Annotated in this window: 198 protein-coding genes, 4 tRNA genes, 1 pseudogene and 1 riboswitch (2 of these 204 running past the window's edge); of the genes and pseudogenes, 94 read left to right on the top strand and 109 right to left on the bottom strand. The window is 37.9% G+C overall.

Annotated elements, in window-relative coordinates; genetic code table 11:
• The 4 genes from WJM97_RS13775 to WJM97_RS13760 all read left to right on the top strand — a co-directional run.
• Window positions 1–481: the 3' end of an NAD(P)H-quinone oxidoreductase subunit 4 gene (locus tag WJM97_RS13775; RefSeq protein WP_353929372.1), read on the top strand. The gene continues 1,208 nt to the left of window position 1, outside the view; only the last 481 of its 1,689 coding nucleotides appear in the window; its start codon lies off the left edge, out of view; the stop codon is at window positions 479–481.
• Window positions 482–614: 133 nt separating this feature from the next.
• Window positions 615–1,526, top strand: coding sequence for a homoserine kinase (thrB, locus tag WJM97_RS13770; protein ID WP_353929371.1), 912 nt, complete (start codon window positions 615–617; stop codon window positions 1,524–1,526).
• Window positions 1,527–1,698: 172 nt separating this feature from the next.
• A complete protein-coding gene (locus tag WJM97_RS13765; RefSeq protein WP_353933169.1) occupies window positions 1,699–2,211 on the top strand; it encodes a hypothetical protein in 513 nt (170 codons plus the stop codon).
• 255 nt (window positions 2,212–2,466) lie between these two features.
• Window positions 2,467–4,053: an NAD(P)H-quinone oxidoreductase subunit 4 gene (locus WJM97_RS13760; protein ID WP_353929370.1), complete on the top strand. Its 1,587-nt coding sequence runs from the start codon at window positions 2,467–2,469 to the stop codon at window positions 4,051–4,053.
• Window positions 4,054–4,234: 181 nt separating this feature from the next.
• Here WJM97_RS13760 and WJM97_RS13755 read toward each other — a convergent pair whose 3' ends face one another.
• From WJM97_RS13755 to purS, 5 genes are all read right to left on the bottom strand, one after another.
• On the bottom strand, window positions 4,235–4,360 hold the full coding sequence (locus WJM97_RS13755) for a hypothetical protein (protein WP_353929369.1): 126 nt from the start codon (window positions 4,358–4,360) through the stop codon (window positions 4,235–4,237).
• Between the two features lie 55 nt (window positions 4,361–4,415).
• Entirely contained in the window at window positions 4,416–8,024 is a 3,609-nt protein-coding gene (locus WJM97_RS13750; RefSeq protein WP_353929368.1) for a helicase, read from the bottom strand.
• A gap of 119 nt (window positions 8,025–8,143) precedes the next feature.
• Complete coding sequence (locus tag WJM97_RS13745) at window positions 8,144–11,182, bottom strand: hypothetical protein (protein WP_353929367.1); 3,039 nt, start codon at window positions 11,180–11,182, stop codon at window positions 8,144–8,146.
• Between the two features lie 140 nt (window positions 11,183–11,322).
• Window positions 11,323–11,997 carry a phosphoribosylformylglycinamidine synthase subunit PurQ gene (purQ, locus tag WJM97_RS13740; protein ID WP_353929366.1) on the bottom strand — a complete coding sequence of 225 codons (675 nt, stop codon included), beginning with the start codon at window positions 11,995–11,997 and terminating at the stop codon, window positions 11,323–11,325.
• 82 nt (window positions 11,998–12,079) lie between these two features.
• On the bottom strand, window positions 12,080–12,358 hold the full coding sequence (purS, locus tag WJM97_RS13735) for a phosphoribosylformylglycinamidine synthase subunit PurS (RefSeq protein ID WP_353929365.1): 279 nt from the start codon (window positions 12,356–12,358) through the stop codon (window positions 12,080–12,082).
• On the opposite strand from purS, the gene WJM97_RS13730 reads away from it, so the two are divergent.
• Window positions 12,357–12,509 carry a hypothetical protein gene (locus tag WJM97_RS13730; protein ID WP_353929364.1) on the top strand — a complete coding sequence of 51 codons (153 nt, stop codon included), beginning with the start codon at window positions 12,357–12,359 and terminating at the stop codon, window positions 12,507–12,509. The two genes, purS and WJM97_RS13730, sit on opposite strands and share 2 nt — an antisense overlap.
• Window positions 12,510–12,663: 154 nt before the next feature.
• Window positions 12,664–13,056, top strand: coding sequence for a Fur family transcriptional regulator (locus tag WJM97_RS13725; protein WP_353929363.1), 393 nt, complete (start codon window positions 12,664–12,666; stop codon window positions 13,054–13,056).
• A 51-nt stretch (window positions 13,057–13,107) separates the two neighbouring features.
• On the opposite strand, the gene WJM97_RS13720 is transcribed toward WJM97_RS13725, so the two are convergent.
• Window positions 13,108–14,091, bottom strand: coding sequence for a stomatin-like protein (locus WJM97_RS13720; RefSeq protein WP_353929362.1), 984 nt, complete (start codon window positions 14,089–14,091; stop codon window positions 13,108–13,110).
• A 36-nt stretch (window positions 14,092–14,127) separates the two neighbouring features.
• Window positions 14,128–14,562, bottom strand: coding sequence for an NfeD family protein (locus WJM97_RS13715; RefSeq protein ID WP_353929361.1), 435 nt, complete (start codon window positions 14,560–14,562; stop codon window positions 14,128–14,130).
• Window positions 14,563–14,771: 209 nt separating this feature from the next.
• Here WJM97_RS13715 and WJM97_RS13710 point away from each other — a divergent pair, with 209 nt between their 5' ends.
• Together WJM97_RS13710 and WJM97_RS13705 are read left to right on the top strand one after the other, a co-directional pair.
• Entirely contained in the window at window positions 14,772–16,733 is a 1,962-nt protein-coding gene (locus tag WJM97_RS13710; RefSeq protein ID WP_353929360.1) for a protein phosphatase 2C domain-containing protein, read from the top strand.
• Between the two features lie 161 nt (window positions 16,734–16,894).
• Complete coding sequence (locus WJM97_RS13705) at window positions 16,895–17,167, top strand: ferredoxin-thioredoxin reductase variable chain (RefSeq protein ID WP_353929359.1); 273 nt, start codon at window positions 16,895–16,897, stop codon at window positions 17,165–17,167.
• Between the two features lie 39 nt (window positions 17,168–17,206).
• Here the strand turns inward: WJM97_RS13705 and WJM97_RS13700 are convergent, their stop codons facing one another.
• On the bottom strand, window positions 17,207–17,428 hold the full coding sequence (locus WJM97_RS13700) for a hypothetical protein (protein ID WP_353929358.1): 222 nt from the start codon (window positions 17,426–17,428) through the stop codon (window positions 17,207–17,209).
• 60 nt (window positions 17,429–17,488) lie between these two features.
• Window positions 17,489–18,283 carry a YdcF family protein gene (locus WJM97_RS13695; RefSeq protein WP_353929357.1) on the bottom strand — a complete coding sequence of 265 codons (795 nt, stop codon included), beginning with the start codon at window positions 18,281–18,283 and terminating at the stop codon, window positions 17,489–17,491.
• 371 nt (window positions 18,284–18,654) lie between these two features.
• Here WJM97_RS13695 and cbiT point away from each other — a divergent pair, with 371 nt between their 5' ends.
• The 5 genes from cbiT (at window position 18,655) to WJM97_RS13670 (ending at window position 24,396) form a co-directional block, all read left to right on the top strand.
• Entirely contained in the window at window positions 18,655–19,257 is a 603-nt protein-coding gene (gene cbiT / locus WJM97_RS13690; protein ID WP_353929356.1) for a precorrin-6Y C5,15-methyltransferase subunit CbiT, read from the top strand.
• A 76-nt stretch (window positions 19,258–19,333) separates the two neighbouring features.
• Window positions 19,334–20,221, top strand: coding sequence for a phosphatidate cytidylyltransferase (locus WJM97_RS13685; RefSeq protein ID WP_353933168.1), 888 nt, complete (start codon window positions 19,334–19,336; stop codon window positions 20,219–20,221).
• 87 nt (window positions 20,222–20,308) lie between these two features.
• The gene (gene gloA, locus WJM97_RS13680) at window positions 20,309–20,701 is read left to right on the top strand and encodes a lactoylglutathione lyase (RefSeq protein ID WP_353929355.1); all 393 of its coding nucleotides are present in this window, start codon (window positions 20,309–20,311) and stop codon (window positions 20,699–20,701) included.
• A 227-nt stretch (window positions 20,702–20,928) separates the two neighbouring features.
• Entirely contained in the window at window positions 20,929–23,613 is a 2,685-nt protein-coding gene (gene clpB / locus WJM97_RS13675) for an ATP-dependent chaperone ClpB (RefSeq protein WP_353929354.1), read from the top strand.
• Window positions 23,614–23,781: 168 nt separating this feature from the next.
• Window positions 23,782–24,396, top strand: coding sequence for a hypothetical protein (locus WJM97_RS13670; RefSeq protein WP_353929353.1), 615 nt, complete (start codon window positions 23,782–23,784; stop codon window positions 24,394–24,396).
• Window positions 24,397–24,466: 70 nt separating this feature from the next.
• Here WJM97_RS13670 and ndhD1 read toward each other — a convergent pair whose 3' ends face one another.
• The 7 genes from ndhD1 to WJM97_RS13635 form a co-directional block, all read right to left on the bottom strand.
• Window positions 24,467–26,035, bottom strand: a complete 1,569-nt coding sequence (gene ndhD1, locus WJM97_RS13665) for a photosynthetic/respiratory NAD(P)H-quinone oxidoreductase subunit D1 (RefSeq protein WP_353933167.1) — start codon at window positions 26,033–26,035, stop codon at window positions 24,467–24,469.
• Between the two features lie 400 nt (window positions 26,036–26,435).
• Window positions 26,436–26,618: a PCP reductase family protein gene (locus WJM97_RS13660; protein WP_353929352.1), complete on the bottom strand. Its 183-nt coding sequence runs from the start codon at window positions 26,616–26,618 to the stop codon at window positions 26,436–26,438.
• An 84-nt stretch (window positions 26,619–26,702) separates the two neighbouring features.
• On the bottom strand, window positions 26,703–28,076 hold the full coding sequence (thiC, locus tag WJM97_RS13655; RefSeq protein WP_353929351.1) for a phosphomethylpyrimidine synthase: 1,374 nt from the start codon (window positions 28,074–28,076) through the stop codon (window positions 26,703–26,705).
• Window positions 28,077–28,082: 6 nt separating this feature from the next.
• A riboswitch (TPP riboswitch) is annotated at window positions 28,083–28,180 on the bottom strand.
• Window positions 28,181–28,352: 172 nt separating this feature from the next.
• Window positions 28,353–28,826, bottom strand: coding sequence for a DUF2726 domain-containing protein (locus tag WJM97_RS13650; RefSeq protein WP_353929350.1), 474 nt, complete (start codon window positions 28,824–28,826; stop codon window positions 28,353–28,355).
• Entirely contained in the window at window positions 28,826–29,449 is a 624-nt protein-coding gene (locus tag WJM97_RS13645) for a hypothetical protein (protein WP_353929349.1), read from the bottom strand. Before WJM97_RS13645 ends, WJM97_RS13650 begins: the two co-directional genes overlap by 1 nt.
• Window positions 29,450–29,695: 246 nt before the next feature.
• Window positions 29,696–30,463: a Uma2 family endonuclease gene (locus WJM97_RS13640; protein ID WP_353929348.1), complete on the bottom strand. Its 768-nt coding sequence runs from the start codon at window positions 30,461–30,463 to the stop codon at window positions 29,696–29,698.
• Window positions 30,464–30,497: 34 nt separating this feature from the next.
• Window positions 30,498–30,638 (bottom strand): hypothetical protein, encoded by a 141-nt coding sequence (locus WJM97_RS13635; RefSeq protein WP_353929347.1) that lies wholly within the window; start codon window positions 30,636–30,638, stop codon window positions 30,498–30,500.
• Between the two features lie 11 nt (window positions 30,639–30,649).
• Here WJM97_RS13635 and WJM97_RS13630 point away from each other — a divergent pair, with 11 nt between their 5' ends.
• A complete protein-coding gene (locus WJM97_RS13630) occupies window positions 30,650–31,003 on the top strand; it encodes a Rieske (2Fe-2S) protein (protein ID WP_353929346.1) in 354 nt (117 codons plus the stop codon).
• Between the two features lie 445 nt (window positions 31,004–31,448).
• On the opposite strand, the gene typA is transcribed toward WJM97_RS13630, so the two are convergent.
• Window positions 31,449–33,239, bottom strand: a complete 1,791-nt coding sequence (gene typA, locus WJM97_RS13625) for a translational GTPase TypA (protein ID WP_353929345.1) — start codon at window positions 33,237–33,239, stop codon at window positions 31,449–31,451.
• Between the two features lie 267 nt (window positions 33,240–33,506).
• Here typA and WJM97_RS13620 point away from each other — a divergent pair, with 267 nt between their 5' ends.
• The 3 genes from WJM97_RS13620 (at window position 33,507) to WJM97_RS13610 (ending at window position 35,255) form a co-directional block, all read left to right on the top strand.
• On the top strand, window positions 33,507–34,097 hold the full coding sequence (locus WJM97_RS13620; protein ID WP_353929344.1) for a type II toxin-antitoxin system antitoxin SocA domain-containing protein: 591 nt from the start codon (window positions 33,507–33,509) through the stop codon (window positions 34,095–34,097).
• Window positions 34,069–34,446, top strand: a complete 378-nt coding sequence (locus tag WJM97_RS13615) for a hypothetical protein (RefSeq protein WP_353929343.1) — start codon at window positions 34,069–34,071, stop codon at window positions 34,444–34,446. Before WJM97_RS13620 ends, WJM97_RS13615 begins: the two co-directional genes overlap by 29 nt.
• A 236-nt stretch (window positions 34,447–34,682) precedes the next feature.
• A complete protein-coding gene (locus WJM97_RS13610) occupies window positions 34,683–35,255 on the top strand; it encodes an HD domain-containing protein (RefSeq protein WP_353929342.1) in 573 nt (190 codons plus the stop codon).
• Window positions 35,256–35,324: 69 nt separating this feature from the next.
• Here WJM97_RS13610 and WJM97_RS13605 read toward each other — a convergent pair whose 3' ends face one another.
• Window positions 35,325–36,341: a ribose-phosphate pyrophosphokinase gene (locus WJM97_RS13605; protein ID WP_353929341.1), complete on the bottom strand. Its 1,017-nt coding sequence runs from the start codon at window positions 36,339–36,341 to the stop codon at window positions 35,325–35,327.
• Between the two features lie 562 nt (window positions 36,342–36,903).
• On the opposite strand from WJM97_RS13605, the gene WJM97_RS13600 reads away from it, so the two are divergent.
• The 6 genes from WJM97_RS13600 (at window position 36,904) to WJM97_RS13575 (ending at window position 42,689) form a co-directional block, all read left to right on the top strand.
• The gene (locus WJM97_RS13600) at window positions 36,904–38,583 is read left to right on the top strand and encodes a protein kinase (RefSeq protein WP_353929340.1); all 1,680 of its coding nucleotides are present in this window, start codon (window positions 36,904–36,906) and stop codon (window positions 38,581–38,583) included.
• Between the two features lie 74 nt (window positions 38,584–38,657).
• Window positions 38,658–39,335, top strand: coding sequence for a dethiobiotin synthase (gene bioD / locus WJM97_RS13595; RefSeq protein WP_353929339.1), 678 nt, complete (start codon window positions 38,658–38,660; stop codon window positions 39,333–39,335).
• A gap of 45 nt (window positions 39,336–39,380) precedes the next feature.
• The gene (locus WJM97_RS13590) at window positions 39,381–40,598 is read left to right on the top strand and encodes a M20 family metallopeptidase (protein ID WP_353929338.1); all 1,218 of its coding nucleotides are present in this window, start codon (window positions 39,381–39,383) and stop codon (window positions 40,596–40,598) included.
• 34 nt (window positions 40,599–40,632) lie between these two features.
• Window positions 40,633–40,998 carry a VOC family protein gene (locus tag WJM97_RS13585; protein WP_353929337.1) on the top strand — a complete coding sequence of 122 codons (366 nt, stop codon included), beginning with the start codon at window positions 40,633–40,635 and terminating at the stop codon, window positions 40,996–40,998.
• Between the two features lie 13 nt (window positions 40,999–41,011).
• The gene (gene ylqF, locus WJM97_RS13580; protein WP_353929336.1) at window positions 41,012–41,893 is read left to right on the top strand and encodes a ribosome biogenesis GTPase YlqF; all 882 of its coding nucleotides are present in this window, start codon (window positions 41,012–41,014) and stop codon (window positions 41,891–41,893) included.
• Window positions 41,894–42,122: 229 nt separating this feature from the next.
• Window positions 42,123–42,689 carry a hypothetical protein gene (locus WJM97_RS13575; protein WP_353929335.1) on the top strand — a complete coding sequence of 189 codons (567 nt, stop codon included), beginning with the start codon at window positions 42,123–42,125 and terminating at the stop codon, window positions 42,687–42,689.
• 38 nt (window positions 42,690–42,727) lie between these two features.
• Here the strand turns inward: WJM97_RS13575 and WJM97_RS13570 are convergent, their stop codons facing one another.
• The gene (locus WJM97_RS13570) at window positions 42,728–44,233 is read right to left on the bottom strand and encodes a VanZ family protein (RefSeq protein ID WP_353929334.1); all 1,506 of its coding nucleotides are present in this window, start codon (window positions 44,231–44,233) and stop codon (window positions 42,728–42,730) included.
• Window positions 44,234–44,363: 130 nt separating this feature from the next.
• Window positions 44,364–44,732, bottom strand: coding sequence for a hypothetical protein (locus tag WJM97_RS13565; RefSeq protein WP_353929333.1), 369 nt, complete (start codon window positions 44,730–44,732; stop codon window positions 44,364–44,366).
• 346 nt (window positions 44,733–45,078) lie between these two features.
• Here WJM97_RS13565 and WJM97_RS13560 point away from each other — a divergent pair, with 346 nt between their 5' ends.
• From WJM97_RS13560 to WJM97_RS13550, 3 genes are all read left to right on the top strand, one after another.
• Complete coding sequence (locus tag WJM97_RS13560; RefSeq protein ID WP_353929332.1) at window positions 45,079–46,698, top strand: adenylate/guanylate cyclase domain-containing protein; 1,620 nt, start codon at window positions 45,079–45,081, stop codon at window positions 46,696–46,698.
• 203 nt (window positions 46,699–46,901) lie between these two features.
• Window positions 46,902–48,269, top strand: coding sequence for an NAD-dependent succinate-semialdehyde dehydrogenase (locus tag WJM97_RS13555; protein WP_353929331.1), 1,368 nt, complete (start codon window positions 46,902–46,904; stop codon window positions 48,267–48,269).
• Between the two features lie 63 nt (window positions 48,270–48,332).
• The gene (locus WJM97_RS13550; RefSeq protein ID WP_353929330.1) at window positions 48,333–49,976 is read left to right on the top strand and encodes an acetolactate synthase large subunit; all 1,644 of its coding nucleotides are present in this window, start codon (window positions 48,333–48,335) and stop codon (window positions 49,974–49,976) included.
• Window positions 49,977–50,191: 215 nt separating this feature from the next.
• Here the strand turns inward: WJM97_RS13550 and WJM97_RS13545 are convergent, their stop codons facing one another.
• The 6 genes from WJM97_RS13545 to WJM97_RS13520 form a co-directional block, all read right to left on the bottom strand.
• A complete protein-coding gene (locus tag WJM97_RS13545; RefSeq protein WP_353929329.1) occupies window positions 50,192–50,989 on the bottom strand; it encodes an endonuclease/exonuclease/phosphatase family protein in 798 nt (265 codons plus the stop codon).
• Window positions 50,990–51,105: 116 nt separating this feature from the next.
• Entirely contained in the window at window positions 51,106–51,675 is a 570-nt protein-coding gene (locus WJM97_RS13540) for a 5-formyltetrahydrofolate cyclo-ligase (RefSeq protein ID WP_353929328.1), read from the bottom strand.
• Window positions 51,676–51,745: 70 nt separating this feature from the next.
• The gene (locus WJM97_RS13535) at window positions 51,746–52,690 is read right to left on the bottom strand and encodes a GDP-L-fucose synthase (RefSeq protein WP_353929327.1); all 945 of its coding nucleotides are present in this window, start codon (window positions 52,688–52,690) and stop codon (window positions 51,746–51,748) included.
• Window positions 52,691–52,714: 24 nt separating this feature from the next.
• Complete coding sequence (gene gmd / locus WJM97_RS13530) at window positions 52,715–53,794, bottom strand: GDP-mannose 4,6-dehydratase (protein WP_353929326.1); 1,080 nt, start codon at window positions 53,792–53,794, stop codon at window positions 52,715–52,717.
• Window positions 53,795–54,137: 343 nt separating this feature from the next.
• Complete coding sequence (locus tag WJM97_RS13525; protein WP_353929325.1) at window positions 54,138–54,896, bottom strand: sugar transferase; 759 nt, start codon at window positions 54,894–54,896, stop codon at window positions 54,138–54,140.
• 112 nt (window positions 54,897–55,008) lie between these two features.
• Complete coding sequence (locus tag WJM97_RS13520; RefSeq protein ID WP_353929324.1) at window positions 55,009–56,151, bottom strand: glycosyltransferase; 1,143 nt, start codon at window positions 56,149–56,151, stop codon at window positions 55,009–55,011.
• 145 nt (window positions 56,152–56,296) lie between these two features.
• On the opposite strand from WJM97_RS13520, the gene WJM97_RS13515 reads away from it, so the two are divergent.
• Window positions 56,297–57,229, top strand: coding sequence for an NAD-dependent epimerase/dehydratase family protein (locus WJM97_RS13515; protein ID WP_353929323.1), 933 nt, complete (start codon window positions 56,297–56,299; stop codon window positions 57,227–57,229).
• 61 nt (window positions 57,230–57,290) lie between these two features.
• On the opposite strand, the gene WJM97_RS13510 is transcribed toward WJM97_RS13515, so the two are convergent.
• The 7 genes from WJM97_RS13510 to pstS form a co-directional block, all read right to left on the bottom strand.
• Entirely contained in the window at window positions 57,291–57,455 is a 165-nt protein-coding gene (locus WJM97_RS13510) for a hypothetical protein (protein ID WP_353929322.1), read from the bottom strand.
• Window positions 57,456–57,543: 88 nt separating this feature from the next.
• A tRNA-Cys gene (locus tag WJM97_RS13505) sits at window positions 57,544–57,615 on the bottom strand.
• Between the two features lie 117 nt (window positions 57,616–57,732).
• Window positions 57,733–58,326, bottom strand: a complete 594-nt coding sequence (locus WJM97_RS13500) for a chromophore lyase CpcT/CpeT (RefSeq protein WP_353929321.1) — start codon at window positions 58,324–58,326, stop codon at window positions 57,733–57,735.
• Between the two features lie 123 nt (window positions 58,327–58,449).
• Entirely contained in the window at window positions 58,450–59,229 is a 780-nt protein-coding gene (pstB, locus tag WJM97_RS13495; RefSeq protein ID WP_353929320.1) for a phosphate ABC transporter ATP-binding protein PstB, read from the bottom strand.
• A 113-nt stretch (window positions 59,230–59,342) separates the two neighbouring features.
• On the bottom strand, window positions 59,343–60,224 hold the full coding sequence (pstA, locus tag WJM97_RS13490) for a phosphate ABC transporter permease PstA (RefSeq protein WP_353929319.1): 882 nt from the start codon (window positions 60,222–60,224) through the stop codon (window positions 59,343–59,345).
• A gap of 74 nt (window positions 60,225–60,298) precedes the next feature.
• Window positions 60,299–61,300, bottom strand: a complete 1,002-nt coding sequence (gene pstC, locus WJM97_RS13485; RefSeq protein ID WP_353929318.1) for a phosphate ABC transporter permease subunit PstC — start codon at window positions 61,298–61,300, stop codon at window positions 60,299–60,301.
• A 437-nt stretch (window positions 61,301–61,737) separates the two neighbouring features.
• Complete coding sequence (gene pstS / locus WJM97_RS13480) at window positions 61,738–62,775, bottom strand: phosphate ABC transporter substrate-binding protein PstS (protein WP_353929317.1); 1,038 nt, start codon at window positions 62,773–62,775, stop codon at window positions 61,738–61,740.
• Between the two features lie 655 nt (window positions 62,776–63,430).
• Between pstS and WJM97_RS13475 the strand changes: the two genes are divergently transcribed.
• Both WJM97_RS13475 and WJM97_RS13470 read left to right on the top strand, forming a co-directional pair.
• The gene (locus WJM97_RS13475) at window positions 63,431–65,230 is read left to right on the top strand and encodes an aspartate kinase (RefSeq protein ID WP_353929316.1); all 1,800 of its coding nucleotides are present in this window, start codon (window positions 63,431–63,433) and stop codon (window positions 65,228–65,230) included.
• Window positions 65,231–65,462: 232 nt separating this feature from the next.
• Window positions 65,463–66,101 carry a histidine phosphatase family protein gene (locus WJM97_RS13470; RefSeq protein WP_353929315.1) on the top strand — a complete coding sequence of 213 codons (639 nt, stop codon included), beginning with the start codon at window positions 65,463–65,465 and terminating at the stop codon, window positions 66,099–66,101.
• 221 nt (window positions 66,102–66,322) lie between these two features.
• Here the strand turns inward: WJM97_RS13470 and WJM97_RS13465 are convergent, their stop codons facing one another.
• From WJM97_RS13465 to WJM97_RS13440, 6 genes are all read right to left on the bottom strand, one after another.
• On the bottom strand, window positions 66,323–66,997 hold the full coding sequence (locus WJM97_RS13465) for a response regulator transcription factor (RefSeq protein WP_353929314.1): 675 nt from the start codon (window positions 66,995–66,997) through the stop codon (window positions 66,323–66,325).
• A gap of 386 nt (window positions 66,998–67,383) precedes the next feature.
• Entirely contained in the window at window positions 67,384–68,733 is a 1,350-nt protein-coding gene (locus tag WJM97_RS13460) for a sensor histidine kinase (RefSeq protein WP_353929313.1), read from the bottom strand.
• A 270-nt stretch (window positions 68,734–69,003) separates the two neighbouring features.
• Complete coding sequence (locus WJM97_RS13455) at window positions 69,004–69,201, bottom strand: hypothetical protein (protein ID WP_353929312.1); 198 nt, start codon at window positions 69,199–69,201, stop codon at window positions 69,004–69,006.
• Window positions 69,198–69,470, bottom strand: a complete 273-nt coding sequence (locus tag WJM97_RS13450; protein ID WP_353929311.1) for a hypothetical protein — start codon at window positions 69,468–69,470, stop codon at window positions 69,198–69,200. The genes WJM97_RS13455 and WJM97_RS13450 overlap by 4 nt, the downstream gene beginning before the upstream one ends.
• 86 nt (window positions 69,471–69,556) lie before the next feature.
• The gene (locus WJM97_RS13445) at window positions 69,557–70,045 is read right to left on the bottom strand and encodes a DUF3368 domain-containing protein (RefSeq protein ID WP_353929310.1); all 489 of its coding nucleotides are present in this window, start codon (window positions 70,043–70,045) and stop codon (window positions 69,557–69,559) included.
• Window positions 70,042–70,287: a UPF0175 family protein gene (locus WJM97_RS13440; RefSeq protein WP_353929309.1), complete on the bottom strand. Its 246-nt coding sequence runs from the start codon at window positions 70,285–70,287 to the stop codon at window positions 70,042–70,044. The genes WJM97_RS13445 and WJM97_RS13440 overlap by 4 nt, the downstream gene beginning before the upstream one ends.
• A gap of 521 nt (window positions 70,288–70,808) precedes the next feature.
• Here WJM97_RS13440 and WJM97_RS13435 point away from each other — a divergent pair.
• The 3 genes from WJM97_RS13435 to WJM97_RS13425 all read left to right on the top strand — a co-directional run bounded on the left by WJM97_RS13435 (window position 70,809) and on the right by WJM97_RS13425 (window position 81,427).
• Complete coding sequence (locus tag WJM97_RS13435) at window positions 70,809–73,340, top strand: TIGR03032 family protein (RefSeq protein ID WP_353929308.1); 2,532 nt, start codon at window positions 70,809–70,811, stop codon at window positions 73,338–73,340.
• 64 nt (window positions 73,341–73,404) lie between these two features.
• On the top strand, window positions 73,405–79,062 hold the full coding sequence (locus tag WJM97_RS13430) for a cadherin-like domain-containing protein (RefSeq protein ID WP_353929307.1): 5,658 nt from the start codon (window positions 73,405–73,407) through the stop codon (window positions 79,060–79,062).
• A gap of 115 nt (window positions 79,063–79,177) precedes the next feature.
• Window positions 79,178–81,427, top strand: a complete 2,250-nt coding sequence (locus WJM97_RS13425; RefSeq protein ID WP_353929306.1) for a DUF4114 domain-containing protein — start codon at window positions 79,178–79,180, stop codon at window positions 81,425–81,427.
• 135 nt (window positions 81,428–81,562) lie between these two features.
• Here the strand turns inward: WJM97_RS13425 and bchD are convergent, their stop codons facing one another.
• Window positions 81,563–83,590, bottom strand: a complete 2,028-nt coding sequence (bchD, locus tag WJM97_RS13420) for a magnesium chelatase ATPase subunit D (protein WP_353929305.1) — start codon at window positions 83,588–83,590, stop codon at window positions 81,563–81,565.
• Window positions 83,591–83,680: 90 nt separating this feature from the next.
• Here bchD and WJM97_RS13415 point away from each other — a divergent pair, with 90 nt between their 5' ends.
• Together WJM97_RS13415 and WJM97_RS13410 are read left to right on the top strand one after the other, a co-directional pair.
• Window positions 83,681–84,262: a Uma2 family endonuclease gene (locus WJM97_RS13415; RefSeq protein ID WP_353929304.1), complete on the top strand. Its 582-nt coding sequence runs from the start codon at window positions 83,681–83,683 to the stop codon at window positions 84,260–84,262.
• Between the two features lie 211 nt (window positions 84,263–84,473).
• The gene (locus WJM97_RS13410; RefSeq protein ID WP_353929303.1) at window positions 84,474–85,127 is read left to right on the top strand and encodes a Uma2 family endonuclease; all 654 of its coding nucleotides are present in this window, start codon (window positions 84,474–84,476) and stop codon (window positions 85,125–85,127) included.
• A gap of 68 nt (window positions 85,128–85,195) precedes the next feature.
• On the opposite strand, the gene WJM97_RS13405 is transcribed toward WJM97_RS13410, so the two are convergent.
• Both WJM97_RS13405 and WJM97_RS13400 read right to left on the bottom strand, forming a co-directional pair.
• Window positions 85,196–85,531, bottom strand: a complete 336-nt coding sequence (locus WJM97_RS13405; RefSeq protein ID WP_353929302.1) for a XisI protein — start codon at window positions 85,529–85,531, stop codon at window positions 85,196–85,198.
• Window positions 85,519–85,935, bottom strand: a complete 417-nt coding sequence (locus tag WJM97_RS13400) for a XisH family protein (protein WP_353929301.1) — start codon at window positions 85,933–85,935, stop codon at window positions 85,519–85,521. The genes WJM97_RS13405 and WJM97_RS13400 overlap by 13 nt, the downstream gene beginning before the upstream one ends.
• Window positions 85,936–86,480: 545 nt before the next feature.
• Between WJM97_RS13400 and WJM97_RS13395 the strand changes: the two genes are divergently transcribed.
• Window positions 86,481–87,269 (top strand): NYN domain-containing protein, encoded by a 789-nt coding sequence (locus tag WJM97_RS13395; protein ID WP_353929300.1) that lies wholly within the window; start codon window positions 86,481–86,483, stop codon window positions 87,267–87,269.
• Between the two features lie 125 nt (window positions 87,270–87,394).
• Window positions 87,395–88,078, top strand: coding sequence for a ribonuclease III (gene rnc, locus WJM97_RS13390; protein ID WP_353929299.1), 684 nt, complete (start codon window positions 87,395–87,397; stop codon window positions 88,076–88,078).
• Between the two features lie 139 nt (window positions 88,079–88,217).
• On the opposite strand, the gene WJM97_RS13385 is transcribed toward rnc, so the two are convergent.
• From WJM97_RS13385 to mnmE, 3 genes are all read right to left on the bottom strand, one after another.
• Window positions 88,218–91,244 (bottom strand): lamin tail domain-containing protein, encoded by a 3,027-nt coding sequence (locus WJM97_RS13385; RefSeq protein ID WP_353929298.1) that lies wholly within the window; start codon window positions 91,242–91,244, stop codon window positions 88,218–88,220.
• A 252-nt stretch (window positions 91,245–91,496) separates the two neighbouring features.
• Window positions 91,497–91,994 (bottom strand): ureidoglycolate lyase, encoded by a 498-nt coding sequence (locus WJM97_RS13380; protein WP_353929297.1) that lies wholly within the window; start codon window positions 91,992–91,994, stop codon window positions 91,497–91,499.
• A 39-nt stretch (window positions 91,995–92,033) separates the two neighbouring features.
• Window positions 92,034–93,419, bottom strand: coding sequence for a tRNA uridine-5-carboxymethylaminomethyl(34) synthesis GTPase MnmE (gene mnmE / locus WJM97_RS13375; protein WP_353929296.1), 1,386 nt, complete (start codon window positions 93,417–93,419; stop codon window positions 92,034–92,036).
• Window positions 93,420–93,544: 125 nt separating this feature from the next.
• Here mnmE and WJM97_RS13370 point away from each other — a divergent pair, with 125 nt between their 5' ends.
• Window positions 93,545–93,745, top strand: coding sequence for a hypothetical protein (locus WJM97_RS13370; RefSeq protein WP_353929295.1), 201 nt, complete (start codon window positions 93,545–93,547; stop codon window positions 93,743–93,745).
• 186 nt (window positions 93,746–93,931) lie between these two features.
• On the opposite strand, the gene WJM97_RS13365 is transcribed toward WJM97_RS13370, so the two are convergent.
• A complete protein-coding gene (locus tag WJM97_RS13365; protein WP_353929294.1) occupies window positions 93,932–95,056 on the bottom strand; it encodes a hypothetical protein in 1,125 nt (374 codons plus the stop codon).
• A 183-nt stretch (window positions 95,057–95,239) separates the two neighbouring features.
• Between WJM97_RS13365 and WJM97_RS13360 the strand changes: the two genes are divergently transcribed.
• Window positions 95,240–95,884, top strand: coding sequence for a Uma2 family endonuclease (locus tag WJM97_RS13360; protein WP_353929293.1), 645 nt, complete (start codon window positions 95,240–95,242; stop codon window positions 95,882–95,884).
• 4 nt (window positions 95,885–95,888) lie between these two features.
• On the opposite strand, the gene WJM97_RS13355 is transcribed toward WJM97_RS13360, so the two are convergent.
• The 3 genes and pseudogenes from WJM97_RS13355 to WJM97_RS13345 form a co-directional block, all read right to left on the bottom strand.
• The gene (locus WJM97_RS13355) at window positions 95,889–97,517 is read right to left on the bottom strand and encodes a mucoidy inhibitor MuiA family protein (protein ID WP_353929292.1); all 1,629 of its coding nucleotides are present in this window, start codon (window positions 97,515–97,517) and stop codon (window positions 95,889–95,891) included.
• A gap of 241 nt (window positions 97,518–97,758) precedes the next feature.
• On the bottom strand, window positions 97,759–98,700 hold the full coding sequence (locus WJM97_RS13350) for a LysR substrate-binding domain-containing protein (protein WP_353929291.1): 942 nt from the start codon (window positions 98,698–98,700) through the stop codon (window positions 97,759–97,761).
• A 186-nt stretch (window positions 98,701–98,886) separates the two neighbouring features.
• Window positions 98,887–98,973, bottom strand: a pseudogene (locus WJM97_RS13345) (RNA-guided endonuclease TnpB family protein); the annotation flags it as partial.
• Window positions 98,974–99,027: 54 nt separating this feature from the next.
• Between WJM97_RS13345 and WJM97_RS13340 the strand changes: the two are divergent.
• Complete coding sequence (locus WJM97_RS13340; protein WP_353929290.1) at window positions 99,028–99,930, top strand: ABC transporter permease; 903 nt, start codon at window positions 99,028–99,030, stop codon at window positions 99,928–99,930.
• Between the two features lie 44 nt (window positions 99,931–99,974).
• Here the strand turns inward: WJM97_RS13340 and aat are convergent, their stop codons facing one another.
• Entirely contained in the window at window positions 99,975–100,550 is a 576-nt protein-coding gene (gene aat / locus WJM97_RS13335) for a leucyl/phenylalanyl-tRNA--protein transferase (protein ID WP_353929289.1), read from the bottom strand.
• A 216-nt stretch (window positions 100,551–100,766) separates the two neighbouring features.
• On the opposite strand from aat, the gene WJM97_RS13330 reads away from it, so the two are divergent.
• Window positions 100,767–101,096 carry a hypothetical protein gene (locus WJM97_RS13330; protein WP_353929288.1) on the top strand — a complete coding sequence of 110 codons (330 nt, stop codon included), beginning with the start codon at window positions 100,767–100,769 and terminating at the stop codon, window positions 101,094–101,096.
• 90 nt (window positions 101,097–101,186) lie between these two features.
• On the opposite strand, the gene rpsN is transcribed toward WJM97_RS13330, so the two are convergent.
• The gene (rpsN, locus tag WJM97_RS13325; RefSeq protein WP_353929287.1) at window positions 101,187–101,489 is read right to left on the bottom strand and encodes a 30S ribosomal protein S14; all 303 of its coding nucleotides are present in this window, start codon (window positions 101,487–101,489) and stop codon (window positions 101,187–101,189) included.
• 297 nt (window positions 101,490–101,786) lie between these two features.
• Between rpsN and WJM97_RS13320 the strand changes: the two genes are divergently transcribed.
• A complete protein-coding gene (locus tag WJM97_RS13320) occupies window positions 101,787–102,482 on the top strand; it encodes a response regulator transcription factor (protein ID WP_353929286.1) in 696 nt (231 codons plus the stop codon).
• Between the two features lie 355 nt (window positions 102,483–102,837).
• Here WJM97_RS13320 and WJM97_RS13315 read toward each other — a convergent pair whose 3' ends face one another.
• A complete protein-coding gene (locus tag WJM97_RS13315) occupies window positions 102,838–103,119 on the bottom strand; it encodes an Npun_R1517 family heterocyst differentiation transcriptional regulator (RefSeq protein WP_353929285.1) in 282 nt (93 codons plus the stop codon).
• 938 nt (window positions 103,120–104,057) lie between these two features.
• Between WJM97_RS13315 and WJM97_RS13310 the strand changes: the two genes are divergently transcribed.
• The 4 genes from WJM97_RS13310 to WJM97_RS13295 all read left to right on the top strand — a co-directional run bounded on the left by WJM97_RS13310 (window position 104,058) and on the right by WJM97_RS13295 (window position 109,256).
• Entirely contained in the window at window positions 104,058–104,414 is a 357-nt protein-coding gene (locus WJM97_RS13310) for an NAD(P)H-quinone oxidoreductase subunit M (RefSeq protein ID WP_353929284.1), read from the top strand.
• Between the two features lie 387 nt (window positions 104,415–104,801).
• Complete coding sequence (locus WJM97_RS13305) at window positions 104,802–106,802, top strand: protein phosphatase 2C domain-containing protein (RefSeq protein WP_353929283.1); 2,001 nt, start codon at window positions 104,802–104,804, stop codon at window positions 106,800–106,802.
• Window positions 106,803–106,892: 90 nt separating this feature from the next.
• Entirely contained in the window at window positions 106,893–108,476 is a 1,584-nt protein-coding gene (locus tag WJM97_RS13300; RefSeq protein WP_353929282.1) for a CHAT domain-containing protein, read from the top strand.
• Between the two features lie 141 nt (window positions 108,477–108,617).
• Window positions 108,618–109,256 (top strand): hypothetical protein, encoded by a 639-nt coding sequence (locus WJM97_RS13295; RefSeq protein ID WP_353929281.1) that lies wholly within the window; start codon window positions 108,618–108,620, stop codon window positions 109,254–109,256.
• 230 nt (window positions 109,257–109,486) lie between these two features.
• On the opposite strand, the gene WJM97_RS13290 is transcribed toward WJM97_RS13295, so the two are convergent.
• A complete protein-coding gene (locus WJM97_RS13290) occupies window positions 109,487–110,857 on the bottom strand; it encodes a PrsW family glutamic-type intramembrane protease (RefSeq protein ID WP_353929280.1) in 1,371 nt (456 codons plus the stop codon).
• Window positions 110,858–111,363: 506 nt separating this feature from the next.
• Complete coding sequence (locus tag WJM97_RS13285) at window positions 111,364–111,822, bottom strand: phosphate-starvation-inducible PsiE family protein (RefSeq protein WP_353929279.1); 459 nt, start codon at window positions 111,820–111,822, stop codon at window positions 111,364–111,366.
• 1,091 nt (window positions 111,823–112,913) lie between these two features.
• Here WJM97_RS13285 and WJM97_RS13280 point away from each other — a divergent pair.
• The 5 genes from WJM97_RS13280 (at window position 112,914) to WJM97_RS13260 (ending at window position 116,184) form a co-directional block, all read left to right on the top strand.
• Window positions 112,914–114,911: an FAD-dependent oxidoreductase gene (locus tag WJM97_RS13280; RefSeq protein WP_353929278.1), complete on the top strand. Its 1,998-nt coding sequence runs from the start codon at window positions 112,914–112,916 to the stop codon at window positions 114,909–114,911.
• A 124-nt stretch (window positions 114,912–115,035) separates the two neighbouring features.
• Window positions 115,036–115,278: a type II toxin-antitoxin system HicB family antitoxin gene (locus tag WJM97_RS13275; RefSeq protein WP_353929277.1), complete on the top strand. Its 243-nt coding sequence runs from the start codon at window positions 115,036–115,038 to the stop codon at window positions 115,276–115,278.
• Window positions 115,278–115,496, top strand: coding sequence for a type II toxin-antitoxin system HicA family toxin (locus tag WJM97_RS13270; RefSeq protein WP_353929276.1), 219 nt, complete (start codon window positions 115,278–115,280; stop codon window positions 115,494–115,496). The genes WJM97_RS13275 and WJM97_RS13270 overlap by 1 nt, the downstream gene beginning before the upstream one ends.
• A 62-nt stretch (window positions 115,497–115,558) precedes the next feature.
• Window positions 115,559–115,882: an ATP-dependent Clp protease adapter ClpS gene (gene clpS / locus WJM97_RS13265; RefSeq protein WP_353929275.1), complete on the top strand. Its 324-nt coding sequence runs from the start codon at window positions 115,559–115,561 to the stop codon at window positions 115,880–115,882.
• 5 nt (window positions 115,883–115,887) lie between these two features.
• Window positions 115,888–116,184: a DUF2103 domain-containing protein gene (locus WJM97_RS13260; RefSeq protein WP_353929274.1), complete on the top strand. Its 297-nt coding sequence runs from the start codon at window positions 115,888–115,890 to the stop codon at window positions 116,182–116,184.
• Between the two features lie 53 nt (window positions 116,185–116,237).
• Here the strand turns inward: WJM97_RS13260 and WJM97_RS13255 are convergent, their stop codons facing one another.
• Complete coding sequence (locus WJM97_RS13255; protein ID WP_353929273.1) at window positions 116,238–116,558, bottom strand: hypothetical protein; 321 nt, start codon at window positions 116,556–116,558, stop codon at window positions 116,238–116,240.
• 375 nt (window positions 116,559–116,933) lie between these two features.
• Here WJM97_RS13255 and WJM97_RS13250 point away from each other — a divergent pair, with 375 nt between their 5' ends.
• Window positions 116,934–117,911, top strand: a complete 978-nt coding sequence (locus tag WJM97_RS13250) for an aldo/keto reductase (protein ID WP_353929272.1) — start codon at window positions 116,934–116,936, stop codon at window positions 117,909–117,911.
• 1 nt (window position 117,912) lies between these two features.
• Here the strand turns inward: WJM97_RS13250 and WJM97_RS13245 are convergent, their stop codons facing one another.
• Window positions 117,913–118,218 (bottom strand): hypothetical protein, encoded by a 306-nt coding sequence (locus WJM97_RS13245; RefSeq protein WP_353929271.1) that lies wholly within the window; start codon window positions 118,216–118,218, stop codon window positions 117,913–117,915.
• 10 nt (window positions 118,219–118,228) lie between these two features.
• The gene (locus WJM97_RS13240) at window positions 118,229–118,705 is read right to left on the bottom strand and encodes a molybdenum cofactor biosynthesis protein MoaE (RefSeq protein ID WP_353929270.1); all 477 of its coding nucleotides are present in this window, start codon (window positions 118,703–118,705) and stop codon (window positions 118,229–118,231) included.
• 243 nt (window positions 118,706–118,948) lie between these two features.
• Here WJM97_RS13240 and WJM97_RS13235 point away from each other — a divergent pair, with 243 nt between their 5' ends.
• The 5 genes from WJM97_RS13235 (at window position 118,949) to WJM97_RS13215 (ending at window position 126,280) form a co-directional block, all read left to right on the top strand.
• On the top strand, window positions 118,949–120,187 hold the full coding sequence (locus tag WJM97_RS13235; protein WP_353929269.1) for an ATP-binding protein: 1,239 nt from the start codon (window positions 118,949–118,951) through the stop codon (window positions 120,185–120,187).
• Window positions 120,188–120,333: 146 nt separating this feature from the next.
• A complete protein-coding gene (locus WJM97_RS13230) occupies window positions 120,334–120,780 on the top strand; it encodes a response regulator (protein WP_353929268.1) in 447 nt (148 codons plus the stop codon).
• A gap of 16 nt (window positions 120,781–120,796) precedes the next feature.
• Window positions 120,797–122,701 (top strand): response regulator, encoded by a 1,905-nt coding sequence (locus WJM97_RS13225; RefSeq protein ID WP_353929267.1) that lies wholly within the window; start codon window positions 120,797–120,799, stop codon window positions 122,699–122,701.
• Window positions 122,702–123,049: 348 nt separating this feature from the next.
• Window positions 123,050–124,942 carry a 1-deoxy-D-xylulose-5-phosphate synthase gene (gene dxs, locus WJM97_RS13220; protein WP_353929266.1) on the top strand — a complete coding sequence of 631 codons (1,893 nt, stop codon included), beginning with the start codon at window positions 123,050–123,052 and terminating at the stop codon, window positions 124,940–124,942.
• A 774-nt stretch (window positions 124,943–125,716) separates the two neighbouring features.
• Entirely contained in the window at window positions 125,717–126,280 is a 564-nt protein-coding gene (locus WJM97_RS13215) for a Uma2 family endonuclease (protein WP_353929265.1), read from the top strand.
• Between the two features lie 83 nt (window positions 126,281–126,363).
• Here WJM97_RS13215 and WJM97_RS13210 read toward each other — a convergent pair whose 3' ends face one another.
• Complete coding sequence (locus tag WJM97_RS13210; RefSeq protein ID WP_353929264.1) at window positions 126,364–127,758, bottom strand: TldD/PmbA family protein; 1,395 nt, start codon at window positions 127,756–127,758, stop codon at window positions 126,364–126,366.
• A gap of 257 nt (window positions 127,759–128,015) precedes the next feature.
• On the opposite strand from WJM97_RS13210, the gene WJM97_RS13205 reads away from it, so the two are divergent.
• Window positions 128,016–129,452, top strand: a complete 1,437-nt coding sequence (locus WJM97_RS13205; RefSeq protein ID WP_353929263.1) for a glycosyltransferase family 39 protein — start codon at window positions 128,016–128,018, stop codon at window positions 129,450–129,452.
• Window positions 129,453–129,463: 11 nt separating this feature from the next.
• Here WJM97_RS13205 and WJM97_RS13200 read toward each other — a convergent pair whose 3' ends face one another.
• The gene (locus WJM97_RS13200) at window positions 129,464–129,880 is read right to left on the bottom strand and encodes a hypothetical protein (RefSeq protein ID WP_353929262.1); all 417 of its coding nucleotides are present in this window, start codon (window positions 129,878–129,880) and stop codon (window positions 129,464–129,466) included.
• A 353-nt stretch (window positions 129,881–130,233) separates the two neighbouring features.
• A complete protein-coding gene (locus WJM97_RS13195; RefSeq protein WP_353929261.1) occupies window positions 130,234–131,073 on the bottom strand; it encodes an FAD-binding domain-containing protein in 840 nt (279 codons plus the stop codon).
• A 140-nt stretch (window positions 131,074–131,213) separates the two neighbouring features.
• Here WJM97_RS13195 and WJM97_RS13190 point away from each other — a divergent pair, with 140 nt between their 5' ends.
• Together WJM97_RS13190 and bcp are read left to right on the top strand one after the other, a co-directional pair.
• A complete protein-coding gene (locus WJM97_RS13190; RefSeq protein WP_353929260.1) occupies window positions 131,214–133,136 on the top strand; it encodes a lipoxygenase family protein in 1,923 nt (640 codons plus the stop codon).
• A 119-nt stretch (window positions 133,137–133,255) separates the two neighbouring features.
• Window positions 133,256–133,732, top strand: a complete 477-nt coding sequence (gene bcp, locus WJM97_RS13185) for a thioredoxin-dependent thiol peroxidase (RefSeq protein ID WP_353929259.1) — start codon at window positions 133,256–133,258, stop codon at window positions 133,730–133,732.
• Between the two features lie 47 nt (window positions 133,733–133,779).
• Here bcp and WJM97_RS13180 read toward each other — a convergent pair whose 3' ends face one another.
• The 4 genes from WJM97_RS13180 to WJM97_RS13165 form a co-directional block, all read right to left on the bottom strand.
• Window positions 133,780–134,223, bottom strand: coding sequence for a DUF2267 domain-containing protein (locus WJM97_RS13180; protein ID WP_353929258.1), 444 nt, complete (start codon window positions 134,221–134,223; stop codon window positions 133,780–133,782).
• A gap of 317 nt (window positions 134,224–134,540) precedes the next feature.
• Entirely contained in the window at window positions 134,541–136,145 is a 1,605-nt protein-coding gene (locus WJM97_RS13175; protein WP_353929257.1) for a protein kinase, read from the bottom strand.
• Window positions 136,146–136,552: 407 nt separating this feature from the next.
• Window positions 136,553–136,634, bottom strand: a tRNA-Leu gene (locus WJM97_RS13170).
• Between the two features lie 115 nt (window positions 136,635–136,749).
• Window positions 136,750–137,598, bottom strand: a complete 849-nt coding sequence (locus WJM97_RS13165; RefSeq protein ID WP_353929256.1) for a M28 family peptidase — start codon at window positions 137,596–137,598, stop codon at window positions 136,750–136,752.
• A gap of 276 nt (window positions 137,599–137,874) precedes the next feature.
• On the opposite strand from WJM97_RS13165, the gene dnaK reads away from it, so the two are divergent.
• Complete coding sequence (dnaK, locus tag WJM97_RS13160; RefSeq protein WP_353929255.1) at window positions 137,875–139,950, top strand: molecular chaperone DnaK; 2,076 nt, start codon at window positions 137,875–137,877, stop codon at window positions 139,948–139,950.
• A gap of 136 nt (window positions 139,951–140,086) precedes the next feature.
• Window positions 140,087–141,085, top strand: a complete 999-nt coding sequence (locus tag WJM97_RS13155; RefSeq protein ID WP_353929254.1) for a J domain-containing protein — start codon at window positions 140,087–140,089, stop codon at window positions 141,083–141,085.
• Between the two features lie 309 nt (window positions 141,086–141,394).
• On the opposite strand, the gene WJM97_RS13150 is transcribed toward WJM97_RS13155, so the two are convergent.
• The 3 genes from WJM97_RS13150 to tyrS all read right to left on the bottom strand — a co-directional run bounded on the left by WJM97_RS13150 (window position 141,395) and on the right by tyrS (window position 144,109).
• Window positions 141,395–142,021 (bottom strand): hypothetical protein, encoded by a 627-nt coding sequence (locus WJM97_RS13150; protein ID WP_353929253.1) that lies wholly within the window; start codon window positions 142,019–142,021, stop codon window positions 141,395–141,397.
• Between the two features lie 142 nt (window positions 142,022–142,163).
• Window positions 142,164–142,868, bottom strand: coding sequence for an orotidine-5'-phosphate decarboxylase (gene pyrF / locus WJM97_RS13145; RefSeq protein ID WP_353929252.1), 705 nt, complete (start codon window positions 142,866–142,868; stop codon window positions 142,164–142,166).
• 44 nt (window positions 142,869–142,912) lie between these two features.
• The gene (gene tyrS, locus WJM97_RS13140; RefSeq protein WP_353929251.1) at window positions 142,913–144,109 is read right to left on the bottom strand and encodes a tyrosine--tRNA ligase; all 1,197 of its coding nucleotides are present in this window, start codon (window positions 144,107–144,109) and stop codon (window positions 142,913–142,915) included.
• Between the two features lie 173 nt (window positions 144,110–144,282).
• Here tyrS and WJM97_RS13135 point away from each other — a divergent pair, with 173 nt between their 5' ends.
• A complete protein-coding gene (locus WJM97_RS13135) occupies window positions 144,283–146,205 on the top strand; it encodes a transglycosylase domain-containing protein (RefSeq protein WP_353929250.1) in 1,923 nt (640 codons plus the stop codon).
• A 72-nt stretch (window positions 146,206–146,277) separates the two neighbouring features.
• Here the strand turns inward: WJM97_RS13135 and WJM97_RS13130 are convergent, their stop codons facing one another.
• Window positions 146,278–146,601: a DUF1825 family protein gene (locus tag WJM97_RS13130; RefSeq protein WP_353929249.1), complete on the bottom strand. Its 324-nt coding sequence runs from the start codon at window positions 146,599–146,601 to the stop codon at window positions 146,278–146,280.
• Window positions 146,602–146,743: 142 nt separating this feature from the next.
• Window positions 146,744–147,217, bottom strand: a complete 474-nt coding sequence (smpB, locus tag WJM97_RS13125; RefSeq protein WP_353929248.1) for an SsrA-binding protein SmpB — start codon at window positions 147,215–147,217, stop codon at window positions 146,744–146,746.
• A gap of 435 nt (window positions 147,218–147,652) precedes the next feature.
• Between smpB and WJM97_RS13120 the strand changes: the two genes are divergently transcribed.
• Complete coding sequence (locus WJM97_RS13120) at window positions 147,653–148,336, top strand: response regulator transcription factor (RefSeq protein ID WP_353929247.1); 684 nt, start codon at window positions 147,653–147,655, stop codon at window positions 148,334–148,336.
• Between the two features lie 29 nt (window positions 148,337–148,365).
• Here the strand turns inward: WJM97_RS13120 and WJM97_RS13115 are convergent, their stop codons facing one another.
• The 4 genes from WJM97_RS13115 to murC form a co-directional block, all read right to left on the bottom strand.
• On the bottom strand, window positions 148,366–148,854 hold the full coding sequence (locus tag WJM97_RS13115; RefSeq protein ID WP_353929246.1) for a low molecular weight protein-tyrosine-phosphatase: 489 nt from the start codon (window positions 148,852–148,854) through the stop codon (window positions 148,366–148,368).
• A gap of 143 nt (window positions 148,855–148,997) precedes the next feature.
• Window positions 148,998–149,348, bottom strand: coding sequence for a YbaB/EbfC family nucleoid-associated protein (locus WJM97_RS13110; RefSeq protein ID WP_353929245.1), 351 nt, complete (start codon window positions 149,346–149,348; stop codon window positions 148,998–149,000).
• A gap of 117 nt (window positions 149,349–149,465) precedes the next feature.
• A complete protein-coding gene (gene murB, locus WJM97_RS13105; protein ID WP_353929244.1) occupies window positions 149,466–150,464 on the bottom strand; it encodes a UDP-N-acetylmuramate dehydrogenase in 999 nt (332 codons plus the stop codon).
• Window positions 150,465–150,584: 120 nt separating this feature from the next.
• Window positions 150,585–152,045 carry a UDP-N-acetylmuramate--L-alanine ligase gene (gene murC / locus WJM97_RS13100; RefSeq protein WP_353929243.1) on the bottom strand — a complete coding sequence of 487 codons (1,461 nt, stop codon included), beginning with the start codon at window positions 152,043–152,045 and terminating at the stop codon, window positions 150,585–150,587.
• Window positions 152,046–152,634: 589 nt separating this feature from the next.
• Between murC and nadD the strand changes: the two genes are divergently transcribed.
• Together nadD and WJM97_RS13090 are read left to right on the top strand one after the other, a co-directional pair.
• Window positions 152,635–153,261 (top strand): nicotinate (nicotinamide) nucleotide adenylyltransferase, encoded by a 627-nt coding sequence (gene nadD, locus WJM97_RS13095; RefSeq protein WP_353929242.1) that lies wholly within the window; start codon window positions 152,635–152,637, stop codon window positions 153,259–153,261.
• A gap of 116 nt (window positions 153,262–153,377) precedes the next feature.
• Complete coding sequence (locus WJM97_RS13090) at window positions 153,378–154,391, top strand: type I glyceraldehyde-3-phosphate dehydrogenase (protein WP_353929241.1); 1,014 nt, start codon at window positions 153,378–153,380, stop codon at window positions 154,389–154,391.
• A gap of 59 nt (window positions 154,392–154,450) precedes the next feature.
• Here the strand turns inward: WJM97_RS13090 and thiL are convergent, their stop codons facing one another.
• The gene (thiL, locus tag WJM97_RS13085) at window positions 154,451–155,479 is read right to left on the bottom strand and encodes a thiamine-phosphate kinase (RefSeq protein ID WP_353929240.1); all 1,029 of its coding nucleotides are present in this window, start codon (window positions 155,477–155,479) and stop codon (window positions 154,451–154,453) included.
• Window positions 155,480–155,533: 54 nt separating this feature from the next.
• On the opposite strand from thiL, the gene WJM97_RS13080 reads away from it, so the two are divergent.
• Window positions 155,534–155,911 carry a zinc ribbon domain-containing protein gene (locus WJM97_RS13080; RefSeq protein WP_353929239.1) on the top strand — a complete coding sequence of 126 codons (378 nt, stop codon included), beginning with the start codon at window positions 155,534–155,536 and terminating at the stop codon, window positions 155,909–155,911.
• Between the two features lie 65 nt (window positions 155,912–155,976).
• Here WJM97_RS13080 and WJM97_RS13075 read toward each other — a convergent pair whose 3' ends face one another.
• From WJM97_RS13075 to WJM97_RS13060, 4 genes are all read right to left on the bottom strand, one after another.
• The gene (locus tag WJM97_RS13075; RefSeq protein WP_353929238.1) at window positions 155,977–158,367 is read right to left on the bottom strand and encodes an AMIN domain-containing protein; all 2,391 of its coding nucleotides are present in this window, start codon (window positions 158,365–158,367) and stop codon (window positions 155,977–155,979) included.
• Between the two features lie 131 nt (window positions 158,368–158,498).
• On the bottom strand, window positions 158,499–159,287 hold the full coding sequence (locus tag WJM97_RS13070; protein WP_353929237.1) for a pilus assembly protein PilO: 789 nt from the start codon (window positions 159,285–159,287) through the stop codon (window positions 158,499–158,501).
• Window positions 159,284–160,090 carry a PilN domain-containing protein gene (locus tag WJM97_RS13065; protein ID WP_353929236.1) on the bottom strand — a complete coding sequence of 269 codons (807 nt, stop codon included), beginning with the start codon at window positions 160,088–160,090 and terminating at the stop codon, window positions 159,284–159,286. Before WJM97_RS13065 ends, WJM97_RS13070 begins: the two co-directional genes overlap by 4 nt.
• A 5-nt stretch (window positions 160,091–160,095) precedes the next feature.
• A complete protein-coding gene (locus WJM97_RS13060) occupies window positions 160,096–161,238 on the bottom strand; it encodes a type IV pilus biogenesis protein PilM (RefSeq protein WP_353929235.1) in 1,143 nt (380 codons plus the stop codon).
• 140 nt (window positions 161,239–161,378) lie between these two features.
• Here WJM97_RS13060 and WJM97_RS13055 point away from each other — a divergent pair, with 140 nt between their 5' ends.
• Entirely contained in the window at window positions 161,379–162,677 is a 1,299-nt protein-coding gene (locus WJM97_RS13055; RefSeq protein WP_353929234.1) for a sugar ABC transporter substrate-binding protein, read from the top strand.
• Between the two features lie 247 nt (window positions 162,678–162,924).
• On the opposite strand, the gene WJM97_RS13050 is transcribed toward WJM97_RS13055, so the two are convergent.
• A complete protein-coding gene (locus tag WJM97_RS13050; protein WP_353929233.1) occupies window positions 162,925–164,226 on the bottom strand; it encodes a folylpolyglutamate synthase/dihydrofolate synthase family protein in 1,302 nt (433 codons plus the stop codon).
• A gap of 99 nt (window positions 164,227–164,325) precedes the next feature.
• Window positions 164,326–164,451, bottom strand: a complete 126-nt coding sequence (locus WJM97_RS13045; protein WP_096572282.1) for a photosystem II protein Y — start codon at window positions 164,449–164,451, stop codon at window positions 164,326–164,328.
• A 134-nt stretch (window positions 164,452–164,585) separates the two neighbouring features.
• Between WJM97_RS13045 and WJM97_RS13040 the strand changes: the two genes are divergently transcribed.
• The gene (locus WJM97_RS13040) at window positions 164,586–164,744 is read left to right on the top strand and encodes an alpha/beta hydrolase (RefSeq protein ID WP_353929232.1); all 159 of its coding nucleotides are present in this window, start codon (window positions 164,586–164,588) and stop codon (window positions 164,742–164,744) included.
• Here WJM97_RS13040 and WJM97_RS13035 read toward each other — a convergent pair.
• The gene (locus tag WJM97_RS13035; protein WP_353929231.1) at window positions 164,737–165,258 is read right to left on the bottom strand and encodes a gamma carbonic anhydrase family protein; all 522 of its coding nucleotides are present in this window, start codon (window positions 165,256–165,258) and stop codon (window positions 164,737–164,739) included. The genes WJM97_RS13040 and WJM97_RS13035 overlap by 8 nt on opposite strands.
• Before the next feature lie 240 nt (window positions 165,259–165,498).
• On the opposite strand from WJM97_RS13035, the gene WJM97_RS13030 reads away from it, so the two are divergent.
• Complete coding sequence (locus tag WJM97_RS13030; protein WP_353929230.1) at window positions 165,499–166,011, top strand: TIGR02652 family protein; 513 nt, start codon at window positions 165,499–165,501, stop codon at window positions 166,009–166,011.
• Between the two features lie 392 nt (window positions 166,012–166,403).
• Here the strand turns inward: WJM97_RS13030 and WJM97_RS13025 are convergent, their stop codons facing one another.
• Window positions 166,404–167,810: a glycosyltransferase family 2 protein gene (locus WJM97_RS13025; RefSeq protein ID WP_353929229.1), complete on the bottom strand. Its 1,407-nt coding sequence runs from the start codon at window positions 167,808–167,810 to the stop codon at window positions 166,404–166,406.
• A 238-nt stretch (window positions 167,811–168,048) separates the two neighbouring features.
• Here WJM97_RS13025 and ebsA point away from each other — a divergent pair, with 238 nt between their 5' ends.
• The 6 genes from ebsA (at window position 168,049) to WJM97_RS12995 (ending at window position 172,439) form a co-directional block, all read left to right on the top strand.
• On the top strand, window positions 168,049–168,426 hold the full coding sequence (gene ebsA / locus WJM97_RS13020; protein WP_353929228.1) for a type IV pilus biogenesis protein EbsA: 378 nt from the start codon (window positions 168,049–168,051) through the stop codon (window positions 168,424–168,426).
• A 162-nt stretch (window positions 168,427–168,588) separates the two neighbouring features.
• Complete coding sequence (locus WJM97_RS13015) at window positions 168,589–169,683, top strand: phosphotransacetylase family protein (RefSeq protein WP_353929227.1); 1,095 nt, start codon at window positions 168,589–168,591, stop codon at window positions 169,681–169,683.
• A 222-nt stretch (window positions 169,684–169,905) separates the two neighbouring features.
• Entirely contained in the window at window positions 169,906–170,418 is a 513-nt protein-coding gene (locus WJM97_RS13010) for a DNA recombination-mediator protein A (protein WP_353929226.1), read from the top strand.
• Between the two features lie 143 nt (window positions 170,419–170,561).
• Window positions 170,562–170,984, top strand: a complete 423-nt coding sequence (locus WJM97_RS13005; protein ID WP_353929225.1) for an MAPEG family protein — start codon at window positions 170,562–170,564, stop codon at window positions 170,982–170,984.
• Window positions 170,985–171,013: 29 nt separating this feature from the next.
• A complete protein-coding gene (locus WJM97_RS13000; protein WP_353929224.1) occupies window positions 171,014–171,790 on the top strand; it encodes a transposase in 777 nt (258 codons plus the stop codon).
• A gap of 157 nt (window positions 171,791–171,947) precedes the next feature.
• A complete protein-coding gene (locus tag WJM97_RS12995; RefSeq protein WP_353929223.1) occupies window positions 171,948–172,439 on the top strand; it encodes a YajQ family cyclic di-GMP-binding protein in 492 nt (163 codons plus the stop codon).
• A 75-nt stretch (window positions 172,440–172,514) separates the two neighbouring features.
• Here the strand turns inward: WJM97_RS12995 and WJM97_RS12990 are convergent, their stop codons facing one another.
• The gene (locus WJM97_RS12990) at window positions 172,515–172,979 is read right to left on the bottom strand and encodes a hypothetical protein (protein ID WP_353929222.1); all 465 of its coding nucleotides are present in this window, start codon (window positions 172,977–172,979) and stop codon (window positions 172,515–172,517) included.
• Between the two features lie 370 nt (window positions 172,980–173,349).
• Between WJM97_RS12990 and WJM97_RS12985 the strand changes: the two genes are divergently transcribed.
• Window positions 173,350–174,075 carry a tetratricopeptide repeat protein gene (locus WJM97_RS12985; protein WP_353929221.1) on the top strand — a complete coding sequence of 242 codons (726 nt, stop codon included), beginning with the start codon at window positions 173,350–173,352 and terminating at the stop codon, window positions 174,073–174,075.
• Between the two features lie 251 nt (window positions 174,076–174,326).
• Here the strand turns inward: WJM97_RS12985 and WJM97_RS12980 are convergent, their stop codons facing one another.
• On the bottom strand, window positions 174,327–174,737 hold the full coding sequence (locus WJM97_RS12980; protein WP_353929220.1) for a hypothetical protein: 411 nt from the start codon (window positions 174,735–174,737) through the stop codon (window positions 174,327–174,329).
• Window positions 174,738–175,006: 269 nt separating this feature from the next.
• Window positions 175,007–175,105 carry a photosystem I reaction center subunit XII gene (psaM, locus tag WJM97_RS12975; RefSeq protein ID WP_353929219.1) on the bottom strand — a complete coding sequence of 33 codons (99 nt, stop codon included), beginning with the start codon at window positions 175,103–175,105 and terminating at the stop codon, window positions 175,007–175,009.
• Between the two features lie 180 nt (window positions 175,106–175,285).
• Here psaM and WJM97_RS12970 point away from each other — a divergent pair, with 180 nt between their 5' ends.
• Genes WJM97_RS12970 through WJM97_RS12960 form a run of 3 tightly spaced genes read left to right on the top strand, consistent with a single transcriptional unit; the run spans window position 175,286 to window position 178,996 of the window.
• Window positions 175,286–176,533, top strand: coding sequence for an FGGY-family carbohydrate kinase (locus tag WJM97_RS12970; RefSeq protein WP_353929218.1), 1,248 nt, complete (start codon window positions 175,286–175,288; stop codon window positions 176,531–176,533).
• Window positions 176,530–178,731, top strand: a complete 2,202-nt coding sequence (locus WJM97_RS12965) for an MASE1 domain-containing protein (protein WP_353929217.1) — start codon at window positions 176,530–176,532, stop codon at window positions 178,729–178,731. Before WJM97_RS12970 ends, WJM97_RS12965 begins: the two co-directional genes overlap by 4 nt.
• A gap of 37 nt (window positions 178,732–178,768) precedes the next feature.
• Window positions 178,769–178,996 carry a DUF167 domain-containing protein gene (locus WJM97_RS12960; RefSeq protein WP_353933166.1) on the top strand — a complete coding sequence of 76 codons (228 nt, stop codon included), beginning with the start codon at window positions 178,769–178,771 and terminating at the stop codon, window positions 178,994–178,996.
• Window positions 178,997–179,084: 88 nt separating this feature from the next.
• Here WJM97_RS12960 and WJM97_RS12955 read toward each other — a convergent pair whose 3' ends face one another.
• Entirely contained in the window at window positions 179,085–180,602 is a 1,518-nt protein-coding gene (locus WJM97_RS12955; RefSeq protein WP_353929216.1) for a HAMP domain-containing sensor histidine kinase, read from the bottom strand.
• A 304-nt stretch (window positions 180,603–180,906) separates the two neighbouring features.
• Here WJM97_RS12955 and WJM97_RS12950 point away from each other — a divergent pair, with 304 nt between their 5' ends.
• Entirely contained in the window at window positions 180,907–182,901 is a 1,995-nt protein-coding gene (locus WJM97_RS12950) for an AarF/ABC1/UbiB kinase family protein (protein ID WP_353929215.1), read from the top strand.
• A gap of 64 nt (window positions 182,902–182,965) precedes the next feature.
• Here the strand turns inward: WJM97_RS12950 and WJM97_RS12945 are convergent, their stop codons facing one another.
• From WJM97_RS12945 to ahcY, 3 genes are all read right to left on the bottom strand, one after another.
• Entirely contained in the window at window positions 182,966–183,391 is a 426-nt protein-coding gene (locus tag WJM97_RS12945) for a hypothetical protein (RefSeq protein WP_353929214.1), read from the bottom strand.
• A gap of 372 nt (window positions 183,392–183,763) precedes the next feature.
• The gene (locus WJM97_RS12940; protein ID WP_353929213.1) at window positions 183,764–186,796 is read right to left on the bottom strand and encodes a valine--tRNA ligase; all 3,033 of its coding nucleotides are present in this window, start codon (window positions 186,794–186,796) and stop codon (window positions 183,764–183,766) included.
• A 289-nt stretch (window positions 186,797–187,085) separates the two neighbouring features.
• Window positions 187,086–188,363: an adenosylhomocysteinase gene (gene ahcY, locus WJM97_RS12935; protein ID WP_353929212.1), complete on the bottom strand. Its 1,278-nt coding sequence runs from the start codon at window positions 188,361–188,363 to the stop codon at window positions 187,086–187,088.
• 621 nt (window positions 188,364–188,984) lie between these two features.
• Here ahcY and WJM97_RS12930 point away from each other — a divergent pair.
• Window positions 188,985–190,628 (top strand): mechanosensitive ion channel family protein, encoded by a 1,644-nt coding sequence (locus tag WJM97_RS12930; protein ID WP_353929211.1) that lies wholly within the window; start codon window positions 188,985–188,987, stop codon window positions 190,626–190,628.
• Between the two features lie 67 nt (window positions 190,629–190,695).
• On the opposite strand, the gene WJM97_RS12925 is transcribed toward WJM97_RS12930, so the two are convergent.
• Entirely contained in the window at window positions 190,696–192,273 is a 1,578-nt protein-coding gene (locus tag WJM97_RS12925) for a DUF4070 domain-containing protein (RefSeq protein ID WP_353929210.1), read from the bottom strand.
• A 370-nt stretch (window positions 192,274–192,643) separates the two neighbouring features.
• Between WJM97_RS12925 and WJM97_RS12920 the strand changes: the two genes are divergently transcribed.
• Both WJM97_RS12920 and WJM97_RS12915 read left to right on the top strand, forming a co-directional pair.
• Entirely contained in the window at window positions 192,644–193,165 is a 522-nt protein-coding gene (locus WJM97_RS12920) for a hypothetical protein (RefSeq protein ID WP_353929209.1), read from the top strand.
• Window positions 193,166–193,275: 110 nt separating this feature from the next.
• On the top strand, window positions 193,276–193,497 hold the full coding sequence (locus WJM97_RS12915; protein ID WP_353929208.1) for a hypothetical protein: 222 nt from the start codon (window positions 193,276–193,278) through the stop codon (window positions 193,495–193,497).
• A 246-nt stretch (window positions 193,498–193,743) separates the two neighbouring features.
• Here the strand turns inward: WJM97_RS12915 and WJM97_RS12910 are convergent, their stop codons facing one another.
• Together WJM97_RS12910 and petN are read right to left on the bottom strand one after the other, a co-directional pair.
• The gene (locus WJM97_RS12910) at window positions 193,744–193,905 is read right to left on the bottom strand and encodes a hypothetical protein (RefSeq protein ID WP_353929207.1); all 162 of its coding nucleotides are present in this window, start codon (window positions 193,903–193,905) and stop codon (window positions 193,744–193,746) included.
• A 7-nt stretch (window positions 193,906–193,912) separates the two neighbouring features.
• Entirely contained in the window at window positions 193,913–193,999 is an 87-nt protein-coding gene (gene petN, locus WJM97_RS12905) for a cytochrome b6-f complex subunit PetN (RefSeq protein ID WP_013189847.1), read from the bottom strand.
• 100 nt (window positions 194,000–194,099) lie between these two features.
• Between petN and WJM97_RS12900 the strand changes: the two genes are divergently transcribed.
• Complete coding sequence (locus WJM97_RS12900) at window positions 194,100–194,564, top strand: hypothetical protein (protein ID WP_353929206.1); 465 nt, start codon at window positions 194,100–194,102, stop codon at window positions 194,562–194,564.
• 15 nt (window positions 194,565–194,579) lie between these two features.
• Window positions 194,580–195,134 (top strand): 3'-5' exonuclease, encoded by a 555-nt coding sequence (locus WJM97_RS12895; protein ID WP_353929205.1) that lies wholly within the window; start codon window positions 194,580–194,582, stop codon window positions 195,132–195,134.
• Window positions 195,135–195,163: 29 nt separating this feature from the next.
• On the opposite strand, the gene WJM97_RS12890 is transcribed toward WJM97_RS12895, so the two are convergent.
• Window positions 195,164–196,297, bottom strand: coding sequence for an adenylate/guanylate cyclase domain-containing protein (locus WJM97_RS12890; RefSeq protein WP_353929204.1), 1,134 nt, complete (start codon window positions 196,295–196,297; stop codon window positions 195,164–195,166).
• Window positions 196,298–196,437: 140 nt separating this feature from the next.
• Window positions 196,438–196,869 (bottom strand): DUF4363 domain-containing protein, encoded by a 432-nt coding sequence (locus WJM97_RS12885; protein WP_353929203.1) that lies wholly within the window; start codon window positions 196,867–196,869, stop codon window positions 196,438–196,440.
• Window positions 196,870–196,991: 122 nt separating this feature from the next.
• Between WJM97_RS12885 and WJM97_RS12880 the strand changes: the two genes are divergently transcribed.
• The 3 genes from WJM97_RS12880 to WJM97_RS12870 all read left to right on the top strand — a co-directional run bounded on the left by WJM97_RS12880 (window position 196,992) and on the right by WJM97_RS12870 (window position 199,404).
• Entirely contained in the window at window positions 196,992–197,669 is a 678-nt protein-coding gene (locus tag WJM97_RS12880) for a response regulator transcription factor (RefSeq protein ID WP_353929202.1), read from the top strand.
• Window positions 197,614–199,011, top strand: a complete 1,398-nt coding sequence (locus tag WJM97_RS12875; RefSeq protein WP_353929201.1) for a HAMP domain-containing sensor histidine kinase — start codon at window positions 197,614–197,616, stop codon at window positions 199,009–199,011. The genes WJM97_RS12880 and WJM97_RS12875 overlap by 56 nt, the downstream gene beginning before the upstream one ends.
• A gap of 108 nt (window positions 199,012–199,119) precedes the next feature.
• Window positions 199,120–199,404 carry a peptidase gene (locus WJM97_RS12870; RefSeq protein ID WP_353933165.1) on the top strand — a complete coding sequence of 95 codons (285 nt, stop codon included), beginning with the start codon at window positions 199,120–199,122 and terminating at the stop codon, window positions 199,402–199,404.
• Window positions 199,405–199,444: 40 nt separating this feature from the next.
• On the opposite strand, the gene WJM97_RS12865 is transcribed toward WJM97_RS12870, so the two are convergent.
• The 3 genes from WJM97_RS12865 to WJM97_RS12855 form a co-directional block, all read right to left on the bottom strand.
• A complete protein-coding gene (locus WJM97_RS12865; RefSeq protein WP_353929200.1) occupies window positions 199,445–200,686 on the bottom strand; it encodes a glycosyltransferase in 1,242 nt (413 codons plus the stop codon).
• 324 nt (window positions 200,687–201,010) lie between these two features.
• A complete protein-coding gene (locus WJM97_RS12860) occupies window positions 201,011–202,693 on the bottom strand; it encodes a glycosyltransferase family 39 protein (protein ID WP_353929199.1) in 1,683 nt (560 codons plus the stop codon).
• A gap of 35 nt (window positions 202,694–202,728) precedes the next feature.
• Complete coding sequence (locus WJM97_RS12855) at window positions 202,729–204,306, bottom strand: hypothetical protein (RefSeq protein WP_353929198.1); 1,578 nt, start codon at window positions 204,304–204,306, stop codon at window positions 202,729–202,731.
• Between the two features lie 18 nt (window positions 204,307–204,324).
• Between WJM97_RS12855 and cofH the strand changes: the two genes are divergently transcribed.
• The 3 genes from cofH (at window position 204,325) to WJM97_RS12840 (ending at window position 207,670) form a co-directional block, all read left to right on the top strand.
• On the top strand, window positions 204,325–205,467 hold the full coding sequence (gene cofH, locus WJM97_RS12850; RefSeq protein WP_353929197.1) for a 7,8-didemethyl-8-hydroxy-5-deazariboflavin synthase subunit CofH: 1,143 nt from the start codon (window positions 204,325–204,327) through the stop codon (window positions 205,465–205,467).
• Window positions 205,468–205,581: 114 nt separating this feature from the next.
• Window positions 205,582–205,983: a photosystem II protein Psb27 gene (psb27, locus tag WJM97_RS12845; protein WP_353929196.1), complete on the top strand. Its 402-nt coding sequence runs from the start codon at window positions 205,582–205,584 to the stop codon at window positions 205,981–205,983.
• Window positions 205,984–206,173: 190 nt separating this feature from the next.
• Window positions 206,174–207,670 carry a family 10 glycosylhydrolase gene (locus tag WJM97_RS12840; RefSeq protein ID WP_353929195.1) on the top strand — a complete coding sequence of 499 codons (1,497 nt, stop codon included), beginning with the start codon at window positions 206,174–206,176 and terminating at the stop codon, window positions 207,668–207,670.
• Between the two features lie 54 nt (window positions 207,671–207,724).
• Here the strand turns inward: WJM97_RS12840 and WJM97_RS12835 are convergent, their stop codons facing one another.
• Entirely contained in the window at window positions 207,725–208,693 is a 969-nt protein-coding gene (locus WJM97_RS12835; RefSeq protein ID WP_353929194.1) for an alpha/beta hydrolase, read from the bottom strand.
• Between the two features lie 385 nt (window positions 208,694–209,078).
• On the opposite strand from WJM97_RS12835, the gene WJM97_RS12830 reads away from it, so the two are divergent.
• Entirely contained in the window at window positions 209,079–210,110 is a 1,032-nt protein-coding gene (locus tag WJM97_RS12830) for an alcohol dehydrogenase catalytic domain-containing protein (RefSeq protein WP_353929193.1), read from the top strand.
• A 92-nt stretch (window positions 210,111–210,202) separates the two neighbouring features.
• Window positions 210,203–210,814: a hypothetical protein gene (locus WJM97_RS12825; RefSeq protein WP_353929192.1), complete on the top strand. Its 612-nt coding sequence runs from the start codon at window positions 210,203–210,205 to the stop codon at window positions 210,812–210,814.
• A gap of 356 nt (window positions 210,815–211,170) precedes the next feature.
• On the opposite strand, the gene WJM97_RS12820 is transcribed toward WJM97_RS12825, so the two are convergent.
• The 11 genes from WJM97_RS12820 to ffh form a co-directional block, all read right to left on the bottom strand.
• The gene (locus WJM97_RS12820; protein ID WP_353929191.1) at window positions 211,171–211,518 is read right to left on the bottom strand and encodes a Dethiobiotin synthetase; all 348 of its coding nucleotides are present in this window, start codon (window positions 211,516–211,518) and stop codon (window positions 211,171–211,173) included.
• A gap of 162 nt (window positions 211,519–211,680) precedes the next feature.
• A complete protein-coding gene (locus WJM97_RS12815) occupies window positions 211,681–212,226 on the bottom strand; it encodes a GIY-YIG nuclease family protein (RefSeq protein WP_353929190.1) in 546 nt (181 codons plus the stop codon).
• A 101-nt stretch (window positions 212,227–212,327) separates the two neighbouring features.
• Window positions 212,328–212,399 (bottom strand) — tRNA-Thr (locus WJM97_RS12810).
• Between the two features lie 87 nt (window positions 212,400–212,486).
• A tRNA-Tyr gene (locus tag WJM97_RS12805) sits at window positions 212,487–212,572 on the bottom strand.
• A 121-nt stretch (window positions 212,573–212,693) separates the two neighbouring features.
• Window positions 212,694–214,514, bottom strand: a complete 1,821-nt coding sequence (locus WJM97_RS12800; protein WP_353929189.1) for an ABC transporter ATP-binding protein — start codon at window positions 214,512–214,514, stop codon at window positions 212,694–212,696.
• Between the two features lie 128 nt (window positions 214,515–214,642).
• On the bottom strand, window positions 214,643–215,416 hold the full coding sequence (locus WJM97_RS12795) for a DUF6816 family protein (protein WP_353929188.1): 774 nt from the start codon (window positions 215,414–215,416) through the stop codon (window positions 214,643–214,645).
• Between the two features lie 113 nt (window positions 215,417–215,529).
• Window positions 215,530–215,937: a ChuX/HutX family heme-like substrate-binding protein gene (locus WJM97_RS12790; protein ID WP_353929187.1), complete on the bottom strand. Its 408-nt coding sequence runs from the start codon at window positions 215,935–215,937 to the stop codon at window positions 215,530–215,532.
• 173 nt (window positions 215,938–216,110) lie between these two features.
• On the bottom strand, window positions 216,111–217,064 hold the full coding sequence (locus tag WJM97_RS12785) for a PhoH family protein (RefSeq protein WP_353929186.1): 954 nt from the start codon (window positions 217,062–217,064) through the stop codon (window positions 216,111–216,113).
• Window positions 217,065–217,417: 353 nt separating this feature from the next.
• Window positions 217,418–217,804 carry a KH domain-containing protein gene (locus WJM97_RS12780; RefSeq protein WP_353929185.1) on the bottom strand — a complete coding sequence of 129 codons (387 nt, stop codon included), beginning with the start codon at window positions 217,802–217,804 and terminating at the stop codon, window positions 217,418–217,420.
• A 7-nt stretch (window positions 217,805–217,811) separates the two neighbouring features.
• Complete coding sequence (gene rpsP / locus WJM97_RS12775) at window positions 217,812–218,072, bottom strand: 30S ribosomal protein S16 (protein ID WP_353929184.1); 261 nt, start codon at window positions 218,070–218,072, stop codon at window positions 217,812–217,814.
• Between the two features lie 243 nt (window positions 218,073–218,315).
• Window positions 218,316–219,773, bottom strand: coding sequence for a signal recognition particle protein (gene ffh / locus WJM97_RS12770; protein WP_353929183.1), 1,458 nt, complete (start codon window positions 219,771–219,773; stop codon window positions 218,316–218,318).
• A gap of 375 nt (window positions 219,774–220,148) precedes the next feature.
• Here ffh and WJM97_RS12765 point away from each other — a divergent pair, with 375 nt between their 5' ends.
• A protein-coding gene (locus tag WJM97_RS12765; protein WP_353929182.1) for a putative Ig domain-containing protein crosses the window boundary here: on the top strand, window positions 220,149–230,686 show its 5' portion. 1,153 nt of this gene lie beyond the right edge of the window; only the first 10,538 of its 11,691 coding nucleotides appear in the window; the start codon lies at window positions 220,149–220,151; the stop codon falls past the right edge of the window.

Genomic DNA, 230,686 nt, shown 5'->3' with positions numbered 1-230,686 from the left:
TGTGGGTGTGACAACTAGCGATGTTTATAGTTCCACTTTCTGCACTGTGACAGTTTTCTTGGCTGCGGTGGGTGTCATCCTCACACCTATTTATCTACTTTCTATGCTGCGTCAGGTGTTTTATGGCAAGGATTTAGCCCTGATCTGTGATATTGATAATGCAGGTTCAGAAAATCTGGAAGATGAAGGTACAGCTTGTTTTGGGACGGATTGTCTATTACCAAATCAATCTTTTTATGGCGATGCGAGACCCCGTGAAGTGTTTATTGCAGCCTGTTTTCTAGTGTTGATTATTGGGATTGGTTTTTACCCCAAGGTAGCTATGCAGATGTATGATGCTAAAACTGTGGCTGTAAATGCGAGGGTACGTCAGTCTTATACTGTGATTTCTCAAACTAACCCTGGTATTTATGCTGGTGGTTTTTCAAGTCATAAGGTTGCTGAGGTGGAGGTTAACTCAGTTTTGGCTACGGTGAAGTAAGCAGTTTTTGGGAAAGGGTTGAGGGAAGAAACTACTTGATCCTTTTCCCAAATTAATGAGCGGTTATGGAAAAATGGCCTCTTGACATGGGATGCTATTAAAGTCATCTATTTTTACTTTTTAATTTTTAAAAATGTCTGTAGTTTCTAATGTTACTGTTAAAGTTCCTGCTACAACTGCAAATTTAGGACCCGGTTTTGATTGTATTGGTGCGGCTTTACAACTTCATAATGAGGTTACTTTTACTCTCAATAATAGTGGGTTAATTATTCAAGCCTCTGGGATAGAAGCGGAAAAGGTGCAAACTGATAAAAGTAATTTGTTATATCAGGCTTTTACAAAGTTGTATAACTATATAGAACAAACTCCGCCATCTGTGAAAATTGAAATCAAGTTGGGTATACCTCTAGCAAGGGGTTTAGGCAGTTCTGCTACTGCTATTGTGGGGGGTTTAGTGGCGGCAAATGTGTTGGCAGGTTTACCTTTGTCTGATGTGCAGGTGATGGAATTGGCGATCGCTATGGAAGGACATCCTGATAATGTTGTCCCGGCTTTTTTGGGGGGATGTCGTTTAGCCGCTACTAGCAGTAATGGATGGGAAATTTGTGATATTACCTGGCACAGAAATATTATCCCAGTAGTAGCAATTCCTGATTTTGAACTGTCAACTTCTGAAGCTAGGCTAGTTTTACCCACAGAGGTAAGTCGTGGTGATGCAATTTTTAATACTGCTCATTTTGGTTTGTTGTTACGAGGTTTGGCAACTAATCGGGAAGAATGGTTAAAGGCGGCTTTACAAGATAAGTTACATCAACCCTATCGTCAGGCTTTAATTCCTGGTTACGATGCTGTGGAAAAAGCTGCGGTTGCTGCTGGTGCTTATGGCATAGTAATTAGTGGTGCTGGCCCGACTTTGTTAGCTTTAACTGATCCATTACATACACAAATGGTAGCATCAGCCATGACTAATGCTTGGAAACAGGTGGGAATAAAATCTACAGTGCGATCGCTTCCCATTGATGTTCAAGGAGCGGTAGTTTTGTAATTAGTCATGGGTAATTGTCAGAATCAGGATGTCCAGGATGAGAGAATTTTCAGGATTGATTTTATCAAAGTTGTCAAATTGATTGAATTTCTATAAATTTAGTTCTGGTTTAGTTCTGGCGATCGCCTAGAAGAAATAACAGCTTTTTCACTTATCCCCAATCATGATACATATGGATAAAATTCAAGCAGAAATCCAGGAACTCAACTCACAAATTCAAACACTGCAAAAAGAAAGGGCAGAATTAAACCAAAATCATATAGAATCACCAGAAAATAGTTCTGCTTTGGCAATAGCTGAAGCATACCGCCGTCAAGCTAGGGAAAATCCCGAAATTGCCGCCGAAATTCAAGGTATAGACAATGCGATCGCCTATTTAGAAAAACAAAAACGCCGTAAAGAAATTTATTTATTTGAATCTCTTTCCTACTCACAACGTATTGCCAAACAAAAACAAGAACTAGAAGAAGGCAAAAAATTTGCAGAAATTCACGCCCAACGAGTCAACGAACTAGCCAAAGAACTAGCTCAAGAAGTGAAATTACTCAAAGCCTGTGCTGACGAACTTAGCCCCATGTACTGGCATATTTACAATAAACCTTTCATTACCGGATTTAAAACTATCTCTGTTCCCTATGTTCGTTCTGATGGGGAAGTATGGAGAATTGTCAACCGTATTGTTTAAGTATTTATCCTGACTTTACTTAATCAATATCAAAATTTTAAGCGAATATTATAAATGAAAATGGCGGCAAAGTGAGCCGCTTTTTATTGACGTTACAAAAATTTATGATTAGAATAGCAGCGAGAGGATTTTAATAAGTATTTATTACTATCTATGCTCTGAATTGAAATTATGTTAAGAAAAATATTTACAAAAGTAACGATTTCTTAATATAATGTAACTTAAACAAAAACCCAAAATTGATTGTTAACAGTGATGAATCCGATACAAATTCCTTGGCTGTCAGCCATAATTTTATTGCCCCTGATGGCATCCTTAGCAATTCCCTTCATTCCCGACAAAGAGGGTAAAACCGTCCGCTGGTATGGCTTAGGAGTAGCCTTTGCAGACTTAGCATTAATGATTTATGCAGTTTGGCAGGGTTACGACTTCCAAAATTCAGCTTTACAAATGACAGAAAGCTACCCTTGGATACCTCAAATTGGTTTAAACTGGGCAGTAGGAATTGATGGTTTATCCATGCCCTTGGTACTACTAACCGGATTAATTAATACACTTGCAGTATTCGCGGCTTGGAAAGTAACCACTAAGCCGCGTTTATTTTATGCCTTAATGTTGGTGATGTATAGCGCCCAATTGGGTGTATTCCTCGCCCAAGATTTATTATTGTTCTTCTTAATGTGGGAAATTGAATTAGTCCCTGTTTATTTATTAATTTCTATTTGGGGAGGCCAAAACCGCCGTTACGCAGCTACTAAATTTATTCTCTACACAGCGGCAGCATCTATATTTATTCTCGTAGCTGGTTTAACAATGGCGTTTTATGGTGATAGCTTCACCTTCAACATGACAGAATTGGGACTCAAAGAATATCCCCAACTTTTAGAACTAGCTTTATATGCAGGTTTCTTAATTGCTTATGGTGTCAAACTGCCTATTTTCCCCTTCCATACTTGGTTGCCCGATGCCCACAGTGAAGCATCTGCGCCTGGTTCGATGATTTTGGCTGGTGTGTTGTTAAAAATGGGTGGTTATGCTCTAATTCGCTTCAACGTAGAAATGTTAAGCGATGCCCATGCTGTTTTCGCGCCAGTTTTAGCAATTTTAGGTGTAGTTAATATTGTTTACGGTGCTTGTTGTGCCTTTGCCCAAACCAACCTCAAACGCCGTTTAGCTTACTCTTCCATTGCCCACATGGGTTTTGTCTTAATCGGCATTGCCTCTTATACCGAAATTGGTATTAGTGGTGCGATGTTACAAATGGTTTCCCACGGTTTAATTGCTGCTAGTTTATTCTTCCTTTCTGGTGTTACCTACGAACGCACCCATACTTTGATGATGGATAAAATGGGCGGTCTGGCTAAGGTAATGCCCAGAACTTTTGCCCTGTTTACTATCGGTTCAATGGCTTCTCTGGCTTTACCCGGTATGAGTGGTTTTGTGGGTGAGTTGATGGTGTTCTTGGGTATTGGTACTAGCGACGTTTATAGTTCCAGTTTCAAGGTTGTAGTTATTTTCTTATCTGCTGTGGGTGTGATTTTAACACCTATCTATTTACTCTCCATGTTGCGTCAAGTGTTCTACGGTCAGCAAAGTGAAGAGTTACATTTAGATAATGTAGTTGCTGATGTGAAACCCCGTGAGTTGTTCATCACTGCTTGTTTGTTATTGCCTATCATCGGTATTGGTTTTTATCCTAAGTTGGTTACAGAAACCTATGATGTGAAAACGGTAGATGTTGCTACTCATGCGCGTCAAGTATTGCCTGTTGTGGCTCGTCAACAACCTACAAGTTTATATTCTCAGGTGTTTGCTGCTCCCACTTTGGCTAGTGCTGAGTAGTTGTTAAATAAAAAGTATTTTTAGGGGTGGTTGTGGAAACTGCCCCTTTTGTTTTTTTCTCACGCAGAGACGCAGAGGCGCAGAGAGGAATAGATGATTATTTGGAAAGGCTTTAAATTGCTTATGCACAGAAGATAGTTCTTCCTCGTCGAAATCATCATAACAAGGTTTTCGGGTCGTGTCAAGGGGTTAGACTCTTTCTATTGGGGAAATTTTGAATTTTAATAGTAGGTTGGGTTTCCTTTTGTAAGGTTTGAACTTCTTCCAGAGATAATTCTGTAACTTGAGCTATTTGTTCTAAACTCATACCAATTTTTAACAAGTTTAAAGCAATATTTGTGATTAAAAATATGAGGTATCTATTAATTTTGAGAAAGAATCAAATTGAGAACATTTAACTCCTGAGAATTTAACAGATATTTTTCCGTAAACAACTTATTTCTAATTTCCTCCAAACTATAACTTCTAAATACCACAAAAGGAAATTCTTGATAATTATTTCCTATGGGTAAAACATTATTTACAGGATACAAAGAACGAATATATGTATATAGGATATCCTTAAAACGTTTATCTTCCGGTTCTTCTGTTTTCCGTGCAAAGTATTCTTTCATCACTTCACCACTAATAAATGCAAATAATGGTAAAGCATAATATTGATCTGTGTTTTGACTTTTTTGGATATAATTCTGAGTTTTTGCAGGTGCGTTTATTAACTTTTCCACTAATTCTATCGCATCTTTTACCGCAGAGGTGAGACTTTCGGGGTAATTTTGATTGCGACTAATGCTTTTGAGATTTTCCCATAACACAGCATTTGCATATTTTTGAATATCTAAAAATCGCATTTGATAAGTTTCTTGAATTTTGGGACTGGGAACAATTAATAAACCACCACTAATATAACCTAATTCCAAAGGAGTAAAATCCAATAATTTATCAAAAGTTTTAGCAACTTCTAAAAATTTATTATTGAAGTTTTCCCGAATTTTTAAATAACTTTCTTCGGTGTCTTTAAAAACTAAAAAATCACCTTCACCCATTAATAATTCGAGTTTGGTGTATGCGTTTCTTAACAAGGTATGACTTTTGTTGCGGTTATATTCCTTTTTGAGTTGGGTAATCAGATTTTCGATTTTACTAGAAAAAGTTTCTCCCGCAGCAAAAACTGATTTTCCACCGATGGGGATAAGTAGATAATTTTTCCTTCCCATAGTACCATAACCTTGAATTCTAGTCATGATAGATGCTTTAAGAATGAGGAGAATATTTAATAAATTTAAACAGTTTTCTTTAATAGATATTTCTGGGTCATCCTGATAATAAATTGAACGTTCAGTTAAATAAAAATTCAGGTATTTATCTTGACTATCTATAATATCATTTCCCCTCCCTCTATAAATTACCTGAATTATTTCCATCAGGTTTTTCTCAATTTCAAATTTAGGAATTTCCACTAATATATGTTTTGCTTTAGGAAAGGATAAACCACGACTCCCGGAAGCAGTCATAAACACAACTTTGACGTTTTCTTGATGTAATTTAATTTCCTGTTTTTCTAATTCCGATATGTTCGCGTGTATTTCTAGAAAGTGGTCATTTTTAACAAAATTTTCTCTTCCTAATTCTGACTGAATTTTATCAATTAGTTCTGATAACTTGGGTTTATTTTGGATGTAAACTATAAATTGTTCAACATCGGATTTTTGTAATAGATTTTTAATATCTTTAAAGATTTCTTCTTGGGATCTTTTCTCTAAATCAGATTTATCTTTTAACTTAATTTTATCGGTAAACCGTGAAGATTCAATGATAATTTGATAATTAATGGTGAGACTTTTTGCAGGGTAGGTGTTAGTATTAATAATGATAGCATCTTGATGATTAAATTTAAAAGATTCTACAGATAGAGGTTGAATATTTGCATCTGCGGTTCTAAAATAAACCTTATTCGGTTCGGGGGAAGTATCTTCTAAATGTTGAATAATCACGTTTTTATCAACTATAGAAGCATCTGCAACGATGATTTTTGTATTAAAACCATTTTCTGGGTTTGTTAATTTATAGGTTTTGGCAATTTTTTCAATTCCTGCTAAAAATTCTACTCCTCCGTCATCTCCAGTAATTTCATCTATCATGATAAATAGATGTTTAATTCTCCGGGAGATATTTCGCATTTTTTCAGGAAAGACTTTATTTTCTCTGCTGTTGTATGCGTCGCGGAAGATTTTTTCTAAATGTTTTAAAGTATCACCATAGTCTGTTTTTTTCAATGACTGGGTGGAAGCAGTAGCAATAATTTGATTGTATTGTTCACAACTAATGAGATTATATAAAGCTTCACAAATACTATTTAAAACTCCTTTGGTTTTTGTTCCGACATCTTGCAATGTATCATCTGTGATTTGTTGGATTCTATCTTTACGTCGAGATTTTCTTTCTACATTTTCACTGTTGAGAAAATGCACATCTCCTAAAATAAAATCCTGTTGATGTTGATTAGATGTATAAGCAACTGAGCGTTTACCACCGTTATCTTGAATCAGGTTACTGTGGGTATTGATAGCAAAAATCCGATCATCAACTAACTTTCCAGTTTGACGATCTTTGAATTTTTCAATGATGTCTAAATTGACTTGTTTGCGAGGACTAACGTATAATAAAAGGAAACCATCATCTTGATATTGAGTCAGAAAATTAACGATAGCGGTAGTTTTACCAATTCCGGGATTTCCTGTTAAAAATATGTAGGTATTTTCAGAAAGTAGATATCTTTTAATTAGTTGATTATGCGCTTGTCTAAAGTTTGGCTTTCCTGTTAAATTCAAACTAGCAATTAATTCAGATGGTACGGTGGAGACAGAGTTAAAAAATCCGGTGATGGTTTCTGTATGACGTGGTAAAATATTGGTAGTATCAGGGATAATTTCTAAAAGTGAGTCAACCAGTTTTTTACCTTGTTCAAAACTTCTGTATGCGTTGAGTTGGATTTTTTGTAAAACACGATAACGTGCATCGGTTATTTCTTCTTTTTTATCATGTTTTTGATAAATTTGATAACAAGTTGCAAACAGTTGGATATTATTTCCGGGAATAGAGATAGTATTAAAAGAACGGTCGCTATATCCCACTGCATTACAAACTAACTTTAATTTATTAGGAATAATATTATTTGCTTCCAAAAACTGACAGAAACTATAAATATAACTACCAGCTTGAATTAATTTAGCACTTTCCTTATCCTTAGATTTAAAAGCGGTGAAATATTCCTTTAACCCAGGAGAAATATCTAAACCCAAAGATTCAGTATCAATACGCAACTTAGAAAATACACTTTTAGACCGTAAATAATTGATATCTCTTAATAACAAACCTCTGATAATTTCCACATAATCAATATTTTGTAAATCATCATCAGTGTGAATAGAAAACACCGACAAGTCAAGACATAAAACCCGATAATTCTGCTTATATTTCAACAACATCAAACTATCCGCGTTGAGAAAATCACCACCTTTTTTATAATCATCAAGATTTTGAGAAGTCAGTTTTACATTTTCAAACTGAGAAAGAACATTTATAAACCACTGTTTTTCATCAACTTCATGAGTACGGATACTATTATCACCATTAAACCGACATTGATAATAGATAACCTCCAAATATCGCAAGTTTGATTTTTCAACACATCCCCAAGATTTGAGATACTCGCGAAAAAAATTTAACCCACACAAAAACCCCTTTTGAACAAAAAATTGACACCAAGTTTCCGCTATTTCTCGTTCTAATTTACTGATAATTTTATCAACTATGCGTTTTTTGATTTTAGCAAACTTGAGATTTTGCAACTCCTGACTATATAAATCACCAAAATTATTTTTGATGTGATTTTTATGAATATAAGATAAAATCCCAATATTAAAACCAACCTCAAACAATCTTCCCAAATCATCCGCTATTTTTGCAGTCATATTTCACACCCTATAAAAACCTTAAAAACCTCTTCCCTCTGCGAACTCTGCGTCTCTGCGGTTCGCTTTTTTAAAAACAATCTCACGCAAAGACGCAAAGACGCAAAGAAAGAGAAATATTATTCATCCTTACCTAATAATATTGATTTGATGTGGGTTAAAAAAGCAAGAGAATTAAAATCTGCTTTACTTCTAGTATGGGGAAAAATTGCAGCTTGACTAACTGATTCATCCCCGATTAAATTTTGATAGGGATCTAGTTTTAATTGTATCTTTCCTGATTTTTCATATTTTTCATAGCGGGAAAAATGAAATAGGGTTAAACATTGAATAATTTCATTTTTTAACTGACTCTCATTATCTATCAATCCTTTGAAGATATCTCTATCATCTAAAATATTAGTATCATAAATGTTGTATAATGTCGCATAAGACATGACTCCATGATAGTTAACATCCTTAGCAACTTGTAAACCATTAAATAAGTTGAAGAAAATCACAGATTGCTTATTTCTATCCTCTGCTAAATTGCTAAGTTCTAAGGTATCCTGAATATATAATGATCTGGATTCGGGAGTTTCAACTTTAACTGCATAGTATTTCTCAAAAAACATGGGATAAATTTTGATGTCATGTCTTTCTTTTCGCAAAGCTTGAATTACGTTTTGAGACATAAAAAATAACTCTTCACTTTTTTCCACTTGAGTAATATGTAAGGTACTACTATAGGGAACTTTTGCAATATAAATAAAGTGTTTGTACCCTTTTTCATAAAGTTTATCTACGTTATCAACTATAACTGTAGGATATTCAAACATTTTTTGATGATCTTCAAAGTTTTGGGAAAAGGTTTTAAAAAGTTGAAATCTCGCACTTTTTGCTTCCATCTGTAAGGTGATAATTTCACCAACTAAGTTAGACTGTTTCGCTTTGATATTCCACCGACTATCAGTTTCTCGACTGGAAACAACGATGATCGCAAGTTTGTCAAGTTCGGTAAATTTGAAGTGATCAGGATTATGTAATGTAAATTTTTTGGGAAATACTGAATATAATGAACTGAGAATGTTGGGAATTTTAAATTTTATATTACTGGGATTAGTAATTACAATTCCTTGTTCATTACTCCGATATTCTTCATTCAAAATATGAGATAATACCTTGGTTAAATCAACTATAAATTTTTCGATAATGACATTATCATCTGTCTTTTCTTTGAGGTGTATTCTTAATAGAGGAATAAATGGTTTTGTTTGTTTTTCTAAGATGACATGAAGACAAAGATATGCAAGTAAGCTATATACTATTTTGTAAATAAATTCTTGCTGCTTTTCTAATTTTTGTGTTTCTAAACGATGGGGAAATACTAACAGATTTCTATCCTTTAAGTTCTTTTCATAAAAGTTTCTGCATTGTTGATTTTCTATACCTAAGAATATGACTGGTAAAACTCCAATACTTTTATGAATATCATATTCCATGCTGAATGTTTCTTTATCTTCTGTTTCTAAAAACTGAATTTCGCTAATAGTGATTTTTGCAGGAAGACTGACAAGAATGTTTGTATGTGTGGTTGGATTTCCTAAGTGGATATATTTTAAGCAGTCTTTAAAGTTTTCGCGTAGTCTCTCTTTAAATAATGTATCTCTGTCGGTAATTTTATCAATGTCATTTTCTAAAATACTATGTTTAACGGAAATATGTACTGGATATTCTCTACTAGCAAATGGTGTTTTGCGTTCGATTAGTTTTTCTAAAACTTTTTTGAGGGTATCAATTTTTTGCTGAATGTTAAATTTATCAAATCCTTTTTTGAGGTTTCTTAATATTTGTTTTTTCTTGTCTTCATCGTTACCTTTTAAAACTGATAATACTGTTTCTAATTTTTCGATTGGATCATAATCTAATTCTGATTTGGGGTTATATTTTTCTGCTTGTGGATCTTGTCGTGATGCAAAGATAAAATAATACAAAAATGCTATTTTCAATACTTTATAAACAAAAGTGAATTTGGTCGCTTCGTCTGCAATTTTTTGTTGATGATCTTTGTTGTCTGGATCTAAAATATCCAGGTTTCTCTGAAAGACGTTTTTACCTCCATCACTTTGCACTTTTCCATCAAATTTCAATTTTAACCCAAAGGTAAATTCTATTTTTTCTCGGTTTGGATCTTCTATTTCTCCTAAATAACCTTCGATGATAGAAATAATTGGTAATTTATCATAAGCATCACTACGAGAAAACATAGTTTGATAGTTAACTGATATTCCTGCATAACTAACTTGATAATCTCCATCTGCTTTGCTGGTGTCGTTAATATAATCTTCTAATAGTTTCAATCTTCTGATTAAGTCTTCTAAGTAAATTTTACCTTTTAGGTGATCATTGCTTGCTTTTTCGTTGATGTTTTCTAATAAAAATTCTAAATATTTTATCTGTGCTAATTTTTTCAGTTTTCCTAATGTTTCTTGGTTGACTAGGTTTTGCAGTCTGTAAATATCAGATGTTTTGTTTTCTGTGAGATTTTCTAAAATATATGCTATTTCTTCTCTGTCACTATTACTAGCAAAGTTTGTATCTATAAAGTTGTTTAATCCTGTTAATAATGCTGAGGGAAAATCACGGGGTTTATCTACATAGATTTTGACTTTATGTGCTTTTAGTAGTTTTCTTTGTTTACCTTCTTCGTCTTTTTTAACGGTTAATCTTTGTTTTTCTAATTGTGAAGATGGAGGAAATTCATAACTAAAGTCTAATTTAGATGGTTTTTGGGAAGTTTGAAATTTTTGAATGTTGGTAAGTAGGTTTTTGATAAATGCAACTCTATCTTTGTTTTCTATATTTGGATGTTTCTGTATTTCTGCTGTTAATTGATGTTGAATATAACCTGTAATTTCTTTAATTTTCTCTCTAAATGATGCTTGAGAATTAGGACTAAAATTCAAAGTTGCTGCGCGTACCGATCTTTCATTTCCTAATGGGTTGTAAGGATTTAATTTAATAACTTCGTTGACGACTTCATTAATATTAATTAATACTCTTTTCTGATCTTCGGAAATTTTAAATATCTGCTGATCTTTTAAAACTTGGAGGATTTTATCTAATAAATCAGTATAATCCACATTGGCTAAGTCGGGATTTATTGCTATTCTATTCATTTGCACCTTTGTTTATTGTTTTTAATATTACAAGATTGTTCATCATAATGCTTTGCGAATTGACAAGTCAATACGTAAAAATCATTAAATAAGGTGGAAATTAACCACCTTACATTTGTGAAAGTATTTGATTTTTACAATTAAACTAAAGCTGCAACCTTCTCCAACAAACCCGTAAACAACCGCAAACCATCAGTATTACCTAACCTACTATCTGCTGCTCTTTCAGGATGTGGCATCATTCCTAACACATTACCTTGCAAATTGCAAATCCCGGCAATATTATTTAACGAACCGTTGGGGTTGTCTCCGTGATAACGAAATACAATTTGTCCGTTATCTTCAATCGCTGCTAAAGTTTCCTTATCTGCATAAAATCTCCCTTCACCATGTGCAATGGGTAAAGTTATAACTTCTCCCTCCGTATAACCATGAGTCCAAGGTAAATTATTACGCTCAACTTTTAAAGGAGTGCGATCGCAAATAAAATGTAAGTTCTCATTTCTTGTCAATGCACCAGGTAACAAACCAGCTTCAGTTAACACCTGAAAACCATTACAAATACCGATGACAAACTTACCTTTTTGTGAGTGATTTATCACTTCTTGCATTACAGGAGAGAAACGAGCGATCGCTCCACAACGTAAATAATCTCCATAACTAAAGCCACCAGGGACTATAATTACATCTATATCACTAATATCAGTCTCTTGATGCCAGACCATGCGCGTTGGTTGTCCTAGTAAATCTCTAGTAACATAAGCCGCATCACGGTCACAATTAGAACCTGGAAAAACTAAAACACCGAATTTCATAAATAAATAAGAGAATAGGTGACAGGTGACAGGTGACAGGTGACAGTAAAGAAGTTTTTACCAATCACCAATTACCAATTACCTAAAAAACGCCAGTTTGAGATTCCACTTCAATCAAATCAAAGCGATAGTTTTCTATCACTGTGTTTGCTAACATCTGCTCACACATATCATTTAAGTCTTGACGAGCCTTAGCTTCATCCGGTGCAATAGTAGTCAATTCAATATACTTACCAATTCTCACCTGTTCAACTGTTTCATGTCCCATTTGTCTCAAGCTAGTTTGCACGGCCACACCAGCGGGATCTAAAACTGAAGGACGAAGGGTAACAAAAATTTTGGCTAGATACTTCCTTTGCATGAGACTATGGATCAATTTTGCTAAATGGTGCGATCGCTATCCTATAACTTTTCTGTCACCACTGAGTGAAAATATAGTAGGTGACAGCGGACAGGTGACAGGTGACAGAGCTAAAAGTCTTTTATTATCCGAGTTTTTTATCATTAATTGATGTCCTAATTGCTATCAGATCACAGACTGATTAAAATTAATCTATAGAGTTAGCAAATCAAAAAAGCTGTGATCAGATATGGTAAGTTGAAATAGTTACATAAGATACTAGCTTTTGATAATTATTTAGCCCAACTCTAAAGTCAAAAATTACTATGAAAGCTATACGTACTCGTAGTCAAGAGCGAATTTTAAACTTGTTAAAAAACATCAAACAAGGAATTTCTGCTCAGGATATATACATAGAATTACGTAACCGAAATCAAAGTATGGGTTTAGCTACAGTGTACCGTTCCCTGGAAGCTTTAAAACTAGAAGGTCAAGTACAAGTGAGAACCTTAGCTAATGGTGAAGCTTTATATAGTTTAACCCAACAGGATAAACACCACCTCACTTGTTTACAATGTGGTATTTCTATTCCCATTCATCAATGTCCCGTTCATGAACTAGAAGACGAGTTAAAAACCACGCACAAATTTAAAGTCTTCTACCACACCTTAGAATTTTTCGGACTGTGTGATCAATGTCAAGAAGTAGGTGACAGGTGACAGTGTAAGAGGGAATAGGTAAAAGTTTGTCGGGTTTGAATTTGAACTTGTTTATCGCTTATTTTCAAATAAAGGATTAGAAGCGTGGGGAATATCAGTGACAATAGAACGAATACCTTCAACAGTAGCGGGAATATTGCGAGGGTCCATAAACATCACTTTGCTACTATCGCTTTTACCGATAATTGTCCCCATATCCAAATAACCCAAAGCAACGAGAACTTCTATTGCTTTTTGCGCTTCTGGATTTGCTTTCATTTTTTGAGAAATAATTTCTGCTGATTCAGCGATCGCCTGTGCTTTCAAAACCTGCTGTTGTCTTTCCGCTTGTGCCTTTAATACAATTGCTTTTTGTTCTGCTTCAGCACTTAATATTACCGACTTTTGTCTAGCTTCCGCATCCAAAATTTGAGCATCCGCTTTACCCCTAGCACTATTCACCGCAGACTCTCTATCACCCTCAGAAGTTAAAATTGCTGCCCGTTTTTTTCTTTCTGCGGACATTTGCAATTCCATCGAGTCTTGTACTGCCTTAGATGGGACAATATCCCTTAATTCTACTCTGGTAACTTTAACACCCCAAGGGTCAGTAGAAATATCTAACTCTCTTAACAGCAGTTCATTAATTTGATTACGAGCGGTAAAAGTTTGATCTAATTCTAACTGCCCCATTTCTGCCCGAATTTGGGTTAAAACTAAGTTTACCATCGCTGATTGGAGATTTTCTACTTTATAGTAAGACTTTTCCATATCCACGATCCGCCAATAAACCACCGCATCAACCGTGATAGAAACATTATCACGAGTGATACATTGTTGGGGGGGAATATCTAAAACCTTTTCCCGGATCGTTTGTTTATACACAACATTATCGAAAAAAGGATTAATCATACTTAAACCCGGCCCAAGCTTTTTCTTATAACTACCCAAACTTTCCACCAAAGCTTCATCACCCTGATTAATCACTCTCACTGATTTGAGGACAACAGTACCGCCCCCAAAAGCTAAAGCAAGTAACAATAAAAATTGACCCATTTTGATAACTCTCCTAAGTGTCAAGTAAATTTAAAACTATGAATGTAAAACATTTTCTGGCATAACAATTAAAGTAGTTCCTTCCCTAGAAACCACATAAACCCTTTGTCCTGATGCTAAAGTGAGTTTTTCATCATCACATCTAGCTCGCCAAGAATTACCTTCATAAAGTACCCTTCCCGGTTGTCCTGGGAGAATTTCTGTTAAAGTTTCTCCCATTACGGCATCAGTGATTTTTGACTTCCGTGCGGATGGTTGTAGAAATCTGCGGGAAAACACAACTAAAACCGTAGAAAGCAACAGCCAAAGAACAACTTGCAGCCATAAACTGCTTAATCCCAAATAAGAAAGGAGTGCAACAACAAAAGCGCTAACTCCCATCATGAATTCTACAAAGGCAGTTGGTAACAAAAGTTCCATTAAACAGAGAATAATTCCTGCTACCAGCCAGATTAAGGTAAAAATTGGCATAATGCCATCCTAGACGATCAAAACAAAAATTTATTTCAATATTATTTTGTGATTAACTACATCCAGATAGTATCTATTTACCGAAAAAAATCTTTGATTAAATTAAGTAACAACCTATCAACAGAAATGTATAAACATAGTTTATGCCAAAGTTACAGTCATTGACAGATAAAGTTAATTGAAATTCACGTTTTATAATTTATACCTTTATGATTTCCACCGAGCGGATTATTTATTGTCCAAACCCAGATTGTGAACAACCTATAAATAAAGTAGGCGATCGCCTGTGTAAAACTTGCCAAACTCCCCTAATTTATCGTTATTTATGGGCAGTAGGAACAGCAGTAGCCAGCATACCACTAGAAGCAAAAGTAGCTAATAGATATGAGGTAATTACTGAGCAAATTTGGCTAGATACCCAACCAGGCCAACCCCCAGAAATTCCTACAGAACTACCACCCTCAGTAATTCCTTACCTGAAACTTTATCCTGAACGGTTACACATTCCCCAACCCTACGGATTTGTGAGTAGTTCAGAGACAGAAACAAACGATATTTTGTTATTAGAAAATGTACCCATAGATAATCAAGGAAATTTTTACCCCGTAATTACAGAAGTATGGGAAAAAGCTAAAGCAGTTAGACAATTATACTGGCTATGGCAAATCCTCCAACTATGGAAACCACTATCAGAACTGGGAGTATCTGCCAGCTTACTATCTCCATATAATATTTTAGTGCAAGGATGGTGTATCAAATTATTAGAACTTCATCCAAACACACAACAAATCACATTACAAGATTTGGGTGCATCTTGGCATTCCTGGATACAGGTAGCAAAAGCAGAAATAGCACCAGGTTTAAACAACATCATTCAAAAGATGTGTCAAGGTGAAACAGACTTGACCTCCATTAGTCATCAACTGAATCAATTATTACTGGGTTCAGCAGCAGAATTACCACTGATGGTAAATGTTGCTGGTTGCACAGATCCTGGTTTGGTACTGAAACATAACGAAGACAGTTGTTACCCTAACAATACTGATCAACTAGATGAATTTTTAAACAAACATTTATCAATAGTTTGTGATGGTATTGATGGCCATGAAGGTGGTGAAGTTGCCAGTCAATTAGCAGTACAGTCCTTAAAATTACAAATTCGTGCCTGGTTGCAAGACATAGCTGAACAAACAGAAATTATTCCTCCAGACTTACTCAAGCAACAACTAGAAGCTAGTTTACGGGTAGTGAATAATATGATTTGGTCACGTAACGACGAACAAAACCGCCAAGGGAGGGAACGCATGGCCACAACCTTAGTTATGGCAGTGCAATTACCACAACGTATAATTACTAACACAGGATGGGAATCAGAAAATACCCATGAACTTTATCTAGCTAATGTAGGTGATAGTCGTGCTTATTGGATCACACCTAATTATTGCCAATTATTGACCATAGATGACGACATGGCCAGTAGAGAAGTTTGTGTTGGCCACAGTTTGTATCGTCAAGCAGACAAACAGCCCAACGCCCATGCCCTTACCCAAGCATTAGGAACAAAAGAGGCAGAATCACTCAAATTTTCCGTAAAACGCTTTATTTTAGAAGAAGATGGCATTTTATTATTATGTTCCGATGGTTTAAGTGATCATGATGGGGTGGAAAAATCTTGGCGAGATCATGTCATACCCTTATTAAAAGGTGAATTAGCTGTGGAAGAAGCCGCCCGTGACTGGGTAAAACAGGCCAATGAAAAAAATGGTCAAGATAATACATCTGCCGTGATTTCCGTGTGTCGTATTTCCCAAGCTTATTTAGTACCTGTTCAACCTGCACCATTGCTATTAGAAACAGATGAACCAGAAGAATCAGCTATTACATTATCAGCACCAGCACCTTCAGAAATACAACCACCAGAAGAAGATGCTTTAACAGAGAGTTCCCAAGCTTTATTAGAGTTAGAATTAAGTGAAGATCCTGAACCTACAGTATTTAAAGAGACAAATAAAGGCAAGCCGTTAGTGATTTTAGGGGGAATTTTAGCTTTATTGCTGGGAGGTACAGGCTTTGGTTTATTTGCTTGGTGGCAACTTCAACCCCAGTCCTTTAACCAGTTTTGTAGACAACTACCCCCAGAATTAGGGCAATTCTGCCCAAACCAGGAATAAGCTATATTTCCCAAAGGTCTAGATATGGTAAAATCAACCAGGCTAGACAAATACAGTCACAAAGTTAGCTTGGTACTAAAGATGACCATCTGACTGTTTTTAGCAGTAGTGGTCTACTTTCAATCAATAGAATTAGTGCCAGTATCTGCCATAACTGAGTGATGACTGTAGAAATAGTTGTGGAAGTTCAAAAGTTAGATATAAATAATGGTATGAAAATAGGCGATCGCGTTCGTGTGAAAGAGTCCGTTGTAGTTTATCACCACCCTGAACATCGTAATCAGGCTTTTGATATCAAGGGTACAGAAGGGGAAATTTCAGCTATTGTCACTCAGTGGGAAGGTAGACCAGTAAGTGCTAATTTCCCGGTTTTAGTCAAGTTTGACAAAAGATTTAAGGCTCATTTACGCGAGGGTGAATTAGAAGTAATTTGATTGAATTAAATTAAATTTAGTTAATCCTCAATTTATCTTTCAGCGGCGACGAAACCACCCCATAATATTGAGTTCGCCGCGCATTCTTTGTAGTTCTCTCTGGTTTTCCGCAGCAGTTTGATAATACCATTCACAATAAATTTGAAATTCTGAACGGGTTTGAACTTCTTGATAAAATTCAATACTTGTTTGATGAACTGCAAAAACTTCCTCAACTTCCGGTTGAGTTGATGGGACTATATATGGTAGTTCTTTACTCATTTTTTATTGTTTATTGGTAATTGTTTATTGGTAATTAGATTATTCATCCTCCCCTGCTGCCTACAGCCAACCACGTAAACTATAAACAAAACTGCCGATATATTCTTTTAAAGCAGTAGTAAACTGATTGAGATTATTAGCATCAGGTAACAAATTAAGGATAGCAGCTTTAGGAGTGCTGGCTAATTCTTGAATTTCTGCTTGACTGATCAGAAAATCTGTAGGTGCAGGAATAACATCAATACCTTGACGTTGAAAAATCTTAATTGCTCTGGGTGTGTGCATTGCGGAAGTGACTAATAGAACTTTTTTAATATTGCGAGATGCGAGAATTTGTTTAACATTAACTGCGTTTTGATAGGTGTTTAAAGATTCAGATTCTTGAATAATTGCATCCGCTGGTATACCAAGTGAAGTGAGAATATTTGCCATATCTGCTGATTCGGCAAAACCACTCCCACGCCAATTAATCCGACCACCACTTAAAATGATTATAGGTGCTTTTTTTTGACGATAGAGTTGAGCCGCATAAATCACGCGATCGCCAGATTCACTTAAATCAGGGGCTGTACGCGGCCAAATAGCGGATTTAGTTGCACCTCCTAACACTATAATAGCCTCAGCTTGGGGTATTTCTTTAAGGGGTATATTTTGCCATTCTAGCGATCGCACCAGGTTTTTAGACACCCAACCATTACTACAAACCAGCAATAAACTTAAAGATAGAGAAATAGCGATCGCCGCAATTTTAGGACGTTTCCACAGTGTAAATAAAGCTATTATTAAACTAACACTAGCTAAACCCAAAGGATAAAAAAATAGCGGTAATAATTTAGAAAGATATAAAAAACTCATGATTTCACAAATTAACTATACAATTTATTCAGTCCTAATTGGCATATCTAACCACTCACTCAATTCATGTACAAGCCAATTAAGTTCTGGTTCAGATATTAACTCATTATCATTACCAAGAATGAATTTATGTTCTTCTAATAAAATTCTTCATCCAGATTTTTTACCTAACTGCTGTTGAACTTCGTAGCGATCGCCTAATACTTCCCTATCCACCATAATTACCTATAGAGCTATGTTATTAAACTTTCTCTAGTTTATTACTTGTGAAATCACTTCAGCCAGTATTTTAACTGCAAGAGATCAAGCAAATGCTTACCCAATCTAGCTTTCCCGGTTTGAACTTTGACTTTTAAATTTTGAATTTTTTTATGCCCTCTAAACTTTGGCCTTACATCACCCCTGGTATCCCCGATGATTTATTTGAGAACTTACCAGGCATTCCCCTCAGTCAGCGAGAATTAAGATTATTGTTAATTTCCCAACTGCGACTCAAATCAGATTCTGTATTGTGGGATATTGGCGCAGGAACAGGTACAATTCCCGTAGAAGTGGGGTTATTGTGTCCCCAAGGAAAAGTAATTGCTGTAGAGAGAGACGAAGATGTAGCTAATTTGATCAAATGTAACTGCGATCGCTTTGAAGTCAAAAATGTAGAAGTAGTCCAAGGCAGCGCCCCAGAGTGTTTACATAACATCAACCAAAACCCTGACTGTGTGTGTATGGAAGGGGGAAAAAATATCCAGGAAATTTTACAAGCTGTCTGGGTTTATTTGCCTTTATCCGGTCGAGTAGTTGCCACAGCTGCTAATCTAGAGAGTCTGTATGCTATTTCCCAAAGCTTTTCCCAGTTAAGAGCCAGAAATATTGAAGTTGTGCAGTCTGCGGTTAACCGCTTAGAAACACGTGGTTTTTCTCAAACCTTTGTAGCGGCTGATCCCATTTTTATCGTCAGTGGTGAAAAACTAGATTGAATCTATTCGGTTTTCGGTTTTGGATTCAATCAAAAATCAAAAATCAAAAATCAAAAATCAAAAATATTATTATGCCATGCCTTGGTCAAGAATTATTAGTGGAATTGTGGCGATCGCCCTTGCCTTATCTTCAACCTTATTAGGAGGTTGGTACTTCACTGTAGCTATGGCGATCGTCGTCTTCCTAGGTCAACAGGAATATTTTAATTTAGTCCGTACTAGAGGGATGTCTCCTGCTGCTAAAACAACTATCTTTGTTAGTATCATTTTACTAGCAATATGTACTCTCAATGCTAGTTTAGCTGATGCCCTCATGCCCCTAGCAGGTACATTTATTTGTTTTTACCTACTCTTTCAACCCCAATTTGCTACCATTGCAGATATTTCCGCTTCTATTATGGGGCTATTTTACGTTGGTTATTTACCTAGTTACTGGGTAAGATTAAGAAACCTCAATAGCACAGATATCATCAGTAATATTCCCTTTGGTGGCTACTGGCCGAATAATTGGCATGATATTTTTACCCAAGGCAAATTAGAAACATTACCACAAGGTTTAACATTTACTGTTTTAACTTTTTTATGTATTTGGGCTGCTGATATTGGCGCTTACACTTTTGGTAAATTTTTAGGTAAAACTCCTCTCTCAAATATCAGTCCTAAAAAAACAGTAGAAGGAGCAATTTTTGGAATTACAGGTAGCATTATCATCGCTTTATTAGGAGCTTATTTTCTCCATTTACCTTACTTCCTGGTCACAGGTTCACTTTTGGGTGTGTTAATTGGTATTGCCAGTCTCTTAGGTGATTTAACAGAATCCATGTTAAAAAGAGATGCAGGAGTTAAAGATTCAGGACAATTAATACCTGGTCATGGTGGCATCTTAGATCGGACAGACAGCTACATTTTTACTGCTCCCCTAGTTTACTATTTTGTCACCCTTTTACTCCCTTTGTTAAAATAGGAAATTTATCAGCTTTCAGGTTATCTAAACATCCTGTAAAGATTCAGCTATCAGCTATAAAATGTAAGAGTTAAGTAAAGGGTAAATATGCGATTACTACATACAATGTTGCGAGTAGGCAACTTAGAAGAGTCCTTAAAATTCTATTGTGATGTATTGGGTATGAAATTACTCCGCCGCAAAGACTATCCAGGTGGAGAATTCACCCTTGCTTTTGTGGGTTACGGTGATGAATGTGACAATACAGTCCTAGAATTAACTTACAACTGGGGTGTGGAAAAATATGATTTAGGTTCAGCCTATGGTCATATTGCACTGGGAGTAGATGACATTTACGCCACCTGTGAGCAAATTAGACAATGTGGAGCTAAAGTAGTTAGAGAACCAGGGCCAATGAAACATGGTTCTACAATAATTGCTTTTGTTGAAGATCCAGATGGATATAAAGTTGAATTAATTCAGTTAACTACACTAAAGTAGATCAAATAAAGAAACATCTACATCTCTAAAGTTAATTCAGTAATTCTGCTTTGAATGATCTTATCTTAGAGTAAGGTGGGCATTGCCCACCACAACAATAATGCTTGTGTTTTTGATTGGTGTTCATGTCGTAAAATGGTCAAATTACGGGAAAAATAGGTGTTATTCTTTACAAATCACCAATTTATCAACTTAAAGTCAAAATCTAAAATCTAAAATTTTCAAAGATGCAGCCTACAGATCCAAATAAATTTACTGATACAACCTGGGATGCAGTGATTAAATCTCAGGATATAGTTCGTGCATATCAACAACAACAATTAGAAGTAGAACATTTAATTCTTGCCCTTTTAGAAGAATCTAGTAGTATATCCGCAGGTATTCTTACTCGTGCTGAAATAGATCCAATTAAATTACAGCAACAGTTAGAAGCTTATACTAAACGTCAGCCCAGGATAGGAAAAAATGATCAATTATATCTAGGTAGAAATTTAGATTTACTTTTAGATAGAGCCGAAGAAATTCGTGGCAGAATGAAAGATGCAGAAATTTCTGAAGGTCACGTTTTCTTAGCCTTCGCAGAAGATGAACGTATCGGCAGACGAATATTTAAAGCCTTAAATGTTGATATTACTAAATTAGAAACTGCTGTTAAAAATGTCCGTGTGACTCAAAAAGTCACCCCCAAGTCAAGCGAAACAGAAACTGAGGATGGACAGTACCAAGCGTTAGAGCGTTTTGGTAGAGATTTGACAGAACAGGCAAAAGCAGGAAAATTAGATCCTGTAATCGGCCGCGATGATGAAATTCGCCGCGTCATTCAAGTATTATCAAGACGTAGCAAAAATAACCCAGTTTTAATTGGAGAACCGGGCGTTGGCAAAACTGCGATCGCCGAAGCTTTAGCCCAGAGAATGGTTAATGGCGACGTTCCCGAATCTTTAAAAAACCGTCAATTGATTTCTTTAGATATCGGTAGTCTCATTGCTGGGGCCAAATACCGTGGTGAATTTGAAGACCGTTTAAAAAATGTCCTCCGGGAAGTTACGGAATCAAACGGGCAAATAGTTCTATTTATTGATGAACTGCATACCGTAGTTGGTGCAGGTTCTAACCAACAAGGATCAATGGATGCGGGTAACTTACTTAAACCCATGTTAGCGAGGGGCGAGTTACGTTGTATCGGTGCAACCACCTTAGATGAATATCGTAAATTCATTGAAAAAGACGCAGCTTTAGAAAGAAGATTTCAACAGGTATATGTAGATCAACCTACCGTAGAAAATACAATCTCGATTTTACGGGGTTTGAAAGAACGCTACGAAGTCCATCACAACGTTAAAATATCCGATTCCGCTTTAGTAGCAGCAGCAACTTTATCAGCCCGTTATATTGCCGATAGATTTTTACCAGACAAAGCCATTGACTTAGTTGACGAAGCCGCAGCGAAATTAAAAATGGAAATTACCTCCAAACCGGCGGAATTAGAAACCATTGATAGACGCTTAATGCAGCTAGAAATGGAAAAACTATCATTAGCAGGAGAAGATAACGAAACTTCCCCAACTAGAGAAAGATTACAGCTAATTGAGCAAGAAATTAACACATTAACAATTAAACAGCAAAGCTTTAATGAACAATGGCAAGGGGAAAAGCAATTATTAGAAGCAATTAGCACCCTCAAAAAAGAAGAAGACGCAATGCGGGTGCAAATTGAACAAGCAGAAAGGGATTATGATTTAAACAAAGCGGCTCAATTGAAATACGGTAAATTAGAAGGAGTGCAAAGAGAACGGGAAATTAAAGAAACAAAACTCCTAGAAATTCAAAGTCAAGGTTCTACCCTGCTGCGAGAACAAGTCACAGAAGCCGACATAGCCGAAATAGTCGCCAAATGGACAGGTATACCAGTTAACCGCCTGTTAGAATCAGAACGGCAGAAATTACTGAAATTAGAAAGCCATTTACATGAACGGGTAATTGGACAGGAAGAAGCTGTTTCTGCCGTTGCTGCGGCCATTCGTCGCGCCCGTGCAGGGATGAAAGACCCCTCACGTCCTATTGGGTCATTTTTGTTCATGGGACCGACTGGGGTAGGTAAAACCGAACTCGCCCGCGCTTTAGCTCAATTTCTCTTTGATTCCGATGATGCTTTGGTGCGGTTGGATATGTCCGAGTACATGGAAAAACACTCCGTTTCCCGCCTAGTGGGTGCGCCTCCTGGATACATCGGTTATGAAGAAGGTGGTCAACTTTCCGAAGCTATTCGTCGTCATCCCTATTCTGTAGTGTTGCTAGATGAAGTAGAAAAAGCCCATCCCGATGTGTTTAATATTTTGCTTCAAGTATTAGATGATGGTAGAGTTACGGACTCACAAGGTAGGGGAGTTGATTTCCGAAACACAGTTATAGTCATGACTAGCAACCTTGGCAGTGAGCATATTTTGGATGTTGCTGGTGATGACTCCAAGTATGATATAATGCGAAACAGGGTGATGGAATCTTTGCGATCGCACTTCCGCCCCGAATTTCTCAACCGCGTTGATGACTTAATATTGTTCCATACCCTCAGCCGTTCAGAAATGCGGCACATTATTCGTATTCAATTGAAACGGGTGGAAAATCTACTCAAAGAGCAAAAAATATCCTTTGAAATATCTCAAGCCGCCTGTGACCATTTGGTTGAAGCTGGTTATGATCCAGTGTATGGCGCACGTCCATTAAAAAGGTCAATTCAGCGCGAAGTTGAAAACCCTCTCGCTACCAAATTATTAGAAAATACCTTTATCTCTGGTGACACAATTATTATTGAAAAAGGTGAACATGGGTTAACTTTTACCAAGAAAGCACCTGTAAAGAATGTAGCTAAAACTAAGGCTGTTAAATTATTAGAAACATCCTCAGATGTCTAAATTGCTTTATCCTCCAATTATATTTAGTAATGTTGGTAGTATAAAATTTAGCCACTAGTTTTTTCTGAAAGTCAGGGGTTAGGGCTGTATCTATCTTTTAAATGTAAAGTAAATTTATCTTAATCTGATCAGATACTGGCTCAACTTTGAAAATGAGGTTAAATTACTATGTTACTAGTTGCTGCTGAACAAGTCGAATATTGTCAAATTACCTATTCCAGAGATAATAAACTGCACACCATAGATGGAATGTCTTATGGAGGGAAATTATTTACTAAAATAGAGTTTTTTCCTAAACATGAAAAGCAAGCTGCAATTGAAAAAGCCAAATTTATGTCTGTAGAAAATAAAGGTCATTTTTTAGTAATTTTAGTTGAAGAAAGTACCAACTATGACATCTGGCAAGAAAATGATCAAGTTAAAATCAAATCTCACGATACCAAAGATATTGATATTGCTGATATTAACCTAGAAGAATTAGTCACAAAAATGCGGAATGTAGGGGGAATTAGAATTGAAGACCGTCGGCATAATTTGAGAGTTTATCACCGTTGCTTTGTAGGCAAAGAAGCCGTAGCTTGGTTGATAGAATCACTGAAAATTTCCCAGGAAAATGCGATTCTTTTAGGACAGAGATTAGTTGATGAAAAATGGATTCATCATGTTACTAATGATCATAATTTTAAAGACGAACAATTGTTTTATCGTTTTTATTGGGATGAAAAACAAGATGATAAATTATTAAATCCTAATAAAATTAAAAAATTCTTTTCATTATCTTAACAAAGCCTATTCATAAAAAAGGGCAGATATAATATCTACCCTAATTCAAAATTGTATTTGTAATTAACAATTATTGACCAATTACAGGCGCACTCAAAGAAACAGTTTCCACTGCTTTCTCAGCCGTCAAAGTTGGCACAGAATTACGCAATCTTGCCGTCAATTGTACAGTTGTAGCGTCGTACATTTGTGTTAGCAACTTGGGATAAAAACCAATGCCAATAATAGGAATCAACAAACAAGCAATGATAAACACTTCACGGGGTTCAGCATCAATCAAAGCTTGGTGAGAAACTAACTCTTCGTTTTCTTGACCGTAGAAAATTTCTCGCAACATTGAAAGTAGATAAATTGGCGTTAAAATCACACCCACCGCCATTAAGAAAATGACGATAACTTTGAATGTAGGGTTATAAGCATCGCTAGTTGCAAAGCCCACAAATACCATTAATTCTGCGACAAAACCACTCATTCCTGGCAATGCTAAAGAAGCCATGGAACAAGTTGTAAACATCGCAAAAATCTTCTTCATTCGCTTACCCACACCACCCATTTCATCTAACATCAGGGTATGTGTGCGGTCATAGGTTGCACCAACCAAGAAGAACAAACTGGCCCCAATTAAACCGTGAGAAACCATTTGTAAAACTGCCCCACTCAGACCCAAATCGGTAAAAGAGGCAATCCCAATCAGAACAAAGCCCATGTGAGAAATTGAAGAGTAGGCAATTTTCCGTTTTAAGTTCCTTTGGGCAAAGGATGTTAAAGCCGCGTAGATGATATTTACTACCCCCAAAACCACCAAAACCGGGGCAACATAAGCATGGGCATCGGGAAGCATTTGGGCATTCATGCGAATTAAAGCATAACCACCCATTTTCAGCAAAATACCTGCTAGTAACATATGCACAGGTGCTGTAGCTTCACCGTGGGCATCTGGTAGCCAAGTATGCAAAGGAATAATGGGCAACTTGACAGCGTAGGCAATCAGAAAACCAGCGTAGAGTAAAAGTTGTAAATTTAGTCCGAAATCTTTTAATGCCAGGGACTGCATATCAAAGGTAACTGTATCGCCATAAAATCCCATCGTCAAAGAAGACAGCAAAATAAACAGCGAACCGCCAGCAGTGTATAAGATAAACTTAGTCGCTGCATATTGGCGTTTTTTACCGCCCCAAATTGACAGCAGGAAGTAAATTGGCACAAGTTCCAATTCCCACACCAGGAAGAATAACAGCATATCCTGGACAGCGAAGACAGCGATTTGACCGCCATACATTGCCAAAATCAAGAAGAAAAATAATTTCGGCTTGAAGGTGACAGGCCAAGCTGCTAAAACCGCCAAGGTGGTAATAAATCCAGTTAGCAAAATCAGGGGCATAGATAAGCCATCAGCGCCCACAGACCAGTTTAAACCCAATTGGGGAACCCAGGGGTAACTCTCCACCAGTTGCAAATCGGGATTGGAGAAATCGTAACCAGTACAAAAGGCGTAAACAATCAGCGCGAAATCTATCAACCCCACAGCGAGGGAATACCAGCGCACTGTTTTGCCTTCTTTATCTGGGATGATGGGAAGCAGTAGCGACGCAGCTATGGGAAATAAAATAATCGTCGTCAACCACGGAAAATTAGCTATATTCATCACAATCAGTCAGCAATTAAAATCATGTTTGGCAAAAAGTCACAGTTAATAACTAACAGCTTTTTGGCAATTTTCTCTTTATTGTTAGGTTGATTTAATTAAATTGACAATACTGCACCCTTGCAGATACACCAGTAGACCACTTCTAGGAGTCAGTATCTGGTAGGTAAAATGTCCACTAAGCTCATATTGAGCAATTATCCCACATTCAGCAGATGTGACTCAGATTTTGGATATTTTTAAAAAATTCCAGCCAGGAAAATTAGGTGGCTACAATTTTTCTGGCTGATGTTAATTTTTTATCTCAAAAAATAGAGAGTATTTGGTAAGTTAATTTCATGAGTTTTCAAAATAGATTTTATCCGTTTTTTTCGGGCTTTTCTACTTAAATATCTTAATTATTATGATTTTTATTAAATAACTGTTTAGCCTGATCATAAACTTCTATATTTATTAAATAAACACCATTCTCCTGAGCATAATTTTCAATCTTTTTCCTGGCAAAAGGACGCACAAAAAAAGGAATTTCTTTAATTTTCGCTTCTGCTTCCACAGTCCACTTAATTTGTTCACTCATAGCTTTTTTCGGGGTTAATTTTGATATTGGGAATTTCCAAATCCCCGACTTTTTCAAGAAGTCGAGGATCTATTTATTTAGTTATTAAACCTGAACGACTTTTTCTGTAGCCAGAAACTCTTCTAACTCAATCAAAGCCTCATCTTCAATTTTAGTCTGCATAGGACAGAACTTAGGACCACACATAGAACAAAACTCAGCCTTTTTATAAACATCATCAGGCAAAGTTTCATCATGATATTCCTTAGCTCTTTCAGGATCTAAAGATAATTCAAATTGACGATTCCAATCAAAATTATACCGAGCTTTGGAAAGTTCATCATCCCTATCTCTAGCACCAGGTCGCTTTCTGGCAATATCCGCCGCATGAGCAGCGATTTTATAAGCAATTAAGCCATTCCGCACGTCTTCAGCGTTAGGTAAACCTAAATGTTCTTTAGGTGTCACATAACATAACATTGCTGTTCCATACCAACCTGCCATTGCTGCACCAATAGCAGAGGTAATATGGTCATAACCAGGAGCAATATCTGTAACTAAAGGACCAAGCACATAAAATGGAGCTTCTGAACATTCCTCCATTTGCTTGCGGACATTAAACTCAATTTGATCCATAGGTACGTGGCCGGGACCTTCCACCATTACCTGTACATCATGTTCCCAGGCTCTGCGGGTGAGTTGACCTAAAGTTTTCAATTCTGCTAACTGTGCTGCATCTGTCGCATCATGGGTACATCCAGGACGCAGGGAGTCCCCTAAACTGAAGGTGACATCATATTTCTTGAAAATCTCAATGATGTCGTTGAAATGGGTGTAGAGGGGGTTTTGTTTGCGGTGTAGTAACATCCATTTAGCCAAAATACCGCCACCACGGGAAACAATACCTGTGAGACGGGTTTTAACTAAGGGTAAATGTTCAATTAACAAACCTGCGTGAATGGTTTGATAGTCTACCCCTTGTTGAGCGTGTTTTTCGATGATGTGGAGAAAGTCGTCAGCGGTGAAGTTTTCCATTCTGCCGTGAACGCTTTCTAATGCTTGGTAAACTGGTACAGTACCGATGGGAACGGGTGAAGCTTTGATAATTGCGGTACGAATTTCATCTAAATTACCGCCACCTGTGGACAAGTCCATGACGGTATCAGCACCGTATTTGATAGATAATCTGAGTTTGTCTAGTTCTTCTTCTACGTCGGAAGAATTGGGTGATGCACCAAGGTTAGCGTTGACTTTACATCTAGAAGCGATACCTATGGCCATTGCCTCTAGGTTAGTGTGATTAATATTCGCAGGGATAACCATTCTTCCCCGCGCTACTTCGTCGCGGATGAGTTCAGGAGAGAGGTTTTCCACTTTGGCAACGTGGTACATTTCCTCGGTAATTACACCTTGACGGGCGTAGTGCATTTGGGTGACGTTACCCTGTCCACGGCGCTTGGCTACCCATTCAGTTCGCATACAATAATCCTCTATATACAGCTTCCCTACGCTGGTATTATCCAGTCTCAGGTGTTAAGGGTTTGATCTCAGCTTGGTTTTCACAAGCACCCCTAGCATCTTTCAGATTCTAGCATTTTGTTTATGAGTGGGGGGAGGTTTTTTTATTTAGTAATTGTGTGATATTTGCTTGATCAATTTTTGGGTTTTGTGGTGGTTGATACTATTTTGGAATGAAGATTTTTTTCACGCAAAGACGCAAAGACGCAAAGAAAGAGCGCGAAGAAGATATCGTTATTATGCTATTTCTGGTAAATGAGATAAGTTGGATGGTGGACAATAATTTTTAATTAAAGATGTGGCGTTTTCTCTATTTTCTCCTGTGAAGAGGTTAAATATTATTTGTTCATTTTGGTTGTAAAGATGTAATAATCCAAGGTCTTTGATTCGTGAATAAAGTAATGGAACTCCTGCTAATGTGAGTAAATGTAATTTTTTGGTGTCCCGTTCTCTTGCTTCAGGATTATCATGATATGTAGATTGAAATTCTACCACTAAGCAAGGTTGATAATTATTGTTTGTGATCAGAGCGTCTACACTGGAGGTTAACCAAAAGTTGTGGAGTTTACTATCAATTATAGCAACTGGTTCACAAAATTGAGACAAGCTAACCTGGGTATGAAGTTTATAATTTTCATCTATGCAGGTTTGGAGAAATTCTAACATTCTTTCTTCGTAAAGGTTAACCAATCTTTTGGGTTTGATATACATTAGTTTTGCTCCATTAATATTTTTGCAAAGTAACTAATAAATTCTTCTAACAATTCTTTACTGGTTATTGAAGCTTGCCAAGTATAGGTAAATAGGTGATTAGAGTAAAACGGAATACACGAATTGTTTTTATTTAGATCATCTATATACTTATGATCTCTTACTTGGAACCATGAACCTTTAAATATAACTGTAGGTTCAGCTATATGTAAAATCCGCAGAACATTATAAATATCATCTTGACAACCACGAAACCAGTAGAAATAAGATGATTCTTCGTTATATTTTGTCATCGTCATCTTTCCTTCGATAACTGAAACTGATGTCAAATGTGGACGCAAGTAATCTTTATCTATAGATATATCTAAACCATCTTTTCTCTGTGCCAAAACTAACTGATAACGTTTAGCACCCTTACCAGGATTTTTCAACCGATATCCTATATATTGAGATGTTCGCTTCTCCTCAAACTTCTCATAAAAACCCATTTTACCTAACATACTGATAGCTAAAGATAACAAATCTTCCCCACCTTCAATTACTTGAATATTAGTTGAAACCAAGCGAGGAATACCGTTTTCAACCTCAAAGCGTTGGATGACATCGTATATAATTTTTGACATTAAATTTTTCCAAAAACCTTATTTAAGATTCCTGGAAACATCATAAACCCTATTTTCTAAAATTACAATAGTCTTAGCTAAGATTTTTGGATTTTGTGAAAAAGGTTGATTTTCCCCGTACAGACATCTACGCAAAAAAATATAGAGACGCTATGTGTGATGTCTCTACAGAAATTCTTTATGATCAATACTTAAAAATCTTAGACTTTTATTCTTTGCGCCTTTGCGTCTTTGCGTGAGGTATATTTAAACCTCATCCGGGTTAACCCCCAACTCCCGCAACCTTTCCGCTAAACGTGCGGCTTTTTGCTGTTCTTGTTCTAACTGAGATGTTAACTGCTGGGTTTTCTCACCACTATGCAACAACAAATTCCCCTGTAAATCCCACCAACGTAACCAGGGAGCTTGCATATTATTATACTGTCCTTCCCAAATACCCAACTCTACACCTAACGGTAAAATTGGATAATGACCTCTTTCATTAGCTGGTAATAATTCATAACGTCCATTCACTAAATAATACACTTCTACACTGGCTTTCTGGACTTCATAAATACCATAAAACGGTACTCTAATTGCTTGTTCATATACCCAGAACTTACCGTTAAATGGTGTTTTATCCCTTTCTTCTGTACCATCACCAGACACAAATTCTAAAACTATTAAAGGTGCTATATATTCCTGCCACAATACGTAAGACCTGCGGAATTTACCTTTTAACATTGGTGGTACATTGGCTACATAAAACCAATCTGGTGCTTCTGCACCTTTTTCTGGTGGTTCAGTTAAACGCCAGTAAATACCACAGTCTTGACCAATTGCATATTGTCCATCAGGATGTATTTTCTGCAATACGTTGTTAATGGAGTCTGTTAGTAAGATGCTTTGGGGATGTTCTTGAAAATTTTGACCTACGGTACGCTTCGCTAACACAAATGTTCCATCCGACTCTGGTAACTCGGTGTGGTCGGGAAGATGGGTAATATCTATGTCAGCAGGTTTAGCAAGAGTCATATAACTAGGATTTGGTTTAAAGACTCAATCACATTTATTCTATTATGTCATGCTGGGCGATCGCCTTAAATAAACCTCTCCTCACACCACCTTTCTCTATCCCAGTACCGACATTTCCCCTCAGTGCGATCGCAAATGGCATAATTACGGGAAACTGAATGTAGGTTGTTAACAAAGGAGAAGTCTATGGCCTGGACAAAAGTTTTAGAAGCAAATGCTCTATCCTCTGGTGGTAGAGAGGTGGTAAAGGTAGGAAACAAGAAAATTTTGGTGTTAAACCACGAAAATCAGCTTTATGCTCTGGAAAATAACTGTCCTCACATGAAAATCCCCCTCAAAGCCGGGAAAATCGAAGATGGGGCAATTGTTTGCGCTTTACACCGTAGTGCTTTTGACCTCAACACAGGGGAAGTAAAAGCCTGGTGTCCTTTCCCTCCAGTGGTTGGTAATTTGTTAGGTAAGGTTTCCAAGGAGAAAGCTTTACCAGTCTTTCCCGTGCGTGTGGAAGATGGCAGTATTTTAATTGACTTGCCAGAGTAATCATCACATTTTAATCATCTGGGTCAGGATTAAAAGAATAAAATCAACCAGAAAATCTTGAAAATCCTGATTCAGAAATCTGTAAGGTTTGCGAGAATGGTAGAAATCTCTTTTCTTCTTTCCGCGTCTCTGCGTGAGAAAATATTTCAAAACTCTTATATCAATCCCTTGGGATTTTAACTAAATTTACCAAAAACTCAAAACCATGTCAAGAGCGATCGCCCAAACAACCAAAAATCGTTCAATTAATAGGAATCTATATCAATAATAATGAGAATAGAGGGGGGTTTATTGCAAAAAAACTTTTTTTCAGGAATTTAAAATAGAACGCAGATGAACGCGGATAAACGCAGATAAAAAATTATTGATGTTCTTTCTCTGCGTCCTCTGCGCCTCTGCGGTTAGATAAAAAAAAGGTGGGTTTAAAATTCCCACCCTTGGTAAATTAGCGTTTAGCTAATTTCTTCGACATTTTGCGCAGACGAATAGATTCAGGTGTAACTTCCACCAACTCATCAGGTCCAATGTACTCTAATGCACGTTCTAAGCTCATATCTACAGGTGCTTGCAACTGTACGAGTTCATCACCACCTGCTGCACGGTGGTTGGTTAGCTGCTTGGTTTTACAAACGTTCAATTCTAAGTCTTGAGGACGGTTGTGTTCACCGACAATCATGCCTTTATAAACCTTTGTGCCTGGTGTTATAAAGAATGAACCTCTATCTTCTGCGTTTTTCATGGCGTAGAAAGTAGAAACACCTTCTTCAAAGGAAATTAAAACGCCTTTGTTCCGGGCTTCAATGTTGCCGGAAAGTGAACGGTATTCCAAGAAGCTGTGGTTCATGATCCCTTCACCACGGGTCATCCGCATAAATTCACCACGGAAACCAATTAAACCACGGGCGGGAATCACAAATTCTAATTGGGTGCGATCGCCAGCACCAGGCTGCATATCTTGCATTTCCCCTTTCCGTTGTCCCAGGCGTTCAATACAGCTACCTACTGCATCAGCAGGAACGTCTAAAGCCAACAATTCAAAAGGTTCACAAGGTTGACCATTAATTTCGCGGTAAATTACTTGAGGCTGAGAAACTTGGAACTCATAACCTTCCCGACGCATGGTTTCAATTAAGATACCCAGGTGTAATTCACCCCGACCAGAAACTTGGAATTTATCGGGTGAATCTGTTTCTTCTACCCGTAAAGCTACGTTGGTTTCTAATTCTCGGAACAAGCGATCGCGCACTTGACGAGATGTGACTAACTTACCTTCCTGACCGGCAAAAGGTGAATCATTCACCCAGAAGGTCATCTGTAAAGTCGGTTCATCCACTTTAATCAGTGGTAACGCTTGGGGTTCATTAGGATCTGTAATAGTTTCACCAATGTAAGCATCAGCAAAACCCGCTACAGCCACAATATAACCAGCGGTTGCTTCTTCTAATTCCACCCGCTTCAAGCCTTCAAATCCCATTAACTTGGAAATTTTAGACTTGACAATACTACCATTTTCTGTTATTAGAGCCGCTTGTTGTCCAGCGCGGATAGTACCGTTATGGATTCTCCCAATGACAATCCGTCCCAGATATTCAGAATAATCCAGGGTGGTAACTTGCAGTTGCAGAGGTTTGCTGGCATCTCCTATCGGTGCGGGAACATGACGGAGAATCGCCTCAAACAATGGCTGCATATCTACCGCTTCTGCTTCCAAAGTTTCCTTAGCGTAACCTGCCATCCCGGAAGCGAACAGATAAGGGAAATCACACTGGTCATCATCAGCGCCTAATTCCAAGAACAGATCCAAAACCTTATCAACGGCTACATGAGGATCAGCCTTAGCGCGGTCAATTTTGTTAATAACAACAATAGGACGCAAGCCCTTTTCCAAAGCTTTTTTGAGTACAAAGCGAGTTTGGGGCATTGGTCCTTCGTTAGCATCCACAATGAGGATGCAACCATCAACCATGCCTAATACCCGTTCTACCTCTCCACCGAAGTCAGCGTGTCCAGGGGTATCAACAATATTGATCAGGGTATCTTTATATTTAACCGCAGTATTTTTGGAAAGAATTGTAATTCCCCGCTCTCTCTCCAAGTCGTTGGAGTCCATCACACAATCCGGAACGTCTTCGCCTTCGCGGAAAATGCCGGACTGTTTGAGGAGAGCGTCAACCAATGTGGTTTTACCGTGGTCAACGTGGGCGATAATGGCGACGTTACGAATTGGGAGCGTCATAGAGAGTTTAGGTGTAATTTAGGGTTTTTAGATTAATAACTTAATGTTTGGCTTTTGTAACAGAGTTGGGGATGTTTTGCCATTTCTGTAACGAACCTTTAATAATTCTAACCCAATTGTCACAAAAATTGTTATTTTGAGAAGAAATGGCAAGAGTGTTTCTTGAGGTTCATAGCCTAATGACGAAATTTATTAGGACAGATGTACTAAAACATGAATTTAAACTATAATAAATGGAGTATGTAATGTGTTTGATTTGCGAGTGTGATGATGATTAATTGTTTAACTGTATCTCACTACTTCATTATCAAGGCTTACCAAGACGGCATAGAAGCAGAAATGACAAACATGAAAGTGCAAAAACTTTTATACTATGCCCAAAGTTTGCATTTAGCCATGTATGATCAACCATTATTTCCCGAAGAAATACAAGCATGGCGTTATGGTCCGGTTTGTCCACCTGCCTATAGATTTTATAGCGACTTTGAAGCTAAACAATTACCTATTCCTGGTCAAGAATCATTATCAGAAATATCTGAAGATGATAAACAACTGCTAGAAGAAGTTTGGGAATATTTTGGTGGTTATCATGCTTATCGTTTAAGTGATATGACTCACTTAGAATTTCCTTGGAAAAAAGCACGTCAAGGTTTACCACCTCAAGCTGCTTCCACCACAGTCATTTTATTAGAAGATTTAAAAGCATTAGGACATGAGAAATTAGATCAGATAGAAAGAGATCATCCATTTTACAAAGATGTGATGAGACAAGTTTTAAAAGATGCTTGTAATTCAGAAACATCAAATCGTGTGAAAAAAGGAGAAGTCCGTGACTGGCTTAACTCCCTTCTCGATTGAAAAAACAGATAATTTTCAGCGTTCTTTCAAAAAACTTGCCAAAGCTTATAAGTCTGATTTTGTAGAATGTATTGCACAAATTTTAGAAGATTTAATTGATGATCAATATCCTATAAATTCCCGCAATGAACCCTTACCGGGAAAAATTAAATTACCTGAAGGATGGTCATTTCATAAACTAGAATTTAAAGTATCAAAAGGTGCCTCTGGACAAATCAGATTAATGTATTTAGTAAATACAAATGATTATATAATTAAACTGGTGTGGATTTATAGCCATGAACAGTTTTCTAAACGTCCTGCTGATGTAGATTTAAAGAGTGTGCTTAAAGAAATTCTCGATAGTTAATAATCAGACTTTCTTTGGATAAACTTCAATCCCGTACACCTAAAACTTACCTCAACTGATTAATTACTTAACGGTGTAGATAATTGATTGAAAATATTAAAATTGTGACAAATAACTCTCTCCTCTTCTTCTCTTCTCCTCTTCCTTCGTGTTCTTCGTGTTCTATCCCTGCGGGACGCGAACGTGGTTCAATCCTTCCAAACCTCAACACCAAACCGAAAATACCCATTTAAAAAATGCTATCAGAACGCTTCACCCAAGCACTAACCTACACGCACCAACTCCATGCAACCCAAATTAGAAAAGGTTCAGGAGTACCCTATATTAGCCATTTATTAGGAGTAGCCAGCATTGCTTTAGAATATGGAGCAAACGAAGAAGAAGCGATCGCCGCCTTACTACATGATGCCATAGAAGACCAAGGAGGAGCAGCCACCAGAGAAGAAATTCGTCATCGCTTTGGGGATAACGTCACCGCAATAGTTGAAGGTTGTACAGACGCAGACACCACCCCCAAACCCCCTTGGAAAGAACGCAAAGAAAAATACATAGCTCATCTTTCCACAGCTTCCCCTTCCGTGTTGCTAGTTTCCGCAGCCGATAAACTCTATAATGCCAGATCAATTCTCAAAGATTATCGCCTGAACGGTGATGCAGTGTGGGAAAGATTTACAGGAAGAAAAGAAGGTACACTTTGGTATTATCGAGCCTTAGCCGATGCTTTTAATCAAAACAAAATTACACCATTAATAGAAGAATTAGCACGAGTAGTAACAGAAATGGAAATTTTAGCAACCCATAAAAAATGAAGGATGAACACAAAAAACCCCATCCTTCATACTTAACTATTCATCCTTTAGGATGATTTTATTTTTGGCCTATCGGAATAGACTACTTAATGAGCTATCTTCATGAATACGCCAAATAGCCTCTCCCAAAAGATTAGCTACTGAACGTACTACTAACTGAGGAAAGTAATTATCTTCAGGAATGGGAATGGTGTTAGTCACAATGACTTCTTCAAACACACCACTAGATAAACGTTCAATTGCCGGTGGTGAAAATACTGCATGGGTAGCACAAGCATATACTTGACTTGCGCCTTCTTCCCTCAGTAATCTAGCACCTTCAGCAATCGTTCCCCCGGTATCAATCATGTCATCAACTAAAATAGCAGTTTTGCCTTTAACATCACCGATGACATTTAAGACTTCTGCTACATTGTGAGCTTGACGGCGTTTATCAATAATTGCTAGGGGTGCATCATTGAGTTTTTTGGCAAAAGCTCTAGCTCTAGCCACACCACCCACATCCGGGGAAACCACTACAATGTCATGTAGTCCTTTACTCTGCAAATAATCTAGTATCACGGGAGAACCGTAAACATGATCAAAAGGTATATCAAAATACCCTTGTATTTGTGCTGCGTGCAAGTCCATTGCTAAAATCCGACTAGCACCAGCTTGAGTAATCAGGTTAGCAACCAGTTTAGCTGTAATTGATTCTCTGCCGGCAGTTTTGCGATCAGCGCGAGCATAACCATAGTAAGGAATCACTGCTGTAATCTGTCGTGCAGAAGCTCGACGACAGGCATCAATCATAATCAGTAATTCCATCAAGTGGTCATTAACTGGCTGACAGGTTGGTTGAATTAAATAAACATCACAACCCCGGATAGATTCTTGGATTTGAACATATAATTCCCCATCCGCAAATCTTTTCCGAATCATTGGACCTAAGTCCATTCCCAGATAACGAGCGACTTCTTGCGATAATCCTAAATTAGCAGAACCGGAAAACAACCGCAGACGATGATTTTCATTCAATCCTGTTGGGGTTGTTGGCAGTTTTAAAGTTGGAGAACTTAGCACAGCAGATCCTCGATGTGCATTCATGGTAATAATATCATCAGAGATTTAGCAGATTTAGCGGACATAAATAAGTTCGGCAAAACATTTGTAAGTTTTGTTGAAACTTCTATACAAATTTGCAATATTTCTCCATATATTTACATTCATTAATTGTCTGGTTCTTCTGGGAAATAGCCCATGATGATTTTACTGATGTCTATTTTTGTAAATAGTCTCAGGGTTTTGCTTTTGGGCATCGGGTGAATAGGCCAAATGTTTGAGCATTTGGTATGGTAGATTACCTATTCTACCGTTTCTTTTATAACTGAGATCAATTTATTCACAAATAAAATCGGAATTTTTGTATTTTTTGGTTTGTATTGAGTTTGACTGCTCAAAAATCATGGATGCAGGTTGACAGTTTTAGTAGGTATAAAATAGTAATTTTGACCTACGGGTTGGTAGAACACCAATAGTTAAGCCATCAGAATGCAGATATCCACTTTATGATAGTAGCGTCTAATTAATAACTCAACTACCAATTACCAATAATTGAGTTTATCCTTGAATTAATTTCTGACTCTCTTGCTTATTACATCAATTGATTATGCAACCACCCATTAAAGTTGGTACTGTTTTACAAAATCGTTATCACATCATTAACATTCTCGGACAGGGTGGTTTTGGTAGAACCTATCTGGCTGAGGATCAGCGGCGTTTTAATGAACTTTGTGCTATTAAAGAGTTAATGCTGACAGACGCAGGAGCTTATGGTGGTAAAAAGGCTCAGGAATTATTTGAAAGGGAAGCAGCGACTTTATATCAAATTGATCATCCACAAATCCCTAAGTTTAGAGAGAAGTTTTCCCAAGATCAACGTTTGTTTTTAGTACAGGATTATGTTGCTGGTAAAACTTACCATACACTTTTAAATGAGCGCTGTTCCCTTAATCAAGCTTTTTCAGAACAAGAAGTTTTAGAGTTAATGGGTTCTTTGCTGCCTGTTTTGGAGCATATCCATAAATTAGGGATTATTCATCGGGATATCTCGCCGGATAATTTAATTTTACGGGATGTTGACCAAAAACCCGTGTTAATTGATTTTGGTGTGGTTAAAGAATTAGCAACTCGGCTGGCTATTCCCGAACAAAAGCAAGTGACGACTGTGGGTAAACCGGGTTATTCTCCTAGTGAGCAAATGCAGTCTGGGAAGGCTTATCCTAATAGTGATTTGTATGCTTTAGCAGTTACAGCTATTGTTTTGCTGACAGGAAAAGAACCTGGAGATTTATTTAATGAAACTGATTTAACTTGGAATTGGCAACAATGGGTAGAAGTGAATCCTAGATTTGCTGAAGTTTTAAATCGGATGTTAAGTTATGTCCCTGGCGATCGCTATCAAAGTGTGAAAGATGTATCCTTAGCTTTGAGGTCTTTAAATCAACCCGCTCTTTCCCTCCAGCCACATATCTCCTACATCCCCACTGTAGCTGTTGGTGGCCGTCCTGATCCTTTACCAGTCAACCCCAACAGGCCTAATCCTGTAATTCCACCTCAAGATAATACTTCGATTTTAGATAGTCCTTTGGCTATTGGTGCGATTGGTGCTGCTGTGGTAATTTTAGCTGGTTTTAGTTCTTGGGCTGTGGTTAATTCCTTCCGTAATCAATCACAAACATCACAAGAACAACCTACGACACCCCAAAGTTTTCCCTCTCCAGTTGTTCCCGGTGGTACATCCACCCCAACACCAGATTTAACCGATACCCCAACACCAGAACCAACTGATGTGGTTGAACCTGTTATTTATAAAAAGCGTTTACCATTAGGTGCATATAACACAGCTACTGTAGACGCGACTCTGAAAGCTGGGGAAACAGTTCAATATAGTTTTAGTGCTGATGCTGGACAAAAGTTAGTAGTATCTGTGAATAGAAGTAGTGGTGTTTTGCTAACTGTGTTAACTGTTGATGGTGAATCTATCAACAGTGATTCTGAGCGTGTACTTTATTATAGAGGTTCATTGCCAAGCAGCGGCACGTACATTATTCAGTTAAATCTATCAGAAGGAGTTGCTGAAAGTGATTATAGTTTAAATGTGGCTTTAGAAAATATTATTCAACCTACACCCACGGAAACACCCACACCTACGGAAACACCCACACCTATAGAAACCCCCACACCTATAGAAACCCCCACACCTACAGAAACACCGACTACAGACTCATCAGAAAATAATCCCACACCGGAAAATCCAGCAATACCGGAAACTTCTCCTAGTAATTAACGCTAAATTAGAATATAGCTTGAGCTTTTTGCTGGGCAAGTTTTCTTAAAAGCTAGTAATTATTCGTAAGCAAATTGTCAAATACACTACTAATTGCAGGAACTGATACCGGGGCTGGTAAAACTTTTGTGACTACAGTCCTAGCTGCCTATTGGCTGAAATACCGCACCCAAAGCAGTTTGGGAATTATGAAACCGATTCAATCTGGGGAAGGTGACAGGGAATTGTACCAGAAACTTTTTACACTGGAACAGTCTGCGGAGGAACTAAATCCATTATATTTTCAAGCGCCTTTAGCTCCACCAATTGCTGCTGCGAAGGAAAATCGGAGTATAGATTTAGGCTTGGTGTGGCAAACTTTGTTAAAGTTGCAAAAACGCAAGGATCTTTTATTGGTAGAATCTTTAGGCGGTTTAGGTTCACCAATTACCGATGAATTGACGGTAGCTGATTTAGCGGGAGAATGGAGGTTAGCTACTATTTTAGTTGTACCTGTAAGATTGGGTGCGATCGCTCAAGCTGTAGCTAATGTAGCATTAGCAAGACAAGCAAAGATCAATCTGAGGGGAATAATTTTGAATTGTACACAACCTTTAACGGAGGAAGAAATCACAGATTTAACCCCATCAGGTTTAATTGAATCATTTACCCACATCCCCATTTTAGGTTGTTTACCCTATTTGAAAGAATCTACTAACTTAGAACAACTAGCAGAAGTTGGATCTAATTTAGACTGGGAAAGATTATTGTAATAGGAAATAGAAAAACATTAATAACCCCATCACCAATCACTAATTATGATTTCTACTATCCCAAATTCATCTACTGAAAATCTGGCTAACGTGCGGTTAGAAATTCGTGCTTTGCAACCGCAAATCATCGAATGGAGAAGACATATCCATCAAAAACCCGAATTAGGTTTTCAAGAAAAACTGACTGCTGAATATATTACTCAAAAATTACAAAGTTGGGGAATAGAACATCAAACAGGAATAGCAGAAACTGGGATAGTTGCTATTATCAAAGGTGAAAAATCTGAACATGGTAAAGTGTTAGCAATTCGTGCTGATATGGATGCTTTACCAATACAGGAAGAAAACCAGGTTTCCTATTGTTCCCAACATGATGGAGTCATGCACGCTTGTGGACATGATGGACATACAGCGATCGCTCTGGGTACAGCATATTATCTCCATCACCATCGTCAAGATTTTACTGGAACTGTAAAAATTATCTTCCAACCCGCAGAAGAAAGTCCTGGTGGTGCAAAACCGATGATAGCAGCGGGGGTACTCAAAAACCCTGATGTTGATGCCATTATAGGTTTACACCTGTGGAATAATCTACCTTTAGGAACAATGGGAGTTCGTGCAGGTGCATTAATGGCGGCAGTAGAACTGTTTCATTGTAATATTTTTGGTAAAGGCGGACATGGAGCGATACCCCAACAAACCATAGATTCTGTTATTGTCGCTGCTCAAATTGTTAATACCTTACAAACCATAGTATCAAGAAACGTCAATCCCATTGATTCAGCAGTGGTGACAATAGGTGAACTACACGCAGGTACAGCGGTTAATGTGATTGCAGATACGGCGAGAATGGGTGGAACTGTCAGATATTTTCATCCTGACTTACAAGGTTTTTTTGAAAAGAGAATTAAGGAGATTATTAGCGGTATTTGTCAAATTCACGGTGCTACCTTTGACTTAAATTATATTAATTTGTATCCCCCTGTTATTAATGATGTCAACATTGCAGAATTAGTTCGTTCTGTGGCTGAAGAAGTGATAGAAACACCTGTGGGGGTAGTTCCAGAATGTCAAACAATGGGTGGGGAAGATATGTCATTTTTCCTACAAGAAGTTCCTGGTTGTTATTTCTTTTTAGGTTCTGCTAATGCCGAGAAAAAATTAAATTATCCTCATCATCACCCCAAGTTTGATTTTGATGAAACAGCTTTAGTGATGGGTGTAGAAATGTTTGTCAGATGTGTAGAGAAATTTTTAAACTAGGAGAAATCAGGATAAAAAATCAAGATGTCTATATATGCAGTATAATAGTGCTTTAGTCACAATTGCCACGGTGAATTTTGATAATTTGGTGAATTTCTATGTTCAGTTATTAAAACAAGAACCGAAAAAATTGATTCCTAATGTTTATGCTGAATTTAAAATTTCTGATTTGAGTTTAGGTATTTTTAAACCTAAACAAAATAACGAATTAGAATTTACCATAAATAGTAAAAGTCCGTTGAGTTTATGTTTAGAAGTAAATGATTTAGAAGATGCGATCGCTCATTTGCAAAATTTAGGATATCCACCCCCAGGTGAAATTTCCACAGCTTCCCACGGTCGAGAAATTTATGCTTATGATCCTGATGGCAACCGCTTAATTTTACATCAAAGTCATTAATTACCAATTACCAATGTCCATAAATCAAAACTACAAATTAAACGTCATTCAATGGTATCCCGGACACATTGCCAAAGCTGAAAAAAATCTCAAAGAACAGCTAAAAAGGGTAGATGTGATCTTGGAAGTTAGAGATGCACGGATTCCCTTAGCTACAAACCATCCACAAACAAACGAATGGGTGGGAAGTAAACCCAAAGTATTGGTAATTAACCGCTTGGATATGATTTCGTCCCAATTGCGATCGCTATGGATAGAATGGTTTAAAGACCAAGATCAAGTAGCTTATTTTACCAATGCCCAACATGGTCAAGGTATACCGGCGATCGCCAAAGCAGCACAGGCCGCAGGAGTAGAACTAAACCAACGCCGAAAAGACAGAGGAATGTTACCCCGTCCCGTGCGTGCAGTTGTCATTGGTTTTCCTAACGTCGGCAAATCCGCATTAATTAACCGCTTATTAGGCAAACGAGTAGTAGAAAGTGCAGCGCGTCCTGGTGTAACTCGTCAATTGCGATGGGTGAGAATTTCTGAACAATTAGAATTATTAGATGCACCTGGGGTAATTCCTTCCAGATTAGAAGATCAAAATGCCGCCGTCAAATTAGCAATTTGTGATGATATTGGCGAAGCATCCTATGATAATCAATTAGTAGCTGCGGCTTTTATAGATATTATCAACGGACTGTTAGAAAGCCATCCACATTTATTACCAGCAAACCCATTATTTTCCCGTTACGAAGTTGATTCTATCATTCACACAGGTGAAACTTATTTACACATTTTAGCAGAACATCGTTATAAAGGAGATATAGAAAGAACAGCTAGAACATTAGTCACAGATTTTCGTAAAGGACTTTTAGGTAATATTCCTTTGGAAATTCCACCGTATTAATATATAAACATTTCAGGGCTTGCTTGAATAGTGCTAAATTGTTAAAAGTCATACATTTAGCTCATATGTGAGGCATACTGGATTAAGAAAACTATTTTTATACTCCATTATGGAAATCCTCATAATATTACAAATAGTTATAGGACTCATAGTATCCATATTTTCACTACTTTGGAGTATCCACTGGTTTCAATATTCGAGACTCCAAAGAAAGATTCTGGAACTGCAATTGAAAGCACTGGAAAAAAGCAACACACCCCAGAAAGCGCCTTCCACAATAAAACCACAAATTCATCGTCAACCTATTCCTCAATTTTCAAGAACAGAGAAAGAAATTGAACTAGAAAATCAACAACTTCACAATGAGTTAGTTCATGTCACAGGTAATTACAAAGTTGCTGACGAGTTGTTAAAAAAAAAGCGCAAACAATATCCTCGTAAAACAGAAACTTGGTGCTTGAAGCAACTTATTAATGAATTAAAAGGTGAATCTCAACCACAAACTCAACCAACAAAAACCCAATCTGAAAGACCAAAAACTCAACCTGAGTCAATACCTAAAACCGAAACAAAACGAGGAGATCCTTTACCCAACCTAAAAGACATTAAGTATCCTAAACCTGAAAACAAGCACAAAAATAAACAATTACAAAGAGAACTATTGATTATGTTAGGAGGTAACAGAGAAGTTGCTAACAGATTAGTTTCTCGACAAAAACAACTAAACCCTGGTAAAACTGAGTTTTGGTATCTAGAAAAAGTTATTTTCGACCTGAAAAGAGATAGGGGAATTTAACTAATTGCTAGATATTTGATCTTGAAAATATTTATTAATTAACTTCTAGAATTTAAATATCTACCTCTAATCATAAAGATTAACATTGTCACTGCTGTGAAGAATATACCCATAAATAGGCTAGTCCAACTTAGACTTTTATTACTTTCTTTCATCAATATCATCTCCAAAAAAGTAGAAGGTAATAAAATGCCAATGGGAATAAATATTCTAGAAAATCTTACCCGATTTTGAGTAAATAAATTGAGTATAGCTAAACCAGTACCTAAAGGAATAAAAGTGATTGCATAGTAAAATAGTTTTTGATAAAAGGGGATTAATGCCAGTAAATTTAATGAATAAAAACGTTCTAAGTTATCTATATAAATTTGAAAAGTACCTCTAGCATAGGTGATAATAATTTGATGGAATTTTGTATCTGTAAAAACACCTGGTATTTTTATTTGTAAATCTGCGCCATTCTCTCCTGTTAAGGGTGTTCTTAGCCTTAATTCTAGAGAACTTTTATGTTGTGAAATAGTCAAATTACGCTGTAAAACATCACCAGAAATTGATATAATTCTAGCTGGGCCAGTTTGTTGAATATTATCAGTTGCAAGAGTGGTACTGATAGTAAATTCTGATTTCTCACTGATTCTTTGACTCAGTTGTTTTACAGATACTCCAGTTTTTAGCCATTGATTAGAACTAATAAAAACGCCTTGACCTTTATTAATAATCTGGGGTTTTCCCTGCCAGATTAACTTTGGTAAATTTCCTGCTTGATCTTGATAACAACAACTACCATTTAACTGATAATTAGCTACTAAAGTAGATCCCAAACTCGAAAAGTAATTATCATTAGATAAAGCTGCTCTAGCTTCATAGGTAGATATTGCCTGATCAGTGATATAAATATTAGATATATATCCCCGCCAAGGTCTGTTACCAACAGCTTCATTCCCAAGCAAGAGGGGAAAGTTTAAGTTCCAATTACTTAAATTAGTGGTACTTTGCCAGAAAATAGAAATTATTAATGTCAAAGATACATAGGACAGAATAAATAATGTAATATGTTGATTAGATAATTTTGAACTCCTAGATTTAAATTGAGAAACACTATTATTTAAAAATTGATAATTCCAGATATAAAAACTTAATAAGCCTAAACATCCTCCTAAAGTATTATTAACAATATCTGCTGGGGTAGGACTGCGAGAAGGAAGAAATACTTGTAAACTTTCTACTGTAAATGATAAACCTGAACTTATGAGTAATAAAATGATAACTTGTAAGCCTAGTTTAATCCTTAGCTTTTGTAAAAGATTAGCACCACAGAAGCCAAATGGCATAAATAACAAAACATTATTTAGCTGGTCTTGAAAAGAACTACTATTATTAAAACTAACCCAAAAATTAGTTATATTAAAACTATTATAGAAATGGAAGTTAAACGGAGACAGTGTAGCAATAAAAATAACTAAGGTACTAGCAAATACAAATATTATATCTAGTAAATATACTTTAAATTTCCGAGAAAATTTGACGAAAAAATCATTGAGCATCAGAAATTACCCATATTCGTGAACTAGCTATCAACAATTTTAATCTGAAGATTAAGAATTATCAATGCTGTAATTAGCTACCTACACAAATACTTTTAGATACCAAATCTGACACTCATATTTGTGAGAATTAATATCTATCACGTTCTAAATCATAAATTGCCTTCTCAATGTACCAACGATCTGATTTACCTGGATATCGTATTTTTAAATGATTCACTAATCGTTCTGCTAAAAGGGTATCAAAATGGACTCGCACTAGCAGTTTATGCCATAATCCTGCTACCAAGGGATGTTTGTAGTTAATTTTAGCTGGTTGAGAAAAGTTATTGTTTCTGGCTTTGAAAAATATCCGTTTTATTCCCATCCAATTATGTCTTCTTTTTAATGAGAATTTTGGTTTTCTAAAAGTCTCAATTACTCTATCTATAATAAAAAATATTACTCCTAGTATTGCCCCTAGAAATATAATTTGCCCAAGAATTAAAATCAGAACCATGATTTTAGCTAGGTTAGTGTTGAAAATTAGCTTGATAGCATGACTAAATGAGAATAGAGAATTGTGTAGCTTTGATTTATACTCAGCTAGTTATGAGTTAAACCATTAGATAATAAAAATGTTTATGTATTGTGGCTTTTTAGTTAAAAATGCTACAATAACTGTAACCTTTATTACATCTAGACTTTTTATAAGTATAAACTAAATTTAGCACTTACCCAGAAGATTTACATAGATTTCTATAGGCATGACTAAGTAAACGAATGTTTAGGATCTGACCTATAAGTCGTAAACAGTTAGAATTGTTGCTTGTACTTCTAATTTTCAGTATGGATGTATTACGTTCATGACTCAACTTACTCTAGTCCTCACAGAAGGTAATACTGAAACAGAGATTTCAGTGACCCAAGATGTATTTATTATCGGTCGTTTACCAGAATGCGATTTGTTTTTACCTTTTAGCGGAATTTCCCGCAGACACGCCCGTATTATCAGAACCAGCAGTGAGATGTGGACGATTGAGGACATGGGTAGTAAAAATGGAACTCAAGTCAATCAAACCACTGTTACTTGCGCTCAAGAACTGTATGATGGTGACGTTATCTTGCTAGGTAATGTCACTTTGATAGTAGATTTCACAACTGATTTAGAAAATGCACATTCCAAATATTTAAGAAATTCAGAAACAAATAGTCATGCAGTGACAATTCTGCGTAATGTACAGGAATTACAACAACAATGGATAGATGCCAGTAATATTAACGGTAAAAATAACAAAGAAAAAACTATTGCTCGCCTCAAAGACCTAGTAGAAATAGCTAAAAATCTTTGTGCAGCCGCATCCATTGAAGAAATTTTTTCCCAGGTGCAACAAGTAGTATTTAGGTACATTGATGGTATTGAGCGCTTGGCATTATTAATTGATGTAGATGAATCTGGGAATTTGCAACTAATTAACTCTGCCATTAAAAATGCCTCTGGGCAAGATAAATTACCCACTGATGGAAATTGGATTAGTCGTAGTATTTGTCAAAAAGTATTTACTGAGAAAATAGCTATTCAAAGTGCAGATACCCTTTCTGATGAACGTTTTTCTAGTGAGCAAAGTATTCTTTTTAAAGGTATTGTTAGTGCTATGGCTGTACCTTTATGGGATGAAAATAAAGTAGTTGGTGTTCTCTATGGTGATGCTAATCTTTATTCTTCCTACTGGGACAATAATGAAGAAGATGAACTAAGTTTTTTTTCAACTTTAGCTAATCTCGTCGCCTCCAGTGTGCAACGTTGGTTATTAGTAGATAGACTTAAAAATCAAGAAGTAATTCGTAAACGTTTGGAACGTTACCATTCTCCAGCTGTTGTCCAACAGTTAATAGCAGTTACAGGTATTTCTGATGGACGCTTACCGCCAATTGAAAGGGAAATTAGTATTTTATTTGCTGATTTAGTAGGTTTTACAGCTTTATCAGAACGACTAAAACCTACAGAAATTGCTGAATTATTAAATAACTTATTTGAAGAAATGTTAGAAGAAGTGTTTACCTATGGTGGCACTTTAGATAAATATATTGGCGATTGCATTATGGCTTTTTTTGGCGCTCCTGAACCACAACCTGGTCACGCAGACCGGGCGCTCGCTAGTGCTAAGGGAATGCTCTCTCGTCTACAATCTCTCAATGCTCGTAATTGTTGGGATGAACCATTGCAATTACGTATTGCTATTAATAGCGGTAAAGCTATAGTTGGTGATGTAGGTAGTTCTCAACGGTTAGATTATACTGCTTTGGGGCCAACAATTAATTTAGCTGCGCGGATGGAGCAAATTTGTCCTATTGGTGAGTGCGTAATTAGTGAAGCTACTCACAATATACTGTTAGATAAATCTCATATTCAGGAAATGGGAGATTATCGGTTTAAAGGTATTGACAGAGTGATTAAAATTTATCGCACACAAATGATTTCTTAGTCAGTTATCAGTTGTGAATTAGTCTGTTTTTAACACCAAGTAACTCAGCATAAAAAAATAAAGGATATAAAAAATTACCAGCCTTAATAGATATGATAAATTTTCAACCGAACATGAGCTAAAATTCTGATTACAGATGCTATGGTAAATCTGTATAAAATTAAGAAACTACCTGAAGTTATTTTTTAACGGGAGGTCAGGTAATGGCTATTGCTACCATTAATCCTACAACCGGAGAAACAGTGAAAACCTTTTCACCTCTGGAAGATAGGGAAATTACGACTAAATTAGAATTAGCACAGCAAGCTTTTGAACAGTATCGGCAAACAAGTTTTCAACAGCGATCGCAATGGTTACAACAAGCAGCTAATATTTTAGAACAAGAAAAGGCAAATTTTGCCAAAATAATGACTTTAGAAATGGGTAAAACCTTAAAATCTGCGATCGCAGAGGTGGAAAAATGCGCCCTAGTTTGTCGTTATTATGCTGAAAATGCCCCCGATTTTTTAGCCGATGTTACAGTTAAAACCGATGCTAGTCACAGTTTTATAAAATATCAGCCTTTAGGGATAATTCTCGCCGTTATGCCCTGGAACTTTCCATTTTGGCAAGTTTTTCGGTTTGCAGCACCAGCACTAATGGCGGGCAATGTGGGGTTACTCAAACACGCATCTAATGTCCCCCAATGTGCCTTAGCAATAGAAGATATTATCAGCCGTGCAGGTTTTCCCAACGGGACTTTTCAAACCTTATTAATTGGTGCAGCCAAAGTAGCTAATTTAATGGCTGATGATCGGGTAAAAGCCGCAACTTTAACCGGCAGTGAACCAGCAGGTGCGTCCTTAGCTGCTGTATCTGGTCAACAAATTAAAAAAACTGTCTTAGAATTGGGAGGTAGTGATCCTTTTATTGTTCTAGAAAGTGCTGATTTACAATTAGCAGTATCTACCGCAGTCACAGCGAGAATGATCAATAATGGTCAATCTTGCATAGCAGCTAAACGGTTTATTATTGCCGAAACCATAGCTGATCAATTTGAAAAAATGCTGTTAGCAAAATTCCAAACTTTAAAAGTCGGAGATCCTTTTGCCGATGATACAGATATCGGTCCACTAGCTACTCCTGACATTCGCCAAGAATTAGATCATCAAGTTAAAATTGCCAGAGAAAATGGCGCAAAAATTCTTACAGGTGGATCGGTTTTAGCTGATATGCCAGGTAATTTTTATTCACCGACAATCATCACAGATATTCCTTTAAATCATCCCATTGCTAAAGAAGAATTTTTTGGGCCAGTGGCATTATTATTCAGAGTTGCTAACATTGATGCAGCGATAAAATTAGCTAACGATACACCTTTTGGTTTAGGTGCAAGTGCCTGGACTAATAATGAATCAGAAAAAAAACGTCTCATTCAAGAAATTGAAGCGGGAGCAATATTTATTAATAGCATGGTGAAATCAGATCCACGTTTACCTTTTGGGGGAATTAAACGTTCTGGATATGGACGAGAATTAAGTATTCAAGGTATTCATGAATTTGTGAATATCAAAACAGTTTGGGTTAAGTGATTGGTGATTGGTCAAATTACTTATTCCTGATTCACTTTTAATTATTAATTTTAAGGAGATCAAATGAATACTGCTGAATTGTTAGTAAAGTGTTTAGAAAACGAGGGTGTAGAATACGTTTTTGGTTTACCTGGTGAGGAAAACTTACACGTTTTAGAAGCATTAAAAAATTCATCCATTCAATTTATTACCACTCGCCATGAACAGGGTGCAGCATTTATGGCTGATGTTTATGGCAGGTTAACAGGAAAAGCTGGGGTTTGTCTTTCTACCCTTGGCCCAGGTGCTACTAATTTAATGACAGGTGTAGCAGATGCTAACTTAGATGGCGCGCCATTAGTAGCAATTACCGGACAGGTGGGAACAGATAGAATGCACATTGAGTCCCATCAATATTTAGATTTGGTGGCTATGTTTGCCCCAGTTACTAAGTGGAATAAACAGATAGTTAGACCGAGTATTACACCAGAAGTTGTCAGAAAAGCCTTCAAGAGATCGCAACGAGAAAAACCCGGTGCTGTTCACATTGACTTACCAGAAAATATTGCCGCTATGTCCGTAGAAGGTAAACCTTTACATAAGGATAATAGCGAAAAAACCTATGCTTCTTTTGCTAGTATTCGCGCTGCGGCTGCGGCTATTTCCCAAGCAGTTAACCCCATAATTTTAGTTGGAAATGGGGCAATTCGCGCCCAAGCTAGTGATGCAGTCACCCAATTTGCTACCCAATTAAACATCCCCGTTGTCAATACTTTTATGGGTAAAGGTGTGATTCCCTATACTCATCCTTTGGCTTTATGGTCTGTGGGTTTGCAACAGCGAGATTTCATTACCTGTGGATTTGATAATACCGATTTAGTCATCGCCATTGGTTATGATTTAATTGAATTTTCTCCGAAAAAATGGAACCCAGAAGGTGATATTCCCATTATTCATATTGCAGCAACTTCCGCAGAAATTGATAGTAGTTATATTCCCAATGTGGAAATAGTAGGGGATATTTCTGATTCTGTGAATGAAATTTTAAGGGTGGCAGATAGACAAGGGAAACCTCACCCTTACTCCATTAGTTTACGGGCAAATATTCGCGCTGATTATGAACAATATGCCAATGATGATGGCTTTCCCATTAAGCCCCAAAAACTAATTTATGATTTGCGTCAGGTCATGGGTCCCGATGACATTGTTATTTCTGATGTTGGCGCACATAAAATGTGGATGGCTAGACATTATCATTGTCATAGTCCCAATACTTGCATTATTTCTAATGGTTTTGCAGCTATGGGAATTGCCATTCCTGGGGCTTTAGCTGCTAAATTAGTACATCCAAATCGTAAAGTTGTCGCCGTAACTGGTGACGGTGGTTTTATGATGAATTCTCAAGAATTAGAAACAGCTTTGCGGGTAGGTACACCATTTGTCACCTTAATTTTTAATGATGGTGGCTATGGTTTAATTGAATGGAAACAGGAAAATCAATTTGGTAAAGGTAACTCATCTTTTGTACATTTTGGTAATCCTGATTTTGTCAAATTCGCGGAAAGTATGGGATTAAAAGGTTATCGAGTTGAATCAGCAACTGATTTAATTCCTGTCCTTAAAGAAGCTTTAATGCAAGATGTTCCTGCGGTCATAGATTGTCGGGTAGATTATCGAGAAAACCGCCGTTTTAGTCAAAAAGCCGATGAGTTAAGTTGTGATATTTAGGAAATATGGCATAGGTATCTTAGAGGTTGTTTCAAAAGTTTTATAGTGTGGGTTTAAACACTTGCAGATCCCCCCTAACCCCCCTGACTAAGGGGGGAACTAGAGTTACAGTCTCCCTTGTTAAGGGGGATATAGGGGGATCTAAAAATATTGGATACATCATCATAGACTTTTAAAAAATCCTCTGATCAAGGGGAGTTTTTACTCCCTATCTATTAATTCGCAATCTCCAAATCTGCTACAATCCCAAAATGATCAGAAGGATAAAGATAACGATTATTTGCTGCTGGTTGATTGAGAATTACTCGACAGTCTTTGACCTGTAAACTCTGATTAATAAAAATATAATCTAAAGTTCCCTGCCAAGGTTTCAATGTTCTATCAAAAATTAAACGTCTCCAAAAATATTTTAATCTAGTTCTCCAACTAAGTTTATCCTGACCTAAAAGTGTGGGACAAGTATATTCTGGTTCAGTACCATGATATACTTCATAAGCTGATTGATATTTTTCTTTGATTAATTTAATTCCTGATGTTTCAGGAGTACCATTAAAATCTCCCACTGATATAATTGGCATTTTCTCATCAAATTCTGATAACCAATCTAACATCAATTTTATTTGTTTATTGCGTTTTTTATGTGAACCGGGATACCAATAATAATGACCATTACAGATAACAATTGATTTGCTATCATCTATTTTCATTTGTGCATATTGGGCAATTCTTCCCTGATGTTCTAAATTTAAAGCAGCAGTTTTTTCAATTGGATAACGACTGAGAATAGCTAACCCAAAAGGTAAATCACTATCATTTACATCTTGAGGAACAGCTTTATAAACATAAGGAATATTTAATTGTTCAGCAATCCAAGCGGCCGTATCTTCTGCTAAACTTACTTCTTGTAAAGCAACGATATCAGGATTTTCCGCCTTTAAACCCTCAACCAACAAATCCCGTCTTTGTAACCAATCATCCAGTTTAAACAGAATATTAATAGTAACAATTTTCATATATTTTCTCAGAATAATTTCTCAATTAAATATACTCATCATCAATGACAGAAACTACAGAAAATCTCTCAAAACCTCTTACCTCTGCGTTCTCTGCGCCTCTGCGGTTCGTTTCTTCATTCCATAACTCCTATTTCCGTCACCACCGACTTTAAAGGCTTATCCCAACTTTCAATAGGTAATTGAGGTAAATAAGCAAAATCAAAAACAATACCGATAGTTGGTATTTGTGACCATTCTGGAGAACTCAATAAACGGTCATAATATCCACCACCATAACCTAAACGATAAAAGAGGCGATCGCAACCTACACAGGGAACAATAATTAAATCAACTTCTCCAGGATGTATCATCGGTGCATCTGGGTGAGGTTCAGTAATACCATATTTCCCACTTATCAACTCATCATCACAGTTCCAAAAATGCCAAGATAAAGACTTACCCAGACAACGGGGAAAACCCCAACGACGTTGAGAGTCAGAAAACAAAACACTAAGATCAGGTTCTTGACGAAAACTGAAATAAGCTAAAACAGTGGTAGCTTGGTTAAATATAACCGAACTTTGTAACTGTGCAACAATGCGATCGCTCTTTAGTTTCCACTCTTCCACAGTTAAAGATTGACGAGTTTGTAACAAATAGCGACGTAGTTCAGTTTTGTTTAATTGTGAATCAAATTTTTCCAACGTTCAATTTTGAGGAATTAAAAATTCAGTCATATCAGGGTTTAGCACTGCTAAACCCCTACATTGTTAACTATTCGGCATTGTTACGCCACCAGTCAATAGTATTTTTCAACCCTTCACGGAAACCAACTTGAGCAGTAAAACCAAAAGCTGCTTTGGCTTTTTGGGTATCTAAACAACGTCTTGGTTGTCCATTGGGTTTATCGGTTTCCCAAACTATTTCCCCATCAAACTCCATTAACTCACAAATCAGAGTAATCAAATCTTTAATGGAGATTTCCTCACCTGTTCCCAAATTAATCGGGTCAGATTCATTATAGGACTGAGTAGCCATAACAATACCCAGTGCAGCATCCGTAGAATACAAAAATTCACGGGTAGGAGAACCATCACCCCAAGCAGGAAGTCGTTTTTCTCCTTTTACCTGCGCTTCGTGAACTTTGCGAATTAAAGCAGGAATAACATGAGAACTGCTGGGATTAAAATTATCCTCTGGTCCGTATAGGTTCACAGGCAGTAAATAAACACCATTAAAACCGTACTGTTGACGGTAAGACTCTAATTGTACTAACAACGCTTTCTTTGCTATTCCATAGGGTGCGTTGGTTTCCTCTGGATAACCTGCCCACAGGTCTTCTTCCTTGAAGGGAACTGGAGTAAATTTAGGATAAGCGCAAATAGTCCCCACACAAACAAATTTTTCTACACCTTGCTGATAGGCCGCATGAATTAACTGAGTACCCATCATCAAGTTATCGTAAAACAACTCGGCGGGTTTTTCGCGGTTCAGACCAATACCACCGACATGAGCAGCTAGGTGAATGATAATGTCCTGTTGATCTGCTGCACGTTGGCAATTTTCCCACACTCGTAAATCACAATCATGCGATCGCGTGACTGTAATCTTCTCACGATCAGCGCCAGCTTGACACAATTGATCAATCACTTGACGGCCGAGAAAACCTGCACCACCAGTCACAAGAATGCGTTTATTTTTTAGTTCTAAAGCAGTCATAAGTTTTATCCTTGGTGGTATAAATCAAAAGTGGAGAGATCCTAGTTCTTGTCGGATAGTAGCAATATCTTGAGGTAGTTGTGAACCATTACCATTAGGAGAAGTATGACCTAAAGCCTGTAAGTCAGCTTCTACCATTAAAGCTACCAATTCTTTAAAAGTTACTGAGGGTTTCCAACCTAATTTTTGCTGTGCTTTACTAGGATCACCAATTAATAAATCAACTTCAGCAGGTCTTAAATATCTTTCATCGAATTCTACATAATCTTCCCAATTTAAGTTGACGTAACTAAACGATAGTTCTAAAAATTCTCGGACTGAGTGCGTCTGACCTGTAGCAACAACATAATCATCTGGTTGTTCTTGTTGCAGCATTAACCACATTGCTTTTACGTAATCCTTCGCGTAACCCCAATCCCGTTTAGAATCTAAGTTGCCCATATAGATGTTTTTTTGTTTACCAGCCACAATCCGAGCCACTGCTCTAGTAATTTTCCTGGTAACAAAAGTTTCACCACGACGGGGAGACTCATGGTTAAATAAAATCCCATTACAAGCAAACAAATTATAAGATTCTCGGTAATTTACCGTTTGCCAATGGGCGTAAACTTTAGCACAAGCATAAGGACTGCGGGGATAAAAAGGAGTAGTTTCACTTTGGGGAACTGCTTGTACCAAACCATACATTTCCGAAGAACCAGCTTGATAGAAACGGACTTGAATTCCTGTGCGTTGTTGATAGTCACGGATAGCTTCTAATAAACGCAGAGTTCCCATTCCTACCGCATCTACAGTATATTCTGGGGAATCAAAGCTAACTCTCACGTGAGATTGAGCGCCTAAATTATAAATTTCTGTAGGTTGGACTTCTTCTAAAATCCGGCGTAAAGTAGTACCATCTGTCAGATCGCCATAGTGCAAAAATAATTTTACTCCCTCTTTGTGAGGATCTTCATAAATATGATCAATGCGATCTGTGTTAAAGGTGGAAGTACGACGAATAATTCCGTGAACTTCATAACCCTGTTCTAGTAAAAATTCACTTAAATAAGAACCATCTTGACCGGTAATACCAGTAATTAATGCGCGTTTTTGTGCTGTCATGCCCAATTATCCCTTGTAATTAATGTTCTATAATTTACAACTAATACTAGCTGAAATTAGCAGGTCATTCCTAAAATCTCCTGATGATAAACATATCAAGGTTAGTTGACATCTGTATCTAGCTGTAACTCAATATACTAAATTAAAATTATTTTAATAGAACATCTTCTCACTAATTGCAGTCAAAATTGTTATTATAGTTTTTTATATTTTTAAATCTTTACTAAAATTTAGTAGATTATAGGTTTTTTTAAAGATTTAATAAAATTTTCTAAATGGAGTCTATTGGGCATTGGGCATTGGTTTATACCTCTGCCTTCTGCCTTCTGCTTTGTGAACTTTGTTAATAAGCCCCATTATTTTTGGGCATAATAACCACATTGATGGTTTTCAAGATAATCCATAAATCTAGCCAAAAGTTATTAAGTTTGACATAGTGCAGGTCTATGAGAACTCGATGGGGATAAGGAATATCATTACGCCCAGAAACCTGCCATAATCCAGTAATTCCCGGACGAATGGTTAATACCCGATCAATGTGAATACCGTATTTTGTCAGTTCTTCTGCTACCAATGGACGAGGTCCAACTACACTCATATCACCTTTTAAAACATTCCAGAATTGGGGAAATTCATCTAAGCTGGTAATTCTGAGGAAGTGACCGATTTTAGTAATTCTGGGGTCTTGCTTGAGTTTAAAAGTGCTAGTAAATTCTTGGCGTAGCTCTGGAGATGTTGCCATCATTTGAGTGAGTATTTCATCCGCATTTGTCACCATAGTGCGGAACTTAATACATTTAAAACGGCGATAGTTCTTACCTACTCTTTCCTGAATATAAAAAATTGGGCCTTCTGAGCTAACAGCAATTAGTAAGGCCAAGATTAGATAGATGGGGAAAAACAAGATCAAAACTGATAATGAAAAGGCAATATCAAACAGTCTTTTAGTAAATTCTCCGTTTGAACCCTGATAAGATAAAGCTCTTGGTTTTACCTTGGGCAATCTAGCTTTTTTACCACGTTTCATTAAAGTATGCGTCGAAGCACTAGCATCTTTACGCGGGTATCGCTTGCCGGAGAGGATTGAACTCTGGGCAGTCATTATACTCCTTAATAATCCACACCACACATAGTCCCGATCTTAAAGCTAAAAAGCAGTAATTCTAGGGAAAAATTGCTAACAGATCAGAAAATAAACAAAATTGTCCTAACTGTTACTTCAGGTAAGGTCTTTTTTCTTGACACTGATTCAAGAAATTCAAATACCGATCCGCAAAAACTTCTCTAGAGAATTGATTTGCGTGCATTTTTATATACTCGTACTTGAAAAAATGCTGCTGGACTTCAAATTTTTCTACGGCCTCCACTAAAGCTGCTACGGTTTGTTCTTTAAAGAATATACCTGTTGCTGTATCTACACAAGCGCAAATATCGCTGACTGTTTCTAAAGCGCCACCAGCACCGTAAGCAATCACTGGAGTGCCACAGGCTTGGGCTTCTACTAAGGCAATACCAAAATCTTCGCAAGCTGCGTACACAAAGGCTTTAGCACGGGCCATGTAAGATTTTACTACCTCCTCTGGTTGCCATCCTAGTAATTGAATGTGAGGATTTGCGATCGCTTGCAGTTTTTTCATTTCTGGCCCTGTACCAATCACCACTAATGGTTTTTTTAGCTGATTAAAGGCCTGAACAATCAAGGATACTTGTTTATAGCTTACTAATCGGGAAACGATCAGATAAAAGTCTTCTTTTTCAGCACAAAACGTAAATTTTTCGGTATCTACTGGTGGATAAATGACTTCGGCTTCTCTGCGGTAGCAACGCCAAATCCTGCCGGCTGTATGCTGGGAGTTGGCAATGAAGTAATCAACTCGGTTCGCGCTGATCACATCCCATTGGCGTAAGCTATGCAATAGGTATTTTGTTAACCATCCAATTGCACCTTTTCCTAGTTTGCTGTGGTTTAAATAATCAAATGTTAAATCCCAAGCATAGCGCATGGGACTGTGACAATAACAGATATGTAGCTGATCAGGGGTTGAGAGGATGCCTTTGGCGACAGCGTGGGATGATGAGAGAATTACTTCGTATTGTCGCAGGTCTAATTGTTCTATTGCTAATGGCAACAAAGGTAAATATTTCTGCACACCTTGATGGACAAATGGTAAGTTTTGGAGGAAGGTTTTACCAATTTGACGCTGATAAAGATAACTTTCTGGGTTGGTGGATTCAAAATCAATTAAGGCATATAAATCAGCATCTACATGATTGAGAATTTCTCTAACAACAAGTTCTGAACCACCTGTGGCTTTTGGTGTCAGCCACTCGTGAACTAAAGCGTATTTTGAAGACATAATTTAATGGGCATTGGGAGAGTGGGAGAGGGGGGTGGGTTAATAACCCAATTACTAATTACCAATTAATTAAATTACCCATTCTCTCTGATAATCTCAAAGTAAGGGTGATTTTACACCTAAGTTAATGAGGATTTGGGATTTTATGCGTATTCTGGTTATTGGTGGAACTCGGTTCATTGGTGTCTACTTAACTGAGTTGTTGGTAAAGGCTGGCCATGAGGTAGTTTTGTTTAATCGTGGTAATCATCCAGCACCTGATGGTGTAGGACAAATTATAGGCGATCGCACTGACTCAAATCAGCTAAAAGAGAAATTATCACAGCAAAGTTTTGATGTCGTTTTTGATAATAATGGCCGTGAACTTGCTGATACTCAACCCTTGGCGGAAATTTTCCACGGTAGGGTCAAACATTTTGTTTATATGAGTTCTGCGGGAGTTTACCTCAAATCTGATCAAATGCCTCATATTGAAGGTGATACTGTTGACCCGAAAAGTCGTCACAAAGGTAAGCATGAAACGGAAGCTTACTTACAAAAGTTAGGTATTCCTTTTACTTCCATTCGTCCAACTTATATTTATGGCCCTCAGAATTATAATCCTTTAGAAAGCTGGTTTTTTGATCGAATAGTACGCGATCGCCCTGTACCTATTCCTGGTAATGGAATGCACATTACACAACTAGGTCATGTCAAAGATTTAGCACAGGCAATGTTGCAGGTAATTGGTAACGAAAAAGCCATTGGTCAGATTTATAATGTTTCAGGCGATCGCTATGTCACTTTCGATGGTTTAGCTCGTGCTTGTGCTGTAGCTGCTGGTAAATCTGCGAATGATCTTAAAATAGTCCATTACGATCCTAAAAAGTTTGATTTTGGTAAACGTAAAGCTTTTCCCATGCGAGTACAACACTTTTTTGCATCAGTAAATAAAGCCATGACAGAATTAAATTGGCAACCAGAATATGATTTAATTTCTGGTTTACAAGACTCTTTAAATAATGATTATTTAGCTAGTGGAAAAGATAAAACAGGAATAGATTTTTCTCTGGACGATGAAATCTTGAAAGCTGTTTAATTCAGGTATGAGGAATCAGGATCGGGAGTCAGAATTAATATTTCTCTCTTCCCTGTTCCCTTTAATTACAAATAATATAGTCAGGCACTCTGACAATTCTTTCATAGACTTTCCATTTTGTAGGCGGTTGATTAACTTCCCTTAAAGTTATGCCTAAATTTTCCTTTTCTGTTTTTAGAGGTAATAATTCTACCATCACAAAAGGAGAAATAACTTCTTGCCACATTACTAAATTAAACGTAAATCACGTTAGTTATAATCGCTTGGATTAAAATTTTCAGGTTTGATGCAGCTAAAAATTCTGTTCACTTGAAAGGCGACACCCGGATTTGAACCGGGGGATAAAGGTTTTGCAGACCTCTGCCTTACCACTTGGCTATGTCGCCGCGCTCACAATTACTTATATTATCACCTTTTTTCCTGAATTGCACACGGTTTAGAAAATTTTTTTCCTTGGGTATTGGATATTAGGGATTGGGAAATAATTATTACCTGTCACCTATTCAGGATAATTTCACCTCATCGGCAAAGTTACCCCAGCGGACAAACTGAAATGGACCACCCAGAGAACCCCAAAGATGCTCATCTGTGTCTGGGTCTCTTCCCCTATCCCAGCTGATGAATTTTTCACCATCAATTTCAAATTCGCTATCTAGATAGGTTCTGTTACCTTTGCGGACAACAATACAACCTTTACCGGGTTCGACGTAACCTCTAAAGCAGTTACCTGTCCATTCAACGATCATGTTACAACCGGAGAGTTTTTCCAGGCGATCGCTTGTTAAATTCTGTAACTTATCTAAATCACGGGATGCACCATAAAAGTCTTTTTCTTCTTTCACGGTGTAGTTTTCAATGACAATTTTCTCGCTTTCTAGCCCTAATTTCAACACCCGTAAGCGATAAGGATCTTTGATATCGTAGTCATAGGCCTGTTCTACAAACAAACTCACCCCTGATAGTAAGGAATAGGGGAGAGGGCGCATACATACACGAATGTGAGCAAAAAGAGGCGGATTTTCAAAGGCTTGGGCTTGATTGCTAAAGTCCGCTGCCATCCAACGGGCTAAGGTAGCAATATCTGTAGAATGAGTCATAGTAATTTTGGCTGTTTTTAGTGAACTGACTGATAACAGCTAATTTTAAACCTTGGGGTGTCATGTCGCTTAACTGAAAGTTTGATATTTAAAATTCAAAATCCAAGATTATATTAACCAAGATTAACCAAAACGCCCAGAAACATAATCACGGGTACGATCATCTAGAGGATTACGAAAGATTTGACCTGTTGCCCCAAATTCTACCATTTGTCCAATCCGACTTTCATCTGTGCTAAAAAACGCAGTAAAATCAGAGACACGGGTGGCTTGCTGCATATTGTGAGTAACAATAGTGATTGTTAATTCAGATCGTAAACTGTGGATGAGTTCTTCAACTTTTAGAGTAGCAATAGGATCAAGTGCGGAACAAGGTTCATCCATAAGTAACACTTTTGGTTTCACTGCTAAAGCCCTAGCTATACATAAACGTTGTTGTTGTCCACCAGATAAACCTAATGCTGATTTATTAATTTTGTCTTTGACTTCATCCCACAGTGCTGCACCTTTGAGAGCAGATTCAACTATTTCATCTAATTGCACCTTGGGACATCTGCCAGCAATTCTCACCCCATAGGCAACATTTTCATAAATACTCATAGGGAAAGGATTTGGTTTTTGAAATACCATGCCAATTTCCCGACGGAGACGATTAATATTTACACGGGAGTCATAAATATTTTGACCATAAAATTCGACACTGCCATCAACTTTGACTTCTCCCTCTAATTCACTAATCCGATTTAAGGCTTTAATAAAAGTAGATTTACCACAACCACTAGGGCCAATTAATGCTGTGACTTGGCTCTGATAGATATCTAATGATATACCTTCAATTGCTTTGTAGTTGCCATAATAAAAACTTAAGTTTTTGACTTTGATAGCTGGAACTAATTTATTCATAATTGATGTCCGAAGAATTGTTTTGATGACTAAGGTAAAAGTTCTATTGCAAGAGTTTTTTAGAGAGTCAATTATTGTAATTTGTGCCTATTTCATGAGTTCAAAATTAACTCTTAGTTTAACCTACTTTTGCGAGTTAATAATCGAGAAGTTAGACTAAAAAACAACACCAAGCTCAATAATATTATCGCTGTCGTCCAAACTAACGTACTAACTTCTGGGTCAGGGTTGTTATAAAGATTAAAAATGAGTACAGGTAAAGAGGCAGTCGGACTCATCAAATTATCTGACCAATTTTGACTAAATAAAGCTGTGAAAATAAGTGGTGCTGTTTCACCAGATGCGCGGGCAATCGCTAAAGCAATTCCTGTAGTAATTCCTGGTATTGCCGCTTTGGTAACAATGCGAAATGTGGTTTGAAATCTAGTTCCACCTAGAGCAGCAGAAGCTAATCTTTGATGGGTGGGAATTAGTTTTAAAGCTTCCTCAGTTGTCAAAGCAATTACTGGTAACATAATCACAGATAAAGCAAATCCACCAGCGATGGCACTAAATTTTTTAGTCAATAAAACAATTACCCCATAGGCAAACATCCCTACGACAATAGAAGGTACTCCTGTGAGAATAGAATTCAAGAAACGCACAATTCGAGTAAGTTTATTTGTTTTCCCAAATTCTGACAAAAATATTCCTGTCATTATCCCCACGGGAATACTTAAAAATGCCCCAATACCAACCATGAGAATAGTACCCAAGATAGCATTAGCAAAACCATTTTCAATCAATGGACGATAAAACATCTCTGTTCTCAAACCAGAAATCCCTCGTGAAAGAATTTCCCATAAAATAGATCCTAATGGAAAAAATGCCAACAAACTCAAGATTAATGATAATCCATTCATGCCATAAGCAAACAACCGCCTTTTAGCAGTCAGAGGACTCACTAATTCTTGTGCTAGAGAATCATCTTTTTCTGAACTTATATATCCACTCATGTCATTCAACTTTATATTTTAGATTTTGAGTCTTAGATTGGTAATTAATTATCAGTTAAAAACAACGTTTGTAGTTATGAGTTTTTCTTACCAACCCATTGCACTAATAGCACTGCACCGATATTCACTGCTAAAGTTAAGGCAAACAAAATCAAACCCAAATAACTTAATGCTCCAATATGTAACCCTGGAGTAGCTTCAGCGAATTCATTAGCTAAAACTGCTGGAATCGTATAAGCTGGATCAAGGAGAGATACACTAATTTGAGCATAGTTACCAATTACCATTGTTACAGCCATTGTTTCACCCAGGGCGCGGCCTAGAGCTAACATTGCCGCACTCACCATCCCTGAAAATCCTGCTGGTAATAAAACCCGAAAAATAGTTTCCCAACGAGTACCACCTAAAGCCATAGATGCACTGCGTAATTCTTTAGGAACAACTATTAAAACATCACGGGAAATAGCAGCCATGGTTGGTAAAATCATAATTGAGAGAATAATTCCTGCGGTTAACATATTATTAGCAGCAGGATATTCTGTGTTAAATAAGGGAATAAATTTAAAAGTGCTACCTAACCAATTTTGAAGGGGTTCGATCATGGGAATAAAGATAAAAATTCCCCAGAGTCCAATAATTACACTAGGAATAGCAGCAATTAATTCTACTACAAAAGCAATAGAATCTCTGACTATGGGTGGCAAGAAATCCTCACTTGTTACTAGAGCTACAGATATTCCTATCGGCACAGTTAATATAATTGCGATCGCGCTGCTAACTACAGTTCCATAAATATAAGGTAATGCACCAAAGCTGTTTTCACTGACATCCCAATTTTTACTCCACAAAAACCCCCAGCCAAACTCCTTAACTGCTGGTTGAGCTTCTTTAAAGATTACCCAAGTCATTAAAAATAATAGAGCTACAGTCGTGGCAGCAAACATATAAACCAAGAATGTAAATCCTTGATCAAATCGAAAATTCATACCCCCTGTAGCTGTTAAGTCTGCGATGTCATCATTGGTATTTATCCCTGGTGATACATTGCGGTGATTAGGTTCAAAAAAGTTGGTCATAATTAGGCACAAAGATTAAGTTTTTTCATGAGAAATAGTATCAAGTCTGGCTCATAAATTATGATATAAGTTTTTGGTTAATAATTGCCTTTTTCCAATTAACAATTACCCATTACCAGCCCCAACAGATATTTGGTGTCAAATTAGGCTATAGATGGCTTATTTGTTTGACTTCCACACCTGCCCAGAAATAAATTTCAGGGCTAATAGCTAAAGTTTACTAAAGTAAACTAAACAATTAAAAAAAGTTTCTAGTTCTTTTAGTCATCTAAAGATGACTTGAGCTATTAGACAGGAATTTATTCCCTGGCGGATTATGGTTTTACGTTAAGTTGACACTTATGAGCATTGCTAAACCCCTAACTATTTTGAGCTTGAGAAAAATCTGAATAGGTTAAGGAGAAATGATAAATCATTTTTACCTTAACTTTGAGGAATTACTTAACGGTGCTATTAACTGTATTTAGTACACGATTGACAACACTACTGGGAATTTTTGTGTAACTGAGGTCATCATTAAATTGTTGACCATCTTTAAGAACCCAGTTAATCCATTTTTTGACAGCATTAGCTTTGGCAGCATCAGGATAGTTTTTATAAACCATCATCCAAGTTAAACCAACAATAGGATATCCTGCTGATGGATCACTAACAAATACACGATAGTTATCTGGAAAAGTTGCACTTGCTAAAGCTGCATTGGCATTAGCTAAAGAAGGGGCAACAAATTGTCCACTTTTGTTTTGTAGTTCTGCTGATTTGAGGTTATTTCTTTGTGCATAACTCTGTTCAACATAACCAATAGAACCGGAAGTACGAGATACTAAAGCTGCTACCCCTGTATTACCTTTGCCTTTAAGAACATTTTTTAATGTCCATTTAGGTGCAGTGTTAGCACCAATTCTGCCTTTAAAATAACCGCTAATAGCGCTTAGATGATTAGTAAAAATGAAGGTTGTACCACTACTGTCGGCACGAACTACAAATCTAATGGGTAAATTTGGTAAATTTACCCCTGGGTTATCAGTCATAATTTTCGGGTCATTCCATTTGGTGATTTGTCCAGAAAAGATTGCTGGTAAGGTTGTACGAGATAATTTGAGGTTGCTAACACCGGGAACGTTATGAACCACCGAAACAGCACCACCGGCAGTAGGTACTAAAATTACACCTCTTTTGACTTTGGCTATATCCGCATCTGTCATCGCTGCATCACTACCGCCAAAATCCACAGTTCCAGCAATAGTTTGACGAATACCACCACCGCTACCAATTGCTTGATAGTTTACTTTGAGTTCAGGATGTTTTTTCTTAACTTCCCGTGCATAACGTTCATACAAAGGCGCGGGAAAACTTGCACCTGCACCGTTTATGGTTTGAGCTTTGGCAACACTACTTAACGCAGGACTCAAAGCAATAGCAGCTGTCACCACGGAAGTAGTCACTAAACGATTCAAAATTGTTGAAAAAGCCATAGTACCTCGTATTTAGAGAATATTTTTTTGATGAAATTTTAGTCTCTGATAAGATTGATACTTAGTGATTAACTCAAAATTAATATATGTTGAAGAATACATTAAACTTTACTTTTTAAGTAAAAATACGTAAAGAATGGTATAGTGTTTAATCTCATTCCTTGAAAGACGGCAACGGGAGATTTCGCGGGTATTGTCACAGTCAGAATAGGGCGTTGGTTTTTCCCTAGCCAATACCCGGAGCTATCCCTCCCATCCTTTAAAGGAGTAGATTTCCCGCCGCCTTTGATGATAAGTTATAAAAAACCTAGCAGTGTCATATTACTAGACTACCTACTAGGAATTTAGATGAATATTGTGGCCATGTTTGAGCGGATCAGCTTCTATTAGTTATAAATATTGCCTATCCACAGATAGAATAACTACAAGTTATGTATTAATAGGTTAAGATCAGTAATATAATAAGTTAAAATCTTGTTAAAGCATTTGTTCAGAAGTTGTTCAGAAAATTTTGCTGATCAAAAAATAAATCTTAATTTATAGTTCACTGATTCTGAATATTTTAGTAATCTAAATTAATGGTAAAGTTGCAAGGCTTCCCGACGGAGGCATTGACAATAACCTACAAAGTTTGAATATTTAAGCATTTACTGTTATGGCGCTAATTGTTCAGAAATACGGTGGTACATCTGTTGGTTCGGTGGAACGAATTCAAGCTGTAGCACAGCGGGTTTGCAAAACTGTACAAGCAGGAAATTCTGTTGTTGTCGTGGTTTCGGCAATGGGGAAAACTACTGATGGACTGGTTAAATTAGCTAATGATATTTCTAAAAGTCCTAACCGTCGGGAAATGGATATGTTGCTTTCTACGGGGGAGCAAGTCACCATTGCTTTGCTAAGTATGGCTTTGCAGGAAATCGGTCAACCTGCTATTTCTATGACTGGCGCTCAGGTGGGAATTGTGACTGAGGCTGAACACACCCGCGCCAGAATTTTACATATTTCTACAGAACGGTTGATGGGGCAAATTAACCAGGGTAAGGTGGTTGTTGTCGCTGGTTTTCAAGGTATTTCTAACACTACAGAAATAGAAATTACTACTTTGGGGCGTGGTGGTTCTGATACTTCAGCGGTGGCTTTAGCTGCGGCGTTGGGGGCTGATTTTTGTGAAATTTATACCGATGTGCCAGGGATTTTAACTACAGATCCTCGTCTTGTGCCAGAAGCTCAACTGATGACGGAAATTACCTGTAATGAAATGCTGGAGTTGGCTAGTTTAGGGGCAAAGGTATTACATCCCAGGGCGGTGGAAATTGCTAGAAATTATGGTGTACCTTTGGTTGTACGTTCTAGTTGGACTGATCAACCGGGGACTTGGGTAACTTCTCCCAAGGTGCAAGAACGTGAGTTGGTGAATTTAGAATTGGCACGGCCTGTGGATGCGGTGGAATTTGATATAAATCAGGCTAAGTTGTCTTTGCTACGTGTACCCGACAAACCAGGGGTAGCGGCGCGGTTATTTGGGGAGATTTCTGAGCAAAATGTGGATGTTGATCTAATTATTCAGTCAATTCACGAAGGTAATAGTAATGATATTGCTTTTACTGTGAATACTTCTATATTAAACCGGGCTGAGGCTGTGGCATTGGCGATCGCCCCGGCTTTACGAAATCAGCCTAATTCCGATGAGGCGGAAGTTTTAGTAGAAAATGACACGGCAAAGGTGAGTATTGCTGGGGCGGGTATGATCGGTCGTCCTGGAGTAGCAGCAAAGATGTTTGCAACTTTAGCGGAAGCTGGGGTGAATATTCAAATGATTTCCACCAGTGAAGTGAAGGTAAGTTGTTTAGTAGATAAAGATGATTGCGATCGCGCTATTGCTGCTCTTTGTCAGGCTTTTGAAATCATTGCTTCCCCTGCTGTTCTGAGTTCTCCAAATTCTCAATCTCCCGCTGTGCGTGGTGTGGCTTTAGATATGAACCAAGCGCGGTTAGCTATTCGTCAAGTTCCCGATCAACCAGGGATGTCAGCAAAGTTATTTGGGTTATTGGCTGAATATAATATCAGTGTAGATATGATTATTCAATCTCAGCGTTGTCGTTTGATTGATGGTGTAGCACGTCGGGATATTGCCTTTACTGTCACGAGAATGGATGCGGAAAAAGCCTTAGAGGAACTTTCCCAAATTGCGGATCAGTTGGGATGGGGTGAGGTAATTTTGGATCGGGCGATCGCTAAGGTCAGTATAGTTGGTTCTGGGATGGTAGGACAACCAGGTATTGCGGCAAAAATGTTTAATGCTTTAGCCCAAAATCAAATTAACATCCAAATGATTACCACTTCGGAAATTAAAGTTAGTTGCGTGGTGGCAGAAAGTGAAGGTGTAAAGGCTTTACAAGTTATTCACGCTGCTTTTGGTTTAGCAGGTAGTGAGAAATTTGTTATACCTGGGTGATTGATTAACTTTTTTTGGCGTTGCTTAATTGAAGTATGAAATTGAAAAATCAAAAAAATGAAACTCTTAGTCTCTGCGACTCTGCGACTCTGCGTGAAATAAAATCATACTCTCAATCAGCAACGCTACTTTTTTTTAGTTAATGATTTTGTCCTAGTTTGACATCTCAATGGCCAGATTGATGGTATTTTGTTTCTGCACAAACCCTTGCAACCCCATCGCAATACAAATTATGGCACTCAATTTATATTTACTGCGACATGGTGAAACTACTTTTAGTCAAAGTGGTAATTTCTGCGGTGAAACTAATGCAGATTTAACAGACGCAGGAATGGAGATGGCTTCCAGTTTTGCCGAGGTTTATCAAAAATTGCCCTGGGAAGCTGTTTATGTTAGTCCCATGAAACGTACCATTGCCACCGCCAAACCATTTTGTGATGCAATTGGTATGGAAATGCAGGCAAGAGCAGGACTTAGAGAAGGTAGTTATGGTGAATGGGAAACCAAAAGTAAGTCCTTTGTTCAGGAAAATTACTCAGAAAACTATCTCAACTGGTTGGCAGAACCTGCTTGGAATGCACCGCTAGGTGGAGAAACTGCGGTAGAAATTGCTAACCGTTCTATGCCTGTAATTACTGAAATTATAGACAAACACCCAGAAGGAAATGTTTTAGTAGTTGCCCATAAAGCTACAATTCGGATTATACTTTGTAGTCTACTAGGGATTGATTTGGGATGTTATCGCCATCGGATCAATATTCTAGTGGCATCGGTCAGTAGGGTGAAATTTGACGTTAATGGCCCTTTGTTAGAAATATTAGGCGATCGCTATCATATACCTGAGCATCTGCGTTCTCGTCCAGGAACATAATATCACCTCAAACAAATCAGATCATATCCTGTAAAAATCTTGTCGGGCGGGCATTTTGCCCGCTTGTGTGTCTAAGCAACCCCTAGTTAGGCGACATCTAAATTAAACACATTGACATCAGATTTAGAGAAATTGATCAAAAGCAGTTGGAGACTCTATCTTCGATAGCAACTCAGTAGAGAAACTTGTAGTTAGCCTAGACAGGTGTAAACCTTACCAAGCTAGAAATATTTGACTATATTTTTAGTAGCTACAGATCCAAGTCTCACTCCTGTGGTTGCAGCCTCAGTCCGGTTTTCTACCCCTAATTTATGCAATATCTGTGTCACATGATGTCTAATAGTAGAAGGACTTATTTTTAACTTTTGGGCGATCGCTTCATTAGTTAAACCTAAACTCAATAATGCGAACACTTCTTCCTGTCGTTCAGTCAGTTTGTAGGCAGGTTGAGATAAACATTGAGGTTGTTTAAATAATGATTGAAGAGCATCTGATGATACTGTACACAAACCACCAGCAGCACATCGCACAGTTTCTGCTAATTCATCAATTGACGCACCTTTGAGCAAATAACCAATCGCTCCAGCTTCCATTACTTCATATAATAAATCTGTTTCTACAAAACTTGTCAACACTAAAACTTGAACTTTGGGATATTTATTTTTAATAACTGTTGTTGTTTGGACTCCATTCATTTCCGGCATCATCAAATCCATCAATACCACATCTGGCTGTAACTCTGCACACAGATGTATTGCTTCTTTACCATTACGTGCTTCACCAACTAATTCAATATCATCAAAGGCTAGTAAAGAAAATTTAATTCCACCTCTGAGGATTTCGTGATCATCAACAGTGATGACTCGAATAGGTTTGATTAATTGATCTGTTTCCATTTTGACACCCTAAGTATTAAAAAACGTTTTGAATAGATACAACAGAATATGGCTTACGCCACGCTATCAGGAGTCAGGCGAACGGCCGTTCGCCCGTACAGAAGTAAAACTGGCTTTGTATATAGGTTTCAATTTTGATTCTGTACCTCATTGATCTGCAATCTGCCGTATCTGGTGAAAATTAAATATAAGTTGATCTCAAACCCCTGTAGAGACTTTCCATGGAACGTCTCTAATTTACCGAATATGTTTAATAGATTATCGTCTTACTGTCAGTATTTATAGTATTTTTATTATTTTGTTATTATTTTGTTGCTGCGGTTATTTTTTCAAAATTGGGATGCTCCCATTCTAAATTCTGCATTCTAAATTCTTTTAATTACCCATTATTTATTAACCAAAATTAATACAATCTTTGTACCTTTTCCTGGAGAACTTTCCAACTGGAAATTAGCACCAATAGACTCAGCCCGTTCTCTCATAATTTCTATGCCTAAATGACCCGATGATGTATCTTTAACATCAAACCCACAGCCATTATCAAAAATAGATAATTTTATATACTCTGAATTACCTTGAAAAGTGACATCTACTTGGGTAGATTGGGCGTATTTAATAATATTATTGAGTGCTTCTTGCGTAACCCGATAAAATACCAATTTTACCTCTTCTGGTAAAGGTTGATCTCCCGTTACTGTGGTAATAATTTGGATTTTTGCCCGTCCTTGAACTGCTTTGGTTAACTGTTTTAGTAATTCACCTAATAATTTGTCTCTCAACCCACTAGGGCGTAATTCTATCAATAAACTCCGCATTTCTGCTAATGCACCCTGTGCCAATCCCGCAAGTTCTTCTAATTTCTCCTGGGCTATTTCTGGATGACGTTGCCATACCCTTGGTACTGTTTCGGCAATTGTGGCCACAGAAAACAATGTCTGCGATACGGAATCATGTAAATCTCTCGCCAAACGATTTCGCTCCTCTTCTACCGCAATTTTACGTAGGTGATCGCTTTCTAGTAATTGTTGGCGTAGTTTCACAACCTGCATCAAATCATTGGTGAGACTTAGACTCATAATCATCACAAACGATAAAAATCCGAACCCAGCAATGTAGATGAATTTGAGCTTCCCCAAATCTATTAAGCGATCGCACAGAACAGTAGCTATCAAAAGTATTAAGCTCAGGACTAGAGTCAAGCTTGCTTGCTTCTCTCCACTTCGATATTGACGGTAACAGGCAAAAAAACAGTAGCTAATATTACTGTTTAAAGTTAATAATTGGACAATAAATAAAGGATTGATAATACCTTGTGGGTGAGTAATAGATTCCCCCCAAGGTAAAGAAATACTAGATAGACTACTAATATGGGAGTAGAGAATTCCTGTAGGGGAAATTTGGTTGATTAACAGGCTAATCAAGTACAGGCTGTTCAGTACCAAAATTACACGCACCTGTTTTATATTTGTATATAAAGCAACAAACCAGACAACAAGAATACCGGAAATATACCCCAAAGAAGTGACTAATTTTTTTGCGCTTATATAATCATCTATATTTATAGTCTTATATTGAGTTATGAGAGCCAAAATATAACCAGAAATTACCAAGCAGGTTAACCCAAAGCAGAAGTGCAACGCGGGTTTTAATCCCCTAGAAGTAATTAGCAAGTGTAAAAATCCGGTATATAAACAAATACCAGCAACTATATCTAAAATGGTGGGAACAAGAATCATGGATGCATTAGATGAGAATTTGAAATTGACCTTTACATAAGTAATATCACTGAATGAGTCCTTTGATCAAACTTCATTTCTCTTCCGATTCATAAATAAGACTTATAATTCTTCAATTGTTACTAATCCAGCTTCTATAAATTCAATACATAGTTCATAGCCATCAAGTAAAGCAGTTCCCAATAAAGGTCGTTTTCCAGTGGCTAAAATATTAACTTCTCTTTCTTTACCATTCCAGATGATAACAGCTTCATGTATTGGTATATCTACTCAACTATTATTAGCTAAATTTGCAGGTAGTTCATATAGAAAAGGTAACTGCATTAAAGTGACTGCGGCTGATGGTAAACAAAGATCACCTGTAAACCCTGTATCAATTACAAATTCAATAGTAAAATCTGGTTGATTTGGCAGACAGAATATAACGTTAACTGTGGGATATCCGTTTTTGATCATACCAGAAATCATCTAATATCACGCTCCATATCACCACAAAAAGAAACAGCAACTTTATAGCCGATGCGAATACCAAAAAGTCGAGCAAATCTGTTTTTATTTGTGAGATAATGGGCTGATTCTCTGCCTGTTTTATCAACTGCATATTCACCAGTTTCTATATCAATAATTACCATTTTACCGATATTTTCTTCTGTTTCTACTTGTTCACGAATACCATTTTCGTATAGTTCTTTGGCACGTTTGCCAACTTCTTCGCTGCTTAAAAGAATAGCTTGCACGTTTTTAGTCCTTGTTTCAATACTTATTTAGGGTTTCTATCTTAACATAATCAGGATATGCAGGATTTTAGGATTTACAGGATTTTTTATTCTCCAGCAATTTGGATAACTTTCTGATATAAATTATTACTAATCCAGAAATTATTATCAGTAATTAGTTGGTCAATAATAGGTTTAATATTAGCAATCAACCCTTTTTGTTTAGCTTCTAGTAAAACTCCTAATAATCCAGTTATCTTTTTAATTCCTAGATTTTGAGCCACTTTTCGACCTTTTCTTTCATCAAGCAGTAATAAATCAGCATTTAATTCTAAAGCAAGAACAATTGCTTCAGCTTCTCCAAAATCTAGCTCGTTTAAAAGTTCATTAACTTGATTTTTATTACTTACTAAATGAACGTTAATCCAAGATAAATTTTGAACTTCTGTTGTCCCCGGAACTAAATAGCCAACATTGACTATTTCATCATACACAGCTTGAGGAATAATCACCTGATCATACAGTTGATGTAATAGTTCAAGATGTCCAACTGCGGCTAAATTGGTAAGGGAAGTCGTGTCGCTAATTATAATCATAATCTTCCCATTTCTTGTAAAGTTTTAATATCTTCTTCTAATTCAGCCACATCATAATGAATATAAATATTACGTTGAGCTAGTTCTTTTTGAAATTCAAGTACATTCATTTCGGCTAGACGACGAGCTTTTCCGATACTAATCTTATCTTTTTCAAAAAGCATAATGGCTATTTCTAGCTTTAATTCGCTTTCTGTCATTTTCGTTGCTTGAATAATATCATCAGAGATTAGAATAGTCATGGTTATATTTTTCCCTCATTCAAGTTATTATTATAGCATTTTCGCATCTACTACAAATTTACTCAACGGTTTCTATCCTCACGTAAAAGTTCAACACTGTCACTAAAAGTTTTACCTAAATGACGATGGGTAATAGGTAATTGGTAATAGTTAATAGGTAATTGGTGATAAAATCTCTGTTTTCATCCTGTTCATCCTTTAATCGGTGGATATTATCTCGACTTCGCTCGATAAACACCTGATTCTGACAATAGACATGGGGAATAAGGCGTAGGGCAATTTATTCGTTTATTTTAATTCATAATTTTTACTTATATAGGATCATGATCCTAGTCAAAACCTAGATCAATGTCCGATGCGATCGCTAGGACTACGGCAGTATTATTGAGTAAGTATATAAAATCAAGCAATTAAGTTTAAATTTTCGCTGACTTCCCCACAGAGGCATTACCGCGCCAATCTGGAGCTTTTTGCCATAAGTATTAATACTTATTCAATAAAAACAAAACATATACTAATCAATGTCAACAACATCAGCAGATTCTACCCCTTCCTTACAACTGACAGCTTCCCAGGATTTCGCCTCCTGGCTGGAACAGCAAAACCTCAGCCTTGCTGCTACCACCTACCAAACTAACCGCCTTTTTTTCGTCAGTGGCCAAGCTAACGGCAGGCTGAAACTACACGAAAGACTATTCGACAAACCAATGGGACTATGTGTAGCCGCAAATCGCCTCTACATGACCACCCGTTACCAAATCTGGGATTTCCATAATCTCCTGGATAGTGGGGAAAAATCTCAAGAAACAGATCGGCTCTATGTCCCCCACACCGCTTACACCACCGGGGATGTCAACGCCCATGAAATAGCATTAGACAATGCCGGAAAACTAATTTTTGTCAACACCGATTTTAGTTGTTTAGCCACAATTAGCCCCGATTACAGTTTTGTCCCTATTTGGCAACCGCCCTTTATTTCCAAACTTGTCGCTGAAGATCGTTGTCATCTGAATGGGTTAGCGATGGTAGAAGGCAAACCCGCTTATGTCACCGCCTGTAGTACCACAGATACCGCCGCCGGCTGGCGTAATCATCGTGTTGATGGGGGAGTTGTAATTGATGTTAAGCACAACGAAATCATCGCCACAGGCTTATCCATGCCCCATTCTCCCCGGTGGTATCAGGGGAAATTATGGTTACTCAATTCCGGTACTGGGGAATTTGGCTACATCGAGGATCATAAATTCCTTCCCATCACCTTTTGTCCTGGATTTGTGCGCGGTTTAGCCTTTTGGCAAAACTTCGCCTTTGTAGGTTTGTCTCAATTACGTTCCCAGAGTTTTACCGGCTTAAACCTAGAAAAACGCCTCATGTCTGAGGGAAATAGTCCCCAATCTGGGTTAATGGTAATTGATTTACAAACAGGTGAAACCCTGCACTGGTTATATTTTCAGAACTTCATTGAAGAACTATTTGATGTAGTGGTGTTGCCAGGAGTCCATCAACCTCAAGTAATTGGGTTACAAGAGGATGAAATTCAACGCTTGGTGACTTTTCCCCATAGTGGAGGCATTGTCACCACCAAACCTACTGCAAAACGCCCCAGTAAGGGCGCAAAACCTCCCATTGCAGGTTTACCCCAACCTAATGAACAATCATCCACAAATCAGCCAATTTCCCCCGTCGGGGCGCAAGTGTTGGGAGCAGAGGTTAAATATCAACGGGTGTATCACCTCACTAGCAGTAATGCCCTAGATTACGATGAATTGACCTTTCCTCGGTTACAGCAGCGTTGGCAAAAAACGCCCCCAAAAGGTGAACTAACGGGACTTTCCGCTTCTATTAACGGGTCAATGGTGGGATTTGCCATAGCTGAACGTTTAAACGCCGAAACAGTCGAAATTATCTCCCTATTTGTATTACCTGAATACCGTCATCAAGGCATTGGCACAAGGTTAGTAGCTTATTTAGAAAAAGAATTAAAGACTCAGGGATGTCAAGAGTTATTTTTGACCTATTCCGCCAGTTTACTGACCAATACAGCCTTAGAACCCCTACTGCAAAAGCTAAAGTGGCAACCTCCTCAAATTAACGGAGAGTTCCGTCAGAGGAATAAGCAAATCAAAACCCCTGATACAACGGCTGAGATGGCGGTTTTAGACAAACCCAGTGTTCAATATTATGCCCTCCAGAATTTAACCGTTGAACAATCTTTGTCTTACAACCATTTGAGTTTTCCTAAAATTCAAAAGCGGTGGAGTCGTCAACAACCCAAAGGACAGTTAGTGGGGATAGTTGCCGAAGTCGCAGGGGAAAAAGTGGGATTAGTGTTAGCTGAGATACTTTCAACCCAACCCCAGACAAAACCAGAAGTTGAGGTGATTTCTCTGTTTGTTTTACCAGATTATCGCCATCAGGGAATTGGTACAGGTTTAATCAAAACTCTGGAAATGGGTTTAACGGCTTTAGGTTGTGGACTCATGAAGCTGGGTTATAAATCTACTGACATCACAAATTTAGCCTTAGAACCTTTACTGAAACAGCAAAAATGGCAAACACAAGTCAACTTTTTATTGGGGAAAACCACCACCGAGAAAGTATCTCAAGCACCTTGGTTAACGAAGTATCCCCTACCGAACAAATTTACAGTTTTTCCTTGGAGTGAATTAACAGATGCAGACCAAAAACAGCTTGAACATTTGGACTATCCAACCTCCTTGAGTCCCTTTGGCAATACTCCGGCTGAACCCTTGAACAGCTTGGGGTTGCGCTATGAGACGCAATTAGTGGGTTGGATGGTAACTCACCGAGTCGCTACTGATGCGATTCGTTATTCGACGATGTTTGTGGACAAACGGTTTCAACGGTTGGGACGGGGGATTTCTTTGTTATCCCAGTCTATCCTGCGTCAAGTAGACAGTACAGTTCCTTACTGTTTGTTTGCAGTAGCACAGGAAAATCCGGCGATGCTGAAGTTTGTACATAAACATTTAGAACCCTATTTGATGGAAGTGACTCATTCTTATGTTGCTTTTAAGCAATTGGGTGGTTAGTCCTATCTGTCATTGAAAACTTGAAAACACTGAAACTTTATCAAATTAGAGGAATTAATTGATTATGCCACCAGGAATTAGCAATGATCCCAATTTTATCGCCCCAATTACCAACCCCTTCGGACTGACAGATGTGGGGAATAATGCTGCACCCACCTTTGCTGATATTGATGGGGATGGGGACTTGGATGCTTTTGTGGGGGAAAGGTTTGGCAATACCCTGTTCTTCCGCAATACCGGAACAACTGCGTCTGCTCCCACCTTCACCCTAGAAACCAGCAACTTCGGATTGACGGATGTGGGGAGTTATTCTACCCCCACCTTTGCCGATATTGATAATGATGGGGACTTGGATGCTTTTGTGGGGGAAAGGTTTGGCAATACCCTGTTCTTCCGCAATACCGGAACAACTGCGTCTGCTCCCACCTTCACCCAAGAAGCCAACAACTTCGGTTTGACGATGGGGTCGTTTGCTGCCCCCACCTTTGCCGATATTGATAATGATGGGGACTTGGATGCTTTTGTGGGGGAAAGGTTTGGCAATCCCCTGTTCTTCCGCAACACCGGAACAGCGGCTGCTCCCACCTTTACCCAAGAAGCCAACAACTTCGGTTTGACGGATGTGGGGTCGTTTGCTAAACCCACCTTTGCCGATATAGATGGGGATGGAGACTTGGATGCTTTTGTTGGGAACAAGGAGGGCAATACCCTGTTCTACCGCAACACGGGAACTGCGGCTGCTCCCACCTTTACCCTAGAAGCCACCAACCCCTTCGGACTGACAGATGTGGGGAATAATGCTGTACCCACCTTTGCTGATATTGATGGGGATGGGGACTTGGATGCTTTTGTCGGTAATGTTAATGGCAATACCCTGTTCTTCGAGAATAACAATGCTCCCGTTGCCGTTGATAATGGATTCCTGAGCGAAACCAACTTTAACGAACAAACCGGAACCAACAACCCCTTCAATGGCATTGATGTGGGTTATTCTAGTAGTCCCACCTTTGCTGATGTGGATGGAGATGGAGACCTTGATGCTGTTGTTGGGGGAGCTTTCGGCAATCTCAAATATTATGAGAATACAGGCAGTACCACGTATGTAGCACAAACAGGAACCAACAACCCCTTTGATGGCATTGTGGGTTCTCGTAACACTCCCACCTTGGCTGATGTGGATGGAGATGGAGACCTTGATGCTGTTGTTGGGGATCGTGACGGCAATCTCAAATATTATGAGAATACAGGCAGTACCACGTATGTAGCACAAACAGGAACCAACAACCCCTTTGATGGCATTGCTGTGGGTTCTTTTATCTCTCCCACCTTTGCTGATGTGGATGGAGATGGAGACCTTGATGCTGTTGTTGGGGAATTTAACGGCAATCTCAAATATTATGAGAATACAGGCAGTACCACGTATGTAGCACAAACAGGAACCAACAACCCCTTTGATGGCATTGATGTGGGTTCTTTTAGCACTCCCACCTTTGCTGATGTGGATGGAGATGGAGACCTTGATGCTGTTGTTGGGGAATTTAACGGCAATCTCAATTATTTTGAGAATACAGGCAGTACCACGGCTCCTATTTATGTAGAACAAACAGGAACCAACAATCCCTTTGATGGCATTGCTGTGGGTTCTATTAGCACTCCCACCTTTGCTGATGTGGATGGAGATGGAGACCTTGATGCTGTTGTTGGGGAACGTTACGGCTCTCTCAATTATTTTGAGAATGATACCGTTGTCACCGCAGACCCCGCTTTCACCACTGATGAAGACACAAGTTTCACCACTGGCAACGTTCTCAATAACGACAGCGACGCAGATGGGGATACTCTCACCGTTGATAGCATAGACACCACTGGCACTCTGGGTACTGTAACCGATAACGGCGATGGCACCTTCGAGTACGACCCCAACGGTCAATTTGAATCTCTCAAGGATGGTGAAACAGCGACTGATACCTTTACTTACACCATTTCTGATGGCAATGGGGGGACAGATACGGCAACTGTTACGGTTACTATTAATGGCGTAAATGATGCGCCCGTTTCACTTTCTTTTGACCCAGTGGTTAGCTTTCAGGCAAACTCTGCCCTTTATGTAGCGGTTGGAGACTTCAACGGCGATGGCAATACTGACTTGGTGACTGCTGGTGGTTTCAATAACGTTTCGGTGTTGCTAGGCAATGGGAATGGTAGCTTTGGTACTGCTACTACTTTTGCAGCAGGTGGCATTCCCACATCCGTTACTGTTGGGGATTTCAACAGCGATGGTAAGGTGGATCTGGCACTGGCAACCTACTCTAGCATTTTCAACGAGGAAACCTTTGACGAAACCATTGTTGGTAACGTCTCAGTGCTATTAGGCAATGGCGATGGCAGCTTTGGCACTGCCACTACCTTCTTTACAGTAAACTCTGATCCCAGTTCCCTGGCGATTGGAGACTTCAACGGCGATGGCAAGGCGGATGTTGTTACCACAAACAACTCTGATAATGTCTCGGTGCTATTGGGCAATGGGGATGGCAGTTTTGGTGCTGCCACTAACTTTGCGGTGGGTGATGCTCCAATCTCTGTTGCAATTGGGGACTTTAACGGGGATGGCAAGGCAGACCTGGCAACGGCAAACATATTATCCAGCGATGTCTCCGTGCTATTAGGTAATGGGGATGGCAGTTTTGGCACTGCCACTAATTTTGCGGTGGACAGTAGTCCCCGTTCCTTGGCAATTGGGGACTTTAACGGGGATGGCAAGGCAGATGTTGTGACCGTAAACCAAGGAAGCAATACCGTATCGGTGCTGTTGGGCAATGGGGATGGTAGCTTTGGCACTGCCACTAACTTTGCGGTGGGATCTCTTCCCCTATCTGTAGTAGTTGGGGACTTCAATGGGGATGGCAAGGTAGATATTGTAACCGGGAACAACGAGACTGAGGACGTATCGGTGCTGTTGGGCAATGGGGATGGTAGCTTTGGCACTGCCACTAACTTTGCAATGAACAGTGATCTCCGTTCTATGGCAATTGGGGACTTTAACGGTGACGGGAAGGCAGACTTGGTGGCCGGAAACAATCCTAATGTTTCAGTACTGCTTAATACTACCCCTAAAGTAACGTTAAGTGACACAGCCGAAGACACTGCCATCATCATTAATACCTCTGATTTATTAATAGGTTTCAGTGATGTGGATGCTGGTGATATTCTTACCGTTGCTAACTTAACTGCTGACAACGGTGCATTGGTAAATAACAATGATGGGACTTACACTTTCACCCCAACTGCCAACTTCAATGGTATTGTCACCCTCACCTACGATGTCACCGACGGCACAGCCAGTTTAACCGGACAAAGCAAGAGCTTCTCCGTCACTCCCGTTAATGATGCTCCTGTTGGTTCACCCATAGCTACTCTAGGCAACACTGCTGAAAATACAGCCATTATCATTAATGCTACTGACTTATTAGCGGGCTTCAGTGATGTAGATGGTGATACCCTCTCTGTTGTCAACTTAACTGCGAATAACGGCACTTTAGTTGATAACGGTGATGGAACTTACAGCTTCACCCCAACTGCTGACTTTAATGGTACTGTCACCCTTTCCTACGGTGTGACTGATGGTACAGATACCTTAGCTGGACAAACTCAGACTTTCTCTGTGACTGCGGTTAATGATGCTCCTGTTGGTTCACCTACAGCAACTTTAGGCAACACTGCTGAAGATACAGCTATTATCATCAATGCTGCTGACTTGTTAGCAGGTTTCAGTGATGTAGATGGTGATACCCTGTCTGTAACTGGTTTAACTGCTGATAACGGTGGTTTAGTTGATAACGGTAATGGGACTTATACCTTCACCCCAACTGCTGACTTTAATGGTGTAGTTACTCTTGACTACGGTGTGACTGATGGTACAGATACCTTAGCTGGACAAACTCAGACTTTCTCTGTGACTGCGGTTAATGATGCTCCTGTTGGTTCACCTACAGCAACTTTAGGCAACACTGCTGAAGATACAGCTATTATCATCAATGCTGCTGACTTGTTAGCAGGTTTCAGTGATGTAGATACTGGTGATACCTTATCCGTAACTGGTTTAACTGCTGATAACGGTGGTTTAGTTGATAACCTGGATGGAACTTATACCTTCACCCCAACTGCTAACTTTAATGGTACTCTCACCCTTGACTACGGTGTGACTGATGGAACAGATACATTAAGCGGACAAACTCAGACTTTCTCTATCACTCCAGTTAATGATGCTCCTGTTGGTTCACCCACAGCAACTTTAGGCAACACTGCTGAAGATACAGCTATTATCATTACTGCTGCTGACTTATTAACAGGATTCAGTGATGTAGATGCTGGTGATACCTTATCCGTAGTTGGTTTAACTGCTGATAACGGTGGTTTAGTTGATAACCTGGATGGAACTTATACCTTCACTCCAACTGCTGACTTTAATGGTAATGTCACCCTTGACTACGGTGTCACTGATGGAACAGATACCTTAGCTGGACAAACTCAGACTTTCTCTGTAACTCCAGTTAATGATGCACCAATAGTAGCAAATGCGATCGCTAATCAAACTACTTTAGAAGATGGCTTCTTCAGCTTTACCATTCCCGCCAATACCTTTACCGATGTTGATGCAGGTGACAGCTTAACTTATACTGCTACCCTCGCTAACGGTAATTCTCTACCTACCTGGTTAACCTTCGACGCTGCTACCAATACCTTTAGCGGCACACCAGACGACCCAGATAACGGCACAATTAGCATCAAAGTTACCGCAACTGACAGCAGCAATGCTAGTGTTGATGATACCTTTGACCTGACAGTAACTCCTGTCAACGATGCACCTGTAGCCGGTGATGACTCTTTTACTGCCAATCAAAATACCCCATTGACCTTGCTATCTAGTGATTTATTAGCCAATGATACCGATGTAGATAGTCCTACTTTAAGTATCACTGCTGTCAGTAACAGTGTTAACGGTAGTGTAACTATCAATAGCAGTGGCAATGTCGTCTTTACTCCCACCACAGGTTTTAGTGGCAATGGCAGCTTTAACTATACTGTCAGTGATGGCGACGGTGGCATTGACGTAGGCATGGTAACAGTAGCTGTCGGGATTAACCTCACCGGTAGTAGCCAAGATGATGTTATTAACGGTACGCTGGGCAACGATATCATTAACGCACTCAATGGTGATGATAATGTCTTCGGCGATGCTGGTAACGACAACCTTGTCGGTGGCAATGGTGATGACACAATTTATGGCGGTACTGCTAACGACCAAATTTATGGCGGTAACAGCAATGACGACCTCTATGGTGAGGCTGGTAACGACTATATCGAAGGTGACAATGGCAATGACAACCTCTATGGTGGTGACGGTAACGACAGCCTTTTAGGTGGTAATGGTCAAGACTTGCTTGTTGGTGGTGCTGGTAATGACTTCCTCAACGGTGGTAAGCAAGATGATATCCTCACTGGTGGTACTGGTAGTGATATCTTCGTCTTGGAGAAAGCCGCAGGTAAAGATACAATCACCGATTTTAGTTTAGGTCAGGGCGATAAAATCGGCTTGTCTGGCTTGAATTTCAATCAGTTGTCTTTCTCTGGTGATGAGATTCGTTTGCGTAATCAAACCCTAGCTACACTGACTAATTTTGATACTACTACACTGACACAGAACGACTTTATCTCTGTTTAAGTGCATTAGATATCTGCGATTGAGAATGTAGAGACGTTCCATGGAACGTCTCTATAAAAGTTTTCAATTATTTGTTTAAAAATATTGAGCCACTTACGTAGGTAGAATTGTAACAATGATTATTAATGGTACTCCCAATAACGATGAGTTATTTGCCCAACAAGGTGATCAAGTCTTTGGATTTGCAGGTGATGATACCCTAGATGCAGCTAATGCTGATGGAAATAACATCCTTGATGGCGGATCTGGCAACGATCAGCTTTTTGGTAATAATAACGACACCTTAAACGGTGGTGAGGGAAATGACAGCTTATATGCTAAAGGTGATTCCGGTAATAATATCCTCAATGGTGGTGCTGGAGAAGATGACTTATATGCTGAAGGTAATTCCGGTAATAACATCCTCAATGGTGGTGATGATAGCGATCGCTTGTTTGTCTTAGAAGGCGATAATAATAGTCTGAATGGTGATGCTGGAGATGATCAGCTTTATGTCAGGGACGGTAGCCTGAACACTCTCAAAGGCGGGTTTGGTAATGATTTTCTTCAGACACTCAGCACCATTGGTAACAACACCCTAGAAGGTGGTGAAGGTAATGATACTCTGATTGGAAACCTGGCGAGCGATCGCTTATTTGGTAATGATGGGGATGACTCACTCTACGCTGGTAAACAAGGTACTAGAATGATTGGCGGTAATGGATTTGACCGCTTTTATCTTGGTAATGGTTCAGTTCCTGATGTACCCGCAGAAGTCTTAGATTTTACAAAAAGTGATGATAAAGTTGTCATTGCTGGCATCCCTCAAGTCCATAATTTTGCAGACATCATTCTAGAGCAAGTTGGGAATGACACAATTGTCAAAACTCTAATTGATAGTAGTGAAAGAAACTTGGGCATTTTACGAAATGTCCTCAGCAGTGATTTAGACTCATCTAATTTTGATTTTATAATTCCTGTTTTCTCAATTTCTGATGCTGCATCTATTGAAGGTAATGATCTAAATTTCACCATTACCCGCACCGATGATATATTGATTGACCAAACAGTGACTGTATCCACATCCATAAATACAGGAGATACAGCCAGTGTTTCTGACTTCACTGCTCAAACTCAAACTATCACCTTTGCTCAGGGGGAAACCCAAAAAATCTTTACTGTTTCCAGCATACTAGATAGCTTATTCGAGAGTGATGAAACTTTCACTGTCACTTTAAGTAATCCCACAAACGGATCAATTATCAGTTCTACAAATGGCATAGCCAAGGGAACTATTAATGATGATGATGATAATGACGAAGATATACCTTTAGCCGTTATTACCAACATTACCAACAACAGCATATTTAGTGTTAAAGGAGTTGGTGATACAGTCAGACTCAAAGCCACGTTAATAGAAAGCAATTCTAGTTTTGTCAACGAACTTGGTGTATTTATAGTTGACAATGCCGAAGGTAGAATTAACGGTATTGCACCAGGGGAACAAGGTTACAATGAAGCCGCTCTTACCCTGGCAAAAACCCAAGGTGAAGGTGTTTTTTCTGCCATTGCTAATCTTCCTAATCTGTTTAAAACTGACATTGAAACTAATAGTCTGACAAGACTACTGGAATTTGATTCTGGTAGTTACTTAAAATTCTTTTTAGTCAAGGACGGTACTGTTGATTCTTTCAAAGCTGGACTCATTGAAAATAACAAAATTTTATTTGCTGATTCCTCAAACCAAATCATTACACAAGAAGAGGGTAATTTTACAATTTCCTGGAAAGAAAATACTACTGACACAAACTTTGATTCTCTGGTAGTGAAGATAGAATCAACAGATGAATCCTTAACTATAGGTACAGCACTACAAGAAGAAAGCCAAGCCAAATTAATTGATTTACGAGATGTATCAGGTCTGGTAAAAGCAGACTTTTCTGTTTTTAGAGAAGCTGCATATAACAACGAGGTCTATTTTTACGAAGTAAACAATGCTCAAGGAAAAATTGGCAGCCTGGAAGCAACTTCAGCGAATAGAGACGATTACTTACAAGCAGCCATCAACAATCTAATTAAAGATGCAGAAACTGGTGAAACCATCAAATTTGCTGTTTCTAACCAGGGTCAATTTACAGACAGCGCCATGATTACAGGTGGTTCAATCTTCGCTCCCATGATCATTATCAATGGTACTTTGTCACAGTTGACTGATAATAACACTGGTAATGATCCTCAAGTTTATTTCCCTTACTTGGGAGTTAATTCTGATGGAGTAAACCACATTCGCTTATTAGCAGACAATACATTTGGTTTCGAGGACTTATCTGGTGGTGGTGATTTGGATTACAATGATGTAATTATTAAATTGAAATTCACCGTCTAGTAATCTGGTAAAAATTGACACTCCCCGGCGTAAACGCACGGGGATTCTACATTCTACGTCAGAATTTGCTCGCTTCTGGTTTTCACCAACCAGAGTCATAATTGACGGATCAAAGAAGTCGGGGATCTGATCCAACTACCGAGATTTCATATCTGCGATCGCTCCCCTCGTCATAGATGCGATCGCCTTATCCGTAGCTTTTGGTAATTGATAATACTTACCCCCCGCAGTTTTCGCCAACTCTTTAGCAAAACCTGTAGAAACAAACTTACTCTCCGTATCAATCACCAACAACTGCATCCCGGAAGCTCTAATTCTCCCTGCGATATTTAGCAGTTCCGCTTTGATATCTGGTTTTTCCCCTGGTTCTTGGGGTTCACCTAAAGAACGAGCCAAAGGAATATTACCACGACCATCAGTAATTGCCACAATGACAACCTGACCAATATCTCCACCCATTTGGGCGTTTACTCCTACTCTCACAGCTTGGGTTAACCCATGTGCTAAAGGAGAACCGCCACCACAAGGTAATTTTTCTAACCTATTTTTAGCCAAGGAGATGGAACGGGTCGGAGGTAATAACACTTCCGCTTGTTCACCTCGGAAGGGAATTAAAGCAATTTGATCACGGTTTTGATAGGATTCGGTTAAAAGCTGCATGACTGCACCTTTAGCCGATTGCATCCGGTTTAATGCCATTGAACCGGAAGCATCCACCACAAACACCACCAAAGCGCCAGCTTTCCTCACCAACCGCTTAGAACGCATATCACCTTGTTCCACAATTACCTTTTTATTCGGTTGTCTGGCTCGGCGTGCTTTTTGATACGGGGCTGCGGCTCGTAATGTGGCATCTACGGCAATGCGTTTGACCTTACCTTTGGGTAACATCGGCTTAATATAACGTCCCCGGTCATCGGAGAAGATAATACTGCGACTGCCAGATTTACCTTGACGTTGCGCCATTTGGGTAAAATAAAGCACTTCTGGATCAAGAATTACCCCCTCTGGGTCAAACACAAACTCTTCAGGAATATCTGGGGGTTCTTGCTGTTCCTGTTCTTCTTCTTGTTCTTCCTGTTCTTCTTGTTCCTCTTCTTCTTCCTGCTGTTCTTCCGAGTCGTCTTGACTTTGTGGTGGAGGTGGTGGTGGGGGTGGTTCTTGTTCGTCCGGTGGGGTTTGAATAATAGTGGTTCGAGGAACGATGACTAACTCTACCGCACGTCGTAGGTCTTCCGCGTTAACTGTGTTCCGTCCTTCTAACGCTGCTGCTGCTTTTGCAACCCGCACCGCAAATAATTCCGCACGATGTCCTTCAACTCCTCCGCGAATAGCTTCGTTCACTAGGTAAGTTATTTGTTCTTGGGTGATGGTGACTTCTTTTAACCATTCCCGCGCTAGGAGTATTTGGGTTTTGAGTGCGTCTATGTCTTCGCTGTATTGTTCTAAAAATTCTTGGGGGGAACGGGAGTATGCGATCGCCTGTTCTACTGCTTCTACTCTTTGATCTATACCGAGAACGCCATCTGCTGACAGTGCGATCGCAATTCTATCAAGTAAATGCTCTCTTAGCGCTCCTTCCTCTGGGTTGTAAGTTGCAATAAACAGAGGTTTGCAAGGATGCTGAAAACTTATTCCTTCCCTTTCTATTTGGTTACGTCCATCGGATAATACAGCTAAAAGTTGATTGCTAATTTGGTCATCTAATAAATTGATTTCATCCACATACAACACACCCCTGTTACCGCTGGCCAGTAACCCTGGTTGAAACACCGTATCACCTTGTTTTACCGACTGTTCCACATCCACAGAACCTAAAAGCCGGTCTTCTGTCACACCCAGGGGTATTTGTAGAAAGGGAACAGGAATAATTTCTGTTTCTATTTCCTGTCTTTCTTCAGCTAAGAGTTTATCATCCCATTCTTCGGGGTGGTTGGGGTCACAGTTGCTAACGGAATCTTTAACAACTTCTATAGGTGGTAACAAAGCGTGAATGGCACGTGCCATTACAGATTTAGCCGTACCGCGACGACCTGCAATTACCACACCCCCCAAACCGGGATCTACTGCTGTTAGCAGCAATGCTATTTTAATCGCTTCTTGACCGACTACAGCAGTCAGTGGAAAAGCTGTTGTTGTTGGGGTTATTGTCGGCGCTGGCATTGTTTTTTTATTGGTTATTATAATTTTAGCATAGCAATTCCTGGCACATTTAGAATATATGTAATGGCAATTTGTGAAGGAGCAACATATATGACTACAATTCAGGTTAAAAGCTTCACCCTAGAAGAATATCATCAACTTATAGATATCGGTTTTTTAAAGGAAGATGATCATATTCAATTAATTAATGGGGAATTAATAGAAATGGTATCAAAAGGTACGGCACATGAAACTTGTTTAAGAAATTTATGGAAGCAGTTTCCAAAACTTATAGAAGATAGAGGAATTTTGCAATCTCAAGCCCCTATTAGCATACCACCAAAAAGTGAACCAGAACCAGATTTTGCAATCATCAAAAATCGTGATGATAATTATTTATCATCTCACCCAAAAGCTGAGGATGTATTGTTAGTAATTGAAGTCGCTGATTCTTCCATTAAATATGATCAAGATGTGAAAATACCACTTTATGCAAAAGCAGGAATTTCTGATTATTGGATTTTTAATTTATTAGATAATTGTTTAGAATGTTATAGTGAACCTTATAAAAATCAACAAGGTAATTTTGGTTATTTGAATAAGCGAATTTTCTTACATCATCAATTTATTGATTTACCATATTTCCCAGATTTACAACTTGATTTAAGTAAGGTTTTTCCTCCCACTTTGTAATCTGGTTTATTGTAGGTTGGGTTGAACGCAGTGAAACCCAACTTTATTTATGTTCATTAATTTTATAATTTAATCTACTTTATTGGTTTGCGCTGTCACTAACAAATCATAATAAATAATATATAATAATTAATAGGTTTATCAGTACCACTCTCAAATAAAACATCAAAGAAAACAATTATTTACCTTTGGTAAAATGGAGATTATAGATATGGTACAACAACTAACACCAGAAACAAAACCAGAAATCATCTACCCTGATAGTGATGGAAAAACAATGTCTGATAATACTAAACAATATCAATGGATAGTTAAAATTAAAGAAAATTTAGAAATTCTTTTTGCTGAAAATCCTGATGTATTTATAGCTGGTGATTTGTTATGGTATCCTGTGGAGGGAAGTGTCAAAACCAGACAATCACCTGATGTTATGGTAGTATTTGGTAGACCTAAAGGTGATAGAGGTTCTTATAAACAATGGTTAGAAAATAACATTGCTCCCCAAGTAGTTTTTGAAATTCTATCTCCTGGAAATCGTACCAAAGAAATGGCGAAAAAAATGCTATTTTATCAAAGATATGGAGTGGAAGAATATTATATTTATAATCCAGATACGATTGAATTAACAGGTTTGATCAGAGAAGATGAATGGTTTACAGCAATTGAGGAAATTAATAATTGGGTTAGTCCGCGTTTAGGTATCCGGTTTGAGTTAACAGCAGATAATTTAGAAATCTATTATCCTGATGGTAGAAAGTTTCTCACATCTATTGAATTAAATCAACAATTAGAACAGGAGAAACAAAAATATCAAGACTTATTAGCAAAATTGCAAGCTAAAGGAATTGATATCAATACACTTTAAGAATTTGAAAAATTAGATCCCTGACTTTTTTAAGAAGTTTAAGAAGTCGGGGATCTACAACTAAAAAATTATCCAACAGCAAAACCTGTATACTGTCTCATCAAAGGTTCATGGAAAGCTAAAACTATATCTGATTTTGGTACTCCTAATTTAACTAATTCATCTGCTATATCTATCTCAGTTCCATTATATTGAATCCAAATTTTACCATTTTTAATATCTAAATGTAATACACAACCATACATCGGTCTGCGATTTTTCCAACCTGCATAAACCACCTGATAATGATCTCTTTCTTGATCAAAAATCAATTGTGTTTCTACTTCATCATCAGATGGACTACCTTGAGCATATTCAGTTAATAAGTTTTGAATGTATGTCCGATATTGTTCTATTTTTTCCATAATAAAATTACCTCCTCATTTGGATCATACACTATTAAACTTAGTTGAAAATTATCAATTATGTTGATGACAAATGGTAATTGAAAGAAGGTCTCATAAGGTATTTTGGGAACAGCTAAATATAAAAATCTTTGAGGTTGCTGTTCTTGTAAAGCGAAACGATAATTAAGAAATTGTCCTAATGCAGTATGAAATTCTGAAATGTTTGAAGAACTGATAAAACTTTTAATTTCTACTGCAATTTTTTCTGATCCTTTTTCCGCACCTATCATTCTTTCTGCACCTAAGTCAATTTGCATATCAACTCTACCTGAGCGAATCCTTAAAGGATCATCTGTGATCACCCATCCGTCTTTTTCTAATCCTTTTTTTACTGCATCATGGAATATATCTTTAGCTGACATGAGTTGATAATTGAGTTTTTTATCTACTATTATAATATTTCTCGTTTCAGATAGCTGAAATCCGCGTAATAGGCTAATTTATAGATCTTACGATTTTTTGCAGAAAGAGTGCTTGACATTTCAAGTTATGGGTCTTAAAATACGTGACTAAGACAGCCAAATAACTACAAATCTCAAGCAGAACTCTAACGCGCAAGCATCGGTGGTTGTCTCAGCAGCAGAACTCCTTTCTGACAAGCCTTGTTTTGTTCGTTCGTTTGAATATTTATTTAGCCTGATATAATTTTTTATCGTCAATCAGGCTAATCGGTACGAAGAAAACAAAGAGTTAGGATAAATATTCATCCGAAGGAATAAAGCAGGATTTATCAGCGAGGAATCCTGTTGCTGAGATGGTAAATCGAAGTTTGTAAAATAGGGAAAGCAAACGGGTTAAAACTATTTTTTTACTTTTTCCCTTTATGTAGTTTTACTGCTGTAGATATGTAATTCGTTGAAGCTGTCAATATCACTTGATCAATTTACTAAATTAAGGAATTGACAAAATGCAAGTTGCTTCTATAAAGACACCTGTAAAAGCTGAACAGGAAACATTTAAAATTTCGATCTATTGCGATTTTCAGAATGTTCCTTTCAATGCTGAGACAGCAATAAACCTACTAGAGTTTGCAAAATCAAAAGGTCGTTTAATTACCAAAAAAATTTACTATAATTCATTGGTAGGAAATTTTTCTACAACTACATCTAGTTTAGAAAAGATTGGTTATCAAATTATGGATGTTACCTGTTCATTAAAGAATAGTGTAGATAATCAAATCTTCAAAGATTCAATTGATGATATGTGGAGTAATAATGCACCAGATGTATTTATCCTAGTTTCAGGAGATGGTGATTTTGTTAATTTACTTAAAGATGTAAAAGCGAAAGGTAAATCTATCATCATTTTTGCAAAAAAAGGTAATTTGAAAAAGAGTCTCAAGGATGTTGCTAATGAATTTCACTTCATAGATGACTTACCTCAGTTAGTTGAGAAAAAAAATCAACCTCAAACAAATGTCATCCATCCTCAAATTAGCTACAATGACGCTGTAGAATGTTTGATGAAAGCTGTAAACAAAGCACTCAGTCAAAATAAACCCACAAACTACAGTTATGTTAATCAATTGATGGGTCAAATTTCCGCTAATTACCAGGGAATTTGTTCAATATCTATACCTAATGGTACAAAATTTAAAAAATTTGGACAATTTGTTGATATGGTTGTCAAAGAAGGTAAAGTAAAAAGACAAAATCAGGAGTTATTTTTAATTGAATTAAATCAAATAGCTGCTTGAATTTGTTTTTAAAAACTTGAAAATCCCAGTTTAGTAAAATAACTGGTTAATGAGAACCGCACCTTGCGGTTTTTCTATTTTTCAACAATTGATACTCATTACACAATAAAAAATTAAACATTAAAATGCACAAATTACTCACATTCAAAAACGAAAAACTCCTGCGTCAAGCATTAACCCATCGTTCTTATGTCAACGAAAACCCAGGAGAAGGAGAACACAACGAGCGCTTAGAATTTCTCGGAGATGCGATTTTAAACTTTATTAGTGGACAGTATTTATATCGTCGTTATCCCGATAAAGGAGAAGATGAATTAACCCGTCGTCGTTCTGCATTAGTAGAAGAAAAACAACTGGCAAAATTTGCTTTAGAAGTTGGTTTAGACTTCAGAATGCGATTAGGAAAAGGAGCAATTAGAGATGGTGGTTTTCAAAATCCTAACCTCCTGAGTAGCACCTTTGAAGCTGTAGTTGGTGCTTATTATTTAGATAATGATGGTAATGTTGAACCTCTCAAAGTCATTCTTGAACCATTATTTGATTCTGTCTCCGAAGATGTGGTAGAACCCCGTTCTAATGTAGATTCTAAAAATAGATTACAGGAGATAACCCAAGCACAAGGTATCCAAGAACCTCCCAAATATATAACAGAAAAAGCAGGAGGCCCAGATCATGCACCGGAATTTATTTCTCAAGTATTTGTAGACGGTAAAAAGTTAGGAGAAGCAACAGGAAAGAGTAAAAAAGAAGCAGAAAAAGCTGCTGCGGAGGATGCACTTGCAAAATTAAAAAAGAAAGGTTTATTTTAAGTAATATGATATAAAAAAAGAATGTAGAGACATTTCATAAAATGCCCCTACAGTGGAAAGTAAATTGATTTTTGGAATCAGTATTCTGGTTTCTTCACTACTTTAAAAATAGGGAAAAATTAATTCCCTATCTTACTGATTATGAAAAACCGTAGTTATAGACCTTTTTTTCACCTGCACGAGGTACAATTGCCCAGAAAATTGTATCACCCATTGCTGGTAGTGATAACTCAAAAATCCAATTTTCTTCTACAGTTTCGCCATTTTCTGCGGTGTTGCGTTTAGCAGTAGGATATAAAGTTAATACTCCACCTTCGTTCAGATAAGAACGTACTTTTTCAGTGGCCATTGCTTTAGTAACATCACCAGCTAAATCAAAACTACCAGGATCATTGAGAATTAATCCTAAAGGACTTTCAATCTCATTATCATCCTCTAGAAAACTCTGAATTGCTAAGGATAAAGCCTCGGTAAATGTGACTTTTCCTCCTAAAGACATTTGTTTGTTAATTGCAGAATAAGTAGCAACCAAATCTAGTCCAGGAACTTTAAATTCTTTTTTGATACCTGCAACGTTACTTTTCCCATAAGCTAAAGTAGAAACATTGTTTCCTGCTGCATCAAAAAGTTTAGCTTCATCCCCTGCATCATTCCAAATTGCAGACTTACTACCAAAGGAGAAACCACCTGTTTCAGGATGAACTTCATTTGTGTAAACACAGAAACTTTTTCCACCTTCTAAAGTAGTACCTTGGGGGAAAGTAAATACCTGTCTAGAACTACCCGCAGAAGTGATTTTCCAACCAGAGATATCAGCTGGACTGTTACCAGTGTTGCTAATCTCTATATATTCATCTGATTGAGTCCGTTTGACTTGACCTTTATGAAGTAATTTGGAAATAGTTACACCTTGAGTTGCAGTGATGGTAAATTCTTCTGAGTCAGTAACTGGAGTTTCTGGTGTTGGTTCTGGTGCAGGTTCTGGTGTTGGTTCTGGTCTTGGTTCTGGTGCGGGTTTAATAAATTCAGCAGTAGCAATTATCCCTTGTCCACTACTATTCAAAATAATCTCGTTTAGTGGTGAATCAGGTTGTAAATCAGTAATGGAGTTACCATTATTTTGATAAAGGGTTTTGACTCCAGCAAATAGAGGGTTATTTGGGTTACTAACGGCAATATTACCGGCAATTCCGTTGTATTTTCCCTGATATTGAAGACCAAAAGCAGCTAAGAAAGTCTTCCAATTGTTAGCTTCTACTTGCGCTCCTCCTTGACCAGTACCAGCGCAGAGGTAAACCTTTCCACCATTCTTAACATATTCAATTAAGACTTGGTTATCTACAGGATTACCACCGAGAAAAATTCCGTCATATTGTTGCAGAGTTTCTAGGTTAATGGAAATATTCATTCCTTTCGTCCAAGTATGACCTGCTTTGGTCATAGTTTGCTCTAAAGATGCTCCTGTTAAACCAAAATTAGTGGAAAGAACGTGGAATTTACCCTTATTTTCGCCTACAAAGTATTTAGCAACATTGATGGCAAATGTAGCTCCATCCGGTGCTGCTTTAATGCCTTGATCACTTAAAGTCCATTCGTCTGCATTAACTACTATTTTACCTGAACTGGTTGCAACAGGTGTATAAGTTCCAGTAATGCTATGTATGCGAAGACCTGTGGGGCCACCACCATTATTAATTTTAAATTCGATGGTATTTTTACCAACTACAAATCCACTAGAAATACTGAATTTACTAACTGTGTTCCAAGCACCTAAAGGAGTAGGATTACCCGCAGAAACTCCGTTGATGAGTATATCTGTAATTTGGTCATCTGCAGAAAGCTCACCAACAATCGCAGCTTCAGAAAATTCGGGAAGGTTAAAGGTGGTTTTATAGATATATTCCCCAACAGGTCCGGTAGCAGACTCACTCTTGGGACCAATCCATCGGGAAGTATCTGTATTAGCGACCCAGCCACCAGCTAAAGAACTACTGGGACTTGTAACGGCTGGTGTTGCTGTATCTGTAGGATAGGTTGTCATTTGATAGTGGGAATCTGCAACACTATCACCTAAAACTTTATCGTTGTTATCAACGCCTGTGTTATGAAGACCTGTGATTTGTTTTGTATTAACTACATCGGTAGAAATAACTTCTAGTCCCCATTCATTACCAATACCAGTACCCCAAGTTGTCACACCTTGTTGTGAGTCAGGACGATGCAAATAATCCCCTTTCCACGACTTGAGTTTAATTTTGTTGTCACCAATTAACTCGACAACCCATTCATTACCAATACCAGTACCCCAAGTTGTCACACCTTGTTGTGAGTCAGGACGATGCAAATAATCCCCTTTCCACGACTTGAGTTTAATTTTGTTGTCACCAATTAACTCGACAACCCACTCATTACCAATACCAGTACCCCAAGTTGTCACACCTTGTTGTGAGTCAGGACGATGTAAATAATCTCCTTTCCACGACTTGAGTTTAATCTTTGTTCCTGATATTAAATTTGCAACACTGGAAGCAGATGCTGCTACACGTGAATAAGATACAATCCCCAAAACAGAACCACTGTTAGGAATATGTTCCCAATTACTGGTTAAGGTTTTTCTTGTCCACAGTTGATTATTCATGCCAATACCAACTATAGTACCGTCTGGCATGACTGTAATTCCTAAGACTGCACCACTATTAGGAATATGTTCCCAATTACTGGTTAAGGTTTTTCTGGTATAGAGTTGATTATTCATGCCAATACCAACTATAGTACCGTCTGGCATGACTGTAATTCCTAAGACTGCACCACTATTAGGAATATGTTCCCAATTACTGGTTAAGGTTTTTCTTGTCCATAGTTGATGATCCATGCCGATACCAACTATAGTACCATCTGGCATGGCTGTAATTCCTAAGACTGCACCACTATTAGGAATATGTTCCCAATTACTGGTTAAGGTTTTTCTTGTCCATAGTTGATGATCCATGCCGATACCAACTATAGTACCATCTGGCATGACTGTAATTCCTAGGACTGCACCACTATTAGGGATATGTTCCCAATTACTGGTTAAGGTTTTTCTTGTCCATAGTTGATTATTCATGCCAATACCTATCAGAGCAGGTACGGTGGTGTCATCACCAGAAAGTAATGAATTAGTCATGGTAATTATGTATGTAAATAACTTGCTGTTACATGGATGATACTACTACTAATGACTCTAGTAATTAGATAATTTTAAAAAAATTAATGAATACAATTCACATAAATTTATTTTGCAAGACATCAATTTTTTTGGCAAAGTATGATATTTTGTATTGCGATGACAAGAAAGAGTGATAAACTTCTGAAGTTTAATATTGTAGGGATTTAGCATTGCTAAACCCTTATTCGTGAATTAATATTTTTTATCTTTTTACAATATCATTTCAAATTCTAATTGATCAGTTTTTAAAAAATCATGGGTGAAATGATCTACAACATTTGTATCACTTAATTCTAAATTATAAAAATCCACAAAATCATGATCAAAATAAGGGCCAGCGTGCCAAGTTCCTACTTCTAATTTAATAAAACAATTACCGGGAATCCGGAAAGCTGCAAGTTTTTCTAATACTGGTTTAGTAATATCATTATTCGGTGGACAAACTGCCATTAACCAATCTTTTCCTTCCAAAGAACCTAAACATTGAGTACATTGACTATGACGGGTAATTTTATGAAATTTTGTTCCTTTATTATGCAATCGCATAATATAGAAACGGGGAATACCATTTTGTAGGTTTAATTGTGCGTCTTCATAATCAAAAGATTTACCATCTTTACTAGCAGATATTACCTGTCCATAGGGTTGAAAATTTTCTGGTGTAATCAATTCTGCTTTTAATTGTTTTAGTGTTGGTGATGTACTCATGTAAAATCCTCTACTTTTCAGGTTTATAACTTCTTCGATTTATTTACCAATACAAAATCTACTGAATATCCGATCTAATACTGATTCTGTCACTTCCTCCCCAGTTATTTCTCCTAACGCATAAATTGCACCTCGTAAATCAATAGTCCAAAAATCCAAAGGTAATTGATTATTAATTGTTTCTTGCACCTGTACTAAATCATTCTGAGCTTTTATTAAAGCTGCTGCTTGTCTTTGATTAATAGCCAAATCCATATCCGCAACTTGCACCTTTCCCGCTTGCACTATCTCTAAAATCGCCATTTCTAAATCATCAATTCCTTGATTTTTTGCGGCCGCAGTTTTTACGATTTGGTTAATTGTTTGGGGATGTTCTAATTTTAAAGCTGTTTCTAAAAGATCAATTTTATTGATGATTAAAATCAAAGGACGATGTTTTACTTGTTCGTAAATTTCTTGATCTGCATTTGTCCAACCAACATAACCATCAATAGTAAATAAAACCAAATCTGCATTATTAGCAGCAAGACGCGATCGCTCAACACCAATTTTTTCAACCTGATCTACTGTATCTCTAATTCCCGCAGTGTCTAAAACCTGGACAGGTATTCCCCCCACAACTAACTGGGATTCTACCACATCACGAGTTGTTCCTGGTAAGTCGGTGACGATCGCGCGATCGCTCTGACTCCAAGCATTTAATAAACTCGATTTTCCCACATTCGGACGACCAACAATAGCAACTTTTAACCCAGTTCTTAATAATTCACCTTGATCTTTTGTCGCTAATAATTTAGTAATTTCTAAACTTACTTGATCAATTTCATTAATAATTCTTTGTTGATCTAAAGGTGGTAAATCTTCTTCAAAATCAATTCTCGCTTCTATTTCTGCTAAAATATCTAAACAATGAGAGCGTAAATTTCTAATCGGTTGCGCTAATTTTCCTCGTAATCCTGCTAATGCTGTTTGTGCTGCTTGGGGAGATTTTGCACCAACTAAATCTGCAATACTTTCCGCTTGGGTTAAATCTAATCTCCCATTTAAAAAAGCTCTTAATGTAAATTCTCCCGGTTGTGCTAACCTTGCACCATGTTCTAAACATAGTTGCAATACCTGTTGAACTGCGATAATTCCCCCATGACAGTGAAATTCCACCACATCCTCACGGGTAAAAGAACGGGGTGCTTGCATGATTAATAATAAAGCTTCATCAACAATTTGCTTTGTTTGGGGTTGACGGATAAAACCATAAAGGATGCGGTGACTTGACCAAACTTGTTTTCCCGGTGCGTAAAAGAGAGTTTGTGCGATCGCCATTGCATGATCACCAGAAACCCGTACAATACCTACACTACCTTGTTGGGGGACAACAGCAGTAGCGATCGCCGCGATCGTTCCAGTATGAGCTAATAATTCTGACATCGGAGTTGAGGTGACAGGTGACAGTTGACAGGTGACAGAAATAATAACCTCTGATCACCCTACAAAGTTAATAGTAATATTTATCTAAAGGGATATAAAGCCGTATTTTTAGAGAGGAGTTTACTGTGGAACCAACAATTGATTGCGCTAAAGCTTGTGTTAACGGTTGTGTTTTAGGGGATAAATGTCCCCATATTGAGCATAGGGAAGCAACTTCCAAGTTTATAGAAGAGACTTCCTTGGATAAAATGCTAGAAATGGCCGAAGAAAGACTGCGGAAGAAAATGACCGAACCGCCAAAATGGGTGCTTCCTGAAGATGTTTAGTGGGTGAATATCTAGATTATTACCACGACTACTACTTTATGGCATATACAATAAAAATGTGGCACAAAGACCATCACTATGCCTAAAGTAGCTATATATGTTTGTTGAAGTTAATTTAAGTTCTCAAGGCCGAACGGAGACGCAAAATAAAGAAGGGAAATAATAAAATACTAGAGTAACCCACAGTTAAGGCTGAATGTGTTCAATTGGAAATCCTGGAAATCCTAATTTATTGGATAGTTCCAAAACATTATTACTAAAGTCTACAGCTGTAGCTACAGTCCCACCTATTACACCGACGAGTGCTAATAATGCACCAATACGAGCTTTAATTCGAGGGTTTCGCTTTTCAGGTATAGTGATATGAATATCTTCTTGCAAATCCTCTAAATGTACTATAGCTTGTTCCCGTTGAGCGTCAGGAAAAGTTTGAGCTATCTCACGGAGAGAATTAATTAATTTGTTAATTTCATCAATATTTTGACCGATGTTTTGGGAAAAATCAGAAGCTGTTTGACTAGCGTTGTCTTGAACTTGATTAGCAAAATTAGCTATATTTGCTCCTCGCAAATCATTTTTGTAAGAATCTGACATGATACCTCCAGTAATATTAAGTAGAGAGTTTTCTATTTTAAGACTTCGTAAAGCAGCAGTATTTAAATTACCAAATAGTGGGTTGTCATCAATCATTCTAATTCCTTCACTTGTTATATGTATATACCTAAAATAGTCCTCCCCTAAATATTTTTTAGTTTCAACTTCTCTTTCATCTTCCATAGGAAGAACAACTCGTACTACATCCTTAATATCAATATCAAGACTTGTAGCTATAAATTCAGGTGTAACATCAAAATCTTTATAGCGTTCAGGATGCAAAGTATGATACTTGTATAAGATTGATAATATAGCTTGCCTTAATTCATGATCAGTTGCTGTTGTCGAATTAAAGTTTGGCAGTGAAATAAATTTTTCAGCGGATAAATCAAAATGTATTGGCTGAAATGCAGGACATTTATCTGAGCATTTATTTTCATAATCATGTTTATTTTGAAAAGAGATTTTTTGGCACTTAGAGTTCCAGTCATCATAATCAATTTCTTGTTCTGGATCTTCCTTAAAAGTATTAGTAAATAAATGTGACTTGAGTGGGATAAAATTTTTACAATTTACTCGTTGAATAGTTTCAGGAATTGGGCATTCATTACAGATATTTACTGAAGTTAATTGTGTATATTCTTTTCCTCGAATTTCAGCTATATCACATTCTAGTTTTCCTTGATGAGATTTTCGGTAAGGACATGGTTTCAGCATTAGGTTAGAATCTTAGAAGTGAAACATTATATTAAAGTTTAACATAACTCAAGTATCAAATGAGACTTCCTTGTATTTTATAAAGGAATTACCAAATTTACATATAAGGCTCACAATTATCGCATCTTGGTATGAAACCTAATTATATTGCTAAAATAACTACAAATAGCCTAATAATTAATAATGGTAACATTACAACTAAGACAATTAACAGTACCTCCAGGACATAGAATTATATTACACAATATTGCTTGGCAAGAATTTGAGGAAATATTAACAGAATTAGGCGAACATCGTGCCAGTAAATTAGCTTATAGTCAGGGAAATTTAGAAATCAGGATGCCATTACCAAAGCATGAAGTAGCCAAAGTCATCATTGGAGATTTAGTTAAAATTATCCTAGAAGAATTAGAAATTGATTGTGAATCTTTTGGTTCAACTACTTTTAAACGTGAAGATATGGATAGTGGTATAGAACCTGATGACTCGTTTTATATTCAAAATCATGCGCGGATGATTGGCAAAGAAAAGATAGATTTAACAATTGATCCACCACCTGATTTAGTAATAGAAATTGATGTCACATCTAAAACCCAGTTGAATGCTTACTTAGCATTAGCAGTTCCTGAAATATGGCGATATGCAAATGATAAGTTACAGATTAATATTTTTGAAAATGGTAAATATATAGAATCAGAAATTAGCCCTAATTTTCCTAAATTACCAATTAAGGAAATAATTCCTCAGTTTGTTGAACAAAGTCGAACTATCGGCAGAAGTCCTACCCTCAGAAAATTTCGCCAATGGCTAAAAAAATATGATCATTGAATGATTAAATATCCAACCCCAACACCGTTAACTCTGACGGATACTCAACAGTAAACTGATAATAAAATTCTTGCTTTTCCTGCGCTGCAAATAAAATATCCCATTCTAAAACACCCATTTCCCCTAACTGAATTTGCGGATGAGAACGAGTCAAGCGCACCTTAATTTGCTCATTCTTACTAACTGGTAATTGTTCAGTTAACTTTAAATTCGCTGCTTGATTTAATAAATTAGTCACCACCAAGCGATAAGCATAAGTCACCCGACGTTGACTACTCATTAATTTCTTATCTACCTGACGTTCAACTAAATCACGCTCAATTTTTAAACCTTCATCTATACCCAAATTAATTGTAAATTCTTGTCCCGGAGCAATATTTGTTAATGGACTTGTACCAACAAAAATAGTATCTCGGAAAATATTCGCTGTTCCTGGTAATAAAATCGCACCGTCAGGAGGATTCTTCACGTTAGCTTGTAAATAAGCAAAACTAACTAAACGTGGTATTCCTACATAGTTGAAATGACAAGGATAATCAGCCTGAAAAATAGTGGTTTTATGGGGAGTACCATCCGTAGGAATATGACCACCATGATTCAGTTTAAATGTAACTACACTACCTTGTTTAGATACTTCCGTAACTACAGTTTCTGCATTAATAAAATTTTCCTCACTCTCTTCTTGTATAGATTTTGAAGCATGAGGAGGATTAGGTAAAAGCACAGCCATCGCTGGGGGTGGAGACATGGAACGCTGAACATTGACAGGATCATCAGCACGAATACGGGGAATATCAATATACCAAGGTTTTAATTTGGGTGGTAACGAACCTAAACCCAATTTAGCTGTAGAAAGAGTCAAGGGTACATCTACCCAGTCTTCTCCTGTGGTTTGGTTAACCTCTGCTAAATAAGTTAAATGTAGAACATTGTTTTTACTATCAACCCGTAAATCATAAAGTGGTTTCCAACTAGCACGATTTACTACATAAGAAATTTCTAACTCAAATTCTCCAGAATCTGTAACTTCAACTTCTACTGTAATATTTAAGCTTTCCTTGGGGTGTGGTGTCTGGATTTTTTGTAATGTTGCGCGGAGTGGTTGTAATTGTTTTTCTAATTCCTGTTGTTGGGTTCTGCATTCTCCAGCAGAAATCGCATATTCGCTATACTGACTACCAATAAAGTTAAGAAAATCCAAGGTTTCGCTTAAATTCAGATTCTTCCTAGACAAACTTTGAGCAAAAGGTTCTTCAGTCTTTTGACCCAAACCAGTAATAAAACTAGATTGTAAAGCCAAAGCATCTATTTGGGCTTGGAGATGGCGCTTTTCCGATTCTAACTGCTGGATTTGTCTTGTGATCTGTGCTACCTTTTCCGCCACAGGTTCAGTAGTATAAATGCGATCACTGCTCACTCCCAGCAACCGTACTTCTACTGTACCATTACCGCTTACCCTCACAGAATCCGTTTCTAGAGTCATCGGTAATGGTGTAATTAATAACTCTCTTTCCTCTCCAGTTAACGATATTAAACCTCGTCTTGTCACCAGAGCCTTATCACCATAGACGGTAACAGCAGCAATCTTACTATCTATAGTTTTACGCCAAGATGATACTTCCGAGTTCGCCACTGTCAGTTTTCCCCCATAGTTAACAGTTATTTCCGCATTCAATTATCAATTTCAACCATAGGATTTAAACATGAGATTTAAATTTTCCATCGTCATCATTGATAACTCCTTACTGGTTTAATATTTCTGTTAGTTAATTGTCAATGAGTAAAGTTTAAACTTCAAGCAATTATTAGTTTTGAATATTAAAGCTGTGAGGAAATCAAAGTCAAAGCATTTATACCTGTCAACTCCCGCTATTTTACTCTGGAGGCAAGTCAATTTTAATACTTAAAGGTGCAATCTCGTTTTCCACAATCTTCTTAGCTGCATCTAGCAGATAGTCGTAATAAGTACGAGCGACAATAGATAAATGTTTACCCGCCGGATGAGCTATGTACCAAGTCCGTTTAATAGGAAAATGCTGTATATCTAAAATACTAAACTCATGAGCATCCGTTAATAAAGTATGCCGAGATAAAACTGAAATTCCTAAACCTCCAGCTATTGCCTGTTTAATCGCTTCATTACTCCCTAACTCCAACTTGACTTTAACCTTCACGTCATGTTCCTCTAAAAGATTTTGCACAGCGCGACGTGTACCTGAACCTGGTTCACGCATAATAAACGGTTCATCTGCTAATCGTTCTATAGGAATATTTTTTTCCTGAGCCAAAGGATGATTTGCCGGTGCAAAAACCACCAAAGGATTTTCTAAAAAAGGCTCATAATTGATATCTAAACGGTCTGGAACTTGGCTCATGATATACAAATCATCCATATTCGCAATCATGCGATCTAAAATTCCCTCATGGTTAGTAACTTTCAAGGAAATATCAATTCCTGGATACAGTTGACAAAAAGGCCCAAGTAAACGAGGAATAATATACTTTGCGGTTGTAATCACAGCCAGACGTAATTGACCTTGTTTTAGCCCTTTTAAATTTGCCACTTTCATTTCAAATTGGGCTATGGTTTCAAAAATCTGGCGACAAGTAGCAAATAACTCCTCTCCTGCTTCTGTTAAAAATAGACGTTTTCCCACCTGCTCAAACAATGGTAATCCCACAGATTTAGTCAACTGCTTGATTTGCATTGATACTGTCGGCTGGGTAAGAAACAATTCTTCAGCAGCACGGGTAAAGCTACCGTGTCTTGCAGCGGCCTCGAACACCTTCAACTGGTGTAATGTCGCTTGGTTCAAGGTGATTCTCCTCTAATAGCGATTCGTACATACAACAGTCAGCAGTCTGAATTAAGATGTTCAACACTCTTGTCTGTCCAATATCCCAGAATCTAATATTGTCCCAATTATCCTGACGACTGACTGCTATATATATTTAGTATTACTGAACACTGATAAATTGTGTAGTGGCACACACAAAGATTTTTATACTTTTTGACCACAATGAGAACAATTTTGGCTAATACTATAGGGAAAAACCGCCAGCGTGACCTTCCCATATTTATGCCCGAAAAGTAGACCAACTAGCATCAGAAAGTAATTACCTATTCACATTTTAAATTTTCAATGTTGAAATTTTTTACCAAACTAGATTATCTACTCAAAGAAACTTTCCTGGGTTTACAAAGAGGCGGTTGGATGAATTGGGCAGCTGTCAGTACCATGACAGTATTACTATTTTTATTTGGATTAAGTTTACAAACTTCTTGGCAAGTAGAAGCACTACTAAATCAGTTTGGTAATCAATTGGAATTATCAGTGTATTTAGAACCCGGTGTGCAAGCAATCAATCTTGAACCGATGGTAGATAAAATCCCTAACATTGCCGGAGTAGAAATTATTACTAAAGATCAAGCTTGGACTAAATTAGTTCAAGAATTAGGCTTAACTAATATTGAAGGAGCAAACCAACAACTGGGGGGAAATCCTCTAGTAGACGAAATTAAGGTAAAAGCAACTAATCCTGAAGTTGTCATTGATTTAGCTACGCAACTGGCAAAAATACCCGGTGTAGATGTAGTTCAGTATGTAGATGAAGCCGTAAAACGCATTGCCCAACTACATCGTGGTTTAAATTGGTTAACTTTAACTATTACAGTTATTTTAACTTTAACAGCGATCGCCGTCACCACAACCACAATTCGCCTGATTGTCATGGCACGTCGTCGGGAAATTGAAATTATGCAATTAGTGGGAGCAACTAGAGCTTGGATTTATCTACCATTCATTCTACAAGGGATTTCTTTTGGTTTAGTGGGTGGAGCGATGGCCTGGAGTTTTATTTCTGTCACTCAGCAATTTATCAACCGTTTACTAGCCAATCAACCCGACTTTATCCAGTTTATTAGTAATGGTTTACAGTTAACTTTGATGCAAAACTTACTATTACCCTTGATTCTCTTGGGTTTTGGCGCAATTGTTGGTTTAATGGGTAGTTTATTTGCTGTTCGTCGTTTTGCTAACAGGTAAAAGCAGGGAGGGGAAGCAAAGGAGGAAAACGAAAACCTACACCCTTATTGGAAACAGCATGGTATTTGTAAAGCCTGTCTGAGTAAAATTTCATATTCTTCACTATTAACAGGATACGCGCCAAATCTGGCTAAATGGGGATTCATCATTTGGGCATCAAATAGCAGAAATTTCCGTTGACGCAATCTTTCTACCAGCTTGACCATTGCTACCTTAGAACCTTCAGGAATGTTGTAAAACATTGATTCACCAATAAAAGCACCACCAATAACAACCCCTAAAATTCCCCCAGCAAGTTGATCACCTTGCCAAGTTTCAAAACTATAAGCATAACCAGTTTCATATAATAGTGAATAAATTTTTTTTAATTCTGGAGAAATCCAAGTTGTTTCTCGGTTAGCACATCCTGCTACTACACCCATAAAGTCACGGTTAATGGCTACTGTAAATCTTTCTTGGTTCAAAACCCGTTGTAGTGACTTAGGATAACGAAATCTTTCATCTAAAGGAATCAACGTTCTTTCCTTACTTCCATACCATCCTAAATGATCATACTCATCAGCCATGAGAAAATAGCCTTGAGCATAACCTCGGATAATAGCAGCAACATCATATTCCATAGTTTGTAAAAATCATGAAAAAACCCCCACCGGAACGCATTTAGCTGTTATTAGCCTGATTGTGCGTTTTTCTAATACCAAGTTGAGCCATGATTTTGAATATGGCAAGATGCAAAGTCTATATAGTAAGACTTTGACAATCTGAAACCCTGTATTCAAAATCTAAAATGGCAGAAGATCACCTTGGTAAACAAAGTCTATTTAAGATATACAAACATGACTCAGCCAATTCCACCAATTACCCTACCACCTACCGAAAATCCTCAATTAGAAGGCGAATGGTTACAACAACATTTACGACTGTGGCTAGATACGGAATTTATTCCCGAAGCAGTTAATCAAAAAATTGCCCAACGTGCGGCACAAATTTTTGTCAGACAACGGATGGAAGGTGAAAATGACTTAGGCTCTTTAGTGATTGCTATTATCACAGAGATGAAAGCATTTGATTTTTCTAAAAGCTTTTATGGAGAGTTTGCGATCGCCAACGCTGTTAGCGATCTACTTTTAGACAGCCTGGGAATTGATAGTTGTTGTGGACAGTAATAATTTGATCATTGGTCATTAGTCATCAGTCATCGGTCATTATACTTTTGACTTTTGACTTTTGACTTCCGCGAAGCGGTTGACCACTGACTACCAGCTAGACTTGACAACTCCAGGTAACAAACCTTGGTGCGCCCATTCCCGCAGAACGTTCCGAGATAGTCCAAAATCACGGTAAACTCCTCTAGGACGGCCAGTTACCCAGCAACGGTTTTGATGACGGCTAGGTGCGCTGTTCCGAGGTAGCTGTTGAATCTTACGATGAATTTCTAACTTATCTAGGGGAGATTCTGCTTGTTTGAACTCTTCTAAAAGTGCTTCCCGTTTTGCAGCATACTTTTCTGCCAACTTAGCGCGTTTTTTTTCGCGCTCAATCATGCTCTTTTTCGCCATAAAAATTTTCAGGTACGATCAGGTACTAAAAGACAGCATTTCTCATCATACAATATTCGTAACATTTATGGAAAAATCAGAAATTAGAAATTAGAAATTTAAAATTAGAAATTTAAAGTATAGCCACAGACAAGGCGGTGAGGAGATCAATAAGTGATGAAACTTAGACAGTAACAGGCTTCTAATACTGTCACCAGTCACCTGATTCTGGTCACATCCTATAAAAACTATAAACCCAGTACCAAATCATCCTAACTTTCGCTAAATTAGAAATAAGTACACTGAAGGAAATTGTCAATGTCAGCACAACTGTTACTGGTAGATGATGAACCAGGATTAAGAGAAGCCGTTAAAGAATATTTACAAGAAAGTGGCTTCAGCGTTCAAGTTGCCAGTAACGCCCGTGAAGGTTGGGACTTGATGCAGCAAAATACACCTGATTTAGTCATTTCTGATATTATGATGCCCCAGGTAGATGGCTATCAGTTTCTCAAGCAACTGCGAGATAATCCCCGTTTTCAAGCCTTACCAGTGGTGTTTTTAACGGCTAAGGGGATGACAGGCGATCGCATCCAAGGTTATCAAGCTGGTGTAGATGCCTATTTACCCAAACCTTTTGATCCTGATGAATTGATCGCTATAGTGGAGAACTTACTATCTCGTCGCATGGCTCAAGTGCCAGCCCCAGGAGAAGATAGTGAAAATATGGACATTGCCAAATTAGCCCACGAAATTTCTAAAATCAAAGACTTATTAAGTCCTAGAACCACAATTTCTCAATCTCCACCCCCTTTTAAAATAGATTTAACTCCCAGGGAGCAAAGTGTTTTGAACTTGGTAGCACAAGGATTAATGAATAAAGAAATTGCCCGGCGTTTAGAAACAAGCGTCCGCAATGTAGAGAAATATGTAAGTCGTTTATTTAGTAAAACAGGGACTAACAGCCGTACAGAATTAGTACGTTTTGCTCTAGAACATGGTTTAGCTCAGTAGCAAGACGCTGTAGGCGTTCATTATTCAAAATAAAAACAATTGGTAAAATGCACCTGGAAGAGCCTGATAGCTCAATTTAAGGAATGGATTTAAGTAATTGACATGGAAACAGAACCCTAGTCGTTGTTATATTTCCCTGAGTATAAAACGTGGTAGCCCAAATCAACATTGATTTAGTTTTAGTGGTAGTGCAACATGGACAGACTAATGTAGATGCCTACTTGAACTTCCCATAAATTGATTTTGGATTGTTTTGTAGGTTCATTTTATACAAGCTCAATCTTCATTAAACCTTTATATTTTGAGGTAGATAATTAGATCAAGCATTTGTTAATACTCACAACAAAGCCGCTAACTATTGATTGTTATCAGCAAAGTTTCTTAACCGCATGAGTTGTCTCCTCATTTGGGGTGAGGCTTTAAACTCAGAAACCTCCTGTGCCTTGACAGAAGCTTGTAGAGTTTCTAAAAAATCATCAGATCCCTCAGTGAGTGCGTCTAGGAGGACTTGCAAAAGTTGTTCGCGATCGCCCAACAGACTTTTTTCCTCAATCAAACGGAACTTGAGATGTATTTCACACTCATAAACACCGACTTCGAGATTATTGATTTGACGCGGTAATGCTTTGGAGTTCATAGTCTTGAGGATTCCTTCTACTTGGTGTTTATACAGGTGAGGAGGCAAAATATCCAGAAAAAAATTTCTTTATATTTCCTTTAAATACAAAGAATTTTGAGAATGTAAGACAGTTTCCTCATCCATATAGTTTCGTTCCATTTTTTACTCCCCCCTATTTTTGTAACAATTGGATTTTTGTGCTGAGGTTTTAATGATCCTGTGATAGTTATGGCATATCTAAGTCATAAACTATTATTCAATTTTTGAGATTCCATACAATAAAGTTTTTGTAAGAACTTGTCCAACCTTTTTAAAAGTTTTTACATCAACTTTATGTAAACGTCAATAACCGTTATATACCTGACAACAGCCACCGTGTCTTTTCTAACATCAATACTTGGTTATTTTTTCTACATGACTTACATATCAAAACTTCGATAGAGACAGATATATTTGAAAATATCAATTGTTAGTTTTTTTCATCAGTATCTGCATCAAATAAATAAAAAACACTGATTGGATTTTGGGTTTAGGTTTGATTGCATGGATAAATTTGCATGATTGTTACCATCAAATAATTATTGGTCAAGTGATAAAATATGATAATTGGGTTATTGAAAATCACATATACAAATAATAGACCAATTTAGCTTTATGTGAAGAAGTACAAAAGATTTTAAACGGTGAGTATTTACATACATTCTCATGATCCCATAAACGCTAAAAAAGGGTCAGCTTGATTTTGTGACTCTTGCTTATACTATGGCAAGAATAAATATTTTTCCGCTTCCGTGACCTCATAAATGATTTAAGTATTGTGAACTGGTAGCTGATCCTATTACTTTTACTACCTAGTGATCTGGTGTCCGGTTAAAGATCCATCAATAACTAATCACGAAAACTAGAGAAACAGTTAAAATTATGGCAGTGTAACTAACCAGAATCTTACACATTTTATGGATAACCCGACGCTACTCAAGTCCACAACCAGGCATATTCGCATTTTTGCAGCGGAAATGGACAAAGACGAATTAGTTCCTAGTCATCAAGTCTTAACATTAGATATTGATCCAGACAACGAATTTAACTGGAACGAAGATACTCTGCAAAAAGTTTATCGCAAATTCGATGAACTCGTAGAAGCTTCCAGCGGATTAGACCTGACAGACTATAACTTACGTAGGATTGGGTCAGACCTGGAGCATTTTTTGCGATCGCTCTTACAAAAAGGCGAAATTAGTTACAATCTCTCCAGCCGAGTTACTAACTACAGCATGGGATTACCCCAGATTGCAGTCAAAGCTGACCAATAAGCTGGAGAACTAGAGTTGGTGATTTACAAAATTTATAACTTCACCCAGAACAACATAACTCACCAACAAAAATAGGGGTATGGCAAAACCAGCCCCTGAAAAAAGTTATGGTACAGATAAGAAGTTAATCAAATCAGGAAACAGGGAATAGGGAATAGGTAAAAGAGAAAGATTCAAAAATCTTCAAGTCTCCATTACCATTTACATAGTCCCCAGAGCAATTTACCAAAATTCGGCTTTAGTCACAGGGTAGAATTGATAGCTTTGCGGATCAAGAGTTACAAAGCAAGAGAAGTTATGATGTTGAATACAAAAACATCAGCGGACTAAATTACCGCTAACCATGCTGTTGTAATAAATTGCAAATCGCTGATCGGTGCGAAAAATATGGAAAATGACGCGGCAACCCTTTACTGCCCAAATGAATATTGTCAAGCGGCCAACCCTTTGACACACAAGTTTTGCCAGCGATGCTCCACAGCCTTACCCAAGATTTATCTGTGGGTAGTAGGAGATAGTTTGAGCCTGGGTAGTCCTGGAGAAATTCTTGCCGATCGTTATTTGGTCATTGATCAATCAATAGTCCTTGATCTCAAACCCGGTTTACTACCCCAGATTCCTGAATTAGATAAATTAGAAAAAATAAAAGCTTATCTCAAGCTAATTCCCTATCGCTTGCACATACCCCAAGTATACGGAATACTATCAATGAATGAGGGAAAATCTGACTCAGAAGTATTACTTCTAGAAAAACCCCCATTGTTGGCCGATAGTACCTTTACCCAAGTAAAGATTTGTAACCAGTTGATAACTGCCTGGGGTGAAGCCTCATCAATACGACAGATGAATTGGCTGTGGCAGATAGCCCATCTATGGCAACCTCTAGTGACAGAAGGAGTGGCTGCAAGTTTATTAGATCCTGATTTAATCAGAGTAGAAGGGGCATTGGTCAGGTTACTAGAACTGCATTTTGATAGCCAACTAGCCCCCACATTGTCACAACTAGGAGAATTTTGGCAACAACTGGTTAAAAAAGCCAAACCAGCCATAGCTGAATTTCTCAAACAAATTAGTAATGCTTTAATTAAGGGCGAAATAACTTCATCAGAGCAATTGATCGCTGTTTTAGATCAAGGATTAACAGCACTGGGGACAGCCTCTGCGGGAAAAAATCCCCCCACTCAAAGCACAACAATCAAAATTATCACCCAAACAGATACAGGGCCTAGTCGTCAACGTAATGAAGATGCCTGTTACCCACCTAGTGGCTTTTTAGTCAGTAAACCACCCTATACCCACGCTTTAGCTATTGTTTGTGATGGAATTGGTGGACATGAGGGAGGTAACATAGCCTCAAATTTAGCGATTGAAACAATTCAGCAACAGGTCATTGAACTGACTTCAGTTCCCTACCAAAATATAGATCCTGTCACACTAATGACTGATTTAGAACAGGCCGTAGCCTTGGTCAATGATAAAATCAGTCAACGGAATGATACGGAAAATCGCCAAGGCCGCCAAAGAATGGGAACTACCTTGGTGATGGCCTTGCCCATTGCCCATGAAATGTATATCACCCATATTGGTGATAGTCGTGCTTACTGGATTACACGCCATGGTTGTAATCAAATTACCTTAGATGATGATGTTGCATCCCGTGAGGTACGACTAGGCTATGCTGTTTACCGTGAAGCTTTACAACATAGTGGTTCTGGTTCTCTAGTCCAGGCCTTGGGCATGAGCAAGAGTGGCTCATTACATCCTACTGCCCAAAGATTTATCATTGATGAAGATGCAGTATTCCTGCTTACTTCCGATGGACTGAGTGATTTTGACCGGGTAGAAGAGTGTTGGGATACAGAAATATTACCAATTATTAATGGGGAAGCAAATTTACCAGATGTTGCCACACGACTCATAGAAATTGCTAATACGAAAAATGGCCATGATAATGTCACAATTGCTTTAGTACATTATCAAATCAATTACTCTGAACCAGATATAAAAATCAAAGCAGAAATTCCTGATATATCCACCAGCAAAACAGTTAATCTGACTCCAGAAGCTAGTGATGACACTATTTCATCAAGTAATTCTCAACAACAAACTCAAGTAATTGCAGATACTCAGCCCAAACTCGGCAGCAAATTCTTGTTACAGTTGGTAATTATTTTCGGGGTATTTTTAGGATCTGCTTATCTAGGATACTGGTACAAAACCCAAAAAGAAAAACAGTCCCCTCCTGAACTACCAAAACCTCTATTGACTACCCCATCAGAAACCCAACCTGCTACTCCGACACCTGGTCAGAGAGGAGGTCAAGAAACCCCAAACACCGAGGAAAAACAACCACCATCACCAGTTAATCCAACTTTAGGGACTGAGTGATTGTTATTGCCATCATGGGATATGATGATGCAGGTGAAAAACAAAATCACATTTATTTGTTAATTCTTAGAGTTTAGTTTCTACAAATCCATGTCCTGCCTAAATGTGGCGATTTCTCGTCTAGTCAATACTGGCACTGATAACTTCGCCATTTGGGTGGTAAAATCTCCCTATCCTAGTGGCTATGTGTTGTGCGACTGTGTTTTTTCCCCTGAATTGAGTCAAGTTTGGCAAGAGTGGCAGCAAATGTTTGCTGGTCATAGTCCCCTTGATATTGCTTCAGTGACCAATTCAGGGACAAATCAATTACCCACAGATTTTAACCAAATAGTCCAAACTTCAAGCCCCTACAGTAGTCGCTTAATGCAATATCTGGGGATAAGTTTATGGCGTTGGGTCTTCGATGGTCCAATTTTAGGAAGTTTGGAACGTAGTCGCGGTATAGCAATGGGTCAAAATAAGCGTTTACGTCTCAGATTGGAAATCCGTGATCCTGATTTGATCGCTCTACCTTGGGAAATTATGCAGCGAGAACCAGGTCAGTCAGCTATTTCTCTTTCCCAAGATATTTTATTCAGTCGGACTACCAGTGAAGTTGAACCTTTAACTAATTTACGGGCTGATTTGGCTTTAAATGTTTTGTTGGTTTTAGGACTGGATGACAATCTAGAACTAGAAAAAGAAGCGGCTATTCTCGAAAAAATTTTGTCGGAATGTAACTCAAAGAATCAAAATACTGTGGCAGCTTGTATGGTAAAAACACTGTTACAACCTACTCCACAACAGTTGATTCAAGAGTTGGAAACTAGAACTTACAACGTGTTTTTTTATGCTGGACATGGAATGCCTGCTGCGGATGGGGGTTTATTATTTTTAGGGGAAAATATTACTCTCAATGGCATAGAATTAGCCCAAGTCCTAACCCGTACAGGTGTAAAACTAGGTGTGTTTAATGCCTGTTGGGGGGCGCAACCTGCGGCTATAAATCAACAAGCTATTCCTGCTAGTAGTTTAGCAGAGGTGCTGATCCGTCATGGTGTGCCGGCGGTGTTAGCTATGCGAGATGAAATTGCTGATCAAGAAAGTCATAGTTTTATTCAAGTTTTTGCCGAAGCTTTGCGATCGCACAAACCAATTGATGAAGCGGTAGCAACTGCTAGGCAAGAATTGCTAACTATATATAAATTTAATCAACCAGCTTGGACATTGCCTGTCCTCTATTTACACCCAGATTTTAATGGTGATTTAATTAAAACTGTAGATGAAGGAATTACGGAATTACCAGATACGGCTATTTCCGGTATAATCTTTCCTACTACCAAGGCTTGTTTACGATCACTGTCTCCAGATGGTAAAAGTTGGTTGTTGCGTTCTGGTGTTACTCGTATTGGTCGTACTAAAGATAATGATATTGTCATTCCTGAGCTATATGTTTCCAAACGCCATGCGGAAATTCTTTGTCGAAATATTGTCAATGGTTCTGAATCCGTTCCTAGCTATTATTTACAAGATTTTTCTACCTACGGTACAACCTGGTGTTTAGGTGCAAATGGTTGGCAACAAGTTCTCCGCGAGGAAGTACCTTTGTCTTCAGGAATGAAATTAAAATTTGGTAGTGCCAAAGGCGAAACTTGGGAGTTTGTAATTGAAGATCCTTTAACAGATAACATTTAACTTAGGTAATGGGATAATGAGTAAATTACTTATTATCAATAACCGGTGACTAATGACTAATGTGTGTTTTGCGGAAATTTGTATCTCCTAGTTGTAGGAGTCAACAAGGTTAATTAATGGTAATTAATTTTGAGGTAAAAAATGATCAATCAAAGAACTGGTTTAAATACTTGTAAACTTTCTCAATCTTCCGTAGATTTAGATTTATTAAAAGCTTTGCTACAAAATGAAGATGAGACTTATCCTTGGAATCCTGCCGATCAAGAATCAGATGCTTATTTTCTTGAGTTAGAGCAACAATTTGAATGGGATGATTTACTATCAGAAGATATCAATGGGCGATCGCATGATTTCTATCACAATTTAGATGCAATCTGGTCTCAGTTTTCCCCTTCTAAAACTGATCATGATGAACAGCCATCTAAAAGCATACAGGTGTCTTTACACGAGGCCTTTGCTGCTGTTGTTCCCTTGAATTGGCTAGATACCATTGCCCAAAGAGCAGCGGAAATTGTGAATTCAGAAAGAACTGCCAGCGAGAGATTGGTAGAATGCGTTCAGTGCTTACTACCTGATTGGGAAGCTGATGATTTATTGGTTTTAGCTCGTCCTTACGCCTATTCTATGCGAAGCAACGAACAGCAAAGCCTGGCAGGTATCATCAACCATATTCAAAATCGTGAATGGACAGGCCTATCAGAAATAGAACAGGCAAAGGTTAGTTTGGCGATTGCTCACTATACTTTCAAAGAACTTTCTAGCTCAGAGCAAGAATTTTAATTTAATCACCTCATCCATTCATGCTATGTTTGGGGGTTAAATTTAAGGTAAAACGCTAATCATTTTTGATTTTGGCGTGGTTCATCTGTGTCTTAAAATACTTTGGTGTGTTTTTATTTTTAAATAAAATTGCTTCAGCATAATTTAGGTATACGCTGACTGCAATAATTGTGTCATCTATCCTCAGATAGATAATAGATGACGACTGAACTAAGGAAATTTATTTAGGTTCATTTAGGTTCAAGAAAGCGAGTAGCGAAATTTTGCGATCGCGTTGGGGATAGTACCCGTGCTTTGAGAATAGCTGCCATCAAAAAGGCATAAGATAAAACACCAACAATCACTAATAGCAAAGCGTTAATCGAACCGGTAGCATTCCAGAGGGCATGAAGCGCAGACGCACTTAAATAACCAACAGTGAGAATTTGCCAACCCATAGAAGGCTTGAGAACAGCTAACCCAATAAAATAGCCCAGATAGCCACTGTAAGCCATGTGTCCAGCCACAGAACCTAAAATCCGGGGAATAAGTAACTGTAAACCTACCAGTTGGCCAGCCCCTACCCCTGCTTGTTGGGTAACATTTTGGGTAATTACGGGGACATATTGGCCGAGAGTTTCCAGCAAAGTAAAACCCACAGCAGAAGCAGTTCCCAGCAAAATACCATCAAGGGGTTCCCAAACTCCAATTTTTTCTCGCCAAGGTGATGGCAAATAGCTACCGATAAAATAAGCTCCGAATATAGGTAAAGCTTTGAGTAGTTCCTCCATTAAACCAGCGCCAAAAAACATTCTGACCAGTAATTCAGTAAAGGTGATGGAATCTTGGGATATGGGTAAACTTCCCGGTAGGAGAACACGAAAGACAAAGATAAAAAAATCTAATAACGGACTGAGTAGAATTAACATTGTACTCAATGCCATAGCGATGAGTACCCACCAAGGCTTCTGTTTACCGCAAAGTTGGTAAACAAAATAGTAAGCAGCAGAAGCAATATAAGATCCTACTATTACTTGATTAGCTTGGGGATGACCTACAGTAGCGAACATTAACACTACAAATATCACCGTTAATATTCCTGGGATCAGGTAAGCTTTGCGAGTTAGGTCTTTACCTGTAGAAATAATGGGAAATAGCTGTGTAAAACTAACCGAGTCATGGTGTGATTGGTGTTGGATGTTTGGACGAGGGGCGATGACTGTACCTTGACTGGCGGATATTGCCGTAGGTTGGGGAACAAATTCATATTCAAAAATGAATTGTGGACCATCAGCACCCAAAGAAATGTGATCGCCGTGGTGTAATTCCTGGGAACCTTGTAAAAGTTGTCCGTTTAAAAAAGTGCCATTGGCGCTACTCAAATCGCAAATAATCCAACTAAATTTACCATCTGGTGATAAAGACAGGGGACGAACCACCGCATGACGACGGGATACCATCCGGTACATCATGGCATCCAAGACAACTTGGCAGCTGGTGTCGCGTCCAATTACCATCTCTTGATTAGGAAGTAGAGAGTAGCGAGATTCTGTACTAGAAGCTACGACATTACTAGACACTAGCCGCAGAAATGCTTTATGTCTTGCGTTTTTGCCTGTCATCGAGTTAGTGAGTGTGTCTAAAGAAATTCTGTGACTTATGCCACGTTATCAAACATTTGCTAGGTAGACTAGGATAATATCCTTATCTTTGGTCCTATACCTAAGATCCTACTGTTTGCACCTTCTACAGAAAACTTTTTCATTTACTGATATTAACAGCAGCACCATTGATAAATACACTATAGCTTCACTAACTCTAGCCTTACTGCAATTCAAAGTTAAAAATAGCAAATTTGCCCCAATTAAGTGATCAGATGTGGTTTTATTGTTATTTTTAGCTTTTCACATAGTTGAATTTAACAGGATTTTTACTCTGACAGCTACTTACATGAGATTAAATTCTACTATTGCTTGAAAAAGGTTTTTATTTTCATGTCCTGAAAGACTAATTTTGATGAAGGGAAAGCTGTGTCAAGTGGTCAATGGTACAACTGTCTGTACACAAAGATTTGTGATTCATATTTGTATCTCATACACTGACTATGTGGTATATAGTTTGATTTTTCTCATCTATCTATTCTATTATTACTACTTCTAATAATAAAATAACTAATTGATAAGGCAAGAATAGCAATTCCTAAACCTATAAGTTCTATACCTTCCGTTACTTTTAGATCAAGAATAATGATTTTTCTACCAATGGCAATTAGAGCAGTAACTATGACTAATTCTACTTGGAGAACGTGCTTTTTTAGATATGCCGTTATATTTTCTAAAAGTTCTAAAGCAATTAAAACGTTCAAAAATAAACCAAAAGCTTTAAATAGATTACTATGAAAAACTTCATCTGATGAAAATATTAGGTCTTTCGTTATAAAAGATCCCAAATCTACTATGGCTGTAAAAATTACTAGTACCATAAATAGAGATAGAATTTTTGAAACTAATACTTCTATATTTTCTATGAAATGTCTAAAGTTATCATCACTGGTTGCTTGTGTAATTTTTCTGATTAATTTCCTCATCTTTACTACCTTATTTTAATTTCATCTAAGAACTACAAATATCTAACAACATTCTTGTAGATAATTTTAAACATTAGTTTTATACGATGATTAAGTGATTAATTATCTAGTTCAGCATAGATAGTACGTATTAGGGTAATTAGAAAAACCTAAAATACTTAGATGCTTGTTAGATATTAAGTTATAAATAGCTAGTTGCTATATTTAGCAGATTACCACTGTCAGGACAAAAGTTGATAATTTTAGCTAAAGTAGGGCTTGCTGAATAAATCTCAAAACATTACAGGTAAACGATTTTAGCGATTTTGACTTTCAAAAAATGCAAGCTTTGATGAGGTGAGAACTGAAAAACCTTGCATTTAATTCCTGCTTCAAGGAAAAATAGTTCCCATCCAACTCTTGAAACTGTCACCTGTCACCTGTCACCTGTCACCTGTCTCCACGACAAGACTTTATCAGCAAACCCTAAAGTAATTCACGAAACTGTGCAAATCCACTACCGATCAAATATCAACAAGTCAAAATGAATTGAGGGTAATACAAATTATTTAGTTATAAATACATACGATACATATACAATACAAGACCGCAGAGACTTAGATTTGGCAGACAAAGATGGAACCCATATTCCGTAGATGTGACTCAGATGATGGATATTTTTGAAAAATTCCAGCCATAAAAATTTTATCCACCTAATTTTCCTAGCTGATGTTAACTTTTTATATCAAAAAATAGAGAGTATTTAGTAATTTAATTGAATGAGTTTTCAAAATAGATTTTCTTAGGCAGTAAACGGAGTTATTTTAAGTGGAGAGAAGTAATTTTTTATAAAATAAATCGGATTGATACGATCATCCCATTTAGCTAATTCCTCCCTTAACTTTCTTTGCGCGAGATTATAGACTAACAGAGATAGTCAACAGAAGACTGATACAGCAGTTTCCGAAAATATGAAGCACAGCAAGAAAGAATAGAAATATGATATCGTCATGAAAGCATATTTAACAATGTGCCTCATTTGCTCGAAATTTGCTGTAATTGTCCGTCTGGCTAAGGCATTGATAATCAATTTGCTCTACAGTGTATCAACCATGAAAAGTCTCATCAGCATCACCTTACTAACCACATTCCTCACCCCCTATTCCGTCACCGCAACCCCACTCAGAAACCCAGATAAAACTGTCAACTGTGAAATTCTCGTTGTGGGTGGGGGACTGTCTGGAGTTGCGACAGCTTACGAAAGTTTACTTGCAGGACGCACAGTTTGCTTAACAGAAATTACCGACTGGTTAGGAGGACAAATTTCCTCTCAAGGTACATCTGCGTTAGATGAAAGACCAACTCAAAGAGCTAAACAATTCTATCCTCGCGGATATTTAGAATTAAGAAATCGCATTCAAAAAAAATATAATAAACTCAATCCTGGTGACTGTTGGGTAAGTGATTCTTGTTTTCTTCCTGGTGATGCTCATAATATCATTTCCCGAATGTTAAAAGATGCAGAAAAACAAGGTCGAGGAAAATTAAATTTATTCCCAAATACGGTAATTAAAGATTTACAAATTAGTCAAGATGGTAAGATTATAGATGGTGCGATCGCAATACAACATCAACCAACAAAAAACGCTCCACCGTTAAACACCTTCACCCTTTCCCAAACCATAGAAGACGCTTACAATTATCAAAATTCCTCCCGTCTTGATAAAAAAATCATTCGTTTTCTACCCAAACAATCTCAAAGAAATCATCAATGGTACATTGTAGATGCAAGCGAAACTGGGGAAATTATCGCCTTAGCTGATGTTCCTTATCGTCTAGGAATTGATGCACGTTCCTATCTCGAACCTTCAGCTTCTAGCACTACAAATGATCCCTATTGTACCCAAGGTTTTACATATACCTTTGCAATGGAAGCGACTAAAGAACCACAAATCCAAATAATGCCCCCATTTTATAATCAATATGCCCCATATTTTAGTTATGAATTATCAAGATTAGCTAATTTTGATTTAGTTTTTACCTATCGTCGGATTTGGAGTCCAAACAAAGGTCAACAAACTAAATTTGGTGGGATCAATTTTACAACTCCCACCCCTGGAGACATATCTATGCAAAACTGGACTTGGGGGAATGACTACCGACCAGGAACAGCAAAAGATAATTTAATTTATACCCGTCAACAATTACAAGCCGCTGGACAATTACAGTCAGGAGGCTGGAAAGGAGGACTCAGAACTGAAGCACTCCGCAAAGGTGAAGAAAATGCTCTTGCTTATTATTACTGGTTGACTGCGGGAAACACTGATTCTCAACTTGGTGATGGTGTGAAGCAACCCCAACCAAATCACCGTTTATTAACTGGTATAAATTCACCAATGGGAACTGTCCACGGTTTATCAAAATACCCATATATGCGAGAGGGAAGACGGATTATTGGCCGTCCTAGTTGGGGACAACCGGAGGGTTTTGGAATTTGGGAAGTTGATATTTCTCGTCGTAATTATAATGATGAGTATTACAAGAAAACACTGCCAACAGATATGTATCGTCAGTTAAAAGCGACACTGGCAGGTTTAGAAGCAACTTCTGTAATTAGGGGTGAAGTTTCCCCAGATCAGGCTATGAAGCGTAGCCGTTCTACTATTTTCCCGGATGCAGTAGGTATCGGACATTACGCTATAGATTTTCATCCTTGTATGGAAAATAGTCCCCCAGAAGCACCAGGAAATAAAGAACGTCGAGGAGAAAGAAGGGGTGCAGGTCAAGCTTATCCTTTTCAAATCGCGCTCAGATCAATGATTCCTCAAAAAATTGATAATTTATTAGTAGGGGGTAAAAGTATTGCCACCAGTCACATAGCTGCTGCTGCTTATCGGGTACATTCCTTTGAATGGTCATCTGGTGCTGCTGCGGGAACTGTGGCTAGTTTTGCACTCAGAGAAAATATTGCACCTTATCAGTTAGTTGATGATTTACCTAGATTAGAACCAAAGTTGCAGATTTTAAAGGATATTTTGGAGAAAAATGGTAATCCTACAGCTTTTCCTGATACTTCTATTTTTAATCAAAATTGGCAAGATTGGAAGTAAATTAGTTATCAGGATTCAGGAGAAAGAATATCCCTATTCTCTATTCCCTCTTAACTGTCATCTGTTCCCTGTTCCCTATGATTTAAACTAGATATTTGAAGTGTTTTTTTGTAAACCGTCAGCAATGTTGATAAATTACATTCACAAAGCAATGCACAAAGCAACCTATGAGTTGCTGGAAGATGGGACTTTTTACGCAGAAATTCCCGAATGTCTTGGTGTATGGGCAAATAGTACAACTTTAGAGGATTGTAGACAAGAGTTACAAAATTCTCTGGAAGGTTGGATAATTTTGGGGTTACGTCTAGGTCATACTTTGCCGATTCTAGATGATATTGATATTAATATTCATCAGGAGGCGGCTTAATGCCGCCTTGGGGTCCAGTTAAGCGACGTGATCTGATTAATTATCTCAAAATGCTCGGTTTTGATGGACCATTTTCTGGTGGTAAACATCAATATATGGTTAAAGGTGAATTGAAACTCACAATTCCCAATCCTCATCAGGCTGATATCAGTCCTAGTTTATTGGGTCGAATTTTACGTCCAGCTAATATTAGCAGAGAAGAATGGGAATCTTTGTGAAAAGCTTATGATTTAAACTAGATATTTGAAGTGTTTTTTTGTAAAACGTAGTTTATTGATTTATGGAGACAAGACTTGCGGCTGTTTATGGAATGGCTTCAGCACCAACTGTAACACCTGATCGGGTAAATCAAGTTACTCGTAAAACTTATCCTAATTATAAGGTGATAGTTCTCAATGATGATTTCAATAGTTTTCAGCACGTTGCTGAATGTTTGGTAAAGTATATTCCGGGAATGTCAAGCGATCGCGCGTGGGAACTAACTAACCAAGTACATTATGAAGGACAAGCCATAGTTTGGGTAGGTCCCCAAGAACCAGCGGAATTGTATCATCAACAGCTGCGTCGTGCTGGGTTAACAATGGCACCTCTGGAAGCAGCTTAATGCTCATGAGTAAACCCACAGATGGCAGACTTGTTTGGAATCATTCTACCCATATTCCTGGACTTATTCCCATTTTAGAACGTCTGTGTCAACAGAATGGTATTATGACTGTGACACCGGCGGTAATTGGTAGAGTCAAAGGTCATGCACCACAAATGAAATTGCGTGTGTCTGTACCCATTCGTGGGGGTTATAAAGTTATTGCACGCCAGGGTAAAACAGTGCAAGAGGTTTTTGTTCTCACTCATTTATCACAGGATCAATTGGAGAATGCGATCGCTGTGGCCATGAAAATTGCATGACTATCATAAATAATCAAGAGAGGAACTGTTTTAGCTCCTCTTTTGATATTTCGCTATTCTTCAACTTCATGCACTGCAAATTTATATAAAGGCAAACTGAGAATACAAGAAAATGTTAAAAAATATGACAATGCCGTAGTAATTTTTAAAGTCATGATTAAACCTTCCCAATTTGGTAAAACCATTTTTTCAATCCCAAAAGCAATACAATAAACCAACCAATAAGTAAAGCTCATTCTCAACAGAATTTCTTCTGTTACTTGTGCTTCCTCTTTTTGTTTTTTCTGATCCCACAGTAACAGTAAACCAACAATACAAGCTACAGAAGAAACAGCAACCACAAACTCATGACAAAAGATATTTACTAAACACATTTGCCTTTATTCCTATTTGATAATGTCTATATCAAAATTAGTCTAAAGGTATATTCCTTCTGGTTGCAAAAAATAGTTACAAACTGAAATATTGTAAATGATTGCAACAAAAGCCTAATTAATTGTAAAGTTACTTAACAACTAATGTTTCATGATTCGATGTGTAACAGAAACTTGGAAAAACACGCCAATCAATAATTCTCCTCTGTATTTTAGATATCCTGTGATTTATTGATAAATCTAATAGAAGCTAATAGAAGTGACATAAAAATGATATGATTTAACAATATTTTGATAATTAGTAACTAAATAAAAATAAATTTCTGTATAAAATTAGTAATAATCCCATAAAACCGACTTAAATAAGAGGAATTTATGACAGAAAAAACAACAAGACGTAATTTCTTAATTACCAGTGTAGCCGTTGCTGGTGGTGTGATGGGGGCAAATTCATTACAAAAAAATAATAAAAGTAAAAGCTCACAGATAAAAATACCCACATCCATGCCAGAAAGAGTGCTAGGAAGTACAGGAATAAAAGTTCCTTTGTTAGGTTTAGGAGGTGCAGGAACATACACACCACTGGATAAATATAATCGAGAAAAAGAAGCGATAGCAATTATTGAAAGAGCGCTAGAACTAGGAATTAAATATTTTGATACTGCCGCAAGTTATGGTACAAATGAAGATTATTTAGGACAAGTTTTACCACCCTATCGTCAACAGATATTTTTAGCTACCAAGACTTACAACAGAGACAGAGATGGGATGTGGAGAGAATTAGAAAATTCACTCAAACGTTTGAATACAGATTATTTAGACTTGTGGCAATTACACAGTATTTCCTCATCGGCACACATTGAAACTATTTTTAGTAAAAATGGCGGTATAAAAGCCATAGAAGAAGCAAAAGAACAGAAAATTATTAGATTTGCTGGTATTACTGGCCATCATGAACCAAGTTTTATTATTGAAGCCATGCGGCGCTATGCTTTCAATACAACTTTAATTCCTATCAATGCAGCCGAAATACACCATCCCAGGTCTTTTTTACCTGTGGTTTTACCATTAGCTCAACAAAAAAATATAGGCGTAATTGCCATGAAAGTTCCAGCTTATGGAAAGTTATTTCAAGCTGGTGGTTTGACAGGAATACAACAAGCAATGAGTTATAGTTTATCTCAACCTGGCGTGAGTTGTTGTATCATTCCCGCCGATAATGTGCAGCAATTAGAAGAAAATGTGAAAGTAGCTAGGGATTTTAAACAGTTAAATGATATACAACTAGCAGAAATTGAAAAACTCACTGCTAATATTTGGCAGAATAGTACATTCTATCGTTCTTGGGGTTAAATCACTTATTTTCTGGCTTTTTATTTTCCACAAATTTCTTTTCTAATTCTTCTACTAATTCCAATTCATCTTTATTATTTTTTACCCATTCTTCCCTGTCTACACAAATTTTAGCCAGGTTGAATTTAACATTATCTGGAGTTAATAAAACACCAGAACCTGTGGGAACTTTATGTTCTTGATAGCCGAGAATACGATTTAAACTTAAATCACCAATTCGTTTAGTGTAATCAGAAATATCAGCTCCGTTATTATTCAGATATTTGGCCAAGCTCAACCTAGTAGTTAAGCCGCTATAAATCGTCATATTATATACATTAGCATTCTTGTTCACAAGCACCAATACTGACCCAGGAACTAGAACCATCTTGCCAATGTTCCTTTTTCCAAATTGGTGCATTATGTTTTAAGGTATCAATTGCATACTGACAAGCTGCAAAAGCCTCTCCACGATGGGGACACCCCACAGCCACTAAAACACTTATTTCTCCCACCTTTAACCGTCCAATACGATGGTGTATCACCAGCCGATTAACATCTGTCCATTGACGGCGAACATCAGCTGCAATTTGATAGAATATCTGTAAAGCCATTGGTTGGTAAGCTTGGTATTCCAAAGCTACCACGGGTTGACCATCAGTTTGATTTCTGACTGTCCCACTCATTACTACTACTGCACCATTACCGGGGTGATCAGCTTTGGTATAAATTTCTTCGATAGACAACGGAGCTAAGGTAATAGCAAAACTATCTTCAGTTTGAGGCTTGCTAGGAGAAATAAAAGGAGTTTTCATAAACATAAATGAGGTTATAACTTAACAGTTAGCACACTTAATCAAATCCTTAATATAGTCTCAAATATCCAAAACGTCACTAAGAGATACACATAAAGTAAACTAAAAAATCTTTACTTGAGTTTCTAGATATTGATCATTAGCTATTTCTACTATTTAAAAACCAAGTCCGTACAATAGAAGCTGTGTCAGTCAATAGTGTTGCATTTATTAAACAGTCAGTAAAAGTAAAATTAATTACTAATGACGAAAGAACAATCAGAACAAATAGAGCAAGCACAAGCATGGGGAGAAGAAATTCATCCAGTTTTAGAAGCAGCTTGTATGAGCATCTGGATTATGGATATTGAAAGTAATAAAATCACAAAGTCTATTAATTTAGAACCTGTTTTTGGCTTGGTTCAAAATAATATCAACAACACATATCAAGCTATTTTAAATTCTATTCATACAGAAGATAGAAAAGTTTTTATCCAAGCTTATCAACAAGCCATTCAAACTCAAGGTGTATTTGAAATAGAGTTAAGAATTATTTTAACTGATGGTAGTATTCGCTGGTTAGTTAGTCAAGGTGCAGTCACACAAAACCGCTCAGGAATAGCTACACAAATATGCGGCATATTTATAGATGTTACTCAACGTAAACAGCTAGAACACCAAACAATAGAAGCAGCACTTCAAAAAAGTGAACAACGTTTTCAAATATTAGCTTTAGCACACAGTCTGTTTTTAGAACAAGAAACCAAACAACAAAAAAAACTCAGTCTCGACAACAAAGAACTACAACAATTTGCCTTTATAGTTTCCCATGATTTAAAAGAACCACTACGTAAAATTAAAACCTTTGCAGAAAGGTTACAAGTAACTTGTAGAGAATTTTTAAGTGAACAAGGACTAGATTATCTACAAAGGATACAGAATGCTACACAGAGAATGGAAATGTTAATTGAAGGATTATTAACACTGTCACAGATAACAACTAGAGGAAAGCAATTTTTAGCAGTAAATTTAACCCAAATCGTTCAAGAAGTATTATCTGATCTAGAAATTAGTATCCAGCAAGCCGACGTAAAAGTTGAGGTTCAGGAATTAACTATTATTCAGGCAGATCCTTTACAGATGCGCCAATTAATACAGAATCTCATCCTTAATTCTATCAAATTTCGTCGTCATAACCAACCACCACTTATCAAAATATACGGTCATTTTTTAAACAAACACATTCATGATAATTCCTGGGAATATACACATTATCAAATCATTGTTGAAGATAATGGTATTGGTTTTTCAGAACAATATCTTGACCGTATTTTCCATATTTTTCAAAGGTTGCATAGTTCCAGCGAATACGAAGGTACAGGCATTGGTTTAGCCATTTGTCAAAAAATTGTGGAACGACATAATGGACATATTACAGCAAGAAGTAAACCAGATCAAGGTGCAAAATTTATAATTACATTGCCAATTATTTCTCACATTTAATTTTTCTTCCTAAAGAGGGATTACGAAGATAGGAAAAAATAGAGTTAATTGTAAAAATGTCAATAACATTTTGTAGATACTGAATAATACTGCATGATTTAATACTTGATTAGAACTGAAAACTATAATAAAGGAGAAATGTAAGCGTGCAAAATCGGCAACCAACCATTACCATATTAATGGCTGATGATGATGAAGATGATAGTTTATTGGTACATGATGCCTTGGTAGAAAGCCGATTACCCATCACCCTAGAAATAGTTAGAGATGGTGAAGAATTAATGGATTATTTATCCCATCGTGGTTTATACAATAGTATTAATAAATCACCCCATTTAGGCTTAATTTTATTAGACTTAAATATACCTAGAAAGCATGGTTTAGATGTACTTAAAGAAATTAAAAATCATCCTCATCTTCGACGAATTCCGGTAATCATATTTACCAACTCTAACACAGCAGAAGATATATATAATACCTACAATTTAGGAGCAAATTCATTTATTACCAAGCCAGCAAATTTTACTTCCCTAGTAAAAATAATGGAAACAATAGGAAAATACTGGCTAGAAATTGTAGAACTGCCCCTATAAGCAGTAAAAGGAAATCATGAATAACAGACCTATTAAAGTTTTGTTAATTGATGATGATGAAGATGATTACATTTTAACTCGTGATTGGTTTGGGGAATTTCAGATAACTAGCTGTGAATTAGAATGGGTTCAAACTTATCAATTAGCAAGAGAAATCATTACTCAACACCGACATGATCTTTATTTAGTAGACTATCGTTTAGGTGTAAACAACGGTTTAGAACTATTACGAGAAGCTGTACAAACAGGTTGTACTTGTCCATTTATTTTACTCACAGGACAGGGTGATATAGAAATAGATATAGAAGCAATGAAAACAGGAGCAGTAGATTATCTAGATAAAAGTCAATTAACCCCTGCTTTATTAGAACGCTCACTCAGGTATGCAATTGAAAGAAAACAAACAGAACAGAAGATCCGTCAACAAGCTGCATTACTTGATGTAGCTACTGATGCTATTTTTGTCAGTAGTTTAGATGGAAATATTTTATTTTGGAACAAAGCCGCAGAATCTATTTATAGATGGAATAAAGCAGAAATAATTAACAAAAAACTCCAGGATCTGTTTTTAGAAAAACAACTATCTCAAATCTCAGAAGTTGTACAAACCTTACTTGAAAATACTTCCTGGCAAGGTGAAATGAATCAAATTACTAAATGTGGTCAAGAAATTATTGTAGAAAGTCGTTGGACTTTAGTACCTGCATTTGGTGAAAATCCCCAATCTATTTTAGTAGTTAACACTGATATTACCCAGAAAAAACAATTAGAACAACAATTTTTACGCGCCCAAAGATTAGAAAGTATAGGTACTTTAGCTAGTGGTATTGCCCACGATTTAAATAATGTTTTAGCACCAATTTTAATGACCGCTCAAATTTTAGAAACTCAAATTAAAGATGAACGTTCTCGAAGACTCATACCTATATTAATTTCTAATGCTAAACGAGGAGCCAACTTAGTTAAACAAGTATTATCTTTCGCTAGGGGAATAGATGGCGATCGCACTCTTTTACAATTAAGACACATATTAATTGAAATTCAGCAGATTATTAAAGAAACATTCCCACAAAATATTGAGGTTATTACTCAAATTTCTCCCAACCTGTGGACAATTTCTGGTGATGCTACCCAAATACATCAAGTATTAATGAACTTATGTGTAAATGCCCGTGATGCCATGTCCGATGGAGGCACATTAACCATCACTGCCGAAAATCTTTTAGTAGATGATAGCTATGCTCAAATGCACATTGACGCTGAAGCCAAACCCTATGTAATTCTGACAATCACAGATACAGGAACTGGCATTAAACAAAATATCATAGATCGTATATTTGAACCATTTTTTACTACTAAAAACTTAGGAAAAGGTACAGGTTTAGGACTATCAACAGTATTAGGAATTGTGAAAAGTCATGGTGGTTTTATTAATGTTTATAGTGAAGAAAATCAAGGTAGTCAATTTAAAGTATATTTACCAGCAAAAGACACAACAGAAATTATTGAAAAAGCAGAAAAATCTGTACATTATGGTAACGGAGAAATGATATTAGTTGTTGATGACGAGTCTAGCATTTGTGACATTACCAAAACATCTCTAGAAAGTTATAATTATCAAGTTATTACTGCTCACGATGGCATGGAAGCGATCGCCATATATGTAGAAAATATGGATAAAATAGCCTTAGTATTAACTGATATTTTCATGCCATCAATGGATGGACTCACCAGCATTCGTACCCTGAGAAAAATTAATCCTAACATCAAAATCATCGCTGTCAGTGGACTAGCACCTAGCGATAAAGTTAGTGCAGCTTATAACATGGGAGTTAAAGCCTTTCTCTGCAAACCTTACACAACAACTCAGTTATTAGAAACAGTTAGCAAAGTAATTATTGATCATGATCAAGCAGTTTAACCCAAGTATTTGAATTCATTGGTGCATGATAAAAAACGAAACTATGCGAAAAAAGATCAACTAAGCTCAAACCGATACAAATTGATCCACAACCTGCTGAAGGCTTGTGGTGAAGCCACTGCTGTCTCTACTCTTTGGATGGTCATACTTAGTGCAGTTAGAGTTCTTCTCCTCCAACTCCTGATATTTGTAAAAACCTATACCTACGATCCTCTTTTCCCTGCCTTCTGCCTCCTGTCAAAGTTATAGTTATAAAACAACATTGGTAATAGTTGGATTTTTGTAGCTATTAGAGTGGGAAAATCAAATAATGCCAAAAAGTAGAGTTAGAGAGGAAAACCTTATAATATGCATCTGAGTGAAATTACCCATCCTAACCAGTTGCACGGTTTGTCTATTCGGCAATTACAGCAAATAGCCAAACAAATTAGAGAAAAACACTTACAAACCGTAGCCGCAACTGGTGGACATTTGGGACCTGGTTTGGGAGTTGTCGAATTAACCCTGGGACTTTACCAGACATTAGATTTAGATCGGGATAAGGTAATTTGGGATGTAGGACACCAAGCTTATCCCCATAAACTGATTACAGGACGTTACCACGACTTCCATACCCTCAGACAAAAAGACGGAGTAGCGGGTTATCTCAAACGCTGCGAAAATAAATTTGATCACTTTGGTGCAGGACACGCTTCTACAAGTATTTCTGCTGCATTAGGAATGGCTTTAGCACGAGACTTAAAAGGGGAAGAATTTAAAGCTGTAGCAGTCATTGGTGATGGCGCTTTAACTGGAGGTATGGCCTTAGAAGCTATTAACCACGCTGGCCACTTACCCAAAACTAACCTGTTGGTAGTTCTCAACGACAATGAGATGTCCATTTCTCCCAACGTTGGCGCTATTCCTCGTTATCTCAACAAAATGCGTCTTAGTCCCCCAGTCCAATTTCTCACCGACAACATTGAGGAACAATTGAAAAATATTCCCTTTGTTGGTGATGAACTAGAACGCATTACCGAGGGAATGAAGCGGTTAGCTGTTTCTAAAGTTGGTGCAGTATTTGAGGAACTAGGTTTTACTTACATGGGCCCAGTGGATGGCCACAATTTAGAAGAATTAATCGCCACCTTCAAACAGGCACACCAAATTACTGGCCCAGTCCTGGTTCACGTAGCCACCACTAAGGGTAAAGGCTATGAAATGGCGGAAAAAGACCAAGTAGGCTATCACGCCCAAAACCCCTTTAATGTAGCTACTGGTAAGGCTATTCCTTCCAATAAACCTAAACCCCCTGCTTACGCCAAGGTCTTTTCCCATACTTTGGTGAAATTAGCAGAACAAAACCCGAAAATTGTCGGTATTACTGCGGCTATGGCCACAGGTACAGGTTTAGATAAACTCCAAGCCAAATTACCTGACCAATATATTGACGTAGGTATTGCAGAACAACACGCTGTTACTGTCGCCGCTGGTTTAGCTTGTGAAGGAATGCGTCCCGTCGCGGCTATTTATTCTACCTTCTTACAACGTGCCTACGACCAAATTATTCATGATGTCTGCATTCAAAACCTACCTGTATTTTTCTGTTTAGACCGGGCAGGTATTGTCGGGGCTGATGGTCCAACTCACCAAGGAATGTATGATATAGCTTATCTGCGTTGTATTCCCAATATCGTAGTTATGGCACCCAAGGACGAAGCAGAAATGCAGCGAATGACAGTCACAGGTATTGAATATACCGATGGACCTATTGCCATGCGTTTCCCCCGTGGTAGTGGACATGGTGTACCTTTGATGGAAGAAGGTTGGGAAACATTGGAAATTGGGAAAGGAGAAATTCTCCGTCAAGGGGATGATGTGTTAATTCTGGGTTACGGTACGATGGTTTACCCCGGAATGCAAGCAGCGGAAATTCTCAGTGAACATGGTATTGAAGCTACTGTGATTAATGCCCGGTTTGTGAAACCTTTGGATACTGATTTAATTTTACCTTTGGCTGAGAAAATTGGCCGGGTTGTCACCTTAGAAGAAGGTTGTTTAATGGGTGGTTTTGGTTCTGCGGTAGCTGAAGCCTTACTTGATGCTGATGTGGTTGTTCCTGTGAAGCGGTTTGGTGTTCCTGATGTATTAGTTGATCATGCCACACCGGATCAGTCTAAGGCTACTTTAGGTTTAACCAGTCAGCAAATTGCGGAGAATATTTTGCACGCTTTCTTTAAGAAACAAGTTGCTGCTGTTTAGTAGTTTGTGTTTTCTCGTTCCCATACTTTGGTATGGGAATGAATTATTGAAGGCTCTGCCTTCATGTATTTTAGCGTCAGAGACTCTAATATTGCATCCTCAGTCTGAGACTGGGAACGAGAAAATGAGAAATTAGGATTTTAGGATTTACAGATATTGGCGATCGCACAACATCAAACATACTTTAAACATAGTTTATTTTTAGACTTGACAAGCCGCTAATAATTTTGTACGCTTATGTTATGAGTGGGAATCTATGGGCGCAATATATATAGTGTTTTTAGCTGTCTGGGTTGAGATTTTGGGAACGCGGATTGTCTGATAGCGAAGCGTGGCGTTAGCCATATCAGGATATCCAGGATTTGAGGATTTACAGGATGGTTTTTGAAGATTGATCTAAATTTTCAGAAATTGTATTTTTTCAGAATCAGGATGTCCAGGATTATAAGCTGTTGTGCATTTAATTTGTATAAGTTTAACAGGCAAGATGCCTGTTCCACAAGAGTTAAGAATATTAGGATTATACAATTTAGCTGCGTAACAGCTTAGGATGTAGAGGATGAGATTGTTAAATCTCTCTAAAACCTCTTACCTTCGTTGCTTCGTTTCTACTCTGCGGGAACACCTTCGGTGAACGTGGTTCATTCTTCTTTGACTTGTGCGTAACTAACCATCGTTAAATAACATCCGGTAAATCCTAAAATCCTGGACATCCTGATTCAGACAAAAAGTGGTTAAATTAGAATAGTATCCTCCTTACAGGATTGAGAAATAATGACAATAGTAATTAATCAATCCCTCAGTTTACAAGAGTTTCTTAAACTTCCAGAAACCAAACCTGTCAGGGAATATATAAACGGTGAAATTATCACTAAGCCAATGCCGAAAGGAAAACATAGCCGCTTACAATTAAGACTATGCAATACTATTAATGATATCACAGAAAACGAAAAAATTGCTTATGCTTTTCCTGAATTGCGTTGTAGTTTTGGTGTGCGTTCAGTAGTTCCTGATATCGCGGTTTTCCAATGGTCAAATATTCCTTTTACTACTGATGGAGAAGTTCCCAATGATTTTTTAATCCCTCCAGACTGGACAATTGAAATTCTCTCTCCAGAACAAAGTCCTATTCGCGTGATAGATAATATTTTATATTGTTTAAATCATGGTTGTTTGTTAGGTTGGTTAATAGACCCAGAAGATCGTTCTATTTTGATTTTTCGTCCCCAACAACAACCGGAGTTATTCAGAGATGATCAGCAGTTACAGGTATTAGAAGGGATAAATTTACAGTTAACTGTTGATCAAATATTTGCTTGGTTGAAAATGAATCATTAGATTTTGATTATTTGTAAGTTGGGTTAAACAATCACGCAACCCAACAAATTACAAATTACAAATTACAAATTACAAATTACAAATTAACTTTCTCCCCCCACGACTACGTTCTGAATACGTAAACTCGGACCACCACAACCAACGGGTAAACCATTCTGTCCTCCTTTTCCACATCCCCCGGACTCATCCCAGTAAAAATCATCACCTATGGCTTCTATATCTGCAAGGGTTTGGAAGACGTTACCGGAGAGGGTGACATCTTTGACAGGTTCAGCGATTTTACCATTTCTGATCATCCAGGCTTCCCCCGCGCTAAAGGTGAACATTTCCCCGTTTGTCATTCCCCCTAACCAGTTACGAGCATAAACCCCTTCTTTGATGTCGGTAAATAGGTCTGCAACTGGTGTTTTCCCCCTTTCTATCCAGGTGTTTGTCATGCGGACGATGGGGGAATAATGGTAATCTAAACAACGAGCGTTACCAGTGGGTGCTTCTCCTAGTTTACCCGCAGTTTCACGGGAATGCAAGCGTCCAACTAATACACCATCTTTGATTAATTGCGTAGTTGTTGCGGGTGTACCTTCATCATCGTAAAAATAACTACCACGATGACCTTGAGGTGCAGCACCATCAAAAATCTGTAGTTCTTCTGAACCAAAACGTCTACCCAGGGTCATAACCTCTAATAAATCAGGGTTTTCGTAGGCCATATCTGCTTCAGAAAGATGACCAAAGGCTTCATGAACAAATAAACCTGTCAGTATGGGGTCAATAACGACGGTATAAGTATTACCTTTGACGGAAGGTAATGATAGGGCTGTAACTGCTCTTTCTGCGGCACTTTTAACTTGAGTATCTAAACTTACCAAATCTTCATAGGCTTTACGTGAACCTACTGTTTCTCTTCCTGTTTGTACTGTGTCACCGTTCCTTGCTGTGGCTGCAAATCGCATTTCCATGTCTACCCAAGATTGCTCGATTAATGTTCCTTCTGAAGTAGCAATAAGTACCCTTTGGTTACTGTCGCCATAGCGTACTGAGGTAGTAGTAATGCGGGAGTCTACATTTTTTAGTAACTCAGTATAGCGATCGCATAATTCTTTTTTTTGCTTTAGGGAAACTGTGCGTGGATCTGTTCCTTTCAATGGTAATCTACACACAGCTTGGATAGGATCAACAGGTGCGAGAATGGTTTGTTCATCTCCCACTATTCGCGCTGCGGCCATCGCCTCTTCTATTCGTTCTTCGATAGTCGCTAACTGGTTGAAACTACTTAAACCCCAGCCACCTTTATAACAAGCACGAACATGGCCACCAATAGAAATGCCTTCGCTGAGGGTTTCTACTTTGTCACCACGCAGTAATATATCCGTTCCTTCCGCTTCTTCTAAACGAATCATGAGATAATCAACGCGGGAGGAATAGCGGGATATCAGATCAGAGAGTAAATTTTGTACGTCAGCAAGTAGGTTAGGCATTCTGGCAGGGGAAACGCATTTAATTTATTTTGCAACTATTTGGGATAATTTTACCAGTTGAGTAAATAAACTACATTTTTGGATCTCACGCCAAGCCGCAAAGCCGCAAAGAAAGATACTAAGATCATCACAAGAGTAATTTTAATAATATGAATTTAATGAAAGATTTGTTGAAGTTTAAAAAACAGGATTTTTATATTTTTAGTATTTTTAATATTTTTATCCCTTTGGGTTTTATAATCATTACTTTGATATTTATGCCTATTGAGAAAGTATTTGAATTTGATCCAGATGAAGGAATTGCTCTTACACAAGCTAATTTATATAGTAAGGGAATAATTAATAGCCACTTACAATCTTGGTCAGATCAACCTCCTCTTTTTCCAATTCTCATATCTAAATATCTAGATTTTTTTAGTATTCATATCAGTAATGCTAGAATATTAACTTTGTTATTTGCTACGTTATTAATTTGGTCTTTTGGTCAGATTCTCAGGTTATCTGTAGGAAAGTCCACAGCTATTATCACCATATTTTTACTAATTATTTCGATTAACTTTTTAAGACTAAGTGTCTCAGTAATGAAAGCTATTCCTTGTCTTAGTTTGGGAATGCTATCTATTTATTTTTCTATTTTATATACTCTGAACTTACAAAGACATTGGTTAATTTTGTCAGGAATTATACTTGCTTTATCTTTACAGATAAAAATGATTATGATATTTTTGATGCCGATAATTATTATTTATTTATTGATAAGTTCCTATGAAATATCACTACCAGGACTAAAAAATATCTCCACCCCTAACATTGTTAATCTTTTAAAATCACCTATTTCTATCTGGTTATTTTCTTTAAGTACAGTATTTATCACTATTGGATTGATCACTCAATCTTTAAATTTAGAAAAAATCTTGTTGTTTCACCTTTCACCAAACCTCAAAGATAATTTTTCAACTCATAACAGTTTCCAAGATGTAATTTATATCTATTTACAAAATTTTGATGCTTTACTCTTGAGTTTATTAGGATGCAAATACCAAAATGCAACTGAAAAAGATATTAATAATACTTTCCAAAAACACATTTATAAAATTCCTGTATCATGGTTAATAATTATCACTATTATTTTTCTCAAGCATAAACCTATTTGGTATCACTATATAATTCTGATTTCTGTACCTTTAATCTGGTTGAGTGCTTATGGAATTAAGGAGGTTTTGGAACAATTGAAACTGGTTAAAATTCAACAATATCAATTTTCTAAGTTCGCTCTTTTTACCATCTGTTTTACTTTATTGGTAATTCCTGTGAAACTGGGGGTAATTCAATGGGAAAACCACAGTTTTATACAAAAATCTTCAGTTAGGTTTGCAAATTTAGAAAGAATTTTAAGCTATAAAAATCAAAGTCAATGGTTATTTACTGATATCGGAATGTATGGTTTTTACAGTCAACTTAATATTCCTCCAGAAATAACAGTTATTTCCCGGAAAAGATTAGGTTCTGGAACTTTGAAATCAGATTTTTTGATCAAGGTTTTGGAAAAATATCAACCAGAACAAATTTTGATTAATAGATTTCCCCATCTTGCTGATTTAATCAAACCTTATGTGGAAAAATATTACCAAGAAATTTATACAGATAAATCTACAAAGCACTATCTAAAAAATGATATTCAAAAAATACCTTGAATATTGATTAACTAATCGAAAACATATTTCTCTGCAACTTTCCAATAGCGGGAAAATCTTTTTAAATCAATAAAACCATCATAGTCAAAAAATGGCTCTACCTCAAAAACTTCTAACTTCAATGATTTCTCAATTTGATCACAAATCTGATCAAATTTAGGACTAGGACTGTCTGTGGTTACTACCAAGTTAGCATCATTTTCTTTGGCAAATTTAATAATTTCTTCCCCTACATTTCCCCGACGAATTTCTACAGGTAATTCTAGTAAACATTCATAAATAAAAGTAATCCGTTTTAAACTTAATTGCCATTCTTCTATTAAAGCATCATCCCAAACCCAAATGGCTGGTGTGTGAGGATATTCCTGTAAGGCTGGGTTTTGGGGACTTAGACAATCTCCGTTAATCCAAATAATTGATTTACTCATCTTGGTAATTTTTCAGTTCACTATATATTACAGCAGATTTGAGATCAATCAAATCCAAACATAGATTAATCTCACCATGGCAATTCTCAAAAAAAGTTTTTCTGTCAATAAGAGGTGGTCTATTCTCATTATTATTGAGAATAATGTCAATAATTTAACGAGTTTTGGTCATTTCAGCCAGGGGGGTTGACAGTGTTCTGAGTTTTTGCTATCTTAACACTATATCTAGAAATCTGTGCGCGCATATATAGTAAGTTTTCAGATTTCCTAATCCTTAAAATCCAAGATTCCCATCAAAGTAACAGCCTAAAAATTATTAAATCTTGGATATCCTAATTCAAACAATCAAAATTTTATCTATTTTTTTTCCCCTTCTGCCAACTTTGACTATTAGGCTTTTTAGCAAACTCCCCTTGAGGAAAAAGTCGCGCTTCTAACTCTTCATAACTACCTTCAAAATCACAACTTCCATAAAGTGGACATTGACGACAATAAACCCCTTTTGTGTAACGTTCTAAATTTTCCCGATTGAAAAAATAAGGTTTGTGACTGAAGGTACTCGCGACCCATTGCCATGACATATTATTACTAGCAGGATCACCATCTAATAAATGTTGTAAAAACCATCTTGCACCGGCTTGCCATTGAATCCGTCGCCAGTGGATAATATAAGCTGCTAACCACATTCTAATATGGTTGTGTAAATAACCGGTTTCCCGCAATTCTTGACTAAAACTATCAACACAAACCATTCCCGTTTTCCCTTCAGAAATATCAGCGGGTAATTTTGCTGCATAGTCTGCTGGTTTATACCCAGTTTTATATTCTTCCTGATTTTCCCAAATACCCTTTCCTAACTTAATATACAGCCTTTGCCAGTAGTCACGCCAACCTAATTCATTGATTAACTTACTAGCATCCTCTGAATTTTTGACCCGATCTAAAACATCATCTCGAATTTCCCGCAAACTCAATACACCATGACGAATGTAAGGTGATAACCTAGTAACTGCACCAGTTAAAGAATTACGTGTTTTCGCGTAGGCTATAGGATCTACTTTTTTGAGAGTTGCTGCTGCGGCTTTTCTGCCTCCCAGAGTAGCACTGATGTGATCATCTCTTTCTGCTGCTTGGGGAAACTCCGAACGGAGGTAAGCTATTAATTCCTCTCGACTGGTAAAATCACTTAGCATATATTAGTTATTGTTGGCAATTGGATTTTAGTGACAACCAAAATTATAAACGTTTAAATGATAATACCATTAAAACCATCTACTGCATCTACTTTTGATCATCTCAAATCTCAAATCTAGAATTTAACAAGGAGTCAATAATGGAAAAACAGCCATCTTTGCAAGAACAACAAGGTTACTATCGCTATGATCCTAATCATTTAGACCAAAAGGGATATGCAAGATTATTTCCCTACACTGGGGAAGATGGAACTATCCGTTATATAGCTAAAAAGTTAGGAGAAGATTTATTAGCACAGGGTAAACTATCAGCACCTTGGAGTTTATTGATTAATGAATTAGATCAGAAACTTGGTGATTTAAAAGAAAACTGGTTTAATATCTCGACTTTATTGGTAAATTGTCAGGTTTTCCAGTCTGGTTGGTTCAATTTTGATTTACCCCCCAATGAACAATTTAATAGTAGTTATATTCAGGAAAGAAAGAAATTAATTCAAATTATTTCAGCTATTAAAAAAGCTGTGGAAAAAGTAGATCAGAAATTACCACCAAGTCAAAAAAATGCTGAACAAAGAAAGTTATTTTATCAAGCATTAACTAAAGATGGTAATTTTCAAACTCCTGTGATGAGTTTCATTCATCAACGGGATGGTGGTTTAAGTGATCGGGAATTTGTCCGTCAACGTTTAGCTGGTGCTAACCCCACAATTATCCGCAGAGTCCAAGCAAATGATAAGGATTTAATTCAAAGTTTAGCTACTCAACCTTATAAATTAGCTAATAATGGTGGAGTTGATTTAATTAAATCTGCTAGTGAGAATAAATTATTTATTGCTGACTATCCAATTTTCAAAGATCTGCAAATTACAGACTTGCAAAATGGTAAATATGTGGGTAGTCCGGTTGCTTTATTTCATCATACAGATAAAGGCTTAGAACCTGTATTAATTGAATTAGAAAAAGGTCGTATTATTACCCCTGCAATTTCTGGAGATTTAGCAGATGATTGGATGAGAGCTAAATTGTATGTGCAAACTGCTGATGCTACTCACCACGAATTAATTGCCCATTTGAGTTATACTCATTTAGCAATGGAAGCCTTAGCTATTGCTACTCCTCGACAGTTACCAACTAATCATCCAGTCTATCAATTATTATCGCCTCATTTTAAATTTTTAATTGCCATTAATCACCGAGCAAATAGTATTTTATTAGAACCAGGTTCAGCAGTTGATAATTTATTTGCTCCTACTTTGCCGACTTCTTATAAATTGACAAATAAAGCCTATCGAGAAAAGTCTTTTTGGTATTATTCCTTGTTAAATGATATTGAAGTTAGAGGCATAGAACCCAAATTATTACCAGACTTTCCCTATCGAGACGATTCTTTGTTATTATGGGAGGCGATCGCTAAATACACAACACGCTATTTACAACGTTATTATCCAGATGATAAAGCAGTTGTCCAAGATATTTATTTACAAAATTGGGCTGAAGAATTAGGCGCTCCTTTAAACACTAGACCAAAATCAGATTTTCCCCACATCCCCGCTTGGTTACCTCAAGAATTAATCACAGCATCAGGAATAGAACCCCAAGAATTACCTTCCTATCCCCGCGTTCCTGGGTTTACAAAAATAGGTAGTTTGCAACAGTTAATAGACATTGCTACTATCGTGATTTTTACCTGTGGTCCCCAACACGCAGCTTTGAATTTTAGTCAATTTGATTATTTTGGTTATGCACCTAATGCACCCTTAGCAAATTATAGTCGTCCAGGTACACCAGCTACTTTAGAAGAATTTCTCCCACCAACATCAAAAGATTTTCAACAAATGCAGTTAAGTTTTGCATTAGGTGGAATTAATTGGAGTAAGTTAGGAAGTTCTGATCTAATTCAGTTTGCAGATAGAATTGATCGGCAAATTCTCAACCAATTTCAAAATGATTTATGGGAAATTGAAAGTAAAATTAAATCCCGAAATCAGCAACGTTTAATTAATAGCGGTGTTGAATATCCCTATCTTTTACCTTCTCGCATTCCTAATAGTATCAATATTTGAGGAAAAAAGATTTATAATAATTAACCGCAGATGTAGCTTGCTTCCCGAAGGGTACGCGGATAAACACAGATGTTTATTCAGGTTTATCTGTGGTTAAACTAAATTATCAATCATCTAACATGACAAACATTCCCGAAATTGGAAAACCAGCACCTAATTTTTCCACCCCAGATCAAAATGATCAAATTGTGAATTTAACTGATTTTTCACAGTGGGTAGTCCTTTATTTTTATCCTAAAGATAACACACCTGGATGTACAACAGAAGCCATAGATTTTACTAATTTATCCGCAGAATTCACTGCTTTGAACGCCAAAATTATTGGTGTAAGTCCAGACTCAAGTACATCCCATTGTAAGTTTATTACTAAGCACAATTTATCAATTACCCTATTAACTGATCCCGAACATCAATTAATAGAATCCTACGGTGCTTGGGGATTAAAAAAATTCATGGGTAAAGAATATATGGGTGTAATTCGTTCCACTTTTTTGATTTCACCTGATAAAAATATTACCCATGTTTGGTCAAATGTGAAAACAAAAGGTCATGCACAAGCAGTCCTGAAAAAACTGCAAGAACTAAGCGTGAAATAATAAATTAGTAGTGAGCGATAAATCGCTCTCTTGAGAATTACCCAAATCTAAGTACGCACAGTTTCCGGCCAAAGTTCTTTTAAAGCAGATGGCATCATCTGTAAAACATCTGCAATTTCTCCTGGGGAAACTCTTTGAGACATTACCTTAAAAACAGCACGAACTAAAGTTTCTGCATCAATATCAGCATTAACATTGCGGAAATAATGATCAATATGCTGTAAAAATTCTGCCTTGGTTTTATCTTTAGTTGGTTTTGCACCAGGTCGCCAATTTTCGTAGTAAAATCCCCGTAAAAGAATTGGTAACTGCGCTCCTAAATGTGCAGCTTCTTCCACCGTTAAGCGATCGCGCAAAGTGTGTAATGTAGCTCGCAAACCTTGAAAAACTTGATGTTTATTTTCCCACTTTAATTCTTTTTCTAATTCATTTATCCAAGGAATTGTTTTTTGTATCGTCGCATCAAAAGTATCTAATCCTGTCATTGTCATAGTTATTTCTCCAGTTGCTATTGACAAAAATTTGAAATCTGATAAATTAGAGTGGCTTTTAGGTAAATAAAAAACATCCTTATAAACCCAAACTTTAAACCACAATATATTTACTAACTTCTAGCTAACGGAGCATAATTTTATAATTAACTATCTATCCCCAGGGATAGACATAAAACAAAATCATCTTGAATATCAATTCCCAGCAAATAAAAACCCCTATAAAAACAGATATTAAAGTATAACTTACTCTGTTGATAGAGTTTAATTTATTTTTGGGTTTTTCTTCATTTAAATGATATTATTTATTGATTATCTTAATTATTAGCAGCAGAATTTGTCTCAGCTTCTTGGGTTGGCACAACTACCGCAGAAGAATCCGTACTTTTAGACGACTGTGTCGGCATTACAGGTACAACGACAGAATTTTTAGGTGTTGGTGACACAGGTATAACTACAGAATTATCTAATTTTTTCGGCGGGGATGGACTCTTATTTTCAATCATAATTGAAGGGGTATTTTCTGGAGATGGAGTCGCTTGAGGAGATGATTTAGATTTAGCTTCTCTCAGTTTCTCTATTAGGGATGGAGTGGAAGTAGTTACAGGTTCAGGAGTATTTTGCTGAGTTTTACGTCCAGGAGTTTCTGCGGAATTATCTTCAGGTGCAGTTTCTGGGACAACATCATTCTCAGGATTAGTTTCTGGAGTAACAGAACGTTTACGCCAGCGCTGTCGTGTAGATACGGACTCACGAGGGGAAAAGATAGGTGTAGGTTGAGGTGATGTATTCCTAACTACAGGTTTTGAAGTAGTAGGTTCTTCAGCAGGTTCTTCCACCAGTGGCTGAGGTTCTAACCGTGATTGAGATTTTAATAACATCCTTGTCATACTAAATCCTGCCATCACAGTGATCAAAAACGCACCAACACCTATAAATACTTTCGATGTAATGATTTTCTCGGATGCCTTAACAGCGGTTTTTGCCCCTAATGCAATGGAACTCGGACTAGGAAGTGAAACAGACGGTGGTGTTTGCCGCTTTTCTGATTGAAAAACCGATAAATCAACAGTTGGCGCTGGTTGAGTCAGTGACTGGGGAATTCTTTCCCAGCCGTTGCCCGGTAGTAATTGTAACCATTCTGCCACTGTAGCTGGACGAAATTTAGACTCTAACGCCATACCCCTCATGATGGCTTGGTTCGTAGATGCACTAATATGGGGTTGCAACTCACGAGGAGAAGGCATAGGTTCTCTATCCCGTAATAAAGCTGGTGTAGGAACTTGTCCTGTTAAAAGTGCATATAAAGTTGCAGCCAAACCATAAACATCAGTTGCTGGGGTGCGTGGTGCTTGAGTTAAATACTGTTCAATCGGTGCATAACCCTCACTAACTAAACCAGTGTGAGTTTGTTTAACACCACCGTTAAATTCTCTAGCTATACCAAAATCAATTAAAACTACTTCCTGCGCTCCTAGGCGAAGAATAATATTATCAGGTTTAATATCTCTATGCAGCAACCCGTTATTGTGTACCACCTGCAAAGCTGCCCCAATTTGGCGGATATAATGAATCCCTGTCTCCTCCGACAAAGGTATCCCAGGTAACACAAAAGCTTGACCTAAAGTATCTCCGGGAATGTATTCCATTACCATGTAAGGTAGACCATTCTCCGTAAAAAAGTCACTCACCCGCACAATATTAGGATGAATGCAAGTAGCTAATCTTCTAGCTTCATCTTGAAATTGACGCTCAAATTTAGGAAAATCTGGATGTTGTCTGAGGCGTTCATTAATAGTTTTCATCACCACTTCTTGACCTAAGTAATGATGCGTAGCTTTGAAAGTAACACCAAATCCACCTCTCCCTATTTCTTGGGTGATGGTATATTTTCCATTCTGTAAAATTGTACCTGTAAACATAGGAAATTTTGAGTCCTAAATGAGTAGCTGATACTCCGCTCAACGGTTTTGTCTCTATAACTTTAACAGCTAGTTCTGAAGAGAGGAAATTTATGATCGTTTTAGAGTTGGGGAGTTCTGGACAGTTAAAAGGGAGTGTTTGAACACAATAATAGTTCCAAAATACAAAAATTCCGGCAATGACAAGGAAGAATATGGTGTATTTTGTTTAAGAATTAAGTAATTACAAGAAACAATTAATTATGTGAGTAATCAAAAACCACATCATTTTTGTAAAACTATACAACCAGAAAATAAAATTTACAGCACAAAAAATCATCCTCAACCCAACTCAGTCATGAGACCAGATTGCTATGATTCACTTATAACGAAAGCTAAATCTTTCACTAAACTATTAAATTCATAAATGGGCAAGAGGAGACTCGAACTCCTACACCTTTCGGCGCCGCATTTTGAGTGCGGTGCGTCTACCAATTCCGCCACTCGCCCTTGGTAGTAACCCTGTTATTATAACCTAGTTTTTCAATTTTAGCAACAGGTTATAGAAAAAATTTTTTCCGAGTCATACAAACAGAGTAGGCGATCGCCCATTTTCCATTCTCATCTATAAACCCCTAATACCCAATTCCAAACCCTCACAAACACCCGTGAGAAAATCCAAATCCAAACTAGCAATAGTATCGCTAGGTTTGTGATAATTAGGATTTCGCATAAACGCCGTATCCGTCACCATCATAGCCGGATAACCTTGATCCCAAAACGGTGCATGATCACTGAGTCGAGTTTGAGGAACAAATAAGCCCCGATTTGGGGTAGTTAGCCATTGACTAGAAACACCAGCCTTACTCATATTGCGGCTGAGACTGATTAAATCCCCCAAAGTTCGCAAATTACCAATTAAACCGATAAAATCGCCACGACTGGGGTAAAACTTATCCAAAAACCCTGGATACTTTTGCGAACCGGCAGTAGAATCCTTATAACCTAACATCTCCAAAGAAATCATCAACCGCAGACGTTCCCCCTGTTGGTGTAATAAAGCCGCATAATCAGCACTACCCAACAAACCATACTCCTCCATATCAAAAGCTATCAGACGTAAAGGATATTTGGCGGGTTCTTGGGCGAAACTTCTCGCCAACTCCAATAAAACCGCCACCCCAGTAGCATTATCATCAGCAGCCACAGTCCCAGGTACACCATCATAATGAGCGCCAATTAAAATCAGTGGTAAATTCACCGGATATTTTCTGGGCTGGGCAGGTAAATTTAAAATCAGGTTACTACAGCTTTTACTACCAACTTTAAAGGTGTGGATTTCCACACTTCCATATTGGGAAAATTGTTGGCGAATGTATTCTTGCACGAAGAAATGTCCAGCACTGGCTATGTAAGGATCTCGTTCCCGTGCTACTTCTTGGAGATGATTGAGTAATCGTTGTTTTAAAGTCAAAATAAAGATTGGTGATTAGTAATTGGTAATGAGGAAATATGCAAATTAGTAGAATGCCAGAGAGAAAACTTTTCCTGATGACTAATGACTAATAACTACTGACTAACCGCTGCAAATGCTATCCTAGTTTGTCAAGTGGCAGCTTGAGCTAAAATTTCTGTAAATGATGATAATTATACCATTGGGCGGTTTTCATCATTCAATAGCTAGTTATTAGCACCGCTGCCCAATCGTAATATATATGTAGTAAGAAAAGCACCAGGAGATGAGAAACGCATGGGCAAAGTAGTCGGCATAGACTTGGGTACAACCAACTCAGTAGTCGCCGTGATGGAGGGTGGCAAGCCGGTGGTAATTGCCAATGCTGAAGGTATGCGAACCACTCCCTCCGTCGTTGGCTTTAGTAAGGAAGGCGAACGGGTGGTTGGGCAAATGGCCAGAAGGCAAACAGTCCTCAATCCTCAAAATACGTTTTTTGGAGTGAAACGCTTTATCGGTCGCAGGTACGCTGAACTTAACCCCGATTCCAAGCGTGTACCTTACACCATTCGTAAAGATGAAATGGGTAACATTAAAGTTACCTGCCCTCGATTAAATAAGGAATTTGCCTCAGAAGAAATTTCAGCTATGGTGCTGAAGAAATTAGCAGACGATGCTAGTCGTTATTTGGGTGAACCTGTTACTGGGGCTGTCATTACCGTTCCTGCCTATTTTAATGATTCTCAACGCCAAGCCACCCGTGATGCGGGGAGAATAGCTGGTTTAGAAGTATTGCGGATTCTCAATGAACCTACCGCCGCATCCTTAGCCTACGGATTAGATCGAGGTGATATAGTTACCATCTTAGTATTTGATTTGGGTGGTGGTACTTTCGATGTTTCTGTTCTAGAAGTTGGTGATGGCATATTTGAAGTAAAATCCACCAGTGGAGATACCCAATTAGGTGGTAATGATTTTGACAAAAAAATAGTTGATTGGTTGGCAGAACAGTTTTTAGAGACAGAAGGGGTAGATTTAAGACGCGATCGCCAAGCGTTACAAAGGTTGATGGAAGCAGCCGAAAAAGCCAAAATAGAACTTTCCGCCGTCAGTGTCACAGATATTAACTTACCCTTCATCACCGCCACAGAGGATGGACCCAAACATTTAGAAACTCGCCTCACCCGTTCCCAGTTTGAAGGCTTGTGTACAGACTTAATCAGCCGGATCCGCAAACCAGTCAAACGGGCGTTAAAAGATGCCGGACTATCACCTGTAGATATTGAAGAAGTGGTATTAGTAGGTGGTTCAACCAGAATGCCAATGGTAAAACAACTGGTAGAAGATTTAATCGGTATTGAACCAAGCGAAAATGTTAACCCTGATGAAGTAGTAGCCGTAGGTGCAGCCATTCAAGCTGGTATCCTGGCTGGGGAAATGAAGGATGTACTACTGTTAGATGTTACACCCCTATCATTAGGTTTAGAAACCATTGGCGGTGTCATGAAAAAATTGATTCCCCGGAATACAACTATACCAGTACGGCGATCTGATATTTTCTCTACCTCTGAAAATAACCAAAACAGTGTAGAAATTCACGCCGTCCAAGGGGAAAGGGAAATGGCCGCCGATAATAAATCTTTGGGGCGGTTTAAGTTGTATGGCATTCCCCCAGCACCTAGAGGTATTCCTCAAATTCAAGTATCTTTTGATATTGATGCCAATGGGATTTTACAGGTAACAGCTTTAGATCGGACAACCGGTAGAGAACAAAGTATTACCATTCAAGGTGCATCTACCTTGAGTGAGTCAGAAATCAATAGAATGATTCAAGATGCTCAAAAATTTGCTGATGTTGACCGTCAAAGGAAAGAGAGGGTAGAAAAACGGACTCGTTCAGAAGCCTTGATTTTACAAGCGGAACGGCAATTAAGGGAAGTGGCCTTAGAAATGGGAATGCAGTTTGCTCGCAACCGTCGTCAACGCATTGATAACATTTGTCGGGAACTGCGCGAAAGTTTAAAAGATGATGATGATCGCGGCATAGATCAGGCTTACTCTGATTTACAAGATGCTCTCTATGAGCTAAATCGAGAAGTCCGTGAGTATTATGCTGATGATGAAGATGAAGACTTGTTTGGAGCTATCCGTGACATCTTCACAGGTGATAAAGAAAAGGATTATTTCAAAGAAGGCTATCGAGAACGAGACACATACAACCGAGATTACGGTAGAGACTATGATCAGGATTATGGCAGAGATTATAGTCGTGGATCTAGTCGAGAAAATCGTTCACCCTATGATAGTCCTCCACCACGGCGCAGTCGTCCTAGTTACCAAGATAACTGGGATGATGATGATGATTGGCTATAAAAGAATTTGGGATTTGGGATTTGGGATTTGGGATTTTAGATTCACGAGTCAGGAGTTCTGGGAGTTCAGAAGAATTAACCTTTTGTCTTTTACCTCTTGCCTTCTTCCACTGATAACTGATAACTGATAACTCACTATGCAAAACTTGCAGAATTTCCGCGATTATTACGAGATTTTGGGAGTCACAAAGGATGCTTCCAGCGAAGAAATTAAAAAGGTTTATCGCCGACTAGCAAGGCAATATCATCCTGATTTAAATCCTGGCAATAAAGAAGCAGAAGAAAAATTTAAGACTGTTGGTGAGGCTTACGAAATTCTCTCCGATCCCAGTCGGCGATCGCAATATGATCAGTTTAGTCGCTATTGGCAACAAAAAGGCTTTGCTAGTGGCAGCAAACAAACACCAAAACCCAAAGGTTGGGGAGAAAATCGTACTAACAGCCGTACTACCCAAAATGTAGATCCCAGCGAATTTCCTGATTTTGAAAGTTTTATTAATCAAGTTATTGGTGTTAGCAGTCGCAAAGAAACCAAAAAACCACCAACAGGTGCTACTACAGATCCATTTCGCTCTACTAGAACTAAAGTTGCTTACACAGTTAATACTCCACCGCGAACTGCTCGCAGAGATATAGAAGCAAGATTAACTTTACCATTAGAAAAGGCTTATCAAGGTGGTAATGAAAGAATACGTTTAGAAGATGGGCGATCGCTCGAAGTAACTATGCCCCCAGCTATGGTAACAGGTCAAACCATCCGCTTACGTAATCAAGGCATTGGTGGAGGAGATTTATACTTAAAAATTACCGTTGATCCCCATCCGTTATTTAAACTAGAAGGCACAAATATTTTCTGTCAAATTCCTGTAACTCCCAGTGAAGCTGTTTTAGGTGGACAAGTGGAAGCACCTACCTTAGATGGTCCAGTGAAAATGACCATTCCACCCGCAGTCAGATCCGGTCAAAGATTTCGGTTAGCTAATAAGGGTTATCCCATAGAAGGTGGAAAACGAGGTGATCAATTAGTAGAAATTCAGATAGTTACACCTAAAAATCTCACAGATGCAGAACGGGAGCTTTACGAAAAATTACGGGAAGTTGAAAGCTTTCAGCCTCGTAGTGATATACTCCTTTGATACTGCTAATATGGTGTTTTCAGAAGTCTAAAGTGCTAGGAACTCAAACAAATAGTCACTAAGCTGTCTTTTTTTGAAACATCGAGTAAGCGTATCAACTTACTCAAGATTTTGAATGCAATTTTTAAAACCCCTAATTATAGAATTGGTTTTTGCTATGGGCAGTAAAATTAACCCTCTTCTGTCACTTTCCAAGAGGGTGATCTCTAGAAGATTTACCAGTCAATCAATACAAGCTGTCCTATGAAAAGAAAATAGCTATTTTATGGATAAAAATCTTTTTTTTCAAAATCCCGAAATTAAAACTTGTTATATTTTCCCTTGCATTTTAATACTTCCCGCTTCACAATCACGTAACCACAGCTTAACAGCTTGAGCGATCGCCCCATCACTACTATTTCTAGGAGGAGCGATTGGTAATTTTACAGGATATTCACCAGTTTGAGTAAACATCATCACCACCTGCCAACCCATGTGAGTCTTCGTCAAAAACAACCAGTGAAACTGCTGTAACTCCACAGCCTTTTTATCAATATACTGTCGTTCCACAGTTGTAAACAAAACCTGGTCAACCCCTTTTGATTCATACTGATCAGCAACATCAATACTAGGATTCAAAGGTAACTCTTTTAACTCAGGCTTACCCGCCGCCAAAATATAAGGATAAATATCAACATCACGACTCAGACGACGGGAACGTTGAGTAACACGGTTAGCATAGCTAGGTAAATTTAACATTAACTGAGTTATTAAACTTTCCAAACTTTGCTGAGAACAAGAATTACTCAACTCTGAATTTATAGGCTTAGAAGAGAGATTTTGCGAGAAAACAGGAGAAACAAACACAAAAGAAAACAAAACAAAATAAGGAAACAGCAAAACCAAGTTTTTCAACATCAAATAATTATTTTCTCCTATACTATCCAGTTTTTTCATAAGTTCTAACAAAATCTATACCCTGTAAAAAATATTATGTCATGATTTAGGCGGGCAAGATGCCCACCCCACAAAACTCAGAAAACTCTTCCTTTGCGCCTTAGCTTCTTTGCGTCTTTGCGCGAAACAAAACCATAGTAACCTAACCTACCTCAGAACAAACCTTCTCCCAAGCCAGAACCGGATCAGCAGCAGCAGTAATAGGTCTTCCAATCACCAAAAAATCCGCCCCAGCTTGAACAGCTTGAGCAGGAGTGAGCGATCGCTTTTGATCACCCTTGTCAGCCCAACTTGGACGTACCCCCGGACAAACCAGCAAAAAATCCTTTCCGCAACTTTCCCGTAACTGTGCCACCTCTTGAGGAGAACAAACCGCCCCATTCAAACCCGAACTTTCAGCCAAAAGAGCCATTTCTAAAGCAAACTCCGGTAATTCTAGCGGAATCTTTAAATCAAACGCCAAATCTCGCGCCGAAATGCTAGTTAACAAGGTAATAGCAATCAAGTTAGGTGGTTTAGTTCCCGCTTTTTCCGCTCCCACCTGCACAGCTTCCGCCGCAGCTTTCAAGCAATCTTTACCACAATTTGCGTGAATTGTCAACAAATCTACCCCATAACCAGCAGCAGCACGACAAGCGCCAGCCACAGTATTAGGGATATCGTGAAACTTCAAATCCAGAAAAATCCGCTTTTGGCGAGACTTTAGCACCTCCAGAATAGCTGGGCCAGTGCTAGTAAACAATTCTAAACCAACCTTCCAGAATGTTACCTGGGGAAGTTTATCCACCAGAGCGATCGCACTTTCTAAATCTGGAACATCCAAAGGGACAATAATTTTGTCAGTCATTGGTTCTTAGTCATTGGTCATTAGTTATTAGTGATATTTTCCCTTTACCCTACTAAACGCACAAAATTCTTTTTACCAACTTGTAAAACCTTACCGTATAAATCACTAGGTACATTAAAAGTAGTATCTACATCAGTGATTTTTTCACCATCTAAACGCACACCACCCTCTTGAATTTTCCGCTTTCCTTCTCCTGTACTTTTACATAAACCACAAGCACCAAGAATAAAAGCTAATTTAGCTGGAAATTGAGCTACAGCAGCCAAGGAAAACTCTGGTAAAGAACCCTCCTGACCACCACTTTTTGCTGCTTCCTTAGCCTCATTAGCAGCCTCTTCACCGTGATACTGACGGACAATTTCCCAAGCCAAAAATTCCTGGCGATCGCGTGGGTTTTCTGGCAGACTATCCAAAGGTAAATCAGTCAACAACTCAAAATACTGAGAAAGTAAATCATCAGGAACAGCTTGCAACTTCTGATATTTCTGAGCCGGATGTTCAGAAAGTCCCACATAATTACCCAAAGACTTCGACATCTTTTGTACACCATCTGTCCCAATCAAAATTGGTAATAACAACCCAAACTGAGGTTTTAGACCGAAATGACGTTGTAAATCTCTACCCACAGCAATGTTAAATTTTTGATCAGTTCCTCCCAACTCCACATCAGCTTCAACTGCCACAGAATCAAAACCCTGCATCAGAGGATACAGGAACTCATGGAGAAAAATAGGACTCTCCTTTTTGTAACGTTCTGCAAAACCTTCCTTGGCCAACATCTGTCCTACCGTCATAGTAGAAAGTAACTCCAGAATTTTTCCCAAATCCAAACGGGAAAGCCATTCCGAGTTATAACGCACCTCCAACCTGCCAGGTGTGTCAAAATCTAAAATAGGGCGTACCTGATCCAGATAGGTTTGAGCATTTTGCGCCACATCTGCCTCAGTCAGTTGACGACGCACATCAGACTTACCCGTAGGATCACCAATTCTAGCCGTAAAATCACCGATAATCAAAACAGCCATATGACCAGCATCTTGAAACCCACGCAGTTTTCTAACTGGTATACTATGACCTAAATGAATATCTGCACCAGTCGGATCAATACCCAACTTAATTCTTAAAGGACGATCAGCATTAACTAAACGCTTTTCTAAACTTTCAGATTCATTATCACCATCATGGGGTTGAGGAAAAATTTCTGCCACACCACGATGCAACCAAGAGAAGTTTTGAGCCATACTATAGAATTCGTTGTGAACTACACTTTGCACTTGAGAAAATATCCAGTAGAAGTTAACTGGCCAATTATCCGTTTTCTGCCTTGCCAGACTACTATAATTGCAAAAAATTAAGCGATTTTTTTGATTCCATCAATTACATTTATATTTATTAGTGAGGAAGTGAAACCACCGTGTCTTCTAGGACTTTTGCAAACAAACACCCCAAAGAAAAAGTTTCCCCTGGGTTTGAATTTTTTAAAGGCGTAGGACAAGTCACTGGCGCTACCCTATTATCTATCACATTACTGTCAAGCTCCATTGTCGCCGGAGGTCTAGTTGGTTTAGCCATCAGTTTCCGCAATCTGCCAGATGTGAGACAATTACGTAACTTCATCCCCTCAGAAACTACATATATATACGATGTTAAAGGTAGACTTTTAACTAGGATTCACGGAGAAGCCAACCGAGAAGTTGTACCTCTAGATCGAATTTCCCCCAATCTCAAACGAGCAGTATTAGCCAGTGAAGATGGTCACTTTTATAATCACCACGGAATTAACCCCACTGGTGTTGGTAGGGCTGTAGTAGTTAACCTAATCGCAGGTGGTGTGAAAGAAGGTGGTTCTACAATCACCATGCAATTGGTAAAAAACCTCTTTTTATCTCAAAAGCGTGCCTTTACTCGTAAGTTGGCAGAAGCCGTACTAGCCATTCGCTTAGAACAAATTCTGACCAAAAACCAAATTTTAGAAATGTACCTCAATCAGGTTTATTGGGGTCATAATAACTATGGTGTGCAGACAGCAGCCCGGAGTTATTTTAGCAAATCAGCCGAATTTTTAACATTGGGTGAATCAGCCATGATGGCGGGTTTAATTCAAGCTCCAGAAGATTTCAGCCCTTTTGCCAGCATGGAACGGGCAAAACAGAAACAAAAAGAAGTTTTGGGACGGATGTTAGGTCTCAACTGGATCACCCAAAAAGAACATGATGATGCTCTCAAACAAGAAATTAAACTAGGTCGGATTAGATCCTTTGGAGGCAGTGCCTTACCTTATATTACCAATAGCGTCGCCCAAGAATTAGCCAGTAAATTCGGTCGTGATGTGTTGCTCAAAGGTGGAATGCGGGTACAAACTACAGTTGACACCAAATTCCAAGAAATGGCAGAAGGCACTGTCAAAAAATGGCACAGAAGACTCTCAGGACAAGGCTTATACAAAAACCAAATCGCTCTTGTCGCCATTGATCCCCGCACACATTTTGTTAAAGCCCTAGTAGGTGGCGTGGATTCTAAAACCAGCGAATTTAACCGTGCCACTCAAGCCCAAAGACAACCAGGTTCTGCTTTTAAGCCTTTTGTTTACTATACTGCTTTTGCTACTGGTAAATATACACCGAATAGTATAGTAATGGACACTCCCGTTAGATATCGAGATGGTAGTAACTGGTACTATCCCAGAAATTACGATGGTGGTTTCAGCGGTGCAATGTCAATTCGTACAGCCTTATCTCAGTCCCGCAATATTCCTGTCATTAAGCTGGGTAAAGCAGTGGGTATGAATAGAGTTATTGAAACCTGTCGCACCTTGGGTATCAAGAGTCCAATGGAACCGGTTACTTCTTTACCTTTGGGGGCTATTGGTATGACTCCCCTAGAAATGGCTAGTGCTTACGCTACCTTTGCTAACTATGGTTGGCAGTCACCATCCACGGTAATTGTTCGTGTCACTGATAGTAGTGGTAATATCTTGCTGGATAATACACCTAAACCTCAACGAGTCCTTGATTCTTGGGCATCAGCATCAACTATAGATATATTGCAATCAGTAGTAAATGGTGGTACGGGTAAAGCCGCAGCGTTAGGTCGGCCAGTTGCTGGTAAAACAGGTACAACTTCCTCAGAAAAAGATATTTGGTTTGTAGGTACAGTTCCCCAACTTACTACCGCCGTTTGGGTAGGAAGGGATGATAACAGACAACTATCCAGCGGTGCAACTGGTGGGGGTATGGTTGCTCCTATTTGGCGCGATTTTATGGTACAAGCTCTCAAAGGTGTACCTGTCGAGAGGTTTAAATCTCCTTCTCAGTTTCCACGTCCTAAGTCAAATTAAAGGTGACAAGTGAGAGGTGACAGGTGACAGGTGACAGCAATTACTCATAACTGGCAACTGAAAACTTACCTGTCATGACTGCTTTTCTAACTCAGCTTTCATTCTCTCCAAAGTCATGTTCATCTGCTCGAACATTTGTTGGGGTGTAACTCCAAACTGACCTAGTTGAGTTTTTAGCTGTTGTACTGTCATTTGTGCCATAAAATCCTCGGATAGCTCGAAACGCTTCATGAAAACGCGATATCGATCCATCATGCTTTCCATTTGCTCAATAAACAGCTTTTTGCCCTCGCGGTCAAATTTGCCGTAACTATTGCCAAGTTGAATTAGTGCTTGATAATCTTCAAACAATTGCTTGGCTTCTTGCTGAACTATCTCAGAATCAAAAAATCCCATTTTGCTTCTATTCAACTGAGGTTTGTTACTCAGTAGCTTCAATTTTTTCTGTATTTCTATTTTAGTCTAGTCAACTAATCTAGAAAACAAACTCATTTGATAGTACGGTTTTTTACCGAAATTTCACTACTTGACTGGCAAATCAATAATTTTTCATCGCTCTTTGAATGTCGCGTTGGTCTTGACGACGTTTCAGGTCTTCTCGCTTGTCGTAGATTTTCTTACCTTTACATAAACCTATAGTGATTTTTACCCAACCCCGTTTTAGATACATTTTTAAGGGAATTAAGGTTAAACCCTGCTGTTCTACCTTCCCAATTAGTTTCCGCAGTTCTTGGCGATGCAGTAATAACTTACGGGTACGGCGTGGTTCGTGATTAAAGTATTGTCCACTGGACGTATAAGGAGATATATGGGCATTTATTAACCATGCTTCACCATTACGCAGCAAAGCATAGCCATCTTGGAGATTTACTTTACCTGCACGGATTGATTTAACTTCTGTTCCTGCTAACTGAATTCCAGCCTCGTAGGTTTCTAAAATTTGATACAGATAACGGGCTTGACGATTGTCGGTGATAACTTTGTACCCGTCGCTTTGGCTTTTCTCACTCATTGAAAATCTTTCTTTTTGTTAAATGTACGTTTTAAGATACTTGGTAGTTTGAATAAATAGTTTTAGATTAGCTTGATTTTACTTTTAGTTCAATCTATAATCATAGCAATAATTGATTGCTTAAGTTTTAAAAAAATAATAAGTTTTATCTATAGTCATTAAAAATTTAACATTTTCTTTATAAATCATTTTCAATCAAGTCACTGGTGAGTCATGCTGTCATAGTATGAAACAGAAAGACTTCATCACTGACTGTTTTTAATTAAGTAAGTTGGTGCGAAAAAAACGAGGTATGTTACAAAATGTAAAATTACCTAAAAACCTCTTCCCTCCTGCCTTCTGCCTTACCCTAACGATAAATATTCGTGCCTACCTACTTAGTAGTGTTCATAATTGCAAAATACAGAGTAAAACAACACTAGGGGTGTACTATCAATGCCCTTTAAAATCCTTGTAGTAGATGACGATTTGGGAACTCGTCTATCTATTAGCGATTATCTTGAACTGTCTGGCTATTCAGTCATAATGGCTGATAATGGTCAGGATGGTTTGGCTATGGTAAAAGCAAACTATCCAGATTTGATTGTCACAGATATTGTCATGCCACGGTTAAATGGCTATGAACTGGTGCGTCAAGTGCGGCAACAGCCACATTTTAGGTTATTACCTGTAATTTTGTTAACAGCAAGAACCAAGACTCAAGAAAGAATATTAGGCTACCAATCAGGTTGTGATTTATACTTACCCAAGCCTTTTGAACTAGAAGAGTTAGCTGCCGCTATTCGTAATTTGTTGGAGCGATCTAGGATTATTAAATCCGAGTATCTTTTGTCTTATCAAGATAATTTAGATGCCTTGCCTTCCGCAAAAACACTAACTGAATCAAAATCTGTAGCTCATCAAAATAATTCTTCTGAGCTATTTTCTTCATTAACTACCAGAGAACAGGAAGTATTAGAACTGCTCACCTATGGTTTATCTAATGCTGATATTGGCAATAAACTACACCTAAGTCCCCGCACTGTGGAAAAATACGTCAGCAGTTTACTGAAAAAAACAGAAACCAGCAATCGGGCTGAATTAGTACGCTTTGCCATTAAACATGGTCTAGTTGAGTAGTTGAGGAGGAAAAATTAATTTTTCACCCCCTACAACCTTCTGTGATCTTGATTTTTTACATAACCAAGTAGACCTTCACAGGCATCCATTAGTAGGTCAATGACATAATTAAATCCCTCCGAGCCGCCATAATAAGGATCGGGAACTTCCTTGAGAGTGTGAACAGAGCAAAAATCACACATCAAACGGACTTTGTGGTGATATTCTCCAGAACGGTCAACAGCAAGGATATTGTCATAGTTTTCTTGATCCATGGCTAAAATCAAATCAAACTCTTGAAAGTCTGATCTTTGAAATTGACGGGCTTGACCACGGAGTTTAATTCCTAACTTTGCAGATGCAGCTGCACTCATGCGTCGGTCTGGTGGGCTACCGATATGATAACTAGAAGTACCAGCAGAATCACAATCAATGTGATCGCTCAAACCAGCTTGATCAATGAGATGATTCATAATATTTTCGGCTGAGGGGGATCGGCAAATATTACCCAGACAGACGAACAGTAATTTGTAGGACATATATTCAGTTATCAGGATTATGGCTACGCCACGCTGCGCTATCAAGGAGTCAGGAGAAGATAGGGTGAGGGGGTGAAAGGGAAAAATATTTTTACCAATCACCAGTTACCCATTACCCATTACCCATTACCCATTACCAATGACTATAAACCAGGTAATTCTAGTCCACTGGTTAATTCTTCCATCCGTTCCCGCATGGTTGTGGTGGACTTAGTATAGGCATCTTTCATAGCTACTGTAACTAGATCAGAAAGTAACTCTGAACCTTGTGCCATCGCTTCCGGGGAAATTTCCACTCGTTTGGGTTCTTGGTTGCCACTGACAACAACTTTTACCAGTCCACCACCAGACTCTCCCTCAATCTCCATTTGTTCCAATTCTTCTTGGAGACGTTTTGCACCTTCTTGAACCTGCTGTGCTTTTTGAAAAGCAGCGGCTAGTTCCTTCATTTTTCCTAAACCAAAACCAAAGCCTTGTCCTTTTCCTGCTGTCATAATTAATTTTCCACTTATGCTGTGAATAACAAATCAAATTCAATTATAGATGGGGTGGGTAATTGGTAATGGGCATTAATTGGTAACTTTTTACTCTTACCTATCACCTGTCACCTATCAACAAACTGCTTGAAACTCGCCAATCATTTTAACTTCTGGTTCTAACCAAATAGACCAACGTTCTTGTACTTCCTGTTGAATATAATTGATAAGACAGAAAATATCACTGGCTTTTGCACCACCACGATTCACAATAAAATTAGCGTGCAGTTGAGCTACTTGCGCTCCACCAATTTGGTAGCCTTTTAATCCAGCTTGTTCAATTAACCAGCCCGCTGAGTACGGTTTGGGATTACGGAATACACTACCGCAACTAGGGAAATTATAAGGTTGAGTAGAGAGTCTGTGTTGTTTGTGTTGCTTAGTTATAGCTTTTACCTGTACTGGATCTGCTCCTGGTTGCAGTTGAAAAGTAGCTTGAGTAACGATGCGATCGCCCCCTTGCAGTAATGAAGTCCGGTATTTGTAATCTAATTCTGCGGGGGTGACAGTCTCCAATGTTCCATCAGGGGCCAGTAATTCCGCACTGACTAACATCTCTGCAATACAACTATTGTGCGCTCCTGCATTCATCACAACTGCGCCACCCACAGTGCCGGGGATACCTACTGCCCACTCCAAACCTTCCCATCCTAATTCTGCGGCTTCCCAAGCCAAACTAGGAATAGATTCCCCTGCGGCCACAGTTAGTTGACCTGTTTGTGAGTCAAAATGCTTAGAGCGAAAATGACGGGTAGCAATCACTAAACCTGGTATACCTTGGTCACTAACCAACAGGTTAGAACCAGCACCCAGGACAGTTACTGGTAAATCATTTTCCTTAGCGTATTCAATACTAGCTTTGAGTGCTTCTAAATTTCGAGGGGAGGCATACAGTTGGGCTGCACCTCCTACTCTATAGGAAGTAAACGCGGATAAATAAGCCTGAGACTTGATTACACATTCAGTTCCTGGGAGATAAATCACTTTACTATCAACAGAATTAGCTGCTGTCTGTGTACCTGTGTTCAAAGCAGAAATGGTACAGACGTTTCCAGCTGCCTGGGAAATTGTCATCGTTGCTTTAATTGGTAATTTTTATTAAGTAAATAACTGATTTCTGGTGTCTTAAATAACTAAAAGACTATTGGTAGATCAGTAATCTGGGAAAGAAAAAATCTAGCAAGTTGTTTTCACTTATGATGTGGCTGTTACCGGTTCACAAAGTGTCGAGATAATTTCGGGAATAGCTTGATTTAAGTTGCCAGCACCTAAGAAAAGTGCCAAATCTCCCCGTCTGAGAGTTAATAACAAGTCCTCAGTCACTGAAGATAAATTTGGTTGATAAATTACCTGTGGGTGGTGTTTAGCAATTGCGTTTGCCAATTTTTCACCATTAATCTGTCCTAAGTCTGGTTCTCCCGCGCTGTAAATATCCGTGATAATAACTAAATCGGCGTGGGTAAAAGACTCAGCAAATTCTTCTAGAAATGTCAGTGTCCGGCTGTAACGATGGGGTTGGAAAATGGCTACAATTCTTTGTCCTGGTCTAGCTTGCAAACGTGCAGCAGCCAAAGTAGCGCGAATTTCACTGGGGTGATGGGCGTAATCGTCAATAAAAGTAATACCAGCAGCTTCACCCCGGAATTCAAAGCGTCGTCTTGCACCTTCAAAGGTAGCGATACCTTTGGATATTTCTCCAAATTCTAAACCCAGGACGCGTCCTACAGCTACTGCTGCTAAAGCATTACTCAGATTATGACGACCTAATAGTTTTAACTTGAGAACACCCAATGCTTTACCTTTTTCCCACACTAGGGCTGTTGTGCCATCGGCACGATAATCAATGTTGGTAACAGCATAGTCAGCTTCTGTATCCGGGTAGAGGCTGTAACTGATCGTTGGTTTGAGCCTATCTCTGACGGTATCACAATCAATACTACCTACTAAAATATTGCACCCTTGAGCAAATTTTTGAAAAGTGCTAATTACTTCTTCTAAATTTTCGTAATGATCGGGATGGTCAAGTTCAATGTTGGTAATAACTCCAATCTCTGGAGCGTGTTTGACTAAAGAACCATCAGATTCATCCGCTTCAGCCACTAAATACTTGCTCTCTCCCAGTCTAGCGTTACCTTCCCAAGCTTTGACTTCTCCACCTACTAAAATTGTGGGATCAAGACCAGCTTGCAGTAGCATATAACCGATCATGCTACTTGTTGTAGTTTTGCCATGAGTTCCAGCGACAGCAATACTGTAATAATCCGCAATTAAAGCAGCTAAGACATCGGAACGATGTGAAATTGGACAACCTAATTCTAAAGCTGCTTTGTATTCAAAATTACTAGGGTTAATAGCTGTTGAACAAATCACTTGGGGAAGATTTTTTTGATCAAAAGGTAGATTTTCTTGTGAATTTAAAAATACTCCATTAGTTGATTCTTGGGGACGGAAGAATTCCAGATTACTGGCTTCTTGTTTACTAAAAATATGAGCGCCCAAGGCTTCTAAGTTACGTGTAATTTGATTAGGACGGAGATCAGAACCCGATACTGGTAATTGACGTTTGGTAAGAACATAAGCCAGTGCGGACATTCCTATACCGCCAATTCCAATGAAATGAAATGGTCTACCGCTAAAATCTATAGAATTACTCATTTTTTGTTCCTCTTACACCACACCACACAATCATCACAAATGACACGCGTATCATAACAGGATTTTGATTTTTACAGATATTGCCCCTGCAAGATTTTCTGACCCGAATCAACAGTTAATTTTCGACTTTGGTATTTTTTATTCCAAAAGATATTACCTCATGGGGATGTTTTCTATTGCTGACATCTTTTTATGATTATTCTGAAAATTGGTTTTACATCGGGAAAATTCCGGTGGTAATTTTAAACACATATTATCTTTTTCCTACTGAAATTTATTGGTGATTTGCAATTAGATCGAATCCAAGGGGTGAATTGATTACAATAGTACATTGATAGTAAAAGTATGATTCAACTCTTCTAGATCAAATTGATAAATTTCTCAAATTATGGGAATAAGCTACTACAACTCACGAGCAGAAATGATTTATCAACCAATATCAAGGCTTGTTTCTCAAGAGTTGCCGATACTATTTTGTCTTGTTCTTTTGACTCCTGACGACCCAAGTTAGACAGATTTGGGAAAACATAACCATATCTAAACAATAAATCTCTGTCTACTTTTTCCAAGTTTTTCATTCTTGAACTGGATGCAGCAAATAGCAATTTTTGGTGGTACATTTGATCCTATTCACTGGGGACATTTGCTGATAGCTGAAGCAGCGATGGCTCAAATATCTATGGAACAGTTGATTTGGGTTCCATCTATAAATCCCCCCCATAAACAAGCAACTGCTTTTGAGCATCGTTTAGCTATGTTAAAACTAGCAACGAGAAATAACCCAGCGTTCACTGTCTCAATAATTGAGAAAGAATCTGTTGGGAATTCCTATGCCATCAACACCCTGATTAATTTATCTGCTCTCTACCCCAATACCCATTGGTACTGGATTATCGGTTTGGATGCTTTCCAAACTTTACCCCGTTGGTATTGCGGAATAGAACTAGCACAAATGTGTGATTGGTTAATTGCACCCCGACCCGCAGGTGCTGAGACTATATCTCAAAGTGAGTCAGTCTGCAAGCAAGTAGAGCAAAAATTTAAGGAAAAATCAAATACCATAAACTGGCAATTACTGAATACTCCTTTGGTTAGAGTTTCGTCCAGTAAAATCCGTGAATTTTGTCGTTTAGGTGTCTCAATTAAGAATTTAGTCCCGGAATCAGTGCGACTTTACATCTCTACTCACCAGCTTTACTCAGATAATCCTGAATAAATTCTGTATTTTTTTTTTAATCTAACGCTTTATGGTTATAAAGACTCCCCCCCTTTGCGATATGATTGGGGTCAACGATATCAACTTATAGGCATAAATACAGAGGGCAAGACACTGTGATTAGAGTTGCAATTAACGGTTTCGGGCGCATTGGACGGAACTTCGCGCGCTGCTGGGTAGGTAGAGAAAACAGCCAAATTCAACTTGTGGCTATCAATGACACTTCTGATCCCAGAACCAATGCTCATCTTCTTAGATATGATTCCATGCTAGGAAGATTACAAAATGCTGATATTACTGCTGATGATAATTCTATTACTGTCAATGGTAATACCATTAAATGCGTATCTGATCGCAACCCAGATAACTTGCCCTGGAAAGAATGGGACATTGACCTGATTATTGAATCTACTGGTGTATTTACCAGTAAAGAAGGGGCAATGCGGCACGTTAATGCGGGTGCTAAGAAGGTTCTGATTACTGCCCCTGGTAAGAATGAAGATGGTACTTTTGTGATGGGTGTCAATCATGAAGATTATGATCACAACACACATCACATCATCAGTAATGCCAGCTGTACTACCAACTGTTTAGCTCCTATTGCTAAGGTGCTAGATGAAAAATTTGGCATCATCAAAGGGACAATGACCACTACCCACAGTTACACTGGGGATCAGCGGATTCTAGATGCTTCTCACCGTGATTTACGTCGGGCTAGAGCAGCAGCTATTAACATTGTTCCTACATCTACTGGTGCTGCTAAGGCTGTAGCACTTGTATTGCCACAATTGAAGGGTAAATTAAATGGTACTGCTTTACGTGTACCTACCCCGAATGTGTCCATGGTGGACTTTGTAGTTCAAGTTGAAAAACGCACTATTACAGAAGAAGTTAACCAAGTTTTCCAGGATGCTGCTGAAACTTATCTGAAAGGCATTTTAGGATACAGCGAACTTCCTTTGGTGTCTTCCGATTATCAAGGTGCGAATGAGTCTTCCATTGTTGATGCTAATTTAACTCTTGTCATGGGTAATGACATGGTTAAAGTTATGGCTTGGTATGACAATGAGTGGGGTTATAGCCAACGTGTTCTAGATTTGGCTGAGTTAGTTGCTGCTAAGTGGGCTTAATTTAGGTGACAGTTGATAGGTGACAGGTGACAGTAAGAAGTTTACCCATTACCTATTTCCTAACTAAAATGTTGAAATCCCTGACTGAGTGTTAAAACTTGGTTAGGGATTTTTGCGTTTTCATGTTTTAAGTTCACTTCTGAACCTGGTGTAATTGTGCCAATTATGGCTGCACCTGTTCCCAATTTTTCAACTAATGCCGATGCGGTTTTTGGTGGTAAGCAGAGGACTAATTCAAAGTCTTCGCCACCGTATAGGGCATAATTGAGCGATTGCTCTGGTGTTAACCAGTGATTGAATGCTGATGGTACGGAAATTTTACTCTGTTCTAAAATTGCTCCTACTCCACTAGCACGACAGATTTGTAATACTGCGTCTGCTAAACCGTCGCTGCTATCCATGCCAGAAATGAGGAGATGGGAAGATGGGGAGATGGGGAGTAGGATTTCTTCAATGATGGGTAGGACATCTAAACGTGGTATGGGACGTTGATGGGCGGCTATTAAGGCTGTCTTTTCTGTGGTTTTGAGGTTTTGAGCTATTTCGGGATTTAAGAGCAGTTCTAAGCCAGCGCGGGATGCACCGTGAATACCTGTAACGATGATTGTATCTCCAATCTGTGCTGTGGAACGACGAATGATCAAATCGGGTTTAACTTCACCAAAGGCGGTAATGGATAGGGTAGTGATAGGCGATCGCACGATATCACCACCAACTATTGATACATTATACTTTTGCAGACATTCTGTTATGCCTTGATAGAGTTTTTCTATCCATGCAACGCTTAAATCCCCTGGCAAACCCAATCCTACGGTTATACCCAAGGGAAAAGCACCCATAGCTGCTAAATCTGATAAATTAGCCGCCGCAGCACGCCATCCTGCATCCTCTGGGGAGGTGGTAACATCACTAAAATGCACTCCATCTATTAGCATATCTGTGGTGACAACTAAGGATTTTTGTGGAGTTGTGGTTAATACTGCTGCATCATCACCGATGATATCTGCGGGACAGAAGGATTGTATTATTTTTAATAAACCTTGTTCACCTATATCTTTAACTTTTAGGGAGGGTAAATTAGTATTCATACAGCAGATTTCATACCAATAAGGTACAGACATAAATGACAAAACTTTTGTGGGGTGGGCATCTTGCCCGCCAAGGGTGTACCTCATAATAGCGGAAAGTGCTATAAATTAAAAAATCGTATTGAACAGTTATGTGAACAATACGGAATAGGTTTTATTGAAACTAAAGAAAGCTATACATCAAAAGCTAGTTTTTTAGACCGTGATGAGCTACATACATTTGGTGAAAACTCCAAAGGGTGGCAAGCATTAGGCAAACGAGTTAAGCGTGGTTTATATCGTTCTAAGGACGGATTTAGAATTAATGCTGACCGCAATGGTGCAAGCAATATTCTAAGAAAAGTATCGGCAAAATTAAGTATCAATCTTGATGGAGTCAGCAGAGGTGCTTTGATTGCGCCTTTGAAAGTTCGTTTGTGGAATATTCAATAATCCCCGTCCCCTTAGGGCTGGGGAGTATCAACCAAATTATTCAATAATCCGGGTATCTATCAAACCTACCTACGACTACCAGGTAACTGTGTACCCCGACGTTCTAAAACATCCCTTACCTGGGGGCTGGGGCTATAGTTATAACCATAGGCAGAACGCTGAGAGTCATCTAATACTTGGGGTGTGAGTAACACAATTACTTCTCTACGTTCATTCTCTCTGTTTGTGGTTCTAAACAGCGAACCCAGCAAAGGAATATCACCCAAAATAGGTAGTTTAGTCACTGTTGTCCGGTCTGAATCTTGAATAATACCTGATAAAATCAGAGTCTGACCATCTCGTAAGCGAATTAAACCCGATTCAAGAGTTCTCGCAGCCAATAAGGTAATAGTACCATCAGGAGTTGCCGCAGCACCACCAATACCAGCGACTGTGGGAGCAACAGACAAGGATACAAAACCATTATCATCAACCCTTTCCACTCTCACGGCTAGGGTTAAACCAGCTTCTTTAATAATTGGTTCTCGTAAATCTGGAGTAACTCTGATACCACCATAAACCTCTGAAGTTAACTTCACCTGTGCATCTTGTCCTTCTTGGACAATCAGAGTGGGGTCAGTCAGAATCTTAGCATTACCATTTGTAACCTGAGTTTGCAAACTCGCTAGGAAGCGTCTGGGATATTGGAATAGTTGAGGGACTTCATAAGTAACTCGTCCATCTTGAACCTGTGTAATACCAGGTAACAGAGGATTATTAGTTGTACCAAAACCAGGTCTTGCATAATAGGAGTTATTTGGTGAACCACGGAGGAAATCAGGATTAAATCTGGGATCAATATCATTATTGCTTCCAAACGGAGCATTTGTTTGATAATCCAGAAATGGTTGAGCCTCTACACCTTCCGGTGTTACATAGGGTCCGGTTGGATCTGTTCCTTGAGTACCAATGATAGTTGGTGATAATACACTATTAACTGTATTTTGCTGACTAGGTGGATTCACCCGACCATAGTTAAATGCTGCTGCACCACCATCACTCACAAAGAAACTATCACCCAAACCAAAGGAAAAACTAGCTTTGTAGTCTTGAATACCGGTCAGGTTCACATCAATAATCTTCAAGTTCACCACAACCTGACGACGACGGACATCTAACTGTGTTAACTGTGATACAGCCATTTCTACTGTCTTGGGATCACCAACCAAGGTGACAGAATTTGTCCGCTCATCCCCTGAAGCTTGTAAACCCCTGAGTAAAGGCACTGAGTCTTTATAATCAACTCTTTGCACTTCAATTTTGGTTTCTGTAGTGGTCTGAGTGTTAGTTACTGCGTCTTGCGCTCCACCTATAGGTACAGCACTAACACTGGTCACGAGTCGTTCACGGCTAACCGCACTTTCAGCACCCAAAGTCACCAAAAAGTCTAAAGCTGCTTGCACTGACACCTGATTGAGTCGCAAACTCCGCATGGTTTTATCACGGGTGGAATTAGGCAGGTTAGCACCGACAAAAATTGTTCTCCCACTGCGGTTAGCTTGCAAGCCACTCAAGCGCAAAACGTAGTTAAAAACGTCCTGCACTGGTTCATTTTCTATATCTAAAGATATTGTTTGACTACTGGTAGCTGCTGCACCTGGTTGAGTTCCAGTAGCAGGTTTATTTGCCTCTGTCCCAACATAAGCCAAGTTTAAACCAGCAGCGCGAGCTAAAAGTGATAAAACTTCCCGCACAGGAGCTTCTCTTAGTACCAAGCGGGGAACTCGTTCCTGCGTTCCTAAATCAATATCCGTGGGAGAAGTATCTGTGTTAGATACTGTAATATCTCCAACTGGTGGTGCAACTGCTCTGGGTAAAAATGGGGGAGCAACGTTATAAGTTTGATTTGGGCCTGCTGGTTTGGCCGCTTGACCATTAATAGATATTTCTGGGTTGGGTACGAGGACATCTACCTTACCAGCGGGTTGACCAGGAGTAGTGATAGTGGTTGCTGGTAGTGATGCTGTATTGTTGGTGTTTTGGGTGGTGCTGGTAGATGCGGTGACATCTCCACTGGCCATGAAACCGAGAGTCAAATTGTTATCTTTGCGGATAACTGGCTGATTACTGGGCGCTTCACTAATACCTGTTACTTTCACCCGCACACTATTGGCATCTAGTTGATTAACTTCTACCAATGCTATACCTGGGGCTGGGTTTTCTTGGCGGAAACTCTGACCTTTGGGTAAACGTAGTTGGGTATTTATAATATCTGCAACTAATGCCTTATCTCTTTTTGTCGTGAAAACCTGGGGTTTGTTACCAGCAGAAGTCTTTAACATGACACTAATTCCCCCATCAGTAGGGCTTAGTTTCACTTCTGTAATTTGAGTAACTTGGGCAAAAGCGGGCTGTGCTGCTAAGAGAACACAAGCAGCGGCACTGGAAAATAAAACGTTACTATGAACTTGTTTCACAGTTCACTCCTCACCTTAAATTAAATAAAATTCAGTCTGTATATCTACGTGTTAACCAAGGCTTAAAAACTAACTGGTGTTGTCCGGAATTGACATTTTATTCACAAGTTAGGATTCAGATTTTTTAATGGTTATTTTTTAGCAGTAGCGTTTTTAGCTGCTTCTTCTGCGGCTATTTTGGCAGTTTCTGCTTCTGTTAATGGCATTAATGCCACTAAATCAAAAGAAGTTAAAATTTTACCAGGTTCACTTCTGACTGGTGGTCTGTCTCTGTCTGTGTTGTCTACTTCTGGTTCTATGAGTTGTGAGTTATAGTTTTCTACCAGTAATAAAGGCTGCAATCGCTCGATGTTAGCCATGATTAACTGCATTTGCTCAAATTTGCCTTCAATTTCTACTTTGATAATCTGGCGTTTGAGTTTGTTGTTAACTTTTTCACCCAGACTACCATCTTCAATTATTTCTGGTTCATCTCCTTCTGGGGCGAATTTTTTGAGTTGAGCTTTGATACCACTAATAACTCTAGCTTCAGAGTTACTGGTATTTATTAGGCTGCTGGTATCCAGTAGCAGAGTATCTAAACTTTTCTCGTTAGCAAACAAGCCTAAAACTTGTGTTTGCAATTGTTTTGACTGAGCCAAGTCTGCTTTTACTTTATTAGCTTGGTTAGCTTGATTGGTTTTTTGCTCTACTTGACTTTGTAAGTCTTTGCTTTTGGTTTGTAATCCTTGGAACTTTTCCCAAGCTGGCATACCTAAGTTGAGGATCATATAGACAGCACCGAGGAAACCTAAGCCACCAACTACCCCGCCAATAACTTGTGGTGTAAAAGTGATACCAAAGACAACGGGATAGGATGATGAAAAATCATCAAAGCCAGCACCACTTTTAGAAAAACTTAAATCATCACTTAATGTCATTGTGGTAATGCTCCTGTTTTCTGAAGGCTACGAATTCTGTTAACTAATCCGACTGTGCCTTTATTTTCTAACTCACTGATTAATTCGGATGCGGGTACACTACTTAGAGTAGCTTTAATAGTGTATTTAACCACTTGAGGTGGTTTAATTTTTACTTTGGATTTGGCTGAATTGTCTGGTGGGATAGCGCCAGTTATGGGTGGTGCATCTACCAACTCCGCTGTACTAATTCTGCTTTTTGAGGCATCTAATAACTTAGATTGTCCCATACTTAACAAGAAGTCATTGACATCAGTAAAAGAGCGGGCATAACCAGTAATTTCTAGTGAACCAGCTGGAATAGAACCATCATTAGTAGGAGTTTGCGGTTTTGCTTGACCTGATTTTGAGGGAAGTTCTGGTGGAATTTGCTTGATATTTTCCACTTGGACATTAGCAGGAATGCGTTCACGAAATTCCTTTAACATTGCTGACCAAGGACGAATCCGATTAAATACAGTTACTAAAGAATCTGTTTGATCTTTAACAACAGCTGTTTCTGCTTTGATTTTGTTAATGTCCGCTATTTTACCGTCTAACTGTTTAATTTCCTGCTCTGATTTCGCAATTTGCTGTTCTAAATTACTATTTTGCCCTTCTATAAACCACAAACCCAATAAAGACAAAGCTGGCAAAATTAAACCTGCACCAAGTCCTATCCCCACGGGAATATAATCTCTGAGATTAATTGGTGGTGAAGTTGGTTGAGTACCAACCTCAGTCGGTGAACGATCTTTAAGAAAGTTAATATCTAAACTGTACATTTTGTTTATGCCTCCCGCATTCCTAAACCAAGTACAATTCCTAGACCGGGACGTTTGACTGGAGGATATTTATCATCTTCTACTTGTAAGGATAAATCCCTAATTGGATCTATTTGAGTAGTGGGAAAACCTAATCTTTGAGTAAAAAACTCATCAAGTTGTTGTAGTCCTCCACCCATACCAGCTAGGAGAATTTGTGCTACTTCTAAACCTTCACTTTGATTGATATAAAAATCAATGGAACGGCGTAGTTCATCAGCTAATTCTCCCAGAATTTTTAACATCGGTCCCATCCCAGGGTTTGCACCAGTTAGCCCTGTTTTACCACTATCTAGAGGATGAGCGGGAATTGTCATATCCATTAACATATCCATTTCTCTGGATGTGGGTAAACTCATAGCTCTGGATAAAGCCGCTTGGAGTTGATATGTGCCGATGGGAACGGTACGAGAAAATTGAGGAACTCCATTGATGATGATGGCAATTTCTGTACTGTCAAATTCTATATCAACTAATACTGCCGCTTCTTGGGGTCCGAATAGTCGCAATTGATCACGAATAGTCCGAATCAGGGCAAAGCTGTTAATTTCTAGAACATCAACTCCTATTCCTGCTTCAGCAAAAGTATTAAGATAGGTGTCTGTTAATTCTTTACGAGTGGCAACTAACAGAACTTGTACTTTTTCAATCCCATCTTCGTCTACAAAGTACCCCAATTTCTGATAATCTACATCAGCTTCTTCTCTGGGATAAGGTAAGTACAATGCTGCTTCATGATTTAGTACCATCTCCCGCAATTCTTTATTATCCAGTTCTGCTGGCACGGGAATTACACGGACAATGGCATCTCTACCGGGAATACAAGTGGCAGCGCGGGAAGCTTTAATTTTGTGTTCAGCCATGGTTTGCTGCATTAGTTCCGCCATTCTGGGAGCGTCATTAATTTGACCATCAATAACTATCCCTTCTGGGACTGGGACTGTAATTAAAGATTCTAGTTTTAGTCCTTGGCGTTGCTTACGTAGTTGTACTATGTTCATTCGATCTGGAGCAAGTTCAATTCCCACTCCTTTACCATGTTTACCAAGGATCTTACTAAAACTGCTGAGGCTCTTGATATTACTAAGATTATTTAAGACGTTGACCACAGTTTTACTCTCTAGACTAGATAAATGGAAATTTTAAATCCGTTTCTCAGGTAAGTTATGACTAAGTAATCTATATAGCCTATAATCTCGACATTTCTGCATAAGTTTTTAAACCCCGCTAATCGTAAAAATATACCACGATGATTCGATCGCATAAATTAAAACAACTAACTGTTTGGGCTTTATTGGGTGTACTAGCTAGTTGGATTGTTAGCTGTAACACTGGAGATGTTAGCACAAGCACAACTCAGGTAGCTTCGGAAACCGCAACTATTGAGTTTTGGACTATGCAACTCCAACCCCAATTTACTGACTATTTCCAAGGTCTGATTCAGAATTTTGAATCCCAAAACCCCAATGTTAAAGTTAAGTGGGTAGATGTGCCTTGGGCGGCAATGGAAAACAAGATTCTAACAGCTGTCTCCGCAAAAACGCCACCAGATGTTGTTAACCTTAACCCAGATTTTGCTTCCCAATTAGCCGGACGAAATGCCTGGTTAGATTTGGATGCAAAAATCTCAAATGATGTTAAATCCTCCTATTTACCGAATATCTGGCAAGCTAGTACCCTTGATGGTAAGAGTTTTGGTATTCCCTGGTATCTAACTACGAGATTAACTATTTATAACACTGATTTACTAAAACAAGCAGGTATTACAAAACCACCTGCAACTTATACTGAGTTGGCTCAAGCAGCGCAGCAAATTAGAGATAAAACTCGTAAATACGCTTTTTTTGCTACTTTTGTTCCCCAGGATTCTGGTGAGGTTTTGGAATCTTTGGTACAAATGGGTGTGACTCTGGTAGATGCTGAGGGTAAGGCGGCTTTTAATACTCCAGAGGGTAGAGCGGCTTTTCAGTATTGGGTAGATTTATACAAGAAGGGTTTACTACCTAGAGAGTCTTTAACCCAAGGCCACCGTCAAGCCATTGATTTATACCAGTCTGGGGAAACTGCGTTTTTGGCTTCTGGGCCTGAGTTTCTCAAGACTATATCTAATAATGCCCCAGAAATAGCCAAGGCTTCGGCGATCGCTCCCCAAATTACAGGAGATGCTGGTAAGAAAAATGTGGCGGTGATGAATGTTGTCATTCCCCGTGTTACTAAAAATCCTGATGCGGCGGTTAAGTTTGCCTTATTTTTAACTAATGATGAAAATCAGTTAGCTTTTGCTAAAGCTGCTAATGTTTTACCTTCAACAGTTAAGGCTTTATCTGATAGTTATTTTCAAGAAGTTCCCCCAACTGCTTCTACTGTGGAAAAAGCTAGAATTATCAGCGCTCAACAAATGCAAACAGCGGAAGTTTTAACACCAAAAATGAAGGATTTTAAATTGTTGCAAAGGGCAATTTATAATAATATTCAATCAGCAATGTTAGGACAAAAAACTGTAGATCAAGCTGTGGCTGATGCAGCACAGGAATGGGATAATAGGTGATTGGTAATTGGTGACTAGGTAAAATTTAATTAGGGTTTGCTGATAAAGTCTTGTCGTGGAGACAGGTGACAGGTGACAGGTGACAGTTTCAAGAGTTGGATGGGAACTATTTTTCCTTGAAGCAGGAATTAAATGCAAGGTTTTTCAGTTCTCACCTCATCAAAGCTTGCATTTTTTGAAAGTCAAAATCGCTAAAATCGTTTACCTGTAATGTTTTGAGATTTATTCAGCAAGCCCTAATTAATGGCTAGTGACTATTACCTAAAAAATGACCGATTAAATAAAGAGAACCGCATAAAACAACTGGGTTATCTTGATTTTCTGAATTGGTAAAAGCAGCATCTAAAGCGGTGAATACATCTTCATAGGTGCTGCATAAACCTAAATCTGGGCAAATTTTTAAAGCCAATTTTTTTAAATCTTCTAAATTTGCAAAATTACTATCAGGAACAGGGACTAAATATAATTTATCTCCTGTTTTTAATAATTCTTGGAAAATATCACCATGATCTTTGTTTGCTAACATTCCCATCACCCAAGTGATATTTTTGTAGTTTAAACTATTTACATAAGTTCTCAAAACTTCTGCTGAGGCTGGGTTATGTGCGCCGTCTATTAATAATTGATAATCTTGATTTTTCTGTTTATTCTTCCAGGTAAACCACTGCATTCTCCCTGGCCATTTTGTTTTTTCTAAACCTTGAAGAATTGCTTGTTCAAAAATTTGCCAACCTTGTGTTTTTAATATCTCTACAGTTGCTAAAGCTAAAGCTGAATTATGTAATTGAATTTGCCCTTTTAATGGTAAAGGATATTCAATTGTAAATGTGGATTTTTCTATGTTTCCCCCATTTCCCAAACTTGTATATTCTGCCCATCCAGGACGAATTTCTGTTGCCGGTTGAGGGGTAAAAATCGGAGATTGTAATTCTAAACTGCGGGAGATTACGACTTGTTTGGCATCATCTGGTAATTGTCCCATCACTACAGGACATCTAGCTTTGATAATCCCTGCTTTTTCTCTAGTAATATCTTTAATTGTTGATCCTAATTGTTGCCAATGTTCTCTACTAATTGAGGTAATTACTGTTACTAAAGGCTGTTCACAAACGTTAGTAGCATCTAAACGCCCTCCTAGTCCTACCTCTACTACGGCTATGTCAACTTTCTGTTGTGCAAAATATAACCAAGCTGCTGCGGTAATTACTTCAAATTGCGTCGGCGATTCTTCGTTTTTGTCTATTGCTGCCTGAACTTGTTGTATTAATTGAGACAATGTTTCTGATGCGATCGCCTGTTCATTTACACAGATTCTTTCTGTCCAGTCTATCAAATGGGGTGAAGTGTAGCGTCCTGTACGATAACCTGCTTGAGTGAGTATAGATGATAGATAAGCGCAAACAGAACCTTTACCATTAGTGCCAGCAACGTGGATAATAGGTATTTGTTGATGGGGGTTATTAAGTTTTGCTAAGAGTTTGATAATGCGGGAGAGTCCCAAATTAACGCCAAATTTTTGGAAGGGTTGTAATAAAGAGTCTGTATTCACGGTTATCAGGTGACAGGTAAAAGGTGACTGGTGACTGGTGACTGGGAAATATATATTACCAATTACCCATTACCAATTACCAATTACCCATTACCTAAATTACGCTTCTTTGTTCAAAAAGTTTTGTACTTGTCTGATAGCAGCAGCACCGATATTAAAAGCAGCCCAACCTGCTGCAATGGCTAATGGTGCTAAAACAATGACTACACGGGTATCAATATCCATTTTTAGAATCCCTCTGCTATGTGGAAATTAAAGTTTTGTCAACAGTTATCAACTTTTATTTTTATCTGAAGTGGGGTATTTTTCCAAGGGGATCTGTAAAGAATAATGAAGTTGGGGCTGGTGATCGGTGACTGGTGACTATTGACTGGGAAATATATATTACCAATTACCAATTACCAATTACCAATTACCAATTACCAATTACCAATTACCAATTACCAATTACCAATTACCCATTACCAATTACCCATTACCAATTACCCATTACCCATTACCCATTATCAATTACCTAAAGCCAACATCATCCCCTTTACCGGCGTGGACAAGGGCTAATTTATGGTATTTTTGGGCGTGTTCGATGAGTTCTGCGGCTTCGGTTTCTGTGAGTTGGCGGACAATTTTGGCGGGAATACCAACTACTAGGGAATAAGGAGGTATGTCTTTGGTTACTACTGCGCCAGCACCGATAATGCTACTATGACCAACTTTCACCCCATTTAAAATAATTGCCCCAATGCCTATTAAACTTCCACGTTCAATATGAGCAGAATGTACCACGGCACGATGTCCTATAGTAACATGATCTTCTAAGATCGTTGGCAAACCAGGATCACCATGCAAAATGGCTCCATCCTGTACGTTTGTGCATTCGCCGATTTCAATGCGTTCTACATCCCCCCTGACTACTGCACCATACCAGATGCTTGCTTCGGCTGCAATGTTGACTGAACCGATAATAACAGCGTTGGTTGCGATAAAGGCAGCTTGAGAAAAATCGGGAGATGTCCAGTAGGAAACAGTAGACACGATAAAATATTGATATGGTAGCCAGAAACACTGGAAAAAAACCAACCTTTGAGGTTGATTGCACAACTAGGATATCACAGCCGTTTGGCCTGTACGCTAAGGAAAGACTTTTTGAGATTTGCTTTTGCTGCAACTCTTCTTTGTTTGTGGTGGTGAGTAATTAACTCAAAGTGCGGAACTTAAGTGTTTAATCCAACCTATTGGTGCTGGTAAAAGAAAAATTATGCTTGTACACACTTCATGATGAATCCAGGCTTACAGTACCCAATATTTGGCCCTGAAATACAGTGTCCTCACTGTCGCCAAACTATTCCCGCGCTTACATTAACCGATACTTATTTGTGTACGCGTCATGGTGCTTTTGAGGCAAACCCGAAAACTGAGGAGTTGGTACATCTTCAGTCGGGTCGTCATTGGCGCAGATGGAATAATGAATGGTATCGTCAACATACCCATCCTGATGGTATTCGTTTTGAAATTCATGAGGCTTTAGATAAGCTTTATACCCAAGGATACCGCGCTACAAAGGTGATTATTGCTCGTCGTTATCAAGAGTTAATGAGTGGCTATTTAGAACGTAGTAGTCCTTGGCGTTCTGGACAACCGGAGTCGGGTTCTGCTCGTTTGTATGGTTTACCGGTAGAATTTGGACCTGATCCTACTGATGATCCATCTTGGGATGTGATTAATTTTGATTTGGATAAAGAACCAGGTGTACCTGTACGTTATCCCTATTTCCGTTTGTTTGAATAGTTATCAGTGGTAATGGGTGATGGGGTAATTGGTAATAATTGGTAAACATCTCCCCATCTCCCCATCCTGACAGGTGTAGGTTTTTTACAACTAGAAGGAGTTGGAGTAATAAAAACTAAGTAAGTCGGCAAGAAAAAACCAAGGTATGTAACAAAATATAAAATTGCTAAAAACCTCTTCCCTCCTGCCTCCTGCCCCCTGCCTTGTCATAACGACAATTTTTAACGCTCACCTACTTATCAACAGGATTAGGAGGAAAAGAACTCCAACGATGGAGATGAATAGACAAATCCTTGAGTAAATTACCACTAAATTGTAGAGAAGTTGTATTCAACATCTCTACAGAATTTTAAAGAAATTTAATTTCTTCTTTGTGGTTTATCTTATTTTTCTTAATGTTCAGAACCAGTATGTACAGTCTTCACCCACTTCAGGCGTTTGGGACGTAATGAAATCCGGGCAGTAGTGCTACTTATCACCACCAACCAATGCAGCATATAAATACTGCCGCGAATGGTTTGCAGAAGTAGCACAAAATAGTTAGACGTTTTCTGATCTTGGCGGGTGCGCTGTAACCCAGCAAACATACCCACAAAAGACATCGTCACCGACAACCCAGTGACAGGAGCTAACATAGGTGGACGATGGCGAATCACTGACATTAATAAATCGGGAATTGCTGCTGTCGGTAAAATATACATAATCAGCAGAAAAATCAGTAAATCCACAGTTTTCCGCGTTCCCATCCGATTTTTGAGAATCAGATCCCAATAATCTAAATAACGCTGATAACCGCCTTCAGCCCAACGGTTGCGTTGATGCCAAAGAGCGATCGCATTTGTCACACCTTCTTCCTGCACTGGGGGATAGAACATACATTCAATATCCCATTGATCCAGATTCAAGCGAATAGTCAAATCTAAATCATCGGTAATGGTTTCCTCATTCCAACCACCGCAGCTATACAAAGCCTGACGACGAACAAATTGACCATTTCCCCGCAATTCACCCAGTCCACCAATAGCAGTTCTTTGTTGTTGAAACCAAGTATCAACAGCCATTTCTGCCATTTGTCCCCTAGTCCAAAAATTTTCCTTAGCGTTGGCGATCGCCTTTCGCACCTGCACCGCCCCCACCTGTTCTTTTTGGAACACAGGTACTACTTGTAACAACAAATCTGGGTTAACTTGGGCATCCGCATCAAACACGGCAATAATGTCACCTTTAGTCATTGGTAACACCTGATTTAAAGCCCCAGACTTACCCCCAGTAGCATCAGCCGCACGGTTAAAAACTCTGAGTTGCTGATATTTCTGCTGTAATTGTGCTAATAGCTGCGGTGTGTTATCCGTACTATTATCATCAATAATCCAGACCTCATATTCACCATTGGCATATTCCAGACTACAAAGATTTTTGACCAATCTGCCAATTACCGCTTCTTCATTTTTTGCAGCCACCAACACAGATATACAAGGTAAATCTCCCTGTATTTCTTTAGCATGATGGCGGGGTCTAGCAAAAATAATCCTGAAGGCATGAACGCTTAAAATTGCCGTCAGTCCGAGAACGAAAATAGAACCCCAAGAAACTAAATGTAAAGCGATCGTCCCACTCCAAACAATAGTTAAGACTAGGGCGGCTTTGGGTCTACGTCGTTGAAACCTTGATAAAGGTAAAGTAAGAGCATTTTCATCTTCCTGTAACTCCTCCTGTGCTGATAGGTCAGACAGTAAAGAATTAAGAGAATCAGAATTTTCGTTGTAAGAGTCGTTTTCCGGCCAGGAATTCGCTGGCATAGCTTAATTCAAATAAAAAACCATCATTTGTTTAAAGTTTACAGTTTTTACCACATAAAGCCCAACTTTCCCCAGGAAACTAAAACCCGACAGCAGTCTGGCATCCTGATTCCTTAGTCAACAAAATGCCAATGAAAATATTTATATCAGTGTGTTTGAATACAAAGAGTTATGGGAATACTATGAGATGGCAAATTAAAATCCTGAATAGCTCAGTTCAGTTAAGGAATTCTCAATTATGTCTACTATTGACCAAATTCAACCAGTAACTCAGCAACAAGCAACTGTCTACTTGCCTTATATCCAGCAAGCTAAAAGGAATTTCTTGCCCTATGCCATTAGTCTTTATCAAAAAGGTTACATAGAAGGACATCGCAAAATAGAAGGCGGTGAAAATATTCCCTTCATTGCTACCTGGAATGTTGCTACCCTACCCTCAGACTTGACACGCTGCCGGATTCAGTTTGATGGCAATGCGGAATTAAGTTATGAAGTGATGATGGCCAGCTTTGAATTTATTAATTTCTTAATTGAATTGATGGAACAGTATAAACGTAATAAAGTTACTGATTTTTCTTCTACTTTCTATCGCAAACTCCTACGTATAGAAGATTAAGGGGAAAGTAGGAGAGTGGGAAAGTGGGAGATGCCCAATGCCCAATGCCCAATGCCCAATGCCCAATAACTAAAGACTAAATAAGCTATTTCTGTTGGGTCAGCTAAAATTAGGGAACACCTAGCTGGGTTAAACAGACATTTGAAATTAGGAGTGCATGGCGTGCCAACATCTGTTAAATATTTGCTGATTGGTTCAGTAGAGACTTACAGTGGTAAATCCGCAACGGTTTTAGGTTTGTCACATCAGCTGAAGCAACAAGGAATAGACATCGCCTACGGCAAACCATTAGATGTTTGTCTGCATACTTCCTATGGAACAGTAGCTGACGGAGATGTCCAGTTCATTACCGAAAGTCTGAAACTAACGGAAAACCGTGTTGCTCCGACTTTGTTAGCTTTAGATGAAATTAAAGTTCAAAAAAGATTACGCGGTGAAGACAAAACCAATTACCAGCAGTCATTAGTACAGCAGTATTTACAAATACCACGAGGGGATTTAATGCTGTTAGAAGGCGGAGGAGACCTAGATGCAGGTAATCTGTTTGGTTTGTCCTTAGCGCAAATGGCAGAAGTTTTAGATGGAGGTGTGCTATTAGTACATCGGTATAATTCACTGCTGTCAGTAGAAGCTTTATTATCTGCCAAACAACGAATAGGCGATCGCTTACTTGGTGTGGTAATTAATGAAATTCCCCTGGAACAATTAGAAACCGCCAATCATCTTCTCCGGCAATTCTTGGAAGAACAGGGAATTCCTGTATTAGCCATGCTACCTAAAAGTGATTTACTCCGTAGCGTTAGTGTCAGAGAATTAGTCAAACAGTTAAAAGCAGAAGTTCTCTGTCGCAGCGATCGCCTGGATTTATTAGTAGAAAGACTCGCCATTGGGGCCATGAACGTCAATTCAGCAGTGAAATACTTCCGTAAACGTCGTAACAAAGCAGTCGTTACCGGGGGCGATCGCGTGGAAATTCAGCAAGCGGCTTTAGAAACCTCTACCCAATGTCTAATTCTGACCGGACAATTACCACCCCCTAGTTTTATTCTTAGCCGGGCCGAGGAATTAGAAATACCGATTTTGTCAGTTGATTTAGATACCTTGACCACAGTAGAAATTGTTGACCGTACTTTCGGCCAAGTTCGTATTCATGAACCTCTCAAGGTAGATTGCATGAGTCAGTTAATGTCTGAATACTTTGACATTAACCGTTTGTTATCTCAACTAGGATTAAACCCAGCCGCCAGCTTATCTTAATGTAACTATTTACCCAAATCCATAGTTAATTACCAGCGTAAATCCTACTTCTGAGTTATGAATTAGCAACAAACACTGCTTCATACTCTCCGCCTGGGCATACATTTGTGTCTGAATCAGCTAAAAAAACCAGAAAAGTATCAATCTGTAACTATAGTTGGCTTTGCACCTACACGCTGTTTGGTAGAATATCTGGGTTGTTTCATGTGATCATCACCATCTTTGAGCCAGTCAACAGACCTCATCAACCTTGATAACCTTGATACATTAGCGCAAGAGTTGGCGACAATCCAACAAACAGGTTCTAAAAGAATCGCCCTGCTGGGTTCTCGCCATGTGCCAATTACACATCAAAATCTCATTGAAATGATGACCTATGCCCTAGTTTTATCGGGCAATCGAATCATCACTTCTGGTGCTACAGGTACTAATTCCGCTGCCATCCGGGGAGCAACAAAGGCTGATCCAAATTTATTGACGGTAATTTTACCCCAAAGCCTAGAGCGTCAGCCCTTGGAATCACGCCAACAACTAGAGCAGGTTATGCACTTAGTTGAAAATCCTACCAATGATAATCTATCTTTGGCGGAGGCTAGTTATTTGTGCAACAAGGAGATTGTCTCCCGTTGTCAACAACTCATCTGCTTTGCTTTTCACGACAGTCATACTTTACTACAAACTTGTAGAGATGCAGAAGAGCAAAGAAAAGTGGTGACACTGTTCTACTTTGACTAAGGTCAAACATAGTCTCCACAAAGCTAATGATAGAGATGGGTAATTACCAATGGGTACTGGGTAATATTTTGTTCAAATTACTCAGTATTCATTCGCATCTAAAAATAATGTAATCAAAAACTCTACCACTATTTTTTAGGTTAATGTCCCTATTACCACTTCCCGTTCCTGATATTTTCTTGTATTCTATTGCTGCTGCTGCCATTCTTATTTATGCACCGTTTTTATTGGTAGCTTATGCTCGCGTGCAGATTGGGTATGAGATGTTGTCTGCACCACGTGCGATGTTTGATAAATTACCAGCTTACGCTCAAAGAGCTACCTGGGCGCATCAAAACTCTTTTGAGGCGTTTATGATTTTTTCTGCCGCAGCTTTAATGGCTTATGTTACTGGTGTAAATTCTCAGTCTGCGGTGACTGCGGCGATCGCCTTTGTTTTGGCTAGACTGTTGTACTCTGTTTTTTACATCGCCAATATCCCTATCTTACGATCTCTCATGTTTGGTCTTGGCTCTTTTAGTTCTGCTACTCTCTTTTACTTGAGTATTGTTATCTCAATCAAGTAAGAATTGTCCCCAAGATTGACCATTATGTTGTGGAAGTTGTCTATGAAAAAGAGGAAACAGATTATGGTTTAGACCCTAATTCCATAGCAGCGATTGATTTAGGAATAGATAATCTAGCAACCTTAACATCAAACCAGCCGGGATTTATACCAGTTCTGGTTTCCGGGCGGATTATCAAATCAATTAATCGTTATTACAATCAAAGAAAAGCTCAATTACAATCTTTACTACCAAATCATCAAAAAACATCTAAACGACTACAAAGTTTAACTAAAAAACGGAATTTTCGAGTAGATGATTATCTGCATAAAACCAGTCGCTTAATTATTAACCATTTAGTCAAGTGTGGGATTGGCACTTTAGTAATAGGTCAAAATTCCTTGTGGAAACAGAATGGGAATTTGGGCAGTAGAAATAATCAAAACTTTGTTTGTATTCCCCATACTCGATTTGTACATCAGTTGAGTTATAAAGCGAAATTAGTGGGGATAAATGTATTGGTCTCTGAGGAGTCCTACACTTCTGTAGCTTCTTTTTTAGACCAAGATGTAATTCCTACTTATGGCAAAGTTGACTCGAAAGAAGTTAAATTTAGTGGTCGCAGAATCAAAACTAAACTTTATAGAGCAGGTAATGGTTTATTGATTCATGCTGATGTCAATGGTAGTTTGAATATTTTACGTAAAGTAGTCCCGACAGCATTTAGTCTAGGGATAGAGGAGCCACTGCGTTGGGCGGGTTTCCCGACTTGTAGCAAGTGGCGTGGCGTTGTAGTTCGCCCTGTCGGGGTTATTCCCGACAAATGAAAGGCATGAGATATTTGTCTATGTTTTTTGGAACTATCATCCAAGTTCAAGGATAGATTTAAGGGAAATCTGGACATGGGGAAAAGGGACAGAAAAGATTGTTACCAATGCCCCATAAACCATACCCAAATTCAACACACTACATTAATAATTTTCTATGGCTTCTAATTTTTCTTTTGATATTGTTAGCGACTTTGATCGTCAAGAATTAGTTAACGCAATTGATCAAGTGGTGCGCGACACCAAAAGCCGTTACGATCTCAAAGATACACAAACAACCGTCGAGTTAGGCGAAACAGCTATCACTATCAATACTGACAGTGATATGACTTTACAGGCTATACATGGCATACTGCGGGAAAAAGCAGCTAAACGCAACCTATCACAAAAAATCTTTGATTTTGGTAAAGTTGAATCTGCCAGCGGTAACAGGCTTCGTCAGGAAATCACACTCAAAAAAGGCATCAGTCAAGATATTGCCAAAGAAATTTCTAAATTGATTCGTGACGAATTTAAAAAGGTACAAGCTTCAATTCAAGGTGATGCTGTACGGGTAACCGCCAAAGCTAAAGATGATTTACAAGCAGTGATCCAGAAAGTTAAAGAAGGAGACTTTCCTGTAGCTCTACAATTCACGAATTATCGTTAATAGGGTTTTATGGTGCAGGGGTACAAAGGTGAAAAGGTGAATATATCTCCTCTCCTTCTACCTCCTGCATCTGGCCTAAAGAACTTGATGAGTGTGGGAATGTTGTTTAACGTTATCTTCCTTATTTACAACTCTGGCAGCATTTAATATCCGTTTCCGTTCTGTCGAATAATTCAAATTTGTTTTAGTTGTACCTACGGGTATCAATGCTTGTGCTGATGTACGACGTTTGTAAGTGCGGACTGCGGAAAATGCCCTGGTTAAGAATTCATCGGCAAACTGTGCCGAATCTGGGAAACCATCCGGTAATAAAAGCTGATCACCATTAAGAATAGATCCCAATGTGGTACCATAAACAAATTTATACGACGTGGGAATGCCTTTGACGATCGCTTCTAAAGCTGCCGAAGGAATAGGTTCTATGACCTCGATCTGATGTACTTCTCCATCTTCTTTATAAAAACACGTTGCTAGACCGATCACAATATAATCATCGGTTGTTAAATCTGAGGCGTTTGGATCAGAAATTTTGGTTGTCATCAGAAAATTTACTCAAAAATTTACTCAAAGTTTATATTTTAGGGTTAAGTTGTGATTAACGGTTGGTAATTGGGGAAAACTTTAATCGCTGCACTGTCAACTATCAACTGCTATGTATACATAACTTATTAACATTTTGTCTTAAATACCTAGGTATTTGGGAATATTCATAGTATTTTCTTCAGGAATCTGACTCAAGAGTGAAGTATATATTATTAGGTTTACGGCTTAATTGTTTAAGTAATTTAAATTAATTTTATTAAGCCCGGACTCCTGAATAAGTTAAATAGTGATTACACCACTATTTATTACTTATTACTAAAGAGACTATCACTTAATTTCACAGAGCAACAAGCTCAGGCAGGAATATATGGATTATTACTCCTTCTTAGGTTCTCGGACATCGAAAAATCCACTATACAAAGTCAATCATAAAATTACTGCATATACAAAAACAAGGGTGAAATACAAGAGTGAATCTTCAATCACATTAGATGAAGGCTTTTTACGGTCTTGTGCTTTAAAATTGGCTCATGAAGGAGATTATACAGAGGCGATCGCCTTATTGAATCAACTCATTGATACCCATCCCCAAAATCCTGCTGATTATAATAATCGCGGATTAATTTATTTTCAAAGTGGTGAACACCAAAAAGCTTTAAGTGACTACAACACAGCTATACAGTTAAATCCCCACTTAGCTAGTGTTTATAATAATCGCGCTAATTGTTATGCAGCTTGTGGAGAGTTATTAGCAGCACTTGTTGACTATGATCAGGCTTTAGACTTGAATCCGCGTTATGTTCGGGCTTGGATTAATAGAGGGATCACATTACGTGATTTAGGTGAATATAGCCCAGCAGTTGATAATTTTGAGATTGCCCTATTGTTTGGTCAACTGGAAGCTAATATTTGGGCTGAACGTGGCAGAACTTATCATTTGTGGGGTGATTGGAATTGTGCGATCGCAGATTACAACCGCGCTCTAAATAACATTAACTTTGTCAACAACAAGGATACATCTAGTTATCGGCTACAATTACAACTGGAAAGTTGGCTAGATGAATTACTCTTTACCCAAAACACAGACTGGTAAATTTTTGAAAATACAGAACCATGCAATCAGTTAAAAATTCACAAAAACAAGGATTGCAAAGTTTTTTAAAACTAGAATATTGTGGTAGTGTCCCTGGATCTCGAAATTTGTTAATAGATTGTAACTATATTACTAAGTGCATCTCTTCAAAATTTGGCTAGTCTACTGGTATCAATAAAAATTGATTTCCTATTTACACATAGATATAATCACTAATCTTATCAACAGATATTGATATTACGGTATTGATATTACGGTGTAGAATCTGATTCTTCAACACTTTTAATATCTGGATTAATTATGACTAACTGTCGCTTACCAGGCTCAAAACGGTAGGATTGCTCTTGTTTAATAGTATCAGCCTGGGTGGGATCAAAATTACGACTAAATTCTGATTTCAAATTACTGACACGTCCTTCCATTAACTTAACTTCTGTGCGAATTTCTCGCAGCTTATCCTGCTGTAACCAGTGATAAGGTAAAAGTTGTGATAAAGCGGATAAGGCAGCTGTGATAATAATCACATTAACCGTGATTTTGGCAGATGTTTCCATAGCCATAATTCGGTAAGAACGTTGACGAAGATGTTTTTTTGGTCTAGGGACAGGCCGATGTTGCTTTTCTGGTTGTAGCGTTGGTTGTAATGGTTGAAAGGCGTTCATGATGCTAAAAATAGCCTTACTAATTGAAGGGAAGCACTGTTAACAACTAACAAATGCCACTTGATACTTTATTTAGCTGCCATATTACTTCATTTCTGGCAAATTTCTCCAAGTATTCAATGCTAAAAAAATATACCTGGCATACGCAAGTACATTTTTTCTAGATTTTTATGGCTTTAAGTCCCAAAATCTTAGGAATTGTACCGCGTATATCCAGGATTATCTGAGCCAATTACCCCCTTGGCTGGAAATGGGGGATGGCCTTAACTCTAGGAGTTGTAAAGTTCAGTAACTAAACGCCAAGCAAGAATTCCTGGAATTAAGGCTACAACTAGAGCAATGTACACTTGGGTATCAGATATGTTCATGGAAAAACTCCTAAAATCAGAGGAAATAAATAACCTTCGTTTACTACTTTTCCTTGTTTTATCAAAATTGGGGAATATCTTGTTACAAGATGCAACAAAAACATGATGGGTAATTGGTAATTGGTAAAAATCTTTTTCACCCCACCGCCCCATCTTCTTCTGAATCCTTTGACAACTCTTATGAACTACTTAGGTATTGATTTTGGTACATCTGGCGCACGGGCTATAGTCATTGATGAACAAGGCCAGATTGTCACGCAAACGCGTCATCTTTGGGCAAATAGTAAAAATTGGATTGAATGCTGGCAAACAGCATTATGGAGTCTTTTAGAGGGGATTTCCCTGGAATTGCGTTCACAAATTGAGGCGATCGCTATCAATGGAACTTCCTCTACAATTTTGCTCACAGATGCCACTGGTCAACCCGTGGATGCTCCCCTACTTTATAACGATGCACGGGGATCAACTGTGATCAAGGATTTGCACAACATTGCTCCTCCTCACCATACCGTACTTAGTGCTACTTCTAGCTTGGCTAAACTGCTCTGGATGCAGCAATTACCTACTTTTAGTCAAGCCCGATATTTATTACATCAAGCTGATTGGTTAGCATTTTTACTCCATGGTCAATTAGGTATTAGTGATTACCACAACGCCTTAAAATTGGGTTATGACGTGGAAAAGTTGGAATATCCAAAATGGTTAGAAAATCTACAAATTCCCATTAAATTACCCCAAGTTTTAACCCCAGGTACTCCTATTAGGGAAATCAAACCAGAAATCGCTGCTAGATTTGGTTTCAAGCGTGATTGCTGGGTATGTGCAGGAACAACAGATAGCATTGCTGCTTTTTTGGCCAGTGGGGCAAAATTACCAGGAGAAGCAGTCACTTCTTTGGGTTCAACTTTGGTATTAAAACTTTTAAGTCGTACCCGTGTAGAAGATTCCCAGTATGGAATTTACAGCCATCGTTTAGGTGACTTATGGTTAACAGGAGGAGCTTCTAATACTGGAGGTGCTATATTAAGGGAATTTTTTACTGATCAAGAATTAATAACATTAAGCCAAGAAATTGATTTATCAAAAGCCAGTAAATTAAATTACTATCCCTTACTCAAGGAAGGCGATCGCTTTCCCATTAATGATCCCCAATTACCGCCAAGACTAGAACCTCGGCCAGATGATCCCAAAGAATTTTTACACGGCTTATTAGCCAGTATGGCAAGAATAGAAGCACAAGGATATGACTTATTGCAAAAACTGGGAGCAGATCAACTAACCTCCGTGTATACCGCAGGTGGTGGGGCAGCAAACCCTACGTGGACTGCTATTAGACAAAAATATTTACAAGTACCTGTTTTTACCTCAGAGAACACGGAAGCAGCTTATGGAACTGCGCTTTTAGCAATGCAAAGTTTAAACCAATGAATTCTAGGTCAAAACGAATTGTTATGCGTATGGGGTGGATGGTAGTTTTAGCCCTGGTTTACTACCACACCTCACAATTTTCCCGAATTTTAACTGCTACTCCTCAAGATGTAACACCAGTTTGGCCACCTGACGGTTTAGCAACAGCAGCAACTTTATTTTTTGGGTATTGGATCTGGCCAGGGATATTTTTTGGGTCATTTTTAGCTAATCTTTGGGCATTTATCAACACCAATAATTCTATTACTTTTATTTTCTCAATTTTACAGGTTTTAGGTATTGCTGGAGGTACAACTTTAGGAACTATATTAGGTACTTTTTTACTACGGAAATCTATTAATAATACCTACCCATTAAAACGCCTGAGTGATGTGATCAAATTATTAGTTTTCACAGGGATGATTGGACCAATGGTAAATGCAACTGTGGGAATTACAGCTTTAACATTAGGAGGAAAAATATCCATAAGTTCATATCCACACACTTGGTTAACTTGGTGGATATCTAATGTAGCAGGAATATTGATCTTTACTCCTGCATTGTTAACCTGGGGAGAATATATTAAAAATAATTTGCGTTTTAGAAGAACAAAGACTCAATTCTTATTCAATAAACTAAATATTTGGCAAATTGCTGAAATCATATTATTACTATTAATTGTAATTAGCATCTGTAAAACAGCCTTTTGGAGTAGATATACTTTTTCTTTAGAGTATATGATAATTCCCTGTTTACTTTGGGCTGTATTTAGATTGGGAGAACTCGGTTCTAATAGCTTAATTGTAATTATTGCCTCAATTGCAGTTTTGGGTACAGTGAGAGAATTAGGTACATTTGCCCGTGAAAACTTAAATGAATCCTTAATATTATTACAATATTTTATTGGGGTAGTTGTATTAACAACATTAATATTAAATGCTATTTTATCAGAAAAACAGCAGGCTATAGCAATATTAAAAACATCACAAAGGCAATTATTAGATAATTCCTTACAATTAACTCACCAAAATATAGAATTAGCAGTAGCAAAGCGGGATGCTGTAGCTGCTAACCATGCTAAAAGTGAATTTTTAACAAACATGAGTCATGAACTCCGCACACCACTAAATGGTATTTTAGGAATTACTCAAGTTTTTCACAACTCTCCCAAATTAACAGCACAAGAAAAAGAAGATATTGCAATTATTCAGCAGTCAGGTTTACATTTACTAACTTTAATCAATGATATTCTTGATATTTCTAAAATAGAAGCTGGCAAAATGGAGTTAGAATATAAAAATTTTAAGCTCCTAATTTTCCTGAAAGAAATAGTAGAAATTTGTCGTAACTCTTTAGGAAATAGAATTTTCTGTTTTAACTATCAATTCAGTCCTGAATTACCGATAATTATCAACACTGATGAGAAAAGATTACGGCAAGTTTTACTTAATTTATTAGGGAATGCGATTAAATTCACCACCAATGGAGAAGTATTATTTGTAGTAGATATAGTTAATCAAGTTAAAAAAGATGATTCAATTAGTTTTACTAAACTTAAATTTGAAATTATAGATACTGGTGTAGGTATTCCACCTGAAAAATTGACAAATATATTTTTACCTTTTGAACAGGTAGGAGAAACTAGATTAAAATCCCAAGGTACAGGATTAGGTTTAGCAATTAGTCAAAGAATAGTGAATATGATGGGTAGTAAAATTCAAGTCAGTAGCGAATTAGGCAAAGGTAGTAATTTCAGTTTTGAGCTTGACTTAGAAACTACTTCAAAATATGATAATAAGGAAAATACGAATCCAAATTATAATATTTCTCAAAAATTACCTTTAAATATTTTGGTAGCTGAAGATAATCTTATCAATCAAAAAATCGCTAGAAAACTATTTAAAAAATTGGGTTATGATATAGATATTGCTATTAGTGGATACAAAGTTTTAGAATCTTTAGAAACACATATTTACGATGTGGTTTTTATGGATATACAAATGCCAGAAATGGATGGAATGGAAGCCACAAGAGAAATTTATCAGAGATGGGGTAAAAATCGTCCTTATATTATTGCCATGACTGCTAATGCAATGACAGGAGATAAAGAAAAGTGTATAGCTGCGGGTATGGATGATTATATTTCTAAACCTGTGAAAATAGAGTTTATTTCCCAAGCAATTCAAATCATGCAGGAAAAAAGACAGATGTATTCATAATTATGATTTGCTTCTATGCAGCTATTAAAAAATGATCATACAAAAAAAAGTAAAAGTAAAACCAAATTCTAAACAGCAGAAAATTATAGAACAGGAAGATGGTAGTTTAATAGTAAACTTGAAATCACCACCAGTTGATGGTAAAGCTAATGAAGAATTAATTAAAATGTTAGCAAAAAAATTCAATGTACCTAAATCATCTATTAGAATTAAATCGGGTTTATCATCTCGACAAAAGTTAGTTGAAATTGATGATATTGGATGACAGTTACATCATTAGCGGGCAAGATCCCACCCCACAAGATTTTAGTGATTTATGTTTGAACTTCATTGACATGAAATCTACTATAAAATTAAGAAATTTTTATTTTCTGTTGACAACTAACTTCTAGGGGTAGAAATATCGTTAAAACTTCCCCATATTGTTGATTTTGACGGACAATTAACTTACCACCAATAGCTTGAAATAAATGCTTAGTGGCAGAAATATTTAAACTAATAGTTCCTGTTTCTGGTTGGAGAACTAACAATTGACCCAAGGATTTACGAATTGGTAAGTTAAAATCTCTAGTTGTATCTTGACAATATAATTGTGGTGATAATTGTAATTTTAATTGATCACCTGCGGGGATAACTTGAACTTGAATAGAACTCCCAGGAGGTAAGCTACGGGTAAAATTTTCCATTAAACCAGTGAGTACCCGGTCTAACATATTCGGGTTACTAACTACTGTGGGTAATTGCTGGGGTAAAGCCACATCTAAAGTTAAATTCCGCCGCTTTGCTGCTTGTTGCCAACGGGGAATACTTTGTTGTAAAACTTGATCCAAAGACATCGGTGTTAATTGAGTATTCGCTGTCTTTGTTGATGTAGAAGTTTCTAATTCTGCGGCTTTAAATAATAACTCCATTCTGTCAATTTGCTCAGTACATTCATGATCAATAACTTGTAAACGGTTAATAACAGTAGTGGGTAAATCTCGACGTTTAAGTAGTAATTTGGTTAAAGTGCGAATAGTTGCCAAAGGTGTGCGAACTTCGTGGGCAAAAGCTTGTAATAACTCCACATCAGGGCGATAATTAGGTTTTGCTGAGGGAGAAACATGATGAGAGGAAGAGGTAGATGTGGAAAAATTGTGTATAACTTTATCTGTCTCTGGTTCTGGTAATTCTTGTAATAAAAATTGGCTAAATTCAATAATAGTTTGATAGTTAGGTAAACTAGAAGAGTATTTTGTCACTAACTCATCTAAATTAGCAAATAAATCTGGATTAGTTAAAACTACCCTTGCACCTAAAGCTTGCCAAGCTTGTTGTACCACCTCTGGTTCAAAAGAAAATAAAAATTCCTTTTTACCATTTTGGTTGGTTGACAAAACTAAAACCAATCTAAATTTTTCTGTAAATACTAAACAAAACTGCTCTGTTCCCAAAGGATCAGTAGTTAATAAAGGTAAAATAGATTTTTCTGAATTAATTTGATTTTCTGTGTAGATATTATCTGTAATTTTTTCTGTAATTTTTGCAGCGTCTTGCAGATTGGATATTACCTGATTTCCTATACTTTGCGCCATTCTCGGTGAGATATGAAAAGGCATCAAAGCCAACGGATTAAAGGGTTTAGCTGTAAAAGTAACTGTTCGTAAATTTTGGGTTAATTGTGGCTGACTAAATAAAGGTGCTGGTGCAGTTAAAACCAAAGCTTGAGTTTTGTCAGTGGTGATTGGCGCTAAGGTTTTGAGTAAAAGATGTTCTGTTGCTGCCAAACTAATACGCCATTGTTGTTCTGCTTTGGCAGATGAACAATCAGCCATATTGGCTTGGCTTGTAGCTAAAACTTCTCTTAGACTTGGCAATATCCATTCGTACACAGGTTTTCACCCCTTAATTAACGAGCATCTAACAGCAGGTAAAATAAACATTGAACTATACACCTATGAGAGTATAGTCTTTTGTATATTAGCGGCAGTGGTAGAACCGAACAATTAAGGCGCAATTTCCCCTTTAATGAGAAATGTCACGCAAGCTATAGACGTTAACTGAATGCTGAACTGAAATCTAAAATTCAAAAATCATACAGGATAGATTATTCCCCCCTGTTTTTAAACTTGCCTAGCGGCATTCGCAACATATTGTTACAATAGTTAACAGTTCATCTCATTGGTGGCCTTTTGAATGATAGTTAAGACACTTCCCCCTAGTTCTCGATCTACTGCGGAGGACAGTCGCGGAAACGAGTTGTCCTTAATTGAAGTAGTACCAGAAAATGGTGCAGAAACCTTGGTGAGCAAATCCGCAGAACCATCTGCGAGGCGTAAATCACCATTATCAGCCGCAACTGAACCAGAATCAATAGATTACGATCCACAAAAAATCCAAACCCATTATCAAAATCGGCCTTTTCAGGTTTTACAGCGAATTTTGGCAGTTTTACGGCCAACCCTGTCCTATCTTTTAGGAGTTTGGTGGGATGGAAAGCGAGGAATTGCTGTTAAAGATAATCTGCGGCGGGCAGTTCAATTAAGAGAATTACTGACACGATTGGGACCAGCTTATATAAAAATTGGTCAAGCATTATCTACCAGGCCAGATTTAGTACCACCAGTATGTTTAGAAGAATTAACTAAACTGCAAGATCAATTACCTGCTTTTCCTAATGAAATTGCTTACCAATTTATTGAGGAAGAATTAGGAGGTACACCAGAGGAAATTTACGCGGAACTTTCCCCCCAACCAATTGCGGCAGCTTCTTTAGGACAAGTATATAAAGGTAAGCTGAAAAATGGTGAAGAAGTCGCTGTCAAAATACAGCGTCCAGATTTGCGAGAACGCATCACCATAGATTTATATATTTTACGCAACTTAGCCGGATGGGTGCAAAAAAACTTTAAACGGGTAAGAAGTGATTTAGTTGGGATTTTAGATGAATTAGGCGATCGCATTTTTGAAGAAATGGACTACATCCATGAAGGGGAAAATGCCGAACGCTTTTTTGAGTTATATGGACATATTCAAGATATATATGTACCCAAAATTTATTGGGAATATACAAACCGTCGTGTGTTAACGATGGAATGGATCAACGGTATTAAATTAACTCAAAGCAAGGAAATTAAAGAACTGGGAATAGATGCCCGTTATTTAATCGAGGTAGGAGTTCAATGTTCCCTGCGTCAATTATTAGAACATGGTTTTTTCCACGCTGATCCTCATCCTGGCAATTTATTAGCTACTTTGGATGGCAAATTAGCTTATCTCGACTTCGGCATGATGAGCGAAATTAAACCACCACAACGCTATGGTTTAATTGAAGCTATTGTTCACGTTGTTAACAGAGACTTTGATTTATTAACAGAAGATTACGTCAAACTAGAATTTCTTTCCCCAGAAACAGATTTAACACCAATTATTCCGGCATTTGCTAAAGTATTTGCCAATGCCCAAGGTGCAAGTGTTGCAGAACTAAACATTAAAAGCATCACCGATGATTTATCAGCATTAATGTATGAGTATCCTTTCCGTGTACCGCCATACTATGCGCTAATAATTCGTTCTTTGGTGACTTTGGAAGGTATCGCCATTTATATCGATCCCAACTTCAAAGTGCTGAGTGAAGCCTATCCTTATGTTTCCAAACGTCTGCTAACTGATCCATCTCATGAATTAAGAACTTCATTACAAGAGTTGTTATTTAAAGATGGTAAATTCCGCTGGAATCGTCTAGAAAACCTACTTAAAAATGCTCGCAATAGTCAAGATTATGACCTGAGCTTAGTCATGAATCAAACCCTAGATTTTCTATCTTCTCAACGGGGTGAATTTATTCGAGATAGATTAGTTGATGAATTTTTAAATGGACTAGATGCAGTTAGTAAAAATGTCTTGCACAATTTCACCTATTTACTGCGGGAAAGAGTAGGTATCACCGCAATTAATGAAATGCCTGGTGCAACCGCTGAACAACAACAAACCCTAGAATATATCAAACGAATTGCAGGTATTCTCAGAGAAACTAGAGGTTTTGATCCTGCTAAAATTGCCCCCCAACTAGCTGAGATTATTGTTAATCCCAGAGTCCATAACTTAGGACAACAACTTGCTGGACGCTTTACACAAAAAGCTTTAACTAGGGTAATTCGTCAAGTATTAGCAGGAGAAGAAATTAAGTAATTGCTGACAGGTGACAGGTGACAGGTAACAGATATAAGAGATTACCTATTACCTATTCTCTGTTTTAGGAACTATGATTATTTTGTTCACGGTTAAGACTTTCTTCTAAAGCTTGAATTTGTTCCCGTCTTGCTTCTAATTCCAAAGTACGACGGGCTATATCTTGATTTTGTAAAGTTAAAATTTGTCGCCACTGTTCTGCATTTTCAGCTTCTTGTTTTAAAAATTCCGGTGTAACACCAGTTGAGAGGTAAGTTTGCACTAAATCAACTATCCAACTGGTAGCATCTTCAATTCTTTCTATATCTCCTGTGGGGGAAAGTTCTACTAAAACCATCATTTTTTCATTCATGATGTGTTCTTTTCCCAAAAGAATAAATGTCTCTTCAGAAATTGTTGACCATAAATATTCATCTTCCTTAATTGCCAACAGACGTAATTGATACTGTTTTAAAAAATCGTTTTTATGTACTTGGGCTAAATATTGCATAATCATTCAAAACTAGATAATAGGTAATAGGTAATAGGTAATAGGTAATAGGTAATAGGTAATAGGTAATAGGTAATATAGGAATAATATTTGATTCTTGAAAAGATACGTAGGGTGCGTAAAGCCCTTGCGGGCATGGCTTCGCTTAGAGTGATAGCGTAACGCACCAAACCCTTGATAATGGTGCGTTACGAACTCCGTTCTAACACACCCTACAATACCTAATTTTGTATGGCTACGCCACGCAAGCTATCAAAATTCAAATAGGAGTCCTATAGGTAATAGGTAATAGGTAATAGGTAATAGGTAATCTCTTACGTCTTTAACCTGTAACCAGTCACCTGTAACCTGTAACCTATCACCTGTCACCTGTTATAAAGTACCAAGACGTTCCTGTAAAATTTCCGCTTGTTTTTGGGCTTCTGCTAAAGCATCTCTGGTAGTTTGTACCACATCGGCGGGGGCTTTATCTACAAAGTTGGAATTACTTAATCTTCCACTTAAAGATTTTACTTCTGCTTCTACTTTACTCAAACTTTTTTCCAGTTTGGCACGTAAAACCTCAACATCAACTACTCCAGTTAAAGGAATAACTATCTGAACTGTACCCACAACACCAGCAATGGAATTTTCTTTTTCTTTCTCTTCGGTTACAGCAGTTTCTATTTCTGCTTCTTTCGTTTCTTCCTCTGCTGGTAAATATTTGGCAAATATTTCTTGTCTGGCTTTGGCATTTAATAAATAGCGGACAATAAACCAACCTGCATAAGCTAAACCTACCAGTTCAAAGAATGTTCCAAAAATTGGCAACCGCAGAGATGTATTCCCCACAAACACAGCTACTCTCACAGTAATTAAAGCGGAAATAACTACAAAAATTGTCAAGAATGTCCGCCAGTATATACTGTTAAAAAGTAAATTGATTTTTGGTTTTTCTTCTACAGTAATTTCAGGAGTTTGAATAGTTAAGGTTTCTACTTTAGCTAAATCTTTAATATAAGACTCAGCAAGTGTGAGAATTGACCTTTCTTTTTCACTTTCACTTTGCAAATTAGCGGTGATTTTTACACCCGGTTTGACATCAGCTTCGGCGCGTAAGTTACGAATGGTGCGGATAGTACCAATTAACAAATCAAATTGTGTTTCTAAATCAGCATCAATTAACTTATTATCCGCTTCTGGATAACTTTGTAAGGCTAAACATTGAGGATTTTCTGCTGGTTGTTGGGTAAGAGTTTGCCAAATTTCTTCGGTAATATGGGGCATGAAAGGATGTAATAATTTTAAGATGCCTTCCAATATTTCCGCAATAATTTGTTGGGCTACTTTGCGAGATGCGGGTTCTGCGTCTTTCTGTAATCTGGATTTGACTAATTCAATATACCAGTCACAGAAGTCACCCCAAATAAACTCATAAAGTCCTTTTGCTGCTTCTCCAAAACTATAATTATCAAAGTAATTATTTGTTTGTTTAATTACTTGATGATAACGGGAGATAATCCATTTATCACTGAGTTCTGTTGGTTTCGCTTTACCTAATTTTTCTGGTGTTTGCCCATCCAAATTCATCATTACAAATCGGGCAGCATTCCAGATTTTATTGGCAAAATTTCGGGATGCTTCTACGGAAATAGATTCATCTTTTTTACGATCATATTCTAAGCGAATATCTTGACCAGCACCGACTACTTCTTTAACTAAGGTATAGCGGAGGGCATCAGTTCCATATTTATCAATCAACAATAATGGGTCAATACCATTGTTTGCTGATTTGGACATTTTCTTATTATTTTCATCCCTGACTAAACCATGAATATAAACATTTTTGAAGGGCATTTTACCAGTGAAATGTCCAGCCATCATGGTCATTCTCGCTACCCAGAAAAAGATAATATCAAATCCTGCAACTAGGGTAGCGGTGGGATAGTAGGTTTCTAAGTCTTTGGTTTGTTCTGGCCAACCTAAAGTTGAGAAAGGCCATAAACCAGAGGAAAACCAAGTATCTAATACGTCGGGGTCTTGTTCTAATTTGACTTCTTCGCCAAATTGTGATTTGGCTTTTTCTAAGGCTTCGGCTTCATTTCTAGCGACAAAATGGGGTGTGGTGTCGGTAATTTCGCCGTTGGTTTCACTGACTGCATACCAAGCGGGGATTTGATGACCCCACCATAACTGACGGGAAATACACCAGTCACGCAGATTTACTAACCAGTCACGGTAAACCTTTCGCCAGCGTTCAGGGACAAATTCGGGGGAACTTTGGTTATCGAGGAAATCGAGGGTTTTATCCGCGAGGGGGCGAATTTTCACGAACCACTGGGTAGATAATAGAGGTTCAACGGGGACTTTGCCGCGATCGCTATAGGGTACTGTATGTTTATAGTCTTCTATTTTTACCAGTACGCTATCTGCTTCTAAGCGAGCAATGACATTTTTTCTGGCAACAAAGCGGTCTTGTCCTTGGAACTCACCCGCATTTTCGTTTAATGTGCCGTCTTTGTTCATGATATTGATAAACGGCAAATTATGACGCTTACCCATTTCAAAGTCGTTAGGATCATGGGCTGGTGTAACTTTTACACAACCTGTACCGAAGGTAGGATCAACTAATTCATCACCAATAATCGGTATTTCCCGGTTCATGATGGGGAGGGTAAGAGTTTTACCAATTAAATGTTTATACCTGTCATCCTCCGGGTTTACCGCAACACCAGTATCACCTAACATGGTTTCAGGTCGAGTTGTAGCCACTTCCACAAAACCAGAACCATCACTGAGAGGATAACGGAAGTGCCAAAGATTACCATTAACTTCCTTGGGTTCAACTTCCAAATCAGACACCGCAGACTGGGAAGCGGGACACCAGTTAACTAAATAATTACCTCTGTAAATTAGACCTTCATCATAAAGACGATTAAATGCTTCTAAAACAGCTTTTGATAAACCTTCATCTAATGTGAAGCGTTCCCGTGACCAGTCAACGGAAACACCCAAACGGCGTAATTGATTGACAATTGTCCCACCTGATTCAGCTTTCCATTCCCAAGCCTTTTCTAAGAATTTTTCCCTACCTATATCGTAGCGAGTTTTACCTTCGGCTTTGAGTTGTTTTTCCAAAATGGTTTGGACTGCAATACTGGCGTGGTCAGTACCGGGTAGCCACAGGGTGTTACGTCCCTTCATGCGTTGGTAACGTACCAGGGAATCAATTAATGCACCCTCAAAAGCGTGACCCATGTGCAAACGGCCGGTCACATTAGGGGGAGGAATAACAATACAGTAGGGTTCACCGGCATGGTCGGGGTCTGCTTTGTAGACTTGGTTGTCTTCCCAGAATTTTTGCCATTTGGCTTCTGTGGAGAAGGGTTCGTAGAGACTGGGGAGATTTGGTATAGTTGCAGTCATACTGGGAATAATCAGTTTTTGAGGACTCTGATCAATTTTGCCATAAGGTTGGAGAGGATTTGATAGGTGACAGGCATTGGTAACAGTGTGAAAAATCTGAATGCTTCAGAACTCAGGTAAGCTGCTGTGCATTTAATTTGTATAAGTCTAGCGGGCAATATGCCTACACCACAAGACTTAACTATTATAGGATTATAAACTTTAGCTCTCTCTGCGTCTGGAGCGGTTCGTTCAAAAAAAGGGGATAAGCAAAAAGCCCATCCCCTCAAAAAATCAATTAATCAAAGTATTAAGTTCCAGACTGCCAAGAATTGATGTAATCAATTTGATCTGCTGTCAAACTATCAATATTGATCTTCATTGCTTGTAACTTCAAACGAGCAATTTCTTGATCAACTTCGGTAGGAATAGAATATAAACCGGGTTCTAACTTACCTTTGTTTTTCACCAAGTATTCAACAGCTAAAGCTTGGTTAGCAAAACTCATATCCATAACCGCGCTAGGATGTCCTTCCGCAGCAGCTAGGTTAACTAAACGACCTTCACCCAATACAATTACAGATTTACCACTGTTGAGGATGTATTGCTCAGTGAAAGGACGAACGGTTTTAACTTCTTTAGTTTTGGTGCGTAATGTTTTTAGGTCTAACTCAATATCAAAGTGACCAGAGTTACAAACGATCGCACCGTCTTTCATGACATCGAAGTGTTCACCACGGATGACGTGCTTGTTACCAGTTACAGTAACGAAGATATCACCATGAGCAGCAGCTTCAGCCATAGGTAACACACGGAAACCATCCATTACAGCTTCAATAGCTTTAATAGGATCAATTTCGGTCACGATAACGTTTGCACCCATACCACTAGCGCGTAAAGCTGTACCCTTACCACACCAGCCATAACCAGCTACAACAACGGTCTTACCAGCCAGCAAAATGTTTGTAGCGCGGATGATGCCGTCTAAGGTAGATTGACCAGTACCGTAGCGGTTATCAAAGAAGTGCTTGGTATCTGCATCGTTAACGTTCATCGCGGGGAAGGTTAACACGCCGTCGTTTAACATAGCGCGTAAACGCACAATACCAGTGGTGGTTTCTTCGGTTGTACCGATTAAATCAGATAATTGATGTTGACGGTTTTTCACCAAGTCAGCAACTACGTCACTACCATCATCAATGATCACATTGGGGCGGTGATCTAAAGCAATTTGTACGTGACGGTTATAGGTTTCTGCGTCTTCACCTTTGATAGCGAAAACGGGAATTTCGTAATCAGTGACTAAGCAAGCAGCTACGTCATCTTGAGTAGATAGGGGGTTACTTGCAATCAAAATTGCATCAGCACCACCAGCTTTTAAGGCGATCGCCAAATGTGCTGTTTCAGTGGTAACGTGAGCGCAAGCAACAAGGCGTAATCCTGCAAATGGCTTTTCTTTCTCAAAGCGATCGCGGATTTGCTTTAATACGGGCATTTCCCGGCCAGCCCAGTCAATCCGTTGTCTTCCCAAGGGAGCGAGGGCGAGGTCTTTAACCTCGTGCTTTAATCTGGGAGTAGTTGCGGTCATTTAAATTGTCCTCTAGAAAACAAGAAGGTCTGAAAACCCTTACGTACTTTAACAAAGTTTGCTCACACCTGGCAATTTTTAGCTACAATTACCCTGCAATCAGTAACTGAGCATGAAAACAAAAACAGAACACTCTACTACACTCTGTTTTGATTAGACTTTCTTACAATTACAAGTATACAAACTACTAATTACTCTATTTGTTGCTATAAATATATTTTATCCATTTCTGGAAATCTGAGTTTATTATTGAGTCCGTGTTTAAAGTAGCTCACACTGAACTGTACATCTAAAATTTTATTTACATATACTGAATTTTTTATATTAAAACTTAGACCTGTTCAGAAATTTAAATCATCATTGTCTATTCATATACAAATACTTATCCTCATATTTCATACTCAATTTGACTAAGGTACACATTTCGTAATATGTATGGTATGTTTTGGAAAAACAAAGACTATGTTTGTTGAAGAAGAAACATAGAATTGAAACTGTCACCTAATTTGGATATATATCAAGTTAAGTCTATCAAACAAAATATCACTTGCTAGTAAACAAATTTTAAAATACCAGTTTGTTAACCATCCAAGAAAACATTAACATCAAGGAGGTTTTTGAGTGCGTTTAAAATTTTTGGCTATCACAGGTTCAATAGCTCTAGCAGTCATTTCTGTACCAAAAGCTACAGCCCAGATACCTCTCCTACCTTACTTACCAACTCCCAATAATGTAAATAATGGTGCTGAAGATATAACAACTTCTGAATGGATTTATTTAGATGGTCGTCCCCTGTTTCAGATAGCTGGTTCAAAAAATAGTATCATCCCACGAGCGCAAAGTATCCAACTGAATTTACAAGAAATTAGTAACAATTACTTTCAATTATCTGAGAAAAAACTAAAATCACAAATTCGCACAGTTAATGATTTACCAGTAATTTATATCAATGGTAAATATCTAATGACTGTAAATTCACTGGATGCAAGACTACGTAATTTAGATCCAGAAACATTAGCTAATCAAATTACGGCAAATTTACAGCAAGAGTTAGAAAAAGCAAAATCAGAACGACAGACTCCTGCTTTGATATTTCAGGGAAAAATTGCAGGGGTTCTAACAGTAACCATGGTTTTATTAAGCTTGTTTATATATCGTCATCAAAGACATTTACACAAGCAAAAAATAGAAGCAATTGATTTAAACGAAGAAACAGACCAAACCATTACTACCCAATTAGATCAACAGCAAAATGAGCATTTAACAGAAGTCAAAAAAATCTTCTTCCAATTGACACAAACCGGAATTTGGGCTGGTGGTAGTTTTATAATTTTAGGACTATTTCCTTACACACGGGCTTTACAACTGGCAATTCTTGCAGCTGCTCAAATTCCTTTTAAAGTAGGCGTTGTCATACTAGGAACTTATGTGGTTGTTTACATTAGTTATGCTCTCATTGATCGCTTAACAAAAACTCTCATTAGTGGTGGTTTTTTATTAAACTCAGAAGCTTCAGAACGGATGCAATTGAGAGTTTCCACATTTTCTGGTGTCACTAAAAGTATCACTACCCTAATTTGCATAGGAGTAGGAATTTTAATTGCCTTAGTTGCCTTGGGAATAGATATAGTTCCTTTATTAGCAGGTGCAGGTTTAATAGGTGTAGCCGTATCTCTTGCTTCTCAAAACTTAATTAAAGATGCTATAAATGGGTTTTTAATTATCCTCGAAGATCAATATGCTTTGGGTGATGTGATAGTAGTTGGAGATGTGGGTGGTTTAGTAGAAAACCTCAATCTCCGCATGACTCAAGTTAGGGATGCAGAAGGAAGATTAATTACAATTCCTAACAGTGAAATTAAAGTAGTAGCAAATCTTTCTAGTCGTTGGTCACGGGCTGATTTAACTATACCAGTTTCCTATCAGACAAACATTGATCGAGCTTTGCAATTGATCAAAGATGTAGCTAATGAGATGAACCAAGAACCACTTTGGCAACGTCAAATTATAGACCAGCCAAGTATTTTAGGAATTGATAATTTTGGCGATCGCGGGATGATGATTCGTGTGTGGATCAAAACTCAACCACTCAAACAATGGGATGTGGCCAGAGAATATCGTCGTCGTTTGAAAATTACCTTTGATCAAATGGGTATCAATATTCCCGTACATCAACACTCAATTTGGGTTAATGATGCTCAATTTTTCAGTCCCCAAAATAATGGTACAACTCTGAATTCTTCAGAAGTTAATAATCAGGAATAATAATCCTATTAATCCCAGATACATATAGATCCCCAACTTCATCATTAAATTGGGGATCTGCTGATGATTAAGCTACAGCTTTTTCCTTTTCTGGAACATAAGGTTTTTCTGCACCTTGGGCTAAATAAGCAGCGAGTTGGCTTTCGATTTCATCGCGCACAATTTGCCGATATTCCATAAAATGCTCGATGTGAGCGCAGGTAGAAACGTACTGCTCAATCACTTTAGGATTATGCTTGAGAATACTAAAGAAATGATGCCAGAATTTCCAACGAGTTTCTCGTTTAAAACCTTGTCGCCAAATTACTATTAACAAAGCTTTGATAACTACCCATTCCGGTGTTTTCGCTGGTGCTGTCCATTTAGGAGAACCCAACATCATAAAACAGCGATAGGTGCGATCTAAATAAGCTACAGGATCATATAAAGCACAAAAAGCTTCCACATATTCCCTCGCTAGTTCTTCCAGAGGACGGGTAGGAATAAAATTCATCAATGTGGTTTGATTGATATTCCCGTCTTTGTTTTCCCGTAGTCGTCCTTCTTTTTTCAAGCGATGCCACAATGCAGTGTTAGGTAACGCCTGTAACATAGCAAAGGTGGTGGAAGGAATGGCAGCTAGTTCAGCAAATCTAACGATGCGATCGCCAGCACCGGCTTTTTCACCATCAAAACCAATAATAAACCCAGCCATTGGTCGTAAACCGGCTTTGATAATAGTTTCTACCGACTCAGTTAAAGAACTGCGAGTATTTTGGAATTTTTTAGTTAGTTGTAAACTGTCTTCATCTGGGGTTTCAATACCCAAAAATACGGCTTTAAATCCACAATCAACCATCAACTCCATCATCTCTTGATCTTGTGCCAAATCAATGGAAGCTTCTGTATCAAAATTGAAAGGATATTGATGTTCAGCCATCCAAACTTTTAACTCTTTTAGCAACAATTTCACATTGCGTTTGTTGCCAATAAAGTTATCATCAACCATGAATACACCGCGTCTCCAACCCAACTCATAGAGATAATCTAATTCTGCTAAAAGTTGTTCAGGGCTTTTGGTTCTGGGTTTGCGTCCATATAGAACAATGATGTCGCAAAATTCGCATTGGAAAGGACAACCCCGCGAAAACTGCACAGACATCATATCATAGGCATTAAATTCCAATAAATCAAAGCGGGGAATCGGTGTACCAGTGACATCAGGCTTTTCAGTAGCGCGGAAAACTCCAGATTTTTCACCTTTTTGTACCGCTTCCACAAACATGGGTAAAGTGATTTCCCCTTCATCCAGAATTAGGTAATCTGCACCTGCTGCTTCCACTTCATGGGGTGTAGACGTGGGGTAAGGACCACCCAATGCTACCAACTTACCCCGGCGTTTTGCTTCTCTAATTTGATCTAGTAAGTCTTGTTTCTGGACAATCATAGCCGAGAAAATGACTATATCTGCCCATGCCCATTCTTCTTCTGTAGCGGCGCGAATGTTACGATCTACTAGCTTAAACTCCCATTCTTGGGGTAGGATAGCCGCTACTGTAACTAAACCTAATGGTGGTAGTAGAACCTTTCTGTCAACCAATGCTAGGATTTTTTCATAGGACCAAAAGGTTCTGGGAAATATTGGATAAACTAGCAAGACACGCATAGTATCACCCCTCACGATTTATTTGTGATCTAACTGTAACTAAAATTAAGACTAATTGACTTTTTTATAAGTTGCCATGTTGTTGTTGTCTGATAGCGAAGCGTGGCGTAAGCCATATCAGGATGTCCAGGATTTAAGGATTTACAGGATGGAGACGGAATTTTAACACAGATTACGTATTATAAATTATACAATACTTGACTTTATAATTAGCAATTTTGGTTAATTACGTATTTACTTCAATAAGTATTCCTAAAAACTGTGGTCAAACACTTGGATATTTGAGTTATTGTTAAATTTTATGATTATTGTCCGGACATTATGGCGAAATTAGGAAATTTATAAGAGTTTAAATACTTAAATAGGGTATATGGACAGTTTAATAAACGAATTTTGTCAAACTGTTAGAGAACGTTCCATAGAGCATCAAAAAGCTGTAAGTATCCTTCTAGAAAATGGCATTATTGGTGTTGCAATTACGGTGCTGCGACAGGAAATAGATTCTCTTATTAGAGTTTCTTATTTGTGCAGTCTTCAAGACTCTGTAAAGTTAACGAGGATTCTTCGTGATTTCAGATCGGGAAAAAAGTGGCCTGTTACTGATAGGGTAATGGTTGATCAAGAAGTCGGCTGGGTAAAGCTTGTTTACGACTTGAGTTGTAACCTGATCCATCTTACTAGTTTTCACAATTACAATCGCAATGATCCTTTTTTAAGTTTAGATACTAAGACAAAAACGGAAATTGTCAATTCTTTGAAGAAGGTGCATCAGTATCCTTATGAAACTATTTCAAAGGAGCAGTTTACTCCATATATTTCAAAGGTTTTAGAAAAAATTGTGAGTAATACTGAATGCTATCTCAAAAAAATTGAAAAGAACGCAAGCAAGTAATACAGTTAAATAAACACGCCGCTATGTTTACATGATAGCGATGACTGCGATGAGGGTAGCGATCGCTTGCAGTTCGTTTTTTAAATGGTGACGCAGCAATTATTGAAAGAGTGTTAACGTTACCAGAAGTTATTTTACCTTTAGTAGTAGCCGGAGAATTGTTATTTGGTGCTGAAAATTCATCCCGTCCATTGCAAAATTTACCCCGTTATCTAGAATTTATTTCAACTTGTACGGTTGTACCCTTGGGAAGAGAAACAACTTCGATCTATGCTCGAACTCGTTTAATATCCTGTTTAGCAGTGATTTCTTCTAAAGTTATGAGGGGATAGATAATAGATCCCACCCCCACATAGATTTTTCAGCCCAGAAATAAGCTGATATTTGTTTTGACATACCTCCTCGTCCTAAAGGAGCGAGGATTCCTTGACACTTCGCTGGGATGCGCCACAAGTGGTCTTACCGTCCCTCCATGTCCGTTTAGAGTCTCCCAATGCCCTATGGCGACTATACCTAAATTTTACCATAAAGCCGTCCTAGAAGGACGGGGCTTGTATCCCATTCTTTTGGTCAAAACCTTAGCGTCGTTTGGCTGTACTGCGTTTGAGTTCGCGGGTTTCGTCTTCTTGACGACGACGATCGCGCCAATCTGCCAAGGTTAAATAAACTACACCACCTGTAACTCCTACGAGTAACACGAGGGCAACTAACGCTAAAACACTCAGAAATGGACTGTTCACGATTTATTTATAGTCCGTTGCGTCCCCAAACTACCATAGAAATAGACCAAGTGAACACAACCAAGAGTGATACCCAACCCAATGTCAAAATCATAGTTCTACTTTTCAAATAATTGCAAAAGGTCTCTAATGTTTATCATACCGGGAAAGGCGGTAGATTGTTTAATGGTGTTAACAGAAGGGCAACTTGGTTTATGAAACTCATGCAAGAAAGGTTAGAATCTCTCAAGGCGGGTATTATTGGTAGTTTTGCTGTTGCTTTCTCTTTTTTACTGACTACTGTTATTAATGAGTTGCTGCTAAATCAGTATTTTGATATACTGAATATAAATCAATTTCAACTAATTAATTTAGTAATTAATTTAGAATTTCTACTCAGTGCTGGTATTGCTGGTTTTTCCGGTTTTCTATTTGGTGTAACTTACCGTTATATTATTCGTGCAGATAAAAATTCTCACCTTAAATCTGGTGCTGTTTTTGCTTTTGGTTTAGTCAGAGGTTTATCGCAAATAGAATTAGGTTGGAATATTAATAATAGTATTTTACCGTTTGTAATTTTAGCCGCAGAAAGTATTTTTTGGTTTGCTTTAGCCAGAATTATTTTAGATTTTGCAATTTTTCAAGGTTTACTCAAACCATTTTTATCAACTGAAAACTAATCTTATTAATCACCTATGAACCATTATTTCTTAATCATTGATATAGAAGCTACTTGTTGTGACAAAAAGACAATTCCCCGTCATCAAATGGAAATTATTGAAATTGGGGCAGTATTGTTAAATCGTCAAACTTGGGCAATTGATTCTGAGTTTCAGCAGTTTATTAAACCTGTGCAAAATCCAATTTTAACAGAATTCTGTACCAATTTAACTAGTATTACTCAGCTACAAGTTGACACTGCACCAACCTTTGGAGAAGCAATGTCAAACTTACAAAGTTGGTTGAATTCATTTCCTAATTCTGATTATATTTTTTGTTCTTGGGGAAATTATGATAAAACCCAATTTTTACAAGATTGTAAATTTCATCATATTCCTTATCCTTTTGGGACAGAACACAGAAATATTAAAATAGAATTTTCGGAATATTTAGGAGTATCCCATAAATTTGGCATGAAACAAGCCTTGGAAAAGTTAGGAATGGAATTAAAAGGTACACATCACCGAGGTATTGATGATGCTAGAAATATTGCGGAAATTTATCGTTATATGCACAATAATAAAAGATAAAAATAGACTTTTTAAAAATCCTAAAAAACCTAATTAATATTAATAAGTTGCCAAGCCATTAATGATTGGGTTTTACCTTTGAGAGCGATCGCCTGTCGGGGTTTAACCATACATTTACAACCTAATTTTTGATGAACATGATCAGAAATAGTAATTTCTCCCGCTGGAGTTGTACTTTCTAAACGTTTAGCCGTATTAACTACATCGCCAATAACAGTATAGGTGCGGGCTTTTTCGCCACCAAATAATCCTTCTACAACCGTACCACAATGAACAGCACAACCAGCACCAATTCCGTAAGGTGCAAGAATTTCTATGGCTGCTTTTTGCATCGCTTGAGCGGCGGAAACTGCTTGTTTTGGAGTGGCATAAATAGCCATAATTTCATCAGCAGTTAAAGTAATACGCAGGGGTTGATAATAGGCGGCGGCTGGTTCTACGTGCTGATAATAGGAGTTAAGAACATCGGCGACAATTTTGGTTTCAGTCTGTTCACACCAGGAAGTAAACCCGCGAATATCCATAAATAAAATAGCGCGATCGCACTGTTGAAATTCCCAACCTTCTGGGTTATTCACAACCTTATTGACAGCATGAGTTCCCATGCCCCATTCTGCTAAATTTCTTAATATATTGGCAGTTTCTTGTAGTTTTTTTTGCTGAATAATAATCTGCAATCTCTGAAAACCAAGTAATAAACCCACTAAAAATAAACTAGCAATTAAATATTTATGGGTAGCTGAAGCAGAAAACTTTTCTAGAAATGATATTTCCTGGGGCTGATTGTAATTTACACCTATATTTACCACTAGATAAAAACCTAGTAGCATCAGCATCCGCACCAAACTTTCTAAAGGAATTGTCCAACGTTCTAGACTTGGTTTCCAGTGGTAGCGAATACCTTGTAAAATGGCGATCGCCATAGAAAATAGCCAAAAAACAATATGACTGGGATTTTCAAAAAATTCATACCCATCTGCTGGCAAATCAATTAAAGTGTAAATACCCACACCAATTAGATTACCAAACAACCGAGATGATCCTGGTTTTGACAAATAAAATGTTTGTACCAACATTGCCCCAAATAGTAAATATTCAGTGGGGTCATTAATATATTGTTCCCACCCATAGAGTGCAACATCAGCGAGATTTTTCAGGATCAAAAAATGCCCGCTGTTACTTAAAAATTCGCTAATAAAGCTGGTTAAGCAACTTCCCCACCATTTCGATTTTATGGTACTATTTAATCTATTTTTTAATAGCTGTAACATTCATCTTCTCTGTTGGGGATTGGGTACATTAATTAAGACTTAGAAACAGTATTGATGGTGGTTTCTAAAGACTGTAATTCTGTTAATAATTTCTCTTTTTGGGGTTGAGCAGCTTTCAGTTCTCCAGAAATTTCATCCATACTTTTTTCGATGGCTTCATAATTATCACGAGATTTAGCTTTTATTCCATCTTCTACGTCTTTCCAAACATCCTCAAATTGATCAAATTCTTGTTTAGCTTGAGCAAAATTATCAGATGTAACTGCGGTTTTAGTTTTAGCTAATACAGCCAATAAACCATCATTAGTTGTTGATGCTGGACTTGCTGCTACATTACTATTAACAGGAGTATTAGCAGTTGTAGCCGGGGTAGTTTCAATCGTAGCTTGTTCATTATTACCACAGCCTACCAAAGTTAGTAAGCTCATCCCTGTAATTATTGCAATTGCCTGAAAACGCTTCATGGTCAACTCCTGATAGATGATATTTTATTTGTACACCCATAATTCCCTAGAATAAAACAACAAAGGTAAAGAACTCGGAAAGAGTCATATTTTGAGATTCACATTTTGAAATTCACAGCGTTATGAAACTTTTATTAGTAGAAGATGACGAACGCATAGCTGCATCTTTGTCAGAAGCCTTAACTGATCATAATTATGCCGTTGATATCGCTGGTGATGGTGAAGAAGGATGGGACTTTATGACAGCCTTTAGCTATGATTTAATTCTTCTAGATGTGATGCTACCAAAATTAAATGGCATAGAATTATGTCAAAGAATGAGACGACGTGGTTATACATTACCAGTGCTGATGTTAACCGCCAGAGATAACAGCACAGATAAAGTACAAGGTTTAGATGCTGGTGCTGATGATTACGTGATCAAACCCTTTGATTTACAGGAATTACTAGCCAGAATTCGGGCTTTGTTACGTCGGGGAATTGCCCCAAGATCGAACTTTTTAGAATGGGGAGAATTGCAACTTGATCCGGCTATTTGTACGGTAACTTACAGAGAAAAATTATTAGCTGTAACACCAAAAGAATATCAATTATTAGAATTATTCCTCCGTCATCATGGCCATGTCCTCAGTCGTCAGCAAATACTTGATCACCTGTGGTCATCTATGGATACACCAGGACAAGATACAGTCAAAGTACATATTCGGGGAATACGGCAAAAACTCAAAGCCGCAGGAGCAAAACATGATTTTATCGAAACTGTTTATGGGCTTGGGTATCGGCTTAACCAAAACGTTTAAAAATAAAAGCAATTTAACAAGTAATTTGCTCAAACCTTGGCGATCGCCAAATATTCTCTCTCACCCTTTGTTTAGAACTACCAGTTTACGATTACTCCTATCTTATTTACTAGCGATGATAGTAGTAATGGGAATGTCATCAATGGGAGTTTATCATTTTTTTGCTTACAGTTTATATCAACAATTAGACCATCAATTATTAACTTTAGCAGATGCAGCGGCTCATAATTTATTGGCAATTCAAGCGGATAGAACGGCTGTACATCGCAAAATACCCCGAATTTTAGATCATGATGGAGATTTAGATATTCCTTGGCAAGATTTGCGGTTATATGGTCAAAGTGTGGAATGGTTTAATGTCAAAAAACAATTATTAGGAAAAGCAGGAAAAAAATTTCCCCCCATACCTTTAATTAATAGTTTCCACTCATGGCAGCAAAATGACATTCGCACATTAACTATTCCAGTTTATTCCTCAGCTAAAAATCGCCAAATTTTAGGTTATGTGCGTGTGAGTGCATCCACATTAGAAGTAGAAAACGAACTGAAAAGACTATTAATTGGTTTGGGGTTTGGTGGTATTTTAGGAATGGTTTTAATTGCTGGTACAGCTTGGTGGTTAACGAGTAAAGCCTTACAACCAATTGAGCAAAGTTTCCAAAAACTACAACAGTTTACAGCAGATGCTTCCCATGAATTACGCAGTCCCCTCACAGCAATTAAAACTACAGTAGAGGTCATGCAAAGTCATCGAGAACGCCATCCTAGTGATCTTAAAAAAATTGCCATCATCGCAGGTGCAACACGACAAATGACTCACTTGGTAGAAGATTTACTATTATTAGCCAGAAGTGATATTACTGCTGTAAATTTGCCTAAAACCGCAATTCCTATACCTATAGATGAAATTTTATTTGATTTAATTGATAGTTTAGATCCACAAGCGCAAGCAAAGAAAATTATCATAGAAGCTAATGTTAATGATGAAATCTGGATCAAGGGTGACGCACATCAAATACAGCGACTTTTTGGTAATTTGTTAGAAAATGCCCTGCAATATACACCTGAATACGGGTTAATAAAAGTAGAAATAATCAAATCAGATAATTTTGTAGTTATTTCCATCCAAGATACAGGTATAGGTATTGCAAATGAACATTTACCTTTAATATTTAACCGCTTTTGGCGTGCTGATCAAGCTCGTTCTCATCGTCAAGGTGGTTCGGGTTTAGGTTTAGCTATTGTTCAAGCTATTACTCATACTCATGGTGGTGAAATATCTGTCACCAGTAAAATTGGGGTAGGTAGTTGTTTTCGGGTAAAACTACCGATTTTTGAGTAAGCTTTTGTAGTCAGGACTTTAGTCCTTGTCTTCAGAAAAAGTCTTTACCAGTTCTTTACTTTGTTTATTTTATTCTTTAACTGTACTTCTCACCCATCACCAATGAATATAAAAAAAGCATTCCGCAAGTATCACCGCATTATTGGTATCATTATTTGTCTGCCACTTCTATTAACTGTTGTTACAGGAATGTTGGCGACTGTTGTGCAAGAATGGCCGATTAATACGGGAATTTCATCCAGGTTAATGTTGAAAATTCATACAGGAGAAATTTTTCATTTACAAGCAATTTACCCCATATTAAATGGTGTTGGGTTGATGGGTTTGTTGGTGACAGGGATGAGTATGTCAGGATTATTTAATCGGAAAAAAAGACCTAATACTAATAATTAAGGTCAGGTTTTTGATTGCACCCAGTCTGATGATTTTACTTTTATTTTGTATCTGTTACCCGCCAACTTAGTTTGAGGTTGACCCAGAAATTCCAAATTGTTGCTACTGCGATCGCAATCAAGTTAGCAATATACTGATTAGGAATCAAGAAATTATAAACAATATTCAAAACCAAGACATTTATCACCAATCCTGCTAAACAAACCACATTAAATTTCAAGAATCTTTTGATGCGTTGCTTCCAACCTTTTTGCTGCATGGAGACATCTGCAAATGTCCAAGCATCATTCCAGAGGAAATTATTAAAAATCGCAACTTCCCCAGCAATGATTTTACTCCGAGTCAAAGGAATTTCTAAGGTTGAAGAATCACTAAGTAAATAAAGCACTGCCATATCTACAAATACTCCACTCAAACCCACCACACCAAAGCGAATAAATTTGTCAACGGGGAAGTTAACTTTTCTACTAATTTTACCAAGCCTACCAGTGGATATTCTTAAACGGATTAAATGTTGAATATATTCTACATATTGCTTCCATGTGACCTTGCTTTCCCCTTCTGTCCGTTCACGGAATACATAACCCGCTTCGGCAATTTCCCCTACTTCTCCTCTTCCAATTACTTCTAATAATATTTTATACCCTACAGGATTCATGGTTGCACCAGCGATCGCACTCCGACGCACCATAAAATAACCACTCATTGGGTCAGTAACTCTACCCAGAACACCTGGTAGAATAATCAACCCTAGAATCTGCGCCCCACGGGATAAAAATCGCCTCACGACACTCCAGCTACTGACACCACCACCTTCTACGTGACGACTAGCTAAAGCCAAATCTGCGCCATTTTCAATCTTCTGTAACAGTTGCAATAATACCTCTGGCGGGTGTTGTAAATCTCCGTCAATTACCCCTAAGATACGACCTGTTGCAGCTTGCCAACCTCTGATTACTGCTGAAGAAAGCCCTCTTTCCTCTTGACGACGCATTACCCGTAACTGTGGATAATCAGGTATCAGAGATTGTGCTACTTCCCAAGTCAAATCCGGGCTATCATCATCAACTATAATCAATTCATAATTACCAGGAATAGCATCATCCAGTAAACCACTGAGGATAGTAACTATTTTTTCAACGTTATCCCGTTCTTTGTATGTAGGAATAACCAGAGAGAGAAGAATATCATTATTTTCAGGAATATCACCAGGCGGATTTTCAGGAATCTTTAATGTCCCAGTAGGTACGGTTAATAGATGGTTAGATGGGTTTGTATTCATAAACTTAGTAAATGTTTAACTTTTAGATAGCTTGTATAAAGTTTAACAAGTTATATTTTACAGTTATAATGCCAAACTTGGTATCATAAAGATTCAAGGCCTTTATATTATCTAATCAGTGATGATACCTTAATATTAAGTATTTGTAATTTATTCGCATTATTTTTGACATAATATCACCGCATATTTTATCTTAGCTTTACATTTTCCAGGAGGATTGAAAATTATTTTGGTGAGGATTTAGAATATTGGGATATGTAGATTATCAATCAGCAACTTGAACTCGCAAATTTTCGGCATAACAGTTTAAAAGCTGAATATCTACTAACCACGATTGTAAAGATTAGCAGTAAATTTATCTAGGGTTAAAGTACCGGAAAGATTACGAGTTTCCTGTAATTTATATTGGGATGATAAAATATTTTTCATCTTCTCTTCTTCCCTTTGTACTTCTGCTTCTGTTTTTAACTTTGACCATACAGGATTATGACTATTTAACCAAATAATTCGAGAATATTTATCTGGTTCTTCCTTGAGAACTTTTTCTAAATTAGTGGCTAAATTTGCAGGATGGTGAGATAACAACAGCACTGGATAATCAGCGGGAATATAATAGGCTAGTCGGTTAACATGACCCCAAGCTTTGGAATTCATGGCAATTAAAGTAGGTTGACTCACATCTTTAGCAACTAATTCAGTAATAGAATGAAAAACATTACGACTGCGTAAACTGAAATCACCAATACTAATAGATAGATAAACTAATAATATACCAGTAGCTACCAGAGTACGCCATTGTTTATTCACTGCTTTTTCTAACCACAAAGTTATTAATAATAAACACCCAGGAACAATAATAATCATGGTTCTACCAAAGCCAAAACCCAAGGTAAATTTTTTAGTAACAATGTCTATTATTAATGCTAATCCCAAAGGCAAAATACCTAATATTAAAGCTGTAATTAAATTCTTCCGCTCATTTTTTTTCCATAAATGAATACTAAAACCAATAAAAGCTAAAATTACTAAAAAACCCGACAAAGTAATGATATAAGGATTTACACTGGTTGCCCAATCTCCTATTAAGACATCAGTACCTAAAGTATTAGCGAAATCCTGGAGATGAATTAACAATGGAGGTAATGAAGATTTAATATTACCAAATCTGTTTATATCAGCATTACGAAGTTGTTTAACTGTACCCCATAATACCCAAGGAGTAGTTAATAAAACTCCAGCACCTAAGCTTAAACCATGTTGTAACCAATGCTTTCTATCTAAATATAGAACTAAGACACCTAAAACTATTAACCAATAGGCATATAAATAAAAAGTCATTAAACCCGCAGTAATGGAAATAATTAAAATTCCATTCCATAACAACCAACGGCGACGACTTTGGGGAAAATCAGCATTTTTTTGTTCAATTAGAGATAATAAAGCCCATGTACTGAGAATTACCCATAATACCAAAGGTGCGTACATCCTCACATTGAGAGAATGGAATAAATAAAATGGACTAATAGCTAATAAAGATGCAAAAAAAAGTCCTCCTCGATGTCCTAAAATAAATTTTCCTAAACCATAAGCTCCACCCATAGCAGCTATACTAAATAATGTATTCAAACTCCGCATTGCTGCTTCACTGTTACCACAAATCCGTAACCAAAAATGTTGACTTAAAAAGAATAGTGGTGGGTGAGGTTCTCCACCTAAAAAGCTTTTTAACAAAATTATAATTGTTTGGAAAACATCACCTAAGCTAGATTCTGTTGGGATAGTTAGTAAGGCTGTATATTGTGCTAGTAGGACTGGTACATCTCCGGGATTGTTGTAAATGCTTTTATTACTCGTAGACAGCAGTAATGATAAAACCTCATCATACCAAAATTCTCTACCTCCCAAGTTGATGATTCTAATAATAACTCCTATGGCTATTACTATTAATGCTATTTTCTCTACAGTAAAAAATTGTTTGATTGGATTATCTACTGAATTAGTTTGCATATTTTTGATAATTTGTTTTTAAAATTTGAAGTCTATTAACCTTTGAAAATACTGGCTTCTTCTATTCTAAATCTTCCATTTTCTTGAATTTTCTGGATTTGAATGATCAATTTTTCTTCGTTGTTAGTAAGTTCTATTTTATTAGGTATGGGATTTTTAGAGAAACAAGAGTCATACACAGGACAGATATAAATAAACTTTTTCTCACCTTGTTGATGTAATGCTAATCCTAATTTACTAATGTCATCAACTTTTTTGGTCAGAAAAAATATTTTTTTTGTAAATGTAGATGGGAAAATTTGCCCCACATACTGGTTAGCAACAGCTACAAATTCATGACTATCTTGATTTAAAAATTTCAGAACTTCGAGGTTCTCTTGTTTATCTTTTTGATAAACATTTTCCATACCTTGCAGCGTATTTAGATTGAATCCTAATACAAATAACATTGCTAAAATACCTGTCACAAAATATCGGATACCAAATCTTTTTATTTTCCAGATTTTTTCTAAATTAGATATGGCAATTATTGTAATTAAAGGAATGAGAAATAATAAAAATCTTGACCCCCATTGTTTACCACCATCACTGGGAATCAGTATGGGTACAAATAACATAAATAGTCCTGATACGACCAAAATTTGGATAATTTCTGATTTTAATCTGAGATTAGCTCTAAAGATTGCAGTTACAGAAATTCCAATCACAAAATATAAGATGGGAAAATATTTAAGTAGGTTATCTTTAAGAACGTTAAAAAATTTATAGGATTTTAAAAGTCTTTCTGGGATGGAGAAGTTTTCGACAACTTGAAAAGCATGAGCGCCTAGAGGATGATCATAAATTATTTTGTTACAAGCAAAGAAACAGATAACTGTCAATATTAAGCTGCTAAGAAATATCAGTTTATTGTATTTAACTATGTTGATAAATTCAAATTTGATGACGTAGGAAGCAATTACTAAAATTATGAAAGTAGCTACTAAGGCTAAAAACTCTGGTCTAAACCAAACTGATAAACTAATTAATATTCCACTGACAATTGCTGATAGTTTGTGTAAGTTTTTTTCTTGATTAATAAATATGTTAACTAAGCCACTAAATGCTAAACATACTGCCAATGTGTGTTCCCAGTAAATAGCACTATACATAGTTAAAGGAGAAGCAAAAATCAAGATTGCTAAACCTATCAAAGTGATAATTTTTTCAATGTTAAAAGCATGACATAACCGATGAAAATTAAACCAAATAATCCAGGTAGAGATGAGAGGAATTATATAAAAGCCCCGATAACCAAAGATGGCGTAAAACGGAGCAGTAATTAGGGGAAATGTGAAGGGAAATGTGATATAATAAAGGTCATTTATTTTATAACTAAATGGCGGCTCAAAAGGGTATAACCCATCATTCCAAATACTTTGTACCCACTCTGCAACTTGTAAGTTAAGATCAAAGCGTAAATTACCATCGGCAATTTGTTGTGCTAACAATGCTTTGAGTCCCCCGTCACCACTAAAATAAAGATGATCGGGAACAAGTGAAAGTAAAAATAATGAGAAAATCACACCTGATAGAATCATCAACAATGGTAGGCTGGCCTTGAACTTATTCATACGGCAATAAAATTAACTGTGATTAATATAACTTTTGATACTATTCTTGAGCGCTCCTTGCTAGGGTTTAATATATCACCATCTGAGGCAGTAGTGTTATTAAAACAAACTGACCCAAAATCTGTAAATGCTATTCGGGAAACTGCTGATCAACTGCGACAAAAACAAGCTGGAGATACTGTTACTTACATAATAAACCGTAACATTAATTTTACTAACATTTGTGAGCAACATTGTAGTTTTTGTGCATTTCGTCGAGATGATGATGATACGGATGCTTATTGGTTAGATTGGGCGCAAATTTTAGAAAAATCTACGGATGCGGTAAATAGAGGCGCGACAGAAATATGTATGCAAGGGGGATTAAACCCAAAAGCGCAAATTAACGGTAGTTCCTTAGCTTATTATGTAAAATTGGTAAAAACTATTAAGCAGGGGTTTCCTCATTTACACTTACACGCCTTTTCCCCCCAAGAAGTCCAATTTGTTGCTAGGTTAGATGGAATTTCTTATGCTGAAGTAATTACAGAGTTACGTGATGCGGGTGTGGGTTCAATGCCGGGAACAGCCGCAGAGGTGTTAGATGATGAAGTGAGGCAGGTATTGTGTCCAGAAAAGATTGATACAGAAACTTGGTTAGAAATTGTCAGTACAGCACATAGATTAGGTGTACCCACAACCAGTACGATGTTATCGGGGCATATTGAAACCCCAGAACAGCAAGTTAGACATTTAGAAAAATTGCGATCGCTCCAAGAAACCGCTATAAATAAAGGATATCCAGCAAAAATCACCGAATTCATAGTATTACCCTTTGTCGGTCAAGAAGCCCCTAAATCCTTACGTCGTCGCGTAGGTAGAGATCAACCGGTTTTAGCAGATGCACTGTTATTAACTGCCGTAGCGCGGATATTTTTAGGAAACCACATACCCAACCATCAACCCAGTTGGGTAAAATTAGGTTTAGCTGGGGCAACAGCAGCCTTAACTTGGGGTTGTAATGATATTGGTGGCACATTAATGGAAGAACACATTACCACCATGGCCGGGGCTATTGGTGGCACTTGTATGGAAGTAGAAACCCTCCAAAACGCGATCGCCTCTCTCAACAGACCTTATCAACAACGCAATACATTATATGAGGTGATTGGTGATTGGTAACTTGGTTATTAACCTCCCACTCTCCCACTCTCCCACTCTCCCCCACATCCCTATTCCTGACTGATCCCAATCCAAGATACTATGGACGTTGATTTACGTATTTAATTAATGGATATGAAACGTTATTGGTCGCGTCTGCTGGCACTGGTTTTAGTTGTCACAATTGGTTTAATGGGTTGTTCTGGTGATGGTCCTGATGGTTTAAGTGGAGATTATCGTCAAGATACTTTGGCTGTAGTCAGCACTTTAAAACAAGCCATAGAAGTCTCTCCAGATGATCCGAATAAAGCTGCACTTCAAGCCGAAGCACGTCAAAAAATAAATAATTTTTCTGCCCGCTATCAGAGAAATAATGCCGTTTCTGGTTTGAGTTCCTTTACAACTATGCGAACAGCTTTAAATGCTTTAGCTGGTCACTATAGTTCCTATCCTAACCGTCCCATACCTGAAAAGTTGAAAAATCGTTTAGAACAAGAATTTGATCGTGTAGAAATAGCTTTAAGACGTGGTGGTTAATTATCGGCTAAAAGTTGGTAATTTTAATATTTTGACTAGCAGGCCTGGCCTGCTTTTTTAATACATAGGGCTGAGTTTTAGTTAATTTTCTAACATTTTTGTCTACTGCTATATATCTTAAATATAAAATTTTTCCTGTTGCTATATATTAATGAAGTAATGTAGCAAAGGTAGAGATTAATTGAGGAATATGTACAAAGCTCCCTTAAAATTCCCCACAGTCAAATCATTAAGTAAAAGTCTGTTTGCGGCTTTATTTACCAGTAGTATGTTGATACCTAACTTTGGGATTAAACCAGCAGCCGCGCAGATAATGGAGTTTTGTCAATTATCGCCCAAAGCAGTTAAAGAAAAAGAAAATTTACGATTGTCAGCATTGAAAGGAAATAGAGATGCCGAAAATCGTTATCAAAGAATTGTTAAACAACACTCACAAGAATTACAAGATTGTCGTCGTCGTAACTGGCCACAAACCCAAGCTATTTGGTTACGTTTATATCCCTGCGATACTGAACCAGGTACAATTGATAAAATTATGGATCAGATAGTCAACACTGGCTATAACCAAATTTATTTAGAAGCATTTTATGATGGTCAGGTACTATTACCAGCAGCATCAAATCCCACAGTTTGGCCTGCTGTAGTTCGTACTAAGGGAAAAGAAAAAGTAGATTTATTAGCAGAAGGAATTAAAAAAGCAAAAGAACGGGGTTTAAAGGTTTATGCTTGGATGTTTACCATGAATTTTGGCTATACTTATGGTCAGATTCCCAGTAGAAAAGATGTGATAGCTCGTAACGGTAAAGGTCAAAATAGTATAGAAGTTGTAGATAATCGTTCTCAAGTATTTATTGACCCCTACAACCAACAAGCAAAGCGTGATTACTATAATATGGTGCAAGAAATAATGCGCCGTCGTCCTGATGGCATATTATTTGATTATGTCCGTTATCCGCGACAAGCAGGAAGTGATTCTATCGCTACAAAAGTTTCTGATTTATGGTTATATACTCCCGCAATTCAAGAGGCTTTATTCCGTCGGGCCAAAAATTCCCAAGGTTTAGAATTAATTCGTCGTTTTTTAAGTAAAGGATACGTTACTGTTGGGGATGTGGGAGAAGTTGATAAACTTTATCCTCAAGAAAATGAACCAATGTGGGAAGGACGTGTTCCTCCAGTTTCCCAAAAAACATTATTAACAGCAAAGGATAAACAAGCAATTTTACAATCAGATTTATGGTTGTTGAGTGTTGCTCATGCCATGCAAGGTATAGTAGATTTTGTTAATCTTGCTAGTTATCCAGCTAAACAAAATAATATCCCTGCTGGGGTGGTATTTTTCCCCTATGGAAACCAAACCGTAGGTAAAGGATATGATTCCCGTTTACAACCTTGGGATAAATTTCCTAACTCTTTAGAATGGCATCCCATGTCTTACGCAACTTGTGGTAATGCTAATTGTATTATGGAGCAAGTGGAACGAGTTATTAGTATGGCACAACCAGGAACCCAGGTAATTCCCGCTTTAGCTGGTAAATGGGGAGAACCCATCACAGGTCGTCCATCGTTAGAAGTACAAATGGCAGCGTTGCGACGGTATTCATCTAAAATTAATGCAGTTAGTCATTTTTCCTATTCTTGGCAACATCCAGAACAAGAAAATAATCGTAAATTCTGCCGAAATTAACATTAGCTAGGGTTTGCTGAACAAGTCTTTTCATGGAATTTAAAGGATTTACATTTACCAATCTCTCAATTGTGTACCCAAAAAATAACGGACATGATCAGCAAATGTCAATCCAAACTTGCTTTTTCCATGTCCTAAACCGGGAACGACATAACAATCACCATCAGGGAAACTTTTAGCACAAGCTTGAGCATTTTTAATATTAACAAGTGGGTCATCAGCACCCACTAAAAATCTTGCTTTTCTGGGTAGTTCTACTTTCTCAATATAAGACATGGGATTAAATAAATTAGCATATTGATCAGGATATTTTAAATTATTTGCTAATCTCAACATCTGCACCATTGGTTTTAATTGGGGTTGTAATTTACCTAATAAAATTTCTGCTAAATTTCCTACGGGTGAAGCAGCTAAATCTGTTAAAATTCCTCTGCCCCAACTATTAGCAAAACTGGGTAAATCTGCATGACCAATTGTTCCTAATAATCTGTCTCCTACTCCATAAGCAGTAAAAGCATAACTACTAAATAAAACCCCCATACTCACACCAAACAAACCTAAACGTTCACTAATATTATATTTTTCATGGCAGAAGTTTTGAATTTTTGTAACATCTAAAGCTGTCTGTTGAAATACCTTTGCTAATAGTTGTGTATCAAAAGCAATACCCCGATCAATTAAAGGTTTGATTTCATTTTCTGCTAATGCTGTAAAGGTTCTCACTAAACTGCGTTCACCAGCAAAAGGGGCATCAAATAAAGCCACGGCAATACCCATCTGTGTTAATGTGGGAATAATAAAATGATTCCATTGATAAGGCGCACACATCCCCTGTAAACCGATAATTAAAGGTGTATCCTGGGGAGAACGATGATCAGGAAGAAACACCACTACCGGGAAACCACTCAATCTTTCATCAATATCAGCTACACCAGTGTAATTGTAGGGTTCATGAAACCAATAGCGATCGCCTTTTATCCCCTCATAGTTAATTGAATCAGCACCGTAAATATTCAGATTCATAAATATAAGATAGGTATAAATTTGATAATTATAATTTAATTATATACTACTTTTTAGGTAGTGACCAAACAAAACCACTAATACTAAAGTAAGATTTTAATGATATAGAATTAACTGCGAATTAACGCAGATGTCATAAAAATATATTTGTCATGATGTAGATATTACTGAAAATTTTATTAAATATCTCTAATTTCTATAGTTTTTATACTTAAACCTCTAATTTTAGTTTTTCATTTAGCATCAACTTGACTAAATTTCTTATTAATTTGACGCACAATTAAATCTTTTTCCCTAATGATTGCTTCTTGCCCAAAAATCCTGATTCTGACTGTTCCCAAAATCCTGTAAAATCAAATAGCCGCTAATTATTAGGTGATTGACGTTGTTAGCAGCTTTACTTTACGGAAAAGAAGATTTACGGCTAGAACAAGTACCAGAACCCACCCCCGCAGCAGGAGAAGTTGTGATTAAAGTGGGTGCTGCTACTACCTGTGGTACAGATTTAAAGGTGTGGCGACGTGGTGGCCATGCTAAAATGTTGACACTACCAACCCTATTTGGCCATGAAGCAGCGGGTACAATTGTTGCTATTGGTGCTGGTGTAAAAAGTTGGCAGGTAGGTGACAGGGTTTTTGCTAATAATTCCGCCCCCTGCATGAAATGTTTTTTTTGTCAACGTCAAGAATATTCCCTCTGTCCTAATTTGACATGGAATAACGGTACTTTTGCGGAATATCTGAAGATTCCTGCACCAATTGTAGAACATAATATGTTGTCTGTTCCCGATCATCTGCCATTGGCACTAGCAGCAATGACTGAACCTTTATCCTGTGTTTTACATGGTATTGCTCGGTCTAATATTAAACCTCAAGACCGGGTGGTTGTACTGGGTGATGGGGCGATCGGTTTAATGTTTGTCGCAGTTTTAGCTACGGAAAAACAAGCTGAGGTATTACTGTGGGGTGGTAATGATCAACGGTTAGAAATTGGTAAGAAATTAGGTGCAGCACAGATTTTTAATTATCATCAAGTTGGTGATATTCCTGGTGTTGTGAAAGAATTAACAGCTGGTTGGGGTGCGGATGTAGTAATAGAAGCTACAGGAGTTCCTAGTGTCTGGGAAATTGCGATCGCTTGTTCTCGTTCTGGTGGGACTGTAAACTTATTTGGTGGTTGTCCTAAAGATACAAGCATTACTGTAAATACAGAACATTTACATTATAGTGAATTAACACTAAAAGGTGTTTTTCACAATACACCTAAATATGTAAGAGAAGCCTTGTCACTAATTGCTAGTAGAAAAATTCCTGTTGAATTACTAATTAGTGAACAACGACCACTACAAGACTTAGCACAGGTATTTACTGATATGAAAAACCGCAAAGTAATAAAAGTAGCAATATCACCTAGTTAAATATCCACCAAAAAGATCAATCTTGAGATAAAGTTTATAGAAAACTCATGGCTAACTATTTTCAATAGTGATGTTATTTATAAATTAGGAAAATGCTAAAAACCTATCTGCGTAAATTTTTAATTTTGTCTTTTTCTTTTATACCTTGCTTATCCGGTGAAATACTTTTGAATTCTCCAGCCCAAGCATTACCAGGACAAAGCACAGAGAAAGTTACAGCTTGGATTCAAGCCCACCCAACCCTTCGTCCTAGAAGTGGTGAAAAATTATTTGTGAGTAAAAGTGATACAGCGGCCCAACGGTTTACATTTCAAGCATCTGTACTACCTCCAGGTAAAGTGACATTCACCAAAGACCGCAGTAAAATTCGTACTGAAACCATGACAATGTATGATGGTGTCAATGGTGTAACAACTAACCGTCTTGAAGAATCGCTACGAATAATTTACGGTACAGATATTTATCAAGACTACAACCGCGCTCAGATAATATATGAGTATCCTGATCAAAGTACAGTTAACAGAGCAAGGTTAGCGAGAACTCCTATCAGAGAAGCTTTACAAGGAGAATTACGCTTAGGTGATCGCTTTGCTTATTGGATAGAAATTGCTCAACCCAAAAACAGCAAAGCTTTAAGCGGTAGAGTCACTGTATTACTTAAATCTGATCTAGATAAATTAGAAGCAGAACTAAAAACTCGCTAACGGAAAACCAGTTACTCCCATTATCCAACATCATTTAAACTTACTCTTAAATCTTGAGTAAATCAAGAATAAAGAGCTTGTCCTAAGTTGACAATTTTATCGTCAAAAATAGACTTATGTTGATAAACATTGACATAAATTAGCTAAGAAAAATCCCAACTTGATGTATAATCCTAGTATATCAAGTATTGAATAAGACTATTAGCGACGCGAAAACCAAGCATTGATAGTGGTAGTCTGTTTCCAAATCTTAACTTGAGAAAGTCGCGTTGGGCTACAGCGTGCAAGTCTACCGAGGGATAACCGCTCCCATGCTCCCATTGAAGTAGAAAGTAAAGTCTAGCTTTGTCTAGGTTTTATATAGCAGAAGTTTCCCACATACCTGAAAATATACTCTCTGATGCTAAAGAAATACGTTGTAAATCTTCTTGTAGTAGAGGTGGCCAGTCTACACCTGCTTTACGTCCTGTAGCAAATAGCTGTAAACCTCTAATTCCTAATTTGTATAAAGACAAAGCTAGTTCTTTGTCTAAGCTGTTTGCATCTTTTAGTGTTTCAAATACTACCTTTAAAGCTAACAAAATAGAGGTTATTTGTCCCGGTACTGGTGATTTTCCTTGTCTAAGACGATTTAACAAAGCATCAGGATTAGCATCATTTTTTGTCTGATCTATAAGTAGTTTGCGTGCAATTTCGTAGTTCATACAGGGGAAAATAAATAGATAATCAGAAATAGGGTAAAGGGAAGAGAGAATAAAAATATTCTCAATACCCTACATTCCACAATATAAATCCTAAATAGATAAATGTGTGATTTACGTAGATAAACTTAGTGGCTTTGGTAATTTATAACAACCACAAAGTTGCTATTTTAAATCCAGCAAACCAGCTTCTTTTAACTTGGGATTAAAACGAATTTGACTTCTTACTCCCCGTGATTCTAAAACCGCTAAAATTTCTCCTTCAACTCGACGAGCTACATTTTTAAGAAGTTTAATTTTTGCTAACTCATCAATTAGCGGATTTTGATAATTGCTTTGTTCTTCAGGTGTCATCAATTCTTTAGCATTGATTGGATTGATCCATTTTTCTTTATCCTCACCATTTCCTAAAGGAAGATTAGCATTTTCTGCAATCCATTCCCTTTCTATCTGCTCTAAAATACTACGGTTAGGACGTTCTATAGTTTGCACCTTTAACCAATAACATTTTTCTGGGAAGCGGACTAAATGCTGTTTACAACTAAGATAAACATCACGGGAATAACCAACAAATTGGAGAATTTTATCTTGATCAAAAATAGCATAAACCCCTATTTTTCCCTGAAGTTGTTCTGGTAATTCACCATTGTCATCAATGTAAGCTACATATTCTAGACTAGCTAAAGCAGGAATATTATGTTCAGAAATCATTATAGTAGTTGAAAGTTTACTCAACTATCATAGTTAACATCAGCAAAACTATCTACTTAGACAAGCATCATATCTCTATGGAAGATGTTAAAATTGCAAAAAGCCCGTGACGAGGATTGAACTCGTGACCTCACCCTTACCAAGGGTGTGCTCTACCACTGAGCCACACGGGCAAAAACTTAGATATAATTACGAGTTGTAGGTTACAATGCTGAGAATTTATCTCGACACTCAGCGATTGTAACTAACATCTCTAAAAGTGGTGGGCCGGGCTGGATTTGAACCAGCGTAGGCGCAAACCAACGGATTTACAGTCCGTCTCCATTAACCACTCGGACACCGACCCGCTGCGTCCCACGTTTATTAATAGTAGCAGCAGTATTTAGGTTTGGCAAGGGGTTAGGGAAAGTTTTTTTCAATAAGTTCCAAATCCCTTACCTGCAAGACTTTTCAGGTATTTTGACCTCTTAACCAATCAGTTCTCCTGTTTCTTGGAGAGAATGTAAGCGGTGATAAATACCTTCATGACGTAATAATTCATCATGGCTACCGACTTCGGCAATTTTACCCTGATCAAGAACTACAATTTTGTCAGCTTCTCTGACTGTACTGAGACGATGAGCAATAATAATCGTGGTACGAGTTCCCTGAATTGAGTGCATAGCGACTTGAATAGCACGCTCAGACTCGTAATCTAAACTAGAAGTAGCTTCATCAAAAATTAATACATCTGGTTCTACTAACAACGCTCTAGCAATTCCTAAGCGCTGTCTTTGTCCTCCCGACAACCTCACACCACGTTCACCCACTACAGTGTAATAACCTTGGGATAGCTGCTCAACGACTTCATTAACTTTAGCAATTCTACAGGCTTCTTTAATTTCCTCAAAAGTTGCATCTGGTCTCCCATATTTCAGGTTATCTAAAATTGTACCGTTAAAAATATCAACTTCTTGATGAACAATCGCTAATCTGCGCCGATATTTATTCACATTGAAACTACAAATATCTTCACCATCAATCAAAATTTTGCCCGTGTTTGGTTCAAAATAGCGTAATAGCAACTTGATTAAAGTAGATTTACCTGAACCAGATTTTCCTACTAATGCCACTGTTTGATAAGGTTCAATTAAAAAATTGATATCTTGTAAAACTGGACGGTTACTATCATAACTAAAACTGACATGGGAAAATTCAACTTTACCTGTAAATTTATATGGTGATTCTATCTGGTTTTCTACATCTAAAATTCCTTCTCCATCCAGTCCTAATGGTGTTTCTAAAAATTCGTTAAATCTGACTATAGGAGAATAGCGACGAGAACAAGATTCTATTAATTGACTGATAGGTTCTAATTCAGCATAAGCCATACTAGAAAGAGTCAATGTCACCACAAAATGACCAATAGAGATTTTACCATTTACAGTTGCAGCTAAGGTAAAACCCAAAATCATAAACACAGAAAACTGAACCACAGTTCTTTGAAATGTTTGTAGGGTTACATAAGCCTTGTGCAACCGATAAATAACTACATTTTTTTCTCTTTCTAATCGTTTATTTTGTCTTTGTATTTCCCTAAATTCTGTGCCATAGGCTTTAACTGTTTTGATATTGGTGACAATTTCTGAAGTGCGGCTTTCTGTATTTTCCATGTATTTATCTACTAGCACTTCGCATTTAATTAAATACTGTATTTGTTTCCAAATCACACTGAAAATAAATACAAAAGAAATCAGAAATAATAAAGCAATGCGCCATTCAATAAAAATGATAAATAGGAAGATTGCCACTACCCGCATGATCTTGGGTATAAATTGTCCAGCAATTTCTGGATAACCCCAGGTGTAGTTCAGAATTCCCCTAGAAACTCTACCGGCAATTCTTCCAGGATTGTTTTCATCGTAAAATTCTAGGGGAAGAGTGAGAATTTTTTCTATAGCTTTTTGGCTTTTTTCTCGTCGTGCTTTTAAAGCTATATACCAGTCAAACCAACTGGTTAACCAAGGTTGTGTAGGTGCTTTGATGACTGTAACTATGAATATTAAACCCAGTAATACAACTAAAGAAAAAGTTTGATTAATTGGATAATTTGTGAAGTTAGAAACAGTGAAAATTATTCCTTGTACTGGTTTGTCTAAAGGTTGGTTAGATAAAACATTTAAAATCTGTCCAATTACATAGGGTAACAATAAATCCAAAGTTTCGTAAATACTAGCTGCTGTAATACTAAAAATACTTAGCTTCCAATAAGGACGAAAATAATTGAGAATATCTCGATAATTCGCCATGATGCACACTATTTTAAAACACAATTTTTAGCTGAGAATGTTTATATTACAATTATACTACAAAGTTGTCAATACTAAATCTATAAAATCTATCTTGAGATGTACTATCAATAATTTATCAATTCTATTTATTGAGGGAAAAATTCTAAGCGATAACGATAAAGTGCTACTGGCCGAGAACCTGCGGTAAAGTAATCAGGATCTTGAGGAGAGAGATAAACAGCAGTAACTTGATCTGCTGCTATTTTTGGGTTTAATGTAGGAGTTTGATAATAGGCTGTGGTAGATTCTACAGTATTAAAATAAGCACGAGAACCGCCTTTAAAGTATTGTTGGAAAACCTCTGCGGTAATAAATTTACCATCTGCTGTATTTTCTGTAGTCCGCGCTGTGACGAGGGAAACTAATTGACGTTCACCCCCAAAAAAGGTAATTTGACGGTTAGGAGATTTGGGATCTGGTTTGACTGCTATTACTGCTTCATCTCCTAAATAAGCTCTGGATAAATTTAAACTATTAAATACTCTATCTGCTACTAATATTTCTGATTTATTTTCTTGTTTATGAATATTTTTTAAACCGGAAATTGGTTGTTTAACTTTTATAAATCTGACTAAAAAACTTACAGGTTGATTTATTTGACTACGATTTCCTACAAAACCTGGTGTTACTATATCTGGTGCTAAGGGTGCAGCTAAATCTACTAAGGTACTGGTAACTTTCCATGTTCCAGACATCCAATTAGGGTAAATTAAATCTCCCTCTGCTGTTTTGACTGATGTGAGTTTTTCCCATTTGGTAAAATCTGCTAATCTTTCTGCTAGTTCACCAGCTTGAGCTTTTCCAGTAGGGAATAAAAATAAAATTATTAAGAAAATGCTCAGGATTGTTTTTAAAAACATACTCAATCAAATTGATTAGTTAATATTTGAAAAATAGGTATAGTATTAGCGGGCAAGATGCCCGCACAACAAAAGAATTACAGAATTAGGTTATCTTTCTCTAGGTGATAAAACTACAAGGTTTCAATTGGTAAAGGTTGCCAAATTTCCCCATATTTCTCTTTTAAAGCTTGCCAGTTTTCTACTTGTCCTGGTTCATATTCTCCTGGTTTACCCCATTGTAAAAACAGGCTTAATGCAGGTTCTTGTTTTTCATCTAAAAACCGAATTGCATAGGTTGTAAAGTTACCTCTTTTAGCTTCTGCCGTTTCAAATTTCACTTGAGTAATTTTGTCCATATTCAAATGAAATTCAAACCCGTCGGTGTGCAGATTGGCATATTTACCTTTAGCGAGTTCGGCGTAAAAAAGTTTTTCTATTTTTCCTCGTGCTTCTAAAACTGCGGCACTGCTAGTAACAATTAAACGTAAAGTTCCTAAACTTTCACAAGCTTCTAAAAATTCTCTCAATGTTGTACTCATAATGTAATTTTTGATTTTTGATTTTGGACTTTGAAAATCGTTAGTACAGCAAATTTTTAGTTTTTATCAAAATCATTTATCAAATTTAGTATTAACTAATAACTAATAACTAATAACTAATGACTAATGACTAATGACTAATGACTAATGACTAATGACTAATGACTAATTTACTACTTTTCGTGTTGTTCGTAGGCAGCAACGATGCGTTGTACTAAGGGATGACGAACGACATCTTTTTGGCCAAATTCACAAAAAGCTATACCTTCAACGCGTTTTAAAATTTGCAAAGCCATTGTTAATCCTGATTGTTGATGAGTTGGTAAATCAGTTTGTGTGATGTCACCTGTAATTACCATGCGTGAACCAAAACCCAAACGGGTTAACACCATTTTCATTTGTGCTGGGGTTGTATTTTGAGCTTCATCAACAATTATGAATGCGTTATTTAACGTCCGCCCTCGCATATATGCTAAAGGAGCAACTTCAATTATCCCTCGTTCCATTAAGTTTGGGACTTTTTCAGGATCAATAAATTCATTGATGGCATCATAAAGAGGACGAAGATAGGGGTTAACTTTTTGTTGTAAGTCTCCTGGTAAAAATCCTAATTTTTCCCCTGCTTCTACTGCTGGCCGGGTTAAAATCAATCTTTCAAATTGGTTAGATAGAAGTTGTTGAACGGCAACGACAACAGCAAGATAGGTTTTACCTGTTCCCGCAGGTCCAATACCAAAGGTGAGATCCCGTTTACGGATAGATTCAATATATTGTTTTTGTCGAAATGTTTTAGCGCGGATTTCTTGACTGCGACGGGTTTTAGCGAGGATATCTTGTTGAAGGTCTAGTAGTTCCCCTTGGCGATCGCTATCTATAGCTTGGCGGGCTGTTAAAATATCAGCAGTTGAAATATCATTACCCTTACTCCAGAGATTTTCCAGCGATCGCACTAACCGCGCTGCTAAATCAATTTGTTTTTCTGTACCAGTAATCAGTATTTCTTGTCCCCTGAGAACTAAATTAGCTCCAGTTTGTTGAGACAAAAACTTGAGATTTGCTTCCCCATATCCTGCTAGAGCGATCGCGCTAGGAATATTAGGCAGCTGAATTGTTAAAGCACCTGCCATAGTTTTTTCATAATTAAGTTAGGAGCAGTTTTTGATAAGAGTGTTTTTCTGAAAAATTCCACAAAATTACTTGTGATTTTTGTAATGTACTAGATTTACAATATTTTTATTCTAACTTGTAACTAAATTCTTAACTTTTAATTTCTAGCGGTATGTACTTCGATAAGATACATAATTGACCGCAAAATCTATATACTAAAAGACTTTCAACTCTGTTCCCTGTTACCTGTTACCTGTTCCCTACTATATCTAGAGAGGGATTGAGAAAATATTTGACAATTTTAATGTCATATTTCTCAATCTTGCTCAGTTAGGAATAATCACCCATTTTGCTTACTTTTTGCAGTTAATATCTAACGTAAGCGGGGTTTAGCAATAGGTCTGGGTATGCTTCCACTTCTGTCTCTTGATCTGGGTGGAGGTATTCTTTCTTCCTGTTCTTCATCAAAAGACATACCATCACGACTTTGAGAATTACTGCCGTAGATGTCTAGGTATACTGATTGCCCAGCCAATTCTGCTGCTGTAGCAATTACCGTGCGAATCGCCTGAATATTGCGTCCCCACCTACCAAACACTTTCCCTTTGTCTGTAGGGTCAAAAGCGATACGAATCCAAGCCCGTTTTAGGGAGTGGGACATTTCACAATCAACACTTAAAGACTCTGGAGATTCCAAAAACGGCTGTACTAGGAACTTAACCAGGCCAACATAATTAGGACTGGTTGTTGATAATTTCATCTCCGAATTATGATGCGGCTGTTGCACTGACTTGTTCAAAAACATTAGCTTTTACTAAAATCCGACGTACGGTATCAGTCGGTTGAGCGCCCTGTTTTAGTCGCTTGACGATACCTTCGACATCCAGTCGTACTTCATCTGTTCTGGGGTTATAAAATCCTAGTTCTTCTAGGGGGCGGCCATCACGACGAGCTAGGTCATTAATAGCAATGATACGGTAGCTTGCTTCCCGCTTTTTACCAAATCGCTTCAAGCGCAGTTTGATCATGTTGAAAACTTTTGTCCTGTTCTTAGGTAATGATTTTCGGAATAAAATGATAATTGTAGCACGGTTCAGAATTGAGAATTTAGAATTCAGAATTCAGAAGTCAGGAGTTCAGGAGTATGGCTGATGCCTCCGGCACGCTAACGCGAACGCCACGCTTCGCTATCAGGAGAAGGAATTAATTGTTCAACTCTTGCCTTTTGCCTTCTTACTGTCACCTGTCACCTGTCACCTGTCACCTGTCACCTAAAGCGTGCCAAAACCTTTTTTCTTCTTTTCTTTCTTTTTTTTCTTGGCTGGTGCTGCGCCGCCGGGATAACCACGCCAACCGGGTGCGGGGCGATTTCCTGCGGCTAGGGGGTTGCCCATACCACCGCCACCAAACATTCCTGGCATTCCGGGGAAATTACCTTGTCCCATTTGCTGCATCATCGCTCGCATTTTTTGGAAATCAGCCACCAATTTACTCACATCTGGTTCTCTGTAACCTGAACCTGAAGCAATACGTCGTCTGCGACTGGGAGAACTGGCTAATAATTCTGGATCTTTTCTCTCCTGTTTAGTCATGGAATTAATCATGGCTTCACAGCGTTTTAGCTGGGTTTCGCCTTGCTTTAACTGGTCATCGGAAAGTTTACCCATCCCTGGAATTAACTTCATGATTCCACCTAATGAACCCATGTTTTTCATTAGGCGTAGCTGTTTTAAGAAGTCTGTAAAATCAAACTTCGCTGACAGCATTTTCTCCTGCATTTTTTCAGCGTCAGCGATATCAATTTCTTCCTGAGCTTTTTCTACCAAGGTGAGAACGTCACCCATGCCCAAAATCCGGGAGGCCATGCGGTCGGGATAAAAGGGCTGCAAGGCTTCCACTTTTTCACCGACACCAATAAATTTAATGGGTGCGCCGGAAATTTGCCTGACTGATAAAGCTGCACCACCACGGCTATCACCATCCATTTTCGTCAGAATTGCCCCAGTAATCCCGATTTGGTCATGAAAAGTACGGGTAAGATTGGCGGCTTCTTGACCTGTCATTGCATCCACAACTAACAGGGTTTCGTCTGGTGCGATGGTTGACTTGATGTTGGCTAATTCTGCCATCATGTCTTGGTCAATTTGTAAGCGTCCAGCGGTATCAACAATTACAGTGTTAATTCCTTCTGCTCTAGCTCTTTCTACCCCTTGACGGGCAATTTCCACCGGATTAGCGTCGCTTCCCATTTCAAACACGGGAACATCAATTTGTTTACCCAGTGTGATTAACTGATCAATAGCGGCGGGACGATATACGTCTGTGGCGACTAATAAACAACTGCGATTTAATTTCCGTAGGTGTAGAGCTAATTTGGCGGTGGCGGTGGTTTTACCAGTACCCTGTAAACCTGCCATTAATACAACGGTGGTTTTACCTTCTTCTTCTGCTAAGGGAACATTTTCCTCCCCCATCACCTGTACCAGTTCATCATGGACAATTTTGATAAACTGTTGATCTGGGCGCACGCCAGCTATTACCTCTGCTCCCTGGGCTTTGGTTTCGACTTCGGCAATAAAATCTTTAACTACCTGGAGGTTAACATCTGCTTCCAACAAGGCGCGGCGCACTTCCCGCAATGCGTCTTGAATATTGGATTCAGAGATTTTATCCTGTCCCCGCAGTTTTTTCCAGGCAGATTCTAAACGGTCAGATAGTGCATCAAACATAATTCAGTTACAACGTAAGTTAGCCAGTGAGAGTGTTCGGTAAGGTTTGAACGTGCTATATACCAGCTTAGTAGTTTTTACCGCAGATGTCGCAACTGAGTTTTGTTTTGGGGATGGGTTAAGTCCTGAGAATCTTTATTTATAAGTACATACGTAGGTTATATCAAAAAAATCAAGTATTTTTACTTATTGTCAACAGAAAATGGTTTACCTGATAATAAACAAGACTTGCTTATTAGTTTAATTCTATAGTTGGAAACTGGCATACCTAAACTTATAACCACATAAAATTTATAGGGTTTTCTCATCTTAATAATAATTAAAATTCTAGCCATCACAGACATACATTATTTTTGACAAAGGATAGTCTTCTTCATGTTAGATTCTGCAATAAACAATCAAGACCTTGCTGTTTTTGCGACAGGTCTTTTTACCACACCCTACAATGGCGAGGCTTATGGGCTTTCCAGCGAAATTTTAAACCCTTTTACTAACATTCACAATACTTCGGCTATATTAAGTTTAGGAAATGAATTAATTCCTCCCCTAACAGATTCTTCTTTAGAACAAAAAATCATTGATGCTGATTATTTAATCAGAGAAAAATTTAGTAATTTTATCAATAATCCTGATGCTCATGACTTGTTAAGTATTCCCTATGGCGTAGGTGAACAAATAACTTTAGCCACTTCTCTGTTACAAACTCAAATTAATGAAGGTTTTAAAAATGTAGAAATTAGTATTATAGATGCGGAAATCTTAGGTAATGCTAATGGAGCTTATGCAGAATCTCTGAATACTATCTTTTTAGCAGATGAGTTTGTTAAAAATAACTCAACTGAAATAATTGCTGAAGTATTAACAGAAGAATTTGGACATTTTATTGATGCTCAAATCAATGAAATAGATAGTGCAGGAGATGAAGGTAGGATTTTTGCCAAGTTAGTATTTAATCAATCTTTTTCACCAGAAGAATTAAACAGCTTAAAAGCAGAAGATGATCTGGGAGTTATTTACTATAATAATCAATTTATCAAAATTGAGAAATCCGAACTTGAAATAATTAATGATATTGGAGAAACTTTAGTTATAAATGAAGATACGACTTTAGTTTTTCAATGGACACAACGAGAAGCAAAATATAATAATGAAGTAGGAATCATAGTATTTGATAATCCCACAGGTGACATAGATGGAGTTTCACCCCAAGATGTAGGTTATTTCCAAAAAGTATTAACTTCCGGGAAAAGCGAAGTTATTTTTAGCAAAGGAAATAGTGCTGGAAATTGGCAAGAGATAGATTTAAAAACTGGAGATTATGTTGGTTTTTATTTGATCCAGAATGCTAGTACATCGGAATATTTAAACAACCCCAACTCTATCAATATTTTCTCATCCATTACAGCCGCAAATACAGATAATTTTGATCATGTTATTAGTACAAGTTTAGGTGAAGGAGTTTATCGTTTTAATTGGGAAGACTTAACCGGAGGAGGAGATAAAGATTTTAATGATGTAGTATTCAATGTTTTTGAAAAAGGCTTTAACCCTGGATATAGCAATAATCAAATAGTACCATTAACTGTAGAATTTGTATCTAATGAAGCATCCTATAAAAACGAAATAGGTTTTTATTATGTTGATGATATAAATGGTACTATTAACGGTATTTCTCCCAATGATTCTAATTATGCCAGAGAAGTATTCAAACAAGCTAATTATCAAGTAATATTTGGAGAAGGTAACTATAACGGAGTTCAGGAATATAACTTAACAGGTGATCAATATATTGGATGGTATTTGATTTCTAATAATACCAGTGAGAGATTTTTACAAACCAATGCTAATAATAATCCTAATGGTGAAGTCTTAGCTTACTTTTCCTATGCTGAAGCTAACCCAGATAAATTAAATCATCTCATTCATTATTCTAATAACCAAATGGGTTGGGAAGATGTTTTAGGACTAGGAGATAAAGATTATAATGATCTAGTTTTTAACTTTAATTTTGGTAATTCCAGAGATATTAATATAATTAATGTAACCGTTGATGATGTGTCATTAACTGAATTAGATGATGAAAATAATTTCGCTGAGTTTAAGGTAAGTTTATCTGAACCCCATCTAAACCCCATCACAATTGACTATACCACAGAAGATGATACGGCAATTAGTGGTGAAGATTATCAAGCAGTAACAGGAAGTTTAACATTCTTACCTGGGGAAATTGAAAAAACTATTTTGGTGGAAGTTTTTGGTGATGAGAATGAAGAGTCAGACGAAGTTTTCAATCTAAAATTAACTAATGTTACTAATGCGGTAATTGTTGATGGAGAAGCTACCGCTACAATTATTAATGATGATGATGAAACAATTAACCAACCAATCATTAGTGCATCTTTGACTAATGATACAGGAGTAAGTGATAGCGATCGCATTACCCTTGACCCTACTATTAGCGGACAGACAACAAATGCAACCTCTCTGCAAGGTAGTCTCAATGGAAATGGTTTTGTTGATATCAGCGATGCGCTCAACCCAGATGGTAGTTTTACTATCTCTTTAGAACAGTATGAGGTATTAAGTAATGGTGCTTTGCCTTCTGGGGATTATACCCTGGAATTGAAAGCGGGTAATGCCTCGATTCAAGATTCAGAAGTAGTTACCGTTAACTTTACCCTTGACAGAATTGCTCCACCTCTAAGTTTTACCTTAGCTCCCGAAAGTGATACGGATGTGATAGGGGACAATATTACTAGTGCATATACTGTTAACTTAGTTGGTCAAACCGACCCTGCTTTGGAAGTTATTCTGGTAGAAACCCAACAGACAGTTACTGCTGATGAAAATGGTGATTTTACCTTTACTGATGTGAATATGCCCAGTGTGGGTGAAGTACCATTTACAATGGTGGTGGTAGATGAAGTGGGAAATCAAGGACGAGCGCAAGAGTTGTTGACAAGAGAAGGTATTAACGGCGCACCGGAGATTACCAGCAGTCCAAATTTAATTTTTAATACTGAAAATCAAGCAACTTATACTTACCAAGTTGAAGCGACTGACCCTGATGGAGATGAGCTTACCTATACCCTGCTGAATGCACCTTTGGGAGCAGATGTTGATGGGGATGGATTTTTAAGTTTTAGCCCCTTGACAGATTTACAGCCTTCCTATGACTTTACTGTGGAGGTCAGCGATAGTCGTGGTGGTACTGATGTTCAAACCTTTACAGTAGAAGTTCCTAATTTTATTGAAAACCGCCCACCGACTTTTACCTCCACTCCAATTATTGAAAGTAATATTGGGGAAGAATACAGCTATCAAGCGATCGCAACCGATCCAGATGGCGACTCCTTAACCTTTTCTTTAATTGAAAGTCCAGAAGGGTTGAGCATTGAAGTTGGAACAGGACTTTTATTGTGGAATCCTACTGGTAATCAGCTAGGGGATAACTTAGTCACAATTCAAGCCAGTGATGAAGGAGGGTTAACGGACATTCAATCCTTTACCATTACTATCGAAGATAGACCCACCAATGGCGCACCTATTTTCATTAGCGAACCCATTACTGATTTTGCTGTAGCTGTTCCCAACGCCGCCACAGGAGATGTTAACCCTGAACTAATTTCACTCAGCCTTTCTGATGGGGAAATGGCTACAGAAGCAGTATCCATCACGCTGCCAGGTGGCGGTGTTTCTACTGGTGGGCAAGCTGATATTGTATTTGTGGTAGACGAATCTGGCTCCATGAGTGGGGAGCATGAATGGCTTACTGACATGGTATTGGAGTTAGATGCAGCTCTACAAGACCGTGGTATTACTGACAATCGCTATAGCTTGATTGGTTATACAAACCAAACTCGGTTGTTTAACTTGGCAGCCCAAACCCAGGTTTCAGTCTATGGACCAGGAAATCAGCTAGTTGGCTCTGGCAGTTTTGAATCGGTAATTAATGAGTCAGAATTAGTGTTTGATTTGTTAGCGGATGGTACTTATACAGTTGTAGTTAATCCGTTAGGAACAGCAGTACCGTTTGAGTACGAATTGAATGGAACTGTAATCGATATCCCAGCAGTTGCTTTAACTAACTTCAATACCCCATTTACCGGAACTGTTGCACCCCAAGCGGAAGAAACCTTTACCTTTGATGCTCCTGCGGGTTCTCAAATTTTACTTGATGGATTGGGTTCGATCGCATCAAATGATATTCGCGCTCGTCTGGTAGACCCCAATGGTGATAACGTCTTCAGCTTTGCCCGTCTCAATCAAGATAGTAGTCCATATCTGCTATCAGAAGCTGGCACTTATTCGTTAATCGTTAGTGGTCGTAATGCTGGAGGTGACTTTAGTTTCCAACTGCTAGATTTTAACTCGGCTGCAACTAAAATTGCTCCCGATACTGAAATCATTGGTACAATTGCTACAGGTCTAGAAACAAAAGTCTTTCAATTCGATGCTAATAAAGGACAACAAATTTACTTTGATTCGGCAGTCAGTCAAAATATAAGGGCTGCTATTTACGCACCAGATAATCAACTGCTTGGTAGTAGCTTTGCTCTACGAGATTTTAGCGCAGTTGTTCCTAATGATGGAACTTACACTTTGATTCTTCGCAGCGATAGTGAAAACGCAGTTGATTACAACTTTAGATTAGTAACTCCGGAAATTGAGCAAACAACTTTGACAATCGGGGAGGTTGTAACTGGTAGTCTTAGCGAAGCTGGTGAAAAAGATGTTTACTTAATTGAAGGTACTGCGGGACAGCGGATTTGGTTTGATGGTTTAGCCTCAGATTCGTTTAATATTGATGTCCGCATCACCAGTCCGACGGGTCAAACCCTAATTAATAACCTGGATGCAAATCGTGATTCTGGTATGCTGACGCTACCGGAAACAGGAACTTACAGCATAGTTGTTAATGGTGATGATTTTACTGGAGACTATAGTTTCCGGGTACTGGATGAAGACAATGCAAATTCGCTGACATTGGATACTAATTTTACCAGTACAATTGAACCAGGTAGTGGTACAGAAATTTACACCCTTGAAGGTACATCTGGTCAAGAGCTTTTATTTGGTATGATTGCCGTTGATAATAGATTCAGGGGTAGTTGGGCGCTTTATGGGGCTGCATCAAATGACTTTATTGCTCGAAATACTTTTCTTGATGATTTTAGCGCAGTGTTACCGGCTGATGGAACCTACACTCTGGTAGTAGATGGTGAGAGCAGTAACCCAATTAACTACACATTTAACATCAGCGATATTACTACACCTACTAATATTACCTCGAGCGGCTTTGATACAATTCGCACGGGTACCTTAACTACATCAGACCAAGAAGATATTTTTACTTTCGATGCAACTGCTGGTACCCGTATTGTATTTGATGGACTAACTTCGGCTTCCTTTAATATCAACGCACGATTAACTGCTCCTGACGGAACTGCACTCTTCTCAAATCAGCGTCTGAACAATGATTTTGGTCAGTTAACCTTGCCAGAGTCAGGAACCTACTCCATCGCAGTCAATACCAGGGGAGACTTGGGAGATTACAGTTTCCGAGTTCTTAACCTAGATGATGCAAAAACATTACCTTTAGATAGCGTCTTTAACGGTACTTTAAATGTAGGTCAAGGCATTGATGTATATGAGTTTACGGGTAGCAAAGGTCAAAGGCTCTTCTTTGATGGTATTTCCGCAACTGGTTCGGGGAATTGGCAGTTGTATAGTCCAGAGAACCTTGAGCTAGCACAAAGTAGATTAGACCGTGATTTTACTGCAACTTTAGCAGCAGATGGTATTTATAAAATTCTGTTTGATGGTGAAAATCAAACTCCCTTTGACTTTAGCGTTCAGGTAGCTACTCCCCAAACTCAGGTGTCAACATTAGCTATTGGGGATATTGTATCTGGTACGCTCGCAGAACCAGGTGAACAAGATATTTACCAGTTTAATGGGGTTGTCGGTCAGCAGTTCTGGTTTGATGGGTTGGAATCGGCTGCTTCTGAAATAGAAGTAGCACTGGTGAATCCTTTTGGTGAGAGAATCTTCGAGCGGGTAAGACTCAATCAAGATAGTGATACTCCCTTCACTTTATTTGAGTCTGGTGAGTATTCCTTAATTGTCAACAGTGGCAGAGGTAATCCAGGAAGCGTTACTGGTGATTACAGTTTCCAGGTTCTAGAAATTACGCCAAATCTCACCTTACCGAATAATATTACTGGCACATTTAATCTTCCTAACGAATCGCAAGTCTTTCAGTTTGAAGGAATCAAGGGACAAAAATTTACTACTAACCCTACAGAGGGAACTTTTGGTGCTGCGACCCAAGCATCTAACGCTACTAGCTTCCTAAGTACTGCACAAGGAGGAGTAGAAGATGGTTATCTAGGTATTGATACTGCACTTGGGCTACCTTTCCGCGACGGTGCGGCAACTAACATTATCTTGGTTACTGACGAAGACCGAGATATTGTTAACCTAGAATTAACCTTTGAAAGCATTTTCAATAAGTTAGATTCTCAAGATGCTTTACTCAATGTCACTATTAACGGTTTCTTCCTTGATGGAAATGGCAGTTCCGCTCTTGGTGTAGATTCTCAAGGTATTGCTTATATTGCAGATGGTGTGGGTGGATTTATTACTATTCCGGGTGGAGCATTTGATGCTAACAACTCCTTTAGTGCTATTAAAGCAGATTACGTTGATTTAGCATGGGATAGCGCGGGAGCAGCTTGGGACCTCAATCAGCTTAGAGAAGGTGGGGATACCGCAGTTTCATTTACTAAAGCATTTGTCAACGTCAAAGCTGAAGAAATTAGCAATCAGTTAGCCGTTGATATTCTTGTAGCTGACCCCAATATTACCGTTGAAAATTTAACGGGACCGCTGTTCGGTGTTAATCCTGGTGAAACAGCTAGCTTTGATACCAAAATTACTGGAGATGGTCTAGCTCGTGACTTTGAACTATTCTTTGTAAGACCCGATACCGGGTTTGTTCTAGGTTCGATTCCCGTTTCAATTAATCAAAATTACCTTTATCTTGCTCAAGCAGTTGACCCGGATGGTGACCCAATTACCTACAGTTTGCTCAACGCACCCACTGGAGCTTCCATAGATTCTACAACCGGACGCATTGATTGGACACCTCCAACTACGGGTATTTACCAGTTTGAAATTGCCGTAGCTGATAATCGGGGTGCCGAAACCACTCAAAGTTTTGAAGTTGAGGTAGTTGCTGCTGGGGGAGATAATACCGCACCTAGCATTACGTCAACTGCACCGGATACAGTAAGAGTTGGTAGCAATCTTGAATACCAAGTCACTGCTACAGATGCTGAAAGCGACCCGCTTACCTATTTCCTCGCAGAAGCTCCAGAAGGAGTGACAATCGCTTCCAATACAGGTTTAGTATCCTGGACACCAACTGAATCACAAACGGGAGAACAAACGATTACCGTAAAGGTTGTGGATGGTCGCGGTGGTTCGGATAATCAAAGTTTTACCCTTACCGTTAACGAAAATCAAAAACCCGTCTTTACTTCCAATCCGTTGTTGACTGGAAACCCCAATCAAATCTACGAATATGACGTAGATGCTAGCGACCCCGAAGGAACGGCTATAACCTACAGTTTACGTAATGGTGCCCCTGACGGTATGACTATCGATCCAGATACTGGAGTAATTCAGTGGACACCGACAGCAGAGCAACAAGGACAGTTCCCAATTACAGTTTTTGCGAATGATGCTGAAGGTGAACGAGCGGTACAATCCTTCCTGTTAAACGTTGGTAATCCTGGTGGTGGTGGAACCGGAGGTGGTACGGGTGGTACCGATAGCGAAACTCCTATCGTTTCCTTGGGCTTTAACTCCAGCGTAATTGAAATTGGTGAAGACCTCAATTTACAAGTTCGAGCGGTTGATGATCAAGGAATTACCAGTTTAGAACTGTTGGTAGATGGTTCACCCGTTACATTAAATCCTGGTGATATTACTAACGGTACCGTTAATCAAGCAGTGGTTAATTTTAACCAATCTGGGTTAGTTGATATTGTGGCGATCGCCAACGATGCTGATGGAAATGTCGGTACTCAAACTTTGTCAGTTCGCGTAATTGACCCCACCGACACTACCGCACCAATTACCGAAATTGACCTCACCCAATTCCAGGAGAACGGCACATTAATTAATATTCCTACGGATATTATTGGTACTATCAGCGATGATAATTTAGAGTTTTATCGCCTGGAAATTGCACCAGTTAATCTGATTGACCTGAATAATCCTGGTGCTGCTGACCCTGATTATCGTGTCTTGGCTGAAGGTCACACTAACATTGAAAATGGAGTTATTGGACAAGTTGACCCCAGATTTCTTGCCAATGACAGCTACCATTTACGAGTTGTTACCCAAGACTTTAGTGGTAATATCAGCATTCAAGGTTTCGGGGTTTCAATTAATGGTGAAATCAAACCAGGACGCTTCACTCAAGAATTTGTTGACCTTTCTGTTCCCCTGGCAGGATTACCAATTGAGGTAAGTCGAGTTTACGATAGCTTGCAATCAAACCAAATTGGTGATTTTGGTTATGGTTGGAATCTGGGAGTGCAAGATGCTCGCATTACTGAATCAGTACCCGTCACCGACCCAAATGGTTTAAGTCTTTTCACCTCAACACCATTTCAAGTAGGAAGCACTGTCACACTGACTAATCCAGAAGGAAGACGAGTTACATTTACCTTCGACCCAGTAATCACTGGAAATAGCTTAATCGGAACAGTTTGGTCTCCCAGATTTGTAGCCGAACCGGGAGTATTTGACAAGCTTGAAGTTGAGAATACTCCTTTAAGTATTCGTTCTGATGGTACTGCGGGGCTTTTCCTCTTCGGCTTACCGTACAATCCGTCGGAATACCGTCTCACAACCAAAGATGGTACGACTTATAATTACGGCCAGTTTGATGGTTTAATTGATATTACTGACCGCAATGGCAATACCCTTACCTACAGCGACTCAGGTATTGTCAGTTCCACTGGAGAATCAATAGAGTTCCTTCGTGATTCAGAAGGTCGGATTACTGAAATTATTGACACAGCAGGTGAATCAATCAAGTATGATTACAACGCCAATGGTGATTTAGTTTCTGTAACTGACCGGACTAACAATACAACAGAACTGGTTTATGAACAGCCCCAACTTCCTCATTATTTAACCGAAGTTGTAGACCCATTAGGAAGAAGTGGAATTCGTAACGAATATAACGAGCAGGGTCAGCTTATTCGCATTATTGACGCTGATGGTAATGCCTTAGATTTGAATTTCGATACCGCAGTTTCATCCCAAACTGTTACAGACCCACTGGGAAATGATACTACTCTTGTGTTTGATGGACGGGGTAATGTTGTTCAAGAAGTAGATGCTGAAGGTGGAATTACAATCAACACCTACGATGATAATAATAATTTAACAAGTGTCACCGACCCACGTGGCAATACCACTACCTTTACCTATGATGACCGTGGCAATCTTTTAACTGAAACAGATGCGCTAGGGAACATCAATGCATTTACTTACAACGACTTGAATCAAGTGTTAACTACTACTGATGCTAAAGGTAACGTTACTACCAATCGTTATGATAGTCGCGGTAATTTAATAGAACGAGAAGATGCGGCTGGTAATGTTACGAACTATAGCTATGATGCTTTGGGCAATCTGGAAACAGTTACAGATGCAGCAGGTAATTTTACGAACTATAGTTATGACAGTTTGGGTCGTCTCACAGAAGTTGAAGATGCAATTGGAGCAATTGTCAGATTTACCTATGACGATACTGGAAATATCAAGACTTTCACCACACCATTGGGTAATACTACAGCCTTTGACTATAGCGCAGAAGGTCAATTGGTCAAGGTGACAGATGCAAAAGGCAATATTACTCAGATTGAGTACAATGCAGCAGGAGATCGCACTGCGGTTATTGATGCTTTAGGTCGTCGTACTGAATTTATTTACAACAATCGCGGCTTACAAACCCAGATTCGCTACGCTGATGGTACAGTCAGTGAAACTGTTTATGATGCCTTAGATAGAGTTGTTCAAGAAATTGACCAAAACGGCAACGCAACGGAGTTTGAATATGATGGAGTAGCTCGCTTGATTTCGGTTGTTGATGCGTTAGGTAACAAAACCCAGTATGGTTATGACGCAAGCGGAAACCAGATTACTCAAACTGATGCGCTCGGACGTACTACTGAGTTTGAATATGATGCGCTCAATCGTCTCATTGCGACGGAATTACCTCTGGGACAAACTGAAACTTTTACTTATGATGTAATTGACAATCTAACCAGCTTTACTAACTTCAACGGGGAAATAATTACCTACGAATACGACCCGAACAATATGTTAAGTGCGGTACGTTTACCCGATGCTGATGATGAGATTTACACCTATACACCCACAGGGGAAGTTAGTACAATTACTGACGCTCGCGGTACTACTCAGTACGAATATGATTCACTGGATCAACTAGTCAGACGTACCAACCCGGATGGCGTAACTATTGCCTATACGTATAACCTTGAGGGTAATATCAACACTTTAACTACTCCAACTGGGACTGTTAATTATACTTACGATGCACTAGGTTTACTGGAAACAGTAACAGGCCGTCAAAACAACGTCACAACCTACAGCTATGACTTGGTTGGCAATTTGATTGAAACCGAGTTTGCTAATGGTATTGTTGAAACTCGTCAGTATGACTTGCTCAATCGCCCGATTCTCATTGAAAATATCAACAGCGAAGGTAACATTATCTCTAGCTACGAGTACAATTTGGATAATGTTGGTAACAGATTGGTACTGGAAGAAAATACAGGACGCAGAATTGAGTATAGTTATGATGA

It is taken from the genome of Okeanomitos corallinicola TIOX110, assembly GCF_038050375.1.
Classification (GTDB): Bacteria; Cyanobacteriota; Cyanobacteriia; order Cyanobacteriales; family Nostocaceae; genus Okeanomitos; species Okeanomitos corallinicola.
Note: the sequence above shows the minus strand (reverse complement) of the source record. Positions and strands in the feature narration are given on the sequence as shown.

Coding starts and splice junctions, on each gene's coding strand:
- thrB (WP_353929371.1), top strand. CDS start 615: ATGTCTGTAGTTTCTAATGTTACTGTTAAAGTTCCTGCTACAACTGCA.
- WJM97_RS13765 (WP_353933169.1), top strand. CDS start 1,699: ATGGATAAAATTCAAGCAGAAATCCAGGAACTCAACTCACAAATTCAA.
- WJM97_RS13760 (WP_353929370.1), top strand. CDS start 2,467: ATGAATCCGATACAAATTCCTTGGCTGTCAGCCATAATTTTATTGCCC.
- WJM97_RS13755 (WP_353929369.1), bottom strand. CDS start 4,360: ATGAGTTTAGAACAAATAGCTCAAGTTACAGAATTATCTCTGGAAGAA.
- WJM97_RS13750 (WP_353929368.1), bottom strand. CDS start 8,024: ATGACTGCAAAAATAGCGGATGATTTGGGAAGATTGTTTGAGGTTGGT.
- WJM97_RS13745 (WP_353929367.1), bottom strand. CDS start 11,182: ATGAATAGAATAGCAATAAATCCCGACTTAGCCAATGTGGATTATACT.
- purQ (WP_353929366.1), bottom strand. CDS start 11,997: ATGAAATTCGGTGTTTTAGTTTTTCCAGGTTCTAATTGTGACCGTGAT.
- WJM97_RS13730 (WP_353929364.1), top strand. CDS start 12,357: ATGAGACTATGGATCAATTTTGCTAAATGGTGCGATCGCTATCCTATA.
- purS (WP_353929365.1), bottom strand. CDS start 12,358: ATGCAAAGGAAGTATCTAGCCAAAATTTTTGTTACCCTTCGTCCTTCA.
- WJM97_RS13725 (WP_353929363.1), top strand. CDS start 12,664: ATGAAAGCTATACGTACTCGTAGTCAAGAGCGAATTTTAAACTTGTTA.
- WJM97_RS13720 (WP_353929362.1), bottom strand. CDS start 14,091: ATGGGTCAATTTTTATTGTTACTTGCTTTAGCTTTTGGGGGCGGTACT.
- WJM97_RS13715 (WP_353929361.1), bottom strand. CDS start 14,562: ATGCCAATTTTTACCTTAATCTGGCTGGTAGCAGGAATTATTCTCTGT.
- WJM97_RS13710 (WP_353929360.1), top strand. CDS start 14,772: ATGATTTCCACCGAGCGGATTATTTATTGTCCAAACCCAGATTGTGAA.
- WJM97_RS13705 (WP_353929359.1), top strand. CDS start 16,895: ATGACTGTAGAAATAGTTGTGGAAGTTCAAAAGTTAGATATAAATAAT.
- WJM97_RS13700 (WP_353929358.1), bottom strand. CDS start 17,428: ATGAGTAAAGAACTACCATATATAGTCCCATCAACTCAACCGGAAGTT.
- WJM97_RS13695 (WP_353929357.1), bottom strand. CDS start 18,283: ATGAGTTTTTTATATCTTTCTAAATTATTACCGCTATTTTTTTATCCT.
- cbiT (WP_353929356.1), top strand. CDS start 18,655: ATGCCCTCTAAACTTTGGCCTTACATCACCCCTGGTATCCCCGATGAT.
- WJM97_RS13685 (WP_353933168.1), top strand. CDS start 19,334: ATGCCTTGGTCAAGAATTATTAGTGGAATTGTGGCGATCGCCCTTGCC.
- gloA (WP_353929355.1), top strand. CDS start 20,309: ATGCGATTACTACATACAATGTTGCGAGTAGGCAACTTAGAAGAGTCC.
- clpB (WP_353929354.1), top strand. CDS start 20,929: ATGCAGCCTACAGATCCAAATAAATTTACTGATACAACCTGGGATGCA.
- WJM97_RS13670 (WP_353929353.1), top strand. CDS start 23,782: ATGTTACTAGTTGCTGCTGAACAAGTCGAATATTGTCAAATTACCTAT.
- WJM97_RS13660 (WP_353929352.1), bottom strand. CDS start 26,618: ATGAGTGAACAAATTAAGTGGACTGTGGAAGCAGAAGCGAAAATTAAA.
- thiC (WP_353929351.1), bottom strand. CDS start 28,076: ATGCGAACTGAATGGGTAGCCAAGCGCCGTGGACAGGGTAACGTCACC.
- WJM97_RS13650 (WP_353929350.1), bottom strand. CDS start 28,826: ATGTATATCAAACCCAAAAGATTGGTTAACCTTTACGAAGAAAGAATG.
- WJM97_RS13645 (WP_353929349.1), bottom strand. CDS start 29,449: ATGTCAAAAATTATATACGATGTCATCCAACGCTTTGAGGTTGAAAAC.
- WJM97_RS13640 (WP_353929348.1), bottom strand. CDS start 30,463: ATGACTCTTGCTAAACCTGCTGACATAGATATTACCCATCTTCCCGAC.
- WJM97_RS13630 (WP_353929346.1), top strand. CDS start 30,650: ATGGCCTGGACAAAAGTTTTAGAAGCAAATGCTCTATCCTCTGGTGGT.
- typA (WP_353929345.1), bottom strand. CDS start 33,239: ATGACGCTCCCAATTCGTAACGTCGCCATTATCGCCCACGTTGACCAC.
- WJM97_RS13620 (WP_353929344.1), top strand. CDS start 33,507: ATGATGATTAATTGTTTAACTGTATCTCACTACTTCATTATCAAGGCT.
- WJM97_RS13610 (WP_353929342.1), top strand. CDS start 34,683: ATGCTATCAGAACGCTTCACCCAAGCACTAACCTACACGCACCAACTC.
- WJM97_RS13605 (WP_353929341.1), bottom strand. CDS start 36,341: ATGAATGCACATCGAGGATCTGCTGTGCTAAGTTCTCCAACTTTAAAA.
- WJM97_RS13600 (WP_353929340.1), top strand. CDS start 36,904: ATGCAACCACCCATTAAAGTTGGTACTGTTTTACAAAATCGTTATCAC.
- WJM97_RS13590 (WP_353929338.1), top strand. CDS start 39,381: ATGATTTCTACTATCCCAAATTCATCTACTGAAAATCTGGCTAACGTG.
- WJM97_RS13585 (WP_353929337.1), top strand. CDS start 40,633: ATGCAGTATAATAGTGCTTTAGTCACAATTGCCACGGTGAATTTTGAT.
- ylqF (WP_353929336.1), top strand. CDS start 41,012: ATGTCCATAAATCAAAACTACAAATTAAACGTCATTCAATGGTATCCC.
- WJM97_RS13570 (WP_353929334.1), bottom strand. CDS start 44,233: ATGCTCAATGATTTTTTCGTCAAATTTTCTCGGAAATTTAAAGTATAT.
- WJM97_RS13565 (WP_353929333.1), bottom strand. CDS start 44,732: ATGGTTCTGATTTTAATTCTTGGGCAAATTATATTTCTAGGGGCAATA.
- WJM97_RS13560 (WP_353929332.1), top strand. CDS start 45,079: ATGACTCAACTTACTCTAGTCCTCACAGAAGGTAATACTGAAACAGAG.
- WJM97_RS13555 (WP_353929331.1), top strand. CDS start 46,902: ATGGCTATTGCTACCATTAATCCTACAACCGGAGAAACAGTGAAAACC.
- WJM97_RS13550 (WP_353929330.1), top strand. CDS start 48,333: ATGAATACTGCTGAATTGTTAGTAAAGTGTTTAGAAAACGAGGGTGTA.
- WJM97_RS13545 (WP_353929329.1), bottom strand. CDS start 50,989: ATGAAAATTGTTACTATTAATATTCTGTTTAAACTGGATGATTGGTTA.
- WJM97_RS13535 (WP_353929327.1), bottom strand. CDS start 52,690: ATGACTGCTTTAGAACTAAAAAATAAACGCATTCTTGTGACTGGTGGT.
- gmd (WP_353929326.1), bottom strand. CDS start 53,794: ATGACAGCACAAAAACGCGCATTAATTACTGGTATTACCGGTCAAGAT.
- WJM97_RS13525 (WP_353929325.1), bottom strand. CDS start 54,896: ATGACTGCCCAGAGTTCAATCCTCTCCGGCAAGCGATACCCGCGTAAA.
- WJM97_RS13520 (WP_353929324.1), bottom strand. CDS start 56,151: ATGTCTTCAAAATACGCTTTAGTTCACGAGTGGCTGACACCAAAAGCC.
- WJM97_RS13515 (WP_353929323.1), top strand. CDS start 56,297: ATGCGTATTCTGGTTATTGGTGGAACTCGGTTCATTGGTGTCTACTTA.
- WJM97_RS13510 (WP_353929322.1), bottom strand. CDS start 57,455: ATGTGGCAAGAAGTTATTTCTCCTTTTGTGATGGTAGAATTATTACCT.
- WJM97_RS13500 (WP_353929321.1), bottom strand. CDS start 58,326: ATGACTCATTCTACAGATATTGCTACCTTAGCCCGTTGGATGGCAGCG.
- pstB (WP_353929320.1), bottom strand. CDS start 59,229: ATGAATAAATTAGTTCCAGCTATCAAAGTCAAAAACTTAAGTTTTTAT.
- pstA (WP_353929319.1), bottom strand. CDS start 60,224: ATGAGTGGATATATAAGTTCAGAAAAAGATGATTCTCTAGCACAAGAA.
- pstC (WP_353929318.1), bottom strand. CDS start 61,300: ATGACCAACTTTTTTGAACCTAATCACCGCAATGTATCACCAGGGATA.
- pstS (WP_353929317.1), bottom strand. CDS start 62,775: ATGGCTTTTTCAACAATTTTGAATCGTTTAGTGACTACTTCCGTGGTG.
- WJM97_RS13475 (WP_353929316.1), top strand. CDS start 63,431: ATGGCGCTAATTGTTCAGAAATACGGTGGTACATCTGTTGGTTCGGTG.
- WJM97_RS13470 (WP_353929315.1), top strand. CDS start 65,463: ATGGCACTCAATTTATATTTACTGCGACATGGTGAAACTACTTTTAGT.
- WJM97_RS13465 (WP_353929314.1), bottom strand. CDS start 66,997: ATGGAAACAGATCAATTAATCAAACCTATTCGAGTCATCACTGTTGAT.
- WJM97_RS13460 (WP_353929313.1), bottom strand. CDS start 68,733: ATGATTCTTGTTCCCACCATTTTAGATATAGTTGCTGGTATTTGTTTA.
- WJM97_RS13455 (WP_353929312.1), bottom strand. CDS start 69,201: ATGATTTCTGGTATGATCAAAAACGGATATCCCACAGTTAACGTTATA.
- WJM97_RS13445 (WP_353929310.1), bottom strand. CDS start 70,045: ATGATTATAATTAGCGACACGACTTCCCTTACCAATTTAGCCGCAGTT.
- WJM97_RS13440 (WP_353929309.1), bottom strand. CDS start 70,287: ATGACTATTCTAATCTCTGATGATATTATTCAAGCAACGAAAATGACA.
- WJM97_RS13435 (WP_353929308.1), top strand. CDS start 70,809: ATGTCAACAACATCAGCAGATTCTACCCCTTCCTTACAACTGACAGCT.
- WJM97_RS13430 (WP_353929307.1), top strand. CDS start 73,405: ATGCCACCAGGAATTAGCAATGATCCCAATTTTATCGCCCCAATTACC.
- WJM97_RS13425 (WP_353929306.1), top strand. CDS start 79,178: ATGATTATTAATGGTACTCCCAATAACGATGAGTTATTTGCCCAACAA.
- bchD (WP_353929305.1), bottom strand. CDS start 83,590: ATGCCAGCGCCGACAATAACCCCAACAACAACAGCTTTTCCACTGACT.
- WJM97_RS13415 (WP_353929304.1), top strand. CDS start 83,681: ATGACTACAATTCAGGTTAAAAGCTTCACCCTAGAAGAATATCATCAA.
- WJM97_RS13410 (WP_353929303.1), top strand. CDS start 84,474: ATGGTACAACAACTAACACCAGAAACAAAACCAGAAATCATCTACCCT.
- WJM97_RS13405 (WP_353929302.1), bottom strand. CDS start 85,531: ATGGAAAAAATAGAACAATATCGGACATACATTCAAAACTTATTAACT.
- WJM97_RS13400 (WP_353929301.1), bottom strand. CDS start 85,935: ATGTCAGCTAAAGATATATTCCATGATGCAGTAAAAAAAGGATTAGAA.
- WJM97_RS13395 (WP_353929300.1), top strand. CDS start 86,481: ATGCAAGTTGCTTCTATAAAGACACCTGTAAAAGCTGAACAGGAAACA.
- rnc (WP_353929299.1), top strand. CDS start 87,395: ATGCACAAATTACTCACATTCAAAAACGAAAAACTCCTGCGTCAAGCA.
- WJM97_RS13385 (WP_353929298.1), bottom strand. CDS start 91,244: ATGACTAATTCATTACTTTCTGGTGATGACACCACCGTACCTGCTCTG.
- WJM97_RS13380 (WP_353929297.1), bottom strand. CDS start 91,994: ATGAGTACATCACCAACACTAAAACAATTAAAAGCAGAATTGATTACA.
- mnmE (WP_353929296.1), bottom strand. CDS start 93,419: ATGTCAGAATTATTAGCTCATACTGGAACGATCGCGGCGATCGCTACT.
- WJM97_RS13365 (WP_353929294.1), bottom strand. CDS start 95,056: ATGCTGAAACCATGTCCTTACCGAAAATCTCATCAAGGAAAACTAGAA.
- WJM97_RS13360 (WP_353929293.1), top strand. CDS start 95,240: ATGGTAACATTACAACTAAGACAATTAACAGTACCTCCAGGACATAGA.
- WJM97_RS13340 (WP_353929290.1), top strand. CDS start 99,028: ATGTTGAAATTTTTTACCAAACTAGATTATCTACTCAAAGAAACTTTC.
- aat (WP_353929289.1), bottom strand. CDS start 100,550: ATGGAATATGATGTTGCTGCTATTATCCGAGGTTATGCTCAAGGCTAT.
- WJM97_RS13330 (WP_353929288.1), top strand. CDS start 100,767: ATGACTCAGCCAATTCCACCAATTACCCTACCACCTACCGAAAATCCT.
- rpsN (WP_353929287.1), bottom strand. CDS start 101,489: ATGGCGAAAAAGAGCATGATTGAGCGCGAAAAAAAACGCGCTAAGTTG.
- WJM97_RS13320 (WP_353929286.1), top strand. CDS start 101,787: ATGTCAGCACAACTGTTACTGGTAGATGATGAACCAGGATTAAGAGAA.
- WJM97_RS13315 (WP_353929285.1), bottom strand. CDS start 103,119: ATGAACTCCAAAGCATTACCGCGTCAAATCAATAATCTCGAAGTCGGT.
- WJM97_RS13310 (WP_353929284.1), top strand. CDS start 104,058: ATGGATAACCCGACGCTACTCAAGTCCACAACCAGGCATATTCGCATT.
- WJM97_RS13305 (WP_353929283.1), top strand. CDS start 104,802: ATGGAAAATGACGCGGCAACCCTTTACTGCCCAAATGAATATTGTCAA.
- WJM97_RS13300 (WP_353929282.1), top strand. CDS start 106,893: ATGTCCTGCCTAAATGTGGCGATTTCTCGTCTAGTCAATACTGGCACT.
- WJM97_RS13295 (WP_353929281.1), top strand. CDS start 108,618: ATGATCAATCAAAGAACTGGTTTAAATACTTGTAAACTTTCTCAATCT.
- WJM97_RS13290 (WP_353929280.1), bottom strand. CDS start 110,857: ATGACAGGCAAAAACGCAAGACATAAAGCATTTCTGCGGCTAGTGTCT.
- WJM97_RS13285 (WP_353929279.1), bottom strand. CDS start 111,822: ATGAGGAAATTAATCAGAAAAATTACACAAGCAACCAGTGATGATAAC.
- WJM97_RS13280 (WP_353929278.1), top strand. CDS start 112,914: ATGAAAAGTCTCATCAGCATCACCTTACTAACCACATTCCTCACCCCC.
- WJM97_RS13275 (WP_353929277.1), top strand. CDS start 115,036: ATGTTGATAAATTACATTCACAAAGCAATGCACAAAGCAACCTATGAG.
- WJM97_RS13270 (WP_353929276.1), top strand. CDS start 115,278: ATGCCGCCTTGGGGTCCAGTTAAGCGACGTGATCTGATTAATTATCTC.
- clpS (WP_353929275.1), top strand. CDS start 115,559: ATGGAGACAAGACTTGCGGCTGTTTATGGAATGGCTTCAGCACCAACT.
- WJM97_RS13260 (WP_353929274.1), top strand. CDS start 115,888: ATGAGTAAACCCACAGATGGCAGACTTGTTTGGAATCATTCTACCCAT.
- WJM97_RS13255 (WP_353929273.1), bottom strand. CDS start 116,558: ATGTGTTTAGTAAATATCTTTTGTCATGAGTTTGTGGTTGCTGTTTCT.
- WJM97_RS13250 (WP_353929272.1), top strand. CDS start 116,934: ATGACAGAAAAAACAACAAGACGTAATTTCTTAATTACCAGTGTAGCC.
- WJM97_RS13245 (WP_353929271.1), bottom strand. CDS start 118,218: ATGACGATTTATAGCGGCTTAACTACTAGGTTGAGCTTGGCCAAATAT.
- WJM97_RS13240 (WP_353929270.1), bottom strand. CDS start 118,705: ATGAAAACTCCTTTTATTTCTCCTAGCAAGCCTCAAACTGAAGATAGT.
- WJM97_RS13235 (WP_353929269.1), top strand. CDS start 118,949: ATGACGAAAGAACAATCAGAACAAATAGAGCAAGCACAAGCATGGGGA.
- WJM97_RS13225 (WP_353929267.1), top strand. CDS start 120,797: ATGAATAACAGACCTATTAAAGTTTTGTTAATTGATGATGATGAAGAT.
- dxs (WP_353929266.1), top strand. CDS start 123,050: ATGCATCTGAGTGAAATTACCCATCCTAACCAGTTGCACGGTTTGTCT.
- WJM97_RS13215 (WP_353929265.1), top strand. CDS start 125,717: ATGACAATAGTAATTAATCAATCCCTCAGTTTACAAGAGTTTCTTAAA.
- WJM97_RS13210 (WP_353929264.1), bottom strand. CDS start 127,758: ATGCCTAACCTACTTGCTGACGTACAAAATTTACTCTCTGATCTGATA.
- WJM97_RS13205 (WP_353929263.1), top strand. CDS start 128,016: ATGCCTATTGAGAAAGTATTTGAATTTGATCCAGATGAAGGAATTGCT.
- WJM97_RS13200 (WP_353929262.1), bottom strand. CDS start 129,880: ATGAGTAAATCAATTATTTGGATTAACGGAGATTGTCTAAGTCCCCAA.
- WJM97_RS13195 (WP_353929261.1), bottom strand. CDS start 131,073: ATGCTAAGTGATTTTACCAGTCGAGAGGAATTAATAGCTTACCTCCGT.
- WJM97_RS13190 (WP_353929260.1), top strand. CDS start 131,214: ATGGAAAAACAGCCATCTTTGCAAGAACAACAAGGTTACTATCGCTAT.
- bcp (WP_353929259.1), top strand. CDS start 133,256: ATGACAAACATTCCCGAAATTGGAAAACCAGCACCTAATTTTTCCACC.
- WJM97_RS13180 (WP_353929258.1), bottom strand. CDS start 134,223: ATGACAATGACAGGATTAGATACTTTTGATGCGACGATACAAAAAACA.
- WJM97_RS13175 (WP_353929257.1), bottom strand. CDS start 136,145: ATGTTTACAGGTACAATTTTACAGAATGGAAAATATACCATCACCCAA.
- dnaK (WP_353929255.1), top strand. CDS start 137,875: ATGGGCAAAGTAGTCGGCATAGACTTGGGTACAACCAACTCAGTAGTC.
- WJM97_RS13155 (WP_353929254.1), top strand. CDS start 140,087: ATGCAAAACTTGCAGAATTTCCGCGATTATTACGAGATTTTGGGAGTC.
- WJM97_RS13150 (WP_353929253.1), bottom strand. CDS start 142,021: ATGAAAAAACTGGATAGTATAGGAGAAAATAATTATTTGATGTTGAAA.
- pyrF (WP_353929252.1), bottom strand. CDS start 142,868: ATGACTGACAAAATTATTGTCCCTTTGGATGTTCCAGATTTAGAAAGT.
- tyrS (WP_353929251.1), bottom strand. CDS start 144,109: ATGGCTCAAAACTTCTCTTGGTTGCATCGTGGTGTGGCAGAAATTTTT.
- WJM97_RS13130 (WP_353929249.1), bottom strand. CDS start 146,601: ATGGGATTTTTTGATTCTGAGATAGTTCAGCAAGAAGCCAAGCAATTG.
- smpB (WP_353929248.1), bottom strand. CDS start 147,217: ATGAGTGAGAAAAGCCAAAGCGACGGGTACAAAGTTATCACCGACAAT.
- WJM97_RS13120 (WP_353929247.1), top strand. CDS start 147,653: ATGCCCTTTAAAATCCTTGTAGTAGATGACGATTTGGGAACTCGTCTA.
- WJM97_RS13115 (WP_353929246.1), bottom strand. CDS start 148,854: ATGTCCTACAAATTACTGTTCGTCTGTCTGGGTAATATTTGCCGATCC.
- WJM97_RS13110 (WP_353929245.1), bottom strand. CDS start 149,348: ATGACAGCAGGAAAAGGACAAGGCTTTGGTTTTGGTTTAGGAAAAATG.
- murB (WP_353929244.1), bottom strand. CDS start 150,464: ATGACAATTTCCCAGGCAGCTGGAAACGTCTGTACCATTTCTGCTTTG.
- murC (WP_353929243.1), bottom strand. CDS start 152,045: ATGAGTAATTCTATAGATTTTAGCGGTAGACCATTTCATTTCATTGGA.
- nadD (WP_353929242.1), top strand. CDS start 152,635: ATGCAGCAAATAGCAATTTTTGGTGGTACATTTGATCCTATTCACTGG.
- thiL (WP_353929240.1), bottom strand. CDS start 155,479: ATGAATACTAATTTACCCTCCCTAAAAGTTAAAGATATAGGTGAACAA.
- WJM97_RS13070 (WP_353929237.1), bottom strand. CDS start 159,287: ATGACATTAAGTGATGATTTAAGTTTTTCTAAAAGTGGTGCTGGCTTT.
- WJM97_RS13065 (WP_353929236.1), bottom strand. CDS start 160,090: ATGTACAGTTTAGATATTAACTTTCTTAAAGATCGTTCACCGACTGAG.
- WJM97_RS13055 (WP_353929234.1), top strand. CDS start 161,379: ATGATTCGATCGCATAAATTAAAACAACTAACTGTTTGGGCTTTATTG.
- WJM97_RS13045 (WP_096572282.1), bottom strand. CDS start 164,451: ATGGATATTGATACCCGTGTAGTCATTGTTTTAGCACCATTAGCCATT.
- WJM97_RS13030 (WP_353929230.1), top strand. CDS start 165,499: ATGATGAATCCAGGCTTACAGTACCCAATATTTGGCCCTGAAATACAG.
- WJM97_RS13025 (WP_353929229.1), bottom strand. CDS start 167,810: ATGCCAGCGAATTCCTGGCCGGAAAACGACTCTTACAACGAAAATTCT.
- ebsA (WP_353929228.1), top strand. CDS start 168,049: ATGTCTACTATTGACCAAATTCAACCAGTAACTCAGCAACAAGCAACT.
- WJM97_RS13005 (WP_353929225.1), top strand. CDS start 170,562: ATGTCCCTATTACCACTTCCCGTTCCTGATATTTTCTTGTATTCTATT.
- WJM97_RS12995 (WP_353929223.1), top strand. CDS start 171,948: ATGGCTTCTAATTTTTCTTTTGATATTGTTAGCGACTTTGATCGTCAA.
- WJM97_RS12990 (WP_353929222.1), bottom strand. CDS start 172,979: ATGACAACCAAAATTTCTGATCCAAACGCCTCAGATTTAACAACCGAT.
- WJM97_RS12985 (WP_353929221.1), top strand. CDS start 173,350: ATGGATTATTACTCCTTCTTAGGTTCTCGGACATCGAAAAATCCACTA.
- WJM97_RS12980 (WP_353929220.1), bottom strand. CDS start 174,737: ATGAACGCCTTTCAACCATTACAACCAACGCTACAACCAGAAAAGCAA.
- psaM (WP_353929219.1), bottom strand. CDS start 175,105: ATGAACATATCTGATACCCAAGTGTACATTGCTCTAGTTGTAGCCTTA.
- WJM97_RS12970 (WP_353929218.1), top strand. CDS start 175,286: ATGAACTACTTAGGTATTGATTTTGGTACATCTGGCGCACGGGCTATA.
- WJM97_RS12965 (WP_353929217.1), top strand. CDS start 176,530: ATGAATTCTAGGTCAAAACGAATTGTTATGCGTATGGGGTGGATGGTA.
- WJM97_RS12950 (WP_353929215.1), top strand. CDS start 180,907: ATGATAGTTAAGACACTTCCCCCTAGTTCTCGATCTACTGCGGAGGAC.
- WJM97_RS12945 (WP_353929214.1), bottom strand. CDS start 183,391: ATGCAATATTTAGCCCAAGTACATAAAAACGATTTTTTAAAACAGTAT.
- WJM97_RS12940 (WP_353929213.1), bottom strand. CDS start 186,796: ATGACTGCAACTATACCAAATCTCCCCAGTCTCTACGAACCCTTCTCC.
- ahcY (WP_353929212.1), bottom strand. CDS start 188,363: ATGACCGCAACTACTCCCAGATTAAAGCACGAGGTTAAAGACCTCGCC.
- WJM97_RS12925 (WP_353929210.1), bottom strand. CDS start 192,273: ATGCGTGTCTTGCTAGTTTATCCAATATTTCCCAGAACCTTTTGGTCC.
- WJM97_RS12920 (WP_353929209.1), top strand. CDS start 192,644: ATGGACAGTTTAATAAACGAATTTTGTCAAACTGTTAGAGAACGTTCC.
- petN (WP_013189847.1), bottom strand. CDS start 193,999: ATGATTTTGACATTGGGTTGGGTATCACTCTTGGTTGTGTTCACTTGG.
- WJM97_RS12900 (WP_353929206.1), top strand. CDS start 194,100: ATGAAACTCATGCAAGAAAGGTTAGAATCTCTCAAGGCGGGTATTATT.
- WJM97_RS12895 (WP_353929205.1), top strand. CDS start 194,580: ATGAACCATTATTTCTTAATCATTGATATAGAAGCTACTTGTTGTGAC.
- WJM97_RS12885 (WP_353929203.1), bottom strand. CDS start 196,869: ATGAAGCGTTTTCAGGCAATTGCAATAATTACAGGGATGAGCTTACTA.
- WJM97_RS12880 (WP_353929202.1), top strand. CDS start 196,992: ATGAAACTTTTATTAGTAGAAGATGACGAACGCATAGCTGCATCTTTG.
- WJM97_RS12875 (WP_353929201.1), top strand. CDS start 197,614: ATGATTTTATCGAAACTGTTTATGGGCTTGGGTATCGGCTTAACCAAA.
- WJM97_RS12865 (WP_353929200.1), bottom strand. CDS start 200,686: ATGAATACAAACCCATCTAACCATCTATTAACCGTACCTACTGGGACA.
- WJM97_RS12860 (WP_353929199.1), bottom strand. CDS start 202,693: ATGCAAACTAATTCAGTAGATAATCCAATCAAACAATTTTTTACTGTA.
- WJM97_RS12855 (WP_353929198.1), bottom strand. CDS start 204,306: ATGAATAAGTTCAAGGCCAGCCTACCATTGTTGATGATTCTATCAGGT.
- psb27 (WP_353929196.1), top strand. CDS start 205,582: ATGAAACGTTATTGGTCGCGTCTGCTGGCACTGGTTTTAGTTGTCACA.
- WJM97_RS12840 (WP_353929195.1), top strand. CDS start 206,174: ATGTACAAAGCTCCCTTAAAATTCCCCACAGTCAAATCATTAAGTAAA.
- WJM97_RS12835 (WP_353929194.1), bottom strand. CDS start 208,693: ATGAATCTGAATATTTACGGTGCTGATTCAATTAACTATGAGGGGATA.
- WJM97_RS12825 (WP_353929192.1), top strand. CDS start 210,203: ATGCTAAAAACCTATCTGCGTAAATTTTTAATTTTGTCTTTTTCTTTT.
- WJM97_RS12820 (WP_353929191.1), bottom strand. CDS start 211,518: ATGAACTACGAAATTGCACGCAAACTACTTATAGATCAGACAAAAAAT.
- WJM97_RS12815 (WP_353929190.1), bottom strand. CDS start 212,226: ATGATTTCTGAACATAATATTCCTGCTTTAGCTAGTCTAGAATATGTA.
- WJM97_RS12800 (WP_353929189.1), bottom strand. CDS start 214,514: ATGGCGAATTATCGAGATATTCTCAATTATTTTCGTCCTTATTGGAAG.
- WJM97_RS12795 (WP_353929188.1), bottom strand. CDS start 215,416: ATGTTTTTAAAAACAATCCTGAGCATTTTCTTAATAATTTTATTTTTA.
- WJM97_RS12790 (WP_353929187.1), bottom strand. CDS start 215,937: ATGAGTACAACATTGAGAGAATTTTTAGAAGCTTGTGAAAGTTTAGGA.
- WJM97_RS12785 (WP_353929186.1), bottom strand. CDS start 217,064: ATGGCAGGTGCTTTAACAATTCAGCTGCCTAATATTCCTAGCGCGATC.
- WJM97_RS12780 (WP_353929185.1), bottom strand. CDS start 217,804: ATGAAATTATCAACAACCAGTCCTAATTATGTTGGCCTGGTTAAGTTC.
- rpsP (WP_353929184.1), bottom strand. CDS start 218,072: ATGATCAAACTGCGCTTGAAGCGATTTGGTAAAAAGCGGGAAGCAAGC.
- ffh (WP_353929183.1), bottom strand. CDS start 219,773: ATGTTTGATGCACTATCTGACCGTTTAGAATCTGCCTGGAAAAAACTG.